At 71.8% G+C, this 228,134-nt stretch carries 200 protein-coding genes, 1 other RNA gene, 9 pseudogenes and 2 riboswitches; of the genes and pseudogenes, 101 read left to right on the top strand and 109 right to left on the bottom strand.

The genetic code is table 11. The features are described from left to right. The first annotated feature begins 61 nt into the window (after positions 1–61). Complete coding sequence (locus J7E88_RS14700; protein ID WP_215180943.1) at positions 62–601, top strand: DUF4396 domain-containing protein; 540 nt, start codon at positions 62–64, stop codon at positions 599–601. 36 nt (positions 602–637) lie between these two features. Here J7E88_RS14700 and J7E88_RS14695 read toward each other — a convergent pair whose 3' ends face one another. Further along, positions 638–1,270: a sulfite oxidase-like oxidoreductase gene (locus J7E88_RS14695; protein ID WP_215180941.1), complete on the bottom strand. Its 633-nt coding sequence runs from the start codon at positions 1,268–1,270 to the stop codon at positions 638–640. Between the two features lie 153 nt (positions 1,271–1,423). Here J7E88_RS14695 and bfr point away from each other — a divergent pair, with 153 nt between their 5' ends. Further along, positions 1,424–1,903, top strand: coding sequence for a bacterioferritin (gene bfr / locus J7E88_RS14690; protein WP_215180939.1), 480 nt, complete (start codon positions 1,424–1,426; stop codon positions 1,901–1,903). 114 nt (positions 1,904–2,017) lie between these two features. On the opposite strand, the gene J7E88_RS14685 is transcribed toward bfr, so the two are convergent. Beyond that, positions 2,018–2,275 carry a bacterioferritin-associated ferredoxin gene (locus J7E88_RS14685; protein WP_215180937.1) on the bottom strand — a complete coding sequence of 86 codons (258 nt, stop codon included), beginning with the start codon at positions 2,273–2,275 and terminating at the stop codon, positions 2,018–2,020. A 166-nt stretch (positions 2,276–2,441) separates the two neighbouring features. Next, positions 2,442–3,788, bottom strand: coding sequence for a class II 3-deoxy-7-phosphoheptulonate synthase (locus J7E88_RS14680; protein ID WP_215181532.1), 1,347 nt, complete (start codon positions 3,786–3,788; stop codon positions 2,442–2,444). A gap of 182 nt (positions 3,789–3,970) precedes the next feature. On the opposite strand from J7E88_RS14680, the gene J7E88_RS14675 reads away from it, so the two are divergent. The 3 genes from J7E88_RS14675 (at position 3,971) to J7E88_RS14665 (ending at position 8,958) form a co-directional block, all read left to right on the top strand. Then, positions 3,971–6,760, top strand: coding sequence for an N-acetylmuramoyl-L-alanine amidase (locus tag J7E88_RS14675; protein WP_215180935.1), 2,790 nt, complete (start codon positions 3,971–3,973; stop codon positions 6,758–6,760). Positions 6,761–6,851: 91 nt separating this feature from the next. After that, the gene (locus J7E88_RS37420) at positions 6,852–6,911 is read left to right on the top strand and encodes a trp operon leader peptide (protein WP_177152834.1); all 60 of its coding nucleotides are present in this window, start codon (positions 6,852–6,854) and stop codon (positions 6,909–6,911) included. A gap of 97 nt (positions 6,912–7,008) precedes the next feature. Continuing rightward, positions 7,009–8,958 carry an anthranilate synthase family protein gene (locus tag J7E88_RS14665; RefSeq protein ID WP_215180933.1) on the top strand — a complete coding sequence of 650 codons (1,950 nt, stop codon included), beginning with the start codon at positions 7,009–7,011 and terminating at the stop codon, positions 8,956–8,958. 57 nt (positions 8,959–9,015) lie between these two features. Here the strand turns inward: J7E88_RS14665 and J7E88_RS14660 are convergent, their stop codons facing one another. The 4 genes from J7E88_RS14660 to J7E88_RS14645 form a co-directional block, all read right to left on the bottom strand. Then, the gene (locus tag J7E88_RS14660; RefSeq protein WP_215180931.1) at positions 9,016–10,044 is read right to left on the bottom strand and encodes a 6-phosphofructokinase; all 1,029 of its coding nucleotides are present in this window, start codon (positions 10,042–10,044) and stop codon (positions 9,016–9,018) included. Positions 10,045–10,201: 157 nt separating this feature from the next. Beyond that, positions 10,202–10,876: a response regulator transcription factor gene (locus J7E88_RS14655; protein WP_215180929.1), complete on the bottom strand. Its 675-nt coding sequence runs from the start codon at positions 10,874–10,876 to the stop codon at positions 10,202–10,204. Next, on the bottom strand, positions 10,873–12,114 hold the full coding sequence (macS, locus tag J7E88_RS14650) for a MacS family sensor histidine kinase (RefSeq protein ID WP_215180927.1): 1,242 nt from the start codon (positions 12,112–12,114) through the stop codon (positions 10,873–10,875). Before macS ends, J7E88_RS14655 begins: the two co-directional genes overlap by 4 nt. A gap of 32 nt (positions 12,115–12,146) precedes the next feature. Further along, positions 12,147–12,923: a 1-acyl-sn-glycerol-3-phosphate acyltransferase gene (locus J7E88_RS14645; protein WP_215180925.1), complete on the bottom strand. Its 777-nt coding sequence runs from the start codon at positions 12,921–12,923 to the stop codon at positions 12,147–12,149. Positions 12,924–13,119: 196 nt separating this feature from the next. Between J7E88_RS14645 and J7E88_RS14640 the strand changes: the two genes are divergently transcribed. Next, positions 13,120–13,926 (top strand): carboxylesterase, encoded by an 807-nt coding sequence (locus tag J7E88_RS14640; RefSeq protein ID WP_215180923.1) that lies wholly within the window; start codon positions 13,120–13,122, stop codon positions 13,924–13,926. Continuing rightward, positions 13,919–14,473 (top strand): hypothetical protein, encoded by a 555-nt coding sequence (locus J7E88_RS14635; RefSeq protein WP_215180921.1) that lies wholly within the window; start codon positions 13,919–13,921, stop codon positions 14,471–14,473. The genes J7E88_RS14640 and J7E88_RS14635 overlap by 8 nt, the downstream gene beginning before the upstream one ends. A 658-nt stretch (positions 14,474–15,131) precedes the next feature. Here J7E88_RS14635 and J7E88_RS14630 read toward each other — a convergent pair. The 6 genes from J7E88_RS14630 to J7E88_RS14605 form a co-directional block, all read right to left on the bottom strand. Further along, positions 15,132–15,896: an endonuclease/exonuclease/phosphatase family protein gene (locus J7E88_RS14630; RefSeq protein ID WP_215180919.1), complete on the bottom strand. Its 765-nt coding sequence runs from the start codon at positions 15,894–15,896 to the stop codon at positions 15,132–15,134. 70 nt (positions 15,897–15,966) lie between these two features. Then, positions 15,967–16,908 (bottom strand): ROK family glucokinase, encoded by a 942-nt coding sequence (locus J7E88_RS14625; protein ID WP_215180916.1) that lies wholly within the window; start codon positions 16,906–16,908, stop codon positions 15,967–15,969. Positions 16,909–16,972: 64 nt separating this feature from the next. Beyond that, positions 16,973–17,419, bottom strand: coding sequence for a DUF5304 domain-containing protein (locus J7E88_RS14620; RefSeq protein WP_215180914.1), 447 nt, complete (start codon positions 17,417–17,419; stop codon positions 16,973–16,975). A gap of 65 nt (positions 17,420–17,484) precedes the next feature. Beyond that, entirely contained in the window at positions 17,485–18,849 is a 1,365-nt protein-coding gene (locus tag J7E88_RS14615; RefSeq protein WP_251022574.1) for an ArsA family ATPase, read from the bottom strand. Continuing rightward, the gene (locus tag J7E88_RS14610) at positions 18,849–19,298 is read right to left on the bottom strand and encodes an SRPBCC family protein (protein WP_215180912.1); all 450 of its coding nucleotides are present in this window, start codon (positions 19,296–19,298) and stop codon (positions 18,849–18,851) included. The genes J7E88_RS14615 and J7E88_RS14610 overlap by 1 nt, the downstream gene beginning before the upstream one ends. A gap of 130 nt (positions 19,299–19,428) precedes the next feature. Continuing rightward, positions 19,429–20,184: a metallophosphoesterase gene (locus J7E88_RS14605; RefSeq protein ID WP_374196280.1), complete on the bottom strand. Its 756-nt coding sequence runs from the start codon at positions 20,182–20,184 to the stop codon at positions 19,429–19,431. A gap of 302 nt (positions 20,185–20,486) precedes the next feature. Between J7E88_RS14605 and J7E88_RS14600 the strand changes: the two genes are divergently transcribed. Beyond that, positions 20,487–22,283: a long-chain fatty acid--CoA ligase gene (locus tag J7E88_RS14600; RefSeq protein ID WP_215180909.1), complete on the top strand. Its 1,797-nt coding sequence runs from the start codon at positions 20,487–20,489 to the stop codon at positions 22,281–22,283. A 390-nt stretch (positions 22,284–22,673) separates the two neighbouring features. Here J7E88_RS14600 and J7E88_RS14595 read toward each other — a convergent pair whose 3' ends face one another. After that, positions 22,674–23,816, bottom strand: a complete 1,143-nt coding sequence (locus tag J7E88_RS14595) for a glycosyltransferase family 4 protein (RefSeq protein ID WP_215180907.1) — start codon at positions 23,814–23,816, stop codon at positions 22,674–22,676. A 98-nt stretch (positions 23,817–23,914) separates the two neighbouring features. On the opposite strand from J7E88_RS14595, the pseudogene J7E88_RS14590 reads away from it, so the two are divergent. Next, a pseudogene (locus J7E88_RS14590) lies at positions 23,915–25,160 on the top strand (glycosyltransferase 87 family protein). Here the strand turns inward: J7E88_RS14590 and J7E88_RS14585 are convergent. From J7E88_RS14585 to J7E88_RS14565, 5 genes are all read right to left on the bottom strand, one after another. Continuing rightward, positions 25,117–26,349, bottom strand: a complete 1,233-nt coding sequence (locus tag J7E88_RS14585; protein WP_308307497.1) for a hypothetical protein — start codon at positions 26,347–26,349, stop codon at positions 25,117–25,119. The pseudogene J7E88_RS14590 and the gene J7E88_RS14585 sit on opposite strands and share 44 nt — an antisense overlap. Positions 26,350–26,503: 154 nt before the next feature. Further along, positions 26,504–27,535 carry an NlpC/P60 family protein gene (locus J7E88_RS14580; protein WP_215180905.1) on the bottom strand — a complete coding sequence of 344 codons (1,032 nt, stop codon included), beginning with the start codon at positions 27,533–27,535 and terminating at the stop codon, positions 26,504–26,506. Between the two features lie 236 nt (positions 27,536–27,771). Then, positions 27,772–28,797: a C40 family peptidase gene (locus J7E88_RS14575; RefSeq protein ID WP_215180903.1), complete on the bottom strand. Its 1,026-nt coding sequence runs from the start codon at positions 28,795–28,797 to the stop codon at positions 27,772–27,774. Between the two features lie 317 nt (positions 28,798–29,114). Continuing rightward, positions 29,115–30,479 (bottom strand): NYN domain-containing protein, encoded by a 1,365-nt coding sequence (locus tag J7E88_RS14570; protein ID WP_215180901.1) that lies wholly within the window; start codon positions 30,477–30,479, stop codon positions 29,115–29,117. Between the two features lie 34 nt (positions 30,480–30,513). Further along, positions 30,514–30,756 (bottom strand): hypothetical protein, encoded by a 243-nt coding sequence (locus J7E88_RS14565; protein ID WP_177152820.1) that lies wholly within the window; start codon positions 30,754–30,756, stop codon positions 30,514–30,516. Between the two features lie 149 nt (positions 30,757–30,905). Between J7E88_RS14565 and J7E88_RS14560 the strand changes: the two genes are divergently transcribed. Both J7E88_RS14560 and J7E88_RS14555 read left to right on the top strand, forming a co-directional pair. Continuing rightward, positions 30,906–31,640 (top strand): rhomboid family intramembrane serine protease, encoded by a 735-nt coding sequence (locus J7E88_RS14560; protein ID WP_215180899.1) that lies wholly within the window; start codon positions 30,906–30,908, stop codon positions 31,638–31,640. Then, a complete protein-coding gene (locus tag J7E88_RS14555) occupies positions 31,637–31,918 on the top strand; it encodes an Lrp/AsnC family transcriptional regulator (RefSeq protein ID WP_215180898.1) in 282 nt (93 codons plus the stop codon). The genes J7E88_RS14560 and J7E88_RS14555 overlap by 4 nt, the downstream gene beginning before the upstream one ends. 99 nt (positions 31,919–32,017) lie before the next feature. Here the strand turns inward: J7E88_RS14555 and J7E88_RS14550 are convergent, their stop codons facing one another. From J7E88_RS14550 to J7E88_RS14525, 6 genes are all read right to left on the bottom strand, one after another. Further along, positions 32,018–33,478 (bottom strand): aminotransferase class V-fold PLP-dependent enzyme, encoded by a 1,461-nt coding sequence (locus J7E88_RS14550; RefSeq protein ID WP_251022573.1) that lies wholly within the window; start codon positions 33,476–33,478, stop codon positions 32,018–32,020. 200 nt (positions 33,479–33,678) lie between these two features. Next, a riboswitch (SAM riboswitch) is annotated at positions 33,679–33,796 on the bottom strand. 77 nt (positions 33,797–33,873) lie between these two features. Next, positions 33,874–34,938 carry an anthranilate phosphoribosyltransferase gene (trpD, locus tag J7E88_RS14545; protein WP_215180897.1) on the bottom strand — a complete coding sequence of 355 codons (1,065 nt, stop codon included), beginning with the start codon at positions 34,936–34,938 and terminating at the stop codon, positions 33,874–33,876. 124 nt (positions 34,939–35,062) lie between these two features. Continuing rightward, positions 35,063–36,688, bottom strand: coding sequence for a cytochrome bc complex cytochrome b subunit (locus J7E88_RS14540; RefSeq protein WP_215180896.1), 1,626 nt, complete (start codon positions 36,686–36,688; stop codon positions 35,063–35,065). Next, on the bottom strand, positions 36,685–37,761 hold the full coding sequence (locus tag J7E88_RS14535; RefSeq protein ID WP_215180894.1) for a ubiquinol-cytochrome c reductase iron-sulfur subunit: 1,077 nt from the start codon (positions 37,759–37,761) through the stop codon (positions 36,685–36,687). The genes J7E88_RS14540 and J7E88_RS14535 overlap by 4 nt, the downstream gene beginning before the upstream one ends. Further along, on the bottom strand, positions 37,758–38,567 hold the full coding sequence (locus J7E88_RS14530) for a c-type cytochrome (RefSeq protein ID WP_215180892.1): 810 nt from the start codon (positions 38,565–38,567) through the stop codon (positions 37,758–37,760). Before J7E88_RS14530 ends, J7E88_RS14535 begins: the two co-directional genes overlap by 4 nt. Positions 38,568–38,659: 92 nt before the next feature. After that, on the bottom strand, positions 38,660–39,280 hold the full coding sequence (locus J7E88_RS14525; RefSeq protein WP_215180890.1) for a heme-copper oxidase subunit III: 621 nt from the start codon (positions 39,278–39,280) through the stop codon (positions 38,660–38,662). Between the two features lie 169 nt (positions 39,281–39,449). Here J7E88_RS14525 and J7E88_RS14520 point away from each other — a divergent pair, with 169 nt between their 5' ends. Continuing rightward, positions 39,450–39,854: a hypothetical protein gene (locus J7E88_RS14520; RefSeq protein WP_215180888.1), complete on the top strand. Its 405-nt coding sequence runs from the start codon at positions 39,450–39,452 to the stop codon at positions 39,852–39,854. Between the two features lie 28 nt (positions 39,855–39,882). Here the strand turns inward: J7E88_RS14520 and J7E88_RS14515 are convergent, their stop codons facing one another. The 4 genes from J7E88_RS14515 to coxB form a co-directional block, all read right to left on the bottom strand. Beyond that, on the bottom strand, positions 39,883–41,139 hold the full coding sequence (locus J7E88_RS14515) for an Ig-like domain-containing protein (RefSeq protein WP_215180886.1): 1,257 nt from the start codon (positions 41,137–41,139) through the stop codon (positions 39,883–39,885). A 120-nt stretch (positions 41,140–41,259) separates the two neighbouring features. Then, positions 41,260–41,658 (bottom strand): cytochrome c oxidase subunit 4, encoded by a 399-nt coding sequence (locus tag J7E88_RS14510; protein ID WP_215180884.1) that lies wholly within the window; start codon positions 41,656–41,658, stop codon positions 41,260–41,262. Then, entirely contained in the window at positions 41,655–43,394 is a 1,740-nt protein-coding gene (ctaD, locus tag J7E88_RS14505; protein WP_215180882.1) for a cytochrome c oxidase subunit I, read from the bottom strand. Before ctaD ends, J7E88_RS14510 begins: the two co-directional genes overlap by 4 nt. Then, positions 43,391–44,359 carry a cytochrome c oxidase subunit II gene (gene coxB, locus J7E88_RS14500; RefSeq protein ID WP_215180880.1) on the bottom strand — a complete coding sequence of 323 codons (969 nt, stop codon included), beginning with the start codon at positions 44,357–44,359 and terminating at the stop codon, positions 43,391–43,393. Before coxB ends, ctaD begins: the two co-directional genes overlap by 4 nt. A gap of 271 nt (positions 44,360–44,630) precedes the next feature. On the opposite strand from coxB, the gene J7E88_RS14495 reads away from it, so the two are divergent. Continuing rightward, positions 44,631–46,016, top strand: coding sequence for a cysteine desulfurase/sulfurtransferase TusA family protein (locus J7E88_RS14495; RefSeq protein ID WP_215180879.1), 1,386 nt, complete (start codon positions 44,631–44,633; stop codon positions 46,014–46,016). Between the two features lie 87 nt (positions 46,017–46,103). Here the strand turns inward: J7E88_RS14495 and J7E88_RS14490 are convergent, their stop codons facing one another. Continuing rightward, positions 46,104–47,078, bottom strand: a complete 975-nt coding sequence (locus J7E88_RS14490; protein ID WP_215180877.1) for a carbohydrate kinase family protein — start codon at positions 47,076–47,078, stop codon at positions 46,104–46,106. Between the two features lie 128 nt (positions 47,079–47,206). On the opposite strand from J7E88_RS14490, the gene J7E88_RS14485 reads away from it, so the two are divergent. Together J7E88_RS14485 and J7E88_RS14480 are read left to right on the top strand one after the other, a co-directional pair. Continuing rightward, positions 47,207–47,413 carry a hypothetical protein gene (locus tag J7E88_RS14485; RefSeq protein WP_215180875.1) on the top strand — a complete coding sequence of 69 codons (207 nt, stop codon included), beginning with the start codon at positions 47,207–47,209 and terminating at the stop codon, positions 47,411–47,413. 100 nt (positions 47,414–47,513) lie between these two features. Beyond that, a complete protein-coding gene (locus J7E88_RS14480) occupies positions 47,514–49,022 on the top strand; it encodes a hypothetical protein (protein ID WP_215180873.1) in 1,509 nt (502 codons plus the stop codon). A gap of 72 nt (positions 49,023–49,094) precedes the next feature. Here the strand turns inward: J7E88_RS14480 and J7E88_RS14475 are convergent, their stop codons facing one another. Then, a complete protein-coding gene (locus tag J7E88_RS14475; RefSeq protein WP_030745999.1) occupies positions 49,095–49,451 on the bottom strand; it encodes an iron-sulfur cluster assembly accessory protein in 357 nt (118 codons plus the stop codon). A 252-nt stretch (positions 49,452–49,703) separates the two neighbouring features. Here J7E88_RS14475 and nadA point away from each other — a divergent pair, with 252 nt between their 5' ends. Beyond that, the gene (nadA, locus tag J7E88_RS14470; protein WP_215180871.1) at positions 49,704–50,891 is read left to right on the top strand and encodes a quinolinate synthase NadA; all 1,188 of its coding nucleotides are present in this window, start codon (positions 49,704–49,706) and stop codon (positions 50,889–50,891) included. A 431-nt stretch (positions 50,892–51,322) separates the two neighbouring features. Here nadA and J7E88_RS14465 read toward each other — a convergent pair. The 5 genes and pseudogenes from J7E88_RS14465 to J7E88_RS14445 form a co-directional block, all read right to left on the bottom strand. Next, positions 51,323–51,592, bottom strand: a pseudogene (locus J7E88_RS14465) (efflux RND transporter permease subunit); the annotation flags it as partial. Between the two features lie 15 nt (positions 51,593–51,607). Next, positions 51,608–52,294, bottom strand: a complete 687-nt coding sequence (locus J7E88_RS14460) for a response regulator transcription factor (protein WP_215180867.1) — start codon at positions 52,292–52,294, stop codon at positions 51,608–51,610. Further along, positions 52,291–53,520, bottom strand: a complete 1,230-nt coding sequence (locus J7E88_RS14455; RefSeq protein WP_215180865.1) for a histidine kinase — start codon at positions 53,518–53,520, stop codon at positions 52,291–52,293. The genes J7E88_RS14460 and J7E88_RS14455 overlap by 4 nt, the downstream gene beginning before the upstream one ends. Positions 53,521–53,906: 386 nt before the next feature. Continuing rightward, positions 53,907–54,179: pseudogene (locus J7E88_RS14450) on the bottom strand (hypothetical protein); the annotation flags it as partial. A gap of 9 nt (positions 54,180–54,188) precedes the next feature. Then, positions 54,189–54,986 carry a PspA/IM30 family protein gene (locus tag J7E88_RS14445; RefSeq protein WP_215180863.1) on the bottom strand — a complete coding sequence of 266 codons (798 nt, stop codon included), beginning with the start codon at positions 54,984–54,986 and terminating at the stop codon, positions 54,189–54,191. Positions 54,987–55,270: 284 nt separating this feature from the next. Here J7E88_RS14445 and J7E88_RS14440 point away from each other — a divergent pair, with 284 nt between their 5' ends. The 3 genes from J7E88_RS14440 (at position 55,271) to J7E88_RS14430 (ending at position 57,846) form a co-directional block, all read left to right on the top strand. Continuing rightward, complete coding sequence (locus J7E88_RS14440) at positions 55,271–55,867, top strand: DUF3043 domain-containing protein (RefSeq protein WP_215180861.1); 597 nt, start codon at positions 55,271–55,273, stop codon at positions 55,865–55,867. Between the two features lie 68 nt (positions 55,868–55,935). After that, a complete protein-coding gene (locus J7E88_RS14435) occupies positions 55,936–56,673 on the top strand; it encodes a bifunctional 2-polyprenyl-6-hydroxyphenol methylase/3-demethylubiquinol 3-O-methyltransferase UbiG (protein ID WP_251022662.1) in 738 nt (245 codons plus the stop codon). A 75-nt stretch (positions 56,674–56,748) separates the two neighbouring features. After that, entirely contained in the window at positions 56,749–57,846 is a 1,098-nt protein-coding gene (locus J7E88_RS14430) for a S1C family serine protease (RefSeq protein WP_215180859.1), read from the top strand. A gap of 82 nt (positions 57,847–57,928) precedes the next feature. Here the strand turns inward: J7E88_RS14430 and J7E88_RS14425 are convergent, their stop codons facing one another. Beyond that, positions 57,929–58,129 carry a hypothetical protein gene (locus J7E88_RS14425; RefSeq protein ID WP_215180857.1) on the bottom strand — a complete coding sequence of 67 codons (201 nt, stop codon included), beginning with the start codon at positions 58,127–58,129 and terminating at the stop codon, positions 57,929–57,931. A gap of 99 nt (positions 58,130–58,228) precedes the next feature. Here J7E88_RS14425 and J7E88_RS14420 point away from each other — a divergent pair, with 99 nt between their 5' ends. The 4 genes from J7E88_RS14420 to J7E88_RS14405 all read left to right on the top strand — a co-directional run bounded on the left by J7E88_RS14420 (position 58,229) and on the right by J7E88_RS14405 (position 63,580). After that, the gene (locus J7E88_RS14420; protein ID WP_215180855.1) at positions 58,229–59,428 is read left to right on the top strand and encodes a bifunctional adenosylcobinamide kinase/adenosylcobinamide-phosphate guanylyltransferase; all 1,200 of its coding nucleotides are present in this window, start codon (positions 58,229–58,231) and stop codon (positions 59,426–59,428) included. A 490-nt stretch (positions 59,429–59,918) separates the two neighbouring features. Further along, the gene (gene cobT, locus J7E88_RS14415; protein WP_215180853.1) at positions 59,919–61,016 is read left to right on the top strand and encodes a nicotinate-nucleotide--dimethylbenzimidazole phosphoribosyltransferase; all 1,098 of its coding nucleotides are present in this window, start codon (positions 59,919–59,921) and stop codon (positions 61,014–61,016) included. 99 nt (positions 61,017–61,115) lie between these two features. Then, a complete protein-coding gene (locus J7E88_RS14410; protein WP_215180851.1) occupies positions 61,116–62,876 on the top strand; it encodes a phosphatidylglycerol lysyltransferase domain-containing protein in 1,761 nt (586 codons plus the stop codon). After that, entirely contained in the window at positions 62,873–63,580 is a 708-nt protein-coding gene (locus J7E88_RS14405) for a hypothetical protein (protein WP_215180849.1), read from the top strand. Before J7E88_RS14410 ends, J7E88_RS14405 begins: the two co-directional genes overlap by 4 nt. On the opposite strand, the gene J7E88_RS14400 is transcribed toward J7E88_RS14405, so the two are convergent. Beyond that, positions 63,529–64,284: a hypothetical protein gene (locus J7E88_RS14400; RefSeq protein ID WP_215180847.1), complete on the bottom strand. Its 756-nt coding sequence runs from the start codon at positions 64,282–64,284 to the stop codon at positions 63,529–63,531. The two genes, J7E88_RS14405 and J7E88_RS14400, sit on opposite strands and share 52 nt — an antisense overlap. A 67-nt stretch (positions 64,285–64,351) precedes the next feature. Here J7E88_RS14400 and J7E88_RS14395 point away from each other — a divergent pair, with 67 nt between their 5' ends. Beyond that, complete coding sequence (locus J7E88_RS14395) at positions 64,352–65,161, top strand: adenosylcobinamide-GDP ribazoletransferase (RefSeq protein ID WP_215180845.1); 810 nt, start codon at positions 64,352–64,354, stop codon at positions 65,159–65,161. Here J7E88_RS14395 and J7E88_RS14390 read toward each other — a convergent pair. From J7E88_RS14390 to J7E88_RS14375, 4 genes are read right to left on the bottom strand one after another with little or no spacing between them, the layout of a single operon-like run. After that, positions 65,158–65,793 carry a spherulation-specific family 4 protein gene (locus J7E88_RS14390; protein WP_215180843.1) on the bottom strand — a complete coding sequence of 212 codons (636 nt, stop codon included), beginning with the start codon at positions 65,791–65,793 and terminating at the stop codon, positions 65,158–65,160. The genes J7E88_RS14395 and J7E88_RS14390 overlap by 4 nt on opposite strands. Continuing rightward, positions 65,790–67,976: a hypothetical protein gene (locus J7E88_RS37050; RefSeq protein WP_215180841.1), complete on the bottom strand. Its 2,187-nt coding sequence runs from the start codon at positions 67,974–67,976 to the stop codon at positions 65,790–65,792. Before J7E88_RS37050 ends, J7E88_RS14390 begins: the two co-directional genes overlap by 4 nt. After that, entirely contained in the window at positions 67,973–69,439 is a 1,467-nt protein-coding gene (gene pelF / locus J7E88_RS14380) for a GT4 family glycosyltransferase PelF (protein ID WP_215180839.1), read from the bottom strand. Before pelF ends, J7E88_RS37050 begins: the two co-directional genes overlap by 4 nt. Before the next feature lie 51 nt (positions 69,440–69,490). Next, on the bottom strand, positions 69,491–71,515 hold the full coding sequence (locus J7E88_RS14375; protein ID WP_251022571.1) for a hypothetical protein: 2,025 nt from the start codon (positions 71,513–71,515) through the stop codon (positions 69,491–69,493). Between the two features lie 308 nt (positions 71,516–71,823). Between J7E88_RS14375 and J7E88_RS14370 the strand changes: the two genes are divergently transcribed. From J7E88_RS14370 to J7E88_RS14340, 7 genes are all read left to right on the top strand, one after another. Beyond that, positions 71,824–73,341, top strand: a complete 1,518-nt coding sequence (locus J7E88_RS14370) for a leucyl aminopeptidase (protein ID WP_215180837.1) — start codon at positions 71,824–71,826, stop codon at positions 73,339–73,341. Between the two features lie 303 nt (positions 73,342–73,644). Beyond that, positions 73,645–75,033, top strand: a complete 1,389-nt coding sequence (lpdA, locus tag J7E88_RS14365; protein WP_215180835.1) for a dihydrolipoyl dehydrogenase — start codon at positions 73,645–73,647, stop codon at positions 75,031–75,033. 53 nt (positions 75,034–75,086) lie between these two features. Further along, a complete protein-coding gene (gene sucB, locus J7E88_RS14360) occupies positions 75,087–76,877 on the top strand; it encodes a 2-oxoglutarate dehydrogenase, E2 component, dihydrolipoamide succinyltransferase (protein WP_215180833.1) in 1,791 nt (596 codons plus the stop codon). 114 nt (positions 76,878–76,991) lie between these two features. After that, complete coding sequence (locus tag J7E88_RS14355; protein WP_215180831.1) at positions 76,992–77,615, top strand: GntR family transcriptional regulator; 624 nt, start codon at positions 76,992–76,994, stop codon at positions 77,613–77,615. 613 nt (positions 77,616–78,228) lie between these two features. Next, positions 78,229–80,895, top strand: a complete 2,667-nt coding sequence (aceE, locus tag J7E88_RS14350) for a pyruvate dehydrogenase (acetyl-transferring), homodimeric type (protein WP_215180829.1) — start codon at positions 78,229–78,231, stop codon at positions 80,893–80,895. Positions 80,896–80,993: 98 nt separating this feature from the next. Beyond that, complete coding sequence (locus J7E88_RS14345; RefSeq protein ID WP_215180827.1) at positions 80,994–81,812, top strand: MerR family transcriptional regulator; 819 nt, start codon at positions 80,994–80,996, stop codon at positions 81,810–81,812. Positions 81,813–81,831: 19 nt separating this feature from the next. Beyond that, positions 81,832–82,797: a YafY family protein gene (locus J7E88_RS14340; RefSeq protein ID WP_215180825.1), complete on the top strand. Its 966-nt coding sequence runs from the start codon at positions 81,832–81,834 to the stop codon at positions 82,795–82,797. A gap of 104 nt (positions 82,798–82,901) precedes the next feature. On the opposite strand, the gene J7E88_RS14335 is transcribed toward J7E88_RS14340, so the two are convergent. Continuing rightward, positions 82,902–83,909: an SDR family oxidoreductase gene (locus tag J7E88_RS14335; RefSeq protein WP_215181518.1), complete on the bottom strand. Its 1,008-nt coding sequence runs from the start codon at positions 83,907–83,909 to the stop codon at positions 82,902–82,904. Positions 83,910–84,103: 194 nt separating this feature from the next. On the opposite strand from J7E88_RS14335, the gene J7E88_RS14330 reads away from it, so the two are divergent. Next, the gene (locus tag J7E88_RS14330; RefSeq protein ID WP_215181515.1) at positions 84,104–84,622 is read left to right on the top strand and encodes a DUF4240 domain-containing protein; all 519 of its coding nucleotides are present in this window, start codon (positions 84,104–84,106) and stop codon (positions 84,620–84,622) included. A gap of 16 nt (positions 84,623–84,638) precedes the next feature. On the opposite strand, the gene J7E88_RS14325 is transcribed toward J7E88_RS14330, so the two are convergent. After that, entirely contained in the window at positions 84,639–85,160 is a 522-nt protein-coding gene (locus J7E88_RS14325; RefSeq protein ID WP_215180823.1) for a GNAT family N-acetyltransferase, read from the bottom strand. 43 nt (positions 85,161–85,203) lie between these two features. On the opposite strand from J7E88_RS14325, the pseudogene J7E88_RS14320 reads away from it, so the two are divergent. Together J7E88_RS14320 and J7E88_RS14315 are read left to right on the top strand one after the other, a co-directional pair. Beyond that, positions 85,204–86,102: pseudogene (locus J7E88_RS14320) on the top strand (TIGR01777 family oxidoreductase). A gap of 688 nt (positions 86,103–86,790) precedes the next feature. Continuing rightward, positions 86,791–88,116, top strand: a complete 1,326-nt coding sequence (locus tag J7E88_RS14315) for an NAD(P)/FAD-dependent oxidoreductase (protein WP_215180821.1) — start codon at positions 86,791–86,793, stop codon at positions 88,114–88,116. 469 nt (positions 88,117–88,585) lie between these two features. On the opposite strand, the gene J7E88_RS14310 is transcribed toward J7E88_RS14315, so the two are convergent. Next, positions 88,586–90,034, bottom strand: a complete 1,449-nt coding sequence (locus J7E88_RS14310) for a regulator (RefSeq protein WP_215180819.1) — start codon at positions 90,032–90,034, stop codon at positions 88,586–88,588. A 241-nt stretch (positions 90,035–90,275) separates the two neighbouring features. On the opposite strand from J7E88_RS14310, the gene lipB reads away from it, so the two are divergent. The 4 genes from lipB to J7E88_RS14290 all read left to right on the top strand — a co-directional run bounded on the left by lipB (position 90,276) and on the right by J7E88_RS14290 (position 93,357). Next, positions 90,276–91,073, top strand: a complete 798-nt coding sequence (gene lipB / locus J7E88_RS14305; RefSeq protein ID WP_215180817.1) for a lipoyl(octanoyl) transferase LipB — start codon at positions 90,276–90,278, stop codon at positions 91,071–91,073. A 121-nt stretch (positions 91,074–91,194) separates the two neighbouring features. Continuing rightward, positions 91,195–92,169 carry a lipoyl synthase gene (gene lipA, locus J7E88_RS14300; protein ID WP_215180815.1) on the top strand — a complete coding sequence of 325 codons (975 nt, stop codon included), beginning with the start codon at positions 91,195–91,197 and terminating at the stop codon, positions 92,167–92,169. 252 nt (positions 92,170–92,421) lie between these two features. Then, entirely contained in the window at positions 92,422–92,631 is a 210-nt protein-coding gene (locus J7E88_RS14295) for a hypothetical protein (RefSeq protein WP_215181513.1), read from the top strand. 18 nt (positions 92,632–92,649) lie between these two features. Next, on the top strand, positions 92,650–93,357 hold the full coding sequence (locus J7E88_RS14290) for a DUF4191 domain-containing protein (protein ID WP_215180813.1): 708 nt from the start codon (positions 92,650–92,652) through the stop codon (positions 93,355–93,357). 129 nt (positions 93,358–93,486) lie between these two features. Here the strand turns inward: J7E88_RS14290 and J7E88_RS14285 are convergent, their stop codons facing one another. Continuing rightward, positions 93,487–93,954 carry an RDD family protein gene (locus tag J7E88_RS14285; RefSeq protein WP_215180811.1) on the bottom strand — a complete coding sequence of 156 codons (468 nt, stop codon included), beginning with the start codon at positions 93,952–93,954 and terminating at the stop codon, positions 93,487–93,489. A 219-nt stretch (positions 93,955–94,173) separates the two neighbouring features. Between J7E88_RS14285 and glnA the strand changes: the two genes are divergently transcribed. The 3 genes from glnA (at position 94,174) to J7E88_RS14270 (ending at position 97,003) form a co-directional block, all read left to right on the top strand. Next, on the top strand, positions 94,174–95,583 hold the full coding sequence (gene glnA, locus J7E88_RS14280; protein ID WP_177150164.1) for a type I glutamate--ammonia ligase: 1,410 nt from the start codon (positions 94,174–94,176) through the stop codon (positions 95,581–95,583). A 277-nt stretch (positions 95,584–95,860) separates the two neighbouring features. Next, positions 95,861–96,091, top strand: coding sequence for a hypothetical protein (locus J7E88_RS14275; protein WP_215180809.1), 231 nt, complete (start codon positions 95,861–95,863; stop codon positions 96,089–96,091). A 48-nt stretch (positions 96,092–96,139) separates the two neighbouring features. Next, entirely contained in the window at positions 96,140–97,003 is an 864-nt protein-coding gene (locus J7E88_RS14270; RefSeq protein WP_215180807.1) for an MOSC domain-containing protein, read from the top strand. 13 nt (positions 97,004–97,016) lie between these two features. On the opposite strand, the gene J7E88_RS14265 is transcribed toward J7E88_RS14270, so the two are convergent. Next, complete coding sequence (locus J7E88_RS14265) at positions 97,017–97,283, bottom strand: hypothetical protein (protein ID WP_215180805.1); 267 nt, start codon at positions 97,281–97,283, stop codon at positions 97,017–97,019. 119 nt (positions 97,284–97,402) lie between these two features. Here J7E88_RS14265 and J7E88_RS14260 point away from each other — a divergent pair, with 119 nt between their 5' ends. Both J7E88_RS14260 and J7E88_RS14255 read left to right on the top strand, forming a co-directional pair. Beyond that, positions 97,403–97,765 carry an arsenate reductase family protein gene (locus tag J7E88_RS14260; protein ID WP_215180803.1) on the top strand — a complete coding sequence of 121 codons (363 nt, stop codon included), beginning with the start codon at positions 97,403–97,405 and terminating at the stop codon, positions 97,763–97,765. Positions 97,766–98,024: 259 nt separating this feature from the next. Further along, a complete protein-coding gene (locus J7E88_RS14255; RefSeq protein ID WP_215180800.1) occupies positions 98,025–98,729 on the top strand; it encodes a septal ring lytic transglycosylase RlpA family protein in 705 nt (234 codons plus the stop codon). A gap of 204 nt (positions 98,730–98,933) precedes the next feature. Here the strand turns inward: J7E88_RS14255 and J7E88_RS14250 are convergent, their stop codons facing one another. Further along, on the bottom strand, positions 98,934–99,845 hold the full coding sequence (locus J7E88_RS14250) for a Gfo/Idh/MocA family protein (protein WP_215180798.1): 912 nt from the start codon (positions 99,843–99,845) through the stop codon (positions 98,934–98,936). Between the two features lie 701 nt (positions 99,846–100,546). Between J7E88_RS14250 and glnII the strand changes: the two genes are divergently transcribed. Beyond that, positions 100,547–101,578 (top strand): glutamine synthetase, encoded by a 1,032-nt coding sequence (gene glnII / locus J7E88_RS14245; RefSeq protein WP_215180796.1) that lies wholly within the window; start codon positions 100,547–100,549, stop codon positions 101,576–101,578. A gap of 514 nt (positions 101,579–102,092) precedes the next feature. Continuing rightward, positions 102,093–102,677: a winged helix-turn-helix domain-containing protein gene (locus J7E88_RS14240; RefSeq protein WP_215180794.1), complete on the top strand. Its 585-nt coding sequence runs from the start codon at positions 102,093–102,095 to the stop codon at positions 102,675–102,677. A gap of 204 nt (positions 102,678–102,881) precedes the next feature. On the opposite strand, the gene J7E88_RS14235 is transcribed toward J7E88_RS14240, so the two are convergent. After that, the gene (locus tag J7E88_RS14235) at positions 102,882–104,309 is read right to left on the bottom strand and encodes a PepSY domain-containing protein (protein WP_215180792.1); all 1,428 of its coding nucleotides are present in this window, start codon (positions 104,307–104,309) and stop codon (positions 102,882–102,884) included. Between the two features lie 48 nt (positions 104,310–104,357). Next, on the bottom strand, positions 104,358–104,999 hold the full coding sequence (locus tag J7E88_RS14230; protein ID WP_215180790.1) for a hypothetical protein: 642 nt from the start codon (positions 104,997–104,999) through the stop codon (positions 104,358–104,360). A gap of 131 nt (positions 105,000–105,130) precedes the next feature. Between J7E88_RS14230 and J7E88_RS14225 the strand changes: the two genes are divergently transcribed. The 3 genes from J7E88_RS14225 (at position 105,131) to J7E88_RS14215 (ending at position 108,167) form a co-directional block, all read left to right on the top strand. Next, positions 105,131–106,138, top strand: a complete 1,008-nt coding sequence (locus tag J7E88_RS14225) for an NAD-dependent epimerase/dehydratase family protein (protein WP_215180788.1) — start codon at positions 105,131–105,133, stop codon at positions 106,136–106,138. A gap of 131 nt (positions 106,139–106,269) precedes the next feature. Next, positions 106,270–107,535: a sensor domain-containing protein gene (locus tag J7E88_RS14220; protein WP_215180786.1), complete on the top strand. Its 1,266-nt coding sequence runs from the start codon at positions 106,270–106,272 to the stop codon at positions 107,533–107,535. Next, positions 107,520–108,167 (top strand): response regulator transcription factor, encoded by a 648-nt coding sequence (locus tag J7E88_RS14215; RefSeq protein WP_215180784.1) that lies wholly within the window; start codon positions 107,520–107,522, stop codon positions 108,165–108,167. Before J7E88_RS14220 ends, J7E88_RS14215 begins: the two co-directional genes overlap by 16 nt. 90 nt (positions 108,168–108,257) lie before the next feature. On the opposite strand, the gene J7E88_RS14210 is transcribed toward J7E88_RS14215, so the two are convergent. Then, positions 108,258–108,791: a GNAT family N-acetyltransferase gene (locus tag J7E88_RS14210; protein ID WP_215180782.1), complete on the bottom strand. Its 534-nt coding sequence runs from the start codon at positions 108,789–108,791 to the stop codon at positions 108,258–108,260. A gap of 204 nt (positions 108,792–108,995) precedes the next feature. Between J7E88_RS14210 and J7E88_RS14205 the strand changes: the two genes are divergently transcribed. Then, positions 108,996–110,567 carry a DUF1996 domain-containing protein gene (locus J7E88_RS14205; protein WP_215180779.1) on the top strand — a complete coding sequence of 524 codons (1,572 nt, stop codon included), beginning with the start codon at positions 108,996–108,998 and terminating at the stop codon, positions 110,565–110,567. 143 nt (positions 110,568–110,710) lie between these two features. On the opposite strand, the gene J7E88_RS14200 is transcribed toward J7E88_RS14205, so the two are convergent. Then, positions 110,711–111,229: a hypothetical protein gene (locus J7E88_RS14200; RefSeq protein ID WP_215180777.1), complete on the bottom strand. Its 519-nt coding sequence runs from the start codon at positions 111,227–111,229 to the stop codon at positions 110,711–110,713. Positions 111,230–111,331: 102 nt separating this feature from the next. Between J7E88_RS14200 and J7E88_RS14195 the strand changes: the two genes are divergently transcribed. From J7E88_RS14195 to J7E88_RS14170, 6 genes are all read left to right on the top strand, one after another. Then, entirely contained in the window at positions 111,332–114,490 is a 3,159-nt protein-coding gene (locus J7E88_RS14195; RefSeq protein ID WP_215180776.1) for an alpha-N-acetylglucosaminidase TIM-barrel domain-containing protein, read from the top strand. Between the two features lie 25 nt (positions 114,491–114,515). Then, positions 114,516–115,316, top strand: a complete 801-nt coding sequence (locus tag J7E88_RS14190) for a tyrosine-protein phosphatase (RefSeq protein WP_215180774.1) — start codon at positions 114,516–114,518, stop codon at positions 115,314–115,316. 267 nt (positions 115,317–115,583) lie between these two features. Beyond that, positions 115,584–117,545 (top strand): hypothetical protein, encoded by a 1,962-nt coding sequence (locus J7E88_RS14185; RefSeq protein WP_215180772.1) that lies wholly within the window; start codon positions 115,584–115,586, stop codon positions 117,543–117,545. 200 nt (positions 117,546–117,745) lie between these two features. Continuing rightward, positions 117,746–118,483, top strand: coding sequence for a TetR/AcrR family transcriptional regulator (locus tag J7E88_RS14180; RefSeq protein ID WP_215180770.1), 738 nt, complete (start codon positions 117,746–117,748; stop codon positions 118,481–118,483). A gap of 126 nt (positions 118,484–118,609) precedes the next feature. Next, positions 118,610–119,125, top strand: a complete 516-nt coding sequence (locus J7E88_RS14175) for a GNAT family N-acetyltransferase (protein WP_215180768.1) — start codon at positions 118,610–118,612, stop codon at positions 119,123–119,125. Positions 119,126–119,256: 131 nt separating this feature from the next. Continuing rightward, positions 119,257–120,150, top strand: coding sequence for a phosphatase PAP2 family protein (locus J7E88_RS14170; protein ID WP_215180766.1), 894 nt, complete (start codon positions 119,257–119,259; stop codon positions 120,148–120,150). Positions 120,151–120,184: 34 nt separating this feature from the next. Here J7E88_RS14170 and J7E88_RS14165 read toward each other — a convergent pair whose 3' ends face one another. Continuing rightward, positions 120,185–123,178 carry a bifunctional [glutamine synthetase] adenylyltransferase/[glutamine synthetase]-adenylyl-L-tyrosine phosphorylase gene (locus tag J7E88_RS14165; protein ID WP_215180764.1) on the bottom strand — a complete coding sequence of 998 codons (2,994 nt, stop codon included), beginning with the start codon at positions 123,176–123,178 and terminating at the stop codon, positions 120,185–120,187. Between the two features lie 888 nt (positions 123,179–124,066). Here J7E88_RS14165 and J7E88_RS14160 point away from each other — a divergent pair. The 5 genes from J7E88_RS14160 (at position 124,067) to J7E88_RS14140 (ending at position 129,064) form a co-directional block, all read left to right on the top strand. Then, positions 124,067–126,181, top strand: coding sequence for a PIG-L family deacetylase (locus tag J7E88_RS14160; protein WP_215180762.1), 2,115 nt, complete (start codon positions 124,067–124,069; stop codon positions 126,179–126,181). A 79-nt stretch (positions 126,182–126,260) separates the two neighbouring features. Continuing rightward, entirely contained in the window at positions 126,261–126,776 is a 516-nt protein-coding gene (locus J7E88_RS14155) for a pyridoxamine 5'-phosphate oxidase family protein (RefSeq protein WP_215180760.1), read from the top strand. Between the two features lie 23 nt (positions 126,777–126,799). Further along, entirely contained in the window at positions 126,800–127,231 is a 432-nt protein-coding gene (locus tag J7E88_RS14150) for a VOC family protein (RefSeq protein ID WP_215180758.1), read from the top strand. Positions 127,232–127,646: 415 nt separating this feature from the next. Next, positions 127,647–128,426: a bifunctional 2-polyprenyl-6-hydroxyphenol methylase/3-demethylubiquinol 3-O-methyltransferase UbiG gene (locus J7E88_RS14145; protein WP_215180756.1), complete on the top strand. Its 780-nt coding sequence runs from the start codon at positions 127,647–127,649 to the stop codon at positions 128,424–128,426. After that, positions 128,423–129,064 (top strand): trans-aconitate 2-methyltransferase, encoded by a 642-nt coding sequence (locus J7E88_RS14140; RefSeq protein ID WP_215180754.1) that lies wholly within the window; start codon positions 128,423–128,425, stop codon positions 129,062–129,064. Before J7E88_RS14145 ends, J7E88_RS14140 begins: the two co-directional genes overlap by 4 nt. Positions 129,065–129,254: 190 nt before the next feature. Here J7E88_RS14140 and J7E88_RS14135 read toward each other — a convergent pair whose 3' ends face one another. Both J7E88_RS14135 and J7E88_RS14130 read right to left on the bottom strand, forming a co-directional pair. Continuing rightward, complete coding sequence (locus tag J7E88_RS14135) at positions 129,255–129,482, bottom strand: antitoxin (protein WP_215180752.1); 228 nt, start codon at positions 129,480–129,482, stop codon at positions 129,255–129,257. A gap of 541 nt (positions 129,483–130,023) precedes the next feature. Further along, positions 130,024–131,385, bottom strand: coding sequence for a glutamine synthetase family protein (locus tag J7E88_RS14130; protein ID WP_215180750.1), 1,362 nt, complete (start codon positions 131,383–131,385; stop codon positions 130,024–130,026). Positions 131,386–132,136: 751 nt separating this feature from the next. On the opposite strand from J7E88_RS14130, the gene J7E88_RS14125 reads away from it, so the two are divergent. The 3 genes from J7E88_RS14125 (at position 132,137) to J7E88_RS14115 (ending at position 133,939) form a co-directional block, all read left to right on the top strand. Next, positions 132,137–132,550 (top strand): hypothetical protein, encoded by a 414-nt coding sequence (locus J7E88_RS14125; protein WP_215180747.1) that lies wholly within the window; start codon positions 132,137–132,139, stop codon positions 132,548–132,550. Between the two features lie 64 nt (positions 132,551–132,614). After that, positions 132,615–133,262 (top strand): DUF3105 domain-containing protein, encoded by a 648-nt coding sequence (locus J7E88_RS14120; protein WP_215180745.1) that lies wholly within the window; start codon positions 132,615–132,617, stop codon positions 133,260–133,262. A 5-nt stretch (positions 133,263–133,267) separates the two neighbouring features. Continuing rightward, on the top strand, positions 133,268–133,939 hold the full coding sequence (locus J7E88_RS14115) for a DUF305 domain-containing protein (RefSeq protein WP_215180743.1): 672 nt from the start codon (positions 133,268–133,270) through the stop codon (positions 133,937–133,939). A 201-nt stretch (positions 133,940–134,140) separates the two neighbouring features. On the opposite strand, the gene J7E88_RS14110 is transcribed toward J7E88_RS14115, so the two are convergent. Then, on the bottom strand, positions 134,141–134,803 hold the full coding sequence (locus J7E88_RS14110; RefSeq protein ID WP_215180741.1) for a GPP34 family phosphoprotein: 663 nt from the start codon (positions 134,801–134,803) through the stop codon (positions 134,141–134,143). Positions 134,804–135,016: 213 nt separating this feature from the next. Here J7E88_RS14110 and J7E88_RS14105 point away from each other — a divergent pair, with 213 nt between their 5' ends. After that, a complete protein-coding gene (locus tag J7E88_RS14105; protein WP_215180739.1) occupies positions 135,017–135,451 on the top strand; it encodes a CBS domain-containing protein in 435 nt (144 codons plus the stop codon). A 342-nt stretch (positions 135,452–135,793) separates the two neighbouring features. Next, a complete protein-coding gene (locus J7E88_RS14100) occupies positions 135,794–137,551 on the top strand; it encodes an NAD+ synthase (protein WP_215180737.1) in 1,758 nt (585 codons plus the stop codon). Here the strand turns inward: J7E88_RS14100 and J7E88_RS14095 are convergent. The 4 genes from J7E88_RS14095 to J7E88_RS14080 form a co-directional block, all read right to left on the bottom strand. After that, a complete protein-coding gene (locus J7E88_RS14095) occupies positions 137,520–138,749 on the bottom strand; it encodes an MFS transporter (RefSeq protein ID WP_215180735.1) in 1,230 nt (409 codons plus the stop codon). The genes J7E88_RS14100 and J7E88_RS14095 overlap by 32 nt on opposite strands. A 200-nt stretch (positions 138,750–138,949) precedes the next feature. Beyond that, positions 138,950–139,975 (bottom strand): endonuclease/exonuclease/phosphatase family protein, encoded by a 1,026-nt coding sequence (locus J7E88_RS14090; protein WP_215180733.1) that lies wholly within the window; start codon positions 139,973–139,975, stop codon positions 138,950–138,952. 286 nt (positions 139,976–140,261) lie between these two features. Continuing rightward, a complete protein-coding gene (locus tag J7E88_RS35880) occupies positions 140,262–141,014 on the bottom strand; it encodes a TetR/AcrR family transcriptional regulator (RefSeq protein WP_308307506.1) in 753 nt (250 codons plus the stop codon). A gap of 304 nt (positions 141,015–141,318) precedes the next feature. After that, complete coding sequence (locus tag J7E88_RS14080; protein WP_215180729.1) at positions 141,319–142,923, bottom strand: MFS transporter; 1,605 nt, start codon at positions 142,921–142,923, stop codon at positions 141,319–141,321. A gap of 161 nt (positions 142,924–143,084) precedes the next feature. On the opposite strand from J7E88_RS14080, the gene panB reads away from it, so the two are divergent. Beyond that, entirely contained in the window at positions 143,085–143,987 is a 903-nt protein-coding gene (gene panB, locus J7E88_RS14075) for a 3-methyl-2-oxobutanoate hydroxymethyltransferase (RefSeq protein ID WP_215180727.1), read from the top strand. Between the two features lie 123 nt (positions 143,988–144,110). Continuing rightward, positions 144,111–144,479 carry a cupin domain-containing protein gene (locus J7E88_RS14070; RefSeq protein ID WP_215180726.1) on the top strand — a complete coding sequence of 123 codons (369 nt, stop codon included), beginning with the start codon at positions 144,111–144,113 and terminating at the stop codon, positions 144,477–144,479. 459 nt (positions 144,480–144,938) lie between these two features. On the opposite strand, the pseudogene J7E88_RS35875 reads toward J7E88_RS14070, so the two are convergent. Further along, positions 144,939–145,007: pseudogene (locus J7E88_RS35875) on the bottom strand (hypothetical protein); the annotation flags it as partial. A 504-nt stretch (positions 145,008–145,511) separates the two neighbouring features. Here J7E88_RS35875 and J7E88_RS14060 point away from each other — a divergent pair. Next, a complete protein-coding gene (locus tag J7E88_RS14060; RefSeq protein ID WP_215180724.1) occupies positions 145,512–146,309 on the top strand; it encodes a site-2 protease family protein in 798 nt (265 codons plus the stop codon). A 13-nt stretch (positions 146,310–146,322) separates the two neighbouring features. Here J7E88_RS14060 and J7E88_RS14055 read toward each other — a convergent pair whose 3' ends face one another. Both J7E88_RS14055 and npdG read right to left on the bottom strand, forming a co-directional pair. Next, positions 146,323–146,511, bottom strand: a complete 189-nt coding sequence (locus J7E88_RS14055) for a hypothetical protein (RefSeq protein ID WP_215180722.1) — start codon at positions 146,509–146,511, stop codon at positions 146,323–146,325. 104 nt (positions 146,512–146,615) lie between these two features. After that, the gene (gene npdG, locus J7E88_RS14050) at positions 146,616–147,329 is read right to left on the bottom strand and encodes an NADPH-dependent F420 reductase (protein ID WP_215180720.1); all 714 of its coding nucleotides are present in this window, start codon (positions 147,327–147,329) and stop codon (positions 146,616–146,618) included. A 95-nt stretch (positions 147,330–147,424) separates the two neighbouring features. Here npdG and J7E88_RS14045 point away from each other — a divergent pair, with 95 nt between their 5' ends. After that, positions 147,425–148,045: a hypothetical protein gene (locus J7E88_RS14045; RefSeq protein WP_215180718.1), complete on the top strand. Its 621-nt coding sequence runs from the start codon at positions 147,425–147,427 to the stop codon at positions 148,043–148,045. A gap of 617 nt (positions 148,046–148,662) precedes the next feature. Continuing rightward, on the top strand, positions 148,663–149,940 hold the full coding sequence (locus J7E88_RS14040) for an MFS transporter (RefSeq protein WP_215180716.1): 1,278 nt from the start codon (positions 148,663–148,665) through the stop codon (positions 149,938–149,940). A gap of 25 nt (positions 149,941–149,965) precedes the next feature. On the opposite strand, the gene J7E88_RS14035 is transcribed toward J7E88_RS14040, so the two are convergent. Then, the gene (locus J7E88_RS14035; protein WP_215180714.1) at positions 149,966–150,193 is read right to left on the bottom strand and encodes a hypothetical protein; all 228 of its coding nucleotides are present in this window, start codon (positions 150,191–150,193) and stop codon (positions 149,966–149,968) included. Between the two features lie 89 nt (positions 150,194–150,282). Here J7E88_RS14035 and map point away from each other — a divergent pair, with 89 nt between their 5' ends. Both map and J7E88_RS14025 read left to right on the top strand, forming a co-directional pair. Further along, complete coding sequence (gene map / locus J7E88_RS14030) at positions 150,283–151,140, top strand: type I methionyl aminopeptidase (RefSeq protein WP_215180712.1); 858 nt, start codon at positions 150,283–150,285, stop codon at positions 151,138–151,140. A 126-nt stretch (positions 151,141–151,266) separates the two neighbouring features. Beyond that, positions 151,267–151,926, top strand: a complete 660-nt coding sequence (locus J7E88_RS14025) for a heme oxygenase (biliverdin-producing) (RefSeq protein WP_215180710.1) — start codon at positions 151,267–151,269, stop codon at positions 151,924–151,926. 203 nt (positions 151,927–152,129) lie between these two features. Here J7E88_RS14025 and J7E88_RS14020 read toward each other — a convergent pair whose 3' ends face one another. Beyond that, on the bottom strand, positions 152,130–152,918 hold the full coding sequence (locus tag J7E88_RS14020; protein ID WP_215180708.1) for a PhzF family phenazine biosynthesis protein: 789 nt from the start codon (positions 152,916–152,918) through the stop codon (positions 152,130–152,132). 411 nt (positions 152,919–153,329) lie between these two features. Here J7E88_RS14020 and efeU point away from each other — a divergent pair, with 411 nt between their 5' ends. Further along, positions 153,330–154,301 carry an iron uptake transporter permease EfeU gene (gene efeU, locus J7E88_RS14015; RefSeq protein ID WP_215180705.1) on the top strand — a complete coding sequence of 324 codons (972 nt, stop codon included), beginning with the start codon at positions 153,330–153,332 and terminating at the stop codon, positions 154,299–154,301. Further along, positions 154,189–155,169 (top strand): hypothetical protein, encoded by a 981-nt coding sequence (locus J7E88_RS14010; protein ID WP_215181511.1) that lies wholly within the window; start codon positions 154,189–154,191, stop codon positions 155,167–155,169. Before efeU ends, J7E88_RS14010 begins: the two co-directional genes overlap by 113 nt. Positions 155,170–155,473: 304 nt before the next feature. Here J7E88_RS14010 and J7E88_RS14005 read toward each other — a convergent pair whose 3' ends face one another. From J7E88_RS14005 to J7E88_RS13995, 3 genes are all read right to left on the bottom strand, one after another. After that, entirely contained in the window at positions 155,474–156,244 is a 771-nt protein-coding gene (locus J7E88_RS14005; protein WP_215180703.1) for a bifunctional DNA primase/polymerase, read from the bottom strand. Positions 156,245–156,482: 238 nt separating this feature from the next. Further along, positions 156,483–157,100 (bottom strand): TetR/AcrR family transcriptional regulator, encoded by a 618-nt coding sequence (locus J7E88_RS14000; protein WP_215180701.1) that lies wholly within the window; start codon positions 157,098–157,100, stop codon positions 156,483–156,485. A gap of 88 nt (positions 157,101–157,188) precedes the next feature. Continuing rightward, positions 157,189–158,181: a small ribosomal subunit Rsm22 family protein gene (locus J7E88_RS13995; protein WP_215180699.1), complete on the bottom strand. Its 993-nt coding sequence runs from the start codon at positions 158,179–158,181 to the stop codon at positions 157,189–157,191. A 171-nt stretch (positions 158,182–158,352) separates the two neighbouring features. Between J7E88_RS13995 and J7E88_RS13990 the strand changes: the two genes are divergently transcribed. After that, positions 158,353–159,720 (top strand): hypothetical protein, encoded by a 1,368-nt coding sequence (locus J7E88_RS13990; protein WP_215180697.1) that lies wholly within the window; start codon positions 158,353–158,355, stop codon positions 159,718–159,720. Between the two features lie 96 nt (positions 159,721–159,816). Here J7E88_RS13990 and J7E88_RS13985 read toward each other — a convergent pair whose 3' ends face one another. Together J7E88_RS13985 and J7E88_RS35860 are read right to left on the bottom strand one after the other, a co-directional pair. Beyond that, entirely contained in the window at positions 159,817–161,130 is a 1,314-nt protein-coding gene (locus J7E88_RS13985; RefSeq protein WP_215180695.1) for a multidrug effflux MFS transporter, read from the bottom strand. A gap of 549 nt (positions 161,131–161,679) precedes the next feature. After that, a pseudogene (locus J7E88_RS35860) lies at positions 161,680–161,904 on the bottom strand (PhoD-like phosphatase N-terminal domain-containing protein); the annotation flags it as partial. Between the two features lie 195 nt (positions 161,905–162,099). Here J7E88_RS35860 and J7E88_RS13980 point away from each other — a divergent pair. After that, on the top strand, positions 162,100–162,858 hold the full coding sequence (locus J7E88_RS13980) for an SDR family oxidoreductase (RefSeq protein ID WP_215180693.1): 759 nt from the start codon (positions 162,100–162,102) through the stop codon (positions 162,856–162,858). A gap of 66 nt (positions 162,859–162,924) precedes the next feature. Here J7E88_RS13980 and J7E88_RS13975 read toward each other — a convergent pair whose 3' ends face one another. The 13 genes from J7E88_RS13975 to J7E88_RS35855 all read right to left on the bottom strand — a co-directional run bounded on the left by J7E88_RS13975 (position 162,925) and on the right by J7E88_RS35855 (position 177,234). After that, positions 162,925–163,248 carry a nuclear transport factor 2 family protein gene (locus J7E88_RS13975; RefSeq protein WP_215180691.1) on the bottom strand — a complete coding sequence of 108 codons (324 nt, stop codon included), beginning with the start codon at positions 163,246–163,248 and terminating at the stop codon, positions 162,925–162,927. A gap of 289 nt (positions 163,249–163,537) precedes the next feature. Further along, complete coding sequence (locus J7E88_RS13970) at positions 163,538–164,773, bottom strand: HNH endonuclease family protein (protein ID WP_215180689.1); 1,236 nt, start codon at positions 164,771–164,773, stop codon at positions 163,538–163,540. Positions 164,774–164,809: 36 nt separating this feature from the next. Further along, positions 164,810–165,400 carry a DUF262 domain-containing protein gene (locus J7E88_RS13965; RefSeq protein WP_215180687.1) on the bottom strand — a complete coding sequence of 197 codons (591 nt, stop codon included), beginning with the start codon at positions 165,398–165,400 and terminating at the stop codon, positions 164,810–164,812. Between the two features lie 150 nt (positions 165,401–165,550). After that, entirely contained in the window at positions 165,551–167,203 is a 1,653-nt protein-coding gene (locus J7E88_RS13960; protein WP_215180685.1) for a hypothetical protein, read from the bottom strand. A 111-nt stretch (positions 167,204–167,314) separates the two neighbouring features. Further along, a complete protein-coding gene (locus J7E88_RS13955; protein ID WP_215180683.1) occupies positions 167,315–169,138 on the bottom strand; it encodes a protein kinase in 1,824 nt (607 codons plus the stop codon). After that, on the bottom strand, positions 169,135–171,153 hold the full coding sequence (locus tag J7E88_RS13950; RefSeq protein ID WP_215180681.1) for a vWA domain-containing protein: 2,019 nt from the start codon (positions 171,151–171,153) through the stop codon (positions 169,135–169,137). Before J7E88_RS13950 ends, J7E88_RS13955 begins: the two co-directional genes overlap by 4 nt. After that, positions 171,150–172,466 (bottom strand): KH domain-containing protein, encoded by a 1,317-nt coding sequence (locus J7E88_RS13945; RefSeq protein ID WP_215180679.1) that lies wholly within the window; start codon positions 172,464–172,466, stop codon positions 171,150–171,152. Before J7E88_RS13945 ends, J7E88_RS13950 begins: the two co-directional genes overlap by 4 nt. After that, complete coding sequence (locus J7E88_RS13940) at positions 172,463–173,827, bottom strand: hypothetical protein (RefSeq protein WP_215180677.1); 1,365 nt, start codon at positions 173,825–173,827, stop codon at positions 172,463–172,465. The genes J7E88_RS13945 and J7E88_RS13940 overlap by 4 nt, the downstream gene beginning before the upstream one ends. Before the next feature lie 65 nt (positions 173,828–173,892). Continuing rightward, positions 173,893–174,996: an FHA domain-containing protein gene (locus J7E88_RS13935; protein WP_215180675.1), complete on the bottom strand. Its 1,104-nt coding sequence runs from the start codon at positions 174,994–174,996 to the stop codon at positions 173,893–173,895. Positions 174,997–175,005: 9 nt separating this feature from the next. Beyond that, positions 175,006–175,302, bottom strand: a complete 297-nt coding sequence (locus tag J7E88_RS13930; protein ID WP_215180673.1) for a hypothetical protein — start codon at positions 175,300–175,302, stop codon at positions 175,006–175,008. 312 nt (positions 175,303–175,614) lie between these two features. Continuing rightward, positions 175,615–175,968, bottom strand: a complete 354-nt coding sequence (locus J7E88_RS13925; protein WP_215180671.1) for a hypothetical protein — start codon at positions 175,966–175,968, stop codon at positions 175,615–175,617. Next, positions 175,904–176,965, bottom strand: a complete 1,062-nt coding sequence (locus J7E88_RS13920; RefSeq protein ID WP_251022565.1) for a hypothetical protein — start codon at positions 176,963–176,965, stop codon at positions 175,904–175,906. The genes J7E88_RS13925 and J7E88_RS13920 overlap by 65 nt, the downstream gene beginning before the upstream one ends. After that, positions 176,962–177,234: a helix-turn-helix transcriptional regulator gene (locus J7E88_RS35855; RefSeq protein WP_251022564.1), complete on the bottom strand. Its 273-nt coding sequence runs from the start codon at positions 177,232–177,234 to the stop codon at positions 176,962–176,964. The genes J7E88_RS13920 and J7E88_RS35855 overlap by 4 nt, the downstream gene beginning before the upstream one ends. A gap of 391 nt (positions 177,235–177,625) precedes the next feature. Here J7E88_RS35855 and J7E88_RS13915 point away from each other — a divergent pair, with 391 nt between their 5' ends. The 4 genes from J7E88_RS13915 (at position 177,626) to tgmC (ending at position 180,356) form a co-directional block, all read left to right on the top strand. Next, the gene (locus J7E88_RS13915) at positions 177,626–177,832 is read left to right on the top strand and encodes a hypothetical protein (protein WP_215180669.1); all 207 of its coding nucleotides are present in this window, start codon (positions 177,626–177,628) and stop codon (positions 177,830–177,832) included. 138 nt (positions 177,833–177,970) lie between these two features. Continuing rightward, entirely contained in the window at positions 177,971–178,231 is a 261-nt protein-coding gene (tgmA, locus tag J7E88_RS13910; protein ID WP_215180667.1) for a putative ATP-grasp-modified RiPP, read from the top strand. Between the two features lie 5 nt (positions 178,232–178,236). Next, entirely contained in the window at positions 178,237–179,196 is a 960-nt protein-coding gene (gene tgmB / locus J7E88_RS13905) for an ATP-grasp ribosomal peptide maturase (protein WP_215180666.1), read from the top strand. Further along, positions 179,193–180,356, top strand: a complete 1,164-nt coding sequence (tgmC, locus tag J7E88_RS13900) for an ATP-grasp peptide maturase system methyltransferase (RefSeq protein WP_215180663.1) — start codon at positions 179,193–179,195, stop codon at positions 180,354–180,356. Before tgmB ends, tgmC begins: the two co-directional genes overlap by 4 nt. Before the next feature lie 305 nt (positions 180,357–180,661). Here tgmC and rnpB read toward each other — a convergent pair. Beyond that, an RNA gene (gene rnpB, locus J7E88_RS13895) (RNase P RNA component class A) lies at positions 180,662–181,062 on the bottom strand. Between the two features lie 101 nt (positions 181,063–181,163). On the opposite strand from rnpB, the gene J7E88_RS13890 reads away from it, so the two are divergent. Both J7E88_RS13890 and J7E88_RS13885 read left to right on the top strand, forming a co-directional pair. Further along, positions 181,164–181,940 carry a MerR family transcriptional regulator gene (locus tag J7E88_RS13890; RefSeq protein WP_215180661.1) on the top strand — a complete coding sequence of 259 codons (777 nt, stop codon included), beginning with the start codon at positions 181,164–181,166 and terminating at the stop codon, positions 181,938–181,940. Next, positions 181,937–182,566 (top strand): hypothetical protein, encoded by a 630-nt coding sequence (locus J7E88_RS13885; protein ID WP_308307495.1) that lies wholly within the window; start codon positions 181,937–181,939, stop codon positions 182,564–182,566. The genes J7E88_RS13890 and J7E88_RS13885 overlap by 4 nt, the downstream gene beginning before the upstream one ends. Here J7E88_RS13885 and J7E88_RS13880 read toward each other — a convergent pair. Then, a complete protein-coding gene (locus tag J7E88_RS13880; RefSeq protein ID WP_215180659.1) occupies positions 182,517–184,010 on the bottom strand; it encodes an RNB domain-containing ribonuclease in 1,494 nt (497 codons plus the stop codon). The two genes, J7E88_RS13885 and J7E88_RS13880, sit on opposite strands and share 50 nt — an antisense overlap. 111 nt (positions 184,011–184,121) lie before the next feature. Here J7E88_RS13880 and yaaA point away from each other — a divergent pair, with 111 nt between their 5' ends. Then, on the top strand, positions 184,122–184,886 hold the full coding sequence (gene yaaA / locus J7E88_RS13875) for a peroxide stress protein YaaA (RefSeq protein ID WP_215180657.1): 765 nt from the start codon (positions 184,122–184,124) through the stop codon (positions 184,884–184,886). A gap of 65 nt (positions 184,887–184,951) precedes the next feature. Beyond that, the gene (gene eda, locus J7E88_RS13870) at positions 184,952–185,668 is read left to right on the top strand and encodes a bifunctional 4-hydroxy-2-oxoglutarate aldolase/2-dehydro-3-deoxy-phosphogluconate aldolase (protein WP_215180656.1); all 717 of its coding nucleotides are present in this window, start codon (positions 184,952–184,954) and stop codon (positions 185,666–185,668) included. A 16-nt stretch (positions 185,669–185,684) separates the two neighbouring features. On the opposite strand, the gene J7E88_RS13865 is transcribed toward eda, so the two are convergent. The 5 genes from J7E88_RS13865 to J7E88_RS13845 form a co-directional block, all read right to left on the bottom strand. Further along, positions 185,685–186,542: a GNAT family N-acetyltransferase gene (locus J7E88_RS13865; protein WP_215180654.1), complete on the bottom strand. Its 858-nt coding sequence runs from the start codon at positions 186,540–186,542 to the stop codon at positions 185,685–185,687. 312 nt (positions 186,543–186,854) lie between these two features. Continuing rightward, positions 186,855–188,138 carry a bifunctional RNase H/acid phosphatase gene (locus tag J7E88_RS13860; RefSeq protein ID WP_215180652.1) on the bottom strand — a complete coding sequence of 428 codons (1,284 nt, stop codon included), beginning with the start codon at positions 188,136–188,138 and terminating at the stop codon, positions 186,855–186,857. 8 nt (positions 188,139–188,146) lie between these two features. Beyond that, positions 188,147–188,890 (bottom strand): zinc ribbon domain-containing protein, encoded by a 744-nt coding sequence (locus J7E88_RS13855; protein ID WP_215181506.1) that lies wholly within the window; start codon positions 188,888–188,890, stop codon positions 188,147–188,149. Beyond that, positions 188,887–189,726: a Nif3-like dinuclear metal center hexameric protein gene (locus J7E88_RS13850; protein WP_215180650.1), complete on the bottom strand. Its 840-nt coding sequence runs from the start codon at positions 189,724–189,726 to the stop codon at positions 188,887–188,889. The genes J7E88_RS13855 and J7E88_RS13850 overlap by 4 nt, the downstream gene beginning before the upstream one ends. A gap of 515 nt (positions 189,727–190,241) precedes the next feature. Then, positions 190,242–191,291 carry an ABC transporter substrate-binding protein gene (locus J7E88_RS13845; protein ID WP_215180648.1) on the bottom strand — a complete coding sequence of 350 codons (1,050 nt, stop codon included), beginning with the start codon at positions 191,289–191,291 and terminating at the stop codon, positions 190,242–190,244. Positions 191,292–191,480: 189 nt separating this feature from the next. On the opposite strand from J7E88_RS13845, the gene J7E88_RS13840 reads away from it, so the two are divergent. After that, complete coding sequence (locus J7E88_RS13840) at positions 191,481–192,758, top strand: hypothetical protein (RefSeq protein ID WP_215180646.1); 1,278 nt, start codon at positions 191,481–191,483, stop codon at positions 192,756–192,758. Positions 192,759–193,162: 404 nt separating this feature from the next. Here J7E88_RS13840 and J7E88_RS13835 read toward each other — a convergent pair whose 3' ends face one another. After that, positions 193,163–193,672 (bottom strand): hypothetical protein, encoded by a 510-nt coding sequence (locus J7E88_RS13835; RefSeq protein ID WP_215180644.1) that lies wholly within the window; start codon positions 193,670–193,672, stop codon positions 193,163–193,165. Between the two features lie 286 nt (positions 193,673–193,958). On the opposite strand from J7E88_RS13835, the gene J7E88_RS13830 reads away from it, so the two are divergent. Then, positions 193,959–194,366, top strand: coding sequence for a transposase (locus tag J7E88_RS13830; RefSeq protein ID WP_215181504.1), 408 nt, complete (start codon positions 193,959–193,961; stop codon positions 194,364–194,366). A 202-nt stretch (positions 194,367–194,568) separates the two neighbouring features. Then, positions 194,569–194,790, top strand: a complete 222-nt coding sequence (locus J7E88_RS13825) for a hypothetical protein (protein WP_215180643.1) — start codon at positions 194,569–194,571, stop codon at positions 194,788–194,790. A gap of 91 nt (positions 194,791–194,881) precedes the next feature. On the opposite strand, the pseudogene J7E88_RS13820 reads toward J7E88_RS13825, so the two are convergent. The 4 genes and pseudogenes from J7E88_RS13820 to J7E88_RS13805 all read right to left on the bottom strand — a co-directional run. Next, positions 194,882–195,005, bottom strand: a pseudogene (locus J7E88_RS13820) (DNA-3-methyladenine glycosylase 2 family protein); the annotation flags it as partial. A 105-nt stretch (positions 195,006–195,110) separates the two neighbouring features. Then, positions 195,111–196,055: a 3-oxoacyl-ACP reductase gene (locus tag J7E88_RS13815; protein ID WP_215180642.1), complete on the bottom strand. Its 945-nt coding sequence runs from the start codon at positions 196,053–196,055 to the stop codon at positions 195,111–195,113. A 10-nt stretch (positions 196,056–196,065) separates the two neighbouring features. Further along, on the bottom strand, positions 196,066–197,142 hold the full coding sequence (locus tag J7E88_RS13810) for a Zn-dependent alcohol dehydrogenase (RefSeq protein ID WP_215180640.1): 1,077 nt from the start codon (positions 197,140–197,142) through the stop codon (positions 196,066–196,068). 78 nt (positions 197,143–197,220) lie between these two features. Next, a complete protein-coding gene (locus J7E88_RS13805; RefSeq protein ID WP_215180638.1) occupies positions 197,221–198,081 on the bottom strand; it encodes a MaoC/PaaZ C-terminal domain-containing protein in 861 nt (286 codons plus the stop codon). A gap of 281 nt (positions 198,082–198,362) precedes the next feature. Between J7E88_RS13805 and J7E88_RS13800 the strand changes: the two are divergent. Then, positions 198,363–198,803: pseudogene (locus J7E88_RS13800) on the top strand (response regulator); the annotation flags it as partial. 505 nt (positions 198,804–199,308) lie between these two features. On the opposite strand, the gene J7E88_RS13795 reads toward J7E88_RS13800, so the two are convergent. The 6 genes and pseudogenes from J7E88_RS13795 to J7E88_RS13770 form a co-directional block, all read right to left on the bottom strand. After that, positions 199,309–199,692, bottom strand: coding sequence for a CU044_2847 family protein (locus J7E88_RS13795; RefSeq protein ID WP_308307494.1), 384 nt, complete (start codon positions 199,690–199,692; stop codon positions 199,309–199,311). A gap of 100 nt (positions 199,693–199,792) precedes the next feature. After that, the gene (locus J7E88_RS13790; protein WP_374196274.1) at positions 199,793–201,256 is read right to left on the bottom strand and encodes an MFS transporter; all 1,464 of its coding nucleotides are present in this window, start codon (positions 201,254–201,256) and stop codon (positions 199,793–199,795) included. A 330-nt stretch (positions 201,257–201,586) separates the two neighbouring features. After that, a complete protein-coding gene (locus J7E88_RS13785; protein WP_215180634.1) occupies positions 201,587–203,038 on the bottom strand; it encodes a beta-propeller fold lactonase family protein in 1,452 nt (483 codons plus the stop codon). A gap of 263 nt (positions 203,039–203,301) precedes the next feature. After that, complete coding sequence (locus J7E88_RS13780; protein ID WP_215180632.1) at positions 203,302–204,459, bottom strand: hypothetical protein; 1,158 nt, start codon at positions 204,457–204,459, stop codon at positions 203,302–203,304. Then, positions 204,456–205,499 (bottom strand): hypothetical protein, encoded by a 1,044-nt coding sequence (locus tag J7E88_RS13775; protein ID WP_215180630.1) that lies wholly within the window; start codon positions 205,497–205,499, stop codon positions 204,456–204,458. The genes J7E88_RS13780 and J7E88_RS13775 overlap by 4 nt, the downstream gene beginning before the upstream one ends. Before the next feature lie 164 nt (positions 205,500–205,663). After that, positions 205,664–205,922: pseudogene (locus J7E88_RS13770) on the bottom strand (helix-turn-helix domain-containing protein); the annotation flags it as partial. Positions 205,923–206,081: 159 nt separating this feature from the next. Here J7E88_RS13770 and J7E88_RS13765 point away from each other — a divergent pair. The 5 genes from J7E88_RS13765 to J7E88_RS13745 all read left to right on the top strand — a co-directional run bounded on the left by J7E88_RS13765 (position 206,082) and on the right by J7E88_RS13745 (position 210,261). After that, a complete protein-coding gene (locus J7E88_RS13765; protein WP_215180628.1) occupies positions 206,082–206,735 on the top strand; it encodes a class I SAM-dependent methyltransferase in 654 nt (217 codons plus the stop codon). Between the two features lie 54 nt (positions 206,736–206,789). Beyond that, positions 206,790–207,755, top strand: a complete 966-nt coding sequence (locus J7E88_RS13760; protein WP_215180626.1) for an N-acetylmuramoyl-L-alanine amidase — start codon at positions 206,790–206,792, stop codon at positions 207,753–207,755. A 161-nt stretch (positions 207,756–207,916) separates the two neighbouring features. Further along, positions 207,917–208,768 carry a hypothetical protein gene (locus J7E88_RS13755; protein WP_215180624.1) on the top strand — a complete coding sequence of 284 codons (852 nt, stop codon included), beginning with the start codon at positions 207,917–207,919 and terminating at the stop codon, positions 208,766–208,768. A 105-nt stretch (positions 208,769–208,873) separates the two neighbouring features. Next, positions 208,874–209,884, top strand: a complete 1,011-nt coding sequence (locus J7E88_RS13750) for an LLM class F420-dependent oxidoreductase (protein WP_215180622.1) — start codon at positions 208,874–208,876, stop codon at positions 209,882–209,884. An 86-nt stretch (positions 209,885–209,970) separates the two neighbouring features. Further along, positions 209,971–210,261: a hypothetical protein gene (locus tag J7E88_RS13745; RefSeq protein ID WP_215180620.1), complete on the top strand. Its 291-nt coding sequence runs from the start codon at positions 209,971–209,973 to the stop codon at positions 210,259–210,261. Positions 210,262–210,520: 259 nt separating this feature from the next. Here the strand turns inward: J7E88_RS13745 and J7E88_RS13740 are convergent, their stop codons facing one another. From J7E88_RS13740 to J7E88_RS13730, 3 genes are read right to left on the bottom strand one after another with little or no spacing between them, the layout of a single operon-like run. Beyond that, on the bottom strand, positions 210,521–211,600 hold the full coding sequence (locus J7E88_RS13740) for a prenyltransferase (protein ID WP_215180618.1): 1,080 nt from the start codon (positions 211,598–211,600) through the stop codon (positions 210,521–210,523). Further along, positions 211,597–212,328: a class I SAM-dependent methyltransferase gene (locus J7E88_RS13735; protein ID WP_215180616.1), complete on the bottom strand. Its 732-nt coding sequence runs from the start codon at positions 212,326–212,328 to the stop codon at positions 211,597–211,599. The genes J7E88_RS13740 and J7E88_RS13735 overlap by 4 nt, the downstream gene beginning before the upstream one ends. Positions 212,329–212,371: 43 nt before the next feature. Continuing rightward, positions 212,372–213,691, bottom strand: coding sequence for a glycosyltransferase family 4 protein (locus J7E88_RS13730; protein ID WP_215180614.1), 1,320 nt, complete (start codon positions 213,689–213,691; stop codon positions 212,372–212,374). A 198-nt stretch (positions 213,692–213,889) separates the two neighbouring features. Here J7E88_RS13730 and J7E88_RS13725 point away from each other — a divergent pair, with 198 nt between their 5' ends. Then, positions 213,890–214,543 carry a TetR family transcriptional regulator gene (locus tag J7E88_RS13725; protein ID WP_215180612.1) on the top strand — a complete coding sequence of 218 codons (654 nt, stop codon included), beginning with the start codon at positions 213,890–213,892 and terminating at the stop codon, positions 214,541–214,543. A gap of 29 nt (positions 214,544–214,572) precedes the next feature. On the opposite strand, the gene J7E88_RS13720 is transcribed toward J7E88_RS13725, so the two are convergent. The 3 genes from J7E88_RS13720 to J7E88_RS13710 all read right to left on the bottom strand — a co-directional run bounded on the left by J7E88_RS13720 (position 214,573) and on the right by J7E88_RS13710 (position 217,015). Next, positions 214,573–215,079 carry a hypothetical protein gene (locus tag J7E88_RS13720; RefSeq protein ID WP_308307493.1) on the bottom strand — a complete coding sequence of 169 codons (507 nt, stop codon included), beginning with the start codon at positions 215,077–215,079 and terminating at the stop codon, positions 214,573–214,575. Between the two features lie 240 nt (positions 215,080–215,319). Continuing rightward, on the bottom strand, positions 215,320–215,553 hold the full coding sequence (locus J7E88_RS13715) for a ferredoxin (RefSeq protein WP_215180609.1): 234 nt from the start codon (positions 215,551–215,553) through the stop codon (positions 215,320–215,322). Beyond that, entirely contained in the window at positions 215,546–217,015 is a 1,470-nt protein-coding gene (locus J7E88_RS13710) for an aldehyde dehydrogenase (protein ID WP_215180607.1), read from the bottom strand. The genes J7E88_RS13715 and J7E88_RS13710 overlap by 8 nt, the downstream gene beginning before the upstream one ends. A 584-nt stretch (positions 217,016–217,599) precedes the next feature. Here J7E88_RS13710 and J7E88_RS13705 point away from each other — a divergent pair. The 6 genes from J7E88_RS13705 to J7E88_RS13680 all read left to right on the top strand — a co-directional run bounded on the left by J7E88_RS13705 (position 217,600) and on the right by J7E88_RS13680 (position 224,837). Beyond that, positions 217,600–218,661 carry an MBL fold metallo-hydrolase gene (locus J7E88_RS13705; RefSeq protein ID WP_215180605.1) on the top strand — a complete coding sequence of 354 codons (1,062 nt, stop codon included), beginning with the start codon at positions 217,600–217,602 and terminating at the stop codon, positions 218,659–218,661. A gap of 68 nt (positions 218,662–218,729) precedes the next feature. Then, a riboswitch (cobalamin riboswitch) is annotated at positions 218,730–218,803 on the top strand. Positions 218,804–218,949: 146 nt separating this feature from the next. Next, on the top strand, positions 218,950–220,176 hold the full coding sequence (locus J7E88_RS13700; RefSeq protein WP_215180604.1) for a prenyltransferase/squalene oxidase repeat-containing protein: 1,227 nt from the start codon (positions 218,950–218,952) through the stop codon (positions 220,174–220,176). Then, positions 220,176–220,826, top strand: coding sequence for an SCO2322 family protein (locus tag J7E88_RS13695; RefSeq protein ID WP_215180602.1), 651 nt, complete (start codon positions 220,176–220,178; stop codon positions 220,824–220,826). The genes J7E88_RS13700 and J7E88_RS13695 overlap by 1 nt, the downstream gene beginning before the upstream one ends. Then, entirely contained in the window at positions 220,823–222,097 is a 1,275-nt protein-coding gene (locus J7E88_RS13690) for an energy-coupling factor transporter transmembrane protein EcfT (RefSeq protein WP_251022639.1), read from the top strand. The genes J7E88_RS13695 and J7E88_RS13690 overlap by 4 nt, the downstream gene beginning before the upstream one ends. Further along, positions 222,094–223,974, top strand: a complete 1,881-nt coding sequence (locus J7E88_RS13685; RefSeq protein WP_215180600.1) for an ABC transporter ATP-binding protein — start codon at positions 222,094–222,096, stop codon at positions 223,972–223,974. The genes J7E88_RS13690 and J7E88_RS13685 overlap by 4 nt, the downstream gene beginning before the upstream one ends. Further along, entirely contained in the window at positions 223,971–224,837 is an 867-nt protein-coding gene (locus J7E88_RS13680; RefSeq protein WP_215180598.1) for an ECF transporter S component, read from the top strand. Before J7E88_RS13685 ends, J7E88_RS13680 begins: the two co-directional genes overlap by 4 nt. An 81-nt stretch (positions 224,838–224,918) precedes the next feature. On the opposite strand, the gene J7E88_RS13675 is transcribed toward J7E88_RS13680, so the two are convergent. Continuing rightward, positions 224,919–225,374 (bottom strand): nuclear transport factor 2 family protein, encoded by a 456-nt coding sequence (locus J7E88_RS13675; RefSeq protein WP_215180596.1) that lies wholly within the window; start codon positions 225,372–225,374, stop codon positions 224,919–224,921. A 49-nt stretch (positions 225,375–225,423) separates the two neighbouring features. Then, entirely contained in the window at positions 225,424–226,593 is a 1,170-nt protein-coding gene (locus J7E88_RS13670; RefSeq protein ID WP_215180594.1) for a steroid 3-ketoacyl-CoA thiolase, read from the bottom strand. 256 nt (positions 226,594–226,849) lie between these two features. Here J7E88_RS13670 and J7E88_RS13665 point away from each other — a divergent pair, with 256 nt between their 5' ends. After that, positions 226,850–228,097 carry a cytochrome P450 gene (locus J7E88_RS13665; RefSeq protein ID WP_215181496.1) on the top strand — a complete coding sequence of 416 codons (1,248 nt, stop codon included), beginning with the start codon at positions 226,850–226,852 and terminating at the stop codon, positions 228,095–228,097. Positions 228,098–228,134: the final 37 nt, after the last annotated feature.

The raw sequence follows: 228,134 nt of genomic DNA, 5'->3' as shown, positions 1-228,134 counted from the left end.
CATGGGGGTATACGGTTCCTGCTGTCGGCAGGAACCGCTACCTGACGTTGGGGGCATCGCCATGCAGCACGAAGCGCACACACAGCACACGGGGCACGACCACACGAGCCACGACCACGCGGCCCACGTCCACGCCCACGGGCATCAAGCCCACAGCGGCGGCAAGGTCAGCTGGTCGATGGCGGCCAAGGCGACCCTGCACTGCCTCACCGGCTGCGCCATCGGCGAGGTCCTCGGCATGATCATCGGTACGGCCCTGGGCTGGGGCACCGCCCCGACCATGGCGCTGGCCATCGCCCTGGCCTTCTTCTTCGGCTACTCGCTCACCCTGTGGGCGGTCCTGCGCGCCGGAGTGGGCCTGAAGGCCGCGATCGGCGTGGCACTCGCCGCCGACACGCTGTCCATCACCGTCATGGAGATCGTCGACAACGGCGTTCTGCTGATGGTGCCCGGCGCGATGGACGCCCATCTGGCGGACGGGCTGTTCTGGGGCGCGCTCGCCTTCGCCTTCCTGATCGCCTTCCTGATCACCACTCCCGTGAACAAGTGGATGATCGGCCGCGGCAAGGGCCACGCGGTGGTCCACCAGTACCACCACTGACACCGCCGCCCCGACGCCTCAAGACGGCCCTGAGCCTCAGAACTCCGGGCCGTCTCCCGGCTCCTCCTGGTAGGAGTAACGCTGCTCCCTCCAGGGGTCGCCGACGTTGTGATAGCCGCGCTCCTCCCAGAAGCCGCGGCGGTCGGCCGTCATGTACTCGACACCCCGGACCCACTTGGGGCCCTTCCAGGCGTACAGGTGCGGCACCACGAGCCGCAACGGGAAACCGTGCTCGGCGGTGAGCAGCTCACCGTCCTTGTGGGTGGCGAAGATCGTGCGCTCGGCCACGAAGTCGGACAGCCGCAGATTCGCGCTGAAGCCGTACTCGGCCCAGACCATGACATGGGTGACAGCGGGCGCCGGCGGCGCGAGCTCCACGACCGTACGGGCGGGCACACCACCCCATTCGGCCGCCAGCATGCTGAACTTCGTGACGCAGTGCAGATCACCGACGACGGTCGAGAACGGCAGCGCCGAGAACTCCTCGTGGTTCCAGCAGTGCTTGTCGCCGTCCGCGGTGGCGCCGAAGACCCTGAACTCCCAGCGGTCCGGCTTGAACTTGGGGACGGGACCGTAGTGGGTGACCGGCCAGCCGCGCTGCAGTCGCTGTCCCGGCGGAAGCTCCGACTCCTCTGGTGCGCGGTATTCCCGGCTCTCCGGCTGACCCATGCCTTCCATGGTGACAGACAGGGAAGGGTGGTCATGACCAGGTCTGGCCTGATTCGGGCAACTCCTACTAAGGAGGCACTTACTGGACGCTCCTTCGCCGCGATGCAAGGATGCGCCCACCTGCCAGTCATACGCGTGGAAGGAGCCTCTGCGATGCAGGGCGACCCCGAGGTCATCGAGTTCCTCAATGAGCAGCTGACTGCCGAATTGACCGCGATCAACCAGTACTTCCTGCACGCGAAGATGCAGGAGAACTTCGGCTGGACGAAGCTCGCCAAGTACACCCGGGCCGAGTCCTTCGACGAGATGAAGCACGCCGAGGTACTCACCGACCGCATCCTCTTCCTGGAGGGCCTGCCGAACTACCAGCGCCTGTTCCATGTGCGGATCGGGCAGTCGGTGCAGGAGATGTTCCAGGCCGACCGGCAGATCGAGGTGGAGGCGATCGACCGCCTCAGGCGGGGCATCGAGGTGATGCGTGCCAAGGGCGACATCACTTCGGCGAACATCTTCGAGTCGATCCTCGCGGACGAGGAGCACCACATCGACTACCTCGACACGCAGCTGGAGCTGGTGGAGAAGCTCGGTGAGGCGCTGTACATCGCGCAGCTGATCGAGCAGCCGGAGGGCTGAGCGCGGCGCTCACCGGACCGGGCGAGGTTCCAGCGGCTCCGGTGATCGTCCAGCGCGGGATCGCGCGAGGCTCAGGCGGTCTGGGTCGAGCGCGGGATCGCGGGAGCGCGAGGCTCAGGCGGCCTCGTCGAGCGCGGGACGGGCGCCGGGGGCCCCATCGGCGGCCAGGACGGCGGTGCTGTCGCCGTTCTCCAGCAGCTCGCGGCGGGGGCACGCCCCACGGCCGAGCAGACCCTGGATGCGGCGCACGCACGAACCGCAGTCCGTGCCGGCCTTCGACACCGACGCTATCTGGCGGGGGGTGCAGGCACCGGCCTCCGCGTGTTCCTTGACCTGCTTCTCCGTGATGCCGAAGCATGAGCAGACGTACACGCGGTTCACCTCCCGGGAGATCGAGCGGGATCGATAAGTGGCGCCGCCCCGATTACTCGGTGAGGCTAACCTAACCTTACCCGCCGCCCACGGGACGCAAAAGCCCGGAATACGACCGTGGGGCGCGGATCACATCGATCCGCGCCCCACCGTCGTCGAGCCGTCACTACTGGTCGCGGTACATCTCCGCCACCAGGAACGCCAGATCCAGGGACTGGCTGCGGTTCAGCCGGGGGTCGCAGGCCGTCTCGTAGCGCTGGTGCAGATCGTCGACGAAGATCTCGTCGCCGCCGCCCACGCACTCGGTGACGTCGTCACCGGTGAGCTCGACATGGATGCCGCCCGGGTGGGTGCCGAGCGCCTTGTGGACCTCGAAGAAGCCCTTGACCTCGTCCAGCACGTCGTCGAAGCGGCGGGTCTTGTGGCCGGAGGCCGCCTCGAAGGTGTTGCCGTGCATCGGGTCGGTCACCCAGGCCACGGTCGCGCCCGACGCGGTCACCTTCTCGACCAGCTCGGGGAGCTTGTCGCGGACCTTGTCGGCGCCCATGCGGACGATGAACGTCAGCCGGCCCGGCTCGCGCTCGGGGTCGAGCTTGTCGACGTACTGCAGGGCCTCGTCGACGGTCGTCGTCGGGCCGAGCTTGATGCCGATCGGGTTGCGGATCCGGGACGCGAACTCGACGTGCGCGCCGTCCAGCTGCCGGGTGCGCTCACCGATCCAGACCATGTGGCCCGAGGTGTCGTAGAGCTGTCCGGAGCGCGAGTCCACCCGCGTCAGCGCCGACTCGTAGTCCAGCAGCAGCGCCTCGTGGGAGGCGTAGAACTCGACCGTGCGGAACTCCGCCGGGTCGGTGCCGCACGCCTTCATGAAGTTCAGCGCGTTGTCGATCTCGCGGGCGAGCTGCTCGTAGCGCTGACCGGACGGGGACGACTTCACGAAGTCCTGGTTCCAGGCGTGCACCTGGCGCAGGTCGGCGTAACCGCCGGTGGTGAAGGCGCGCACCAGGTTGAGCGTGGAGGCGGACGCGTTGTACATCCGCTTCAGGCGCTCGGGGTCCGGGATGCGGGCCTCTTCGGTGAAGTCGAAGCCGTTGACGGAGTCGCCCCGGTAGGTGGGGAGCGTGACACCGTCGCGGGTCTCGGTCGGCTTGGAGCGGGGCTTGGAGTACTGCCCGGCGATCCGGCCGACCTTGACGACCGGCACGGAGGCCGCGTACGTCAGCACGGCGCCCATCTGGAGCAGCGTCTTGAGCTTGTTGCGGATGTGGTCGGCGGACACGGCGTCGAAGGCCTCGGCGCAGTCGCCGCCCTGGAGCAGGAACGCCTCGCCCTTGGCGACGGCTCCCATCCGGGCGCGCAGCTGGTCGCACTCGCCCGCGAAGACGAGCGGCGGATACGACTCGAGGTCCGCGATCACATCGCGCAGAGCCTCGGCATCGGGGTACTCGGGCTGCTGCGCCGCGGGCAGGTTTCGCCAGGTGTTGCCACCGGTGGCGGTGGTCTTAGCGTTCACGGTCACGCCGTCAACAGTACGTGGTCGGGAGCGCTGTCCATGTCGGCGCTCAGCAGGTGAGACGACCCCGGACCATCGTTGTCATGCACCGGTGCTAGCCTCAAGCGCTTGCGACCCGGCGGGGAGCCGCGGTCGCCATCACTTCCGAGCCTGCAGGGGTGGGCCTTGAACTGGGGTGGGGCGTGAATCCGAGACATCGGAGAAATCGTAAGAAGAGATCGATCCTGTACGGGGTCGCCGCTGCCGTCGTGGCGTCCGCCGTCGCCGGCACGGTCGCTGTCGCATCGCCGGATCTGCTGGGCGGGGACAGCGAGACCGCGGCCGTGGCACCGGGGGCTCGGCTCCAGGCGGAGTTCGAGAAGGCCGCGGACGAGTTCGACGTTCCCCAGAGCGTGCTGATGGCGGTCTCGTACCGGCAGACGCGCTGGGAGTCGCACCGCGGCGAGCCGAGCGTCACCGGCGCGTACAACGTCATGGGGCTGACCAGCGTGCAGCCGGAGGACGTCGAGCAGCACGAGGACAAGGAGCGCCTGGCGCACCTGAACGCGAGCGGCAACCCGGAGATCGAGAAGACCTTCGACGCCGCCAAGGCGCTGGAGGCCCTGCCGGAGGAAACGGTCGACACCGACGACCCGAGGCTGCACACCCTGGACGAGGCCGCCGAGCTGATCGACAGCTCCGAGGAGTCCGTGAAGGCGGATGCCGGGACGAGCATCCGCGCGGGCGCCGCGCTCCTCGCCGAGTACCAGAAGGAGGCCACGGGCGAGCTGCCCGACGAGGCCGACGAGTGGTACGCGGCGGTGGCGCGCTACAGCCAGTCGCCGGACCGCAAGGGCGCCGACCTGTTCGCCAAGCGTGTCTTCGAGTCGATCCGCACCGGCGAGAGCCGCCTGACCGCCGACGGCCAGCAGCTCACGCTGCCTGCCGACCCGTCCGCCAACCCGGTCAAGCCGTCGAAGCTGCCGCTGGCGACGACCGTGAGCACGACGGCGACTCCGACGCCCGAGTGCCCGGCCGGCCTGAACTGCAACTACATCCCTGCCGAGGTCCCGAGCACCGGCCAGCGCAACTACACGCTGGCGAGCCGCCCGGCGAACGGCTTCGACGTCCGCCGGATCGTCGTCCACGACACCGAGGGCAGCTACGCCGGCACCATCAGCGCCTTCCAGAGCGAAACGGCGAGGGGCAGCGCGCACTACCTGATCCGTGCCTCCGACGGTCTGGTAACCCAGATGGTCGAGAACAAGAACGTGGCCTGGCACGCGGGCAACTGGACCGCGAACATGCACGACATCGGCATCGAGCACGAGGGCTACGCCATCAAGGCGGGCAGCTGGTACACCGAGCCCCAGTACGAGTCGTCCGCGGCCCTGGTGAAGTTCCTGGCGGCCAAGTACGGCGTCCCGCTCGACCGTGAGCACATCATCGGCCACGACGAGGTACCGGGACAGCTGGACGCCAAGGTCGCCGGCATGCACTGGGACGCCGGTCCGTACTGGGACTGGAACCACTACATGTCGCTGATGGGCGCACCCACCGGTGCCGGCGGCGCGGGCGGCCCGCTCAAGGCCGGTCAGCTGGTGCGCGTGGTGCCGCCGTTCACCACGGCGAACCAGCCCACGCTGACCTACGGCGGTGCGTCCAAGCCCGTCGACCCCCGCCCGTCGAACTTCCTCTACCTCTACACCTCGCCGTCCACCTCCTCGACGACGCTGACCGACCCCTACTTCCCCACGTACCTGTGGTCCGAAGGACCCAACTGGGGGAACAAGGTCGTCGCCGGCGGCACCTACGTCGTCGCCGAGGCGCAGAACGACTGGACCGCGATCTGGTACGCCGGGAAGAAGGCGTGGTTCCGCAACCCCGGCGGCCAGTACACGGCGCCTGTCACCGGTGGAACGCTCGTGAAGCCCGTGACCGGAGCCAAGCTGTACGGGCGCTCCTTCCCGGAGGCATCGGCCTACACCGGCACCGGTCAGGCGGCCCCGACGGACAACCCCAACTACCTCTCCAAGTACACGGTCGCGACCGGTCAGGCGTACGCGAAGGCCGGCGACGCGGTCCTGGGTGACGACTACTTCGGTTCCTCGCAGGTCCGGGTCGTCGGCAAGACGGATGTCTACATCCCGATCCGCTACAACCACCGCCTGGCCTGGGTGAAGTCGACCGAGGTCACCGAGGCCACGCCCACGGCTCCGGACGCCGGCACCACCCGGTTCAACATCCTCGGGCGTGACTCCGGCGGCAACCTGTACCAGTACCAGGGCACCGGCAGCGCCTCGGCGCCGTTCTACTCCCGTTACCGAGTGGGCGGCGGCTGGCAGCAGTTCAACGCCATCACCAACCTCGACACCCTGCGTGCCGACGGCACCGGCGACATGGTGGCCCGCGACTCCTCCGGCACGCTCTGGTACTACCGGGGCAGCGGCAACAAGAGCGCTCCGTTCCTGACGAAGCTCAAGGTCGGGACGGGCTGGGGGCAGTTCAACCTGCTCGTCGGAACCGGTGACCTGACCGGCGACGGCAAGGCCGACATGATCGCCCGCCAGAGCTCGACCGGCAGCCTGTACCTGTACCGGGGCACGGGCGACCCGGTGGTGCCGTTCCTGACGAAGCTCAAGGTCGGCGACGGCTGGGGCAAGTTCAACACCCTGGTCGGCACGGGCGACCTGAATGCCGACGGCAAGAAGGACATCGTCGCGCGCGACGGCGCCGGTGCGCTGTACCTGTACAAGGGCACGGGCAGCGCGACGGCCCCGTTCGCCGCGCGTACGAAGATCGGCGACGGCTGGGGCCGGTTCAACACCCTCGCCGGCACCGGGGACCTCACCGGCGACGGCAAGGCCGACATGATCGCCCGCGAGTCGGCGGGCGCCCTGTACCTGTACAAGGGCACGGGCGACCCGGCCGCCCCGTTCGCCGCGCGTACGAAGATCGGCGACGGCTGGCAGATCTACAACCTGCTGATCTGACCGGCCGCAGGCACTCCGCCCGCGGCGCAGCGGCCGTCCTCATCGTGGGACGTGCCGCAGCGCCGCGGGCGGATGCGTTAGGGTCGGCGGCATGTTCGCGCAGCAGATCCAGAACTGGTGGTGGACCGCACATCGGCGGCCCACCTCCTGATCGCGCGCAGCACCGGATCATCAAGGCCGCCCGAGGGGCGGCCTTCGGTGTTCTCGCCACCAGCGGCCGTTCCTCTCCCACCGGAAGGAACATCCGCATGAACGACAGCCTCGTCAGCCGGCTCCTGGACGACGACTGCCCTCCGTTCGCCCTGCTGCACCGGCGCACACCCGGCCGTGACCACGGCACCGTCGAGTTGCTGATCGGGGACGTGCACCACGCCGAACGCCTCGCCGACCTCCCCGTGGGCGAGCGTCCCGCGCTGGCGCTCGTCCCGTTCCGCCAGATCGCCGAGCGCGGCTTCGACGTCCGCGACGACGGGACGCCGCTCGCCGTGCTGGTCGCCGACGAGAGCCACGAGCTGGCGCTGGACGACGTCCTCGCGCAGCTCCCCCGGCGCGCCGTACGGGTCGAGGGCGGTGCGTTCGACGTCGGCGACGAGGAGTACGCGGACATCGTGCGCCGGGTGATCGAGGAGGAGATCGGGCAGGGCGAGGGAGCGAACTTCGTCATCCGCCGCACCTTCACCGGCCGCATCCCCGGCTTCTCGCGCACCGACGCACTGGCCCTGTTCCGGCGGCTGCTGGCCGGCGAGCGGGGCGCGTACTGGACCTTCGTCGTCCACACGGGCACGAGGACCCTGGTGGGTGCGAGCCCCGAGGTGCATGTGCGGATGAGCGGCGGGACGGTCGTGATGAATCCGATCAGCGGGACGTTCCGCTATCCGCCCGAGGGCCCGAGTGCCGAGGCGCTGCTCGGCTTCCTCGACGACCGCAAGGAGCGCGAGGAGCTGTCGATGGTCGTCGACGAGGAGCTGAAGATGATGTGCACCGTCGGCGACATGGGCGGTGTGGTGGTGGGTCCGCGGCTCAAGGAGATGGCTCATCTCGCGCACACCGAATACGAGTTGCGGGGACGCTCCTCCCTCGATGTGCGCGAGGTGCTCAAGGAGACCATGTTCGCGGCGACGGTCACGGGCTCGCCGGTGCAGAACGCGTGCCGGGTCATCGAGCGCCATGAGCCCGTCGGGCGGGACGGTACCGGCCGCGGTTACTACGCGGGCGCGCTGGCCCTGATCGGCCTGGACGGCGCCGGCGCGCAGACGCTCGACTCGCCGATCCTGATCCGCACCGCCGACATCGACGCGACAGGGGCGCTGCGCGTCCCTGTCGGGGCCACGCTGGTACGGCACTCGGACCCGCTGGGCGAGGTGGCCGAGACGCACGCCAAGGCGGCGGCCGTGCTGGCGGCCCTCGGGGTGCGGCCTGGGCGCTCAAAGGGGCCGGCGGTGCGGCCCCGGCTCGCCGACGATCCTCGCGTACGGGCGGCGCTGGACGCCCGGCGCGCGGACCTGGCGCCGTTCTGGCTGCGGATGCAGGAGAGGTCCGCGCGGCTGTCCGGCCATGCCCTGGTGGTCGACGGCGAGGACACGTTCACCTCGATGCTCGCCCACCTGCTGCGCTCGTCGGGCCTGGAGGTGTCGGTGCACCGGTACGACGAGCCTGGGCTGCGGGAGCGGGTGCTCGGGCATCAGGGGCCGGTGGTGCTGGGGCCCGGCCCGGGTGATCCCGCCGACGCGACCGACGAGAAGATGCGGCTGCTGCGCGGGCTCGCCGCCGATCTGCTGCGCGAGCACCGGCACGGGCCCGCCCGCCACCCGACCACCACCCCTCATCGAGGCCCTTCGGGCCGCACCTTCCTGTTGGGGGTGTGTCTGGGGCACGAACTGATGGCGGCCGAACTCGGCCTGGACATCGTCCGCAAGGACGAGCCGTACCAGGGCGCCCAGGAGCGGATCGACTTCTTCGGGCGCCCGGAGACGGTCGGCTTCTACAACAGCTTCACCGCACGCTGCGACGCGGATGGCGCGGCGCTGCTCGCCGACCGCGCCGTGGAGGTCGCCCGGGACACGGCCACCGGGGACGTGCACGCGCTGCGCGGTCCGCGGTTCGCCTCCGTGCAGTTCCACCCGGAGTCGGTCCTGACCCTCGACGGCGCGGCGCTCGTGGCCGAACTGCTCGCGGCGGTTCCGGCCCACCGGCCTTGAGCGGCCGGCGGCGCTGCGGGGACACGGTCGTCCTCGCAGCGCCCGTTCCGGCGGTGCTCAGCCGAAGAAGACGCCGATCTCCTTGTACAGCGCGGGGTCGACCGTCTTGAGCCTCGCGGTGGCATCGGCGATGGGCACGCGCACGATGTCGGTGCCGCGCAGCGCGACCATCTTTCCGTAGTCGCCGTCCCGCACCGCGTCGATCGCGTGCAGACCGAACCGGGTGGCGAGCCAGCGGTCGAAGGCGCTCGGGGTGCCGCCGCGCTGGACGTGACCGAGGACCGTGGTACGGGCCTCCTTGCCCGTACGGCTCTCGATCTCCTTCGCCAGCCACTCCCCGACTCCGGAGAGCCGGACATGGCCGAAGGAGTCGAGCGAGCCGTCCTTGAGGACCGCGTCGCCGTCCTTGGGCATGGCGCCCTCGGCGACGACCACGATGGGGGCGTAGCTGGCCCGGAAGCGCGAGGTCACCCAGGCGCAGACCTGGTCGACGTCGAAGCGCTGCTCGGGGATGAGGATGACGTTCGCCCCGCCGGCGAGACCCGAGTGCAGGGCGATCCACCCCGCGTGACGGCCCATCACCTCGACGACCAGGACGCGCATATGGGACTCGGCCGTGGTGTGCAGCCGGTCGATGGCCTCGGTGGCGATGCCGACGGCGGTGTCGAAGCCGAAGGTGTAGTCGGTGGCGGACAGGTCGTTGTCGATGGTCTTGGGCACGCCGACGCACTTGACGCCGTACTCCTCGTACAGCCGTGCCGCCACGCCGAGGGTGTCCTCGCCGCCGATCGCGACGAGCGCGTCCACCTCGTGCTTGGCGAGGTTCTCCTTGATGCGGCGGATGCCGCTCTCTTCCTTGAGGGGGTTGGTGCGCGAAGAGCCGAGGATGGTGCCGCCGCGGGGCAGGATGCCCCGGACGGCGGGGATGTCGAGGGGGATGTGGTCGTCGTCGAGCGGTCCGCGCCAGCCGTCGCGGTAGCCGACGAACTCGTACGCGTACTCCTGGACGCCCTTGCGGACGAGGCCGCGGATGACCGCGTTGAGGCCGGGGCAGTCGCCGCCCCCGGTCAGTACTCCGACGCGCATGGAACTTCCCTTCGCCTGGGGTGGACCCTAGGACCGTCACGCTAATGGTGATCCAGGTCACTCAGGGATGGGGCGAAGGGTCAATTCCTCTACGACTCCGGGACATTGAGCGGACGTCATTCACCCGTACGGGTAACACGGTGGAGGTGACGGTGACTCAGGCGTCGTCGAGACCCGCCTCGATCGCGTACCGCACGAGCTCCACGCGGTTGTGCAGCTGGAGCTTGCCGAGGGTGTTCTGCACATGGTTCTGCACGGTGCGGTGCGAGATGACGAGACGCTCGGCGATCTGCTTGTACGACAGCCCCTTGGCGACCAGCCGCAGCACCTCGGTCTCCCGGTCGGTCAGCTGCGGAGCCTTCGGCGCGTCGCCGCCCGGGGAGGGGACGGGCTCGGACGCGAGGCGGCGGTACTCGCCGAGGACCAGACCGGCGAGGCCCGGTGTGAAGACGGGATCGCCCGCGGCCGTGCGCCCCACGGCGTCCGTCAGCTCCGCTGTGCTCGCCGACTTGAGCAGATAGCCGGTGGCCCCTGACTTCACGGCCTCCAGGACGTCCGCGTGCTCACCGCTCGCGGACAGCACCAGGACCCGCAGGCCGGGCAGGGCCGCGACGAGCTCCTTGCACACCTGGACGCCGGGCAGCTCGGGCAGGTTGAGGTCGAGCACGAGGACATCGGGGGTGACGGCCTTCGCCCGGCGCACCGCCTGCGCACCGTCCCCGGCCGTGGCGACCACGTCGAAACCCGCCGCCGCCAGATCACGTGCCACCGCGTCCCGCCACATCGGATGGTCGTCGACGACCATCACCGTGATCGGCTTCGCTCCGGTCATTTCTCCGCCTTCCCCCGTGGGACCTTCAACTCGACTTCCGTGCCCTGCCCCGGTACCGAGATCAGCTCGGCCGTGCCGCCCAGGTCGCGCAGCCGGCCCCTGATGGACAGGGCCACTCCCATCCGGCCCTCGCCCTCGGCCTGCGCGAGCCTGCCCTCCGCGATGCCGGGGCCGTCGTCGCGGACCGTGACGACGACCTCGTCCGGCCAGTCCTCGACCAGGATCCACGTCTGGGCGTCCTCGCCGGCGTGCCGGCGGACGTTGTCCAGGGCGGCGCCGACGGCGGCCGCGACCTCCGCCGCCGCATGCGCCGGGAGCAGCACCGGGGCACCGGGCTCGGAGAGCGTCACGCGCGAGGTGACGAAGGAGGCGAGCAGCATGCGCACGTCGCACGGCTCGCCCGGGCCGGTGCCGCCGGGCACCCGACGCCGGCCTGCCCGGGCGGGGCCGGTGCTCTCCACCGCCGTGTCACTGTCTGGGTCCCCCTCCGCCACAGCGGAACGCGGCGGGGGCAGCAGTCCGCCCGCCACCAGGCTGCGCAGGGCGACCTCCTGCTCCCCCGCCATCCGGCCGAGCTCCGCTGCCTCACCGCCGAGCGCGGTGCCGCGCCGCTGGACCATCGCCAGCACCTGCAGCACGCTGTCGTGGATGTCGCGGGCCAGGCGCTCGCGCTCGCGGGTCGTCGCCTCGATCTCCAGGGCGCGGGCGAGGGTGCGCTCGGAGGCCCGGGCGACCTCGACGACATAGCCGATCGCGATGGAGGCGACCCAGACGAGCAGCACGTTGTGGAAGGTGTCGCGGCTGGGCTCGCCGCGCTCGATGATGTTGGCGACCGCGACCAGCGAGGAGGCGAAACCGGCCCAGCGCCAGCCGCCCTTGATGGCGAAGGCCAGGACGGAGCCCGCTGTCCATATGGTCGGCAGCGTCGGGCCGTCCTGTGTCTGCGCCTGGGCGTCGGCGAGCGGAGTGAGCAGGATGCCGGTCAGGGCGACGGTCAGATCGGCGATCAGGAAACCGCGGGTGCACCGGGCCGCGTTGGACACCTTGGGCAGCGTGGCGAGGGTCCATACGACCATGACGGCGAGGAAGCCGACCGCCACGCCAGGACGTTCGAACTTGTCCGGTGCGAAGGCGAACAGCAGCACCGCGTAGACCATCGTCAGGACGCGGTAGCCGGCGAGCGCGCGCCACAGCGGCAGCTCGACCGACATCCGTACGACGCGCTCGCGCCCGGCCATCTCCCCCACCCCCGAAGCTGTGTCCGTCGCGGCTAGGCCGCTGGACTCTGCGCCTTCTTCGCCTTCTCGGCCTCCGCCCTGGCCGCCTTCTCGGCCTCCGCCCGGGCGGCCTTACGAGCCTTCTCCTCGTCGGCGATCTGACGCTTGGCAGCCGTCGCGTAGATGTCGACGTACTCCTGGCCGGACAGCTTCATGATCTCGTACATGACCTCGTCGGTCACCGAGCGCAGGATGAAGCGGTCACCCTCCATGCCGTGGTACCGGCTGAAGTCCAGCGGCCTGCCGATCCGGATGCCCGGACGCATCAGCTTGGGGACGATCTTGCCGGGCGGCTGGATCTTCTCGGTGTCGATCATCGCGACCGGGATCACGGGCGCGCCGGTCGCCAGCGCCACCCGCGCGAGCCCGCCGGGCTTGCCGCGGTAGAGCCGGCCGTCCGGGGAGCGGGTGCCCTCGGGGTAGATGCCGAAAAGACCGCCGGACTCGATGACGTCGATACCGGCCTTGATCGCCGCCTCGCCCGCGCCGCGCGCGCCGGAGCGGTCGACCGGCAGCTGTCCCACGCCCTTGAAGAAGGCGGCGGTCAGCCTGCCCTTGACGCCGGGCGAGGTGAAGTACTCCGCCTTGGCGATGAAGGTCACCTTGCGGTCGAGCACGGCGGGGAGGAAGAACGAGTCGGAGAAGGACAGGTGGTTGCTCGCGAGGATCGCGGGGCCCTCGGCCGGAATGTTCTCCAGGCCCTCCACCCAGGGCCTGAAGGCGAGCTTCAGCGAACCCCCGATGGAGAACTTCATGGCTCCGTAGATCAACTCGAAATCCTCCTGTGTGTTCTCGAACAGACCTTAACCCCTGCTGGCCTGCCTCCTGTCGTTCCGGGCCCGCCTGACGCGGTGACGGCCCTGGTCGGTGTCCGTCCGGTCGCGTACCGTGAAGTACACCTTGGGACCGTCACACGCGCCCATGACGTCCAACATTCCCCGTACACCTCACGAACAGGAGACCCCGGTGCCGGTCCTTCCTGGAGCCGAGCCCTACCGCCACGAAGGCGGCGAGGTCGGCGTCCTTCTCTGTCACGGATTCACCGGTTGCCCGCAGTCGCTGCGCCCCTGGGCCGAATATCTGGCGGAGCGGGGGCTCACCGTGTCCCTGCCTCTGCTGCCGGGACACGGCACCCGCTGGCAGGACATGCAGGTGACCGGCTGGCAGGACTGGTACGCGGAGGTGGACCGCGAGCTGCGCTCCCTGCGGGAGCGGTGCAGCCGTGTCTTCGTCTTCGGCCTCTCCATGGGCGGCGCGCTCACCCTGCGCCTGGCCGCCAAGCACGGGGACGCCGTGCAGGGCGTCGTGGTGGTCAACCCGGCCAACAAGGTGCACGGCGCGATGGCGTCGCTGCTGCCCGTGGTGCGCCATCTGGTGCCCTCCACGAAGGGGCTGACCAGCGACATCGCGAAACCGGGAGTCGAGGAGGTGGGGTACGACCGGGTGCCGCTGCACGCGGCGTACTCGGTGCGGCAGTTCTTCCGGCTCGTCGACGGCGAGCTGCCGCAGGTCACCCAGCCGATGCTGCTGCTGCACAGCCCCCAGGACCATGTCGTGCCGCCCGCGGACTCGGCGCGGATCCTCAGCCGCGTCTCGTCGACGGACGTCACGGAGATCCTGCTGGAACAGAGCTACCACGTGGCGACGTTGGACCACGATGCGGAGCGGATCTTCGAGGAGAGTTACGCGTTCATCGGCCGGCTCGCTCCGGAGGCCGGGACCACGGGGTCCCCCGCGACAAAGTCCCTGGGAGGGAGCACGACCGGTGGCTGAGCAGCACGATGCGGACCGAGAGCCGCAGCCGATCGACGAGGAGGCCGCGTGGGCGGCCATCGTCGCGGGGTACGGCGACGAGCCGGTGGATCCGCCCGGCGCCAAGCCGTTCAAGTCCGTGGACGATCTGGCGCGCCTGGAGGGCGGGGTGAACGAGCGGCCCGAGCCCCCGAAGGAGGCCGCCGAGGAGCCGCCCGCGCTGGGCAGCTCGATCACGTTCGCGCCAGGTGTCGGCGGGGGCGGCCCCCGCGACTACCAGGTCCCGGAGGCGAGTGACGAGGACTTCGACGAGACCGACGAGGGCCACTTCGTCCCCCCGGAGCCGCCGCCCCTGCCGGAGGCGGACGTGACGGCGAAGTTCGCGTGGCTGGCGGTGGTGGGCGGCCCGGTGCTGATGCTGGTCGCGGTGCTGCTGGGGTGGGACATGACGTGGTGGCTGACGACGCTGTGCATCGGCGGCTTCCTGGGCGGGTTCGCGACGCTGGTGGCACGGATGTCGTCGGACGACGACGAGGAGGACGACCCGGGTCGGGGCGCGGTGGTGTAGCGGGGCGCGGGGGCCGCTGCGCGTCGGGCTGCGCCGGCCCCGCACCGGCGGGCGGGCGGTGTCCGCCCCGCCGGCGTTCCATGGCGCGGGGTGCCGCGGCCTGCCTCTCAGTCGGCACGCCCCGGCCCCGCATGGGCACCGGTACCGGGGCCGCGACAACGCCTGCGGGCGGCATGTCCCCCGCCCCACATCGGCACCCGTGCCAGGGCCAACGCAGCGGGCAACATCCAGCCCCGCCGGCGTTTGAGGCGCGGGGTTCCCGGGGCAGCGCGCCGGACACGCCTCGGGCCTACCCCGTTGTCGGCATGCCACCGGCCCCACATGAGCGCCGGGACAGGGGCCGCTGGTTGAAGCCACTGTCAGCCCCGCCGGCTTGAGGCGCAGGGTGCGGGACGCACCAGCCGAACAGGCCCGCCGGCCTACGGCATCCCCCAGTCCCAGATCGGTCGCCTCTATCAGTGCCACTCGCACCGGGCAGCTTCCGGCCCAGTCGGCGTTCGAGGCGCAAGGTGCGGGCAGAGCCCGCGGGTCTACGGCATGCCCCCGGCCCCGTATCAGCGCCGTTCCAGGGCCGCCTCACCGGGCAACATCCAGCCCCGCCGGCATTCCAGGCGCCGGGGGACTCCGGGGCAGCGCCCCGCGAACACGCCCCCCTGGCCTACCCCGTCGTCGGCAGGCGCAGGGCCGCCAGGACCGGGAGATGGTCCGAGGCCGCGCGCAGGTCGCGGTCCGTCACGCCCTCCAGGCCCTGCGGGACACCGCAGCCGAGCACCTGGACCCCCCGCGTCGCGAAGATCGCGTCGATCCGCTGGTGCGGATCGACCGGCGTCGACGTGTGCTCCTCGCCCCACGGGCGCACCGCCCAGCAGTCCTGCAGCGAGTCGGCGAGGCGTCTGAAGCTCCGGCCGCCGGGACGCTCATTGATGTCGCCCGCCGCGATCGCGTGCGGCGTGCCCATCGCGGCCAGCCGGTCCAGCAGCATGCCCGCCTGGGCGTAACGCTCGTCCGTCTGCAGGCTCAGGTGGCAGCTGATCACGCCGACCCGCGCCCCCGCGAACCGGACGACCGCGGTGGCGAAGCCGCGCCGGTGCAGCCCTGGCGTCAGCGGCAGCATGACGTCCTCCGTGCGCTCCACCGTCGCGCGCAGCGAGCACAGCAGCAGCGGCCCGGCGGCCGTCGCGCCGCCGGAGAGCATCACCAGATCGGTCCTGGCGGCGAGCCGCGCCGCGTGCTTGCGCCAGCGGAAGAACCGCGGGGCCTCCTGGACGAACACCAGGTCCGGCTCGCAGGCCCGGATCACCCGGGCGAGGGCGTTCTCGTCGTCGCGCATCGACCGGACGTTGTAGCTCAGCACCCGGATCACGGCTGAACCATCCGGTTCCGTACGGGAGTTGGGGAGGGCGGGCAGCATGCTGGTGGCCATGTGGATCAAGATACGACGGTGCCCGCCGCAATCCGATGAGGACGCGACGGGCACATGGCCGTACGGGGGCTCAGCCCTGGCGGGCCAGGTCGGCGGCGCCCACCAGTCCCGCCTTGCCACCCAGTTGGGCCGCGAGAACCTGGGCGTGCGGGCGCCACTGGCCGCCGATGAGCCAGCGGCGGAACGACTTGCGGATCGGGTCGAGCACCAGGTCGCCCTCGTCGGAGACGCCGCCGCCGACGATGAACGCGGACGGGTCGAAGAGCGAGGCCAGGTCGGCCAGACCCGCGCCCGCCCAGCGCGCCAGCTCGCGGAAGGAGTCGACGGCGACCGGGCAGCCCAGCCGCGCTGCCTGGCTGATGTGCTTGCCCTCGATGCCGTTGATGGTGCCGTCGCCGAGACCGAGCAGGATGGTCGCGTTCTCCGGCGTGGCGTTGGCGCGCTGCTTCGCGTACCGCACGAGCGCGCGGCCGGAGGCGTACTGCTCCCAGCAGCCCTGGCTGCCGCAGCCGCACAGCAGCCCGTCCGGGACGACCCGGATGTGGCCGAACTCCGCGGCCACCCCGAAGCGCCCGCGGCGCAGCTTGTTGCCGATGATGATGCCGCCGCCGAGGCCGGTGCCCAGGGTGATGCAGATGACGTCCTCGTGACCCTGGCCCGCGCCGAAGCGGTACTCGCCCCAGGCCGCCGCGTTCGCGTCGTTCTCGACGACGACGGGGAGGCCGACGCGCTGTTCGACCTTGTCCTTCAACGGTTCGTGGCGCCAGTCGATGTTGGGCGCGAACAGGACGGTGGCGCGCTTGTCGTCGACGTATCCCGCCGCGCCGATGCCGACGGCCTCGATCTCGTGCCCCTGGCCGGCTCCCGCCACCGCAGCGCAGATCGCGTCGACGATGCCCTCGGGAGTCGACGGGGTGGGCACGGTGTGCGTCTCGAGAATGGCGCCCTCTTCGTCGACCACGCCCGCCGCGATCTTCGTGCCGCCGATGTCGACGCCGATGGTGAGTCCCATGTGTCCCTCAGTATTCGGTCGAGCCCCGCTATGCCAACCGTACCCGAGGGCGGGCAGGCGCTGGTCAGTCCAGGTCGATGTGCTCGCTCGGACCGGGCCCGTCGTCGCGGGGGTCGTCGGTGTCCTTGGCGGTGTCCGAGCGCTGGGTCCAGCGGCGCTCCTGGTTCTCGACGGCGGAGCGGTAGGCGGCGAGCAGTTCGCCCCCGGCGGCCGCGAGATGGTCGAAGACCTGCGGGTTCCGTTCGATGACGGGCTCGACCGCGGCCTTGGCCTGGGTCACGAACTGCTGCACGGCGTTCTGTGCCGCCACGCCGGGCAGCGACGACTGGAAGGCGGTGACCTTGTCCGCGACGACGTCGAAGAGTTTGCGGAGCTCCTCGGCCGCCGAGCCGGGCGGAGCCCCGTACTGGCCGCGCCGGCGGTTCCGCTCGGCCTTGAGGTCCTCCTCGCACGCCGTGGCCCAGGCGTCTGCGTCGGCGTCGGTGTCGGGACGCTCGGTGGCATCGCTCATGGCGTACTCCTGCGGCAGGACTGAGGATTCGTCTACCCGACGTTACCCGAACGGCGGTACGGCATTCAGCGTGCCCGCGGCCACAGGGCGGGGTCGGGCGTGAACCGCACGCTCAGGGTGCCGTCCTTCAGGCCCGCGCCGGCGACCGTGCAGCGGCGCAGTGCGGACGGCAGGGACAGGATCCTGCGGAAGGGGCCGACGGTGATCAGCAGTTCATCCCCACGGCGTACGAGGGTGAGCTGCTCCTTGACGGCGCCGGGCAGGTCGAGGTGCCAGATCAGCGTGCCGTCGTCCGAGGCGGGACCGGGCGGCGGCTCCTTGCGGCTCTTGCCGTTCCGGCCGTGCCAGTGGTTGTCGGTGTCCGCGAGTGAGGCGACCGACGCGTCACGGCGGACGGACTCCTCGTACACGTTCTCGATCCGCCCCGGGTCCGGGCGCCGGCCCTCCCGGTCCCCGCGCAGGGCCACGATCAGCCCGTCGAGCTCGTGAGCCGCCGGGTCGGCGGTGAATTCATGCGCGAAGGAGCAGCGGTCCGCCTCCTTCTGGAGCCGCGTGAGGTCGTCCGGGCCGCGTGGATCGCGGCCCAGATGCGGCAGCAGGCAGACCGAGCCGGCCGGCATCCAGGTGTCCACCCACTCCCGCCGGCACGCCTCCTGCTGGGCCGCGACCGAGGCCGCCCAGGGATCGGCGGAGTCCTGCGGTACGCAGCGGTTGGCGACGACCATGTCGACGCGGTGACCGAACAGACTCAGCCCGGTGCGGGCGGTGCGCAGGGCGTCGGCGGCCGCGGGGCCGGGCTCGGCGACCAGGGTGAGGGTGGTGTTCTCGGACTCGATCACGGACTGGACGCCTGCCAGTTCCGTGTCCCAGCGTGCGGTCGTCTCGTACAGCCACTGCGCGGGCATCGGCACACCGGCGAGCTGGGCGAGCATGGGGCGCAGGGCCCGGGCAGCCTGCCGCTCGGCCGGCAGCAGGCGGCGCAGATAGCGCCGCAGCTGCTCGGGCAGGGCGAGCAGCGCGAGGGTCTCGCGCAAGGGCGGCATGTCGACGACGAGGACGTCCCAGTCCCCGCGGGATGCGGTGGTCAGGGCCCGCAGCAGGGCGAACTGGTCGCTGCCCGGCAGCTCGGTGAGTTCCTCGTCCTCCAGCCGCGCCGCTCCCAGCAGGTCGAGCCCGGCCGAGGCGCGCTGCTGGAGGTCGAGGAATTCGGCGCGGAAGTCGGCGCCCGCGTCGATGCGGCCGGCCCACAGCCCCTCCGCCGTCGGTATCGGCCGGTCGGGGGCGCCGGTGACAGCCGTGCCGAGCACGGCGTCCGCCTCTGCCGACAGCAGGAGTGTGCGACGGCCCGACGCGGCCGCGGCGAGGGCCGTGGCCGCCGCGACGGTGGTGCGGCCCGCGCCGCCGAGCCCGGTGACGAGGACCCTGCGCATCAGGCGCCGGCGCCGCTCTCGACGCGCTTCTTCAGGCCTGCCAGAGCGCGGTCGATGATGACCTTCTCCGCCTTGCGCTTGATCATGCCGAGCATGGGGATCTTGACGTCGACGGTGAGCTGGTAGGTGACCTCGGTCCGGTCGCCGCCGCCCATGGGAGCGAGGCTGTACGAGCCGTCGATGGCGCGCAGCATCTGGGACTTCACCAGTGTCCAGCTGACCTCGTTCTCGCCGTGCCAGGTGTACGCGAGGGTGTGGTCGTCCTTGATCGCGCCGGCGTCGAGGACGAGGCGGACCTGTTCGGCGCGGCCCTCGGCGTCGGTGGCGAGCACCTCGGCCTCCTTCACCTCGCCGGTCCACTCGGGGTAGCGCGCGAAGTCGGAGATCACGCCCATGACATCGGCCGGCGCCGCATCGATCGTGATGCTCGAGCTGGTGTGTTCCGCCATCGCTGCGGCTCCTCAACAGTGCGGTGATGACCGGTGGTGTGGTGGTGAGCAGGCTATCGCGAGCGGGAGCGACGCCGGTGGCGGCCCCGGCCGACGAACGTCGCTCTTCTGGCACGCCAGCCGGCGCCGCTCACCACGTCAGCGTCCAAGGGCGGCCGGTGGAGGCGAAGTGCCCGACGTTCACGCACTCCGTCGCGCCGACGCGCATCCGGCGGGCGAGCGGCTGGTGGACGTGGCCGAAGAGGGCGTACCGGGGCCTGGTGCGCCTGATCGCGGTCAGCAGGGCGCGGCTGCCGCGTTCGAAGCGGCGGGCGACGGTGTCGTAGGTCAGTTCCGGGACATCGGGAGGGATGTGGGAGCAGAGCACGTCGACCTCGCCCAGGGCCTCGACCTTGGCGGCGTACTCCTCGTCGGAGATCTCGTAAGGGGTGCGCATCGGGGTACGCAGCCCGCCGCCGACGAAGCCGAAGACGCGGCCGCCGATCTCGACCCGCTCGCCGTCGAGGACGGTGGTGCCGGGCCGGGCGAACTCGGGCCACAGGCCGGGGATGTCGACATTGCCGTAGGTGGCGTACGTCGGCGTGGGGAAGGCCGCGAAGAGCGCGGCGTACTGGCGGCGCACGGCGGTCTCGATGGCGCTCTCGCGGTCGAGGCCGAGCTCGGCCCACAGTCTGCGGCCCAGTTCCCGGGCCTCGTCGAAGCGGCGGGCGGTGCGCAGTTCGACGATCAGGTGGGCGTTCTCGACGCCGAAGAGGTCGGGGAAGATGCCACGCGAGTGGTCGGCGTAGTCGAGGAAGAGGACCAGGTCGCCGAGGCAGACGAGAGCGTCCGCGCCGTCGCCCGCGGTGGCGAGATCCCGGGCGTTGCCGTGCACGTCGCTGACCACATTGACTCGCATGCGTCGCATGACGAGCACCCTAGAACGCGCCTGCCGAACGCGGGTAGAGGGGGGTGGACCTGCGGTAACTTCCGGGCCGCGGGCGGAGTGGAATAGTCTGCGCGATGTCCAGCCATTGACGTGTGACGCAGGGAACATTGGCCGGGAACCCCTATCGGGAACCGCGTACTGATGGGTAACGTCCGGGCAGTCCAGTCGTGCTCGCCCCCACGAGCACCTGCCCGATCTTGGACCGCAACCGGTGCATCACACAGAGCCGTGGCGCCGGCGCCCGATGAGGAGCAGCAGTCTTGCGCGAGTTCAGCCTTCCGGCCCTGTACGAGGTCCCCACGGACGGCAACCTGACGGATCTCATCCGCCGCAATGCCGCGCAGCACCCCGATGTGGCGGTGATGGGCCGCAAGGTCGCCGGCGCATGGGCGGACGTCACCGCCACCCAGTTCCTGGCCGAGGTGCGGGCCACCGCCAAGGGCCTGATCGCCGCCGGCATCCGCCCCGGCGACCGGGTCGCCCTGATGTCCCGCACCCGCTACGAGTGGGTCCGGCTCGACTTCGCCATCTGGAGCGCCGGCGCGGTGACCGTGCCGGTCTACGAGACCAGCTCCGCCGAGCAGGTGCAGTGGATCCTCGGTGACTCGGGTGCCGCCGCGGTCATCGTCGAGAGCGACGGACACGCCGCCGCCGTGGAGTCCGTACGCGAATCGCTGCCCTCCCTGCGCAACGTCTGGCAGATCGAGAAGGGCACCGTCGACGAACTCACCGCCGCCGGCGCGGAGATCTCCGACGCCACCGTCGACGAGCGCAGCGCCACCGCCAAGGCCGACGACCCGGCGACGATCGTCTACACCTCCGGCACCACCGGGCGTCCCAAGGGCTGTGTCCTCACCCACCGCGCCTTCTTCGCGGAGTGCGGCAACCTGGTCGAGCGTCTGAAGCCACTGTTCCGTACGGGCGAGAGTTCGGTGCTGCTGTTCCTCCCCGCCGCGCACGTCTTCGGCCGCATGGTCGAGCTCGCGGCCGTCATGGCGCCGATCAAGCTCGGTTGTGTGCCGGACATCAAGAACCTCACCGACGAGTTGGCCTCCTTCCGGCCGACGCTGATCCTCGGTGTGCCGCGCGTCTTCGAGAAGGTCTACAACTCGGCGCGGGCCAAGGCCCAGGCGGACGGCAAGGGCAAGATCTTCGACAAGGCCGCGAACACGGCGATCGCCTACAGCCGCGCCATCGGCAGTTCGCAGGGCGTGCCGATCGGCCTGAAGATCAAGCACAAGGTCTTCGACAGGCTCGTCTACAGCAAGCTCCGCGCCGTTCTGGGCGGGCGCGGCGAGTACGCGGTCTCCGGCGGCGCGCCGCTCGGCGAGCGGCTCGGCCACTTCTTCCGCGGCATCGGCTTCACGGTGCTGGAGGGCTACGGGCTGACCGAGTCCTGCGCGGCGACCGCGTTCAACCCGTGGGACCGGCAGAAGATCGGCACGGTCGGTCAGCCGCTGCCCGGTTCGGTGGTCCGGATCGCGGACGACGGCGAGGTGCTGCTGCACGGCGAGCACATCTTCTCCGGCTACTGGAACAACGAGGCGGCCACGGCGGAGGCACTGGCGGACAACTGGTTCCACACCGGCGACATCGGCACCCTCGACGAGGACGGCTACCTCGCGATCACGGGCCGCAAGAAGGAGATCCTCGTCACCGCGGGCGGCAAGAACGTCGCCCCGGCCGTGATCGAGGACCGCATCCGCGCGCACGCCCTGGTCGCGGAGTGCATGGTGGTCGGCGACGGCCGGCCCTTCGTAGGCGCGCTGGTCACCATCGACGAGGAGTTCCTCGGCCGCTGGGCGGCGGAGCACGGCAAGCCGGCGGGCGCGACGGCGGCGGTGCTGCGCGAGGACCCGGAGCTGCTGGCCGAGATCCAGAGTGCGGTGGACGACGGCAACGCGGCGGTGTCGAAGGCGGAGTCGGTACGGAAGTTCCGCGTGCTGGCGTCGCAGTTCACGGAGGAGGCGGGGCACATCACGCCGTCGCTGAAGCTGAAGCGGAATGTGGTGGCGAAGGACTTCGCGGACGAGATCGAGGCGATCTACGCCACCTGACCGGGGGCGCTGCCCCCGGTGCCCCGCCCGGGGGCGCGGCGCGCGCGTTGGGGCTCGGCCCCGGGGTGCGTGCCCGCCTGCGGCGGCTTGTCCCCCACCCCGCCCTCCCCACGGCCCGGCGGCCGTGGGCGGTACCCCCATCCCGACCCGGAGCGGGCCCCGGACCCCGTACCGCGCTTCGCGCGGTGTCCTCAAGCCCCTGGGCTTCGTCCGGGGCGCCCCGGACGGACTGATTTCGCTCTGCGAAATCCAGCCCCACTGGGGCACTCCCCCCTGGCTTCGCCGAAGGGAACCCCACCCACGGCCACCAGGCCGTAGGGGAGACTCACGCGCTGGGGATCCCTCACCGCCAGCAGGGCGCAGGGTCCGGGGGCGGAGCCCCCGGTTACCTCAGAGCAGCTCCCGCAGCCTCTCCGCCAGCAGGTCCCAGCGCCACTTCTCCTCGACCCAGGCACGGCCCCGCTCGCCCATGCGCTGCCGGAGTCGAGGGTCGTCCAGCAGGGCCACGATCCGTTCCGCCGTGTCCTCCGGCGCGTTGCCGCGGACCACCCAGCCCGTCTCGCCGTCGAGCACCGCGTCCGGCGCGCCGCCGGAGTCGCCCGCCACCACCGGCAGTCCGGTCGCCGACGCCTCCAGGTACACGATCCCGAGGCCCTCGACATCGAGGCCGCCCCTGCGCGTGCGGCACGGCATGGCGAACACGTCGCCCGCCCCGTAGTGCGCCGGGAGTTCCGACCACGGCACAGCGCCCGTGAAGCGCACCGAGTCCGACACGCCCGTCTCCGCGGCTAGCCTGCGCAGGTCCTTCTCGTACGGGCCGCCGCCCACGATCAGCAGCACCGCGTCCGGGACCTTCGCCAGAATCGCGGGCAGGGCGAGGATCAGCGTGTCCTGGCCCTTGCGCGGGACCAGACGGGAGACGCAGACGACGACGGGCCGGTCACTCAGCCCGAGCCGGTCGCGGATCTCGTCGCCGCCGGAGCCGGGGTGGAACGTCTTCTCGTCGACGCCGGGCGGCAGTTGGACCATGCGCCCCGCTGCCTGAGGCGTGAGCGCCGACGCGATCCGCGACCGGGTGTACTCGCCCAGATAGGTGATCGTGTCCGTGCCTTCGCCGATCCGCCGCAGCAGCTGCCGCGACGCGGGCAGCTGTGCCCAACCCGCCTCGTGGCCGTGCGTGGTGGCCACGATCCGCCGCGCACCGGCCTTGCGCAGGGCGGGGGCCATCAGGCCGAGCGGGGCCGCCGCGCCGAACCACACCGACGCGCAGCCGTGCTCCCGCAGCAGCTCGACGGCCCGCCGGGTGACTCGCGGCGTGGGCAGGAGCATCGTCGTACGGTCGCGTACGACGGTGAACGGCTGCTCCGCGTCGAAGGCGGCGGTCGCCTCGGCGCCCTCGCGCCCGCGCTTCCAGGTGGAGGCGTAGACGACGAGCTGCCCCGGGTCGAGCCGCAGCGCCATGTTGTGCAGGAAGGCCTGGATGCCGCCGGGCCGGGGCGGGAAGTCGTTCGTCACGATCAGGGTCTTGTGCATCGCCGCCGACAGTACCGAACACTCCTTCCCCCGTCCCATACGGCCCCGCGCGGCATGATGGGCAGCCAGTCGGTGACGAAGGTGACGAAAGGGACGCCATGGCGAAGACACTGGCACGGGGCGCCCGGGCTCCGCTCGCAGTGTGGGCGCTGACCCGTACGGCGCTGCTGCTGTGCGTCTTCAAGGTGGTCACGGTCCCGGGGCCCGACGTCACGAGCGACGTCTCGGTGATCTACCAGGGCTGGTACGAGGTACTGCGCACCGGGACGTTCCCGCTGGACGACGTCACCTGGCAGTACCCGCCCGCCGCCGCGCTCGCGATCCTCGCGCCCGGTCTTGTGCCGGGTCTCGCGTACGCCGGCGCCTTCTTCTTCCTCGTCCTGCTGTGCGATCTGCTGGTCCTCGGGCTGCTGCGGTACGCGGAGAGGAACGAAGCCGCATGGCGCGGCACCTGGGTCTGGATCGTGGGCGTGCCTCTGCTCGGGCCCACCGCCTACGCCCGCTACGACCTGATGGTCACCGCCGTCGCCGTCGCCGCTCTGCTGGCGGGCTCCGGCCGCCCGCGCGCGCTGGGGGCGCTCGCGGGTCTGGGGGCGCTGCTGAAGGTGTGGCCGGTGCTGCTGCTGGTGGGCGTGGCGCGCGGCCGGGCGGCGCGGCGCGCCTGGGGCACGGCGGCGGTGACGGGCACGGGTCTTGCGCTCGCCTTCGCCGCCGCGCTGCCGGGCACATCGGCCTTCTTGGTGTTCCAGCGCGACCGTGGCATCGAGGTCGAGTCGCTGGGCGCCCTGGTCTTCCATGTCGCGAGGCACTTCGGCTGGCGGGGCGAGGTGCTGCTGAGCTACGGGTCGGTCGAGTTCGTCGGACCGTGGGTGGCGCTGGTGAGCGGGGGGGTCGCTGGCGCTGAGCGCCCTGGCCCTCGGCTGGCTGGTGGTGTGGCGGCTCCGGGCACGGGAGCTCGGCCCGGCCACGCTGTGCGACGCGGCGTTCGCCGCCGTGCTGCTGTTCACCACCACGAGCCGGGTGATCAGCCCCCAGTACCTGATCTGGCTGGTGGGCGTCGCCGCGGTGTGCCTGGTGCGCCGGGAGACCCGTATGGTGCGGCCGGCGCTGCTCACGCTGGCCGCGACGGCGGTCACGGTGCTGGAGTTCCCGGTGTGGTTCGCGCATGTGGTGGCGAGCGACGGGCCGGGCATCGCGCTGCTCGTGCTGCGCAACGGCCTGCTGGTGGCCGCGACGCTTGTCGCCTGCCGGCGCCTGTGGCGGACCACGGTGTCGGCCCGGCAGGTCCGCGGGGAGGCCGTCAGCCCAGACGCTCGCGCAGATAGTCCCGCCACTGCGCGGTGAATGCGTCCGCCGTGACGCCCAGCACCTCGCCCAGAGCCCGTTCCACCGCGCCCTCGCGCTGCTCCGCCTCGCCGACGGTCCGGTAGAACTCCCTGAGCTCGTCCTCGCCCCAGCGGTCGGCGATCAGCTCGCAGGCGAGCCAGCCGCCCTCGTAGGCCCGCGCCAGGGCGGCGGCGTCCCCGCCGAATGCGAAGCCCTCGTCCGCGGGCAGGGCCGCGGGCACCTCGCCGCCGCGCACCGCGTCCCGCAGCTCGGGCGCGGTCTCCTCGGCGGTGCGTCCGGTGCCCCGGTAGGCGACCCAGTCGGCGAAGCCCTCGGAGAGCCACATCGGGGTGGCGGCCGAGGTGTCGGCGCGGGTCGCCACATGGGTGGTCTCGTGGGTGAGCACGATGCCCTGCCCGAAGTCGCCGAGCAGCCCGTACGCCTCCGGGTTGACGATCACCCGGTCGGCGGTCTCGCCGTCCTTGCGGCCCGTCTCGCCCGTGGTGACGGCGGCGATGCCCCGGTATCCGGCGGCCGGGGCGCCGAGGAGACGCCCCATGGACTCGACGGACGAGGGGACGAGGACGACCACGCGGCCGGCCCACTTCGAGGGCCAGGCGGCCGTCACGGCGGGCACGGCGCGGTCGGTGGCCGCGGCGAGCTCGCGCAGCCGCTTGTCGTCCTGGCCGACGCCGAGGACCAGGCTGCGGCTGCCCCGCACGGCCGCGACGTCGCCCTGCTGCCACAGCAGCTCGGGTGCGCCGGTGCCCGGCTCGTCCGCGGTCACGTACCAGCGGCCGTCGCGCTCGGTGAGCTCCAGGATGCGGGCGGCCGTCACGGGGACGGTGTCGTAGGCGTCGACGCGGTAACGCAGTTCGGTGTCGGCGACGGCCCGAGCACCCTGGTGGCGTACGCCCTTGATGCGGTACTCCCACGAACGGAAGGGGATGTCCGCCATGTTGTCGAACTCCCTGGCCTGCTGCCTGCGCAGGGCGGTCGCGCCGGGGGCGAGTGCCTCCAGATAGCGGCTGCGGTCTCCGTCCACGACGGCCTCGCCCCGCTCGTCAAGGGCCTCCTGGATGGCGTCCACCGTGGGGTCCAGGGGCTTGTCGGCGGTCGTGCAGCCGGACGCCAGCAGCAGCACGGCGAGACCGAGCCCCGCCGTGCGCCGTGCCGATGCGCGCTGTATGCGCTCCTGACCTGCCACATGGCCGATCGTACGGAAAGGGCGGCGGAACGCTACGCCGGAGAGCGGAACCCCGTGGTCGCCGGGGAACTTTCCGTTCGGCCCGCTCCGGCAGGTTCCGGTCTGCCCCGGCCGACCCGGCCGGACCCGCCCCGGCCCGCCCCGAAGAACGGCCCTAGACCCTCGTCACCGCGTGGATCGGCATCATGCCCACCGGGTCGTAGCGCACCGCGGCTCCCGGGTAGGGGGCGTGGACGACCTGGCCGTTGCCCATGTACATCCCGACGTGGCTGGCGTCGCCGCGGTAGGTGACGATGTCGCCGGGCCGCGCCTCGGACAGCGGAACGCGGCGGCCTGCGTTCGCCTGCGCCTGCGAGGTGCGCGGCAGGCCGACGCCGGCCTGGGCGTACGACCACTGCACCAGGCCCGAACAGTCGAATCCCGTCGGGCCGCTGGCACCCCACACATAGGGTCGGCCGACAGCGCTGCGGGCGGCGAGCGCGGCGGCGGCCGCATGGCCCGAGCCGGGTGGGAGGCCCGTCAGTTCCGGCAGCGCGCCGTCACGACCGGAGCGCGAGAGCCGGTCGAAGTCGGCGCGCTCCTCGGCGGGCAGGGCGTTCAGCAGCCTGCGCGCCTCGGCGAGCTTGCGTTCGACGCTGCGCTTGTGGCGGGCCACGGCGGAGCGGCTGCGCTCCAGCTCGGCGAGGTCCAGGGCGGCCTCGGCCCGCTCCTGGCCCAGGTCACGCTGCTCGCGGCGCAGCTCGTCCAGGGCGGCCGACTGGCGTTCGCTGATGCGGTCCAGCACGGCGGCGCGTTCCAGATAGGTGTCCGGGTCGGCGGACAGCAGCAGCTCCAGCGCCGGGTCGACTCCGCCGGAGCGGTACTGGGCGCCGGCCACGGAACCGAGCGCCCCGCGCATGCGGTTGATGCGCTCCTGGCCGCGGGCGACGCTGTCCTGGACGTATTCGACGCGCTCGCTCAGCCGATCGACGTCTTCGCCCGCCTTGTTGAACCGTTCGGTGGCCTGTTCGGCCTCCTCGTAGAGGCGGTCGACCCGGGCCCGGGTGGCTTGTGCCGGCTCCTGGGGTTCGGCGCTCGCGGGCGCCGCCCCGAACGCCGCGGCCGCGGTGGCAGCCGCGGCGGACAGGACGGTGACCCGGGCACTCGATGTGAGACCGGTCTGTGAGGGTCGGCGGTGGGACACCACGTGCCGCGCTCCCTTCCGCACACTTCGCAGAACTGGAGGAACTGGGGATCTTGCGCGGCAGACAGTATCCGTGTGAGCACCGGGCGGCCAACGACCGCTGGGGGCACACACAGTGACGCCCCACCGGAGACCACAGGTCACCGGCGGGGCGCGGCGTCAGCGAGTTGTGATGGAATTCCCCCATTCGGGCGGATGCGAGAGCCCGCCGAACGATCCATCAGGGTCGCAGGCCGGGGTCAGACGCGCACACCGAACATGTACGGCATGTTGTTGATCGACTCGTAACGCACGCTGGCACCCGGCTTGGGCGCGTGCAGCACCTGGCCGTTGCCGGCGTAGAAGCCGACGTGGTGCAGGTCGCCGTAGAAGAAGACCAGGTCGCCCTGCTGGAGCTGGCTCTGGGAGGAGATGCGCGTACCGGCGCTGGCCTGGGCCTGGGAGGTGCGCGGTATGGAGACACCGGCCTGCGCGTACGCCCAGGAGGTGAGGCCGGAGCAGTCGAAGGAGCTCGGGCCGGAGGCGCCGTAGACGTACGGCGAGCCGATCTTGGACTGGGCGGCCGAGAACGCGGCGGCGGCACGCTGCGATGCGGGGACGGCATTGCCCAGGTCGGCGCGCGAGCTGGCGCGGTTGGCGCGGGACTCGTCGGCGGCGAGCTCGGCGCGCTCGGCCGCGGTGAGGGTGTTGAGCAGCTTCTGCGCGGCGGCGAGCTTGCCCTGGACTTCCTTCTTCTTCTTGCCGAGCTCCTCGCGGGTCTCGGCCAGGTCCTTCAGCTTGCCCTGGGCCTCCTGGCGCTGCTGCGCGAGCGTGCGCTGCTTGGCCTGGATGTCCCGGATCGCGTCGGTCTGCTTGGCGCCGAGCTGGTCCAGCGCGGACGCCTTCTCCAGGTAGGTGTCCGGGTCGCCGGAGAGGAAGAGCTGGACCGAAGGGTCGATGCCGCCGGAGCGGTACTGGGCGCTCGCGACCGAACCGATGCTGTCCCGCAGGGTGTTGAGCTCTTCCTGACCGCGCGCCACCTTGTCCTGCAGCGCGTCGATCTGCTCGTCGAGCTTCTCCTGCTTCTCCTTGGCCCCGTTGTACTTCTCGGTGGCGTGCTCCGCCTCCTCGTACAGCTTGTCGACCTTCTCCTTGACCTCGCTCTTGCTCGGCTTCGGATCGGCCTGCGCGGTCTGGGCGGTCAGAGCGACAGCGGCTGCGGCGGTCGCGGTGAGCACGGTCACACGGGTGCGGCTCGGCTGCTTGGGACGACGGTGGGACGCCACGAAGGCGAGCTCCTTCTTCCTCAGCCGCCTACCGGGCTGTGGGGGGTTTAATCCCCGGCGTCCGTACGTCGGAACCCTGGGGAAAAGGGGCGAACTGTACGAACTCGGCGGTTCCTTCGCTGTCGTCCCGGATGGACGATCAACCGCGCGAAGGTTCGAGGCCCGACCCTAGTGACCTTCTTGTGATCAGTTCAAATCCTCATAGGAAAAATCTGAGTCGCCGCGCGCATTCTTTACCCACATCACACGCGTAGTAGTGGTTACTTGACGCACCGTCCCAGCCGCGGTCACGCGAATCCGGGCATTCGCCGCGGGAGTTACGACAGCCGCGAAAGCCGCTTCAGCAACAAAGCGGACGTGACCGGGCGGGCGCCCGCCTTCGCGACCCCGTCAGCCACCTCGCGGTCGGTCGACACGACCACCACCGGCCGGCCCGGTGGCTCGGCGCGCACCAGCTGGCGGATCAGCTCGTCCGCGGTGACCCCCGGCTTGGAGAACAGCACCCGCACCCCGCGCGGCGGCGCCAGCAGCACCGGGGCGGCCAGTTCGGCGCCGTCGAAGACGCAGGTGACCTCGGCGCCGGTCTGCGCGGCGAGCACCGAGAGCCCGCCGAGCAGCCGCAACCTCTGCTTCTCCAGCGGCATCGTCGGATAGCCGGTCTTGGTGACGTTGTAGCCGTCCACGACGACATGTGCCTGGGGCAGCGCGAGCAGCTGGTCCAGCAGCGCGGGGTCCGTCTCCGAAAGGGCGCGCGCCGCGATGTCCTTGGGCGACATCCGACCCGGCTCCACGGCGTCGACCGTGTCTGCGGGATGGATCCCGGCGGGCGGCAGCGCCAGCTCGCGACGCAGCCCCTGGGCCGCGTCCAGCACGGTGTCCAGCAGCAGCCGCAGCCGCATGTCCTCGATCGAACGCCCCTCGCGGGCGGCCCGCCGCCCGGCCTCAACCGCCGCCTCGGCCTCGGCCAGCCGGGCCTTGAGCCGGCGGCTCTCGCTCTCCGCCGCCGACACCTGGGCGGCGGCCTGCGCCTTGATGGAGTCGATCTCGGCGGCCGTCCGGCGCAGGGCGGCCTCCCCGCGCTTCACATCGGCCTGCGCGCTGCGCAGCTTGCGCCCCAGGGACTCGCTCTCCTTGCGGGCGCCGTCCAGCTCGGCGCGCAGCCGCTCGGTCTCGGTCCTGATCTGGCCGCGCGCCTCGGCCAGCTCATCGCGCAGCCGCTCCAGCTCGCGCCGGCCGGCCTCGTCGGCACGCTCGGCGTCCGCGCGCTGGACCTCCTCACCCGCGGCGCCGACGAGTTTCACCCATCCGGCGGGGCGCAGCACATACGCGGCGGCCGCCACGTCGACCGGATCGGCGGCGGCGGGCGGTGCGCCCGCCGCCAGGGCCTTGGCGAGCTCGGGCTGCGCCTTGCCCACCCGCTCCCCGATGCGCTGGCGGAAGAGAGTGTCGCTCTCCAGTGCGGCGGCCATCGCGTTGCCGGCGAATTTGGCCCGCCGAGTGGGGGTGAAACGGGCGTACTGCCGTAGCTGGGGCGGCAGTTCGGCGACGGTCAGGCCGCCGAAGGCGTCCGAGACCAGCGCGACGACCCGGCGCCGTACGCCTTCGGGCAGCGGGCGATCGAGCGCCTCGGCGGCGTCACCGGCCGCACCGGCCGGCTCCCCGCCACTCGCGGGCTGCTCCACGATCCGTCACCCCTACCTTGCGGGCCGCTCTCCCTCAGGAAGCGGCGCCCGGCCTGTCCACCAGCTCGATCTGGTCCACCGCGTTGCACCAACGGCAGCGGACCGATTCGATGGTCTCACTGACCACCTCGCGCTCCTCGACCGTCGGCTCCCCGGCGAGGTCCAAATGGACGTACTCGACGACCTTGGACGAGCGGGTGACGTCGAAGCGGGTGAGGTTGCCGCAGAGAGTGCAGCGCCACCTGGTCTCGGCGGTAGGCCAGGGAACCGTCGTCATCGTGCCGTCCTCTTCCGTCGTGCGGGTCCTGTGCCGCGGTGCGCCGTCGAACTGCGGATGTACTGCCTGCAACCCTACGGCCTCGCAGGTACCCGCGGTCACGGCGAGGCACTCTGTACCCTTCGATCCCGCTACGCCATGCTCTGTCCATGATCAGTCGGTGGAGCACGGCGAGGGGCGCGGTACGTGGGGTGGCGGCGGGACCGCCCGTCACCTACGGGCTGATCGCACTCTGCTTCGCGATTTTCGTCATCAGCCCGGTCTCGGGCCTCAACCCGGCGCACGGCCTCGGCGACGCTCTCCTCGCGGCGCAGTCCGACTACTTCGAACGCTGGGGCGTGATCCCGGCGCAGCTGCTGACCGGCTCGCCCCGCGCGCTGCTGACCCCTCTCACCGCCCTGTTCATCCACGGCAGTTGGCTGCACCTGCTGGGAAACATGCTGTTCCTCTACGTCTTCGGCGCGATGGCCGAGGAGCGCCTGGGGCGGGTGGAGTTCGCCCTGTTCTACCTGGGCGCCGGCTACGTGGCACTCCTGGCGTACACGCTGGCCAACCCGGAGTCCCGGCAGACGCTGGTGGGCGCCTCGGGGGCGATCTCCGCGGTGCTCGGCGCGTTCCTGTACCTGTTCCCGAGGGCGCGGGTGACGAGCCTGTTCCCGTTCCTCTTCTTCCTGCCGCTGCGGTTCCCCGCGTGGGTGGTGCTGATCTTCTGGTTCGTCCTGCAATGGCTGGCTGCCCGGAACGCGGGCAGCGGTCCGGGGGTGGCGTACCTGGCGCACCTGGCGGGGTTCTCGGCCGGGTTCCTCTACGCGTGGGCCCGGTTCGGGCGTGGGACTAGAGTGAAGGCATCTGCAGCGGCCACCGAGGGAGAAAGCAAGCCGTGATCACCGCGATCGTGCTCATCAAGACCAGCGTGGACCGCATCCCCGAGATCGCCGAGTCGATCGCGGCGCTGGACAGCGTCAGCGAGGTCTTCTCCGTGACCGGCACCTACGACCTGATCGCCATGGTGCGCGTGGCCAGGCACGACGATCTGGCGGATGTGATCCCCGGGCGCATCAGCAAGATCCAGGGCGTCGAGGCGACGGACACGCACGTGGCGTTCCGTACGTACTCGCAGCACGACCTGGAGGCGGCGTTCGCGATCGGCCTGGAGTCGTAGCCCTCCCCGCTCCGTGACCACGGGGCGCCCCGGCCGAGCGCAGACCCCGGCCGAGCGCAGACCCCGGCCCGGGCAACGCCGAGGGGGCGGCGCCCCTTCTCAGACCGCCGGGACGCAGCGGCCGTCCTCCGTGTGGTACGTCCACTTCGCGCCTTCGCGCACCAGTTCCCGCACCGCCGCCACGAAACGCTCCACATGCTCGTCCGGCGTGCCCGCGCCGAAACTGACGCGGATCGCGTTCAGCGACTTCTCGCCCGGCTCCGCCTCCGGCGCACCGCACTCGCCGACGTCCTGCGGGTCGCTGCCGAGCAGCGTGCGCACCAGCGGGTGGGCGCAGAACAGGCCGTCCCGGACGCCGATGCCGTACTCCGCCGACAGCGCCGCGGCGAAGTGCGAGCTGTTCCAGCCCTCGACGACGAACGAGATGACGCCGACGCGCGTGGGGGTCCCCCCAGCGGAACGCGAGGGGGAATCGTCGCCGAACAGCGACAGCACGCGGACCTCCGGCACCTCCGCCAGGCCTGCGCGCACCTTCGCGATCAGGTGCTGCTCACGGGCGACCAGCGCGTCGAACCCCGCCTCGCTGAGCGCCTTGCAGGCGGAGGCGATCGAGTAGACGCCGATCACGTTCGGCGAACCGGCCTCGTGGCGCGCGGCCGTCGTGTGCCACTCGACGTCCACTCCCCCGTCCGTACGCCGGCTCACCTTGCGCGACGCGCCGCCGCCCGCCAAGTACGGCTCCGCGTCCTGCAGCCAGTCCGCCCGGCCGGCGAGCACGCCGGAACCGAAGGGCGCGTACAGCTTGTGCCCCGAGAAGGCGACCCAGTCGACGTCCAACTCCCGTACGGAGACGGGGTGGTGGGCGACGAGCTGGGCCGCGTCCAGCACGATCCGGGCGCCGTGCGCATGGGCCGCGGCCGCCAGTTCGCGCACGGGCCACAGCTCACCGGTCACATTGGACGCACCGGTCACGCACACCAGCGCCGGCCCGATGGGGTCTCCCCAGCTCGAAGAGCCAGGGGAAGGGGCACGGTGGGCGAGCGCCTGCTCCAGCGTCCGTACGGCCTCTCCCGGTGTGCGCGGCGCGTTGAGATAGGTCACCCGGGCGTCGCCCCAGGGCAGTAGGGAGGCGTGGTGCTCGGTCTCGAAGACGAACACCTCACAGTCCGCGGGAAGTGCAGCCGCCAGCAGGTTCAGCGAGTCCGTCGTGGAGCGGGTGAAGACGACCTGGTCGCCGTCCCGGCAGTCGAGGAACTCGTGCACGGTCGCCCGGCTGTTCTCGAACAGGTCGGTGGACAGCTGGGACAGGTACCCGGCGCCCCGGTGCACGCTGCCGTAGTAAGGCGCGTACGCGGCGACGTCGTCCCACACGCGCTGCAGCGCGGGCGCGCTCGCCGCGTAGTCGAGGGCGGCGTACGTGACCTCGCCGCCGGTCACGAGCGGGACGGTGACGTCACGGCCGAGGACCGGCAGCGGCGCGCCACAGCAGGAGTCCGAGTCGGAGACGGGCACGACGGCGGAGGCGGGGGCGGCAGAGGCGGGGGCAGGGCGTGCGGACATGGCGGTATCTCCCGGCAGGAAAAGGCGAATTGGCTTCGACGGAACCCGTGACGGCACGACGGCGTACGACGGCGCACGGGGCAAGGCCTCGACACGCGGACATCCCCGCGCGGAGGGTGAAGAAGGGGCGGAAACGCCCTATCGCATTCGCTTGCTCACGAGACAGCTCCTTGAGGACCAGGACCCCAGAGCTTCAAAGGGGTCCGCGCTTGCCACAGACCTCGCTGCCTGCGGCCTGGTCTTCACCCGGGGCACCCCGCCACGGACGGAGGGTTGCCGGACAGCGGGCCGGGGCCGTAATCGCTGTCACTCATGACCTTGCAGAGCATCTTGCCATATGTCTCGCATGGCGCAAGGGCGCGGTCCACCATCCGGACCACGCCGCTTGCCGAACGTCACGAATTGCTCGCCGTCACCCAGCGCTCCAGCGCGGCCCGGGCCGCGCCGGAGTCGATCGACTGCGCCGCCCGCGCCATCCCGGCCGCCAGCTGCTCGTTGAGCGTGCCGTCCGTCGGCTCCAACGCGACCAGCGCGGCCGCCGAGTTGAGCAGGACGGCGTCCCGCACCGGGCCGGTCTCGCCGCCGAGCAGGCGGCGCGCCACGTCCGCGTTGTACGAGGCGTCCGCGCCGCGCAGGGCCTCAACGGGCACCAGATCGATACCGACGTCGCGCGGGTCGAACGCCTCCTCGCGCACCTCGCCGTCCCGCACCAGCCACACGCGAGACGTCGCGGTCGTCGTCAGCTCGTCCAGGCCGTCGTCGCCGCGGAAGACCAGCGCGGACGAGCCGCGTTCGGCCAGCACACCGGCGAGGATCGGCGCCATGCGGGCGTCGGCGACGCCCGTGGCCTGCGCCCTGACCCGCGCCGGGTTGGTCAGCGGGCCGAGGAAGTTGAACGTCGTCCGGATCCCCAGCTCCTTGCGCGCGGCGGCCACGTGCCGCAGCGCCGGATGGAACTTCACCGCGAAGCAGAAGGTGATGCCCGCCTCCTCGGCGACCTCGGCCACCCGCTGCGGGGACAGATCCAGGTTGACGCCGAGCTTCTCCAGGACGTCCGAGGCACCGCTCTGCGAGGACGCGGCCCGGTTGCCGTGCTTGACCACCTTCGCGCCCGTGCCGGCGACGACGATCGCGGACATGGTGGAGATGTTGACCGTCTTCGCACCGTCGCCGCCGGTGCCGACGATGTCGACGCTCGGGCCGGGTACCTCGATCAGGTTGGCGTGCTCGTACATCGTCCGGACAAGACCGGAGATCTCCTCGACCGTCTCGCCCTTGGCGCGCAGGGCCACCGCGAAGCCGGCGATCTGCGCGTCGGTCGCCTCGCCGCTGAGGATGCGGTCCATCGCCCACGCGGTGGCCTCCGCGCTCTGGTCCCGGTTCTCCAGGAGGGCGTTCAGCACGCTCGGCCAGGAGAGGGCCGCCACGCTGTCGCCGCCTGCCGGGGTCACAACGTTCATGGTCCGCTCCTGGGTCCACAGCCGATTAGGGATGGGTCCCACCCTATCCAGCCCCAGGGCACAGCAAAGGGCCCCGTCCATCGAGTGGACGGGGCCCCGCTGTGGCGACGTACCGGGCAGAAGATCAGTGGTGGCCGTGGCCGCTGGTGATCTCCTTGTACTCGTCGGCGGTGGGCTTGGCGACCTGGTTGTCGCCGCCGAAGTAGCCCTTGCTGAGCCTGACGCGCAGCTTCTCCATCCGGCCGATCTTGCGGCGCACACCGTGCTCGTCGACCTTCGGGCCGAGCTCCGCGGGCTGGTACTGCTCGTGCGCGGTCAGCTTGTACCGGTCGGCCTGCGACAGCGGCTCGTGGATCTCGACGAACTCACCGTGCGGCAGACGCTTGATGATGCCGGACTCACGCCCGTGCAGCACCTTCTCCTTGTCGCGCCGCTGCAGACCCAGGCAGATCCGCTTGGTGATGATGAACGCGAGAACCGGTCCGACGAAGTACGTGATCCGGACGAACCAGGTGATCGCGTTGATCGACAGGTGGAAGTGCGTCGCGAAGATGTCGTTTCCGCCACCGAGCAGCATGATCACGTAGCCGGTGACCCAGGCGACACCCAGGGCGGTACGGGTCGGCGCGTTGCGCGGGCGGTCCAGGATGTGGTGCTCGCGCTTGTCGCCGGTGATCCAGGACTCGATGAACGGGTAGACGGCGATCGCACCGAGGACGAGACCGAAGAGCACCAGCGGGATGAACACGCCCAGGACGAGCGTGTGACCCCACAGGTTGATCTCCCAGCCCGGCATCACACGGATCAGACCCTCGGCGAAGCCCATGTACCAGTCGGGCTGGGCGCCGGTGGACACCTGGTCCGGACGGTACGGGCCGAGCGCCCACACCGGGTTGATCGTGAACAGGCCGGCGATGATCGCGATGACACCGAAGACCAGGAAGAAGAAGCCTCCGGCCTTGGCCATGTACACCGGCAGCAGCGGCATGCCGACGACGTTCTTGTTCGTGCGGCCGGGGCCCGCGAACTGCGTGTGCTTGTGGTAGAAGACCAGGATCAGGTGCGCCACCACGAGGCCGAGCATGATGCCCGGCAGCAGCAGGATGTGGATCGAGTAGAACCGGGCCACCATGTCGTGGCCGGGGAACTCGCCGCCGAACAGGAACATCGAGATGTACGTGCCGACGATCGGCGTGGACAGGATCGCGCCCTGCGTGAAGCGGACACCGGTGCCGGAGAGCAGGTCGTCGGGCAGCGAGTAACCGGTGAAGCCGGTGAACATGCCGAGGACGAACAGCAGGAAGCCGAACAGCCAGTTGATCTCACGCGGCTTGCGGAACGCGCCGGTGAAGAACACGCGCATCATGTGCACGAACATCGCGGCGAGGAAGATCAGCGCGGCCCAGTGGTGGATCTGCCGGATGAGCAGACCACCGCGGACGTCGAAGCTGATGTGCAGCGTCGAGGCGTACGCCTCGGTCATGCGGATGCCCTGCATCGGCACGTACGAGCCGTGGTACTCGATCTCGTTCATGCTCGGGTGGAAGAACAGCGTCAGGTACACACCCGTGAGGATGATGATGATGAAGCTGTAGAGGGCGATCTCACCCAGCATGAAGGACCAGTGGTCCGGGAAGATCTTCCGCATGTTGGCCTTGGCCAGGGAGTAGATCCCCAGCCGGCCGTCCGCCCAGTCGGCCACCCGCTCGCCGGCGGGCGCCTTCTTCTGCGTATCCGTCTGTGTACTCATCCGCGCTCCCAGAAGGCAGGACCGACAGGCTCTGCGAAGTCGCCGAGCGCCTCGAGGTTGCCCTCGGCGTTCACACCGATCCGCAGCTGCGGAAGGGGGTGACCGGCCGGACCGAAGATGACGCGGGCGCCGTCGGAGAGGTCGAAGGTGGACTGGTGGCACGGGCAGAGGACGTGGTGCGTCTGCTGCTCGTACAGGCTGATCGGGCAGCCGACGTGGGTGCAGATCTTCGAGTAGGCGACGATGCCGTCGTGCGACCACTCGAGCTGGCGCTTGTCCTTGATGTCCTCCGGCTGGATACGGACGATCATCAGGGCGGCCTTGGCGATCTCGGTGTTGAACTCGTGGTCGCTCTCCTCCAGGCCCTCGGGCATGGCGAAGGTCAGCGATCCGACCGCGACGTCCTCGGGACGCAGCGGCTCGTTCGTGTTCATGTTGATGAGCGTCTTGCCCCTGGCCCACAGCGTGTGGCGGAGCTTGTCCTCGGGCAGCGGGCCGAGCTCGCGCAGCAGCACGACACCGGAGAGCGGCACCATGGCAAGCGCACCGAACATGGTGTTGCGGATCAGCTTGCGACGGCCGATGGCGGACTCGCGCGCACCGTCCGCGAAGTCGGCCATGACCTTGGCCTTGACCTCGGGCGCGGCCTCGATCGCGTGCCGGTCGTCGGCGACCTCGACGTCGGACATCAGGGTGCGCGCCCAGTGGACGGCACCCGCGCCGATGCAGAAGAGCGCGAGACCGAGGGTCACACCCAGCGAGAAGTTGAGCGCGCTGATGTGACCGAGCGGCCAGATGTAGACGATCTTCTCGACGTCGAAAATCACGAACGAGGCGATGAAGCCGATCGTGGCGAGCATCGACAGCGTGAACAGGAAGGCGACGGTGCGCTCGGAGCGCTTGGCCGCACGCTCGTCGATGTCCTGGACGCGCGGCTTGTGGGCCGGCAGTCCGGGATCGGCGAGCGGGTCCTCGTCACGCTGTGCGACAGCGGTGCCGCCACCGTGAGCCGCGTCGTGCGCGGTGCCCTGCTCTACAGGCAGGTTCTCTTCTGAATTCTCTTGGCTACTCATGACTTCTTGGCCTTAGCGGTGTGGGCCGCAACCCAGACGGCAACAGCGATCAGCGAACCCAGACCGAAGATCCAGCCGAAGAGACCCTCGCTCACGGGGCCGAGGCCACCGAGGGCGAAACCGCCCGGAGTCGGGGTGTCTTCGCCGTTCACGGAGTTGACGTACGCGATGATGTCCCGCTTCTGCTGCTGGGGCATCGTGGTGTCGGGGAAGGACGGCATGTTCTGCGGACCGGTCTGCATGGCCTCGTAGAGATGCTTCGCGCTGACGCCTTCGAGGCTCGGGGCGTACTTGCCGTCGGTCAGGGCGCCGCCCTCACCGGTGAAGTTGTGACACTGGGCGCAGTTGGTGCGGAACAGCTCGCCACCCTTGGCGATGTTCGCGCCCTCGGCGCTGTAGTCCTTCTCGGTCGGCGTGATCGGGCCGGCACCCAGGGAGGCGACGTACGCCGCGAGCTGGTCGATCTCGGCCTGCGAGTAGATGACCGGCTTCTCGGGCACCTGCGCGCCGGGCTGCTGGGCGGGCATACGCCCCGTGCCGACCTGGAAATCGACGGCGGCGGAGCCGACACCGACCAGGGACGGGCCGTCGGAGGTGCCCTGACCGCCGGTTCCGTGGCAGCTGGCGCAGCCGACGGTGTAGAGCTTCTGGCCCTCCTTGATGGCGAGGGACTGGGCGGTTACATCGGCCTGCGCCTTGTCCGCGGGTGCGAACGCGGCGTACAGCCCCCCAGTGGCCGCCAGCGCGAGGAGTAGGACGACGACCGCCGCCAGCGGATGGCGTCGTCGTGCGGAGAGCTTTTTCACGGATTACCCCGGTGTCAGGATCTTCTGCGTCGATGCTTCTGGACTATGTCTGCTTCAGGCGGCGAACGCTCGGTGCGCGCCGCCCGCGCCGATTACTTGATCATGTAGATCGTGGCGAAGAGGCCGATCCAGACGACATCGACGAAGTGCCAGTAGTAGGACACGACGATGGCGGCGGTTGCCTGCTCGTGGGTGAATCTCCTGGCCGCGTACGTCCTGCCGAGAACCAGCAGGAAGGCGATGAGACCGCCTGTCACATGCAGACCGTGGAAGCCGGTGGTCAGGTAGAACACGGAGCCGTACGGGTCGGACGAGAGGGAGAGCCCCTCGTGCTTGACCAGCTCGGTGTACTCGAAGACCTGACCGCCGATGAAGATCGCACCCATCACGAAGGTGAGCACGAACCAGGCACGCAGCTTCTTCACGTCGCCGCGCTCGGCGGCGAAGACGCCGAGCTGGCACGTGAGGGAGGAGAGCACCAGGATCGTGGTGTTCGTCGCCGAGAACGGGAAGTTCAGGGCATCGGCTTTCTCTGCCCAGAACTCGGCACCCGTCACCGATCGCAGGGTGAAGTACATCGCGAAGAGGGCCGCGAAGAACATCAGCTCGGAACTCAGCCAGATGATGGTTCCGACGCTGGTGAGGTTCGGCCGATTGACCGACGGGTGCGCGTGCCCGGTTTCTACTGTCGTTGCTGTCGCCACGACCGACATTATGTCGGTCGCTTATCCCGCCCTCACTCCCGGGGGTGCCGTTCGGTGTGTCAGTGGCCGTTGTCCAGCCCGAACGGCCCATCGAAGCCCTGTCCGAAGCGCTGTTGACAGCCAGTCGGGAGGAGTAGCATCCGCGCCACAAGCTCTGTTCGTACGAGGCGGAGGAACCATGCAGTCGAGCGCCACGGTCCTGGTCTACAGCGACGATGCCAATACCCGCGAGCAGGTCAGGCTGGCAACGGGTCGCAGGCCGGCCGCCGACGTGCCGCCGGTGCGGTTCGTGGAGTGCGCGACGCTGCCCGCAGTGCTGAAGGCGCTCGACGAGGGCGGCATCGATGTGTGCGTGCTGGACGGCGAGACCGTTCCGGCGGGCGGCATGGGCGTGTGCCGGCAGATCAAGGACGAGATCTTCGACTGCCCGCCCGTGCTGCTGCTCATCGGTCGGCCGCAGGACGCCTGGCTGGCCACCTGGAGCCGCGCGGAGGCGGCGGTGACGCTCCCGGTCGACCCGGTGGAGTTCGCCGAGGCCCTGGCCTCCCTGCTGCGCACCAGGCTCTCCCACCACGCCGCCTGACCCCGTAGCCGGGGGGCGAGTGAGCCTTCTAAACAGCCGGCCGCAGGCGGGCGGCGACGGCGGAGGCGCCGGTCTCCTGGGGCGTGCCGCCGGTCAGGGCGCTGCCCTCGCGCCACTTGTCCCAGGACAGGTTCCAGTCCCCGAAGCCGTTCCCGAACGTGTCCATCATGTCGCCGTAGCTGTTGACGACCTTGACGATGTCGCCCTGCTGGACGGTCTTGAAGAACCACGCGGCGTTGTCCGTGGACATCCCCGTGCAGCCGTGGCTGACGTTCGCGGCACCCTGTGATCCGACGGACCAGGGTGCCGCGTGGAGGTACTCGCCGCTCCAGGTGACGCGGGTCGCCCAGTAGACCGGCAGGTCGTACGACTCCGAGCTGCCCTCGGCGATCCCGATGCTGGTGCTGCGCATCCGGACGAACGGCTCCTTGCCGAGCACGACCTTGATGCCGTTGCGCGTGTCGAAGCCGGGCTTTCCTGTAGTGACCGGAATGGTGTTGATCACTTCTCCGTTGCGCATGACGACCATCGAGTGCGCGGCGGCGTCGGTGATGGCCTCCACACGGTCGCCGATGGTGAGCTTCAGGGCCTTGGAGCGGCCGCCGTAGAGCTTGTTCGCGACCTTGACCCCCGCGAGGTTGCTGGTCGCGTCCACGACCGTTCCCGCGGGCCAGTAGTCCATCGGGCGGTAGTGGAGCGTCTTGTCGTCCACCCAGTACCAGGAGCCCTCCACAGCGGGCTTGGAGTCGACCTTCAGCGCGCGTTCGACGACTCGCCTGGCCTTCTTGTCCTTGACGGCCATGCTGAGCTTGGCCGTGACCGGCTGGCCTACGCCGTACGTGCCCGGCTCCGGGCCGAACTCGGCGGTGAGGAAGCGCTTGGCGGGGGCCGTCTCGAACGTGATCTCACGGACTCCGGGCGAGCCGTCCTCGTTCTCCGTGGCAACGCGCATCGTGTAGCGGGCGCCGGCCGCGAGGGGGGCGGTGGAGCGCCAGCGCAGGCCGTCCGCGGAGAGTTCACCGGCGAGGTAGCGCCCCGCGTCATCTATGACGGTGACGTCCGTGATGCGGCCGGCCTCGCGCTTGGTGGTGACCTCGAGCGGCTTGTCGGGGTCGACCTTGCCGCCGCCGGCCTCGGCGTTGAAGCTGACCTGCCGGGCGGCGTCGTAGGGCTGGGCGGCGAGGGGGTGACCGTCGGGTTCGCCGCACGCGGTCGCGACCACTCCAAGGGCCAGGACCACCAGAGTGCAGCTGAGAACGGTACGGAAGTGCGGCGTGTGGTTCATGAGCACACGCTATGAACGCTTGTCAGCAGCGGCGCGCTGAATGACTCCAAAAGAGGGGCCCGGATCCACCTTCTTGGAGTGAAGGGGACCCGGGCCCGACAGGTGATGCGTCACGCGGTGTTACTGGTTCTGGCTCTCACCGCGGTAGTACTCGAACACCCAGCCGAAGATGCCGATCAGGATCAGCGGCACCGAGAAGTACAGCAGCCACCAGCCGATCGCGACACCGAGGAAGGCGAGCGCACCGCCGATCGCCAGCGAGAGCGGCTGCCAGCTGTGCGGGGAGAAGAAGCCCACCTCGCCGGCCTCGTCGGCCACATCGGCTTCCTTGTTGTCCTGGGCCATGGCGTCCACCCGCCTGGCCGTGAAGGCCAGGTAGTAGCCGATCATGACGCTCAGGCCGAAGGCCAGGAAGAGCGCGGTGGTACCGGCCGGCTCCTTCGACCACACGCCGTACAGGACGGCCATGGCCAGGATGAAGACGCCCAGCCACAGGAACATCTTGCCCTGGATCTTCACTTGCTCTCCTCCTTGCCACCGGCCGTCACGCCGGCCGGGATGCCGCCGTGCTCGAGCTGGTCGAGAGCCGCGATCTCCGGGTGGTGCAGGTCGAACGCGGGAGATTCACTGCGGATGCGGGGCAGGGTGAGGAAGTTGTGCCGCGGCGGCGGGCAGGACGTGGCCCACTCCAGCGAACGGCCGTAGCCCCAGGGGTCGTCGACCTCGATCTTCTTGCCGTACTTCGCCGTCTTCCAGACGTTGTACATGAAGGGCAGGATCGACAGACCGAGCAGGAACGAGGCGATCGTGGAGATCGTGTTCAGCGCGGTGAAGCCGTCGGCCGCGAGGTAGTCCGCGTAGCGGCGCGGCATGCCCTCGGCGCCGAGCCAGTGCTGCACCAGGAAGGTGCCGTGGAAGCCGATGAACAGCGTCCAGAACGTGATCTTGCCGAGCCGCTCGTCCAGCATCTTGCCCGTGAACTTCGGCCACCAGAAGTGGAAGCCGGCGAACATCGCGAAGACCACGGTGCCGAAGACGACGTAGTGGAAGTGCGCGACGACGAAGTACGAGTCGGACACGTGGAAGTCCATCGGCGGCGAGGCCAGGATGACGCCGGTCAGACCACCGAAGGTGAAGGTGACCAGGAAGCCGATCGTCCAGAGCATCGGTGTCTCGAAGGACAGCGAGCCCTTCCACATCGTGCCGATCCAGTTGAAGAACTTCACACCGGTCGGTACGGCGATGAGGAACGTCATGAAGGAGAAGAACGGCAGCAGCACGCCGCCTGTGACGTACATGTGGTGCGCCCACACCGTCACGGACAGACCGGCGATCGCGATGGTCGCGCCCACCAGACCGATGTAACCGAACATCGGCTTGCGGGAGAAGACCGGAATGATCTCCGAGACGATGCCGAAGAACGGCAGGGCGATGATGTACACCTCTGGATGGCCGAAGAACCAGAACAGGTGCTGCCACAGCAACGCGCCGCCGTTGGAGGCGTCGAAGATGTGCGACCCGAACTTGCGGTCCGCCTCCAGGGCGAACAGCGCGGCGGCCAGGACCGGGAAGGCGAGCAGGACCAGCACACCGGTCAGCAGCACGTTCCAGGTGAAGATCGGCATCCGGAACATCGTCATGCCGGGAGCGCGCATGCAGATGATCGTGGTGATGAAGTTGACCGAACCGAGGATCGTGCCGAAGCCGGAGAAGGCCAGACCCATGATCCACATGTCGGCGCCGACACCCGGGGAGCGGACGGCGTCCGACAGCGGGGAGTAGGCGAACCAGCCGAAGTCCGCCGCACCCTGAGGGGTGAGGAAGCCGGCGACCGCGATCAGCGAGCCGAAGAGGTAGAGCCAGTACGCGAACATGTTCAGCCGCGGGAACGCCACGTCGGGCGCGCCGATCTGCAGCGGCATGATCCAGTTCGCGAATCCGGCGAACAGCGGCGTCGCGAACATCAGCAGCATGATCGTGCCGTGCATCGTGAACGCCTGGTTGAACTGCTCGTTCGACATGATCTGCGTGCCGGGACGGGCCAGTTCGGCGCGCATGAAGAGCGCCATCAGGCCACCGATGCAGAAGAAGAAGAACGAGGTGACGAGGTAGAGCGTGCCGATCGTCTTGTGGTCGGTGGTCGTCAGCCACTTCACGACGACGTTGCCGGGCTGCTTGCGCCGTACCGGCAGCTCGTTCTCGTACGAGTCTTCATCTGCCGCGGCGGCACCCTGGGGTTCGTTGAGGATGCTCACAGTTGGTTCTTCTCCGCATTCCTGGCCGGGTCCGTCTGCTCAATGCCCGACGGGATGAAGCCGGTCTGCCCCTTCTCGGCAAGCTCCTTCAGATGCTGCTGGTAGCGCTCCGGGGAGACGACCTTGACGTTGAAGAGCATCCGGGAGTGGTCGACGCCACACAGCTCGGCGCACTTGCCCAGGAAGGTGCCCTCCCTGTTGGGGGTCACCTCGAAGACATTGGTGTGGCCGGGGATGACGTCCTGCTTGAACAGGAAGGGGACCACCCAGAAGGAGTGGATGACGTCACGAGAGGTCAGGATGAACCGGACCTTCTCTCCCTTGGGCAGCCACAGCGTCGGGCCCGGGTTGCCGGTCTGCGGGTTCTCGGTGCCGGGGATGCCGGCGTCGTAGACGCCCTCGGCACCCTCGGGGAAGCTCTGCTGGTACTTGTCCGGAACGGCGTCGAGCTCCTTGGGGATCTCGGCTCCGCTCTGGGCGTCGCCGTCGACGTTCTCGACGTAGTTGAAGCCCCAGCTCCACTGGTAGCCGACCACGTTGATGGTGTGGGCGGGCTTGTCCGAGAGGGCGAGGAGCTTCGTCTCGTCACGCGCGGTGAAGTAGAAGAGCACCGAAACGATGATGATCGGGACCACGGTGTACAGGGCCTCGATCGGCATGTTGTACCGGGTCTGCGGAGGAATCTCCACCTTGGTGCGGCTGCGCCGGTGGAAGAAGATGCTCCACAGGATCAGGCCCCACACCAGCACACCCGTGGCGAGCGCTGCCGCCCACGAGCCCTGCCAGAGGGAGAGGATCCGCGGGGCCTCCTCCGTCACCGGGGTGGGCATGCCAAGCCGGGGGAAGTCCTCCCAGTTGTATGAGCAACCGGAGGCGGTAGCCAGGATCAGGCCCGCAGTCAGCACCTGCGGCAGCTTCCGCCGCATCGGGCGCCGCGACGAGCGGTCGGAGCCGTTGGGACTCACGTAGCGCCTTCCCGAGAGTCTCGGCCCGCGCGGCCGGCTGCGGCCGTCTCGCTGGTCGGTCGCCGGCCCTGACGCGGGCAGGGGTTTGGATGTTTATGCGGACCAAACCCTACTGGACGCTATTTGGGGTCGCGCGGGGAGGGTGCCCAACGCGCCGTCCGACACCCCGAAGGGGTGCCGCACCTTCCCGGGGACCGTCCCAAACCCCCGGAATTCAACGGTCCGGGGCCCATCTGACGCCCCCTCGCCTGCACGGCGTTAGCGTGATGACGTGCCCTACTTCGATGCAGCATCCTCCGCTCCCCTGCACCCGGTCGCGCGTCAGGCCCTGCAGGCCTCGCTCGACGAGGGCTGGGCCGACCCGTCCCGGCTCTACCGCGAAGGGCGGCGGGCGAGGCTTCTGCTGGACGCCGCCCGGGAGGCGGCCGCGGAGGCCGTCGGCTGCCGTCCCGACGAGCTCGTGTTCACTCCTTCGGGGACCCACGCGCTGCACTCCGCGATCTCCGGCGCGCTCGCCGCCCGTCGGCGTGTCGGCGGCCGTCTCGTCGTCTCCGCCGTCGAGCACTCCGCCGTGCTGCACTCGGCGTCCTCGTGGGAGTCGTCGGGCGGGTCGGTGACGGAGGTCGGGGTGGACCGGCTGGGATCGGTGTCCGCCGACGACTTCGCCGGCGCCCTCGGCCCCGGGACGGCGCTGGCGTGCCTGCAGTCCGCCAACCACGAGGTGGGCACCGAGCAGCCGGTGGACGCGGTGGCCGCCGCCTGCCGGGAGGCGGGTGTGCCGCTGCTGGTGGACGCCGCGCAGTCGCTGCCCTGGGGGCCGGTGCGGGGCGACTGGTCCCTGCTGGCCGCGAGCGCGCACAAGTGGGGCGGCCCGGCCGGTGTCGGGCTGCTCGCGGTGCGCAAGGGTGTCCGTTTCGCCCCGCAAGGTCCCGCCGACGAGCGGGAGTCGGGGCGGGCGCCCGGCTTCGAGAACATCCCGGCGATCGTGGCGGCCGCGGCGTCGCTGCGTGCGGTACGCGCGGAGGCGGCGGAGCAGGCCGCGGGTCTCCGGGGCCTGGTGGACCTGATCCGCACGCGGGTGCCGGAGCTGGTGCCGGACGTCGAGGTGGTGGGCGACCCGGTGCGGCGGCTGCCCCACCTGGTGACGTTCTCCTGTCTCTATGTCGACGGAGAGACAGTGCTGCACGAGCTGGACCGGGCGGGCTACTCGGTGTCGTCCGGTTCGTCGTGCACGAGCAGCACGCTCACGCCGAGCCATGTGCTGCGGGCGATGGGAGTGCTGTCGGAGGGCAATGTGCGGGTCTCGCTGCCGCTCGGCACGTCACGGGAGGACGTCGACGGTTTCCTTCAGGTGCTGCCGCGAGTGGTGGCGGAGGTGCGGGAGCGTCTCGGCGCGCCCGCCCCGGCGCCGGTCGAACCGTCCGGCCGGGACGCGTCGCTCGTCGTGGATGCGCTGGGCAGGAGGTGCCCGATCCCGGTCATCGAACTGGCGAAGGTGATCGGCGACGTACCGGTCGGCGCGACGGTGACGGTGCTCTCGGACGACGGGGCGGCCCGCCTGGACATCCCGGCGTGGTGCGTGATGCGGGGGCAGGAGTACGTGGGGGAACAGGAGGCGGAGCGAGGGGTGGCGTACGTGGTGCGGCGGCTGGTGTAGGGGTGTCCGGCGCATCAGGGCCCCGGCCCGGATCCGCCGGACAGCCCCTGGGGACCCCGCCGGCCCGGCGGGGTCCCCCTGAGCGTGTCAGGCCAGGTGTGCGTGGACCTCGGCTGCCGCCTCGTGGCCGTACGCCTTGGTGAAGCGCTCCATGAAGTGCGCCCGCCGCAGCGTGTACTCCTGCGTGCCCAGCGTCTCGATCACCAGCGTGGCCAGCATGCAGCCCACCTGCGCCGCCCGCTCATGGCCCACGCCCCACGACAGGCCCGACAGGAAGCCCGCGCGGAACGCGTCGCCCACGCCCGTCGGGTCGACCTTGGCGTCCTCCTCCGGGCAGCCGACCTCGATCGTCTCCCCTCCCGCCGCCTCGATGCGGACGCCCCGGGAGCCGAGCGTGGTGACGCGGTGGCCGACCCTGGCCAGGATCTCCCCGTCGGTCCAGCCGGTCTTGGACTCGATGAGGCCCTTCTCGTACTCGTTCGAGAACAGGTACGCGGCGCCGTCCAGCAGTATCCGGATCTCGTCGCCGTCCATGCGCGCGATCTGCTGCGAGAAGTCCGCGGCGAACGGGATGGCGCGCGAGCGGCACTCCTCGGTGTGACGCAGCATCGCCTCGGGGTCGTCCGCGCCGATCAGGACGAGATCCAGGCCGCCGACCCGGTCGGCCACGGACTTCAGCTCGATCTGGCGAGCCTCGCTCATGGCACCGGTGTAGAAGGAGCCGATCTGGTTGTGGTCGGCGTCGGTGGTGCACACGAAGCGGGCGGTGTGCAGGACCTCGGAGATACGGACCGACGCGGTGTCCACACCGTGACGGTCGAGCCAGGCGCGGTACTCGTCGAAGTCCGAGCCGGCCGCGCCGACGAGGATCGGTCCGGTGCCCAGCTGGCCCATGCCGAAGCAGATGTTGGCCCCGACACCGCCCCTGCGCACATCGAGATTGTCGACGAGGAAGGACAGGGAGACCGTGTGCAACTGGTCCGCGACCAACTGGTCGGCGAAGCGGCCGGGGAAGGTCATGAGGTGGTCGGTGGCGATGGAGCCGGTGACTGCGATACGCACGGTGAGGCGCTCCTGGGGCGGGTTGGCAGTGACAGTCCACGCTACCGGGTTCTACGCCCCTTCCACGTGCGGAAACTACCCGATAGTAGGGCTTTTTTCCGCCAGGCCCAGGTGCATACGGTGCCGCTATGACGAAGCACATCGCCGCGCGCGAGTCGCGGGAGTCCGAGATGAGTCTCGACCAGCTGCGCGGTGACTGCGCGCGCATGGCACCGCACTGGGTCGTACCGGCGGTCACGGCGCCGGCGCCGGTGCACCATTCGCTCATCCACGGGGTCGTGGTGCCGCCCTCCTCGGCCCGGCTGCTGGACGCGATGTCCGACTACGGCGACTGAGCCGCGACGGGCGCCGCGCGACGCGAGGGAACCACGCGCTCCCCCGCTCCGTCCCATCCGTGCCCTCCGCAGCAGGAGGCACGAGACAAGGAGCGATGCGGTGAGCAGCACGGACAAGACGCAACGCAGCCCCCGCCACCGGCGTTCCCCGCTCGTCGTCGCCTCGGTGGCGGCGGCGGTGCTGGTCGCCGGCGGAGGCGGGGCGTACGTGGCGACCACAGGACTGGGCGGCGGCACGGACACGGCGTCCGACGCGAAGAGCGACGCCCCCCGGGGTGGGCCGGCTCCGCTGCTCTCCCTGGACGCGCCGGGGAGCGCCGGCGAGAGCACGGGCTCCATCGCTCCGGGCGAGCCCGATCCGAACGACGGTGGCGGTACGGTCTACCGCGCCGCGGGCGATCTGCCCGAGGGACCCGAGCGGGCCGCCGTGTACCGGGCGGCCGGATCCGTGACGGAGGCCGAGGTCGCACGGCTGGCAAAGGCGCTCGGTGTGACGGGATCGCCGCGACTGGCGGGTACAGCGTGGAAGATCGGGGCGGACAAGGACGGCTCGGGCCCGATGCTCCAGGTGAACAAGGACGCTCCGGGCACCTGGACCTTCGCCCGCTACGGCGCGGCGCCCCGCGGCGACGACTGCCCGAAGGGCAAGGACTGCCCGGCCGACGGCTCGGTGGCGCCGGACGAGTCGGGGCCCGCGGTCGACGAGGCGGCCGCGAAGAAGGCCGCGGCGCCGGTGCTGGCCGCGGTCGGCCAGGGCGACGCGAAGCTCGACGCCCGGCAGCTGATGGGCGCGGTACGCGTGGTCAACGCCGACCCGGTGGTGGGCGGCCTGCCCACGTACGGCTGGAGCACCGGCATCCAGGTCGGCGCGGACGGTCAGGTGATCGGCGGGAGCGGGCAGCTGAAGAAGCCCGTGAAGTCCCACAGCTATCCGGCGATCTCCGCGGACGAGGCGATGAAGGCGCTGAACGAGGCCGGGCAGGGCGGTGGCCCGATCGGCATCGGCGGCTGCGCGACGCCCGTGCCGCACAAGGACGACCTGCGGGTGGGTGAGCCGCCCGCGGACGAGTCGCGGGAGGGCGAGCAGAAGCCCGCCGCGCCGTGTGAGCCGGCGGGCGACAAGCCCGCACCGGAGCAGCTGACTGTCGAGAAGGCCGTCTTCGGGCTGGCGGCGCAGTATGTGGACGGGCGACAGGCGCTGGTGCCGTCGTGGCTGTTCCAGGTGACTGCGAAGGGGCAGGCCGAGCCGTTCACGGTCACGCACACCGCGGTGGAGCCGGCGTATCTCAAGTCGGCCGAGCCGCCGCACCAGGACGTCACGCCGACCGAGCCGGGGAAGGTCCCCTCCCCTCCGGCCATCTCGTACAGCGTGGACGGCAGGACGCTGTCGGTGACCTTCTGGGGCGGGGTGTGCAGCGACTACGAGGCGAGGGCGACGGAGAGCCCGGACCAGGTGAAGGTCGAGATCGTCGAGCCGAATCCCGATCCCGACCGGGTGTGCATCGCCATCGCCAAGGAGCTGACCGAATCGGTGACGCTGGACGCACCCCTGGACGGCCGCAAGGTCGTTGACGCGAGCACGGGCAAGGAACTGCCGCGCAAGGGGTGAGGGTGCTGAGACGCCGAAGGCGGCGGTCCCGGATGGGGGCCGCCGCCTTTCGCCGCATGCAGAGAAGAGTCTCTAGCTGAACGAGTCGCCGCAGGCGCAGGAACCCGTCGCGTTCGGGTTGTCGATGGTGAAGCCCTGCTTCTCGATGGTGTCGACGAAGTCGATCGACGCACCGCCCAGGTACGGCGCGCTCATGCGGTCGGTGACGACCTTGACGCCGCCGAAGTCCTTGACGACGTCGCCGTCGAGCGAGCGCTCGTCGAAGAACAGCTGGTACCGCAGGCCGGAGCAGCCGCCGGGCTGAACAGCGACACGCAGGGCGAGGTCGTCACGGCCTTCCTGGTCCAGCAGGGCCTTGACCTTGGCCGCGGCGGCGTCGGACAGGAGGATGCCGTCGCTCACGGTGGTGGTCTCGTCCGATACGGACATCTGCTTCTCTCCCGGGTAGTACGGAGACTGCTTGCCGACGGGTGCAACCGGCCGGGTCCCGGATTCATTCCGGGCGAGCCCTAGTCTTTCCCTTTCATGCTCGCACACCGGCTCGACACAAGGCACCGGCCTGTGGACAGGGGGTGCGTCACATCGACGCTATGGACATCGTCAAAGTGACGTGAAGCGGTTATGATAGATAGCGTCAAATAGACGAGAAGCCCTCTGTCAGACGAAGAAAGGGTGCGTGTCGTGACCACCGCCCCAACCCGCCCCGAGCTCGACGTCCAGCCGACGCCGCTCGCCCTCCTGCTGCTCGGCCGCGAGGCCGACCCCCGCAGCGAGCGCGGTGTCGAGTGCCCGGGCGACCTGCCATCGCCGTCCGACCCGGACCTGGTGGAGCGCGCCCGTGCGGCCAAGGAGAAGCTCGGCAGCAAGGTCTTCGTCCTGGGCCACCACTACCAGCGTGACGAGGTCATCCAGTTCGCGGACGTCACCGGCGACTCCTTCAAGCTGGCCAAGGACGCGGCCGCGCGCCCCGAGGCCGAGTACATCGTCTTCTGCGGTGTGCACTTCATGGCCGAGTCCGCGGACATCCTGACGTCCGACGACCAGAAGGTCGTGCTCCCCGACCTCGCGGCCGGCTGCTCGATGGCCGACATGGCCACGGCCGAGCAGGTCGCCGAGTGCTGGGACGTGCTGACGGAGGCGGGCATCGCCGAGCAGGTCGTGCCCGTGTCGTACATGAACTCCTCGGCGGACATCAAGGCGTTCACCGGCAAGCACGGCGGCACCATCTGTACGTCGTCGAACGCGAAGCGCGCGCTGGACTGGGCCTTCGAGCAGGGCGAGAAGGTCCTCTTCCTGCCCGACCAGCACCTGGGCCGCAACACCGCCGTCCGTGACATGGGGATGTCTCTTGAGGACTGCGTGCTCTACAACCCGCACAAGCCGAACGGCGGCCTGACCGCGGAGGAACTGCGAGCCGCCAAGATGATCCTGTGGCGCGGCCACTGCTCGGTGCACGGCCGGTTCTCGCTGGACTCGGTCAACGACGTGCGCGAGCGCATCCCGGGCGTCAACGTCCTGGTGCACCCTGAGTGCAAGCACGAGGTCGTCGCGGCCGCGGACTACGTGGGCTCGACGGAGTACATCATCAACACGCTTCAGGCGGCCCCGGCCGGGTCCAAGTGGGCCATCGGCACGGAGCTGAACCTGGTCCGTCGTCTGGCGAATCGTTTCGCAGACGAGGGCAAGGAGATCGTCTTCCTCGACAAGACGGTCTGCTTCTGCTCGACGATGAACCGGATCGACCTGCCCCACCTGGTGTGGGCTCTGGAGTCGCTGGCCGAGGGCAACCTGGTCAACCGCATCCAGGTCGACAAGGAGACGGAGAGCTTCGCGAAGCTGGCGCTGGAGCGGATGCTGGCGCTGCCGTAGCTCCTGCCCCTACGCCCCGCGGGCGCGGGGGACCCCACCGGGCCCTCGCGCCACAAAACCTACGGCCTGGCGGTGCTGGGTCCCCCGGCGAAGCCAGGGGGAGTGCCGCAGCGGGGCCGGCTTTGTCAGCCCGGCCGAGGGTCCCCGGGGCGAAGCCCAGGGGAAGTTCAAGGACCCCGCCGAAGGGCGGTACGGCTCTTGGGCGAAGCCCCGGTTTCGGGATGGGGCTTCGCCGGCCGGCATCGGCCGCCCCGGACCCGCAGCGCCACGACTCCCGAACCGTGATGGCCCAACGCGCTGATCCACCAGGTCCAAGTCCGCAGCTTCTCGACAGCACAGGGGGCGGCATCGGCGACCCGGCCGACGTTCTGGCCGGGCTCCCCTGTCTGCGCAGGCTCGGCGTCGACAGCGCCCGCTGCATGCTCACGCGTTCACCGGCTCCGGCGTCGGCGGGTCTGTCGAGGCCGGCGTACCCGCCGCTCAGCGCGGCGCCGTTCCTTGCACGGCTCCACCATCGCGTACAGCGTCGGCGCCAGCAGCAGCGTCAGCGGCGTCGAGGTGATCAGGCCGCCGATCAGCGCCAGGGCCGGCGGCCTGGCCATGAGGCCGCCCTCGCCCGTCACGCCCGGCACCATCGGCAGCACGGTGAAGACCGTCGCCAGGGCCATTGTCAGGATCGGACGCAGCCGGCACCGGCCACCACGGCCCCGCAGGGCTCACTCCACCCGTGGACGTACCAGACCGGACTCGTACGCGGTGACCACCAGCTGGGCCCGGTCGCGGGCGCCGAGCTTGGCCATCGCCCGGTTCACATGGGTCTTCACGGTGAGCGGACTGACCTCCAGACGGTCGGCGATCTCGTCGTTGGAGTGCCCGCCGGCGACCAGCACCAGCACTTCGCGCTCGCGGCTCGTGAGGGCGGACATCCGCTCGGCGTACGCGCCGGGTTCGGCCACGTTGTCCGAACCGCCGCCCTGGGCGAGGAACGTGGCGATCAGTCCCTTGGTCGCGGCCGGGGACAGCAGCGCTTCTCCGGCGGCGGCGACACGGATCGCGTTCAGGAGCTCCTCGGGCTCGGCGCCCTTCCCGAGGAAGCCGGAGGCCCCGGCGCGCAGCGACTGGACGACGTATTCGTCCACCTCGAAGGTCGTCAGCATCACCACCCGCACATGCGACAGTTCGGGATCCGCGCTGATCATGCGGGTCGCGGCGAGGCCGTCCGTGCCGGGCATCCGGATGTCCATCAGGACGACGTCGGCGCGGGCGGAGCGGGTCAGGGCGACGGCCTGCGCGCCGTCGGCGGCCTCCCCGACGACCTCCATGTCCGGTTCGGAGTCCACCAGGACCTTGAACGCGCTGCGCAGCAGCGCCTGGTCGTCGGCGAGCAGCACCCTGATGGTCATCGGTCCTCCCCCGCGCGGGCCGCCCGCGCATGCAGGGGCAGTATCGCCTGCACCCGGAAGCCGCCTCCGTAGCGGGGCCTGGCGGCGAGGGTGCCGCCGAGCGCGGTGACCCGTTCCCGCATGCCGATGAGTCCGTGGCCGCCGCCTTCGCCGGGGTCCGGGTCGACGGCGCCGTTGTCGAGGACGGTCACCTCCAGGGTGGCGCCGACGCGCACCACGCTGACCTCGGCCTTGGCGTCCGGGCCCGCGTGCTTCTGCACATTGGTCAGCGACTCCTGGATGATCCGGTACGCGGCGAGGTCGACCGCCGCGGACGGGCTGACGCCGTCGTCGGCGCGGGCGACTTCGACGGGCAGTCCGGCCTGGCGGAAGGTGGTGACGAGTTCGTCGAGGACGGCGAGGCCGGGGGCCGGCTGGGTGGGCGCCTCGGGGTCGCCGGACTGACGCAGCAGGCCGACGGTGGCGCGCAGTTCGTCGAGTGCGGAGCGGCTGGCCTCGCGGACATGGGCCAGGGCTTCCTTGGCCTGGTCGGGCCGCTTGTCCATGACATGGGCGGCGACGCCGGCCTGCACGTTGACCAGGGCGATGTGGTGCGCGACGACATCGTGCAGATCGCGGGCGATGCGCAGCCGCTCCTCGGCGACGCGGCGCCCGGCCTCCTCCTCGCGGGTCCGCTCGGCGCGCTCGGCCCTCTCCCGTATGGCGTCGACGAAGGCGTGGCGGCTGCGGACGGCGTCACCGGCGGCGGCCGCCATCCCGGTCCAGGCGAAGATGCCCAGGTTCTCCTGGGTGTACCAGGGAGTGGAGCCGAACGACATCGCCGCGCCCGTCAGCACGGCCATCGTCAGCAGCCCGACGCGCCACGTCGTGGGCCGGTCGGTGGTGGAGGCGACGGTGTACAGGGCGATGACGGCGCTCATGGCGACGGGCGCCGCCGGGTCGCCGACCACGAGCTCGACGACGGACACAAGACCGGTGACACCGAGCACGGCCATCGGTTCGCACCGCCGGAAGACGAGCGCGGCCGCCGCGACGACCATCAGGACGGCGCTGCGGAGCTCGGGTGTGCGGGTGCCGAAGGTGGGGCCGTGGGGTCCGTGCGGGTCGGCGAAGGACCCGGTGACCATGCAGGCGAGCACGGCGACGGCGAGCGCGGCGTCGAATGCGAGCGGGTGCGCGTGCAGCCAGTGCCTTGTCCGCAGGAGCCGGTCGGCGAGTGAGGTCACGTCCGGCTACGTTACGGGGTGCTGAGGGGGGTGCGGAGGGGGGTGCGGAGGGGCGTGCGGCGGGGCCGCTGCGCGGGGCTGTTCCCCGCCCCGCCCCTCCCGAACCGGCTCCCGTCCCAGACCCCGTACCCGGCTTCGCTGGGGCCGGACGAGCAGGAACCGCACCCCACCGCCGGCCGGCCCGCCGGCGCGGGGTCGATTGGGTCCCCGCGCCGGCAGGGCGAGGAGCCCCAGCTCACGGGAAGGGACGGGCAGGGGAGGACCGCCGGGGCCGCTGGGCCGCGTCAGTCCGGGGGTTCGACCGGGGCCGGGGATTCGGACGGGGCCGTGCGGGAGGACTCCAGCGGCTCCGGCTCCGGCTCCGTGCGGGAGGGCTCCGGGCCCGTGGGAATGAGCCCGTCCTCGCCCAGCAGCTCCCGGACGTCCTCCAGCGTCGCGTCCGGCGCGGGAAGGATCAGCTCGGACGGCTCCAGGGAGGCGTCGGGCAGTGGCTCGCCGAGCTCGCGGACCTTTTCGAGCAGGGCGTGCAGCGTCCGGCGGAAACCGGTGCCGTCGCCGCTCTCCATCTCCGCGAGCAGCTCGTCGTCGAGCTTGTTCAGCTCAGGGAAGTGGCTGTCCGCCACCTCCAGCTGCCCCTCCCCCATGATCCGTACGATCATGACGAGTCCTTACTGCTTGTCGAACTTCGGAGTGCTCTGCTGCTGCGGCGGCGCGTCCTGACGGTCCGCACCGCCCTCGATCGCCTGCTGCTGCGACGCCGGGCCGCCGGCCAGCTCGGCCTTCATGCGCTGGAGCTCCAGCTCGACGTCCGTACCACCGGAGAGGCGGTCGAGCTCGGCCTGGATGTCGTCCTTCGCCAGGCCCGACTGGTCGTCGAGAGCACCGGAGGCGAGCAGCTCGTCGATCGCGCCGGCCCGTGCCTGGAGCTGCGCGGTCTTGTCCTCGGCGCGCTGGATCGCGACGCCGACGTCGCTCATCTCCTCCGAGATGCCGGAGAAGGACTCCGCGATCCGGGTCTGCGCCTGGGCGGCGGTGTACGTCGCCTTGATCGTCTCCTTCTTCGTACGGAAGGCGTCGACCTTGGCCTGCAGCCGCTGCGCGGCGAGCGTGAGCTTCTCCTCCTCGCCCTGCAGGGTCTGGTGCTGGGTCTCCAGGTCGGTGACCTGCTGCTGGAGCGCGGCACGGCGGGAGAGCGCCTCGCGCGCCAGGTCCTCGCGACCCAGCGCAAGCGCCTTGCGGCCCTGGTCCTCCAGCTTTGCGGACTGGCCCTGCAGCTGGTTCAGCTGGAGCTCGAGGCGCTTGCGGGACGTCGCGACGTCCGCGACTCCGCGGCGGACCTTCTGCAACAGCTCCAGCTGCTTCTGGTACGAGTAATCGAGGGTTTCGCGCGGATCCTCGGCCCGGTCAAGGGCCTTGTTCGCCTTCGCGCGGAAGATCATCCCCATACGCTTCATGACACCGCTCATGGGCTTCGCGCGCCCCCTTCTGACGGACTCGGCTTCACCACTCCAACAGAACCCACAGTACGGGCCCTGCATCCATTACCGCACTGTTCGAGCGTGGATGCGCTCATCCCCAAGGACGACTGCGAACAGCTCCTGATCCGGCCGAAGGAGTAGAGAGCCGTCAGGGACCCGTCGCACCGGACGTCCGCTCTGTGGTGCTTGTGTCCTTTACGGACGCACGCCGTTGCGGGATCGTTCCCCGCGAAGGTGGGGTCCATGCCTCGCACCCCGTACCCTTGGGCTTTGTGTTCCGTAGCCGTTCCAAGGACGAGAAGGCCCCCACCGAAAAGGTGACGGCGGACCTCTCCAAGCAGCCCCGCGACCCCGAGGCCCCCAAGGGCCGCCCGACACCGAAGCGCGCCGAGGCCCAGGGCCAGCGGCGCCGTGCGGCCACCCCACCGCAGGACCGCAAGGAGGCGATGAAGCGCCAGCGCGAGGCCCGCCGTGCGGACCTGGCCAGGCAGCGCGAGGCCCTCGCCAGCGGCGACGAGCGCTATCTGCCGGCCCGTGACAAGGGTCCGGTGCGGCGCTTCGTGCGCGACTTCGTCGACTCCCGCTTCTGCATCGCCGAGTTCTTCCTGCCGCTCGCGGTGGTCATCCTCGTACTGAGCATGATCCGGGTCCCGCAGTTGCAGAACATCGCCCTGCTGCTCTGGCTCGGCGTGATCGTGATGATCGTCATCGACTCCGTCGGTCTGGTGATCCGGCTCAAGAAGCAGCTGCGCGAGCGCTTCCCGGACGAGCCGAAGCGCGGCGCGGTGGCGTACGGCCTGATGCGTACGCTGCAGATGCGCCGGCTTCGTCTGCCCAAGCCGCAGGTCAAGCGCGGGGAGCGGCCCTGAGCGCGCGCTCCGTCGAGCCCTCGTGCTTCGCCGGGGCGTCCGCCGAATGGCTCGCGGGGGCGGGCGGGCTGCGCAACACGGTCCGCCAGGAACTCGTCGCCCGCCAGCTGGAAGAGCAGATCTCCGCCCGGTATCCGGTCGGACAGCGCCTCAGGGTGCTCGACGTGGGCATGGGGCAGGGCACGCAGGCACTGCGTCTGGCGCGGGCCGGGCACACGGTCACGGGGCTGGAGTCGGACGCCGCCATGCTGAAGGCGGCGCGCGAGTCGCTCGCCGGCGAACCGGCCGGGATCCGCGAGCGGGTCCGGCTGATCGAGGGCGACGGGCGCGACACCGGTGTGCACTTCCTGCCGGGCAGCTTCGACGTGGTGCTGTGCCACGGCGTCCTGATGTACGTCGCCGAGGCGGACGCGATGCTCGCGGGCCTCGCGCGGATGCTGGCACCGGGCGGGCTGCTGTCCCTCCTGGTGCGCAACGGGGACGCGCTGGCGATGCGGCCGGGCCTTGCCGGTGACTGGTCCGCGGCCCGGAGCGCGTTCGACACCGAGATGTACACCAACCGGCTCGGTCTCACCGTGCGGGCGGACCGGCTGGCCGCGCTGACGGAGACGCTCGAAGGGATCAACGCGCCGCTGCACGCCTGGTACGGGGTGCGTGTCTTCACGGACAGCGTCGGCAACGACGTCGAGCTGCCCTCGGCCGAGGAGCTGCACCAGCTGCTCTCCGTGGAGGAACGGGCGGGGCGTACCGATCCGTACCGGCGGGTGGCGGCGCTGCTGCATCTGTGCGGAGTGCGGCGGGCCTGAGGCCCGGCCTCGCCCTCCCCCTGATCGGCGGCGCAGGGCGGGCGACCAGGAGGAAGCAAAAGGGATACTCCGGGCATGAGCGCATCCCCGTCCCGCGGTCCGTCACGCCGTTCGCCGCTGCCCGCTCTCCTTTCCGTCACGGCCGCGCTCTGCGCGGCCGTTCTCGTCGGCGGCTGCTCACCGGCCGCCCCGCCGCAGCCGTCGGCGCCGTCGAACCTCGTCACGGCGCGCGCCCTGGCGCCGAAGGCCGCGAACGAACTGGAGGACGACTACCAGGCCGTCATCGAGAACGTGCTCCCGTCGGTCGTGCAGATCGAGGCGGACGAACGCCTCGGCTCCGGGATCGTCTACGACGACGAGGGGCACATCGTCACCAACGCGCACGTCGTGGGCCCCGGCAGGTCGTTCAGGGTGACAGTGGCGACGGGCGAGGCGCCGATGACGGCACGGCTGGTCTCCTCCTACCCGGAGCAGGACCTCGCGGTCATCCGGCTGGAGTCCGTGCCCGAGGGGCTGAGGGCGGCGACGTTCGGTGACTCGTCCACGGTCGCGGTCGGCCAGATCGTGCTGGCCATGGGTTCGCCGCTGGGCCTCTCCAGCAGCGTCACCCAGGGCATCGTCTCGGCGGTCGGCCGGACCGTGACCCAGAGCGACCTGGGCGGCGGCACCGGGGCTACGTTCGCCGACATGGTGCAGACGTCGGCCCCGATCAATCCGGGCAACAGCGGAGGCGCGCTGGTCAATCTGGACAGCGAGGTCATCGGCATTCCGACGCTCGCCGCGGTGGACCCGTCACTGGGCGAGGGCGCAGCGCCCGGCATCGGCTTCGCGATCCCGGCGTCGATGGTCCGCAGGATCGCCGACCAGATCATCACGACCGGCCGGGTCACGGACTCGGGCCGGGCGGCGCTCGGCATCACGGGCCGTACGGTCCTCGACGACCGCTACGCCCCGTCCGGCGTGGCGGTGGTCGAGGTCACGCAGGACGGTCCCGCGGACCAGGCCGGACTGCGGGCGGGCGACATCATCACGAAGGTGGGGAACACCGCGATCACGACGATCACGTCGCTCGCGGAGGCACTGGCGGCGCAGCAGCCCGGCGACAAGGTGACGGTGACGTATCAGCGGGACGGATCACAGCGCACGGCTCAGGTCACGCTGGGCGAGCTCTGACGGGGCGGTTGCGCCAGGGAGCAGGACGCCGGCACCGGGCCGCCCCGTCGAGTGCGGCCCGGTGCGTGCGTCGGCCCGAGGTCTACTCGTGGAGGCTCATCGGGCCGTAGACCTTCGTCCCGTCCTCCGAGAGCACCACCTGGTCGGCCCCGCCCTCCTGGAGCTCCTTGTAGTGCTCACCGATCCACGACTCGGCGTCGCCCTGGGTGGGGAACTCCTCCGGCTCCACCGCCGGCTGCACCTCCGTACCGTCGGACTTCTCGAACCGCCACGTCCATGCCATGTGCGCCTCCGGGTCCCTGGGGCCTCGCAGCTGATCAGTTTGCTGCCCGCAGCGTAGCCGGGCGCGCACCAGCTGCGGGGACGCGGGAGGATCAGGGGCGTGGAACTGACTCTGCTCGGCACCGGCGCGCCCGCCGGCCTCCCCCGTCCCGACTGCCCCTGCGCCGTCTGCGCGACCGCTCGCGGCGCGGAGGCGCGGGCGGCCACCGCACTGCTCCTGGACGGGGCGCTGCTGCTCGACCTCACGCCCGGGGCCGCGCTGGCGGCGGCGCGGGCGGGGCATTCGCTCGTCGGCGTACGCCAGGTGCTGCTGGCCCATCCGCACGACGGCCCCGCGCTCGACCTGCCGGCCGGGCTGCCGACTCCCGGCCGGGTGCCCGACGGCCGGGAGCTGACGCTGATCAGCGGGCACCGGGTGCGGGCGGTTCCGGTGGACCACCCCGGTACGGGGTACGAGGTGACGTCACCCGAGGGCGAGCGGCTGCTCTATCTGCCCCCGGGCGCCGCGCCCGCCGGTCTGGCCGAGGGGCTCGCCGCGTACGAGATGGTCGTCGCGGATGTCGTGGGGCGGCCGGACGCGGTGGGACGCCTGCGGGCCGCGGGGGCGATCGGGTCCACGACCGATGTGATCGCCGTCCATCTCGACCACGACGTGCCCGGCGGTTCCGAGCTGGCACGGCGGCTGGCGGCGGCGGGGGCGCGGGCGGTGCCGGACGGGACGACGCTGATCGTCGGCGAGTACCACGCGGTCCCGGACGTGCCCCGGCGCACGCTGGTGACGGGCGGGGCCCGTTCGGGCAAGTCACTGGAGGCGGAGCGACGCCTGGAGGCGTTCCCGGACGTGCTGTACGTCGCGACCGGCGGGCACCGCGAGGGGGACGTGGAGTGGGCGGCGAGGGTGGCCGCCCACCGCGAGCGGCGGCCCGGCTCCTGGCGCACGACCGAGACGTGCGACCTGGTGCCGCTGCTGAGCGAGGACGGGCCGCCGCTGCTGATCGACTGCCTGTCGCTCTGGCTGACCGACGCGATGGACCGGGCGGACGCCTGGGACGACGCCGCGTGGGCGGCGCACGGCGAGCGGACGCTGCGCACACGGGTGACCGAACTCGTGACCGCGGTACGGGAGACGGGCCGCACGGTGGTGGCGGTCACCAACGAGGTCGGCTCGGGCGTGGTCCCGGCGACCGCGTCCGGCCGCCGCTTCCGCGACGAACTGGGCCGCCTGAACGCGGCGTTCGCGGCGGAGTGCGAGCACGTGCTGCTCGTGGTTGCGGGGCAGGCGCTGCAGTTGCGGGGGTGAGGGGCGGGTCCGCCGGTTCGCGCGGCGAGTTCGGTGGGGCGCCGCGGCCGCCGGAGCTGGGGGCACGAGGTGAGCGCACCCGCTCGCGCCGGTGCACCGGTTCGGGGCGCGGCGGCCGCCCGAGCGGGGCACGAGGCAGGCGCACCCGCTCGCGCCTCGGTCCCGCGGGGTTCCACCCCAGACCCCGCACCTCAATCGCCGGCAGCTCGAATTGCCCCGCACGCCCCGGTGCCCTCGGCGGCGCGGCCGGTTCCGGAGGGGCCTCCTGCCGACGGAGCTCGGAGCACGAGGTGATCGCACCCGCTCGCGCGGCGGTCTCGGGGGCCCCCGGACTCCGCAGCCCCCATCGTCGGCGGGGCTCAGATCGCCCCGGCCGAGGGGGCCGGGGCGGCCTGAGAAGGCCCGCCCGCGCGCTCAGCGGGCCCAGCGGCGCGGGAGAAGGGGGCGGGAGGCTCCCGGGGCGTCACCGCGTGACGGTACTGTTCGGCGGATGAGCAGGCTGAATCTCGACGACTTCTCCGATCTGATCGAGCGCCCCGACAGCGGTGTCCGGCGCGCCGCCGAGGAACGGCGGGAGCGGCTGGTCCTGCCGCCCGGTGCGCTGGGGCGGCTCGACGAGCTGGGTGAGTGGCTCGCGGCCGCGCAGGGCGCCGTCCCGGTCAGGGCCATCGAGCAGCCGCGGGTCGTGCTGTTCGCCGGCGACCACGGTGTCGCCGAACTCGGCGTCTCGGGACGGGAGTCCGGCACCGCACACAAGCTCGTGCGGGCCGTACTCGAAGGCGCGAGCCCCGTCGCCGTGCTGGCCCGTCGATCCGGCGTGCCGGTGCGGATCGTCGACGCCGGCCTGGACTGCGATCCCGAGCTGCTGCCCGAGGACGTCGTGAAGCACCGGGTGCGGCGCGGCAGCGGCCGTATCGACATCGAGGACGCGCTGACCGTCGAGGAGGCCGAACAGGCCGTACGCCTCGGTATGGCGATCGCCGACGAGGAGGCCGACTCGGGCACCGACCTGGTCGTCCTCGGCGACCTCAGCGTCGGAGGCACCACAGCCGCCGCCACCCTGGTCGCCGCGCTGTGCGGCACGGACGCGTCCGTGGTCACCGGTCGCGGCGGGGCCGGGATCGACGACCTGTCCTGGATGCGCAAGTGCGCGGCGATCCGTGACGCGCTGCGCCGCGCCCGGCCGGTGCTGGGCGACCAGCTGGAGCTGCTCGCGACGGTCGGCGGCGCGGACCTGGCGGCGATGACCGGCTTCCTTCTGCAGTGCGCGGTGCGCCGGACGCCTGTCGTGCTCGACGGCGTCGTGGCGGCGGCGTGCGGTCTCGTGGGCCAGCGTGCGGCGTTCCGTTCGCCCGACTGGTGGCTCGCGGGCCAGCTCAGCGGTGAGCCGGCGCAGGCGAAGGCGCTGGACCGCATGGCGCTCACCCCGCTCCTCGACCATGCCGTCACCGTGGGCGAGGGTGCCGGCGCCCTGCTCGCGCTCCCCCTGGTCCAGGCGGCCGCCGCCCTCGCGGCGGAGCTGCCCGAGCGGAAGCCGGAGACCGGCGACGAGGAACAGGCGTCGGGGGACGAGAGCCTGACGGACTGACAGACGCGACCGCGCGGCAGCCGACCAGACGACGGCCGGCGGCCGGCGGCCGCAGCGTGACTCCACCATGACCAGCGATGACCCATATGATCGCTTTTCATGGGAGAAGTCCGCTTTTCCGGTGAAGAGTCGCGACGCAGCACCGACCGCACGCGGCGCAGCGCGGCATTCGCCGTCTGGTACCTGCGGATCGTGACGGTCATCAATTTCCTGAGCGCCGTATGGGTGTCCCTCGGTCAGGATCTGCGCCGCCACAACACCGACAACTACTTCACGCCCTACCTGCTCACCGCGGGCTTCGCGTCCGGTGTCTTCACCCTCTTCCTCGCCATCACCATGCGCCGCCGCAAACGGGCGGCCTGGATTCTCAACGTCGTGCTCTGCGGCCTTTTCCTGCTGCTCTTCGCCGTCGCGATGGCCTTCCCCGAGATCCGGCAGCACGCGCAGAACTGGATCTCCCTTGTGCTCAGCGCGGCCTTCATGGCCGCCCTGCTGCACGGCCGCCGCGAGTTCTACGCCAAGGGCGACCGGTCCAACCCCGAGCTGGCCGCCGCCGTCGCGGTCGGTGGTCTGCTCGTCGCCTCGCTGCTGGCCGCGGGACTGGTCACCGTGACCAACACCTCCCCCGCGGGCTCGACCTTCCTGGAGCGCTGGCGTTACGGCGCGATGCGGCTGGTCTCCATCGCGGTCGGCGACTCCCGCTTCCCCGAGATCACCACCCCAGGCTGGGTGGACGTCGTCATCAACATCATGTCCACGCTGCTGCTGCTCGGCGTTCTGTACGCGGCCTTCCGCTCGCTGCGGGCCGTCGATCCGCTCGGTGAGGACGACGAGGCGAGGCTGCGCGCCCTGCTGGCGCGGCACGGCGAGCGGGACTCCCTCGGCTACTTCGCGCTGCGCCGCGAGAAGAGCGTGGTGTGGTCGCCGACCGGCAAGGCGGCCGTGGCGTACCGCGTGGTCAGCGGCGTCTCGCTCGCGTCGGGCGATCCGGTCGGCGACCCCGAGGCGTGGCCCGGCGCGATCGAGCCCTGGCTGGCGCAGGCCCGCGAACACGGCTGGCTCCCGGCCGTGATGGGGGCGGGCGAGGAGGCGGGCATCGTGTACGCCCGCCACGGCATGGACGCGCTCGAACTGGGCGACGAGGCGATCGTCGACACGGGCGAGTTCACGCTGGAGGGCCGGGCGATGCGCACCGTGCGCCAGGCGTACAACCGGGTGCGGCGCGCCGGCTACCGGGTGCGCATCCGCCGCCACGACGGCATCCCGGCGCAGGAGATGGACGAGCTGGTGCGGCGCGCCGACGACTGGCGCGAGGGAACCACCGAGCGCGGATTCTCCATGGCGCTGGGGCGGCTCGGCGATCCGGCGGACGGGCGCTGCGTGATGCTCGAGTGCAGGGACGGCGAGGGCGAGCTCAAAGCCTTGCTGAGCTTTGTGCCGTGGGGGACGAAGGGGCTGTCGCTCGATCTCATGCGGCGCGATCGCGAGGCCGAGAACGGCCTCATGGAGTTCATGGTCATCGAACTCCTCCAGCGCGCCGAAGAGATCGGGATCACTCAGGTCTCACTCAACTTCGCGATGTTCAGGTCGGTCTTCGAACGGGGCTCGAAGCTCGGTGCGGGGCCGGTGCTGAGGCTGTGGGCCTCGCTGCTCGGCTTCCTCTCCCGATGGTGGCAGATCGAGTCCCTCTACCGGGCCAACGCCAAGTACCGACCGATCTGGGAGCCGCGTTTCATGCTCTTCGAGAAGAGCGCCGACCTGCCGCGCGTCTGCGTCGCAGCCGCCCGCGCCGAGGGATTCCTCCAGCCCCCCGGGCTGCCCCGCCGGCTGCATCGCCGGCACCTGGAGAGCGGCCGGTGAGCCGGACGCCCCTGTCCGCGTTCGCCCGCCGTGAGTGGGGCGCACTGCATACGGCAGTGCGCGCCGAGCTGACCGTGAAGCGGTGGCGGGCGGTCTCGCTGACGCTCGTGTCCGTGGCGCTCACCGCCTTCTTCTACGTGCTCCAGCACCGGCCCCGGGGCCTGCGGCTGGTCCACGACATCGGCTTCGTCAGGGCCGAGGATCCGCTGTGGCTCGCCCTGTTGCGTACACCGCTGTCGTTGTTCGTACCGGCGCTGGACCTGCCCGTGTGGGGTGCGCTGGCGCAGATCCTGCTGGTGTTCGGCATCGCGGAGCTCACGCTGGGGCGACGGCGCACGCTGGTGATCGCGTATGTGTCGACGCTGGCCGGGACGACGTACGCCCGGATCGGCGTCGCGGTGGGTCCCGACGGGGCGTTCGGGCTGCCCGCGTCGGACGCGCGGATCGTGGACACGGGCCCGTCGGCGGCGGTGGTGGGGCTCGCCGTGTTCATCTGCCACCGCTACCGGGCCTGGGTCACGGCGGGCCTGGTGCTGCTGGCGATGATCGTCGAGGTGATCGTCGAACCGAACCTCGCGGGCAAGGAGCACCTGGCGGCGATCGGCGCGGTGCTCGTCGTGTGCGGGGCGGACGCGCTGCTGCGACGACGCGGTCAGTCCTCGCGGGACGGCGGCCGGTCGGGCGCGCCGCCGATCAGGTCCTGAAACCTCCGGCTCAGCCCGCCCCAGCGCCGGTCGTGCCGGGTGGCGCGCAGCACGGACTTGGCCCGGGCGCGGGGTCTGGCGCGGTAGAAGCGGCGGGCCCACGGCGATCCCGGCCGGGCGAGCCGTACGGCGCCGACCAGGGCGACGAGGGGCACGAGGGCGCCGATGAGGGCCATGCGGAGCTTGCCCTTGACCAGGGCGAGGATCACGAAGAGGAAGTTGGCGGCCATGGTGAGGATCAGCGAGGCGCGGTCCTGCCGTTCGTCGGGAGTGAGTTCGTTGACGCCGAGGGGCAACGATCCGGCGAGCACGAGCAGGGCGAGGGCCGCGGCCAGCACGACGACCTCGACGCTCTGGCGCCCTTGTTCGGTCCAGTAGACGTCGTCGAGGTGGAGGATCAGCGCGAACTCGTCGAGGACGAGACCCACGCCCATCCCGAACACGACGGCGCCGACGCAGGCGGTCACACTGCGGCGGTCACCGCCGAGGGACGTGAACCCGCCGACCACGGCGAGGACGACGCCGGGCACGACGTGGTGGATGTGCAAGCCCCCCGGAGCGATGTTCCCGAAGGGACCGCGGCCCGCGCGGATCATCCGGGTCACCGTGCGCGTGACGAGGAACGTGATGACGAACGAGGCCAGTGCCAGCAGCATCGGGAGTTTTCCCGGCTCGACGATGTTGCGATACAACCAGTGACCCATGCCACCTGCTTCCGGTTCGCGCGTTATGCGCAATTTACCTCTGCCGGCGTCGGGCTACCCTCGCGCGATGACTGCCGCGACGACTGTTCTGCATGGCGTGCGCTTCGCCTTCGGCACCCTGACCGTGCTCCCGGTGCGGGTGACCCGCTGGGACCGCGACGCCGCCCGCGCCGGAATGCTCTGCGCCCCGCTCGCCGGCCTGGTCGTCGGCCTGTTCGCCGCGGCCCTCGGCGGCGTCCTGCTCCTGCTGGGCGCGGGTCCGCTGCTCGCCGCCGTCGCCACGGCCGCGGTACCGGCCGTGCTCACCCGAGGGCTGCATCTGGACGGACTGGCCGACACGGCGGACGGCCTGGGCAGCGGCAGGCCCGCGGAGGACGCGCTGCGCATCATGAAGCAGTCGGACATCGGCCCGTTCGGCGTCATCACCCTGCTGTTCGTCCTGCTGGCGCAGGTCGCCGCGCTGAGTGAGCTGTACGCGCAGGGCTGGGCGCTCGGGGCGGCCGCGGCGGCCCTGTCGGCGGTCACGGCCCGCCTGGCCCTGACCCTCGCGTCCCGCACGGGCGTCCCGGCGGCCCGCCCCGACGGCCTCGGAGCGGCGGTCGCCGGAACCGTCCCCGTACGCCCGGCTCTTGCGGCGGTTGCGCTGGTGACGGCCGCTGCGGCGGGCGCGGGCGCGCAGGCCGGCCCGTACGCAGCACTGCACGCGGCCGTCGCGGTCGTCTGCGCCCTGGGCGCGGCGCAGGTGCTGCTGCGGCACTGTGTGCGCCGCTTCGGCGGGGTGACGGGCGACGTGTTCGGCGCGCTGGCGGAGACGGCGGGGACGACGGCCCTGGTGATCCTGGTGCTCGGCGGGACCGGTGGCACCTGGTCGGGCTAGCGGGGGGCCGTCGTCAGGGCGTGCGGGAGCGTGCCCCACGGGTGGGCGCCCGTGCCGGGGACCACACAGTGGATCGCCGCACCCGCCTGGGCGTCGGGCGGGGCCGCGTAGACCAGGTGGCAGAACCGCTCCGGCGGGTGCGCGGCCGTCCAGGACGGGACGCCCGCCGTGCGGTACGCGTCCCACGGGCCCTCGAACGTGACCAGCACATCGGCCAGTTCTGTGTAGGTCGGATGGGGGTGGACGCCATGGTTGAGCACCACGGTCGTGGCGCCCGCGGCCCGTGCGGTCACGGTCAGGCGCCCGTAGTGCGGCAGCGTGTCCGGCCCGGAGGAGACCTGGTCGAAGAAAACGCCGTCCGCCGCGTACCAGTCGCGGTGGGCCAGGAGGTCGCCGAGGACGGCGGCGTGCGGGCGGCGGCCGTAGTCGGTGTCCACGTAACCGACGACCCGCACCCCCGCTTCGCGCAGCCGGTCGGCGACCGCCGCGAACGCCGGGTCCGGCGCGGTCCCCGGCCCGCTGGCGGGGTTGATGACGACGCCGTAGAGGCGGGGCGCGGCCGCGATGACGGCGTCCCAGGCGGCGGGCCGCTCGACGGGGTGCTCGTAGTACGGCACCAGGAGTCCGCTCATACGCGGTGGGCCGTGGCGCGGCCCAGCAGGGCGCAGACGAGTCCGACGAGCACGGCCGCCGCCACCGCCGCGACGGCGAGCCCCGCCGTCCGGGGACCCGCCGCGCCGGTGACGAGCGCCGCGGTCTGGACGAGCGCCGCCGCGCAGCACACGCCGGCCGCGAGGGTCACGGCCCCGAACGACTGGAGCAGCAGCCCGGTCCACAGCACCGTGCCGATGAGGAGCAGGGTGACGAGCCGTACGCCGCCGAGCCCGGGGGCGCCGGACCAGAGCAGTGTGCCGGCGAGCGCGAGGGTGAACAGGACGGCGAGGTAGCCGGCGAGGCACTTGGCGAGGACGGTGGCGGCGGTGCGCCAGAAGGCGCGGGCCGTGGTGCTCGCCCGCAGCCCGGCGAGGCTCTCGCTGCGGAAGCGGTGCAGCAGCCACTCGGCGGGGCCCATGCTGACCGTGAGCGCAACCGCGGACGGCGCGGCGACGACGGCCCCGGTCAGCCCGCCGAGCACGTCCCCGAGGGCGGTGTACAGGACGAGCACGCCGACGCCGAGCCCGAACAGCCCGTGCGGCAGGGACGCGAGCAGCCGCGGCGCGGAGCCGCGCTCCCGACGCTGGGGGCCGGGCCTGCTGCCGCCGCCCGGATCGGCCGCGGCCTCGGGGCGGACGCCGCCGCCGCGGTGGGCCGTCGGCAGACCCTGCCCGCCGGGCGCCCTCTCCTGCCGCGTCGCATCGCCCGCGACCCGCAGTTCGCGCACCGCCGAAGGGCCGGGCGGGGCGCCCGGCCGGCTCCGGCGCGCACCGCGCAGGAACGAGCGCAGCGCGCCGGACACGCCGCCTGCTCGCGGCGGCGCCGCGGGATGCGCACCGTGTGCGGAAGCGGCACCCGGCTGCCGGCCCGGGCGACGCTCGATGGCAGGCGTACCGGAGAACCCCGGGGAACCCGTTGCCGAGCGGCCGGGTCCTTCGCCGGCCGGAGCGCGCCGGAACCGGGAGCGGACACCGATCGGCTCACCCCCGGCCGTGAGCCGCCGGGTCGCCTCGCCCCGCCCGCCACCGCTGCCGCCCGCCACGTCCGCGGGATGCGCACCGGGGACGACGGCACCCCGACCGTCCCCCACCGCCAAACGACGCCGGGCCGACAGACCCGCGGACAAGCCCACTCCGCACCGCGCCCCCGCCCCGTGCGAGCCGGCCGCACCTGTGCCGCCCTCCGCATCCGGACGACGCCTGCCCCGCCGCGCCGACAGGCACGCAACCGCCCCGGCCCCCGCCGCCGCCCGGCGCCGGGACAACACGCCCGCGACCAAGGCCACCGGCCCCCACCGATCACGCGCGCCGGCACCGCTCCTCCCAGAGGCGGGTTTCCGCCCCTGGGGTGTGGCCCTGGTGCGCAGCGTCAGTGCCGCCGTCGTCAGGGACGCCGTCAGCGGCACCAGCAGCAGGCCCGTGCGCGCCCACAGCGGCACTCCCTCGTGGAGCAGCACCAGGACCGTGCCGGCCGGGAGGGGCAGCAGGCAGCACAGCAGGGCCCGTTCGCGGCCCAGGACCAGCAGCGCCGTCGCCGCCGACAGGTAGAGCGACTGGGCCGCAGAGAAGACGGCCGACGGCCACTGGCCCGGCCCCGTGAACAGCAGCGCCGCCGCCGTGCCGAGCACGGCGCCCGCCGGGGCGCCGGCCCGCAGGCAGCGGACGGCCGCCGCCCGGTCGCCGAGCGCGAGCCAGGAGTAGGCCCGGTGGGACAGCGCCTGGTTCCACATCCAGCCCGTCAGCGCGCCCGCGAGCAGCGGCGCCAGGTCCGCTCCCGCGAGCTGCGGTGCGGCCGGCACGTAGGCGAGGCCCGGCAGGGCGAACACGAGGCCGCGCAGCAGGCAGCCGAGGAGGCTCACCCGCCACGGGTCGGCGGGCGGGCCGGGAGGTTCGGGGTGGGCGCGGGGGACCTTGGCGTACAGCTCCTCCGCCAGCGTGAAGGAGTCCGGGCGGCCGTAGGTGAGCCGTATGTGATCGTCCGTCATGCCGTCGGACTCCAGCACCGCGGCGATCTCGTCGGGGTGCACGGCCGCGGCGATCATGTCGTGCAGCCGGTCGGCGAGCGCGTCCATCGGGTCCGCGGCCGTCCCGCCGCGCTGCCGTGGCAGTACGGGAAGGGTGTCGATCCGCCGGCCCGGCCCCTGCCACAGGGGACCGCTCACCCGGCCACCGCCTCGGCGTACCGCAGCTCCGTCGCCGCCTCCGGGAATCCGGCGAGCTCGCGGTATATGCGGCGGAATCCGTCCACGGACCGCGTCAGCGTGAAGCGGTCGACGACCCGCTGCCGGGCCCGCGCGCCGAGCTCCGCCCGTCGTCCTGCGTCCCGCAGCAGGCCGATGGTGGCCTCGGCCATGAGCGCCGGTTCGCGCGGCGGCACCACCATGCCGGTGTCGCCGACCGCCTCCCGCACGCCGCCGACGTCCGTGGAAACAGTCGCCCGCCCGCACGACATCGCCTCGATGAGGGAGAAGGGGAATCCCTCGCTGATCGAGGACAGCAGCACCACGCTGCCCGCGGCGTACGCGCGCGCCACGTCGCCGACCCGGCCCTCCCAGGTGATGCCGTCCACGACGCCCAGTTCGGCCGCGAGTTTCTCCAGCCGGGTGCGGTAGGCCTCGCCGCCGTCGGGCACACCGCCGAACAGGCGCAGCCGTACGGCGGGCAGTTCGGCCCGCACCATGGCGTACGCCCTGATCAGCGTCTCCAGGTCCTTGATGGGGTCGATTCGGCCGGCCCAGGCGAGGGTGGGTACGTCCGGTTCGGGCCCGGCGGCGGGGAAGGCGTGCGGGTCGACGCCGTTGTAGACGGTGCGGATACGGTCCGCGGGCGCGCCGCCCCGCTCCTCCCAGCGCCGGTTGTAGCGGTTGCAGGGGGTGATCAGGTCGGCCCGCCGGTAGCCCAGCGAGTTCAGCTCCCGGTAGAAGCCCAGCATCAGTGTCTTCACGGGCGCGCGCTGCGCCTGGGCGCGGTAGCCGAGGTAGCGCTCGCGCAGGTAGATGCCGTGCTCGGTGAGCAGGAAGGGCACCTTGTCGAAGTGCTGGGCGGCGAGCGCCGGGAGTGTGGCGAGTCCGGCGCTGACGGCGTGCGCGATGGCGTCGTCGGGTATCCGCGCCGCCAGCGGGCGCAGCGCGTGCTCCAGCAGGTCCGTGGCGGTCAGCGCGTCGTGCACGGTGGGCCGGGCCGCGGAGATCTCCAGATGCGGCATCGTCCAGATCCGCGTCAGGGAGCGCAGGGCGGGCTCCGTCCGCAGAGCGGCGGTCAGCAGGCCGGAGCGCGCGTAGCCGGCGAGTTCGTCGAGTGCCGCGCCGAAATCGCGGTCGGCGCCCGGGTCGAGCAGCGAGAGCAGGAAGCGTTCGTGGACGTCCAGGAAGCGGCGGCGTTCGCGTCGTGGGAGCCGGCGGCGGGCGGGCTCGGGCCCCCACAGCGGGAAGGAGGTGTGCCGGTAGACGTTCGGCGGCAGATCCCAGGCGACCGGCTCCCGCCCGCTGCCGGTGAGGGCGACGACCTGGAAGTCGACCTCCGGCATGCCGCGTACGAGCTGGTCGCACCAGGTGGACACGCCCCCGTGGACGTGCGGATAGGTGCCTTCGGTGAGCATGGTGACATGGCGGCCACAGCTCAGCATGGTTCGTCCCCCCAGGACAGCGGTCGGCGATCGGTCAGTTGAGTCGAGGACTCAGGTCGGGAGCCTCAGCGTGATCGCCGACTGGAACAGCTCGGGCGTGGTCCAGGCGGACCGCGCCCCGGCGTAGGCGGAGCCGAACGCCGTGGTGGTCAGGAGCAGTTGCTTGACGGTGCCCGCCGGCGCGGTGACGGGCGCGGCCACGCCGGACGGTGTCCTGACGGTGACGGTGTCGCCGATGCGGTACGCGGTGACCCTGCCCGCCGCGAGGGCCGCCTGCCACGCGGCGCGCCGCTGGAGTTCGGTGCCGACCTCCCGCTGGCGCGGGTTGACGACCGGGGTGTTCTCCGCGAACAGGGCGCGGTAGTCGGCCAGGACCTTGTCGAGCACCGGGTAGAGGATGCGGTCCTCGGCGAGGTTGGACTGGTGGACGTAGTGCGGGCGCGGATCGTTGGCGACGACATGGCCGAGAGCGGTTCGGGCCTCCTGCGGCACGATGCGGGTGGCGTAGCCGGTGGCGGTGTCGAGCGGCTCGGGAAGGCACGTGGAGGCCGGGTCGGTCGCGCAGACGCCGCTGCCGCCGTCGGCCGCCGAGGTGTAGATCCAGTTGTACTCGTCGGTCATCTCTGCCGCGGTGCCCACGTTGTAGTAGACGTTCATCGGGTGGCGCGGCACGGTGCGGGCGGTGCCCACGGGACGCTGCTGCGGTTCGCGGGAGTTGTCGCTCGCGAGCCACCTGACGCCGTTGTCGGCGAGTGCGCCGGCGAGGTTCGGGTTGTCCGCCGGCTGCTGCGGGAGGGTCTTCAGGCCCGAGTGCTCGCCGGTGACGAGTTCGGTGCGGTCGACGGAGAGGCCCTTGCGCACGGCCCAGTCGTGGTTGTCGCGGATCTGCGCGGAGATCTCGGCGCGGCTGGTCCAGCGCGTGTTGCCCGCGGCGTCCTTCGCGCACTGCCAGGGCACGACCGACACGTCCTGGACGCAGCCGAGGAAGGGGTGCGTGTAGGTGTGGTTGATCCAGCGGTACTGCGCCTTGTCGGCGAGGAGCCGATCGGTGAGCGGGTCGCTGCCTCCGTGCTCGGCCTTCCATTCCTCGCCCGCGCCCGCGTTGTGGACCATGTCGAGCGTGAAGCCGGCGGTGCGCTGCCAGGCCGCGGCGTACGCGGCGTCGGCCGCGGTCATCCGGATCGGGGCGGTCTCCTCCCCGTCGCCGACGCAGTCGAAGTCGCCGGGGGTGCAGTTGCGCTCGGTGTCCCAGCGGGCGTCGGAGGCGAAGACGTCGTCGACGTGGACGGAGAAGTAGTGGCGGCTCTGTCCGAGATGAACGCCCTGGGTGAGCCACTCGACGATGCCGCGGGCCAGGACGCGGAACTGCCGCTGGTGCCGGTTGTAGGCGAAGGTCACCACCAGCTCGTTGCGGCCGTCGTGGGCGTACTCGCCGATGAGGCTGCCGCGGGCGGTGCCGTCGCCGACGGGTGTGTCGAGGTAGCTGGTGAAGCCCTCCCTCGGCCTGCCCGCATAGCCGTGGCTCTCCATCACGCTCGGCGAGTTGTCCTCGAAGGCGACGGGCCCGTCGAGGTAGCCGAAGGGGCCGGAGCGGCCGGCCGCGGTGAGCGCGGTCGGGGCGCCGTCGAGCGTGCCCGCGTATCCGCCGTTGTCCGTGTACTCCAGTCCGACCCCCGGATGTGACCAGGTATAGGCGTCGACCTGACGAATCCCGAAGGTCTTCTCGTACGCGAACAGGGCCGCGTTCTCGGCCGCTCCCGCGGCCGTGTCCGCGCCGAACGGGTCCTCGTCCGGGACGACCACGCCCTGGTACCTGGCGCGCGGCCGGCCGTCGACGGTGTCGCTGAGGAACGCGGCGTCCACGACGGGCCGGCCGGGGTCGGTCAGGTCGATCCTCCGGTACGGCACCCCCGTGCCCCGCAGTTCGAAGAGGATCGCGTCGACCGCGCCGCCGCCGTCGTCGACGACGAGGACGGTCAGGTCGATGCGCGGCAGCGGCGCCTCGGCGGCCGAGGCCGCCGGGACGGCTGTCGCCAGCGTCACGGCGGCGAAGGCCGTCATGACGGCTCTGCCCATCCGTGATCCGTGCAACTCCATGTGATTTCCCCCTGCACGCCCTCCCGGTGGCCCGGTCGGGCGCGAGGAGGATCTGTGGAGATGATGCAAAGGGACAGGGAGTCCCCTTGCCCGAACGGGCGGAGTGTGGCCGACCTCTCACGACCTTTGGCCTAAACATGACAGAGACACCACGGAGAGGTGAACCGCCGCCGCCGTGAGCGAGACAGGTGACCGCGCGTAGGCTCTTCCCGGCATGGGGATGCCGATCCATCCCGTGTACGGCCCGCTGCGGCCCCGGAACTCAACGGAAGCGAGATTTCACCACCGTGACTGCTCTCACTCTCAGCACTGCCGGCGCAGCGACGCTGCGCGCCGACGCCGTCGTCGTCGGTGTCGCCAAGGGGGCCAAGGGCCCGGTGGTCGCACCGGGCGCGGAGGCCGTGGACCAGGCGTTCGACGGAAAGCTCGCCACCGTCCTGGAGACCCTCGGCGCGAGTGGTGCCGAGGGGGAGGTGACCAAGCTCCCCGCCCCCGGCGGCATCAAGGCGCCGGTCGTCCTGGCGGTCGGCCTCGGCTCCGCGCCTGAGCAGGACGACGCGTACGACACCGAGGCGCTGCGCCGTGCGGCGGGCAGCGCGGCCCGCGCGCTGACCGGCTCCAAGAAGGCCGCGTTCGCGCTGCCGATAGAGGCCGTCGAGGACGCGGAGGCCATCGCGGAGGGCGCTCTGCTCGGTGCGTACGCCTTCACCGCCTACCAGGGGAAGGCTGACGAGAACGGCGCGAGGAAGCCGCTGGCCGAGGTGGCGCTGCTCGGCGCGAAGCCCCGTGACAAGGCGTTCAAGGCCGCGGCCGAGCGTGCGATCGCCCTCACCGAGGAGATCAACCGCGCCCGGGACCTGATCAACACACCGCCCAACGACCTCACCCCCGAGGCCTTCGCCGCGATCGCCACCGCCGCCGGCAAGGAGCACGGCGTCAAGGTGCAGGTGCTGGACGAGAAGGCGCTCGCCAAGGGCGGCTTCGGCGGCATCCTCGGCGTGGGCCAGGGCTCGCAGAACCCGCCGCGCCTGGTGAAGCTCTCCTACACGCACTCCAAGGGCGCCAGGAACCTGGCCCTGGTCGGCAAGGGCATCACCTACGACTCGGGCGGCATCTCCCTGAAGCCGGCCGGTCACAACGAGACGATGAAGTGCGACATGTCCGGCGCCGCCGCGGTGTTCGCCGCCGTCGTCGCGGCCGCCCGCCTGGGCCTCGCGGTCAACGTCACCGGCTGGCTGGCGCTCGCCGAGAACATGCCGTCCGGCTCGGCCACCCGCCCGGGTGACGTGCTGCGCATGTACAGCGGCAAGACGGTCGAGGTGCTCAACACCGACGCCGAGGGCCGCCTGGTGCTCGCCGACGCGCTGACGAAGGCGTCGGAGGAGAACCCGGACGCGATCGTCGACGTGGCGACCCTGACCGGTGCGATGGTGCTGGCGCTGGGCAACCGCACGTTCGGGATCATGTCCAACGACGACGCGTTCCGCACCTCGATCCACGAGATCGCCGAGGAGGTCGGCGAGGCGTCCTGGCCGATGCCGCTCCCCTCCGACCTGCGCAAGGGCATGGACTCGCCGACCGCCGACATCGCCAACATGGGCGAGCGGATGGGCGGCGGCCTGGTTGCCGGCCTGTTCCTGAAGGAGTTCGTGGGCGAGGGCATCACCTGGGCGCACCTGGACATCGCGGGCCCGGCGTTCCACGAGGGCGCGCCGTACGGCTACACACCCAAGGGCGGCACGGGTTCGTCGGTCCGCACGCTGGTGAAGCTGGCGGAGCGCACGGCCGCCGGCGACCTGGGCTGACAGGGGACGGGGCGGACGCAGTCGGCCCCGCCGGTGTCGAGGCGCCGGGGATCCGCTGGGTCCCTGCGCCCGCAGGGCGTAGGGGAGGAGCCTCCGGTTCCCCTCTACGCCCCGGTAACCGCAAAAGCGCTCAAGCTCACCATCTCAAGCTCCGGCCCCACGTCCCGCCGTCCGTCGACAAGTGCAAAGATGGGTTCTCGGCAGGACAGGGCCCCACCACAGGGCCGAAGACCAAGCGGCCGAACACCAGCCGCCGCCCGTCATCGACGACGGCGAACGGCGCACATGCATGGAGGACGTGACGTGGCGAACGACGCCAGCACCGTTTTCGACCTAGTGATCCTCGGCGGCGGTAGCGGCGGTTACGCTGCGGCGCTGCGCGGAGCTCAGCTGGGCCTGGACGTCGCACTGATCGAAAAGAACAAGCTCGGCGGCACCTGCCTGCACAACGGATGCATTCCCACCAAGGCTCTGCTGCACGCCGGTGAGATCGCCGACCAGGCTCGCGAGGCCGAGCAGTTCGGTGTCAAGACCTCGTTCGAGGGCATCGACATCGCCGGTGTCCACAAGTACAAGGACGACGTGATCTCGGGCCTGTACAAGGGCCTGCAGGGTCTCGTCGCCTCCCGCAAGGTGACCTACATCGAGGGTGAGGGCCGGCTGTCCTCCCCCACTTCCGTCGATGTGAACGGCCAGCGCGTCCAGGGCCGTCACGTCCTCCTGGCGACGGGCTCCGTGCCCAAGTCGCTGCCGGGCCTGGACATCGACGGCAACCGCATCATCTCTTCGGACCACGCCCTCAAGCTGGACCGCGTCCCGCAGTCCGCGATCATCCTGGGCGGCGGCGTCATCGGCGTCGAGTTCGCCTCGGCGTGGAAGTCCTTCGGCACCGACGTCACCGTCATCGAGGGGCTCAAGCACCTGGTCCCGGTCGAGGACGAGAACTCTTCCAAGCTTCTTGAACGCGCGTTCCGCAAGCGCGGCATCAAGTTCAACCTGGGCACCTTCTTCGAGAAGGCCGACTACACCGAGACCGGTGTGCGCGTCACTCTCGCGGACGGCAAGACCTTCGAGGCCGAGGTCCTGCTGGTCGCCATCGGCCGTGGCCCGGTCTCGGCCGGCCTCGGCTACGAGGAGCAGGGCGTCGCGATGGATCGCGGCTACGTCCTGGTCGACGAGTACATGCAGACCAATGTGCCCACCGTCTCCGCGGTCGGCGACCTGGTCCCGACCCTCCAGCTCGCGCACGTCGGCTTCGCCGAGGGCATCCTGGTGGCGGAGCGGCTGGCCGGTCTCAAGACCGTCCCGATCGACTACGACGGCGTGCCGCGGGTGACGTACTGCCACCCCGAGGTCGCCTCCGTCGGTATCACCGAGGCCAAGGCCAAGGAGATCTACGGTGCGGACAAGGTCGTCGCCCTGAAGTACAACCTCGCGGGCAACGGCAAGAGCAAGATCCTGAAGACCGCGGGCGAGATCAAGCTCGTCCAGGTCAAGGACGGCGCTGTGGTCGGCGTCCACATGGTCGGTGACCGTATGGGCGAGCAGGTCGGTGAAGCGCAGCTGATCTACAACTGGGAGGCTCTGCCGGCCGAGGTCGCGCAGCTCATCCACGCGCACCCGACGCAGAACGAGGCTCTCGGCGAGGCCCACCTGGCCCTGGCCGGCAAGCCGCTGCACTCCCACGACTGATCAGTCCGGGCGCGACGACCACTTCCGCACATCGTTAAGGAGCAACTGAAACCATGGCGGTTTCCGTAACCCTTCCGGCGCTCGGCGAGAGCGTCACCGAGGGCACCGTCACCCGCTGGCTGAAGGCCGAGGGTGAGCGCGTCGAGGCCGACGAGCCGCTGCTCGAGGTCTCCACCGACAAGGTCGACACCGAGATCCCGGCCCCGGCCGCCGGTGTCCTGGCCTCCATCAAGGTCGCCGAGGACGAGACCGTCGAGGTCGGTGCCGAGCTGGCCGTCATCGACGACGGCACCGGCGCCCCGGCCGAGGCTCCGGCCCCGGCCGCCGCCGAGGCTCCGGCCCCGGCGCAGGAGGCCCCCGCCCCGCAGGCCGCCCCGTCCACCGAGGCCGAGGCACCCGCCCCGGCTCCGACGGCCGAGGCCGCGTCCGGCGGCGGTTCCGCCCAGGGCACCGACGTCGTCCTCCCCGCGCTCGGCGAGAGCGTCACCGAGGGCACCGTCACCCGCTGGCTGAAGGAGGTCGGCGAGGAGGTCTCGGAGGACGAGCCCCTGCTCGAGGTCTCCACCGACAAGGTCGACACCGAGATCCCGGCCCCGGCTTCCGGTGTGCTGCTGGAGATCGTGGTCGGCGAGGACGAGACCGCCGAGGTCGGCGCCAAGCTGGCCGTCATCGGCGCTCCGGGTGCGGCTCCGGCCGCTGCCCCGGCTCCCGCCGCCCCGGCCCCGGCTCCCGCGGCTCCGGCCCCGGCCGCCCCCGCGGCTCCGGCTCCGGCCCCCGCGCCTGCTGCCCCGGCGGCTCCGGCTCCGGCTCCCGCCCCGGCTCCCGCGCCTGCCGCTCCGGCTCCGGCGCCCGCCCCGGCCGCCGCTGCCCCGGCAGCTCCGGCCGCGCCCGCCCCGGCCCCCTCCGTGGAGACGAGCGACGCCTACGTGACCCCGCTGGTCCGCAAGCTCGCCGCCGAGAACGGCGTCGACCTCGGCGCGGTCAAGGGCACCGGCGTCGGCGGTCGCATCCGCAAGCAGGACGTCATCGCCGCAGCGGAGGCCGCCAAGGCCGCCGTCCCGGCGCCCGCAGCCGCTGCCGCTCCGGCCGCGCCGCAGGCTCCGAAGCTTCAGGCGTCCCCGCTGCGCGGTCAGACGGTCAAGATGACCCGCATGCGCAAGGTCATCGGCGACAACATGATGAAGGCGCTGCACGGCCAGGCACAGCTGACCTCGGTCGTCGAGGTCGACATCACCAAGCTGATGAAGCTGCGCGCCCGGGCGAAGGACGCGTTCGCGGCTCGCGAGGGCGTCAAGCTCTCCCCGATGCCGTTCTTCGTCAAGGCCGCGGCCCAGGCGCTGAAGGCCCACCCGGTCATCAACGCCCGGATCAACGAGGACGAGGGCACCATCACGTACTTCGACTCGGAGAACATCGGCATCGCCGTGGACTCCGAGAAGGGTCTGATGACGCCGGTCATCAAGGGTGCGGGCGACCTGAACATCGCCGGCATCGCCAAGAAGACCGCCGAGCTCGCCGGTGCCGTGCGCGCCAACAAGATCACGCCGGACGACCTCGCCGGTGCGACCTTCACCATCAGCAACACCGGCTCGCGCGGCGCCCTGTTCGACACGATCATCGTGCCGCCGAACCAGGTCGCCATCCTGGGCATCGGTGCCACGGTCCGCCGTCCGGTGGTCGTGAACCACCCGGATCTCGGCGAGACGATCGCCGTGCGCGACATGACGTACGTCGCGCTCTCCTACGACCACCGCCTGGTGGACGGCGCCGACGCGGCCCGCTACCTGACGGCCGTCAAGGCGGTCCTCGAGGCGGGCGAGTTCGAGGTCGAGCTCGGCCTGTAGCACCGCCCGTGTAACCAGCCTCACCGACGGCGCCCCCGCTGGGAGTACATCCCGGCGGGGGCGCCGCCGTATTGTCTAGGGGTCACAGGTCAACGCGGCTTTAAGGAGCGCTCCATGACCGTCCCCGTCGTCCACTCGCTGCGCGAACAGATCCGCGAGCACATCGTGGAGGGGATCGTCAGCGGCCGTTGGAAGCCCGGGGAACGCATCGTCGAGCGCCGTATCGCGACCGAGCTGGAGGTCTCCCAGACCCCGGTGCGCGAGGCGCTGCGCGAGCTGGAGTCGCTGCGGCTGATCGAGTCGGCGCCCAACAAGGGCGTACGCGTGCGGAATCTGACCGCCGCGGACCTGGAGGAGAGCTACCCGGTCCGGGCAGGTCTGGAGCAGATCGCGGCCGAACTGGCCGCGGAGCGGCTGGCGGCCGACTGCTCGGCGCTGGAGCCGCATGTGGCGGCGCTGTACGAGGCGGACCGGACGGGCGACTCGGCTGCGCAGGTCCGCCACACGGTGGCGTTCCACCGGGAGCTGGTGCGCGCCGCGTCCAACAGCGTCCTGCTGCACACCTGGGAGGGGCTCGGGATCGAGGTCTTCACGGCGCTGTCCATCCGCTGGCTGGGAACGGTGCAGAAGTCGTACGCGGAGGAGCACCAGGAGCTGGTGGAGGCGTTCCGCCGGCGTGACCCGTCGATCGGCACGCTGGTGAAGGCCCACGTTCTCGGCTGCGCGCCGCGCGCGTAGCGCGCGTGGACCGGGTTGCGCCCTCGTGCGCGGCCGACCCCCGACCCTCGTGCGCGGCCGACCCCCGACCCTCGTACGCGGCCGCCCCCGTGAGCGCGGCGTGCTCGGGCTGACCAGGCTTCACGCGCGCGTGCCCTTGGGCGGGCCGCGGACCGGTGTCACGCTCCCGGGCTCGGCCCGGTCCCTGCCCGCGACGCCGGCCGCTCCCGGGCTCGTATCCGGGACTGCTTTACAGCTTCCGGTCCTTGAGGTGACCAACGACGCCTTACGTCCCGAACACGACCCTGCGCTTCCCTACCCCCGCCGCGAGGGACGTGGTCGTCAGCAGGCAAGTGCCCCCACCTGCTCGGGACGAGGAGTGTGCCTCCGCACCCCAGCAGGGGTGACCGGGGGCCGCAAACCCCGCCGGACACCGCGCGCGCCCGGAAAGGGCGCATTCGCACCGGCACCGCGTGCCCACTTTTGCGGCACCGGATGCCAATTTCTCCCCAGACTTTGATCGATCATCGATCAGAGACTTACAGTCGACGACGGGTTCACCAACCCTTCGCCCTGTCCTGCCAGACACGGCACCCCCTTTCTCCACCCCCCTCCTGTCCGGAAGGCGGCGATCATGACCGACCCCGTAGGCAAGCTTCCGAGCGAGCTCGACCAGCTCCCGGACCGTGACGCCGAGGAAACCGCCGAATGGGCGGCGTCCCTCGACGCCGTCGCGGAGCATGCCGGTCCGCACCGCGCCGCGTACCTGATGCGCCGCACGCTCCAGCACGCCGAGAAGGCCGGTGTGGCCCTGCCCCGCCTGCTGGAGACGGACTACGTCAACACCATTCCGACCTCCGCCGAGCCCTCCTTCGACGGCGACGAGGCGATGGAAGCCCGTATCACCGCCTGGAACCGCTGGAACGCGGCCGCCATGGTGACCCGCGGGTCCAAGCACGGCGTCGGCGGCCACATCGCCACCTTCGCCTCCGCGGCCTGGCTCTACGAGACCGGCTTCAACCACTTCTTCCGCGGCAAGGAAGACGGCTCCGGGGACCAGCTCTACATCCAGGGCCACGCCTCCCCCGGCATCTACGCCCGCGCCTTCCTCGACGGCCGTCTCACCGAAGCGCACCTCGACAACTTCCGTCAGGAGGCGGGCGGCAACGGCCTCCCCTCCTACCCGCACCCGCGCCGGCTGCCCTGGCTGTGGGAGTTCCCCACCGTCTCGATGGGCCTCGGCCCGCTCTCCGCGATCTACCAGGCGCGCTTCAACCGCTATCTCCACAACCGCGGGATCAAGGACACGGCGAACTCCCACGTGTGGGCGTTCCTCGGCGACGGCGAGATGGACGAGCCCGAGTCGACGGCGGCACTCGCCCTCGCATCGCGCGAGCGGCTCGACAACCTGACCTTCGTGATCAACTGCAACCTGCAGCGTCTCGACGGCCCGGTCCGCGCCAACTTCAAGATCGTGCAGGAGCTGGAGGCCCAGTTCCGGGGCGCCGGCTGGAACGTCGTCAAATCGCTGTGGGGCTCCGCCTGGGACGAGCTGTTCCAGCTCGACACCACCGGCGCGCTGGTCCGCCGGCTGCGCGAGGTACCGGACGCCCAGTTCCAGACGTACGCGACCCGCGACGTGGCGTACATCCGTGAGCACTTCTTCGGTGCCGAGCCCGCGCTGATCGAGCTGGCCAAGCTGCTCTCCGACGCGAAGATCGCCGAGTGTTTCCACACCTCCCGCGGCGGCCACGAGGCCCGCAAGGTGTACGCGGCGTACCGCGCGGCGCTCGCGCACAAGGGCGCGCCGACCGTGATCCTCGCGCAGACGGTGAAGGGCTACACGCTCGGCAAGGGCTTCGAGTCAAAGAACGCCAACCACCAGATGAAGAAGCTGACGATCGACGAGTTCAAGGGCATGCGCGATGCGCTCGGGCTCCCGATCGCCGACAGCGCCTTCACCGACGGCGTCGTGCCTTACGGCCACCCGGGCGCCGACTCCCCGGAGGTCCGTTACCTCCAGGAGCGCCGCGCCGCTCTCGGCGGGCCCGCCCCGGCCCGGCGGGTGCACCCGGTGGCCCCGCTGCCCGAGCCGGAGGAGCGCGCCTTCAAGGCCCTGTACAAGGGGTCCGGCAAGCAGGAGATGGCCACGACCATGGCGTTCGTCCGCCTGGTCAAGGACCTGATGCGGGACAAGGAGACCGGCCGGCGCTGGGTGCCGATCGTCCCGGACGAGGCCCGCACCTTCGGTATGGAGTCGCTGTTCCCGTCGGCCGGCATCTACTCGCCGCTGGGCCAGACGTACGAGCCGGTCGACCGCGACCAGCTGATGTACTACAAGGAGGCCAAGGACGGCCAGATCCTCAACGAGGGGATCACCGAGGCCGGCGCCATGGCCGACTTCATCGCCGCCGCGACGTCGTATTCGACGCACGGCGAGACGATGATCCCGTTCTACATCTTCTACTCGATGTTCGGCTGGCAGCGGACCGGCGACCAGATGTGGCAGCTCGCCGACCAGCTCGGCAAGGGCTTCATCGTGGGCGCGACGGCGGGCCGTACGACGCTGACCGGCGAGGGCCTTCAGCACGCGGACGGCCACTCGCACCTGATCGCCGCCACGAACCCGGCGTCGCTGAACTACGACCCGGCGTTCGCGTACGAGATCGCGGTGATCGTCAAGGACGGTCTGCGCCGGATGTACGGCCCGGATGCCGAGAACGTCTTCTACTACCTGACGGTCTACAACGAGCCCAAGCTTCAGCCCGCCATGCCGGAGGGCGTCGAGGAGGGCATCGTCAAGGGCCTGTACCGCTTCAACGAGGGATCGGCCGGCGCGGACGCCCCCCGGCTCCAGCTGCTCGCCTCCGGCACGGCCATCCACTGGGCGCTCGAGGCCCAGCAGCTGCTGGCGGACGACTGGGACGTCGCCGCCGACGTATGGTCCGCGACCTCGTGGGGCGAGCTGCGCCGCGACGCTCTGGAGGCCGACGAGGCCCTGCTCCGCGGCGAGCAGCGCACCCCGTACGTCACCCAGGCGCTGGAGGGCGCTCCGGGCCCGGTGCTCGCGGTCTCCGACTGGATGCGGCAGGTGCCCGACCAGATCAGCCAGTGGGTCGAGCAGGACTGGTCCTCGCTCGGCACCGACGGCTTCGGCCTGTCGGACACGCGTGAGGCTGCCCGCCGCCACTTCGGCGTCGACGCGCAGTCGATCACGGTCGCGGCGCTGGCCCAGCTGGCCAGGCGCGGCGAGGTCCCGGCCTCGGCCGTGAAGGAGGCGCGCGAGCGCTACGGCCTGTAGGACGTGACCGCGACGGCCCCCGGAGGCATGCCCTCCAGGGGCCGTCGCGCATGATGCTTGACCTTCACACCATGTGAAGCCGTGCACTGGGAGACGTCATGTTCACCATCGGGGACTTCGCCAGGCACGGCCGCGTGTCCGCCCGGATGCTGCGTCACTACGATGCCATCGGGCTGCTGCGGCCGGAACACACCGACCCTTTCACCGGCTACCGCTACTACTCCGCGGCCCAACTCGCCACGCTCAACCGTGTCATCGCGCTCAAGGATCTCGGCTTCACGCTGCACCAGGTGCGGCAGATCCTCGAGGAGCAGGTGAGCACCGAGGAGCTGCGCGGGATGCTCACGCTGCGGCGGGCGGAGCTCGAGGAGTCGATGGCCGCGGCGGCCGCCAGGCTGGCGCAGGTCGAGGCGAGGCTCCGGTCGATCGAGAGCGAGGGCCGCATGCCCACCCAGGACGTCGTCATCAAGAGCACCCCCGCGGTGAGGGTCGCGGAACTGACCGCTGTCGCCGGCGGTTACGGACCCGAGCACATCGGGCCGGTGATCAGCCCCCTGTACGAGGAGCTGTTCGGCCGGCTGAAGGCGGCGGGCGTCACCCCGACAGGGCCCGGTATCGCGTACTACGAGGACGCGCCCGAGGGCGACGGCGCGATCCTGGTGCACGCCGGGTGCACGGTCCCCGCCGACCAGGAGCCCGGCCGGGACTTCGCGATCGTCGACCTGCCGGCCGTCGAGCGGGCGGCGACGATCGTGCACCGCGGTCCGATGGACGCGGTCGTGCCCACCGCGCAGATCCTGGCCCGGTGGATCGAGGCGGGCGGGCACCGCTCGGCCGGGTACGCCAGGGAGGTGTATGTGGAGTGCCCGCCGGACAAGGAGAGGTGGGTGACCGAGCTCCAGGAGCCGCTGGCCTGAGCTGCGCCACAATGCCTCCATGCGCGCTGCCCGGCTGATCAAGATGGTGCTGCTCCTGCAGGCGAGGCCGTCCATGACGGGGGCCGAGCTGGCGCGGGAGCTGGAGGTGTCCGAGCGGACCGTGACACGGGACGCGCTCGCGTTGTCCGAGGCCGGCGTGCCGGTCTACGCCGACCGCGGGCGGAGCGGGGGCTACCGGCTGATCGGCGGGTACCGCACCCGGCTGACCGGACTGGGCCGCGACGAGGCCGAGGCCCTGTTCCTGTCCGGGCTGCCGGGCGCGCTGCGGGACATGGGTCTTCAGGACGCCGCCTCCGCGGCTCGCCTGAAGGTGTCCGCGGCGCTGCTCCCGTCGCTGCGGGACGCCCCGCGCTCGGCGGCGCAGCGGTTCCATCTGGACGCGCCCGGGTGGTACCAGGAGCCCCGGACGCCGGCGCTGCTGCCGGTGATCGCGGAGGCGGTGTGGAGCGACCACCGGATCCGGGCCTCCTACCGCCGCCGGGACACCGGGGTCGAGCGGGAGCTGGAGCCGTACGGGCTCGTGCTGAAGGCGGGCGTCTGGTACCTGTGCGCCCGCGCGGAGAGCACGTTCCGGGTGTACCGGATCGACCGGTTCTCGGCGGTGGAGGCGGACGGTGAGGTCTTCGACCGGGACGAGGACTTCGACCTGCCCGCCTTCTGGGCGGAGCGCGCGGCCCAGTTCGCGCGCTCCATCCTCCGTGCGGAGGTCGTCGTACGGGTCACGGAGGCGGGCGCGCGCCGCCTGCCGCACGTGACGGACCGTGCGGCGGCCGAGGAGGCCCTCGCCGCCGCTGCCCCGCCGGACGAGCGGGGTCGGGTGACGCTCACGCTCCCGGTCGAGTCCCCGGACGTGGCGTACTCCCAACTCCTGTCGCTGGGCGGCGAGGTGGAGGTCCTGGAGCCCGCCGCGCTGCGGGAGCGCTTCGCGGCGACGGCGGCGCGGATGCGCGACCTGTACGGCTGACGGCGTCGGTCCCGAAGCGTGGACGGTGCCGGGGGCGGCGAAGCGTGGACGGGGCCGGGGGCGGCGTGTTCCGGGGCCGTACCGCCGCCAGGCCTGTGGTGGCGTCAGCGGTAGTCGGCCAGGGACGGTTCCTCCCCCGCCTTCTCCGCGAGGATGTACGCCCACACGTCCGGGCGGCTGCCGTCCGCGTCCGTGACGCCGTACTCCCTGGCCAGCCGGCCGCTGTCCACCGAGCGGCCGTTCCAGCGGGCGCGGTCGGGGTCGGCGGCGAGGGCGGCCACGCCACGGGCGAGGTACGCCGGGGATTCGGACAGGGCCCAGTGCCGCTGCTTGGCGATGCCGTCGCGCCAGGTCTCCTCGGTGAGGCCGAAGATGTCCAGCATCTCCTCGGACCGCAGGAACCCGGGAGTGACGGCCACCGCTGTCGCGCCGACACTCCTGAGCTCCTCGCCCAGGATGTACGCCATCCGGATCGGCGCGTTCTTGGCCAGGTCGTAGTAGAAGTTCTCGCGGAAGTCCTTGTTGGTCTCGGCCGTCCCGTCCGTGACCTCGACGACCAGGCCGCCGGGCCGCCGTACGAGCAGGGGCAGCGCGATGCTGCTGGTGATGATGTGCGTACGCGCCCCCAGGTCGAGCATGCGCAGGCCGCGCTCCAGGTCGACGTCCCACATCCTGGTGTCGAAGTCGAGCAGGAAGTTCCCGCCCCAGATGTCGTTCACGAGGATGTCGAGGCGACCGTGGTCACGGTCGATGCGGTCGACCAGCGACCGGACCTGGTCGGCCACCAGGTGGTCGGTGGGAACGGCGATGCCCGTGCCGCCCGCGGCCGTGACGAGGTCGGCGGTCTGCTCGATCGTCTCCCCCGCGCGTCCCACCTCGCTGACGTGGTCCCGGGTGGTGCGTCCCGTCACGTAGACGGTCGCGCCCACGGCGCCGAGCTCCACGGCGATGGCGCGGCCCGCGCCCCGGGTGGCGCCCGCGACGAGTGCGACGCTTCCGTGCAGCGGCCTGTCCGGGGAGCCGGCCGGCGGCTCGTCGAAAGGACGGTCCTGCGGTTCGTTCGTCGGCTCGTTGGACTGGGCGTTCGTCGGGGCGCTCGTGGGGGCGTTCATCGGCCCGTTGGACGGCTCGTTCGTCGGCCCGTTCGTCGGCTCGTTCGTCGTCATGGACCGACCGTCGCACGGAATCCGGACATCCTCTGTCCGACATTGCCGCCCATCGCCATCGTGGACCGTTCATCTCGATACAGCCGCTTTTCCCGCCTCCGCGTGCGCCGCCATCCGCCAGCCACGATGCTTGACCCGTGATGGACGAGACGGAGTTCTGGGAGATCATCGACAGCACCCGCGAGGCCGCCGAGGGCGACCCCGAGGACCATGCCGAACTGCTCGTCGAGCGGCTGCTGCAGCTCGACCCCGACTCCGTACTGGACTTCGCCCGGCACTTCGAGGCCCGCTACAACCGCGCCTACACCTGGGATCTGTGGGGCGCGGCGGCCGTGCTGCTCGGCGGCGCGAGCGACGACGCCTTCGACTACTTCCGCTGCTGGCTCATCGGCCAGGGCCGCGAGGTCTTCGAGGGCGCGGTGCACGATCCCGACTCGCTGGCGGAGCTGCTGGACGACTTCGACGAGGACATCGACGGGGACGGCGAGGAGCTGGGGTACGCGGCGGACGAGGCGTACGAGCAGCTGACCGGCGTCGACGCGCCGGATCTCGGCATCCCGGTGCAGGCGGCCGAACCGGCGGGCGTCCCGTTCGCCTTCGACGACGACGCGGCGCTGGCAGAGCGGTTTCCGCGACTGTGGGAACGTTTCGGCGGCTGACCGCGGGGCGGGCGCGTCATCCCGTGAGGGAACGGCCCATCAGGACGTCGTCCACATATCGCCCCTCCAGCAGGAACTCGCCCGGCAGCACGCCCTCGACCGTGAAGCCCTCCGCCGCGTACAGCGCGCGCGCCGGCGCGTTGTGGCCGAGGACGCGCAGGGTGATGCGGATCGCGCCCTGGCGACGGGCCTCGTCGCAGGCCGCCCGCAGCAGGGCCCGGCCGACGCCGAGGCCGCGTGCCCGGCCGGCCACGGCGAGGCCCTGGATCTGGCGTACATGCCGGTTGCAGGCCAGCGGCGTCGGCCGCACCAGGCGGATGAAGCCGAGGAGCGTGCCGTCGCCGTCCTCGGCGACGAGGAAGTCCTCGGGCCGGTGCATCGGGTCGAAGAACGGGCCGTACGGCGGCTCCGGCCGCGGCTGAACGGCGTGCAGAGGGGACCACGTCTCCCGGTCGAGTTCGCCGAGGGCCGTGTCGTCGGCGGCTCGTGCGGGGCGTATCAGCGGGCGTACCGCGGGACGTGTGTGCGACTCGGGCATGGGCCAACTGTGCCACGCGGTAGGGGGACGGCAGGATGGGGCCATGGAGACATCGCGTATCGCCGTCACCGGCGCCTCCGGGCTCATCGGCGCGGCCCTCGTACGCTCGCTGCGCGCGGACGGGCACGAGGTGGTGCGCCTGGTGCGACACGCCGCCGGCGCCGGGGACGAGGTCGAGTGGGACCCGCTCCGGCAGTACGTCGACGTGGCGGGCCTCGTGGGCTGTGACGCGGTCGTGCATCTCGCCGGCGCCGGGGTGGGCGACCGCCGCTGGACGCAGGCGTACCGCAAGGAGATCCGCGACAGCCGGGTGCTCGGCACGACGGCGATCGCGGAGGCCGTCGCCTCACTGGACACACCGCCCAGGGTGCTGATCAGCGGCAGCGCGGTCGGCTTCTACGGCGACACCGGGGACCGCCCGGTGGACGAGGACGCGCCGCCGGGGGACGGCTTCCTGCCGGGGGTGTGCGTGGAGTGGGAGGAGGCGGCGGCCCCGGCGCAGGAGGCGGGGATACGCACGGTGCTGGCCCGCACCGGCCTGGTGGTGGCACGGCACGGCGGCGCGTGGGGCCGGATGTTCCCGCTGTTCCGGGCGGGCCTCGGGGGGCGGCTGGGCAGCGGGTGCCAGTACTGGAGCTTCATCGCGCTGCACGACGAGGTGGCGGCGCTGCGGCATCTCCTCGACACGGAGTCGCTGTCGGGCCCGGTGAACCTGACGGCGCCGGAGCCGGTGACGAACCGTGAGGTGACGCAGGCGATGGCCCGGGTCCTGCGCCGTCCGGCACTCTTCGCGGTCCCGACGCCGGCGCTGCGGCTGGCGCTGGGAGAGATGGCGTCGGACGTGCTGACCAGCCAACGCGCGCTTCCTCACGCCTGTTGGAGTCGGGCTTCTCGTTCGCGTTCCCCCGGATCGACGACGCGATCCGCGCGGCACTGCGGTAGCGGCCGGGGGTAGGGCCGCAGGGCCGGGGTGGTTCGCCCGGGCCGGGCTCCCGGGGCCCCGAACCACGTGCCGGGCGGGACCGCGGGCGGCTCAGGGCCGCGCGTGGGCGGGACGCTCGCCGCCGTCCCAGCGGCGGCAGCCACGCCCCGGGCGCGCGGCGCGGGAGGCGGGTGCCCACCGGCCGCTGCCAGTCGCGCCGCTCCTCGGCCGCAACGCCGAACAGGCACCAGGGCACTGCCACCGCCCACGTACGGCCATACGCCGACCGACGCGGCCCGCAACGGATCACCACCGCCCCAGCGGCATCGACCGCCACAGACGCCCCCGCAGCGCAAGCCCGCCGACGCGACACCGCACGAAGCGCCCGGCCTCGGCGGCCGCATAGCGCCGAACCGGCCGCCAAAGCCGCCCGGCGCCAGCGTGCCGTGGGCCGCCGAAGGCGCCGACCCGGCGGGCCCGTCCGGCCGCGGGGGCGGCCGCCACGCGGCGGAGGCCGCCCCACGGGCCGGCTATGTGAGGCCGCGGCACGTCGACGTCCCGCGTGCGCCCCCGCGCTACGGTGCTCCGCGCTGTGCGCGACTGCACGCGGGCGTTCCGGTTCCTAGTCTCGGTGTGAACTCGGGTATTCACTGGGCCTGATGGGGGCATGAGCCCCCCACCAGCCGCGCCGACCTCGGGGAGGGGCACGTGCTCAGCACCGCTCAGCATGCGGATCACGCGGACGTCGTCATCGTGGGGGCCGGGATCGCCGGGCTCTCGGCAGCTCATCGGCTGACCACTGCGGGGGTGACGGTCCGGGTCCTGGAGGCCGCCCCCGTGGTGGGCGGGCGGATGGCCACCGAATGCGTCGACGGCTTCCGGCTCGACCGCACAGGCCAGTTGCTCAGTACCGCGTTCCCGGAGCTGCGGCGCATCTCGGCGCTGCGCGACGCCGAACTGCGGTCGTTCTCGCCCGGTGTTCTCGTCCACGCCGAAGGACGCCTTCAGCGGACCGGCGAGGTGGGAAGCTCGCCGCACGCCGCCAGAGGCGTAGGGGTCGCATTCACGATGGCGCGCGCCCTTGCGAGCGCCCCTCGGCCGAGGCACCTCGACCAGGCAAGGCTCGGAGCGTCGCTGGCACGACTCGCGGGCACGCCCGTACGGCGCGTGCTGGCCCGTCCGGAACGGCCCGCGGCAGACGCCCTCCACAGCCGCGGGCTGCCCGCCCGTACAGTGCACGGTTTTCTGCGCCCCCTGCTGTCCGCCCTGCTGTGCGACCCGGAGTTGACCACGTCCAGCCGGTGCGCCGACCTGGTGCTGCGCGGTTACGCGCGCGGCCGGCTGTGCGTTCCGGCGAGCGGGGCGTCCGCGCTTCCGGAACTGCTGGCGGCCACGCTGCCGGAGGGCACCGTGCGGACGGGGACACGGGTCACCGACCTCGCGACGAACCGGGTCACGACCGAGGAGCACGGCGAGTTCGGCTGCCGCTCGGTCGTGGTCGCGACGGGGGCGCGGACGGCGGCGGACCTGCTGCCGGGGCTGCGGGTGCCGTCGTTCCGCCCGGTGACAGTGGTGCACCACACCGCGCCGGAGCCGCCCCTGACCGATCCGTCACTCGTCCTGGACGCGGACCGCAGCGGACCCGTGTCGCACACGGCCGTGCTGAGCGAGGTCGACCCGTCCCGCGCGCCCGAGGGCCGCGCGCTCATCTCCTCGACGGTGGCGGGCGACCCGCCGGACGACCTGGACCGGCAGGTGCGGCGGCACCTGACGACGCTGTACGGCACTCCGACCGACGACTGGGAACTCCTGACGGTCCATCATGACGCGGAGGCGGTCCCGGCCATGACGCCTCCCTACGATCTGCGCCGACCCGTGCGCCTGCTGTCGGGCCTGTACGTCTGCGGCGACCACCGGGACACGGCGACGGTGCAGGGCGCGCTGTACTCGGGCCGCCGGGCCGCGCACGCACTCCTGTCGGACCTCGGCATCCGGCCGGGCTTCGGGACGGTGGCGGTGAGGGCCGCGGCGTGAGTCACGCGGGGACGGGCCGTCACCCGCCGCTGCCGCGGGGCGAACCGCCACCGTCCCCGCGGCAGCCCCCCGCAGCGGACGCAAATGCCGGAGATACGTCGTACCTCCCCGGACTCCGCCCCTTCCCGAAGGGGGCTGCTCCCCGCACTCTTACCGCCCTTCGGACGGTGTCCTCAGGCGCGGGGCTCCAGGCGCGGGGCTCCTACCCCACCCCCGCAGGACGTAGGGGAGGGCCCCCGGTCCGGGATGCGGGTACTCCCACGACCATCAGGCCGTAGAGGGAAGGCGGGGAGGGCGCAAGGTCCCCGCACCCCGCGCCCGGCAGGGCGCAAGGCCACCGGGTCCGGGGCGCAGCCCCGCTTCGGGAGGGGTACGCCCACGGCCCACCCGGTAGGGGAGGCGACCACCGGGAAACGGCCCCGCACAGCGGCAGCCCGCCCCCGCGCTCGCCCCGGCCGGGGTCGCCCCCTCACCCCAGCGCCGCCACCCGGTCGCGGTAGGTGCGGACCGGGCTCGCGTCCCGGTACGGCTCCAGGCGGCGCTCGAACTCCCGCACGTACTCCGACGCCCGCGCCGACCTCATCTCCGACGCCTGCAGCGCCGCCTCCGCGCCCAGCGCGCACGCCTGCTCCAGCTCGCCGAGGCCGAGGCGCGCCGTCGCGAGGACGACCCGGCAGAACAGCCGGCTGCGGGCGAAGGCCGGGGCCCGTAACTGGAGAGAACGTTCCGCGTGCTGGACCGCCGAGCGGTACTGCTGGAGGTCCCGGTGGCAGTGCCCGATCTCGTCGGCGAGCTGGGCCTCGTCGAAGGACCGCGCCCAGTGCGGCACGTCGTCGCCCGGACGGGCCGAGTCCAGGGCACGCTCCGCGCGGGCGAGGGCCGTGTTGCACGCCCGTGCCTCGCCGAGCACCCCGTGGCCGCGTGCCTCGGCGGCGTGCAGCAGCGCCTGGACCAGCGGGGGCGCCGCGGAGCCCACGCCCTGCTGGGCGACCCGGGCGAGCTGGACCGCTTCCCGCCCGTGGCCCAGGTAGACAGCCTGTCGGCTCATGGTGACGAGCACATAGGAGCCGTACGCCCGGTCCCCCGCCGCCTGTGAGAGCCGCAGCGCCTGGACGAAGTACCGCTGGGCGAGGCCGTGTGCCGCTATGTCGTACGAGGTCCAGCCCGCGAGCCGGGTCAGATCGGCGGCCGCGGCGAAGAGCCGGCGGCCCAGCGCCTCCCCGTAGGTGCCACGCAGCATCGGTTCGGCCTCGTGCTCCAGGTAGCGCACGAGGGCCTGCCGGGCGTGGCCGCCGCCGTAGGCGTGGTCGAGGGCGCGGAACAGTTCGCCGACGGAGCGCAGGGCCGAGATGTCTCCGCCGGAGACCTTCTGGCCGGGCCCCCGGTCGGTGCCGCGCTGGCGGGGCACGGTGACGCGTGTCCCCTGGAGGGGCACCCGCCCCAATGCGCTGTGCGCCACGTCCCCGCGGCCGACCCGCTCGTCGGCGCGTCCGATCAGCCAGTCCCGGCTCGGCACGACCAGGCCGGCGGGGGTGAAGGCGATCTTGCGCAGTTCCCCGTGGCTGCCGGAGTCCTTGCGCCACAGCCCGCTGACGATGTCGACGGCCTCCTCCGGCGTGGCGGCGAACTCCAGGCCGGCGTAGACCGGCGCGCAGGCGTCGAGGCCGAGGTCCTGGGCGGACAGCCGGCGCCCGAGCCGCCGGGTGAACACCTCCGCGATCAGTGCCGGGGTCGTACCGCGCGGCTGCTGGCCGCGCAGCCAGCGGGTCACGGAGGTCTTGTCGTAGCGCAGGTCGAGGCCGTGCTCGAGACCGAGCTGGTCGACTCTGCGGGCGAGCCCGGCATGGGAGAAGCCCGCCTCCGCGATGAGCGCGGCGAGCTGCCGGTTGGGGGTGCGCTGTGGGGCTCGTTCCGTCATCTGCTGTCGGGTCTCCTGACTTCCGGGCCGGGAGCAGCCCTCATGGAACGGCGCGAATTTAGCGGCCGGACCGGCCCCTTCCGCTACCTTCGCCCCACATTCATCCGATCGTGTGAGGATTGACGGCGGCACTGACATCTGCGCTGACGGGAGCTACCTGCCCGGCCCCCGGTTTCCGGGCCGCCGTACAGTGGCATGGGCCCGGATCACAGCTGGGCGAAGGTTCGAGGGAGGCTCTGCCGTGAGTGAGCTGCGGTTCGTCCGACTGGGGTTCGGCGAGAACGCCGTCGAGTACCAGGAGGCCTGGCAGAAGCAGCGCGAGGTCCACGCCGCCCGCTTCGCGGACGAGATCCCGGACACCTGCCTGCTCCTGGAGCACCCGCCGGTCTACACGGCCGGACGGCGCACGGCGGACAGTGAGCGCCCCCTGGACGGCACGCCCGTCATCGACGTGGACCGCGGCGGGAAGATCACGTGGCACGGCCCGGGCCAGCTGGTGGGCTATCCGATCCTGAAGCTGCCGCGCCCGGTGGACGTGGTCGCGCACGTACGCCGCCTGGAGGACGCCCTCATCCGCACCTGCGCGGAGTTCGGCGTCGAGACGAGCCGGGTGGAGGGCCGCAGCGGTGTGTGGGTGCTCGGCGATCCGGTCGAGGAGCGTCCGGCACTCGGCGGCCTGTCGCTCGACTTCGACCCCCGGCTGCAGGACGAGGAGTTCGACCCGCGTCTGAACGGGCCGGAGTACGCCCCCTCCAACGCCGGCCAGCGGCGCGAGGACCGCAAGCTCGCCGCGATCGGCATCCGGATCGCCAAGGGCGTGTCGATGCACGGCTTCGCCCTGAACGTGAACCCGGACAACACCTGGTTCGACCGGATCGTGCCGTGCGGCATCCGCGACGCGGGCGTGGCCTCACTGGCGAACGAGCTGGGCCGCGACATCACGATCGAGGAGGTGCTCCCGGTCCTGGAGAAGCATCTGCGCGACGTCCTGGAGCACGCGGAGCTCCGGCCCCGCGCGGTCGAGACGGCGTCCGCCTGACGCCTGCCGGCGGCCCTGGGGAATGCGTCCCTTTGGCCACAGGTTGGCCAAACGTAAGGCCGCACTTTTAACGGGCGTACTCTGGTGTTCGCCGAAGAATCGAAGCTGTAGGGAGCCGGTCGTGTCCGCAGTCGCACCCGACGGACGCAAGATGCTGCGCCTGGAGGTCCGGAACAGCCAGACCCCCATCGAGCGCAAGCCCGAGTGGATCAAGACCCGGGCGAAGATGGGTCCCGAGTACAACCAGCTGCAGAAACTGGTCAAGAGCGAGGGTCTGCACACGGTCTGCCAGGAGGCGGGCTGTCCCAACATCTTCGAGTGCTGGGAGGACCGTGAGGCCACGTTCCTCATCGGTGGCGACCAGTGCACCCGCCGCTGCGATTTCTGCCAGATCGACACCGGCAAGCCGCAGGCCCTGGACCGCGACGAACCGCGCCGCGTGGGCGAGTCGGTCGTCACGATGGACCTGAACTACGCCACGATCACCGGCGTCGCCCGCGACGACCTGGAGGACGGCGGCGCCTGGCTGTACGCGGAGACCGTGCGCCAGATCCATGCGATGACCGCCGACCGCGAGGGCGGCCACACCAAGGTCGAGCTGCTGATCCCCGACTTCAACGCCGTGCCCGAGCAGCTGGCCGAGGTCTTCTCCTCCCGCCCCGAGGTGCTCGCGCACAACGTCGAGACGGTGCCGCGCATCTTCAAGCGCATCCGCCCCGGCTTCCGCTACGAGCGGTCGCTCGAGGTCATCACCCGCGCCCGCGAGGACGGCCTGGTCACCAAGTCGAACCTGATCCTCGGCATGGGCGAGACCCGCGAGGAGGTCAGCGAGGCGCTGCAGCACCTCCACGACGCGGGCTGCGAGCTGATCACGATCACGCAGTACCTGCGCCCCTCCGTGCGCCACCACCCGGTGGAGCGCTGGGTTAAGCCGCACGAGTTCGTGGAGCTGCAGGAAGAGGCCGAGGAGATCGGCTTCTCCGGTGTGATGTCGGGTCCGCTCGTCCGTTCGTCGTACCGGGCCGGCCGCCTGTTCCAGCAGGCGATGGAGGCCCGGGGGACCACGTCCGCCACCGGCGCGGCCCAGGCTGTGTGAATTCAGGCACAAGCAACTACCGGCCAGTAATGGCCAGTTGGGCGCGGCCCGCATCCTCCCCGCAGGTCGGGGACACGGTGCGGGCCGCGTTCGCGTTCGCGGGGGCTTCGCAGGGCGCCCATCCGTGCTTCATCGGCGTTTGACCACCCGGTCACGCCCTGGTAACACCAATCAGTGACGCTGAATGCACGCACAGCTCCCACTCATCCACGCCCGCCCCGAGGGGGAACCTTCACGATGCCGACCTCCAGCATGCAGGCCGCGCCGGTACGTCCCGTGATCGCCACCGCCATCCCGACCGTCACCGACGCGCTGCGCGCGATGGAGTCGCTGCTGCTCGGCAGCGGCCAGCGCACCGCCCGCCGCAACGCATGGACCGCGGTGCTGGAGGACCGGCGCCGGGCCAAGGACCGCGTCGAGGCCCAGCACGTTCTGGAGGCCGTGGCTGACCGCACTTCGTAGGCCACGTAAACTTCAGGTATGGCGAGGAAGGCACATTCAGACAGCGCTGACGCTGCTGCGAATCCTGGGCGACTGAAGCAGATCGCCCTGACGTACAAGATGACCCGTAAGGCCGACCCCAAGGTCGGTCTTGTCGTCGCGGCTGTGGGAATCGTCACCTTCGGTGTCTTCCTCGCGATCGGTTTCTTGATCGACCACCCCATCTATCTGGGCATCCTGGGCTTCCTGCTGGCCTTCCTGGCGATGGCGATCCTCTTCGGCCGCCGCGCCGAGCGGGCGGCCTTCGGGCAGATGGAAGGCCAGCCGGGCGCCGCCGCGGCGGTCCTGCAGAACGTGGGCCGCGGCTGGACGACGACCCCCGCGGTGGCGATGAACCGCAACCAGGACGTGGTGCACCGGGCGGTCGGCAAAGCCGGCATCGTCCTGGTCGCCGAGGGCAACCCCAACCGGCTCAAGACCCTGATCGCGGCCGAGAAGAAGAAGATGAACCGCATCGTCGTGGACGTACCGGTGCACGACATCCTGGTGGGCAACGGCGAGGGCCAGGTCCCGCTGAAGAAGGTGCGCACCACGATGCTGAAGCTGCCGCGTGTGCTCACCGGCCCGCAGGTCACCTCGACCAACGACCGGCTGCGCGCGATGGGCGACCTGATGAGCAACATGCCGCTGCCGAAGGGCCCGATGCCGAAGGGCATGCGGATGCCGCGCGGCGGCAAGATGCGCTGACGCACGAAGGACATGACAGAGGCGGCCGGGACGATGTCCCGGCCGCCTCTGTCATGTCCCTGTGTCCTGCGCCGCTGTCCTTGTGTCCTGCGGCGCTTCTGGTCCTGCGGCTCTTCCGTCCTGTGTCGCTCAGATCCTGACCTGGACCGCGCGGGCGAGGCGGTCGTGCAGACCGCGGCCGTCACGGTCCCAGACGAGCGCCGGCACGGCCAGGCACAGCAGCACGCTGCGGACGACGGCCCAGCCGAATCCGAGGCGGCCGCCGCGCTCGGAGACGACGCGCAGGCCGAGGAGCCGCTTGCCGGGGCTGCAGCCGACGGTGCCGACCGTCAGCATGCTCATGACGAGGAAGATCAGCAGGGCGCGGTTGGACGTCGCCTGCTGGTCACTGCCCGCGAACAGTCCGTATGCGATCAGGCAACACAGTCCCCAGTCGAGGAACAGTGCTCCGAAGCGCCGTCCGAGGGGGGCCACGGAGCCCGGTCCCGTCTCCGGCAGACCGAGCCGCTGGCCCCGGTACCCGAAGTCGACACCCATGTCCTCGGCCGCAGCGCGGGGCCCGGAGAGCCACGATCCGATTGCTTGCCTGTTGTCCACGCGACCACGGTACTGCGCCCGCTTTGGATCACTTCGGCCCGGGTCCCCCTGCGGCCCGCGGCAGGCGCCCGGCACCCGTGCCGGTTAACTTCGTCGAAACAAATGGGTCATGCTTGAGAAATCCGGCCTGCCTATGGTCGGGTCCAGCGTGTGCCACCGCACTGGCCGCACGGACGAGCTGCAACCCCGCCCCTCCCGGGTGGGAGTAGGAGGAGTTGGATGTTCCAGAACGCCGACGAGGCCAAGAAGTACATCGCTGACAACGACGTAAAGATGGTTGACGTCCGGTTCTGCGACCTTCCTGGCGTCATGCAGCACTTCACGATCCCGGCGACGGCCTTCGACCCCTCGGACGAGCTGGCGTTCGACGGCTCGTCGATCCGCGGCTTCCAGGCGATCCACGAGTCCGACATGGCGCTGCGTGCGGACCTGTCGACCGCCCGTCTGGACCCGTTCCGCCGCGACAAGACGCTGAACATCAACTTCTTCATCCACGACCCGATCACGGGTGAGCAGTACAGCCGCGACCCGCGCAACATCGCCAAGAAGGCCGAGGCCTACCTCGCCTCCACCGGCATCGCGGACACCGCGTACTTCGGCCCCGAGGCCGAGTTCTACGTCTTCGACTCGGTGCGCTTCAACACCGCCGCGAACGAGGGCTTCTACCACATCGACTCCGAGGCCGGTGCCTGGAACACGGGCGCGGTCGAGGACAACCGCGGCTACAAGGTCCGCTACAAGGGCGGCTACTTCCCGGCCCCGCCGGTCGACCACTTCGCCGACCTGCGCGCCGAGATCTCCCTGGAGCTGGAGAACGTCGGCCTCCAGGTCGAGCGCCAGCACCACGAGGTCGGCACCGCCGGCCAGGCGGAGATCAACTACAAGTTCAACACGCTGCTCGCCGCGGCCGACGACCTGATGCTCTTCAAGTACATCGTGAAGAACGTCGCCTGGCGCAACGGCAAGACCGCGACCTTCATGCCGAAGCCGATCTTCGGCGACAACGGCTCGGGCATGCACGTCCACCAGTCGCTGTGGCAGGGCGGCTCGCCGCTCTTCTACGACGAGGCCGGTTACGCGGGCCTGTCGGACACCGCCCGCTACTACATCGGCGGCATCCTCAAGCACGCCCCGTCGCTGCTGGCCTTCACCAACCCGACGGTGAACTCGTACCACCGCCTGGTCCCCGGCTTCGAGGCCCCGGTCAACCTGGTCTACTCGCAGCGCAACCGCTCGGCGGCGATGCGTATCCCGATCACCGGCTCCAACCCGAAGGCCAAGCGCGTCGAGTTCCGCGCTCCGGACCCGTCGTCGAACCCGTACCTGGCCTTCTCGGCCCTGCTGCTGGCGGGCCTGGACGGCGTGAAGAACAAGATCGAGCCGGCCGAGCCGATCGACAAGGACCTCTACGAGCTCGCCCCCGACGAGCACGCGAACGTCCCCCAGGTCCCGACCTCCCTCCCGGCGGTCCTCGACGCCCTGGAGCAGGACAACGAGTACCTGCAGGCGGGCGGCGTGTTCACGTCGGACCTGATCGAGACGTGGATCGACTACAAGCGGACGAACGAGATCGCCCCGATCCAGCTGCGTCCGCACCCGCACGAGTTCGAGCTCTACTTCGACATCTAAGAAGTCCGGGCCCTGCCCGTTCCGCCGTCGGCCGTGCCCTTCCCTCACCGGAAGGCACGGCCGTCGGCCGTTCACGGTGACCGGTTCACGGCTTCAGGGCTTCACGGCGGGAGCGGCGGGGATGGCGCGCATGGCGCGGTCGGTCTCGTCGTGAGCGAGGTGTCCGACGAAATGGACCGGACCATCACGTTCTCGTACGAGGCCACGGGCGGTGCCCGTGAGGTCACCGTCCCGGTCTCCCTGGCGCGAGGTCGACCCGGGCACCGAGCAGCAGAGGGTGACCTCTCTGCCCCGGCGCAAGGAGGTCGAGCCGTCCGGGCCGGGGCAGAGCGGCACGCTCGTCGTCACCTTCGGAGCGGACCGCGGCGAGGCGACCTGCCCGGGGGTGGGTCGACGACGGGCCGGTACGGACGGCGACCGCGTCCGCCGCCCACGCCTCCGCCGTCCGCAGCGCGTCCTGATCGCCGTCGGGGCGCGCCGGATCGTCGGCCCCGGCCGGGCTGCGTGACGCTCCCTGCGTGCACCCCGTGCCCGAGCGCCTCTACGATCCATGCCCATGGGGATCACTGTGCAGAAGCTGACGTACTACCCGGTCAAGGGCTGCGCCGGGATCGAGGTGCGATCCGCTGTGGTCGGCGGAACAGGGCTCGAGCACGACCGGACGTTCATGGTCGTCGATGCCCTCGACGGGACCTTCCGCAGTCAGCGGACGCATCCCGCCCTGGCCGCCGTACGGCCCGGGATCGGCGACGGCGGGCGCACCTTGCGCCTGCGGGCCGAGGGGGTCGAGGAGCTCGTGGTGGACGTGGACCCCGAGGGCAAGCCGCGGGCGGTGAGCCTGTTCGGTCGGCCGGTCGGGGACGCGGTGGACCAGGGGGACGCGGTCGCCGCATGGCTGTCCGAGGTGCTCGGAACCGCGTCGCGGCTTGTGCGGGTGCCCGAGAGGTTCGACCGGGACGGGTGGGGGGAGACACCCGGCAAGATCGCCTTCGCCGACGCGCATGCCGTGGCCGTCGTTTCCCAGGCCTCGCTCGACGGGCTGAACGCGCGGATCGAGGCGTCGGGCGGGACGCCGGTGCCCATGGACCGCTTCCGGGCCAACATCGTGCTCGACGGGTGCGCCGAGCCGCACGATGAGGACCTGATGCGGCGGCTGGAGATCGGAACCGTGCAACTCGCCCATTCCGTAAGGGCGATGCGCTGTTCCGTGCCGCTGGTGGACCAGGTCACGGGGTTGCGGGCGGGCCCCGAGCCGGTGCGCACGCTCGCGACGTACCGGCGGGAGCCCGCGTACGACAACAAGATCAGCTTCGGGGCGAAGGCCGCGGTGCTGCGGGGCGGCACGCTGGCGGTCGGCGACGCGGTACGACCCCAGTGGTACGAGAACGGGGCGCCCGATCCCGAGCGCCCCGCCTCCTGAGCCTTTCCTCCGGTCAGCGCCCGTAGCGGATCAGGGCCCTGACCATCCGGCACGTGGTGTCGGACGGGACGTGCAGGCCGGTGCGCTCGGCCACGTCCCGTATGCGGCGGTTGTCGGCTGTCGCCGGGTGGTAGACGCCGGCGTCGAGCAGGGCGATCGCGAGGCGCATCGCCTTCAGGCGGCGGTTGTGCGACACGTACCACTCGCGCGGCTGTCCGGCCGGGAGCGGCTTCTTCTGAAGGGGGATCAGGGGCTTCGTCGTGAGTGTGGCAACGGCCATCGGCGACCTCCTGGCGCGGTGGCGGGACCATCCCGAACTACTGTTCATTCTATCGGCGGCCACTGACAATCGCCGCTGGCCAGACGGCATGTGAAGCGGCGAGCGGTACGGTGTGCGGCATGGAGATCTGGATCAATCCCGCCTGTTCCAAGTGCCGCAGCGCCCTCACGCTCCTCGACGCCGAGGGCGCCCACTACACGGTGCGGCGCTACCTGGAGGACGTGCCGACCGAGGACGAGATCCGGGCGGTGCTGGGCCGGCTCGGCCTCGAACCCTGGGACATCACGCGGACACAGGAGCCCGCCGCGAAGGAGCTGGGACTGAAGACGTGGGCTCGCGACGACGCTTCGCGGGACCGCTGGATCTCGGCCCTGGCCCAGCACCCCAAGCTCATCCAGCGACCGATCATCACGGCGGACGACGGTACGGCGGTCGTGGGCCGCACGGAGGACGCGGTCCGGGACGCGCTCGGCCGCGGCTGAGCCGCGGACCCGGGCGGCGTACTGCGGTCGCGACTCCCGACGCGTACGGCGTCACCGTCCTGCTCAAGGGGGCGCTGGACGGGCCGTGCCGCGCTGCCGGCGGGGCCAACGACGCGAGGCTGCGGGCGAACCGCCTTTGCCTTAAGGAATGTTAAGGAAGAGGCGGCCGCGAACGGTGAGCAGACGCCGACGGGTCCTCGTACGTAAGGGCACAAGGAACCAACCGGCCGCCCCCGCGGCCGGGGACAGGAGCCCTTACGTGTCACGCAAGAAGACCCTCAGCGGCAAGAAGAAGCTCGCACTCCTCGTCGGCGCGGCGGCGCTGGTCGGCGGCACTGCGGTTGTCATGACCGGAACAAGCCAGGCGTCCGCCGCCTGTGACGGCCTCGCCCAGGCGATTCGCAACAACGAGAACTTCATCGCCGGTCAACAGGCCAATCCGGACGCCCAGTCGGCGGCACGCATCGCCAACCGGGAGGCGGTGATCGCGCAGATAGGGGTCCAGCAGAAGGCCGCGGGCTGCGACGCCGGGGCGGGCGGCGGCGAAGCCGCACCTCCCGCGCAGCCGCCGGCCCAGGAGGCACCACCCGCCGAGGAAGCGCCGCCCGCCGAGGCACCGCCCGCGGACGAAGCGCCCCCCGCCGAGGGCGGTGACCAGGCCGGGGACCAAGCCGGGGACCAGGCCGATGGCGGTCAGGCCGGGGGCGGCGCGACGGGCGAGGTCGTCTGCGCCGGCTCGACCGTGACCCTCTCCGGCGAGGGCGGCGCGCCGGCCGCCTCCAGCAGCCAGTTCCCCGTCGGCACCCAGCTCAAGGTGACCAACCTGGACAACAACAAGTCCACGACCGTCGAGGTCACGTCGGTGTCCGGCAGCTGCGCCCTGCTGAACAACGCTGCCTTCGAACAGGTCCGCGAGGCCGGCAAGTTCCTGATCCGCAACGCGCGGATCGAGCGCGTCGGCTGACGCCGGGCGGCCGGGTCCGCGATCCCCCACTCCCCCGCGGGCCCGGCCGCAGCCGGCCCGCAGGACGGTGCCGTCCGCGCTCCCCCCTCCCCCGCTGTCCCGGGGCCGAGCGCCCGCCTCCGAGCCGCACACTCGGAGTGCAGGACGGCACCGTCCTGCCTTCCCCGCTCCCCGCTCCCCGCTCCGCGGGCGCGGGCGCGGGCATCACCGCGCCGTCCCGGCCGCCTTCTGCTCGGCCTCCGCGAGGATCTCCGTGATCCGCAGCCCGAAACGGACGTCGCACGGGTGCGACCGGCCCGTCCGGATCACGCCGATGAGTTCGTTGACCGCCGTGCGGAACGACTCCACCGGATTGCCCCAGCCGTCCGGCAGTTCGGTCCTGCCCCGCTCCCCCACCAGCACCAGGCTCACGCCCGCCGCGTTCATGGGCGCGCCCAGGCCGAGGGTCGCCGTGCTGGACGCTCCACTCGTGTGCCGGAGCACCAGGTGCATGGTGTCCGAGGGGCCATGGGCCGCCGTCACCTCCACCACGTCGCCCAGCACCGGCAGCAGCGCGGACAGCGCGTGCGGGCCGACGTCCCACAGACCGCCCTTCTCGCGCCGCCACGGCGACGCGGCGAACGGGCTCTCCGCGCCCGGCGAGAACAGCGCGCCGAGCCACTGCGCATGGGCCGTGAACCACCCGCCGGTCGCGGCCTGTTCCCCGATCCAGCGCGCGGTGTCCGTGGCGAACCGCAGCGTGCAGAAGACCACGGACGCCACCTTCGCCTCCTCAGCGGCCTTCGCGGCGTCGCGGGCAGCCGCGACCGTCGTCGCGACCGGCTTGTCCAGCAGCAGGTGGCAGCCGGCGGCGGCGGCCCGGACGGCGAGCGGCGCCTGTACGTCCGGCGGCACGGCGAAGGCGATCGCGTCGTTCGAGGCGAAGAGCGCGTCGATGCCGTCCTCTCCGGTGAACGCGGTCGTGCCGTGGGCGTCCGCGAGCGCGGCGGCCGCCTCGGGCCGCCGCCCCCACACCCCGCCGAGGACGACGTCCGGGTGGCCGGAGAGCGCGGGTGCCTGGGTCATGGCGGCCCAGGGGCCGGCGCCGAGAAGTCCGATACGCAGGTGCTTGGTCATGCCCACCAGTGTGCCCGCGCGCCCCTCGCTGAGCGCTCCCCACGGGGATGCCGCGTGGCGCGCCCGGCGGACCCGGCGGCCAAGCACCCGGCGGCCGCACCACCCGAAAAATCCATGCGGCGCCACCGTGAACCGCGCCCCGCTGCGGCGCATCTGACCCCTGTATACGACGCGAGAACAACAGCTCCGCGGCGTACGGGGCCCCGGCTGAGCACCCACGACGACGCCCCGGAGCGGACGTCCGTGCGCGTCCGCCACCGGGTGGCCGAGCGGGACCGCGCCAAGGGGTCGGAGGGGTGATCACGCATCCCGGATCACGCATCCCACATCCCGGATCCCGGATGGATCACGGATCACGGATCACGGATCACGGATGACAGGGGATGTGTCGCGTATCTCAAGACGTCCGGGGCGTCGGAGGCGCAGATCCGCCGCGGGCATCCGCTGAACCTGCTCCACGACCACGAACGGCACCCAAAAGGGCCGGGAAAGCGCTGGGCACGGCCTGGCCGTATCAGGGATTCGCGGGCTCCGGGGCGCTGCTGAACGAGCACGCGGCAGCCCGCCGCGCTCGCTCGACACGCCGGGGAAGACCTCGGATGTTTCGTGCGTAACGTGGGGTTCACAAGCGGGCAACGGCCGGGAAATCGCGCATTGCCAAGCTGCGCGGCATACCGCTGCACCCGCAAAGGATGAGGCCCGTGACCTTCAAGGCTGAGTACATCTGGATCGACGGCACCGAGCCGACCGCCAAGCTTCGCTCGAAGACCAAGATCCTGCCCGGCTCCTCGGCGGACCTCGCCGAGCTCCCCATATGGGGCTTCGACGGGTCCAGCACCAACCAGGCCGAGGGTCACGCCTCCGACCGCGTGCTCAAGCCCGTCTTCACCTGCCCGGACCCGATCCGCGGCGGCGACGACGTCCTCGTCCTGTGCGAGGTCCTCAACACGGACATGACCCCGCACGAGTCCAACACGCGTGCGGCCCTGGCCGAGGTCGAGGAGAAGTTCGCCGCGCAGGAGCCGATCTTCGGCATCGAGCAGGAGTACACCTTCTTCAAGGGCTCCCGTCCGCTCGGCTTCCCCGAGGGCGGCTTCCCCGCCGCGCAGGGCGGCTACTACTGCGGTGTCGGCTCGGACGAGATCTTCGGCCGTGACGTGGTCGAGGCGCACCTGGAGAACTGCCTCGCGGCGGGCCTCGGCATCTCCGGCATCAACGCCGAGGTCATGCCCGGCCAGTGGGAGTTCCAGGTCGGTCCGCTCGCGCCGCTGGAGGTCTCCGACCAGCTGTGGGTGGCCCGCTGGCTGCTCTACCGCACCGCCGAGGACTTCGACGTCTCCGCCACCCTGGACCCGAAGCCGGTCAAGGGCGACTGGAACGGCGCGGGCGCGCACACCAACTTCTCGACCAAGGCGATGCGCGAGGGCTACGACGCGATCATCACCGCATGCGAGTCGCTGGGCGAGGGCTCGAAGCCGATGGACCACGTCAAGAACTACGGCGCGGGCATCGACGACCGTCTGACCGGCCTGCACGAGACCGCCCCGTGGAACGAGTACAGCTACGGCGTCTCCGACCGCGGCGCCTCGGTCCGCATCCCGTGGCAGGTCGAGAAGGACGCCAAGGGCTACATCGAGGACCGCCGCCCGAACGCCAACGTCGACCCGTACACGGTGACCCGCCTGCTGGTGGACACCTGCTGCTCGGCGCTGGAGAAGGCCGGCCAGGTCTGAGCCGCTGAACCGACCGAAGGGGCGTCCGCCGACGAGGCGGACGCCCCTTCGTCATGCGTCCACCCCTTCATCGTGCGTGCGCCCTTCGCCGTAGGGTCGCTCGCCTGCTGGGGGATCGGCGACTCGACTCCGCGGCGCTGCGAGCACGTCGCCGCGCCGGGCGATCATCGTCACTCCTCTCCTCTGGCGCGAAAGGCTCCCCGGGGAGGTGGCCTGAACGGTGCGGATGCGGGGAAGGGCACGTATCAACGGGCGGGAGGGGCCTGCTGAGGTCGTGGCAGGTCTGCTTCAATGGGCCACATGACCGGCTTCCAGAACACCACGACGGGTCGCGACGACCTCCAGCCGTTCTGGCCTTCCCGGCAGCACCACGACTTCGACCGGGTGTGTTGCCGCGCGGTGAACGCGCAGGCCCTCTAAAGCCGCTCTCCCCGGCCTTCGGCCAGCGCGCACGACGTACGTCCGTCCTCACGACGCATCGACGACTTCCTCCGCGTGAAAGAGCTGATCTCTCATGGCGAACAGCCGTTCCTTCTCCACCGCTTCCGCTGTCGCGTCCCCCGTCCCGCAGGCCGCCCGTGCCACGGCCGACCGGACGGCACCCTCGGCCCGCCACCACCGGCTGCGTGCCGTCGACCAGGACGAGGTCGTGGACGTGGCGGACCTCCTGCCGCCGGGCGCCACCTGGCTGCCCGCGCCGCCGCACACCCTGCCCACGCTGCCGGGCCGGCCCCCGATGGTCGGCTACCTCGTCCTCGTACCGGCCGATCAGCAGCCGCCCGTCGCGGCGGCCGCCGCGCAGGAGCGGCCCGCCGGCGCGGGCCCGGTGGCGGTCGACACGGTGCGCCGCACTGCCCGGGTGGACGGGCGGGAACTGGACCTGACGTACCTGGAGTTCGAGTTGCTGGCGCATCTCGTGGCGCACCCGCACCGGGTGCACACGCGCGATCAGCTGGTGACCACCGTCTGGGGCTACGGTCACGTCGGCGACGGCCGGACCGTGGACGTCCATGTCGCCCGGCTGCGCCGCAAGCTGGGTGCCGAGCACCGCCGCACGATCGAGACCGTGCGGCGGGTCGGCTACAAGTACGCGCCCTGACCCAGCGCGCACGTCCGGGTCAGGGCCCGGGTCAGGGTCAGGGTCAGGGTCAGGGCCGGGGTCAGAGCTCGGGGCCGGGCCGGGGTCAGAGCTCGGGCCCGGGTCAGAGCTCGGGCCCGAGTTCCGGGCCTCAGACGCAGGCCCGGATCCGGGTCCCGATCCGGCTCCGGTCCGGGTCCTCGGCGACGGCCCGGGCTCCCGGTCCTAGGCGCGGGCCCGGGCGCGGGCCTTCGAGACTGCGCCCAGCGCGATGTCGATCGCGAGGAACACCAGCAGGCTGATGCCGAGCATCGGCACGAACCAGCCGACGAGCGCCGTCACGACGGCGAGCGGCAGCAGCGCCGTCAGCGGTGCCTTGCGCCAGGCGCCGCGGGGCACGGGGCGGCCCGCCGACAGCGTGCGTTCCTTCGTGGGCCTGCGCTGCCACCACATGCGGTACCCCCACACGATCAGCAGGATCAGGGCGACCATGAGCGCGGCGAGCGCGAGCTGGTTGACCAGGCCGAACAGGACGCCCATGTGGCCGTCGATGCCGTACCGGGTCAGCTTGGCGAGCAACGGGTAGTCGTCGAAGCGGAGTCGGTCGATGACGCTGCCGTCGGCCGGATCGACGGCGACCGAGTCGAGGTGGACCGGGTACTGGGTGTCGGTCTCCTTGACGACGTATCCGTCGCCGTCGGCCGGCAGGATCACGGAGATCCGGCCGTCGACGCCGTAGCCGCGGGCCGCCGCCACGGCGTTGTCGATGCCGACGTCCGCGCCCGCGTGGCCGGCGGCGGGGCCGCCGCCATGACCCTCGTGCCCTTCATGACCGCCGCCGCTGCCGCCGCCCGGCGCGAGTGCGGCCGAGACGACGGGGGTTGATCCGCCGAGCTGGGACTGCACCGCGTCGATGTTCTCGCCCGCGTAGCGGGACCAGGTCAGCCCCGTGGCCGACAGCAGGACGAGACCGGTGACGGCCCACAGGCCGACGGCGCCGTGCCGGGACAGCGTCCTGCGGCGGCCCGTGGTGCCGCGCTCGGGCAGGAAGAGATCGCGCTTGGTGCGGCGTCGGCGTCCGAACCACAGCACCAGTCCGCCCAGTGCGACGACCCACAGCCAGCTGGCGGCCAGCTCGCTGTAGTGCCGGCCGAGTTCGCCCAGCCGCAGATCGGCGTGGAACTCGGAGAGCCACGCGCGCAGCGGGAGTGCGCCCGAGCTGCCGTACGAGGCGAGTTCGCCGCGTACGGCCGCGGTGTAGGGGTCGACGAAGACCGCCAGGGACGTGCCGTCCTCCACCGTGGGCGAGGTCATCAGGACGCGGGTGGTCGCGCCGTCCTCGTACGACGGCCACACCGCGGTCACCGTGCCTTCGGGGTGGGCGGCGCGGGCGGCGTCGACCTGGGCCGACAGCGGGACGGAACGTGCGCCGACGGGTACGCGCAGTTCATCGCGGTAGAGGAACGTCTCCGCCTGGAACGACAGCGAGTAGAGCAGGCCGCTGACGGCGGCGAGGAGGAGGAGCGGGGCGATCAGCAGGCCCGCGTAGAAGTGGAGACGGAGCAGGAGCGGGCGCAGCGCGCCTCGCGCTTCGGGAGCGGTGCTCGTGCCGGATTCGGGTGCGGTGCCCTTGCTGGGGGCGTCTACGGACATGGTGGTCCCTGGGAGTCGGTGGTGACATGGGGGAAACGGGCCCCCAGGTCAGACAGCGGCTCCAGGGGCGGTGGCGCGGGGAACGGCGCACGCGGGCGGGCCGCGGCGGATCACGGTGTGCGCGAGGACGAGGACGCCGGGGCGGCGTACGCCGGACGCCTCGGCGGCGGGCCGGGCCGCGGGGCGCGGCGCGGGCAGCGGTACAACGGCCAGCAGCAGCCGCAGCGGTGTGAACGCGAAGGCAAGCGCGGCGCGCGCGTACCGGAAGAAGGCGGCCTCGCCGTGAGCCAGCCACAGGGCGCAGCCGGCGGTGGCGAGCAGGTGGACTGCGAGCATGCCGGTGTCGAAGGTCTCGACGGCGGTCTGCGCGGTGTCGTACTGCCCGTGCCACGCGTGGTGATGCGGTGTCGGTGTCGGTGCTGATGTCGACGGAGTGCGGCCCGCCCCGGAGAACAGCAGATGCAGTGCTCCCTGGACGGCGAGCAGCCCGGCGCCTATCGAGCAGGCGCCGCGGCGGCGGCCGGCCGCGCACCAGCCGGCGACGGCCGTCACGCCGAGCGCGGCGAACAGCCCGGAAGCAGGCACATCGTGCGCGGACTGGGACAAATGCCCTATGGCTGCCAGGATGACGGCCACCGCCGCGAACAGTGCGGCCCGTAAGGCGCGCATCGGCGACCGGGCATTCGTCATCGTCGGCTCATGCTGCCATTCCCGGACCGGGGGCGGGAGAGTGACCTCCGGTACGGACCCGTTTCCGCCGGCGTTCTTCCAGCAGCAGAATCCCTGTGCCCGCCGGGGGCGGCCGGGGCAGAGTCGTGGTCATGAGACTTCTGGTGCTGGGCGGAACGGAGTTCGTGGGGCGCGCGGTCGTGATGGCGGCGCTCGCGCGGGGATGGCAGGTCACGGTCTTCCACCGCGGCAGGCATGCGGCGCCGGAGGGGGTGGTCGACCTCATCGGCGACCGGCTGGCCCCCGGCGGCCTCGCCGCGCTGGCCGACGGCGCGTGGGACGTGGTCGTCGACACCTGGTCGGCCGCGCCGTCGGCCGTGCGGGTCACGGCGCGGCTGCTGGCGGGCCGGGTGGATCGCTGTGTCCACGTGTCGAGTTGTTCGGTGTACGCGTGGCCGCCGGCGGCCGGGTACGACGAGAGCGCGCCGCTGGTCGAGGGATCCCCGGACGCGGGTGAGGTGCCGTACGCGCAGGCCAAGCGGGGCGGTGAGCTGGCCGTCCTCGACGCGTTCGGTGCCGCGCGCTCGCTGCTGGTCCGGTCGGGGCTGATCCTCGGCCCCTGGGAGAACGTCGGCCGCCTGCCGTGGTGGCTGGAGCGGATCGCGCGCGGCGGCGACGTCGTCGCGCCGGGGCCGCGAGACACACCGCTGCAGTACATCGACGTCCGCGACCTGGCCGAGTGGACGCTCGACGCGGTGGAAGCAGGCCTGGCGGGCCCGTACAACGTGGTGAGCGAGCCCGGCCACACGACGATCGGCGAGCTGCTGGACGCGTGCGTGGCGGCGACCGGGTCGGCGGCGCGGCTGCGGTGGACACCGGCGGACGTGGTGCTGTCGGCGGGTGCCGAGCCGTGGTCCCACCTCCCGGTGTGGGTCCCGGCGGCCGAACGCCCCGAGATGCACGCTGCGTTGCACGGAGTGGGTGTGTCCCGGGCGCTGGCGGCGGGCCTCACGTGCCGACCGGTGCGGGAGACGGTGCGGGACACGTGGTCGTGGCTGCGGTCGCTCGACGGCCCGGCTCCCCAGCGCCCGGACCGGCCGGAGGTCGGGCTCCCGCCCGCGCTGGAGACGGCGCTGCTGGGCGGGCGGCCGGAGGCGTAGCCGGTGAACGGGGTGCGGCCGGGCAAAGAGGTGTAGCCAGGTGCACCCCCGGTCCGGGGGCCAGGACCAGTGCGGGCGCCGTTCATCCCCCGCGACACTGGTGCCCGAGACCGGGAACAAGGGGGCACGAAATGATCAAGAAGGTACGTGACGCTGTCAGGGCCGGGGCGCAGGGAATGGCACTCGCGCTGACGGCGCTGATCGGTTCGGTCCTGCTCTTCTCCCTGACACTCGTGTCGATAGTCCTCGTCGCCATCGGCGTGGGCGTGTTCACCACTCCCCCGCTGCTCACCCTCGTACGCGCCCACGCCAACCGCCGCAGGCTGCTTGCGGCACAGTGGTCGGGGGTGCGAATCCCCGTCCGCTACCGCCCCCTGCCCCGTCATCCGCGCAAGGGGATCACGGGCATGGTGGAGCGCTGCTCGCTGATGCTGAGGGATCCGGCGACGTGGCGCGACATCCAGTGGCTGGCCACCGACATGACCGCGGGGGCGGTCGTGGCGCTGCTCGCCCCGTGCCTGATCCTGGAGGGCGTCTTCGGCCTGCTGCTCGCGGCCGGCCTGTGGAAGCCGATCGTCTTGGCGGACGGCGCCTACTGGTACACGTTCCTGCGCGTCGACAGCGCCGACACCGCCGGGCCCGCCGCGCTGCTCGGCCTCGCGTGGCTGGTCGTCGCGCTGCATGTGAACCCCCTTCTGGTACGTGCCCACTTCCGTGTCGCCGGGGCCGTCCTCATGCCCGGCCGGCAGGAGGAACTGGAACATCGGATCGACCGGCTGACCGAGACCCGGCACGACGCGCTCGACTCGTCGGCCGCCGAACTGCGCCGTATCGAGCGCGATCTGCACGACGGGGCACAGGCGCGGCTGGTGGCGGTGGGCATGAGCCTGGGCACCGTCGAGGCACTGATCGAGAAGGACCCGGCGCGGGCAAAGGAGCTGATCGCCAAGGCGCGTGAGTCGTCCGCGGAAGCGCTGACGGAACTGCGGGACCTGGTGCGCGGCATCCATCCGCCGGTGCTGGCCGAACGCGGCCTGGGCGACGCGGTGAAGGCGCTGGCACTGCGGCTGCCGGTGCCGACCGAGGTGGATGTGGAGCTGCCGGGCCGCGCGGATGCGCCGGTCGAGTCGGCGGCGTACTTCGCGGTGAGCGAGTCCCTGACGAACGCGGTCAAGCACTCGGGCGCGGACCGGGTCTGGGTCGACATGAGTTACGCGGAGGGTGCGCTGCGCGTCTCGGTCACGGACAACGGCAGGGGCGGTGCGGCGATCGGCTCGGGTTCGGGCCTGAGCGGGGTCGAACGGCGGCTCGGTACATTCGACGGAGTCCTGGCCGTCAGCAGCCCCGCGGGCGGCCCCACCATGGTCACCATGGAGATCCCTTGCGCATTGTCCTAGCGGAGGACCTGTTCCTGCTGCGCGACGGTCTGGTCCGGATGCTCGAGGCGTTCGACTGCGAGATCCTGGCGGCCGTGGAGAGCGGGCCCGAACTGAGCGAGGCGCTTGCCGAGCTGGAGCCGGACGTGGCCGTCGTCGACGTCCGGCTCCCGCCGTCGCACACCGACGAGGGGCTGCAGTGCGCACTGGCGGCCCGGCGCGCGCGCCCCGGCCTCCCGGTGCTGGTGCTGTCGCAGCATGTGGAGCAGTTGTACGCGCGCGAGCTGCTGGCGGACGGGCACGGCGGCGTCGGCTACCTGCTGAAGGACCGGGTTTTCGACGCGGCGCAGTTCGTCGACGCGGTCCGCCGGGTGGCGGCCGGCGGCACGGCGATGGACCCGCAGGTCATCTCCCAGCTGCTGACCCGCCGCTCGCGGGACCGGCCGCTGGGCGGTCTGACGCCGCGCGAGCGGGACGTCATGGAACTGATGGCCCAGGGCCGTTCGAACACCGCGATCGCGACGCAGCTCGTGGTGACCGAACGGGCGGTGGCCAAGCACACATCGAACATCTTCGCCAAGCTGGGACTCCCCGTCTCGGACGACGACAACCGCCGGGTGCTGGCGGTGCTGGCGTACCTCGACCGCGGCTGAGACGGCGGGGCGCGGCCCCGGGGTCCGACGACCCGGGGGCCGCCGGCCGGGCCGGGACGATGGGGCCCCTCGTCAGCGGCGCGCTTTGCGTCAGCCGCTGTACTCGGTGAGGTCGATCGCGTGGACCTGCAGCGGATACCCGTACTCCGGGTGAACCGTCTCGCGCTCCGGTGTCATGCCCAGCTTGCGCATCACGTTCTCGGACGCGGTGTTCCCCGCCCGGCAGATGCCGACGACCCGGTCCAGTCCCCGGTCCTGGAGGGCGAACTCCAGGACGGCGTGGGCCGCCTCGGAGGCGTAGCCCTGCCCCCAGAAGGAGCGGCCGAGACGCCAGCTGATCTCGATGTCCGGGAGCACCTCGGGGAGGAAGTCCGGTACGGACAGCCCGGCGAATCCCGCCAGCTCTCCGGAGGCGAGGAGCTCGACGGCGAAGAGGCCGAAACCCTCCTCGTCCCATTCCTCCTCCCAGCGCTCGATGTCCTCCGCCGTCTGCTCCAGGTCGCGCACGGAGCCGTCACCGATCCAGCGCATCACCTCGGGGTCGGCGTTGATCTCCGCCATGGGCGCGAGGTCGTCCTCCGTCCAGCGGCGCAGGAGGAGGCGGGGCGTGAGGATCTCGGTCATGCGCCCATTGTGCCGAATGGACAGGCCCGCCCCGACCGCGTCCGGGTTGAGCCCAAAGCGCCGGTTTGACGCTGGACGTTTCTATGAATCGGCCGTCGCCATGAACACCCCACCGGCCACTCCCGTATGGAAGGGCGCGCTTCTCCCTCTGCCGGGACCCCCCCTTAACCCACACACCCCCCGGCAACGAAGCAGAGGAGTTCCATGGGACGCACATCGAGAAAACGCTCCACGCTGGCCAACAGGGCGATCGCCGCCTCGGCCGCACTGATCCTGGGCGGGGGCGGGCTGCTCGCGGCCAATACCTATGCCTCCGCAGGCGAGGGCTGGTGGCCAGGCGGACGGGACGACGGGCAGCGGAACAGCACCACCCGCGCCGCCGGCGACCAACCGGTGTCCACCGTCGACTGTCCGGACGTCGGCAATTCGCTCCAGGAGGTGCCCGACCAGCAGCGCTTCGCGGTCGACCGCGAACTGGCCACACTGGACAACCAGATCACCACGGCCTATCAGCGGTTCGCCGACAGCAAGGAGCGGGTGCAGGCGGACCGCTCCTTCGCCGAGAACCAGATTCTGGCTCCGCTGCGCAATGAACGCCTGGTGACCATCCAGCGGATCGTCGCACTGATCGACCGCTCGGCCGAACGGCCGCAGGGACTGGAGCAGATGGCTCCCTGCACCCTGCGCGACGACGGCAACAACGACGGCAACGACAACGACGACGGCCAGAACGACGGCGGGGACCAGAACGGAGGCGATCAGAACGGCGACGGCCAGAACCAGGACGGCGACCAGAACCAGGACGACGGCCAGAACGACGACAACGGCAACGACGGCGACAACCAGGGCGGCAACGCCGGCCAGGCCGGCAACGGCCCCGAGGCGGGCGACTTCGTCGAGATCCAGAACGTCCAGCCGAACGTCCAGCAGCCGCCCAACCGCAACGGTTCCTCCCAGGGCACGTTCACCACGGACTGCGGTGTGAACGCCAACGGCCTGTTCAACCCGGACAACGTCATCGTCGCCCCGGGCGTGAGCAATGGCGCCCACCATATGCACGACTACGTCGGCAACCAGGCCAACGACGCCTTCGCCAGCGACGACGACCTGGCAGCCGGTGACACCACGTGCCGCAACCAGGGCGACAAGTCGACGTACTTCTGGCCGGTGCTGCGCCTGCAGAACGGGCAGCAGGAGAACGACGCCAATGCGGACGGCGGCGGCAACGACCAGAACGTCGGTGAGATCCAGACACCGTCACAGGTCACGATGACGTTCGTCGGCAGCCCGGTCAGCAAGGTGACGGCGATGCCGAGGTTCCTGCGCATCATCACCGGTGATGCGAAGGCGTTCGTCAACGGCGACGCCAATGCCAACGCCTCGTGGAGCTGCACCGGATTCGAGGACCGTCAGCTGAAGGACAAGTACCCGATCTGCCCCGAGGGCAGCCAGGTCGTGCGTTCCTTCAAGTTCCAGAGCTGCTGGGACGGCCAGAACATCGACAGCGCGAACCACCGCACCCATGTGGCCTTCGCGGACGAGGACGGCAACTGCCCCAACGGCTTCCAGGCGATTCCGCAGCTGGTGCAGCGCATCGTCTACGACGTGCCGCCCCCGGTGTTCGACGGGGACAACCCCTCGGTGTTCGCCGTGGACTCGTTCCCCGAGCAGCTGCACAAGCCGGTGACCGACCACGGTGACTTCATCAACGTCTTCGACGAGAACCTCATGGAGGAGGTGGTGGACTGCATCAACGACGGGCGCAAGTGCCAGTGACCCGCCGAACGACGTAAGGCCGGGTCTGCCTGGAGTGTTCCAGGCAGACCCGGCCTCGCCGTGTGCGGACGTCCTCGTGCAGCGGCCTTTCCGGGCCGGCCCGGTGGTCCGGACCGGCCCGTCCGGGGCCGATGTCGCGGGCCTCAGCCCCCGTGGTGACCTGTGTGCCCCTCCTCGCTCCCGCCGGTGCCCTCACCGCCCGTACCATCGCCGCTGGTGCCGCCGGTGTGCGAGCCGTGCTGCTCGCCCTTCTCCACCGTGCCGCCGAGCCGGTCGCGCAGCGCCGTCACCACCTTCTCGTCCCCGACGGCGACCCATTTGCGGCCGACCAGATAGGTGCCGCCGTAGTCGTTCGCCGCGTTGATCCATTCGCGTTGGCCGCGGTCGGTGGCGAAGGTCGCCAGCACGTACCGGCCGTCGGCCGTCTTGCAGTTGGCCTGCCGCAGTTCCTCCGCATCCGTCTGGATGTTCGGTTCGCACGCGGCCCGGCGTGCGATTTCCTCCAGGCTGCCGGTCGCCGCTTGGGACGCCTTCGCTTCCCCGTCGGGGCCGACACGCCCGTCGTCGCCTCCCGATGAGCAGGCGGCGGCCAGGAGGAGGAGCACAACTGCCGTTCCTGTACGGGCCGCCCGCCGCGTGCCGCTGTTCGTCGTTGTCCGCATCCGGCCATGGTGCACTCCCGCCCCCTCTTCGTGCGGACGAACCGCGAGTAACGTGCGCTGCGCACGCACCTGTTGTCGCTGGAGCAACATGGAGGAGCGCTGATGGACGAGCTGTCGAGACGTACGCTGCTGGGCGCGGCAGGAGCGGTCGGGGCAGGCGCGGTGCTCGCCGCGCACACCCCGGCCGCCGCGGTCACGGGCTCCGCGGCACTCCCCGCCGCCCGCACGGAGCAGCAGCCCGCCGCGGTCGGCGCCCAGGCCGATTCCCCGGCCGATTCCCCGGTCGACGCCGCGCTCGCGGCGCTGCGGCGGCTGCTGCCACCCGAGCACGCCGGGCAGTTCCGGCTGCGGATGCTGGGCGGCGCCGAGCGGTTCCGCGTCACCGGCTCCACGGGCCGTATCGAGGTCGCCGGCACCAGTGCGGCCGTGCTGCTGACCGGGGTCCACTGGTACCTCAAATACGTCTGCCGGGCGCACATCTCGTGGTCCGGCTCCCAGCTCGACCTGCCCCGCCGCCTGCCCGCGCCCCGCGCACCGCTGGAACGTGCTGCGACCGTCGCCCACCGGTTCGCGTACAACGACACCCACGACGGCTACACCGCCCCCTACGCCGACTGGCCGCGCTGGGAGCGGTTGCTGGATGTGCTCGCCCTGCACGGATGCAACGAGGTGCTGGTGACACCGGGCCAGGAGGCGGTGTACCACCGGCTGCTGAGGGACTTCGGCTACTCCGACACCGAGGCGCGCACCTGGCTGCCCGCGCCCTCGCACCAGCCGTGGTGGCTGCTGCAGAACATGAGCGAGTACGGCGGCCCGATGTCCACCGCTCTCATCGAGCGCCGCACCGACCTGGGCCGCAGGATCGCCGACCGGATGCGGGAGCTGGGCATGCGCCCGGTGCTGCCCGGCTACTTCGGTACCGTCCCCGACGGTTTCGCCGCCCGCAACCCGGGGGATGCGCGGGTGATCCCGCAGGGCACCTGGAACGGTCTTCGCCGCCCCGACTGGCTCGACCCGCGCACCCGGGCCTTCGCCGAAGTCGCCGCCGCCTTCTACCGGCACCAGGCGGAACTGTTCGGCGAGGTGGACCACTTCAAGATGGACCTGCTGCACGAGGGCGGCACGGCGGGCGACGTACCGGTGCCGGACGCCGCCCGCGCCGTGGAGCGGGCGCTGCGCACGGCCCGGCCGGACGCGACATGGGTGATCCTCGGCTGGCAGGCCAATCCCCGCCCGGCGCTGCTGGACGCCATCGACACCGACCGGGTACTGATCGTCGACGGCCTGTCCGATCTGGACACGGTCACCGACCGGGAGAGCGAGTGGGGCGGCGCGCCGTACGCCTTCGGCACGATCCCCAACTTCGGCGGCCGTACGACGCTCGGCGCGAACACCGACCGGTGGACGGAGAAGTTCACCGCCTGGCGCGACAAGCCGGGCAGCGCGCTGGCGGGCACCGCGTACATGCCGGAGGCGGCCGAGCGGGACCCGGCGGCGCTGGAGCTGTTCAGCGAACTGGCCTGGCGCGAGGAGAAGATCGACCGGGAGGCGTGGTTCGCCGAGTACGCTCACATCCGCTACGGCGGCGACGACCGCTCCGCACGCGAGGCGTTCGCCGCGCTGGCCGCGACCGCGTACCGGCTCACCAGCACCGACGGCCGGCCCCACGACTCGCTATTCTGCCGCCGCCCGAGTCTCACCTCCTCGATCGGCACGGCCTTCGACCCGGCGGGCTTCGACCGGGCGTTCGCCGCGCTGCTGGACGTACGGCCGCGGCTGCGGGACTCGGACGCCTACCGCCACGATCTGACGGATCTGGCGCGGCAGGCCCTCGCCAATCGCTCGCGCATCCTCCAGCTGCCACTGCGGGCCGCTCACCGGGACAAGGACGCCGACGCCTTCCGCGCGATCGCCGCACTGTGGGTGAGGCTGATGCGGCTGAGCGACACGATGGCGGGCTGTCACCGCTCTTTCCTGCTCGGGCCCTGGCTGGAGGATGCCAAGCGGCTCGCCACGAGCCCCGAGGAGGCGGTGGAGCTCGAGCGCACGGCCCGCTCGCTGATCACCACCTGGGCGGACCGGGCGGCCGCCGACCAGCTCAGCAACTACGCCAACCGGGACTGGCAGGGGCTGATCAACGATGTCCATGTGCCGCAGTGGGAGGCGTATCTGACCGAGCAGGCCGACGCGATGGCGGAGGGCAGGGCGCCGAAGCCGTTCGACTGGTATCCGGCGGAGGAGGCGTGGACGAAGGACCGGCGCGCTTATCCGGTGCGGCCGACGGGCGACGCGTACCGCACGGCCCGCCGGGTGTACGACACCCTGGCCCGCGCGCCGTACCAGGGGTTCGTCTCGGTGCGGGTGGAGCCGGCGGCGTTCACCCCGGGCAGCACGGGCACGGTCACGGCCTCGTTCCGCAACCTCAACGGGCTGCGGGCGACGGGTCGCGTGGACCTGGAGCTGACCGGCCTCGACGCCGAGCCGCAGGGTGCGGCCCAGCTTCCGGGTGTCCCGGCGGGCGGCAGCGGCGAGGTGGCGTGGCGGGTGACGGCCCCGGACGAGCCCCTGACGGAGCCGCTGGTGCCGATGCCGTACGTGCTGACGACACGCTACGGACCGGAGGGCGAGGAGCGGGTGGCGGTCACCCAGCGCAGCAGTGTGCACCTGGCATCGCCGCTGGACCCCCAGTGGCGCACGTTCACGTCCAACGTGGCCGTGTTCGGGCAGCTCGGCGACCGGCTGGCGATCAACGGCGCGGGCAACGACCTGTGGCGGGGCACCACGCAGTTCGGCGCCGCGTACCGCGAGGGCGCGCTGGGCGAGGGCGGCAGTGTGCTGCTGCGGGTGGTCACCCAGGAGAACACCGGCAGTTGGGCGCGGGCCGGCATCGTGGTGCGCAACGCGCTCGCGAAGCCGGGTGACGCGGGATTCCTGAACCTGGCCGTGACTCCGGGGCAGGGTGTCGTGATGTCGTACGACACAGGCGGCGACGGCACCCTCGACACCTACCGGCGCATCACGGGCATCAAGGCGCCGGTGCTGCTGCGGCTGACGAAGCACGCGGGTGCGGCGTTCACCGGCGCCTGTTCCACGGACGGCGGGGCGACCTGGCGGACGGTGGCCAAGGTCACCGTGGCGGGGGCGGCGGCCCGGCAGGACACCGGGTTCTTCATGAGCGCGGCGAACGGCGGCAGCGGCGCGCGGGGCACGGTGCGGTTCAGCGGCTGGTCGCTCACCGGAGGTGTCGCGCCCGCCGGCTGACGTCCCCGGCGCATACATTCCGCTCATGAACGCGATCCCGTCCACCACTGTCGCCAGCCTCCGTGATCTCGGGGGCATCCCGCTCGACGGCGGCGGCACGGTGCGCAGCGGTGTGCTGCTGCGTTCGGGGCAGTTGCACCGGCTGGACCCGGCGGCGGATCCGGCGGTCGCTGCGCTCGGTGTGCGCACGGTGGTCGACTTCCGCACCCGGTCCGAGCGCGACGCCCGCCCGGACCGGGTGCCGCCGGGCGGGCGGCTGCTGCTCGCCGATGTACTCGCGGACCAGGTCGCCTCCGGCCGGATGCCGGCGGCGGCCCGGCTGCGTCAGCTGCTGGCCGATCCGGCCGTCGCCGAGCAGGAGCTGGGCGGTGGCCGGGTGCTGTCGATGTTCGAGTCGATCTACCGCTCGTTCGTGACGACGGACTCGGCGCGGGCGTCCTACGGCGCGTTCCTGAACGAGCTGGCGGAGCCCGCCGCGATGCCGCTGCTGTTCCACTGCACGGCGGGCAAGGACCGTACGGGCTGGGCGGCGACGATCGTGCTCACCGTGCTGGGAGCGTCGCCGGAGGCGGTGCGGGCGGAGTACCTGTCGGTCAACGCGGCGGTGCGGGAGGCGTTCGCGCCGATGGTGGAGGGGTTCACCCTCCAGGGCGGGCGCCCCGAGACGGCACTGGGGATCATCGGTGTGGCGCCGGAGTACCTGGCGGCGGCGCTGGACGAGGTCGACGCGCGGTACGGGTCGATGGAGAGGTACGTGACCGACGGCCTGGGCGTGGCGCCCGCAACGCTGGGACGCCTCCGCGAGCACCTCGTCACGACGGCGTGACCGGCGGGGCGGCGTGACCGGCGGGCGGGGGCGCACCCGCACCGCCGCTGCGTGACCGGCCGCTGGGGACCGGCGGGGCAGGGCGCACCCGCACCGCCGCTCGGTGACCGGCCGCTCGGTGACCGACTGGGCGGGGCGCACGTGCACGGCCACCTCGTCACGACGCCGTGACCGACCGGGCAGGGCGCACCCGCACCGCCGCTCGGTGACCGGCCGCTCGGGACCGCTGCTGGGTGACCATAGGACGATTCGCTCGTTCTGCTGAACGTGCGCCCACAGGATGCCGACACCGACACAGCCCCGTCCACCGCCTCGCGCCCGGCCGTTGACGCCGGCGTCGGGGTCGAGCAGGTGGAGGCCGCGCTCGTCGAGCACTATCCGCGGCTCGTCCGGATCGCCTATCTGGTGCTGCCGCCGACGCTCGGCCGCAACCGCCGTGTCCTGACGGCGCACGCGCTCGTGCAGCGCTCGCTGCCGCGCGGCCGCGGGGCCGTCACCGGCTCCCCCGCGGTGCCCCGCGCCCGCCCGGAGGGGGCAGCCGACCCCGGCTATGTGTTCGTCCGGGACCGGGTGCTGCGCCAGGCTCTGGACGCGGGACTGCCGCTGCGGCGTGCGGCCCGGCCGCGGCGGGCCCAGTTTCCGCCGCTGCTGCCGCACATCTGGGGCCTTCGGGTCTTCCCCCGGTCCGGCGGTGCGGACGAACTCGCCCTGGACCAGCGGTTGTCCGCGCTGAGCGGGCCCGCCCGCGCGGCCTATGTGCTGCGCGGTCTCGAAGGGCTCACGGACGCGCAGGTGCGCGACGTCCTCGCCGCCACGGGTGCGGCGGACCCCGGCGCGGCGCTCGCGGACGCGGATGCGGTGCCCGGCGGGAGGCAGGCCGCGGCGCTGCTCGGTTCGCCGGAGTTCGACCCGTGTTCGCTCCAGGTGCGCCCCACGGATCTGATACGCCGCCGCCGGCACGCGAGAGCGGCTCTTGTCGCCGTCGCCGCGCTCGCGGTGTGCGGGGCGCTGCTGGGGCGCGCGGGCAACGGGTGGGGGGCGGACGTCCCGGCGGCTCCTTCCTACACCCGCAACGCGGCGGCCGAGGCGGCGCTGGAGCCGGGCAGGCTGACGCAGGTCGCACCCGGTGCCTGGCAGCAGTCCACCCGGCGGGACTTCTCGGTGTGGCCCGCGCGCGGCGCACTGGTGGAGGACCGCGGACTGCTGGGGCGGGCGCTGGCGGTGTGGGCGCGGCCCGGCGGGAACATCCAGGTCTCGGCGACGCCGGGCACTCCGTCCGGCCCGCCGATGGGGCCGCCGCAGCTGCTGTTCGCGGGCGAGGTGGGCAAGGCGCGGGTCGTGCTGCTGTACGACGGGCTGCGGGTGGTGCGGTACGCCGAGCCGCGGGACGGCTCCGCCGGTGCGGCGCTGGACTTCGCGCGGACGGACGGCGCGGACGCCGTCTCCGCGGCGGCGCTCGTCGCGGGCCGCGCGGACGGCCGGGTCCGCTATCTCACGGCGCCGTGGGTGCGGGAGGTGTCCGTACGGGACCTGCTGGCGCCCGCGGCCCGGCCGCGCCCGCTGGGGCGGGACGCCGACGGGCTGACGGCCGCGCTGTCCAGTCCGGCGCAGGCGTCCGCGTGCCGTGCGTGGCACACGCTTCAGATCGGCGAGGGCGGCGGGGCCCGGCTGCTGACCGACCTCGGTGAACTGACGCCCGCGCGGCTCACCTTCGGTCCACCGACCGCCCCGAAGGACGCCACGGGCCCCGCCGCCCGCGCCGTCTGGGCGCATTCGGCCTGTTCCCTGTCCGGAGTGCGCTCGCACGGTGTGCGCGGCGTCAACGCCTGGGAGTACGCGCGGCAGAAGCTGCCGGAGGCCAACGGCACGGCCGCCTGGCTGTGCACGCGCGCCGAGACCTGGCGGGGGGCCGGCGGCCGGGTGATGGTCCAGTTCCACGCGCCGGCCGTGCGTCCCGAGGCGCCGGGCACCGTGGTGGCGCGGGCGGAGGACTCACCGTCGTGCGGTGTGCGCGAGCCCCGGGTGCTGTCCGGTGTGCTGTGGAAGTCGCAGGCGGGGCAGTGGTACGTACTGGCGGCCGGCAGCGGGCAGTTCGTCTCGCTCACCGTCTCGGGCGAGATGGCCGGCGAGGGCGCCGGCCCGGTGCTGGCGGTGCGGGCGCGCGAGGGTGCGCGGGCGGAGCTGAACGGGCGCCTCACGGACGGGACCAGGGTCCGGGCCCTGCGCTGAGCGAGGACCGGACGGCGGGAAACCCGCCCTCAAGCCGGCAGCGCCCCGCACGACCGTGGCCGGGCCGTGCGGATCCCAGCCCACGGCTGATGTCGGAGAAAATCCGGGATGCGATCGCTTTCCCGCGAACAGGGGAGCGGAGCACAGCGCAGGACGGGAGGCGGGGAAGCGCGCCGCGGGCCGGTCTGTAGGGTGGCCGCATGACGACCGGGGTGCGGCGCAGGATGGGCGTGGAGGAGCGCAGGCAGCAGCTGATCGGTGTGGCGCTGGAGCTGTTCAGCCACCGCTCCCCCGACGACGTCTCCATCGACGAGATCGCGGCGGCAGCGGGCATCTCACGACCGCTCGTCTACCACTACTTCCCCGGCAAACAGAGCCTGTACGAGGCGGCGTTGCGCCGGGCTGCCGACGAGCTGGCCGGGCGGTTCGAGGAGCCGCACGACGGTCCGCTCGGCACACGTCTGCTGCGTGTGATGGGCCGCTTCTTCGACTTCGTCGACGAACACGGCCCGGGTTTCTCGGCGTTGATGCGCGGGGGGCCTGCCGTCGGCTCCTCCACGACCAACGCCATGATCGACGAGGTGCGGCAGGCCGCGTTCGACCAGATCCTCGCGCACCTGGGGATCACGACGCCGTCGGCGCGGCTCGAACTGGTCGTACGCTCCTGGGTCTCGCTCGCCGAGTCGACGGCGCTGCTGTGGCTGGACGGGCGCAGCATCCCGCGCTCCGAGCTGGAACTCCAGCTCGTGCACGACTTCGCGGCGCTGGCCGCGGTGAGCGCGGCGTACGACGAGGAGATGGCGGGGATCGTGGTGGCCATGCTCGCGGACGAGCCGGCCGACGGCCCGTTCGGCGATCTCGTCGGCCGCCTGGTGGCCCTCGCGCCCGCCGTGACGCAGGTGCCCCGCCAGCGCCCCCCTCACCCGGGCCGTGACTGAGCGGGCAGGAGCCGTTGACAGCTGCGCCGGCGAGGGGCTTCTGCGGAGCGGGGCAGGTCACCCGGGTCGGCACGCTCCCGGTGACCCCCGGTTCGGCCGGGGACGGCCGCCGGTCACTATGAGGACATGATCACCGACTCCGCCTTCCACCTCGCGACGCCTTCGGACGTCGACGCCCTGGTCACGCTGTACGACGGTGCCGCGCACTGGATGCTGCGCCGGGGCATCGATCAGTGGCGGCCCGGCGGCAAGGACGCTCGGCACTTCCGCCGCAGGATCACCGAGGGCGAGGTGTGGCTGCTGCGGACCGGGGGCCGCCCGGCCGGCGCGTACGAACTGTGGTGGGACGACGAGGAGGCGTGGGGTGCACAGCCCCCGGCGGCCGGCTATGTGCACCGCCTGATGACCGACCGGTCCGCTCCCCCCGGTACGGGCCGGAAGCTGCTCGCCCACGCGGAGGCGCGGATCGCGGTGGCCGGACGGGACTCAGCCCGGCTGGACTGCCTGAGCAGCAACCCCCGGCTGCGGACGTACTACGAGGGCGCGGGGTACGCCGTGGTCGGCGAGCAGCCCGCGAAGACGGCGGCGGACGGCAGCCGCTACGGCGTGCTGCTGCTGGAGAAGCGCCTGCGGACCGCCTGAACCACGCGCCCTCTGAGGCATCCCCCGAGGCGCCCTTCACGGACCCCTCGTCCCTCAGGAGCAGCGCATGCAGCATGAACCTGTCCGGGGGATGATCAGGGTGGGCCGTGTATCTGGCAGACTCTCGTCCCATGGGTGAAGCGACCGTGAAGACTCTGGACAGCCGGACGGCGACCCCGTCACCCATAGTGGACGACGAGGCCGCCACAGAAAGTGCCCGACCCGCCGCGGATGTCCGGCGCGCTCCCCGGTCGCCCCGCCGCCCCCGCATCTGGTTCGAGATCCTGCTGATCGCGGTGAGTTACTGGACGTACTCCCTCATCCGCAACGCGGTACCGGAGCAGCGGACCCAGGCCCTGCGCAACGCGGACTGGATCTGGGAGGCCGAGCAGACCCTCGGCATAGCGGTGGAGGAGTCGGTCAACCATGCCGTGAACTCGGTGACATGGCTGATCGTGTCGATGAACTACTACTACGCGACGCTGCACTTCGTCGTGACCATCGGTGTGCTGGTGTGGCTGTACCGCGGACATCCCGGCCGGTACGCCGCCGCCCGCCTCGTCCTCTTCGCCACCACCGGCGTGGCCCTGGTCGGTTACTACCTGTATCCGCTCGCGCCGCCCCGGTTGATGAACGGACAGCATTTCATCGACACCGTGCTCGTCCACGAGACCTGGGGATCGATGGCCTCGGGCAATTTCAAGAACATGTCGAACCAGTACGCAGCCATGCCCTCGATGCACATCGGCTGGTCGCTGTGGAGCGGCATGATCATCTGCGCGCTCGCGACGGCGCCCTGGGCGAAGATCCTCGGTGCGCTGTACCCGACCCTGACGCTGGTCGTCATCGTGGCGACGGCGAACCACTTCTGGCTGGACGCCGTGGGCGGCATGATCTGCCTGGGGTTCGGCTACGGCGTCTCGTACGCGTGGTACCGGGCGCTGCCGCACCAGCTGCCCCGGCTGGTGCCGGAGGACCCGAACCGGATCCAGCGCTTCCGCCGCCTGTTGCCGACGCGCGTCTAGCCGGAGACCACGCCCGCCGGACCGGCCCCGGTTTCTAGGAGCCGGAACCGTAGAACAGCTTCTCCACCACGCCCCGCGCCCGCCGGGTCACCCTGCGGTAGCCGTCGAGCATGTCGCCGACGTGCCCGGGCCCGTAGCCGAGGTAGCGGCCCACCGCCGCCAGCTCCCGGCTGTCGGAGGGGAAGGTGTCCCCCGCCCTGCCGCGTACGACCATCACGCCGTTGCGCACCCGCGTCGCCAGCACCCACGCCTCGTCCAGCGTCGCCGCGTCCTCGGCGGAGATCAGGCCGGCCTCCCGGGCCGCCGCGAGGGCCTCACGGGTGCGGGTGGTGCGCAGGCCCGGTTCGGCCCGGCCGTGGCGCATCTGGAGCAGCTGGACCGTCCACTCGACATCGCTGAGCCCACCACGGCCCAGCTTGGCGTGGAGTGTCGGGTCGGCGCCGCGCGGCAGGCGTTCGGACTCCATGCGCGCCTTGAGCCGGCGGATCTCCCGTACGGCGTCCTCGCCCAGGCCCTTCTCCGGGTACCGCAGCGGGTCGGCGAGCGCCACGAACCGGGCGCCCAGCTCGGCGTCACCGGCCATGGGCCGCGCACGGAGCAGCGCCTGGCTCTCCCACACCAGCGCCCAGCGGCGGTAGTACGCCTCGTAGGAGGCGAGCGTGCGCACCATGGGCCCGCTCTTGCCCTCCGGACGCAGATCGGCGTCGATCAACAGGGGCGGGTCGGCGGTCGGCAGTTGCAGCAGCCGCCGCATCTCCTCTACGACCGCGGTGGCGGCGCGTGCCGCCTCCTGTTCGTCCACGCCGTCGCGCGGCTCGTGCACGAACAGGACGTCGGCGTCGGAGCCGTAGGCCAGTTCGCCGCCGCCGAAGCGGCCCATGCCGATGACCGCGAACCGGGTGGGCAGCGTGTCGCCCCACTGTGCGCGCACGGCAGCCCTGAGCGCGCCCGCGATCGTTGCCGCGGTGAGGTCGGTGACCGCCGTGCCGACCCGGTCGACGATGGCCCCGGGATCGGCCTCGGCGGGGCGGTCCTCGGTGCCGTAGGAGGCGATGAGGTCGGCGGCGGCCGTACGGAACAACTCGCGGCGGCGCACCCCGCGGGCCGCGGCGACGCCGGCCTCGGCGCTGTCCGCGCGCCCGACCGCGGCGAGCACCTCCTGTTCCAGATGGTCGCGCCCGCGCGGCCGCAGCCCCTCCGGGTCGCCGAGGATCGCGACCGCCTCGGGAGCACGCAGCAGCAGGTCGGGGGCGAGCCGGCCGGCGGACAGCACCCGTGCCAGGTTCTCGGCGGCCGCGCCCTCGTCCCGCAGCAGGCGCAGGTACCAGGGCGTCTTGCCGAGCGCGTCGGAGACCTTGCGGAAGCCCAGCAGGCCCGCGTCGGGGTCGGCGGAGTCAGCGAACCAGCCGAGCAGCACCGGCAGCAGCGTGCGCTGGATGGCGGCCTTGCGGGACACCCCCGACGACAGCGCTTCCAAGTGGCGCAGGGCGGCGGCGGGATCGGCGTACCCCAGCGCTTCGAGGCGCTGCCCGGCGGCCTTCGGGCTGAGCCGGATCTCGCCGGGCGCGAGCTGGGCGACGGCGTCCAGCAGCGGCCGGTAGAACAGCTTCTCGTGGAGCCGGCGCACCACCGAGGCGTGCCGCTTCCACTCCCTGTTGAGGGCGGCGACGGGGTCGGTGCGCAGCCCCAGGGAACGCCCGAGGCGGCGCAGGTCGGCCTCCTGCTCGGGCACCAGGTGGGTACGGCGCAGCCGGTACAGCTGGATGCGGTGCTCCATGGCGCGCAGGAAGCGGTAGGCGTCGTCGAGCTGGGCGGCGTCCGCGCGGCCGACGTATCCGCCGGCGGCGAGCGCCTGCAGCGCCTCCAGCGTCTTGCCGCTGTGCAGGGAGGCGTCGCTGCGGCCGTGCACGAGCTGGAGGAGCTGGACGGCGAACTCGACGTCGCGCAGCCCGCCGGGCCCGAGCTTCAACTCGCGCTCTATCTCGGCGCGGGGGATGTTGTCGACGACGCGGCGGCGCATCTTCTGCACGTCGGCGACGAAGTTCTCCCGTTCCGCGGCCTGCCAGACCAGCGGGGAGACGGCGTCGATGTACTCCTCGCCCAGCGACAGGTCCCCGGCGACCGGGCGGGCCTTGAGCAGCGCCTGGAACTCCCAGGTCTTGGCCCAGCGCTGGTAGTAGGCGAGGTGGCTGGACAGGGTGCGCACGAGCGGGCCGTTGCGTCCCTCGGGACGCAGGTTGGCGTCGACGGGCCAGATGGTGCCCTCGACGGTGGCCTCCGAGCAGATACGCATCAGATGCGAGGCGAGCCGGGTGGCGGCCTGGAGGGCCTTGCCCTCGTCGGTGCCGTTCGCCGGTTCGCCGACGAAGATCACATCGACGTCGGAGACGTAGTTCAGCTCGTGACCGCCGCACTTGCCCATGGCGATGACGGCGAGGCGGCAGGCCGCGGCGTCGCCGGGCGCGGCGGCGCGGGCGATGGCGAGGGCGGCGCGCAGGGTCGCGGTTGCGAGGTCGGCGAGTTCGGCGGCGGTCTCGGCGACGTCGATGGTGCCGCACACGTCGCGGGCCGCTATGGCCAGCAGACACCGGCGGTAGGCGACGCGCAGCGACACGGGGTCGCCCGCCTCGGCAAGACAGACCTCGAACTCGGCCACGCCCGGGTGCAGGTCGGCGGACTCATAGGTGAACAGAGCCTGCCAGTCGTGCGGGTGGCGGGCCAGATGGTCGCCGAGCGCCTCGGAGGCACCGAGGACGCCCAGCAGCCGGTCGCGCAGGGGCTTGGCGGTGACGAGGGTGTCCAGGAAGCGGCGGCGTTCGCCGTCCCCGTGCGCCTCCACCAGGCGCACGAGTCCGCGCAGGGCGAGGTCGGGGTCGGCGGTGACGCCGAGCGCGTCGAGCAGCACCGGGTCGGCGCGGACGGGGGCCATGTCGGGGAGCTCGAGCAGCCGCTCGGCGGCGGAGGGATCGGTGAAGCCGTGCCGCAGGAGTCGCGTGAAGGTGCTGCTTCTGCGCCCCGGCGCCGTCATCGCGTCTCTCCCGTCCTCGCCCTGACCAGCGTGCCGGTTCGAGACTAGCCCCCGCCGCCCGGGCAGCACCGGCCGGACCACGCGGATTCCGGGACGGCGCGGGCGGCGGGGCGCCGGGGCGCGCGAGCCGCGCGAGCGGCACGGGCACCGAGATCGACGGGGAGAGCAAGCCGCGCGAGCGGCAGGCGCGGCGCGGATGGCGCGGCCAGCCCAGCGGCGCGAAGGCGGGCAGCGGGGAGAGCGCACGCGGCGCAGGCAGCGCCGGCGGCGCGGATGACATGGGCAGCGCGAGCAACGCGGACGACACAAGAAGCGGACGGCACATACGGCACGGGCAACGCGAACCACACGGACAGCACGAGCCGCGCGAGCGGCAGGCAGCGGTGGCAACGCGAGCCACACCGGCATCACGGGCAGTGCGCGAGCAGCGCGGACGGCGCGGAGAGCCCGAGCGGCGCGGGGAAGGCGGGCAGCGTGGACACCGCGAGCAAATGCGGAAGACGCGGACCGCACGGGCAGGCCGCAACGCAGAAGACGCGCACAACGCAGGCAGCACGAGCAACGCGGACGACGCCAGACGACGCAGACGACGCAGACGACGCAGACGACACAAGAAGCGGACGGCACGTGCGGCACGCGCAACGCGGACCGCACGGAGAGCGCGCGCCACGCGCGCCACGCGCACGGGAGTGACGCAGGAGACGCGTGAGATACGCCATGTTCCCCACATCTCGCCCGCGATGAACCGCATCCTCGGTAGTTCCGTCTTCACGGCAGGCCGGTGCCGATCTTCGTGCTCGAACCCGTTGCGCGTTCGTGCCCGAACACGATGCGCACCGGCCCGAACCTTGTCCACCGGCATTCCTGAACACCGAAGGCACCACCGCAATGCGCTCGTCCGGGCCCCGCCGCCGCTTCACCCTGCTCTCCCGCCGTGGCCCGACGGCGGCCCTGCTGATCGCCCCGGTCGCCGTGGCCGGCTGGATCTTCGGTGCCGACGCCTCGGGTGCCGGCGCCACGCGGGACGCGCCCCCGGTGCCGAAGGCCCGGCCTGCGACCGTCCAGGAGAGCCCGGCGCCCACGGGGCCCGCGGCCACGTCCGTGGTGCAGATCCTCGCGCACCCCGACGACGACCTGTTCTTCATGAACCCCGACACCCGTCAGTCGATCGTCTCCCGCTCCCGGCTGACGTCGCTCTACCTCACGGCGGGCGAGTCCGACGGCGTCAACGCCGCCCGGACCGGCCCGCTGGCCCCGTCGGTCAGGCCCGCCGCCGACAAGGCCCGTTACGCGGAGGCCCGGCAGAACGGCATACGCGCCGCGTACGCGGAGATGGCGACCGGCGACCGGACCAGCCCGTGGCGGCGCACGGCGATAGAGACGGCGGGCGGAGGCGCCGCCGAGCTGGACGTACTCGCTGCCCGCCCCGAGATATCGCTGGTGTGGGTCCAGCTGCGCGAGGCGGGTTCCGTCAGCGGCGACCGGCCCGTCAGTCTGCACGGGCTGTGGGACGGCCGGGTGACCGAACTGCCCTCCCAGCTGGCGTCCGGCTCCCCGGTGGAGCGGGACTTCGCCTACGACAAGAAGCAGGTCGTCGACACGGTGGCGGGGCTGCTGGAGCGGTTCGCACCCACCCACGTACGGATGCAGGACCCGACGCCGGGCCTGGTCACCGGGACGGACCGCCCCACCGACCACCAGGACCACCTCTTCGGCGCGCGTTTCGCACAGGCGGCGCTGGCGCGGTACGCGGCGACGCCCGGCCATCCGCCGTTCAGCGTCCAGAACTACCTGGGCTACTTCACCAGCGGCCTGCCGCACACGCTCGACCCCGAGACCGCGGCGGCCAAGCTGCGCACGATGCACACGTACGCGTGGATGGACGAGACGAACTACTGCGGCGACGAGGCCGGCTGCGGCGACCGCAAGGTGGCGGCACGGCCCGGCGGCCACGGCTGGACGCGGTCCGTCCGCTACACCCGCGGCGAGTCGACGTCCTGGGTGCAGCCCGGGCGGGACGGCGAGCTGTGGGCGTTCTCCGTGCTGGACACGCGGCTCGCTGTCTGGCAGCGCGGCGCGCGGGGCGACTGGACCGGCCCCGAGCTGCTGCCCGGTGCCGGGCTGGACAGCGGTGTGACCTCGGTGCGCCTGGCGGACGGCCGGATCGCGGTGTTCGCGACGCGTACGTCCCTGGGCGCGGCACCCGCCGACTACCGCCGCGACGTGGTGACGGCGGTGCAGCGCACGCCGGGCGGCGCGTTCGGCCCGTGGCTCTCGCTCGGCACGCCCGAACGGGACGACGCGACCGGCCTTTCGGACATCAGCGCCCCCGCCGCGACGGTGGACAGGGCGGGCCGGATCACGGTCTATCTGCGCAACAGCCGCTACTCGCTCAGCTCGATCTCCCAGCAGGGCGACGGCTCCTGGTCGTCCTGGCGGGAGCGCGGCGGCCGGAACCTGCACGGCGACCCCGCCGTGGCGTCCGACGCGAGCGGCCGCCAGCACGTCTTCGTCAGCACACCGCTGACGGTCTGGTCCTGGACACAGGCCGAGCCTGGCGCGCCGCTGAGCGGCCCCACCGCGACGGGCCTGCCGCCGACGACGCTGACGCTGAGCGCGGCGCCGGAGGGCGACGGCGTACGGCTCTGGTTCCGCAAGCCCGCGTCGGGCGCGGTCCGCACGGTGCGCTTCTCCGGCCCGCTGGCGTCACCCGTGACCGAGCTCGGCGGGGTGGCGGGCTTCGGCCCGGTGAGCGCGTCGGGCCCGGACAACGCGCTGCTGGCGGTCCGCTCCGGGACGGGCGTACCGGGGACGTACCTCCCGGGACCGGGCGGCACGGGCACGGCGGGCCGGTCGGCGGGGACAGGGCAGTGGCTCTCGGGCGGGCCGCTGTTCACGGGTGCTCCGGCGGGCGCGGCGGCGGGGGTGGGCGCGATCGGGCAGGACGGGCGGCTGTACTGGTCGCGGCCGGACGCGCCTCAGGCGTGGCGGCCGGTGGACTGAGCGGGGACCGATGAGTATGGGCTGTCGCGCCGGTCTGCACAGGTGCCTTCCGATGCGCGCTTGCGAGAGGACCGGAACGATGCCCATGAGCGATCCCCGTACGGATCTCGATGCCCGGTTCAGCGATCCGAAGGCGTCGCCCGCCGACTGGACCGAGGCCCTCGCGCTGATCCGCGCGGCCGAGGTGTTCTGGCTGACGACCGTACGGCCGGAGGGCCGCCCGCACGTCACCCCGCTGATCGCGGTCTGGCACGACGGCGCCCTGCACTTCTGCACCGGCCCCGACGAGCGGAAGGCGAAGAACCTGCGCGCCAACCGCGAGGTCGTCCTGACCACCGGCGGGAACGCGCTGGGCGAAGGCCAGGACGTGGTGGTCGAGGGCGAGGCGGTCCGCGTCACGGACGAGGCGACGCTGCGCACCCTGGCCGGGCTGTGGGTCGAGAAGTACGGCGAGCACTGGACTTTCCGGATCCGTGACGGCGTGTTCGTCGGCGACGGCGGCGAGGCACTGGTATTCCGGGTGGCGCCGCGGACGGCTTTCGGTTTCCACAAGGGCGAGCCGTTCGGCCAGACCCGCTGGCGCTTCACCGGCTGACCGCACTGCGAAAGGAACCCGTCGTGGACATGACCCTGGAAGTCGTCACGATCCCGGTCTCCGATCTGGACCGCGCCAAGATCTTCTACGGGGAGGCCCTGGGCTTCAAGGTCGACCTCGACTCGGAGGTCGCCCCCGGGATGCGCATCGTTCAGCTGACGCCGCCCGGCTCGCGCTGCTCCATCGCGCTGATGAGCGGCATGCCGTCCCACCCGGAGCAGCCCACGATGCCGCCCGGTTCGCTGCATGCCCTGCAGCTGTGCGTCACGGACATCGCGAAGGCGCATGCGGAGTTGATGTCGCGTGGGGTGCCGGTGACGACGATCCAGCACGTGGGCGCGAGGGGCTGGGAGGAGGGGCCGGGTGAGGAGTGGAACTCCTTCCTGTTCTTCAAGGACCCGGACGGCAACACCTGGTGCGTACAGGAGGCGCCGTCACCACTGTCGGAGCGGTGACGGGCCTACCCGTGCGGGGGTCGGCGGCGCCTTCGTGTGTCACCAGGAGCACGCCTTCACGCCCGGCGGGTCTTCGGTGACTGTCTGAAGCAGCTCTCGCGCCGCCACCTGGGCCGTGGAACGGCCCGATAGCGAGGGCGGGTGCCGCGGAGCCGGCTCGTCCGCCGCCGGGGCGCCCGCGGTCGCCGTGGACCACGGGAATCGTTCTGCGAAACCTGCTCGCCGGCCGCGCCGAACGCCGTCGTGACGGCCTTCGGCGGGGGCCTCGGCGATCGTTCGGACCGGGTGCGGGGTGGCGGGCACGCAGGGGTGGCGGCGGTCCCCCAAACGCCCGTCCATGCCCTTGCCGCACCCCTTGTGGCCTGGGCTTTTACCTCTTCGGGCCCTAGGGTTTCCGTAACAGGAAGGGGACCTGATGGACCGCCACATACGCAATGTCGACGACGTGTTGCAACTTCTGGACGGCCTGTTCGCGCCGGAGGCGGACCGCTGGACGGCCGGCGCGGCGGACTGGTGGGACGGCTTCTACGCCGACCGAGCCAAGCCTGTGCCGTTCTTCGTGTCCAAGCCGGACGAGAACCTCGCCTCGTACATCGACCGCGGCCTGATCCCGGCCGGCCGTGCCCTCGATCTGGGCTGTGGCCCCGGCCGCAACGCGCTCCATCTCGCCCGCTCCGGCTTCGAGGTGGACGCGGTCGACCTCTCGCCCACGGCGGTCGCATGGGCCGAGGAGCGTGCGCGCGAGGCGGGCGCGGACATCCGGTTCCGCTGCGGCGACGCCTTCGCCCTCACCACGGACGAGCTGGGCGGGCCGTACGACCTGATCCACGACTCCGGCTGTTTCCACCATCTGCCGCCGCACCGCCGTGTCAGCTACCTCTCCCTGCTCGACCACCTCCTCGCGCCCGGCGGCCATCTCGCCCTCACCTGCTTCGCGGCCGGCGGCATGGGCTCGGAGCTGCCCGACGCGGACTTCTACCGCCAGTCCCGCCTGCACGGCGGACTCGCCTACACCCCGGAGTCGTTGCGCTGGATCTTCTCCGATCTGGAGGAGGTCGAACTGCGGCGCATGCGCGACGAGCCGGCCGAATCGCCGTACTTCGGTGAAGCCTTCCTGTGGACCGCCCTGTTCCGCCGCGACGTCCCGGCACAGTCTCCCGCTGTCGGACCCGGCCGCTACCGTCCGGGCTCATGACGAGCGAACCCGACTTCCTCCACCGCACCCGCTCCTCCTACGACGCCATCGCCGCTGAGTACGCCGACATGTTCCGCTCCGAGCCGGAGGCCAATCCACTCGCCCGCGCCATGCTCGGCGCGTTCGCCGAGTACGTGGCGGACGGCAGCGTGGTCGAGGTGGGGTCCGGGCCGGGCCGTGTGACCGCACACCTCCACGCGCTCGGCGTGGACATCCGCGGTATCGACCTGTCGCCCGCCATGGTCGCTCTCGCGCGGCGTACGTTTCCCGGACTGCGCTTCGACGAGGGGTCGATGACCGCGCTCGACATCACGGACGGGGCTCTCGGCGGGCTCGTCGCCTGGTACTCCGTCATCCATGTCCCGCCCGCCCGGCGGCCCGCCGTGTACGCGGAGTTCCACCGGGTCCTGGCACCCGGCGGGCATCTGCTGATGGGCTTCCAGGTCGGTGACGCACCCGTGCGCCGCACCGAGGCGTTCGGGCATGAGATCTCGCTCGACTTCCACCGGATGATGCCCGAACAGGTCGTGCCGGAGCTGGAGTCGGCCGGGTTCGAGGTGCGGGTGCGCATGGTGCGGGAGGCGGCCGCGAACGAGCCCACTCCCCAGGCCCATCTCCTGGCCCGCCGCCCCGCGTGAGCACGCGAGGGCCCGGAGCCGACGCGCGACGGGGTGCACGGCCTCGGTTGGTTCGCGGCGCCCCCGACGGCCGCCCCGGTCCGACGCGCGTCGGCCCGGACCGGGGCTGCACCCCCGGTCCGGGCCGATGCTGTGCGCGATGCCCGGGGCGGCCGTCGGCGTCAGGCCGACGAGGTCCGGGCCGGCGCCGTCAGGCGCGCGGCGGCTCCTCCGGGCCTCGCTCCGCGCCAGGCTGCTGCCCGCCCTCGCCGCGGCCGCCGCCGTACTGTTCCCTCATCTTGTCCTGGGCCGTGTCGACGTGGCGGCGGTGTCTGCCCTGGGTCCTGTCGTCCACATAGTCGCCGGCCTTCTCGACGCCCTGGTTCGTCCGCTCAGGGTGGCCCTTCAGCATGCTCTTGATCTTGTCCATCATGGACATGGGGTTTGCCTCCTCGACGCGGGGTCCCCCGTCACTCCAGGGTCACCGCACCCGGCTGGGTTCGCATCCGCACGGGCGATCAAAGCGGACAGGAACCGTCCTAAATGTTCTCCTTCTCGGCACCACGCACGGCACGCGCTGCCGGCCCGGCTTCGCAGCGGTCCTCGAGACAGTCCCCCTGAGCCTCCTCGGCCGCCCGCCGACGCTCGGCACTTTTCGTTCCCATCGGTGCCTCGCGGCGCAGGCAGGGGCTGAGCAGCGCCCTGATGCGCGTCCGCGGCGCGGCGCCGCGCTCCATGCCCCGGAGGTTCGCCACCCAGCGGGGTGACGGTCCTCAGGAAGAAGCTCTTGCAGGTCCGAAGCGCTGCCGTCGGTCCTGGCTCCTGGAGCGCAGCGCCGATGTTGAAGGCTGTTGCCGGCGGCACGTGGCGCGATCGCGCGACGGCCGGCAGACGGCCCAGGGCGGCCTCTCCGGGGCGGCCGCCGACGACTGCCTCCCCGGAGGGAGAACACGGTTTAAAAAACGCGCCTTGACCTGGCCTTACAGCACCGGCAGCGACTTGCGCAGCTCGAAGGCCGTGACCTCGGAGCGGTACTCCTCCCACTCCTGCTTCTTGTTGCGCAGGAAGAAGTCGAAGACGTGCTCGCCCAGCGTCTCCGCCACCAGTTCGCTGCGCTCCATCAGGTCGATCGCCTCGCCCAGGTTCTGCGGGAGCGGGGCGATGCCCATCGCGCGGCGTTCGGCGTCGGAGAGGGCCCACACGTCGTCGTCAGCGCCGGCGGGGAGTTCGTAGCCCTCCTCGATGCCCTTGAGGCCGGCTGCCAGCAGGAGCGCGTAGGACAGGTAGGGATTGCAGCCGGAGTCCAGGGAGCGGACTTCGATACGGGCCGAGCCCGTCTTGCCCGGCTTGTACATCGGGACACGGATCAGGGCCGAGCGGTTGTTGTGGCCCCAGCAGATGTACGAGGGGGCCTCGCCGCCCGAACCGGCCGTGCGGGCCGAGCCGCCCCAGATGCGCTTGTAGGAGTTGACCCACTGGTTCGTCACGGCCGAGATCTCGGCGGCGTGCCGGAGCAGACCCGCGATGAACGACCGGCCGACCTTGGAGAGCTGGTACTCGGCGCCCGACTCGTAGAAGGCGTTGCGGTCCCCCTCGAAGAGGGACAGGTGGGTGTGCATGCCGGAGCCGGGGTACTCCGAGAACGGCTTGGGCATGAACGTGGCCTGGACACCCTGCTCCAGCGCGACCTGCTTCATGATCAGACGGAAGGTCATGATGTTGTCGGCCGTCGACAGCGCGTCCGCGTAGCGCAGGTCGATCTCCTGCTGGCCCGGCGCGCCCTCGTGGTGGCTGAACTCCACCGAGATGCCCATGGACTCCAGCATCGTGATGGCCTGGCGGCGGAAGTCCATGCCCACGTTCTGCGGGGTGTGGTCGAAGTAGCCGGAGCTGTCCGCGGGGGTCGGGCGGGTGCCGTCGACCGGCTTGTCCTTGAGCAGGAAGAACTCGATCTCCGGGTGGGTGTAGAAGGTGAAGCCCAGGTCGGAGGTCTTGGCGAGAATGCGCTTGAGCACGAAGCGCGGGTCCGCGAAGGACGGCGACCCGTCGGGCATCAGGATGTCGCAGAACATCCGGGCCGTACCGGGGGCCTCCGCGCGCCAGGGCAGGATCTGGAACGTGCCCGGATCCGGCTTGGCGATCATGTCGGACTCGTAGACCCGCGCGAAGCCCTCGATCGCGGAGCCGTCGAAGCCGATGCCCTCGTCGAAAGCCTGCTCCAGCTCGGCAGGCGCCACGGCGACGGACTTGAGGAAGCCGAGCACGTCGGTGAACCACAGGCGCACGAAGCGGATGTCGCGCTCCTCGAGCGTGCGGAGCACGAATTCCTGCTGCTTATCCATTTCCACCCATCCTTGCCGGTCCCGCCGCCTGTCTGCCGTCTGCCTACCGCCCGAGCATGCCACTGACGGGTTTCAGGCGCGTTGCGCAGTGCGGCTGTGCCCATTGTGGGTCAGGGCACACCCCGAGACGACCCTGAGGGGTCTCTTGCTCTCCAGCGGCTGGAGGCGGGCGGGCCGGGCCGCGGTGAGCTGCGGCTGTCCGACGGCGGGAAGGCCATGCAGTCCTTCGGGCCGACGCCTCCGCTACGCGCTCGCCCCGAGGTCGTCGCGTTGCCCAGGGCCGGGCCGCAGGGCGGTCACGACCGGGAGGCGGCCACCGAGAGCGGACCGGGAGGCGCAGCCGGCCAGAGCCGCAACCCCGGACGCCCGAAGCGGACCGGGAGCCGGCCTGAGGCGAGAGGCAGCCGCCGGCATCGGCCGGGCGGCAGGTGAAGGCCCCGTCGCTTCGCGCGACGGGCCGCTGCGGTCTCGCCCGGACCGGTTGCCGCCCGGCGGCCGTTTCCGCCCCCGGGAAAAGGCGTTTTCCGCCCGGGAGAAGCCGCGCGGCCGCGCAGCCGCTCTGCCGTGACGGCAGGCAGGGGGCGCTGCTCGCGGCGGTGCATGGTCCGGTCCCCCGACCCCGCCCGGGTCCGTCGCCGCACAAGAAAATCCCGCGCAATCGGCGGTTCGCGCCGATTGTCCGCCCTCGCAGGTCTCGGGTTTCCTCCCCATCCGGCCTGCACCGCCCGCGCGCCGACTACGATCTCGGGCCATGAGGGGTTCGCGGAGCGACCGCGTCCGGCGCAGTGCGCGTCCCACGGCTCTGCTGAGCTCCGTGGCGACGCTCCTCGGCGCGCTCTTCATCTGCCTGAGCCCGTCGGGACCGGCGTCCCATGAGGGGGCCGGAGGCCAACCGCACCTCGGCGCCCCTGCCGCCGCGCACAGGACGGACCGGACACCGGCCGTGCCCGCGACGGTACTGGGCTGCCCCGACGACCGCGGCGACTGCCGTCTGCTGCCGGTGCTGAGCCCGGCCGTGCTCACGGCGCCCCCGCTGGACGCTCCCCCGGCGGCGGCCGCCCAGGGCCCGTACACGGTGCCGCCCGCCGCCGGAGGCGGGGCGCGGTGGACCGGGGCGCTGCCCCGCGCGCCCGATCTGCACGTCCTTCAAGTGCTGCGGGCGTGATCCGGCCCGCTCGCTCCCCGCACCGAACGACACCCCCGCAGACCACACGAAGGACGACCCCACCATGGCTTCCCGCAACACGACCAACGACCGCCGGGCCCGAATAGAGCAGATGCGCCGCGCCGAGCACGCGCGCGAGCGCCGCAACCGCATCATCACGATCAGCATCAGCACCCTCGTCGTCGCCGCGCTCGTCGGCTTCGGCGGCTTCGTCCTCAACAAGAAGTCCGAGGAGAAGGACCAGGAGGTCGCCGCGGCCAAGGCGCCGGTTACCGACGAGCAGACCTGGGACGCCAAGAAGCTGGGCCGCAATCACGTCGAGACCCAGGTGAAGTACGAAATGGCTCCGCCGGTCGGCGGCGACCACAACCAGGTGTGGATGAACTGCAACGGTGACGTCTACACCGAGCCCGTCCCGGACGTGAACGCCGTCCACTCCCTGGAGCACGGCGCGGTGTGGGTGACGTACACCGACAAGGCCGCCGAAGCCGATGTGAAGAAGCTCGGCGAGAAGGTCAAGAAGACGCCCTACTCGCTGATGAGCCCGTACAAGGACCAGAAGGGCGCGATCACGCTGAGCGCCTGGGGCAAGCAGGTCACGGTGGACTCGGCCGACGACCCGCGGGTGAACCAGTTCTTCACCAAGTACGTCCAGGGCCCCCAGACGCCCGAGCCGGGTGCCGCCTGCACGGGCGGGCTGAGCGGGAAGTGAGGGGCATGACGCGTACGCACTGGGCCGCGATCACGGCGGTCGTGCTGGCGCTGCTCTTCGCGGGGGCCGCGACGGTGGCCTCCGCGGGCGGTGACACGCCCGCCCCGCGTACGCCGGCGACGGATTCGCCGGACGCCGGCTTCGCACGGGACATGTCGGTCCACCACCAGCAGGCGGTCGAGATGTCGTTCATCGTCCGGGACCGGACGAAGGACGAGGGCGTGCGCAGGCTCGCGTACGACATCGCCAATACGCAGGCAAACCAGCGCGGCATGATGCTGGGCTGGCTCGACCTGTGGGGGCTGCCCAAGGTCGTCGCCGGCAGGGCGCCGATGGAGTGGATGCATGCGGACACGGACGCCGCGTCCGGGCACGGGCCGGGGCACGGCGGCCACAGCTCCGGGGCGGCCGGGGACGACCGGCTGATGCCGGGCATGGCGACGAAGGACGAGCTGGAACGACTGGGCCGGCTCAGCGGCAAGCAGGCGGAGGTCTTCTACCTCCAGCTGATGATCAACCACCACAACGGCGGCGTGGCCATGGCCCAGGGCTGTGCGGACCTGTGCACCGTCGGCGTGGAGCGGGATCTGGCGCAGGGCATGGTGGACGCGCAGCGCTCGGAGGTCGAGTTGATGGTGGACCTGCTGAAGAAGCGCGACGCCGAGCCGCTCGCCTGAGCCGCCCTGACACCACAGGACCGGCCCGTCGCCCGAGCCGCCCGGAGCACCGTCGGCCCGGTCCGTCACCGCGCGGTGACGGGCCGTGCCGCGTTCGTACGACGGTCTGCTCTCTCCGTACGGCTTACGGGCCGGCTGTCTCCGTACGGTGACGGGTCTGCTCCTCCTACGGTGACGGGCCGGCTGTCCGCGTACGGAGCGTCAGCCGGCCGCAGCGGCAAGGGTGACCACGGTCACCGTGACCATCGCCGCCTGCATGTCCCGGATCGCCTCACGGACACCGTCGCCCGCCCACTGACCGTCGGCGATCTGCGCCATACGGGCCTCGACCCTCTTGCGCGGTACGTCGGGGAAGGCGATGCGGTGCAGCTTGGCGCCGTGCAGCAGGGCGATCAGTCCGGTGGTGCGGTCGTCGGGCGTGCCGCCGTGGAGGACCACGCCGGACAGCCGCCCGCGCAGCTCACGCTCCACCGAACCGTCCGCCTCGGGATAGCGCCGGACCGGAAAGATGCCGAGGGCGTGGCGGCGTTCCTCGGCGACGAGGCCGCGGGAGACCAGGCTGTCGAGCGTCGCGCGCGGGGCCTTGGACTGGTCCTTGGTGAGCCAGGCCGCGACCTTCGCCGAGCGGCGGTTCGCCGACCAGTCCGTGATCTTCCGCAGGCGCTCGTCGAGCAGCGGGACGTCCGTCGGCGTGGGGTCGACGGTCCGCAGCCGCTTGTCGGCCACGGCGACCCGCCCCGCCAGCGCCAGGTCCAGCAGGATGCCGCCCGCGACGGCCCAGGCCGCGGACGCCTTGTCCTTGGCGGCGCCCGACTCGTCGTCCAGCGACAGCAGCATGATCTCCTCGGCCAGCGTGACGGTCATGCACGGCTCCCTCGTTCGTTCCCCGGTTGAGCCGGTGGTCGGCCGGCCCGTCGCGCGTGCGGCGTACACCACGCGTTCGTACAGAACGACGCCGCAGGTGACCGGCGGGTTCCCCCGGCTGTACGGCTCCGGCGCCCGCGCGGTCGCGTACGCGGAACGGCGCAACCACAATGGGATGGCTCGGGGCCATTCGGCATCCAGGAGGCACGTTCGATGACCACGGCCAAAGACATCATGCACGCGGGAGCCCAGTGGATTCCCGCCCACGAGACCCTCGACCGCGCGGCACAGATGATGCGCGACATGAACGTGGGCGCCCTGCCCATCGCGGACGCCGACGAACGCCTCTGCGGCATTCTCACCGACCGTGACATCGTCGTGGGCTGCGTGGCCATGGGCCATGATCCGTCGAGGATGACGGCGGGCGAGATGGCCAAGGGCACACCGCGCTGGATCGAGGCGGGCGCCGACGTGACGGAGGTGCTGCGCGAGATGCAGGGCCATCAGATCCGCCGTCTGCCGGTGATCGAGAACAAGCGCCTGGTGGGCATGATCAGCGAGGCCGACCTGGCGCAGCACCTGAACGAGGACCAGATCGCGGGCTGGGCGGAACGCGTGTACGCGGAAACAGGGCCGTCGCGCTCCTGATCCCTGCGTTGCGTTCCGGGTGGACCTGACACGGCCGCGGGCCACGGTCCACCGGGGGTGGCGCGGCAGTCTCCACCCGGCACCCGGCACCCGGCACCCGGCACCCGGCACCTGCGGCGGCGCGGCCATCCGGTCCTTACGCGGCCCCCGGGCGGCGCGGCAGTCTCCACCCGATACCCGGGGCGGCGCGGCCATCCGGTCCCTACGGGGCCCCGGGGCGGCGCTGCGGTCGGGTCACGGCCACCGGCGGCGCTGGGGTCCGATCATGGCCCCGGGCGTGGTCCGCGCCCGGATCCCGACCCCCCAGGGCATCGCGTCAGAAAGACGATTACACTGAGCCGCGTGCCTCAACTACGCCTCGCCCTGAATCAGATCGACTCGACCGTCGGCGATCTCGCCGGCAACGCCGAGGCGATCGTGCACTGGACCCGGCACGCCGCCGAACAGGGGGCGCATCTCGTCGCCTTCCCCGAGATGGTGCTGACCGGGTATCCCGTCGAGGACCTGGCCCTGCGGTCGTCCTTCGTCGACGCGTCCCGCTCCGCCCTGCGCGCGCTCGCCTCGCGGCTCGCCGCCGAGGGATTCGGCGACCTGCCCGTCGTCGTCGGGTATCTGGACCGTTCCGAGACGCGCAGCCCCAAGTACGGCCAGCCCGCCGGGGCCCCGCGCAACGCCGGCGCCGTGCTGTACCGCGGTGAGGTGGTGCTGACCTTCGCCAAGCACCATCTGCCCAACTACGGCGTGTTCGACGAGTTCCGCTACTTCGTGCCGGGCGACACCCTGCCCGTCATCCGCGTACACGGCGTCGATGTCGCGCTCGCGATCTGCGAGGACCTGTGGCAGGACGGCGGCCGGGTGCCCGCCGCCCGCAGTGCGCGGGCCGGGCTGCTGATCTCGATCAACGCCTCGCCGTACGAGCGGGAGAAGGACGACACCCGCCTGGAACTGGTGCGCAAGCGGGCCCAGGAGGCGGGCTGCACCACCGCCTACCTGGCCATGATCGGCGGCCAGGACGAGCTGGTCTTCGACGGCGACTCGATCGTCGTCCGCGCGGACGGCGATGTGATCGCCCGTGCCCCGCAGTTCGCCGAGGGCAGCGTCGTCCTGGACCTGGATCTGCCCGCCGCCGAGGCGGAGGCGCCCACGGGTGTCGTGGACGACGGTCTGCGCATCGACCGCGTCGTGCTGTCGGAGGAGCCGCTGCCCGCGTACGAGGCCGAGCTCTCCGGCGGGTACGCCGACCGGCTCGACGACGACGAGGAGGTGTACTCCGCGCTGGTCGTCGGCCTGCGCGCGTACGCCGCCAAGAACGGTTTCCGGTCCGTCCTCATCGGCCTCTCCGGCGGCATAGACTCCGCGCTCGTCGCCGCCATCGCCTGCGACGCGCTCGGCGCGCAGAACGTGTACGGCGTCTCCATGCCGTCCAAGTACAGCTCCGACCACTCCAAGGGCGATGCCGCCGAGCTGGCGCGCCGGACCGGACTGAACTTCCGCACCGTGCCGATCGAGCCGATGTTCGACGCGTACATGGACTCGCTGGGGCTCACCGGGCTGGCCGAGGAGAACCTCCAGTCGCGGCTGCGCGGCACGATGCTGATGGCGATCTCCAACCAGGAGGGTCACATCGTGCTCGCGCCGGGCAACAAGTCCGAGCTCGCGGTGGGGTATTCGACGCTGTACGGCGACTCGGTCGGCGCGTACGGGCCGATCAAGGACGTCTACAAGACGACCGTGTTCCGGCTCGCGAAGTGGCGCAACCGCGCCGCCGAGGAGCGCGGTCAGACCCCACCGATCCCGGAGGCGTCGATCACCAAGCCCCCGAGCGCCGAGCTGCGCCCGGGCCAGGTGGACACCGACTCGCTGCCCGACTACGACGTGCTCGACCGCCTGCTGGAGCTGTACGTCGACCGCGACCAGGGCAAGGACGCGATCGTGGCGGCCGGCTTCGACGAGGCGCTGGTGACGAAGACGCTGCGGCTGGTGGACACGGCGGAGTACAAGCGGCGCCAGTACCCGCCGGGCACCAAGATCTCCGCCAAGGGCTTCGGCAAGGACCGGCGGCTGCCGATCACGAACCGGTGGCGCGAGGCGACGAGCTGATCGTCTCGTGAGCGAGGGGGCTTCCCGCGACGACGCGGGAGGTCCCCTTCGTCGTACGGTCCCGGTCCAGCAGCCCGGCCGTCGCCGCGATCGCGAGGCCCGCCGCCGCGAGGACCGCGCCGACGAAGGCGGGGGAGGTCCAGCCCCAGCCAGCCGCGATGGCGGTGCCGCCGAGCCAGGCGCCGCCCGCGTTGGCGAGGTTGAAGGCCGAGTGGTTGGAGGCCGACGCCAGGGTCGGGGCGTCCTGTGCCGCCCGCATCACCAGCATCTGCAGCGGGGTGGTGGTCAGGAAGCCGACCGCGCCGAGGACGACGACGGCCGTGAGCGCGAGCCAAGTGGTGTGCACGGTGAACGGGAACGCAACCAGGACCAGGGCGAGCGCGCCGAGGGAGCCGTACAGCGTGGGACGCGGCGCGCGGTCGGTGAGCGGCCCCGCGGCGAGCGCGCCGAGCGTCATGCCGATGCCGAACAGGGCGAGCACGAGCGTGACGGACGACTGCCCGAGGCCCATCGCCTCGGTGGTCATCGACGCGAGGTAGGAGTACACGGCGAAGACGCCGGCGAAGCCGAAGACGGCGGTCAGCAGCCCGAGGACGACCTGCCGGCTGCCGAGGGCGCGCAGCTCGCGGCCGACGCTCTGGTGCGCTTCCAGCGGTATGTGCGGGACGAGCCGGGCGAGGGCGGCCATCGAGACGAGACCGATGCCGGTGACGACGAGGAACGTGGCGCGCCAGCCGAGGTGCTGGCCGAGAGCGGTGGCGGCGGGAACGCCGACGATGGTGGCGACGGTGAGGCCGAGGAACATGGTGGCGACGGCGCGCGCCTGCCGGTTCTCGCGGACCAGGCGGGCCGCCACGACCGCGCCGACGCCGAAGAACGCGCCGTGCGGCAGCCCGGCGAGCACGCGGCCGGCGATCAGGGTGCCGAAGCCGGGCGCGAGCGCGGAGGCGAGGTTGCCGACGGTGAACAGCGCCATGAGCAGCAGGAGCATCCGACGGCGGGGGGTGCGGGAGCCGAGGGCCGTCAGGAGCGGAGCGCCGATGACGACGCCGAGGGCGTAGGCGGAGACGAGATGGCCTGCGGTGGGGACGGAGGTGCCGAGGTCGTCGGCGACGTTGGGCAGGAGGCCCATCATGACGAATTCGGTGGTTCCGATGCCGAAGGCGGACACGGCGAGGGCGAGGAGCGCCAGGGGCATGGAGGGGAGCCTTTCCGAGGCTAAGTTCGTTCTCGGAACAAATACTCTCAGACGCTTTGTTCCCGGCGGTGAACGCGGGGTTGCGACAAGACTCTCCCCACGCCGGGCACCGTCACAGGCGACGACGACCAGTCATGTCAGGCGCCACGGCCGCGCCACCGGCGGCCCCACGTGCACAGCATCAACACGGGTCACAGGGGTCACAGCGAGAGGCGGGCCGCGATCGGGAGGTGGTCGCTGTCCGTGCGCGGGAGCGTCCAGGACGAGACCGGCTCCATGCCCCGCACCATGATCTGGTCGATCCTCGCCATCGGGAACGACGCCGGCCAGCTGAATCCGAACCCGTCCCCGGCCGCACCCTGCGTGGAACGCATCTGGGACGTGACGGCGTTCAGGGAGCGGTCGTTCATCGTGCCGTTGAGGTCGCCGAGCAGCGCCACACGGTCCAGACGCTCACGGGCGATCGCCTCCCCCAGCGCGTCCGCGCTGTTGTCCCGCTGGTTGGCCGTGAAGCCCGCATTCACCTTCACGCGCACGGACGGCAGATGCGCCACGTACACGGCCACCTTGCCGCCCGGCGCCGTCACCGTGACGCGCATCGCCCGGGTCCAGCCCAGCCGGATGTCCACCGGCGCCGCACCGGAGAGCGGGTACTTGCTCCACAGCCCGACCGTGCCCTCGACCGCGTGGTACCTGTACGTCTCCGCCAGCGCCTTCTCGTACGCCGCCACCTGACCCGCTGGCAGCTCCTGGAGCGCGATCACCTCGGCCCCCGACGCCGCGACGTCCCTGGCGGTGCCCGCCGGGTCCGGGTTGCCGGCGTTCACGTTGTGCGTGGCGAGCGTGAGATCGCCGCCGACCGCCGCCGACTTGCCGGTGAGCAGATCGCCGAACAGGTTGAGCCAGACGATCAGCGGCAGGAGCAGCGCGATGAGCGCCGTGGCCGAGCGGCGCACCAGCGCACCGGCGAGGAGCAGCGGCACGAACAGGCCAAGCCAGGGCAGGAACGTCTCGGTCAGGCTGCCGAGGTTGCCGATCCTGTTGGGGATCTGCGCGTGCAGGATCATCAGGAACGCCACCAGCACGGCGCACAGCGCGAGCAGGACACCCCGCCGCCAGATGCCCCGGTCGCCGCGCCAGCGCTCCAGCAGGCTCCGGACACGGGACTCCGATGGCGGCGTCCCCGCCGTGCCGCTCCCCTTCTCCGCCGTGTACGCCTGCGCCATAAAAGAGTCCTCACTGCCTTGCCGTCACACCGGTGGCGCACTGCGCCGCTCCCCCGGGTCCCGGGCCGTGCCCCTCGAAGACCCCAGGGTCAGGGCGCCCCGGGATCCTTCGGACCCTTCGGCACCCTAGGGGATGACCGGTGGTCACTTCACCGTCCGTGGACGGCCGTACTGCCTCGATGACGACGGGTCCGCGCACCGGGTTCCGCGTATCGGCCCAGGTGGGGCGGCTGTGACAGAACCCGCACATTACGGCCCGGTCGACCGGGCGTGGCCCCGGGGCCGTTCAGCCGTGCGGCCGCACTCCGCGCAGCACGGTGTCCACGATCAGCTCGGCGCTGCCCGGGCCGGGCGTGCACTCGGGGCGCAGCACGGTGCGTACGAGCATGGGTCCCACGAACATGTCGCCGAGCAGGTCGAAGTCGACGTCGGCGCGTATCTCGCCGTTCTCGACGCCGCGCCGCAGGACGGCGTCCATGCGCTCACGGCGCGGGGCGACGGCGATGCGGTGGTACATCTCCCAGAGCTGGGGATAGTTCTGCATCTGCGCGAAGACGTTGTGCAGGAGGGCGGAGGAGCGCTTGGCGAGACCGCGCCGGCGGAGCATCTCGACGATGGCCACCAGGTCGTCGCGCACGGAGGTGCCGGGCAGGGGCGGGTCGGCGGGCTCCATGGAGCGGACGACGTCGACGAGGAGGGACTCCTTGCCCTCCCAGCGGCGGTAGATGGTGGCCTTGCCGACCCCAGCGGTGCGGGCTATGCGCTCGATGGAGAGGTCGGAGATGGACACGCCCTCCTCCAGGAGCCGGACGACGGCGTCGATGATGGACCGCTCGACGGCCTCGCTCCGGGGACGACCTCGCCGGGGCGCCGCACCGGACCCGCGTGTGTCCTGCGCGGTGCGGGTGTCCCGGTCGGGCGCGTGCGCGGTGCGGGTGCCGGTGGCCGGCGCGCGCGTGTCCCTGTCCGGCGCGTGCGCGGCACGGGTGTCCTTGCCCGGCGCGTGCGCGGCGCGCGTGTCCCTGTCCGGCGCCTGCACGGCACGGGTGTCCCTGCCCGGCGCCTGCGCGGCACGGGTGTCCCTGCCCGGCGCGTACGTGAGCCGGGGGTTCCGGCCAGGCGCAGGCGCAGCGTGCGCGTCCCCGCCGGGACCGACCTCCACGTGGCGCCCCGTGCTCGGCGCGGCAGCGGAATCGGGCGCCGTGACCGGCCCGGGCGCGTCCTGCCGACGCTCCGGGGGCACTGCCGCCTTGCCTTTCGCCGCCATGCGCCCATTCTCTCGTAGGCTCTTCATGCTTTTCGTACTGCTCACGCCTCCCTGCACCCCGCCCTGCCCCCGCCGCTCACGGGCGGGCGGCGCTGGCCGGCGCCCGCTCGGGAGCGGGCGGCGCACCCGGCCGCGTCCCGTCGCGGCCGGGCAGGAAGAGCGCCACCATCAGCGCCCCGATCAGGGACACCCCCGCCGATCCCAGCGCCGTCAGGTGCATCGCGCTCAGGAACGCGTCGTTCGCCGGGCCCACCAGCGCCTTGCCCGCCGGACCCAGTGCCTCCGCCGCGCCGAGCGTCGCCTCGATCGACTCGCCCGCCGCCTCCCTGACCCCGGCCGGCAGGCCGGTGAGGTGGGGTTCGATCTCGCCCCGGTAGTGCGCGGACAGCAGCGAGCCGAGCACCGCGACGCCCAGGGCGCCGCCGACCTGGCGGAACGTGTTGTTGATGGCCGAGCCCGAGCCGGCCTTCTCCCGCGGCAGCGTCTGCATCACGGCCACCGTCACCGGCGGCATGACGTGCGCCATTCCCGTGCCCTGGACGAAGAAGACGGTCTCCAGCACCCACACCGGCGTCGACGCGTCGAAGAACGCGAACGCGCCGAGGCCGCCCGCGACCATCAGCAGGCCCGCCGCGCAGGTGGCCCGGGCGCCGAAGCGGTCCACGACCAGCCGGGCGCGTGGCGCGAACACCACCTGCGTCACCGCCAGCGGCATGATCAGCATCCCGGCCTCCAGCGCGCTGTGGCCCCGCACGCTCTGCAGGTAGAACGCGGAGAAGAAGGTCACGCCCATGAGCGCGAAGAAGACCAGCGCGATCGCGGCGACGGCGGCGGCGAACGCCGGCCTGGCGAAGTACGACATGTCGATCGACGGATGGTCGCTGCGCCTCTCGTGCAGGACGAAGCCGGCCAGCACCGCGAGGCCCCCGAGCATGGGGAGGAGCACGGACGGGGCCGTGAAGTCGGCGAGCTCGCCGCCGCGGATGATGCCCGAGACCAGCAGGACGAGACCGACGACGGACAGGACGACGCCCAGGGCGTCGATCCGGCCGGGGTTCGGGTCCTTGGAGTCGGGGACCAGCAGAGTCATGGCCACCAGGGCGGTGATCACGACGGGCACATTGATCAGGAAGATCGAGCCCCACCAGAAGTGTTCGAGGAGCAGTCCTCCCGTGATGGGGCCGATCGCGATGGCGAGGCCGACACTGCCGGTCCAGACACCGATCGCCCTGGGCTGTTCGTCGCGCTCGAAGACGTTCATCAGCACGGCCAGCGTCGCGGGCATCACGAAGGCCGCGCCGAAGCCCATCATCGCCCGGTAGGCGATCAGCTCGGTCGGCGAGCCGGAGAACGCGGCGAGCGCGGATCCCGACCCGAACACGGCGACGCCGAAGAGCAGCACCTTCTTGCGGCCGATGCGGTCGCCCAGCAGGCCCGCCGTGAACAGCAGACCGGCGAAGACGAGCGTGTAGGAGTTGATCGCCCACTCCAGCTGGCTCTGGGTGGCGCCGAGGCCGATGGGCTCGGGGGCGGCGATGACCCTGACCGCCACGTTCAGGATCGAGTTGTCCAGCACCACGATGAGCAGGCTGAACATCAGGACGGTGAGGGTCGCCCAGCGTCTGCGACGTACGACCTCAGGGATGCACAGCGTGGCGGGGTCACCGGGCGGGGTGGGCATGGGGCAACCAGCCTAAACCGATTTCGATACGAGACCGTCTCGTATAGGAACACTTTACGGAACAGGGCCCCCTTTCGCCCGGCGGCACGTAGTGCCACCATGGAGGCGGTCCGGGGACGTCGTAAGGACGCCTCGAGATGACAACAAGGAGCCGATCAGCCATGACGCTTCAGGCTGCGCAGAACCAGCCCGCCGCCCGCCCGTCCGACAGCAGGCCGTCCGACGGCAAGGCGTCCCACAGCAAGGCGCTCTACGGCGGGACGCAGCGGCGCCGCATCACCGTCCACGACATCACCGCCGCCAAGGAGCGGGGCGAGAAGTGGGCCATGCTCACCGCGTACGACGCGATGACCGCGTCCGTCTTCGACGAGGCCGGCATCCCTGTCATGCTGGTCGGGGACTCGATGGGCAACTGTCACCTCGGTTACGAGACCACCGTGCCCGTGACGATGGACGAGATGACACTGCTCTCCGCCGCCGTCGTACGGGGCACCAAGCGCGCCCTGATCGTCGGCGACCTGCCGTTCGGCTCGTACCAGGAGGGCCCGGTCCAGGCGCTGCGCAACGCGACCCGGCTGGTGAAGGAGGCGGGCGTCGGAGCCGTCAAGCTGGAGGGCGGCGAGCGGTCGCTCGCGCAGACCGAGCTGATCGTCGAGTCCGGCATCCCGGTCGTCTCCCACCTCGGCCTGACCCCCCAGTCCGTGAACACCATGGGCTACCGCGTGCAGGGCCGCGGCGACGAGGCGGCGCACCGGCTGATCCGCGACGCCAAGGCCGCCCAGGACGCGGGCGCGTTCGCCGTCGTCCTGGAGCTGGTGCCGGCGGAGGTCGCCGCCGAGGTCACCCGCTCCGTGCACATCCCCACCATCGGCATCGGCGCCGGGCCGGACACGGACGCGCAGGTGCTCGTGTGGACCGACATGGCGGGCCTGACGGGCGGCAAGGTGCCGCGCTTCACCAAGCAGTACGCCGACCTGCGCCGGGTTCTGGGCGATGCGGCGAAGGCATTCGCGGAGGACGTCGTCGGCGGGGCCTTCCCCGCCGAGGAGCACACCTTCCACTGACCACTCCCGGTACGGCCGGCAGCCCGCCGATCTTCCCCCGTCGGCGGGCTGCCGCACGGGTCGGCGCGTAACGTGAGAGATGGACTCGGGATGCGCAGCAACGCCGCCAGGAGGCGGATGACCATGGCGGGTATCGTGAGCAGGACGTTCGACTCGGCTGACGAGACACGGGAGTTCACCGAGGGGAAGGGGAGGCTCGACCTCCTCAACACGGAGCACGGGCCGGTCGGCCGGGCCGTGTTCGAACCGGGCTGGCGCTGGTCCACCCACGTCAAGCCCATCGCGGGGACGGACAGTTGCATGGCGTCCCATGTGGGTTACGTCGTCAGCGGACGGATGACGATCGTCATGGACGACGGCGAGACGGCCGACGCGGAGCCGGGCCAGTTCGTCACCGTCGCACCCGGGCACGACGCCTACGTCGTCGGCGACGAGCCGTGCGTCATGCTCGACTGGGTCGGCTTCGGGGAGTACGCGAAGTCCGGTGCCTGACCTGCAAGAACAGTGACCGCCGGGGAGACATCGACATCGTCTCGGCGGTCCGTCGTGCACCACGGCACCCGCAGGACAGACTCGACTCCAATGCCGCTGAAGTACGGGGCCCCGTGAGGCACTGCGGCGAGGCCAAAGCGCTGGACAGGGGCGGACCTCGACGTCCGTGAGGGCGGGCACGGCCCTCGGCGCCCTCGGCCCAACGGCACCGGCAAGACCATCCTCATACGCTGTCGGTCGCCCCCGACGCCGGCCGGGCGACCGTCGCCGGCCACGGCGTCGTGCGCCGGCCCCGACAACGCGCCGCATCTTCGGACTCACCGTCAGTAGTCCCCCGTGGACGAGAAATTGCCGCGTGCCACAGGGACCGGGGCCGCAACTTGCGGTGCCGCGAAAGCAGTTCCGCCCCGGATCGGCGCCGAGCCGGTCCGCCGGGTCCTTGCGTACCTCCCTGTACGCGGTCGGCGCCGGTGCCGCCCGTCCCGTCTCGCGCCCGCGATTCCGCAAGGCCTGGAGCGGCTCGTCCAGGGGCTTGGCCCCGCAGAGGGCGGCCAGTTCCGGCAGGACGTCGACGGCACGGCACAGGGCGAGCGGCTACCGCCTGTGCGCCGGCCGCCGATAGCGATCGCCTCGTGCCGACGGCCCGGCGCACCGGCCGACCAAGGACCTGCGCGGCGACGTGCGCGGCGACCGGCTGATCTGTGCCCCACGCCTCGTCGACCAGCACGGCGACGGGGGACCGCGTGTCCGGGGCGCTGCGCGAGCACGGTCAGCAGGGGGCACAGCCGTGCGCCTTCGAGCGCGACGGGCGTGCCGTCGGCGCGGACGGCCTGGGTGCTGCCGAGGAGACAGAAGCGTCGCCCGGTCCATGTTTCCCGGTGTGCGGCGGCGGCCCACGGGGCAGGGCAGGAACCGGGGAGGGCCCCGGGGCGTTCTCCCCGTGTCACCGGTACGGTCTACTCCGCACACGCGCACGCCCGCCCCCGCACATCCCTGTCGCACGAACCGCCCGCGTCCCCAGGAGCCGTATCCATGACCACCGCTGCCAGGCGCCACAGCGACCGCATGATCAGTCCCGTGTTCCTCGGGATCGCCGCGGTGATGGCGGTGACGGGCTGGGCCGTGTGGACGGACTTCGCGGCCAGCCCCGGGCTCGCGGTCTTCCTGTTCGTGGTCTCGGCGTGGATCGTCTCGCTCTGTCTGCACGAGTACGCGCACGCCCGCACCGCGCTGCACGGCGGGGACATCTCGGTCGGCGCCAAGGGCTATCTGACGCTGAACCCGCTGAAGTACACCCACGCCCTGCTGAGCGTCGTGCTGCCCGTGATCTTCGTGATCCTGGGCGGTATCGGTCTGCCCGGCGGCGCCGTCTTCATCGAGATGCACCGCGTCCGGGGGCGCTGGAAGCACAGCCTGATCTCCGCGGCGGGCCCGCTGACGAACGTGCTCTTCGCCGCTGTCTGCACCGCGCCGTTCTGGCTGGGGGCCCTCGATGGGGTGCCCCTGCCCTTCCGGCTGGCGCTCGCGTTCCTCGCCATGCTCCAGGTCACGGCCGCGATCCTGAACTTCCTGCCGGTGCCGGGGCTGGACGGCTACGGCGTGATAGAGCCCTGGCTGCCGTACAAGGTGCGCCGCCAGGTGGAGCCGGTCGCACCGTTCGGTCTGCTCGCCGTCTTCGTGATCCTGTGGATCCCCGAGGTCAACCATGTCTTCTTCGACGCGGTGTACGGCGTCATGGAGGCGCTCGGCGTGCACCAGGCCGAGATCTATTGCGGGCGGGACCTCTTCATGTTCTGGGACGGGCAGAACGACCTCTGCGTCTCACCCTGACGACGTGCGCACCTCACGCTGACGGTGCGCCGGCCTCGCGCTGCGCCCTGGCACGGCGGATGTAGTACCAGGCCATGTTCGACGACAGGCCGGCGAGCAGCACCCAGACGATCCCGAGCCACATGCCCTGCGTGAAGGACAGCACCGCCGCGGCGACGGAGAGCACGCAGACGACGAGGGAGTAGAGAGCGAGGCGGGGCATGGGGTGCGACTCCTGTCGGGTCCTTCGGATGGGGGGCACACCTCCCACGCCCGCCAGGGCGTACGGGGAGGTAGGCCCCCAGTGTCCCCCATGCCCCCGCCGCGCTACACGTCGGTGACGCGCAAGCCCGCGTGCGCCTTGTAGCGGCGGTTCACGGAGATCAGGTTGGCGACGAGCGACTCGACCTGGTGGGCATTGCGCAGCCGGCCCGCGAACACGCCGCGCATGCCGGGGATGCGGCCCGCGAGTGCCTGCACGATGTCGGTGTCCGCGCGGGACTCGCCGAGCACCATCACATCGGTGTCGATCTCGCCGATCGACTCGTCCTGGAGGAGCACGGCCGACAGGTGGTGGAAGGCCGCGGTCACCCGCGAGTCGGGCAGCAGCGCGGCGGCCTGCTCGGCGGCGCTGCCCTCCTCCGGCTTCAGCGCGTACGCGCCCTTCTTGTCGAAGCCGAGCGGGTTGACGCAGTCGACGACGAGCTTGCCCGCGAGTTCCTGCCGCAGCGACTCCAGGGTCTTGGCGTGCCCGTCCCACGGCACGGCCACGATCACGACGTCACTGCGCCGGGCGCACGCGGCGTTGTCGGCTCCCTCGATGCCGAGGCCGAGTTCCGCCGCGGCGGTCGCGGCCCGCTCGGTGGACCGGGAGCCGATGATCACCTGCTGGCCCGCCTTGGCCAGCCGGTAGGCGAGTCCGCGGCCCTGGTCGCCGGTGCCGCCGAGGACACCGACGACGAGGCCGGAGACGTCGGGGAGGTCCCAGGGATCCTTGGCCGGGGCCTTCGGCGCGGTGCCCGCGCTGTCATTCGAAGTCATGGGCCGACCCTACTTCCTGGTACGCGGCTCCCGAACGGGTGAGCCTGCCTGGACCCCGCCCGCGGCCGCGGCTCCGTGGTGCAGGATGCCGCTCCATGGATGCCGTACGCGTCGCGCTGCTGCGCGAAGTCCTCGCGGGTACCGAGTGGCCGGCCGCGACCCGGCACTTCGCCGGGGTGATGCGCGCCTGTGCGGTGCGGCGGGGCGGCGGGCTGCTGCTGGTGGGGACGCGGGAGTACGAGCCGTGGCATCTGGCCGCGCACCTGGTGGACGAGGCCGCCTGGTCGGGTCTGCGCGAGCTGGAACCGACCCTCGTACGCCACCGGGTGCGCTCCGGCGACCCGGTTCACCTGGCCGTCGGTCTCGGCAGGCTGGAGGCGGCCGGCCGCGGGGAGACGCTGCTGGTCGTGGCGCCGGAGCTGCCGGGCGCCGACCTGCTGGAGCGGGTGCACGACGCCCGACGGGCGGGTGCGACGGTGCTGGCGCTCGACGGTGGCGAACCGGAGGTGCACGGCCTGGCGCACGAGGCGCTGACGGTGCCGGCGGCGGAGCCGGAGGGCCCGGCGGCCGAGATCGACATCGACATGGTGCAGCACCTGGTGAGCGCCGCGGCCGGGGAGAACAGCGTGCCGGTACGGCGGGGGCGGCTGCGCTTCCGCGACCGGCTGTCGCGGCTGGCGGACCAGCTGACGGAGCCCCCACCGACCCGCTGGTAGCAGGGCGGGCCGGGCGGCGCTCCGGTTTGCGGCCGCCCACCCCGCTCACAGCTCCGCGGACGCCCTGGCGACGACTCGGGGCCCGGGGCCCGCCCGGGCCGGGCCGCCCTGCCCACGACTCCGTCCCCGCCAGGCGGCGACGCGCTCCGTCGACTCGGGGGCCCGGGGCCGGGGGCCACCCCGGTCCGGGACACCCGCCCGGCCGGGCGTTGCCCGGTTGCAACCCCGGGCAGCCGACACCCACGCCCCGCTGACACCCCCACGCCTCCCGGCATGCCGGGCCGGGGACGCGCTCGCGCGGCCGCCCACCGCGCCCGGTCGAGCGGACCGGACGCCCTGCCCGCGACTCCGCGCCCGGTCGAGCGGACCGGCCGCCCTGCCCGCGACTCCAGCCCCCGCCAGGCGGCGACGCGCTCCGTCGACTCGGGGCCCGGGGCCGGGGGCCACCCCGGTCCGGGACACCCGCCCGGGCCGGGCGTTGCCCGGTTGCAGCCCCGGGCAGCCGGCACCCACGCCCCGCTCCTCGCGGGGCGCCGATCGGTCCGCGCCTTCCGGCGCCCCCCGCCGGAGGTAAATCGGTTGCCGGCGACCGTCAGGGGCGTCGACCATGGTCGCCCGTGACCTCCAAGCTCTCCGCGGTGCTGCCCGATCTCTCGCCCTGGCGGTCCTCGGCCGACTTCCGGCTGCTGTGGGTCCAGGGGCTGGTCACCTACTTCGGCAGCTTCATGGCGATGATCGCGCTGCCGCTGCAGATCAAGGACCTCACCGGCTCTCCGCTCGCGGTCGGGGCCATGGGCGCGGTCGAGCTCGTGCCGCTGGTCGTGTTCGGGCTGTACGGAGGGGCGCTCGCCGACGCGGTCGACCGGCGCAGGCTCATCCTCGGCACCGAGGCCGCCCTCGGACTGCTCGCCGTGGTGCTGCTGGTCAACGCGATGCTGCCGGAGCCCATGCTGTGGCCGCTGTACGTCGTCGCGGCCGGTGTCTCGGCACTCGCCGGACTGCAGCGCCCGGCACTGGACTCGCTGATGGCCCGTATCGTGCCGCACGACCAGCTCACCGCGGCCGCCGCGCTGAACGCCCTGCGCTGGCAGCTCGGCGCGATCGCGGGCCCGGCGCTGGCGGGCGTGGTCGTGGCGTACGCGGGGCATGCCACGGCGTACGGCATCACCATCGCCGGGTTCGGCGTCTCCGTGCTGCTCTGCCTGCGGCTCGCCCCGGCTCCCCCCGCGCACGACGCCGAGAAGCCCTCGCTGCGGGGCATCGCGGAGGGCGCCACGTACGCGTGGAGCAGGCCGGTGCTGCTGGGGACGTACGCGATCGACCTGGCGGCGATGTTCTTCGCGTTCCCGAACACGATCTTCCCCTTCCTCGCCGACGACCTGGACGCCGAGTGGTCGCTGGGACTGATGTATGCGGCGGGCTCGGTCGGTTCCGTGCTGCTCAGCCTGACCAGTGGCTGGACGTCGCGTGTACGGCGGCACGGGTTGTTCGTGGTGTTCGGCGCGGCGGGCTGGGGGCTGGCGATCTCCGCGGCGGGCTGGTTCGGCAATGTGTGGCTGGTGCTGCTGTGCCTGGCGTTCGCGGGGGCGGGCGACATGCTGAGCGGGCTCGGCCGCTCGACGATCTGGAACCAGACGATCCCCGAGGAGCTGCGCGGCCGGCTCGCGGGCATCGAGGTGCTCTCGTACAGCGTCGGCCCTCAGCTGGGTCAGGTCCGCGCGGGGGCGATGGCGGGCTGGACGGGCACGCGGCCCGCGATCTGGGCCGGCGGTCTGGCGTGCGTGGTGTCCGTGGGCGTGCTGGCGGCGGTGCTGCCGAAGCTCGTGACGTACGACTGCGAGACGGACGAGGACGCGGTGCGCCGGCGGGCACAGAAGGAGGCGGCGGGGGTGTAGCCGGGGCCGCACCCCCGCCTCCCGGCTACTCCCCCTCGGGGCGCGACGCCCCGTCGTGCCACCGGGGGTCGTTCTCCCACTCGAGGTTCCGCTCACGCGCGGTCTCCATCGCGTGTTCCGCCTCCGTGCGGGTCGTGTACGGCCCGAAGCGGTCCTTCGCCGGGCACTCCGGGCCTTCCTCGACCTTCTGGTGCTGCAGGCAGTAGTACCACTCGCCCGGTCTGCCCACCGTGCGCTTCTTGAACAGGGCCATCGTCGGCTCCTTCCTCCAGGGCCATGCTGCCCCATGGGCCTGTGCCTACGCCCGGCGGCCGACAGGGACCCCGCGGTTAGACTCGCGGCATGTCTGGCCAGTCGCTGCTCGTTCCCGGGGTGGTCTCCCCCACCCGTTCCGTCCCCGCCTCCATCGCTCGTCCCGAGTACGTCGGGAAGCCCTCCCCGACCCCGTACACCGGGCCCGAGGTCCAGGACTCCGACACCATCGAGCGGATGCGCATCGCGGGGCGCATCGCCGCACAGGCGATGGAGGAGGCCGCCAAGCACATCTCCCCCGGCGTGACGACGGACGAACTCGACCGCGTCGCCCACGAGTTCATGTGCGACCACGGTGCGTACCCGTCGACGCTCGGCTACCGCGGTTTCCCCAAGTCGTTGTGCTCCTCGGTCAACGAGGTGATCTGCCACGGGATCCCCGACTCCACCGTCCTGCGCGACGGCGACATCGTGAACCTGGACGTGACCGCGTACATCAACGGCGTGCACGGCGACAACAACGCCACCTATCTGTGCGGTGACGTCGACGAGGAGTCGCGGCTGCTGGTGGAGCGGACCAGGGAGTCGCTCAACCGCGCCATCAAGGCGGTCAAGCCGGGCCGGCAGATCAATGTCATCGGCCGGGTCATCGAGTCGTACGCCAAGCGCTTCGGCTACGGCGTGGTCCGTGACTTCACCGGGCACGGCATCAACTCGTCCTTCCACTCCGGGCTGATCGTCCCGCACTACGACGCGGCGCACGCGACCACGGTCATCCAGCCGGGAATGACGTTCACCATCGAGCCGATGCTGACGCTCGGCACGTACGAGTACGACATGTGGGCGGACGGCTGGACGGTCGTCACGAAGGACCGCAAGCGCACGGCGCAGTTCGAGCACACGCTGGTGGTGACGGACACGGGCGCGGAGATTCTCACGTTGCCGTGACCGGCCGGGCGGGTAGCGTTTTTACCGACAGGACGTCGGGAACAGGTTGACTTAGGTAAGCCTAAGTAGAAGGATCGGTCGTGGCAACGGCCCTGTTTCCGTTTCCTTCGCCCCTGGAGGCCCGCCTTGGACGCAACCGGCACGCCCTTCTCGACGCTGATCCGCACGGCCTCGCACGAGCAGCACACCCGGGCCGAGACCTCCTCCTTCATGAGCGGCCTGCTGGCCGGCCGGCTCGGTGTGGCGGCGTACGCGCGCTACACCGAGCAGCTGTGGTTCGTCTACCGGGCGCTGGAGGACACGGCCGGGACGCTGCGGGACGATCCGGTCGCGGGGCCCTTCGTCCGGCCCGAGCTGATGCGCACGCCGGAGCTGGAGCGCGATCTCGCCCACCTGCGAGGTCCGCAGTGGCGCTCGGGCCTCACCGCGCTGCCGGCGACCGCCGCGTACGCCGCACGGGTCGCCGAGTGCGCCCGCGACTGGGCGGCCGGTTATGTCGCCCACCACTACACGCGCTACCTCGGAGACCTGTCCGGCGGGCAGATCATCCGTGACCGGGCGGAGAAGACGTGGGGCTTCGCCCGCAAGGGCGACGGCGTGCGGTTCTACGTCTTCGAGGAGATCCCCAACCCCGCGGCGTTCAAGCGGGCCTACCGCGAGCTGCTGGACGCAGTGAACGCCGACGACCTGGAGAAGCAGCGGATCGTCGACGAGTGCAGGCGGGCGTTCGACTTCAACAGCGCGGTGTTCCACGAGCTGGGCGCGGAGTTTCCGGCCAGCGCGTAGCCCGGAGCGCGCATGGCCCGCTCGGTGCCTGCGCCCGGGGCGCGTGTGGCCCGTCCGCGCCGAGCCTCGCGTGAGCACGGGGCTCCGGGCGCCCGGAAAGCGCATGGCCCGGTCCGCGCCTGCGCCCGGGGAGCGTATGGCCCGTCCGCGCCGCGCCCGAGCACGGGCCGGTCGGCCCGGGGCGACGCCCGGGCCCCGTCCGCTCAGCCCGTGAGCCCCGGCATCGTCACCGCGTGCGGCAGGCGGGGCGGCCTCGCGTCGCGTCGCAGCGGCGCGATACGGGTGCCCCTCCCGCTCACGGACTCGGACTCGGCCGCAGGCCCCGTGTCGGCCGCCGCCTTCGCGAGGCGTACGCGTCCGCCGATCTCGACGATGCCGTCCGGGCCGGGCGCGGTGAGGATCTGCGAGCCCCGGCCCTGGGTGATGTTCAGGGCCCGGCCCAGCCGGTCGGTGAGCAGCAGGGCCGCCGCACCGGTCGCCTCGTCCTCCACGATCCCGTCGTCCCGCCGGGAGAACGCACGCGCCCGTACCCGGCCGGCCGCCTCGTCCTCCCAGGCCCAGGCGTACAGCCCGCCCTCACCGGGCGGCGGCCCGGGCAGGGCGTCGACCTCGGCGGGAGAGGCGTACCGCACCAGCTGCCGCGGCGGCGACCATGCGGCGCGCGCGGTGATCCAGGTGAACTCGCCGTCGTGGCGCGCCCACACCTCGCCGGCCGGCGGGTGGACGGCTTCGAGGTCCAGCAGCCAGGCCGCCCCGACGAGGGAATGCCCGGCGAACGCCGGGTGCAGGCCCGGGGTGTAGATGTCGACGACCCCGCGCTCGGGGTCGTCGACGAAGACGGTCTCGCCGTACCCGAGTTCCGCCGCGAGCGCCTGGCGGGACGCCCGGTCCGGGAAGCGGCGTCCGTCGCGTACGACACCGAGGGTGTTGCCGAACCGGCCGTCACCGGCACAGAAGACCTGGAGCACGTCGAGCACGTCGCGTTCGTTCACCCGGGCATTCAAGCACCCCGGACGACGGAGCACCGGCGCCGGCGGCGAGGCGGCCCGCAGCACGGCGGGCCGAGGCGGGAAGTACCCGCTCGGCCGCTGCTCGACCCGTCCAACGGGCCCCGCCTGGGCACATCCTCCTCCCGGCGGCCGCATCGTCACCGGGCGCGAGCACATCGGCCCTGGTGCCAACGCCACCCTCACCACCGAGGTGAAGGCCGGTGACTACGAGCTCCTGCAAGCCCGGCATGGCGGGTGACGGCACCGTCGACTAGGCCGGGGCCACCGGCGGCAAGACCCCAGGCTAGGTTCGGCTCTGTTCGCGATCCCACCGCGCGTCCGGGACCAGGACCAGGTGGGGCCGGGCGCCGTTCTCCTGAACCCTCGTCAACCGGACTCCCGGAAGGACCCGCCGTGTTCGGCAACTACCTGATCGGCCTGCGTGCCGGCCTGGAGGCGAGCGTCGTCGTCTCCATCCTCGTCGCGTATCTCGTGAGGACCGGTCGGCGCGACGCCCTTCGCCCCATATGGACGGGCATCGGGGTCACCGTCGCCCTCTCGCTGGGCTTCGGCTTCGCGCTCGAATACGGCTCGCAGGAGCTGACGTTCGAGGCGCAGGAAATGCTCGGCGGCTCGCTGTCGATCGCCGCGGTGTGCCTGGTGACCTGGGTGGTCTTCTGGATGCGGCGCACGGCCCGGAAGAACCTGCGGGCGGAGCCGTACGGAAGGCCGGACGCGGCGCCGAGCACGGGCACGGCCGCGCTGGTCGCCACCGCAGTCCTGGCAGTGGGCCGCGACGGACTGGAGACTGCGCTGTTCGTGTGGGCCTCCGTGCGTGCCGCGACCGACAGCGGCGGCGGCAACAGCGCCCCGCTGATCCTCGTGCTGCTCGGCCTGGCCACCGCCATGGTGCTGAGCCGGCTGTTCTGCCGCGGCGTGCTGCGGATCAACCTGGCGACGTTCTTCACCTGGACGGGCGGGATGCTCGTCGTCGTGGCGGCGGGGGTGCTCGCGCAGGGAGTCCACGATCTGCAGGAGGCCCGTTTCCTGGACGGCCTCGCGGACAGAGCGTTCGACGTCAGCGCCGTGATCCCGCCGGACAGCTGGTACGGGACGCTGCTGAAGGGCGTGTTGAACTTCCACCCGAACCCGACCGTCCTCCAGGTCACGGTGTGGGTCCTGTATCTGGTCCCGACGCTCGGCCTGTTCCTGGCCCCGGTAGGGTTCGGACGGTCAGTGCGGGGCGAGGAGCAGAAGGCAACCGATGAGAAGGCTGGGTCGGGCGGCGACGGGGCTCGCGGCGACAGTGGTGCTGTCCCTGACGGCGAGCGCGTGCGTGACGGTGCACGGGGAACGGGAGGTCGTCCCGGCGGCGACGGAGGCTGAGGCCGCGAAGGCGCTCGCCGGCTTCACGGCGGCGTACAACAAGGCCGACAAGGCCTACGACCCCGCTCTCGACGCGCAGCACGTCACCGGGGCGCTCGGCGCGATCAACCAGGCCGGCCTCAAGGCGCGGCAGGTCAACTTCCCGAACGGCAATCCGCAACACATTCCGCTGGAACTCGGGGACGCCGAGTACGTCATCCCCAAGAAGGCGGGCTGGCCGCGCTGGTTCCTCGCGGACACGGACTCCAACCGCGACCGCGACAACGGCGGCGACCTGGACAACCGCTGGCTCGTCGTCTTCGTGCGCAGCGGCGTCGACGACACATGGAAGGCCGCGTACCTGGCCATCATGTCGCCGAAGGAGATTCCGGCCCTCAAGCGGGACCAGGACGGCTACGCGGAACCGGTCGCGCCGGACGACGCCGCGCTCGCGGTCGCCCCGCGCAACCTGAGCGAGGACTACGCCTCGTACCTGCAGAGCGGCACGCCCGAGCGCTTCAAGCCGGGACCGCACACGTCCGGCTGGCGCGAGATGCGCAAGAAGAACGCCACCGTGCTGGGCATGTCCACCCAGTACATCGACCAGCCCATGGACACCGGTGCGTTCGCGCCCCTGGGCCTCGTCACCCAGGACGGCGGCGCGCTGGTGTTCTTCGCGGTGAAAAACTTCGAGCGTCAGACCGCTGCGGAGGGCGTGAAGCTGAAAATCATCCCGGATGTGAAGGCGCTGCTCACCGGCGAGGTGAAGTCCACGATCACCAAGGAGCGGATCTCCAGCCAGGTGGTCACGGTGCCCGTGGGCAGCGGCGGCGGCCAGCCGGACATACTGGGCAGACTGACGGGCCTGACGGCGGCCAAGGGCTCGTAGCGGCACGGGCGTACGGCGCGGGGCTGGGCGCTCCGGGTGCGATGCGCGCGAGCGTGCGGGCGGAGTGCGCCGCGCCAACGCCCCGTGCCGGCAGGGCAATCAGCCACCACTCGCAGCAGCACCGGTGCCAAAGCCCAGTGGCGCTACGGCAGTCAACCGCGGCTCGCGGCGGTACCCGCCAACCACCCACGGGCGGCACGGCAGTCAGCCGCGGCTCGCACCAGTTACCGCGCCAACGCCCAGTGGAGGTACGGGCCTACAGGCTCCAAGCACCCCGCGCCGAGGCCTTGGTGTCCCCGCGCGGTCAGCGGCGGCCGAGCGGCCAGGCCGCCTCGTGGTGGCCGGCGTACTCGGCCTCGCCCGCCGCATAGCGCGCGCACGCGTCCGTCAGCGTCTCCAGCAGGGTCAGCGGGTCCGGCAGCGGATGCTCCACACCACGCACCCAGACCACTTCGGCCTCGCCCGGCAGCCGGGCCGGCGGCACCAGCACATAGCTGCCCCGGCAGTGCCAGCGCAGACCCGGGTGCTCGTCCATCGTCTCGGGGTGGCAGTCCAGCTCGCAGGGCCACCACTCGTCCTCGTCCTCGGGCGTGCCGCGGGTCGCCGTGAAGAACAGCATCCGCCCCCGGTCGCCGACGCCGCCGGCCTCGGCCACGGGACCGACGTCGATGCCCTGTGCCAGCAGTCGCTCCAGAGCACTGCGACCGGCATCCAACGGAACGTCCAGGACGTCGTTGACCATGCCGGTCGCGGTGATGAAGTTGGCCTCGGGCTGGTTGCGGGCCCAGCGTTCGATCTGTGCCCTGTCCGTCGTGGACTGCGTCTGCCAGGCGAACGAGACGGGGTGGGTGGCCGGGATGGGACAGCCGATGCGCTCGCAGGAACAGCTGGGGCCGACGGGATACGCGGCGGGCGCGAGCGGCAGTCCGGCAGCAGCGGTGGCCAGGAGCAGGGCCTCGCGCTGCGAGTCCTCCGCCTCGGTGTTCCCGGTGCGGCGGCGCAGCCACTGGGCCAGCCTGCTCTCCCCGGACGTCCTGCCCTCCGTGCCGCGGAAGCGGCCGATACCGTCGCCCATCTATCCCCTCACACCTGCGCTCGCCCCATGCGGACACTGCCATGGTCCCACCATCCTGCGCTGCCGGTGGCCACAGTTCCCAACCGGGGTACCGGCTCATGTGTTCCCGGCGCGCGCGGGGCGCGCCGCGGCAGGCCCGGCGCACGGCGGCTCAGGGGCCGGCAGGCGCGGCCGCCCAGGGGTCCCCGGACTGACGGGCGGCGCGGCCGGAGAAGGCCGGACGGGCGGCGCGGCCGGCTCAGGGGCGGGGCGCGAGGCCGTTGACGGCGTAGTCGACGACGGCGTCCGCGTAGTCGTGGGTGAGCGGCAGGGTGCGGAGCAGCCAGCGGTGCGCGAGGGGGCCGGTGAACAGCTCCAGCGCGATCCGCAGGTCGATGCCCGCGCGCACCTGACCCGCATCCTGGGCGGAGCGCAGCCGGGTGACGTAGAGCTGGAGCTGCGGTTCGAGCAGCTTCTCCACGAACTGGGCGCCGACCTCGGCGTTCACCAAGCCTTCGGCGGCGAGGGCGCGAGCGGGGGCGTCGTAGGCGGGGCTGTTCATCTCGTCCACGGTGGCGCGCAGCACCATCCGCAGGTCGGCCTGGAGGTCGCCGGTGTCGGGGATCTCGTACTCCCCCGTGCCCGCTTCCTCGGCGGCCTGCTCGGCCAGGTCGAGGAAGGCCTCCAGCAGGACGGCGGCCTTGGAGGGCCACCAGCGGTAGATGGTCTGCTTGCCGACGCCCGCGCGGGCGGCGATGCCCTCGATGGTGGTCCTGCCGTATCCCACCTCGCCGACGAGGGCGAGTGCGGCCTCGTAGATCGCGCGGCGGGACCGCTCGCTGCGGCGGGAGGAGTCGGGTGCCTTGGCCTTCGTCATGCGCCCAAGTTACCAACCGGGGAGACGAGACGTCTCGGCTGCCCGTACCCGACGGGCGGCGGCACCCGCCGACGAGGAGGCGGACGGCTCAGGGGCGCGGCCAGTCGTCGCCCCACGTCGCGTCCCGGGCCGCGCGGTACCGGTCGCCGTGCCGCTTGGTCACGGTCTCGCGGGACAGCCCGTCCGCCGCCGTGCACAGGTCGAGCAGGACCAGGCCCTTGCGGATCTGCGGCTTGCGCGTCACCCGGGCGTCCGCCGGCTCGGCGGGGAAGCGTACGCCCGCGACGTAGCTGAACTTCTCGTCCTCGTACGCCAGCGAGCCGCCCTTGACCTGCCGGTGCAGGGACGACCGGGAGACGCGGGCCGAGAAGTGGCACCAGTCGGAGCCGGGCTCGATGGGGCAGGCGGCGCTGTGGGGGCAGGGCGCTGCGACCGTCAGGCCGGCGGCGATGAGCGCGTCGCGGGCCGCGATGATCCGCTCGTATCCGTCGGGGGTGCCGGGCTCGACGATCACGACGGCCTGCGCGGCGCGGGCCGCCTCGGCGACGACGGCGGCGCGATCGGCCTCGGAGAGCTCCTTGAGCACGTACGACACCGTCACGAGATCTGGGCTCCCGATCCGGAGCGCCGAGCTGATACGCGCCCGCTCCCAGCGCGCGGCCCGCAGCGACGGCATCGATGACGCGAGCGCCAGGTCGCGGCCCAGATCCAGCGCGGGCCCGGCCCAGTCGAGGACCGTCGTCCTGGGCGCGGACTCCTCCCAGGCGTCGGCCACCGCCCAGCTCGCCGCTCCCGTGCCGCCGCCGATGTCGGTGTGCGTGGCCGGGGTCCACGAGGGCGCCGCCTCGCGCAGCGCCGCGAGCGCGGACCGTACGGCCTCGAAGGTCGCGGGCATCCGGTACGCGGCGTAGGCGGCGACGTCGGAGCGGTCGCGGAGCACGGGGGCATCGGTCGGGGTGGTGCCCCGGTACTTGGCGATCAGCCGCTCGACGGCCTGTGCGGCCTGGCTGGGCGGCAGTCCGTCCAGCAGCCCGGCGAGGGCGCCGCGCAGGGTCTCGGCGGTGGGGGCGGAGGCGTTCACCAAGAGATTCTAGGCACGTCCGGCCCGGTGGCAGCGGGGCGCGCAAGCGGCCCCGGCGGCAAGTCGTGCGGACGGTACGACCAACTGCCCGACCCACGGGGCCTGTTGCTACGCTGACGCCCCATGCCGCACACGCACCGTGGTGCCGCACGGCTCACGCCGGGGGGAAGCATGAGACAGCGCGTGGTGCGCCTGGCCCTGGTGGCCGGTGTGACCGTGCTCGCCCTGCTGCTCCTTGTGTCCATGTGCGACGGCGGCGCGGACACCGGTGACGGCGGCGGCAAGGCCGAGGAATCCGGTGGCACGAAGCCGTCCGCCTCGGCCCGCCGGGACACCGGGTCGCCGGGCCGTCCGGCCGTGCCGGCGGCGTACGACACCGACCGCGGCTGGGAGGTCTCCGGCGTCTCGGCCGGCTACGCGGTCGCCCGCGACCTGGGCCTGGTCGCCTATCTGGAGGCGCTCGGCGAGGGACGGTACCGGCTGCGGACGCTGGACGCGACGACCGGCGAACGGGGCTGGGCCGGTCCGGCGTGGAGCCCGCGGGGCTCCGCCGACAGCCCGCCGCACCTGCTGACCGTCACCAAGGACGGCCTGGACCACTTCGTCGTCTGGACGTTCGGAAAGGGGACGACGGACACGCACCAGGGCGCCGGCACGGGAACCCCCGGCCCCGAGGCGGTGGACACGGCCGTCGTGCTCGACATGTACGCGGCGACCGACGGCTCGCGCCGCCGGGCCGAGGTGCCGTGGCCCGCCGCGCCGTCCGTCTCGGGCACCGGTCCCGGTGTCCTGATCACCGACGGTGGCACCGCGAACGCCGTCGTCGACCCGGTCACGGGCGCGGTCTCCACCGTCAAGGGGAACGACCTGCGTCCCCCCAAGGACTGCGCGGGCTGCCGGCGGCTGACCGAGGTGCGCGGGGTGACCGGCAAGGGTCTGCTGGTCAGCGGCAGTACGGGCTTCTGGGTGCGGGGTGGCTGGGCGAGCAGGAAGGTGGCCCCGGCCGGCGCCGACCGCGACTCCGGCGTCCCGACCTCGGTCGTCGACGGCTATGTGCTGGCCCGCTGGCGGGTCGCGAAGGGCGGCAAGGGTTCGACCACGCACGACATCTGGTCGGTGCACGAGTCGAGGACCGGCAGGGCCCTGGTCTCCGTGCGCTGCCACAAGCCGGAGATCGAACCGGGCACGTATCCACAGGCGGTGCGCTCGTCCGCGGGCGGGCATCTCGTCGCGGGAAACCTGGCGTTCGACCTGACGCTCGGCAGGGGCCGCTGCCACGAGCGGGAGGACGGCACGACGTCGCTGACGCTGACGGCGGTGACGGACGCGGGCGTCGCCTACGGGACGACCGGCGCGCTCGCCGGCACCGGCACACCGCTGACGCTCGACCTGGCCGCCGCCGAACCGGAGCCACTGCCCGCGCATGTGCGCGTGCCGGAGGCAGAGGTCGCGGACGTGGGCCTGTTCACCTGGACGGACCCGCAGGACCGGCGCCATCTGATGGGCAGCCCCCGGCGGCCGGATTCCGGCGGGAGGTAGGGCCGGCTCACCACCGCACACCTATCCCGGGCGGGGCACAGGTTGTGTCCGCGGGGCTCGCAGGCCGTCCCGGCGCGTACGTCGTGCCCGCGGGGCTCACACGCCGGACGACTCGGACGTCTCCCGCTGCCACGGGCGGCACAGACCCACGAAGCAGGCCATCGCCGCCAGGCCGCAGCACAGCTGGACCACGGCCATCGGGACCGCCGTCGCCTCGCCCGCGATGCCGACCAGGGGGGACGCCACCGCGCCGACGAGGAACGACGCCGTGCCGATGAGGGCGGAGGCGGAGCCCGCCGCGTGCGGGGTGCGCATCAGGGCCAGCGCGTTGGTGTTCGGCGACGCGAAACCCATCGCCGCCGAGAGGACGAACAGGCCCGTCGCGACCGGGACCAGCCCCGTCTCGCCGAGAACGCCCGCCGTCATCAGCAGCAGCGCCGTCGCCGCGAGTGTCATCACCGTGAGGGCCGCCGCGACGACCCTGTCCAGACGGACCCGGCCGACCAGCACCTTGCCGTTGATCTGACCGGCCACGATCAGGCCGACCGCGTTGACGCCGAACAGCAGGCTGAACATCTGCGGCGACGCCCCGTAGATCTCCTGCATCACAAACGGGGACGCCGAGATGTACGCGAACAGAGCGGCGAACGCGAGCCCGCCCGTCAGCATGTAGCCGGTGAAGACCCGGTCGGCGAGCAGTCCGCGCATGGTGCGCAGCGCCTCGCCGACCCCTCCCTCGTGGCGCCGTTCGACGGGCAGCGTCTCGCCCAGCCACTTCATCGCGACGAGGGTGAGCACCAGACCGACGGCGGCGAGCACGACGAAGATGCCGCGCCAGTCGGTCAGCCGCAGCACCTGCCCGCCGATCAGCGGTGCGATGATCGGCGCCGCCCCCGAGATCAGCATCAGTGTGGAGAAGAACCGGGCCATCTCGATGCCGTCGTAGAGGTCGCGGACCACGGCGCGGGCGATGACGATGCCGGCGGCGCCGGCGAGACCCTGCAGCAGCCGGAAGCCGATGAGGAGTTCGGTGGTGGGGGCGAGTGCGCAGATCGCGGTGGCGACGACGTACACGACCATGCCGATCAGCAGCGGACGCCGGCGTCCCCATTTGTCGCTCATCGGGCCGACGACGAGCTGCCCCATCGCCATGCCGGCGAGGCACGCGGTCAGGGTGAGCTGCACGGTCGCCGCGGGTGCGTGCAGGGAGTCGGTGACCTCGGGCAGCGCCGGGAGGTACATGTCCATGGACAGCGGCGGCAGTGCGGTGAGCCCGCCGAGCACGAGGGTGATCAGGAGTCCGGCCCGGCGGGCCGGGACGGCGGCGGCACGGGGCCGCGTGGCTGGGGAAGACGGTGCCGGATCGGTTCGAGGGACGGGTCCTTGTTCGCTCTGACCGCTCTCCGACATCACCACTCCGTTCCTGGATTCAACGGACCATGCTCTCAGCCCGTCCGTTCGAGCGAGACCACGGACCGTGGACTTCGTCACTGGGACGCTGCCGGTGCTGCGGAATGTGCGTCATGACACAGGGCCGGCTTGCCGTGAGCGGGACCGTCCGGTGGGGTGTGCCGGCGGCCGGTGGGATCGCCGCGACGGCGTTCGCCGACCGGTTCGCGATCCCCCGGGCGTAGGGCGAGCGCGCCTCGCTCGCTGCCGACCCGGACGTGGACGGGGTCCGTGACGCGGTGCAGCACGAGCCGCGGAGGTGATGCGGACGCTGCGGGCGAGCGAGGGGGAATCGCCGCTGGTGCCGCTGGACGGCAGGCTCGCCGTAATACGAACGCTCGACGCGGTACGAAACCGCATCGGCATCCACTGTCCCGGCGGCCCCGGTGAATGAGCGTCAGGCCTGTCGGAGGCCGGGGTTGCCGGCTCGGTCACGATCGACCCGAACGTGGTGATCGCGCCGCCGGGCACGGTGACGCGGTCCATCGAGCGGAAGTCGGCGCGGGCCGCTGCCTGCGGCTGACCGCTGCCGGGCTCGTGCGGGCTGGGCGCGAGCCGCGTCCACAGCACGACGGAGGAGGGCTCGGGTCACCGGAGGCGACGCCGAGGGTGAACGGGTCCGACGATGATCTTCCGGGCGTCGCCCTCGGCGGTGTGCGCGGTGCCGGGCAGGCCGACGCTGAAAGCCAGTGCGGCTGCCGCGGAAGTGACGGTGAGGAAGGTGCGGCGGCCCAGGTGGGGCGGTGCGGCCGCCGCTCTGAGCCCGGCGCGTGGTCAGGATGCGACCCGCGATTCATGTGGCCTTCCCCTTGCGGCTGTTGTCAGTCGCATTGGAGTGGCCCGTGACGAATCAGCGTTGTCGGGGAACACAACATCCGCGTGGCGGTCGGATGAGTTCCGTGTACGGGACATGCGCGTACGCTGCGCCCCATGAACGCTGTACGGAGGATCGCGGTGGTGACGGGCGCGGGCTCGGGCATCGGTCGCAGCGTGGCACTGGAGTTGGCGGCCGCCGGATGGACGGTAGCGCTGGCCGGCCGTCGCGCGGAGGCGCTGGAGGAGACGGCGGCCCTTGCCGCACCGGACGCGGACGTGGTGCGCGTGCCGACGGACGTGACCGACCCGGACGCCGTGGCCGCGCTGTTCACAACGGTCCGCGAGCACTACGGCCGGGTGGACCTGTTGTTCAACAACGCGGGCACCTTCGGCCCCGGAGGCGTCCCCTTCGAGGACCTGCCCCACTCCGCGTGGACCAAGGTGGTGGACGTCAATCTGACGGGCGCGTTCCTGTGCGCGCAGGCGGCGTTCCATCAGATGAAGGAGCAGACTCCGCAGGGCGGCCGCATCATCAACAACGGCTCGATCTCGGCGCATGTGCCGCGCCCGCACTCGGCGCCGTACACGGCGACGAAGCATGCGCTGACCGGGCTGACGAAGTCGATCTCACTGGACGGGCGGCCGTACTCGATCGCCTGCGGCCAGATCGACATCGGCAACGCGGCGACGGAGATGACGCAGGCCATGCAGTCGGGCGTGCTCCAGGCGAACGGCGAGCTGGCGGCCGAGCCGGTGATGGACGCGGCCGATGTGGCACGGACCGTACGGCACATGGCGGAACTGCCGCTGGAGGCGAACGTCCAGTTCGCGACGGTGCTGGCGACGAACATGCCGTTCATCGGGCGCGGCTGAGCCGGGCCGGCCGCCCGGTGCGGGCTCACACCTGGCCGGTGGCCGGGCCCGCCGCCCGGCACCGGATCAGGCCTGGCCGGTCTCGAACCGCTCGATCTTGCCGTCCTGCACGGTGAACCGCCACGCGGTGCGCATCTCGCCCCAGGAGTCGTTGCGGTAGCGGGCGACGAGGCCGAGCCCGTCGGCCGTCTGCCTCTCGACGTCCATGTGACCGTTCGACGAGAAGATCTCGCGCTCGGTCCAGTCGCCGATGTCCCGCTCGCTGCCGTCGTCGGACATGGTGGCACCGGGCGCGAGGGCGGCCTGGAAGCTCTCGCGGTCGTGCGCGTTGAGGGCACCGACGAAGGCGCGTACGGCGGGGTCGGTGAGCTTGTTCACTGCGATGGGCATGGGGGGCGGTCCTTCCCGCTCGGGATGAGGGTCGCTCCATCCGTACACCGCCCCGCCGCGCGTCACCTTCCGGCATCGGCCACTCGGGGCGGCGACGCGGTCCGCGCCGGTGATGGCCGTACCTGTGGCGCGGCCGCGGTGCCGCACCTACACGCCTGCCTGGGTGGAGCCTCCATGCCGCTGGAGGCGGCTCAGGCAGGGACCCTGGCCGCTCGAGGGGAAGGTGACCACGCGGCGAGCAGGCCCTGGCCGGTGGGACCCTGCACCCCCGCACGCCCCTCTGGACGAGTCAGCCGGTGTCGGCCTTGGGCTTCGGCCACGCCTGTAGGGCGATACGGGCAAGCCACAGGGTACGCAGCTGAATCCGGTCCTCGTCCCAGCGAGCGGCCCAACGATCAGTGCTCCACTTCTCGCCGAGCCCCTCCGGCACGGAGAGGATCGAGGAGGTCGTCAGCCGCAGAAGACTGTGAGCGCGCAGATCGTCCTTCTTGCGGAGCCATTCCCGGTTGCTCAACGACGGGTTGAGCTTTGTGGTGGTGAGGGTGAGATTGCCGAGCTGATGAACCACCTCGTGCCGTTTCTCCAGGGCCTTCTCGCTGTCACCGTCCGTCAGTGGCCAGTGGGTATCCCACTTCTGCGGCAGGACATGCTCGATGTTCAGCCGGGAATCCGAGCTGGAAAGTACCGGCGCAAGCTCGGTCTTCGGCGTCCGCAGGTGGTTCTCAAGCCCGACCAACAACGCCTTCAACCGCGCCCGGTAGGACCGACGGTAAAGATCAGGCATGATCAGAGCATCAAGGAACGTTTGGTCGTCAGGCCACAGCCGGGCCTCTGCCGTTTGGTTCCCAAGGCTCCGTGCGACGGCGAAACCGGCCCGGGCGGGATCGCTCTCCTGAGCGTCGGCCAGTACCTGGACGAAGAGTCGGTTGTAGTCCTTCGTCGTCATCAGGCACACGGCTCGCCGCATGAGGAAAGAGTCGATGGCGCGGGCCGCGATCGCTCGTTGGTCGCTCGGTACCTCCTCCGTCGCGTGCAGGTAGAGCAGAACCGGCCACGGCGTCGTGGTCATGGTCTGCATGCGATCGAGCAATCGGCCGGTGGGATCGGTCAGCGGCAGTTCCCGAAGCCGCTGGTATGTGTCGGCGTAGTGCCTGATGTTCCGGATCACGTCCGAAGCGTGCCGGCCGCTTTCCGGAAGCCACTTCTTGAAGTCGGCGAAGAGATGCTCCACCAGGACGTCTTGACGCTTTTGAATGGTCAGCCAATAAGCCAGGAGCAGGTCGATCAGGGCACGTCTGATGCGCCCAGTGGTGACCTGACCGCGCCAGGGCTCGGCGTCCAGCGGCAGCCAGGCGTTCATCAACAGCTCTTCGGAGTGTTGGTGCTGCCCCTGTGATTCCACTGTCTGGAAAAGGAGGTTCTTCACAAGGTCGGCGGCGTCAAGGCGTACGCCGCGGTGGTTCAGCGCCTCGAAGATCACCTGTGGGTCGTCGCCGGTGTCCAGGACGATCTCGACGAGCTGCATGCGCTCCTGAAGCGTGTAGTACAGGTCGTCGAGGCGCTAGGTGGGGTTGGACGCGGCCTTGGCCCAGTCACTGATCTCCTGCTCGAACCACGTACGGGCACGTACCAGGCGGTGACCTGGCTGGGGCGCCGTGCGTCCGTCGTCGCTCCGGCGCACAGCCCAGAGGAATGCCGCGCGGTCCTGAGGGAGTGGCCAGACCTTGTAGCGGTCGTCGGGGAAGGCCTCATGCACCGTCTCCGCCCGATTCTCCAGCAAACTGGTGAAACGCCCGACCACGCTGTCGGCAGCAAGGTCGTGGGCGACAGCCCGAGCCGCGGCGAAGAGAACCTGCAGTGTGGTCATGCGCTGCTGACCGTCGATGATGTGGGACGAACCAAGGCGCCGGGGCGGCCGATACCGCTCTTGTACGACTACGGCGCCCAGGAAATACGTGCGCGGCTTTGACTGCCCGGCGCCACTCCGCGTCTCTGCCTCGGCCTCCACTTCCTCCGCGGCCGTCCGGACGTCCTTCCACAGGGGTTCCCAGTTGTCCTCCCGGTCCCAGACATAGGGTCTCTGGAAGATCGGGATCACACTCTGGTGGTCGTTCGCGAAAACCTTCCCCAACTTGACGTCTCCGGCCTGCATCGCCCCTCCGAATCCCCAGCGCCTGCACGGTCATCGCAGCGTAACGACGCTGCGCCGATCGGCGTGCGGGCTTACGAAGGTTCCGTGGGCCACGTGCCGATGGAGCAGCGGCAGGTACCCACTGGCCCACCGCACGTCTCCTGCGGGATCTCAACCGCGGTCAGGAGCCTGTCCCGCAAATCCCAGCTGGACCAGGGCTTCCACGGTCTCAGCACGTTCGGCCAGCCGCAGGTCCTTGTCGTCGCTGATCATTGCCTGCAGTGCTCTGCCCGCTTCCTCGCGATACCGTCCGCCGAACCCTTCCAGGACTCGGGCGGCCTCCACCCGTTCCTCGATCCAGACGTCCTTTGTTGCGGCGATGGCACGCAGCGCCATCGCCGCTTCCTCCGTGCGTTCCGCTTCCAGACCAGCAAGGGAGACCGAAGCCTTGATGCGATCTTCTACTTCCACGGTTGGGTCGGCGAGAAGCCTTCGCACAGCCAATACGGCTTCTTCACGGTATTCCGCCCCATGTTCAACCAGTACGTGTGCAGCCAGGCGACAGAGCTGTGGTTTCGTTCTGGCATCGACGAGAGCTGCGAGCAGGGCTTGGACAGCCTTCTTGCTGTACTGCGGTCCAAGTGCGCTGAACGCGATCCCTACCCCTGCGCAGCGGTCACCATCAGCGTCGTCCGCCCATGCATCGGTGAGCCGCGATGTGAGGCGGGTCTCGGCCATCTTTCGGTATTGGGGTCCCAACACAGCGAGGGCGATGACGGAACCGAAGGGGACCCCGTACCGCCATGCGCCGCTGAGATGGGCTTGAAGAGTTTGTGCTTGTTTACGTCGCTCACGTGCTTCCTTGTTGAAGAAGCCCGTAGCCTCTTCCGGACAGTCGTCGAGCCGGCGGCAATTTCTTATGCCTTCCAGGACGTCATTCACGACATCGCCGTAGTTCCAGAGCGGCGCTTGTGGTTCCCTGCGCTCCCGGAGGGCCGCGAGCAGTTCGCCGTAACACTTTTCGTTGTCGCGCCCGGCCGTGAGTCCGGGTGCCCTGCGTTCGGCCTCTGCGTAGTAGCGACGGCCAATGACCAGCAAGGACTTGGCTGCACGTTCGCGCTCGCCATGCTCCGCGCCTGCACTTTCGATGATCTCCCAGAGATGCTGCGCTGCCGCATCATGGAATCGGCTGCCGAGGCTTTCCAGTAACTCGGCTGCGAGGAAGTGCTGGCTTCCTGTCGCGTAGCGATTGCCAAAGGCCCTTTCCGCTGTCGACGCGGCTTCTTCGCGGTACGACGGGCCCAACGCTGCGAGCTGTTCGCATCCTTTGAGTACCTGATCGGTGTCCCCTGCCCGCAGCCGCCCCGCGATCTCTTTGCGGAGCATGTCGACTTCGGCCTTCGACGAGTCGGGGGCGGTCAGTTCTGGGACGCCGCCCCCAGCGGCGAAGGGCTCATGTGCATACGTCCGTGCAACGACACCGGCGGCCATCGATCCGTCTGTGGCGGCCAAGGCACCGGAGCCAGGGCTGCATCGCTGGGCATGCTCGACCAGAGACCGCAGCTCCGCGATGACCTCGGCCCTTTCCGGTTCCGGCAGGTCCTGGAGCAGATCCGTGAAACGCGTCTGCCAGGACTGGGTCTGTGTCCCGCGCACCTGTTCCAGCCCGGTCCGCGCGTCTTCTGCAGATGCGTGTTCGAGCTCAGCGGCAGTCTGGTCGAGGCGCCGCAGTACCGCCTCTTCCCGTTGACCGCCTCGTCCCAGGAGCCGGGCTGCTCTCGTCCTGGTTCCGACCCAGGCATCGGTTCCCACCGCCGTCACCACCGCTGTTGCTCCCGAAGCAGCGATCCCGACCAAACTCTCCGGCAACTTCAGAACCCCCAGGACCAGTGGAATCGGACGGAACCTCCTGAGACACCCCGCACGCGCGAGGCCTCAGATCAGAACGACGCGGTCGTCCCAGCCGTTGCCCGTCACCTTCTCGAACCACAGGCGCGCGGTGCCCTCGACGACAGCCGCCAGACACAGCCTCCATCCAGCCCCCTCAGCGACAGTGACCCGGGTTGCGCCAGAGGACTCCTTGATGGGGCTCCATGTGCTGTCCTCGGTGTCCCCCGTCATGACCAGCACGCCCTCCGGTCCGGCCAGCGCCACTGTGGGGCCGCCTCGGTGCCCGACGGCCGCGACGTGGGACACCGGCTGTGTGGTGGTCAGAGGGACCGGAGTGTCCCAGCCCATGCCGTCGTGCTCCACGAATTCCGCAGGGCCGGAGGAGAAGTTCAGCACGGCCTCGAGATTGCCCCAGCGGTTCACCGCGAGGGCCGCCTGATCGGGCCGGCGGCCAAGCACGACCTCTCGATCGCGCGGTGGAGAGAGCGGGCCCTGCCCGAACCACAGGCATGACAAGGTGCTCCCGTCGTCGACGAGTACGGCGGTGTTGCCATTCGTGCCCCGGGCCGCCGCCAGGACGCGTCCGGCCACCGTCTGCTCGATCCGTCGCCGCACGGGCTCGCCACCGTCCGCCGGGCACCGCACCGCGTACAGGGCACCGTCGTGCGCGGTCCAGCCGATGAGGTCCCCTTCCACAGTGCGGCAGACGGCAAGCCCGCAAGCCCCCACAAGCCCAGTGCGCCAGCCGGAGGCGTCACCGACGTGGAGATCGCCGGAAAGGTCGAGAGCAAAGACCACCGGGCGTCCGGTGCCGGTGTACTGGATCGCTACCTCGTGCACTCCACGCGGTGCGCCCTCGTCCGGGGGAAGCGTGTCGGCGACGGGAGCGGGGCCCGGAACCCGGAGGAACTCCACGCCGCCCGTGCCGCCCGCAGCGACCACGAGTCCATGCGCGCCGCCGATCAGGACGTCCACGCACCGGTGCCGGGCCGGGCGTCCGCCATCCTGCAGTAAGGCGCGCAGCCGCTCGGCCCACGGCAGCAGTTTCCGGGGACGCTGCGCCGGATCGTCTGCGAGCGGTTGGGCGGCGTGCGCGGCAGCTTCCGCCGAGTATCCGGCGTGCTCCAACTCGTCCTCGAACCGGCTGCGACCCCCGCCCGGCACCACCTCGGGCTGCACGCCGAGCAGCGCTTCCCTGACCAGAACCCCTACCGCGTAGCGCTCGGCTTCGATCGTGGTCAGGTGCAGGTTCGGCACCTTCTCCAAAGCCACGTAGCCGTCGGTGTGGACAGGTGCGGTGCGCGGTACCCCCGCGCGATGCAGAAAGGTGAGGTCGATGAGTTGAACCCGGTGGTCACGGGTGATCATGACGTTGCCTGATGAGATGTCTCCGTGGATCCAGCCACGGTCGTGCAGGCGGTCCGCCAGTGCGCACAGGCGTACCAGGACGTCGGCTGTTTCCAGGGGATCGGGATTGCTTCTGGCCCACTGCCGCAGGTTCCAGCCATCACACCAGCGCGTCACCAGGTACGAGGAGAGCGTGCCGGATTCGGTACCGGGCCAATGGGGCGACGGGCCGACGATGGCGATCGGCGCGACGAGACCCTCGATCGCCAGGCTGTTGGCCGTGGCTGCGCAGTCGTCCCAGCGCGTCTGCCACTTCCGCAGCTCGGCCGGGTCGCTCTGCTGTTTGAGGATCTTGACCATCCAGTAGGACGCGTCGCCGGACCGATCGATGCGCCGGGCCCGCCAGGATTCGCCCTCCCCTCCACGGGCGATGTACTCGTCCAGGATGTACTGGTCGGGGTTCTCCCGGCTGCCGAGGCACATGCCGGACTTCCATGAGGAGGAGTACACAGACACCGTCACCTGAAGCGCTTGAGCCCGAGCTGGAGGGTGGACTGGGAGCCGGCGGGGGCCACGCCCGCCGTGCCGACCGCGGACTCAACCCTGTACGGAACCTCATGGGCGGCCGACTGATCAACCGGGGGATGGGCTTCCTCGGGCGGCTCGGCGGGCTGGGCGACGGCAGGTGGCAGGCCCTCAAGCTGTACGGCCAAGGCTTCCAGAAGCTCGGCCAGCCGGTCGCAGCGCTCCACGATCCACCCGCCGTCATCGACGCCGGTGCCTGCGGCCATGAGCTGGTTGTGCTCCTGCCCGAGCCCGGACAGGAAGTCCCTGACCTGCTGGTGCCCCGCTGCGACCCGCTCCGGCAGGGGCGCCTTGCCGGACCGGGGCAGGAGTGCCCGCCCGACCATCCTGACGAACGCCTTGGAGTCGGACAACCCGCGTCTACCCTCAATGCCGCGGGTCACAGCGTCCAGGAACTGTCGCTGATCCAGCAACGGCGTACGCAGCGCAGCCTGAGCGGCCTCGGCGCACCGGCCAACGGCGGCTGACAGCCGTTCGCGGACGTTCTCCCGGCGCCGGGCCAGGTCCCGCGACTCCGCCACCGTACGTCCGGCCGCGAGCCGTGCCGCCCAGTCCCGCAGCACCTGCGTCGTCGCGTTGGGCAGGCCCGAAGCCACGGACTCGGCGCGGGTCACCCGGACGCGGCGCGACATGCCCGCTCCCAGCCCGGAGAAGTACTCGTCCAGCACCTCGTAGCCGCCGATGGCGGCCGGGTCGCCGCCGCCGACCCGGACCAGTTCGGCCAGCAGCGCGTGGTCCGGCCGCAGCGATTCATGGTCCTGCCGTCCGGTCCGCGCCATCCACCGCTCGTACATGTCGGGGGTGCTGATGCCGATGGCGTGCACCCGGATGCCTGTGGCGGCGTGCAGGTGCTCCATGAGACTGACCGGCTCCTGGTGCGCGTACACCACTTCACCGGATCCCTGCTCACCCTTTGGCGCCCAGTGGGCGCCGTCGCTCACGAGCACGATGAGCTTGTCGTTGCCGGGCTTGTGGTGCCGGTAGAGGAGGTTGGCCGCCTCGTGCAGGGCATTGCCGATGTCGGTGCCGGCGTTCTGGGCCTGCAGGAGCGCGATGGCGTGCCGAAACGCCTCCGCCTCCTCCGGCGTGCCTGCGTCGACCTCGGACATACCGCCCTGGCGGGGGAAGACCTGCCGGGTGCCGTGAGTGAATTCCACCAGCGCGATGCGCGAGACCCGGCCGCTCACCTGGAGCCGTACGTCGAGGAGGTGCTGCAGCGCGTCCTGGAGCGTACGCATCCGGCTCACGCCCGCCTGGGCTGTGCGGCTCCGAGATCCTACGAAGCTGCGCCAGTCGCGGACGGCGGGCATGCGGGCGGCGGCGTATTCCCCCACCGCGGCGATGTCATCGCACCCCATCGAACCGCTGCAGTCGGCCAGGATGACGATGTCGACACCGCTCCGGGCCCCCGGCACGAAGAGATCCACGGCGGTACGCGCGCCGATCCTGAGGATGACGGCGTCACGGCCCTCCGCGTCGTACTGCTGAACCCGGAAGGGAACGGAGTCGACATCCAGCCACAACTCCTGTGGGTCCCGAGGGATCCACAGGACCCTCCCGACCAGGCCCGCCTCGCCCAGATCGCGGGCGGTGTCGTCGAGAGAACGCTCGGTGGACGACTCCAGCCGGACAAAACGGGCCTCCACCACGGGCGCCGCGTCGAGCCGCCACGTGGCGGTCTCCTCGGCCCCGGCGAAATCCGTCGTCTGGGCGAGGTCGTCAGGGATGGCCAGTACACCGGACGGCACGTCGTCCAAGGGCACCACTTCGACAGCGACGGCGGTGCTGTCGTACCCCGTGTCGACGGTCAGCACCCGGAAACGGTCGTCCTGGGACATGCCGGCGGGCCGCCAGTCGGCGGCGGACACGCCGACGCGTGCCCCGGCCAGGACGCCTCCGGCCGGCACGACCACCGCCTTGGTGTCGGCCGGATCCACCGGACGTCCTGTCATCGTCGGCTCCGATCGCCCTCGAACTTCACGTCCACACCCAGCTCTGTCCGGTACTTCGCCACGTTCACGCCCTTGGCGCCGATGAAGAGACCGCGAAGCTCTGCCGGGAGGTCGACGAAGAGGATGCCCCGTCGTTCCGTGACCCCGTTGCGTACTCGCGGAGCCTTGAACTCCACCAGTCGCAGCGCTGCCGCGACCTCCGGGCCCCGGCGCCAGTCCTGCTGCTCGACCAGCAGCCGCAGCCGGGCCAGTAGCCGTTCGCCCTCCTCCGCCGTTCCCACCAGGGCAGCCATTTCGCGCTGCCATCCCGCGTCCGCACGGCGTAGGGCACCCGCGACGCGCCGGTCCCCACTTCGCTCGCAGTCCTCGCGGAGCCGGCGCAACTGTTCGTAGATGGAGCGGTAGTCGACGGCGAGCTGCCGGTGCCCGGTGTTGCGCAGGTTGTGGCCGAACGACACCAGTCGGGGTGTCCTGAAGTCGTCGGAGCGCCGGGCGGCAGTGGACACGATCTGCCGCATCAGCTCCACCGGCGCGGTGCTGCGCAGCGTCGCGTGGTGCTGTGTACACAGCCCCAAGCCGGTCTTCTCGTGACCGAAGACCTGCCAGCGCAGGGCGTGGCGGGTACAGGCCTGCCGTCCGCAGGGGCGGCCGGAGGCATCCACGATGTCGCAGCCCATGGTGCCGACTCCGTCGCAACCACTGTGTTCGCAGACCGGAAAGAGCAGTCGGTAACAGGACGGGCAGTAATCGGTGTCCGGGTCCTCGGGATGGGAAACGCGGTGGGCGTCGCACCAGGCCATCTTGGTGCGGCAGCGGTCGCCGGCGCACCGGAAGGACGCGGGCTGTCCGCACTGCCGGCACCCGGGGTGATGCAACGGGCAGTTGGTGGTGAGCGCCCCGTCCAGGATGACGACGTGCTCGTCGCAGACCCGGTCCCCGCGTCCGGTTCCCGCACAGTCGCGGCACAGGAACGGGCCGTACGCTTCCCTACCGGAATCGGCGCAGGTGGCGCAGCGGTAGGAGAGTTTCGCCCGCTCCCTGACGGCCACGACGTCGAAGCGGGTGTCCTTGTTGGCCACCGTCACTCCGGGCGCCAGCCGCACGATCTCCACCGCGATGTCGCCGACGTGCGAACTCCACAGGTACGGAGTCCCCGTCCGTAACGGCTCCCCCAGCAGGGCGGGCTCCAGCTGATCCCACAACTCGGCGTACTGTGCGGCACCGGCGAGGGACAGCGTCGACGCGCGCAGATCGAGCACGACCTCCACCTCACCAGCCGGCACCACGGAGTGCTCGGAGTGCACAGCGGTCACTGCTGGTTCCCTCCCCTCGCCGGGCCTGCCGGACGGCCGCGCCGGTCACCAGCCCTGCCCTTGCGCCGCTGGTCCGGCCGACTGCCGGAGCGGGCCGACGGGCGATCGTGATCACGGCGGGCCCGCAGCGACAGCCCGCTCTCCAGCGCCTCACGCCACACGTTCAGCATCAGCTGACCGCTGCCCGGGTACTCGGCCAGCACTGCATCGAGCAGCGGACCGCCCGGCCGGGAGTCGGTCAGTGCCGCCCGCACGACTTCCGCCAGCGCTTGACCGCTTCCGGCACTTGGGGCCAGCAAGTCCTGAGCCCGCAGCGGCTGCCCGCTCGGCAACTCGACCAGAGACAGCAGGGGAAGAATCTCCTCCGGAGTGGCGTCCAGTCGGCTGAACTCCGGCATGAGGTCATCCAGCAGCGCCCGAACCGCCTGGCGGGCGGGAATCCTGCGTTCGTACGGGGTCGCTTCTCGCGCCTGGTGGTCGCGCCGCCCTCGGTCGCGATCACGTTCCCGTTCGCGGGGACGCTTGTCCTCCGCCAGTCCTGCGCGCAGCCCGTCGGAGATCACGCGGGCGCGATTCTCCTCCAACAGCCGCTGCGAAACATGGCCTTCGCGACGGCCTTCCTTCACCATGGATCGTGCCCGCAGGGCCAAAGCGCTCAACAGCAGTACGTGGGCCCGTGCTTCGGCGAGCGACGTTTGCGCGTCCAGGCAGCGGACGAGTACCGCACCGTTGCCGATCACCGGAGCGATATCCATCCGGTCGAGATGGCTGATGCCGTCGCGGCGGCGTAACTCGGCTTGGACCCGATACAAGTGGCGCTCCGTCACCGAGGCCAAGAAGCGGGCGGCAAGGTGCTCATGGGAGTCGGCAAGCCAACGCGAGCCGACGCGGTCCCTGCGCCCACCCGGGACGAAGGATCCCCGGCCGGCTATCGCGATCAGCAGTGGGCTGTGCCGCCGTAAGAGGTTGCACAACACCTCCTGCTCGACCGGATCGGCAGCCTCCAGCCAGTGCGTGTCACCATCCAGGGGTACAGCGGAACCATCCAGCGACAGGCCCGGCGCCGTCAACAGGCCTCCCGCCCCTCTCGCCGCCGACGCCACCATGTCGACCGCACGTCCCAGCGCGTCGAATCCCTCCCGGCGCGCGCCCCTCGTACCCAGCCACGTCATCGGCGTGGTGAGCCGCAGCAGTTCCTGGCGCCGGGGATGCTGTTCCAACCGGATGGGCTCGCCTCCGAGGGAGGGAAGTCCACTCCGTGCCACGGCCGCCACCACGGCAGCCGGGTCAGCACCTTGCACAACCAGTCCCTTGGCAAGCGCCTGCCGCGCAGCCCCCACCCGTGTCAGACTCACCAGCACGCTCCGCAGCCTATCCTCGTGATGTTCCTCTCACAACGGGCTTCGTCATCTTCTGGGATCCCTTGTCACCGATTGGGCTCCGCGAACGCCGTGCTCGCGCCGCCCCCGTCGCCGCAGTCCGGGTACACGACATCAGGGCTGTAGCGCCGGCCCGACATCCTCACCACCACGGCTCCCGCCAGTACCAGTTGGTCCGGACGGTTCAGCCGCACCTCCTCACCTGCCGCCAATCGCCTGGGCTCCCCGAGCGCCTGCCCGCCCCAGCGCCGTAGCTCGGTGCCGTGCGACGAGCCGACGTCTCGCGCTGAGAGCGCCAAACGCTCGTCCAGTGCCAGTAGCAGATGATGGCGGCTGACCGCCGCGACAGCCTCGCGGTGGTGATCGCCGAGCCCGTCCAAGTTGATCCCGTGCGTCAGAGCTCCCCGGCCGACCTCTGCGCAGTCTCCCGCCTCCAGCGGGAAACGCAGAATCTCCGTCCCGTCGTCCCGCCGTGCGATCACGATCTGCCGCGAGGGCTTGCGCGGCCCCGCCTTCACCAGCGGCCGGCGGCAATTACGGTCGGGGCACAGCGGCGTGCCCGTCCCTCGCTCCACCGCGGGCCACAACAGGATCCGGTCCGGCCACAGTTGCGACACCGCACACCGCGACACGCACTTCCACGCGAAACCCAGGACATCCTTGCGGTCCCTGAGTCCGTCCCGGGTCAGCTCCTTGTCCTCCTCCGCCCGCGACACGACCTGACCCGAAACCGGCACGATTCCGCTCGGTACGAAGCTCAGCCCCCCGCTTTTCCCCCGCCAGTCGTAGAACCGTTCCACAGCGCCCTCGATCCACGCGTATCGCCGCCGCATGTCGATGAACTTGTCCCGGCTGATGACCTTCAGGCCCCTCTCGCCTGCCATGGACAACACCACAGGGTCCGCATACGGCACCTTCACCAGCTCCCCCGTCCGGCACATCCGGTCGAACTCGCCTCTGTCCCCCGCCGGAATCTTGTACCGAAGCGACTGGTCCACCACCAATTCCATACGCGTTTTTGCGCCGTACAGTCCCCGCCACGCGTCCGTCAGGCTGCGCAGCCGCGCCAGCTGCGGCAAGCTCGACCACGGCTCAATATCACTTGCCCAACAGACATTCGACACATCAACGACCGCATCCATATCAGGCATGGCGGCAGATTACGTGCCCACAGTCCCCTCGCGGGGGCCGAAGTCCCGGAGTCCGTCATTGCCGGTCCGGCGCGGGATCGCCTGTGTCCACGGCAGAGTTCCCGGCCGCCGCTGGTGGCTCGCTGCCCGGATCACGCTCGCCTGGACGGGGGCCGGCGTCGTCCCGTCACCGCCGTCCTGGTGCACCGCACCGAGGTCGAGCGGGGAGCCGCGCCGGCGCTGATCGCCCAGCAGGAACGGGCGAAGGTCCACGTGACAGGTCGCCTCGCCGTCGGTCCAGGCGGTTGCCTCAGCAGGCTCTCGCACGGCCCGTTCCAGCCGGGACGGGGAGGCATCGCCCGCCCTTTTGCTCCTGGGACCTCTCAGGGACTCCGAGCACTGTCCGAGGGACTTCCGAGGGATTCGCTGCCGCCCGACGTGGCAAGCCCCGAAAGCCCGGAAAGGGCCTCCGACGCAGGTCAGAGGCCCTCAGATGACAAAGCGGCAGGTGGCGGCAGACGAGTCGGGCCTGGGCAACGTGCACGCCCGCAACGAGGAATGGGCGCTACTTTGACGGCTACGTAACGAGTCGCCCCCGCCCCGGAGCGGTCCGGACCGGCGCATCGTCGTGCCTGGAGTTCAAACGGTCTGCTCGATGCGCTCGAAGATGTCCGCGTCCGTCTCCTGCTGCCAGGCCGGCAGATCGGCCCAGTCCGCGACGTAGCCGGGCTTCGGGTCCTCGAAGTGCTTGAACATCTGGGCGGTCCAGCAGATCGCGACGAAACGGCCCTTCTGCTCGCGGGTGAGCCGCGTAGCGTGGCCGTCGCTGATCTTGATGAAGTCGCGCACCTGTCCGTACACGGCCGCGGCAGCCTCGCGCTCCCACTCGGGCGTCTCGTCCCACGGCGTGACGTAGCTGGGCTTCGGCTCACCGGGGTAGTGCTTGGTCACACCGGCGATCCACGACTCGCGGAAGATCCGACCGTCCCTCATGCACGTGTCCCTCTCGTCGTGCGGTGCGCGAAAGCGCCGCGATTCGGTGATCCAGATCCGAGACTCGGCCATCGAACATGAGCGGGGCAAGACGCCCTCGAAGTCCGTCCAGCTTCTTACCGATGAATCCCGAGTTCGACTGGTCGGCCAGGTTGATCGCTGTCTCCGCGTAGTGCACGACCTGGTCGACGTCGCGCAGGTGGACCCCGAGGACGGCAAGGTCGCTCAGTACGGCGGCGCGGCGGCGCAGCGACAGGGGTCGCGCAAGGGCTGCGGTGAGGGCGTCTTCCGCGAGGTCGGGACGGCCGAGCTGGAGGTAGCAGGCTCCTCGTTCCTCGGGAAGGCGGGAGCCGTCGAAGCGGAGCCAGCCGCCGCTGTGGGAGCCGCCGAGAGAGCGCACCTTCTCGGCTTCGTCGAGGGCCCGGGTGCAGGCGTCGATGTCGCCCATGGCCGCGTACGCCTCGGCCTGTACGGCGGCGACCCAGTGGCGGGTGGAGAGTGCGCTGTCGCCCCGCCGGGCGATCTGGGAGGCCGCCGCCAGCAGCGGCTGGGCAGCGGGCGCGCGGCGGGCGTACAGCTCGACATAGGCGTGGCGCGTCATGGCGCAGGCCCAGAGATCGTAGTCGCCACCGGCATGGGCAGCGTTGGCGGCCAGCGTGTAGCACTGGGCGGCGTCGGTATATCGGTTGGCGTCGAAGAAGAGTTCGCCGGCGAGCTGGTAGAGGTCGGCCGTCATCGTGCACAGCCGGGCCCGGTCCACTTCGGTACGCGCCTCGGCCAGGCCCTTCGTCAGGACGCCCAGCTGCTTGCGGGCCGCCGGGAAGACAGTCTGCTTGGAGTCCGAGAGGGTGAAGACCTGCCACAGGCTGCGGTGCAGCTCCTCCCCCGTCTTCAGGAGCGCCGCTGCCGTGTGTCCTCCGGGGGCCTCGTCCGAACCGGGCAGGGTGACCAGCGCGCCCGTGACGGCGAGCAGTCCCAAGACATCGCGGCGCTTCATATCGTCATCATCACCGTGGAGGAGGGGTGGGTGTCAGGAGGCATGGCCGTTTCGGCCGGCTGTTCTTCGACGAGAAGCCCTTCCAGCTCGGAGAGGGTGACTCCTAACAGGCTGGCGATCTTGGGCCGTTGGTGCGGCTGTGGTGTAGCACGGCCGCCCTCCCAACGGAGCACGGTGGACGTGGCCACCGCGAGCGCTTCGGCGAACTCCTCCTGAGAGTAACCCTGCGACGCCCGCCGGTCGGCGAAACGCCTACGCCTTAATGCCATTGGTCTCCCCTCACGAAGAGCACCTTCCCAGCTCGCAACACCCGATGCCCGGAAAACGCCTGGGAAGTGCGCGGGGTCTGCTCTGGGAGACGGTAACGGATCGTCGTTCACTGGTCACACGCCGCTCGGAGGTCGAAGACCCTCCGGGCGACTCCCCGAGGCAGCGGCCGCACCGTGTCCCGTCCGAACCGCGGCCCCTTGCTGCCCCGTCCGAGAGGAGCGACCGCGTGACTACCTCCGACCTACCTCGTAGTAACCCCGGCGCCAGTGGCCGTACGTACACGCCGCCGGAGCCCCAGCCGGGTGCGTCGAGCCGGGCTCTGGGGAAACGGGCGGCCATCGGCTGGGAGAAGTTCATGTGCCGCAGCGAGACCCGGCAGGAGACGAAGACGTGAACCCAGTCGGCCGCGACGGCTACGAGCAGCACCCGCTCCTGAACATGAACGTCCGCGACGTCGCGTCGCGTGGGGAGGGTGTTCTCGTCGCCGTTACCCACGAGCTCCACAACCACGGCACTGTCCGGGTCGCGCACATCCGGCCCGAGAGCGGCGTCGAGTGGACGACTGCGGCCGACAACATCCAGGCCGCGCAACTCTGAGGCGGTCACCACAGACTGCTCCCCATGGGGCAGGCGTTCCGAGTCCTGCTCGCCTCGGTCAGGCCCTTCCCTACGGGGGATGTCCCGAGCCGGGGTGAGTGGCTTCTGCACCATTCTCATCTCAACGCAAGGAGCCTCATGACCACCTCCGCCGCGGTCCCCACCCTCACACGGCCGTGGGGCGCGGGCCGACTCGCGCCCTACCCGACCACCATCCGCCGACCCCACGCCACGGTCGCCATCGATCCCACAACGCAGCTCGGGGTGTTCCGCGACCGCGCCGGTCAGGTGGTCGAGATGGGCAAGCACGGCACCAGCTCCGGCACCGAGACCTCGACGACGACGAACTCGGACTCCCGGAACGACCAGGGCCACGATCAGGACAGCAACCAGGACTGATGGCCATGACCGAGAAGAGGCCGGTCCTGGTGGCCACGGAGGCGGACGACATCACCGCCGACATGGTGATCGCTGAGCTCAACCGGCGCGATGTGCCGGTGGTCCGGTTCAACCTCGCCGACATCGGCGAGGACCTCACGGTCTCGGCTCGGTTCGGGACCTGCCCGGCCCCTGTGGTCGGGCAGGTGCGCACCCCGTCGAGAACCGCCGACCTGACCCGCGTCCGATCGGTGTACTGGCGCCGCCCGGAGTGGCCGTCGTTCCCCCACCTGTCTCCGGACGACTCCCGGTTCGCGGCGATGCAGGTCCGCTACGGGCTTGGGGGCACGCTCTACGCCTTGGACGGCCCGCTCTGGGTCAACCATCCGTTGCGCATCGCCGCGGCCGACTACAAACCCGCTCAGCTCGCTCTCGCCCAGCAGCTCGGCTTCACCATCCCACCCACCCTCGTTACCAACGACCCATCTGAAGCACGCGAGTTCATCCGCACACAAAGGAACGCGATCTTCAAGACGCTGCGGTGGACCCCGTACACGCGCGAGGGCGTGCCGGTGACCGGATGGGCTGATCCAGTCACCGCCGACGAGATCGACGACGGTGTTCGTGTTGCCCCGCACCTGTTCCAGGCACGGGTGGACAAGGTCGCCGACCTCCGTGTTCTGATCGTGGGCCGGCACACGTTCGCCGTACGCATCGACTCCGAACTGCTGGACTGGCGCAAGAACTACGACGCCCTGACGTACACCATCGAGCACCTCCCCGACTGGGTGGACAAGGCACTGCGCACCTACCTGCGCTACCTGGAGCTGGTATCAGGGAGCTTCGATCTCGCGGCGGACCGAGCGGGGAACTACTGGTGGCTGGAGCTGAACCCCAACGGGCAGTGGGGGTGGCTGGAGACAGAGACCGGCCTCCCGATGTCCTCGGCCTTCGCCGACCTACTCATGCAAGGAGACCGCCAATGACCGACTCGGCATTCGAGCGGCGCCGCATGGCCGTACTACTCGAGAGCAACGGTGTCCTGAAGTCTTCCTGGCTGCGCGGCGCCGTTGAGACCGTGCCGCGCGAGCAGTTCCTCCATCCAGGAGTCTTCCTCGACGAGGGACGAACGTGGCGGCCCGTCACTGCCCTCGGTACGGACCCGAACGAGTGGCTGAAGATCGCCTACAGCATCGACACCCTCACCACCCAGCTCGACGGCCACCTCACCGCCGACCAGACCGGCAATCCCGTCGCGGGCGCACCCACGTCGTCCTCAACCGACCCGACCACCGTCGTCGGCATGATCGAGGCCCTGGACCTCAAGGCGGAACACCGCGTCCTGGAGATCGGCACGGGCACCGGCTACTCCACGGCCCTGATGTGCCACTACCTCGGCGAGGACAACGTCACCACGATCGAGGTCGATCCGCAGGTGGCGGCGCGAGCCGACGCCGCCCTGGAAACCGTCGGCTACTCGACGTGGACGGTGACGGGCGACGGACTCCTCGGCCATCCGCACCGGGCGCCGTACGACAGGGTCATCGCCACCTGCGCGGTCCGCCGCATTCCGTACGCGTGGGTCCGGCAGACGAAGCCTGGTGGGATCGTCCTCAGCACGGTCGGCTCCTGGCCTTGGGGAACCGGTCTGGCGAAGCTCACCGTCGGCGATGGCGGTACCGCCGAGGGCGCAATCATCGGACGCTCCTCCTTCATGCAGGCGCGGGCCCAGACGGTGACACCCTTGGCCGGCGACCTCTCCGCCCGCACCGCCTACGCGGACAGTGACCGGCCCGCGCTGGTGTCTCCTCTCGTCTTGGAGGAGTGGATGCCCGCCTTCCTCACACAGCTCGCCGCACCGGGAGCGCAGTTCGTTCGCGCCACCCGCAGCGACGGCGCACCGTTGCGGTATTTCTTCGACCCTGAACGGGAGTCGTTCGCCGAGTTCATCGCCGACGGCGAGAGCTGGACCGTCCGCCAGGGCGGCCCCGTGGCCCTCTGGGACGAAATCGAGCGCGCCCTCGTCGCCTGGCAGGACAAGGGCAGTCCAGGTATCGAAGGTGTGCGGCTCCGCGTCACCGACAGATCGCACCTGTACTGGATCGACAGCAGCCCGTTGCTGCGCTGGGAGCATTGGCTCGCCTGAACCGCTACCCTCCGAGGAAGTCGCCTCCCAGCTCGTAGGAAGCACGATGGACGACGTACCGCGAGCCAGCTTCGCCGCCCACTCCAGCGCCGAAAAGGCCCCTGACCAGGCAAGCACCTGGCCGGGGGCGCTCCCCGGCCCCGCCGACGCCCACCTAGCCCCACGAGGCATGGCTACTTTCATGGCTACGTACGTAGCCGCGCGGTCCCGTATGTACCGGTGTGAAACCGTGTCCGGCAGGGCCCTTCGATTCGTAAGAAGAAGGCCCTTGACCTGCGTTTTCACTGGTCAGAAGCCCTAGGGGGCAGACGAGTCGGGCTGTACGCCGGGTTCTGTGCCCCGGGACCTCGCGGTCGTCAGGGCGACGGCCATCCATCTAGGACCGGCGTTGCCGCCAGCCTCGTGCGGTCTACCCGCGGACTCGGGCGGGCAGCCCTCGAACGTCCGCGCAGGGCCACCGAAGTGACCCCTCTTGACCTTGCTCCGGGTGGGGTTTACCGAGCCGCCTGAGTCACCTCAGGCGCTGGTGGTCTCTTACACCACCGTTTCACCCTTACCGAGGACCGAGGTCCCCGGCGGTCTGCTTTCTGTGGCACTGTCCCGCGGGTCACCCCGGGTGGGCGTTACCCACCACCCTGCCCTGTGGAGCCCGGACGTTCCTCGGGGAGATCCACAAGAACCTCCACGCGGCCGTCCGCCCGGCTCGTCTGCCGTGTCGACCATGCTACCCGGCGTTCCGGAGCAGGCGGGCCGCCCTGTCGAGGCGGCGCTTGACCTTGCCGCAAGGTCAGCGTTTCTACTGACGGCATGCGTATCGGAGAGATCGCCGCACTCGTCGGGGTGACCGCGCGGGCCGTGCGGCACTACCACCACCTCGGACTGCTGCCCGAGCCCGTCCGCCGGGCCAACGGCTACCGGGACTACACCGTCCGCGACGCCGTCCTCCTCGCCCGCATCCGGCGCCTGACCGAGTTGGGGCTCGGGCTCCACGAGGTGCGCGACGTCCTCGCCGACGACGCCGGGCGGGATCTCGTCGAGGTGCTGGAAGAGCTCGACGAGGACCTCGCGCGGCAGGAGGCGCTCCTGCGTGAGCGGCGCGCGCGGCTGGCCGAGCTTCTCGAGCAGGCGAGGGAGGGGCGGCTGACCGCCGAGGGGCCGGTGTCTCCGCGGCTGGCGGAGCTGTTCGGGGAAATGGCGCGCGCGTCGGCCCGGCGGCCCGGGCCGGAGCCCGCGATGGCCGCCAGGGACCGGGAGTTGCTGGCGCTGCTGGACACCGTGGCGCCCGACGCCGAGCAGGAGCGGCTGATGGGGGCGATGCGCAGGATGACCGAGGCGCCCGGCGCGATGGAGCGTGCCTACGCCGTGTACGAGCGGCTCGACGCGCTCGTGGACGCGGACCCGGCCGACGCCCGGGTCGAGGAGGCAGCGCAGGAGCTGGCCGCCCTGCTCCCCCGCGAAGTGCTGGAGCAGGGCGGCCGGCCCCCGGAGGGCGGTCTCATGGACACCTGCCTGGCGGACTTCTCCCCCGCCCAGGCCGCGGTCGTGACGCGGGCGCTGGGCCTGGCCGTGGAGCGTGTCCGGTGAACCGGCCGGTGTCCGTGGTCCGCCGGCTCGTGGGTCACGAGCTGCGCCTGATGCTCAGCCTGGTGCTTTGGGCCGCGCGACGTCGCCACGGCGTCGGCCCGGGAGAGCGCCCCTTCGGACACGCCCGGGACCAGGCGGCGCCGATGTACGGCTTCGCGTTCGTGTGCCTCGTGGAGACGCTGGCCGTGTCGTATCTGCTGAAGGACCGGCCGGCGATGCACGCCGTGATGCTCTTCGTGGACGTGTACACAGTCGTGTTCGTGATCGGGCTGCACGCCGCCTCGGTGACCCGCCCCCATGTGCTGTCCGCACAGGCGCTGCGGCTGCGCCAGGCCGGCCATGTGGACCTGCTGATACCGCTGGACCGGATCGCCGCCGTACGACATGACCTGCTGTTCACGCACGCGAAGCGGGACGGCGTCCTCGATCTGACGGTGGCCGCGCAGACGTCGGTGACGCTGGAGCTGTCCGAGCCGGTGGCGTTCACGGGACTGCTGGGCCGGGAGCGGCCGGTCCGGGTCGTCCGCTGCCATGCCGACGACGCCCGCGCCTTCGCCGGTGCCCTGTGGGAGGCCGTCACGCGGGCGCGAACAGCACCGTCGCCGCCACCGGGTCGGCCCGGGTGAGCCGCACCCGTATCCGCTCGCCCAGGGGCAGGTCGGCTCCGTCGCTCTCCACCCGGGCCACCACCGCCGGGTCCTGAAGGTGCACGGTGCCGACGGCAGGCTCGTTCTCCTTCACGTCGACCACGACCGCGTCGAAGACCTCGCCGATCCGGTCGCGCAACACGGCCGCCTCCACGATGTCGACACAGCCGCGTTCCGCCGCGCCCGCGCGCCGGGCGCCCTCGGCCATCTCCTTCGGCAGCGCCTGCAGCGCCTCGCTCACCCACTGAGGCGGCTCCTGCCCCGCCACCGCCGCGCGGCACAGCTCTCCGGCATAGCGGTCCACGAGGCGCCGCAGGGGCGCGGTGCAGTGCGTGTACTCATCGGCGACGGCCGCGTGCACGGCGGGCGCGGGCAGCACGCCCCCGGTGAAGACGGTGTAGCCCGCGCCCCGCAGCAGCGTCGTGCAGTCCTGCAGGAACGCTGCATGACGGCCGTTGTGCGGGTCGAGCGAGCGCACCAGTTGCGCGTACGAGACGTGGTGTGGCCAGTCGATGTGCAGCGCGGTCGCCGAGCGGCGCAGCCGGGCCACCGCACCGTCCGGGGCGGTGGGCAGCGTGCGCAGGATGCCGGTGCCGTACGCGACCATCAGATCGGCCGCGGCCATGCCGGTCAGCAGGGAGATCTGCGCGTTCCACGCCTCGGCGGGCAGCGGAGCGCGGTATTCGAGGGCGTACGTCTCCCCTCCCTGCTGCGGCCCCGGCTCCCTTCCCGGCTCCGCGGCGGGGGACGACCGGGGGACGACCTCCTGCTCGGGGACGTTGAGGGAGATGCCGCCGCGCTCGACCTCCAGCGCCTCGCGCAGGGTCCCGATCTCCTGAAGGAGGGCAAGAGGCGCCTCGGCCGTGCCCTTGTCGATCCGCTGCTGCACGCCCGCGTAGTCGAACCTGGCCCGGCTGCGCACCAGGGCCCTGCGCACGTCCGTCGTCACGGTGCGGCCCTCGGCGTCCAGGTCGATGCGCCACAGCAGGGCGGGCGCGGTCTGGCCGGGGAGCAGACTGGCCGCGCCCTCCGAGAGCTGCGGCGGGTGCAGCGGGACCTTCCCGTCGGGGAAGTACAGGGTCTGCACCCGGCGGTGGGCCTCTGCGTCCAGCCGCCCGCCGGGCCTGACGAACGCGCCCACGTCCGCGATCGCGTAGTGGACGCGGAAACCACCGCCCTCGCGCCGGGAGAGGTGCATCGCCTGGTCGAGGTCGACCGAGCCGGGCGGGTCGATGGTGAAGAACGGGATGCCGGTCTCGTCGAGCGGCGGCAGCACGGGTTCCCGCACGGCCCCGTCCGCCTCGGCCAGTACCTCCGCCGGGAAGTCCGCGGACACTCCGAGCGACGCACGCAGTTCGCGCAGGGCGGTGCGCAGCGGCGGGGTCTCGGCTGCGCCGGTCAGACGGATGGGGCGGCGGGGCATGGACCGAGCGTATGGCGGGGCGGGGGCCGTGGCATTTCGGCGGCCTTTGCGCTTTGTAGGCTGGCGCGGGGGCCACACCCCCGCCCCCGTACGTCATGAAGGAGATCTGCCGTGCTCGTGCTGTTGCCGCCGTCGGAGGGCAAGGCCGCTTCCGGCCGCGGGGCGCCCCTGAAGCCCGAGTCGCTGTCCCTGCCGGGGCTCGCCGGGGCACGGGCCGCCGTCCTGGACGAGCTGGTCGAGCTGTGCGCCGCCGACGAGGCCAAGGCGCAGGAGGTCCTGGGGCTGAGCGACGGGCTGCGCGGCGAGATCGCGAAGAACGCCGAGCTGCGCACAGCCGGTGCGCGCCCCGCCGGTGAGATCTACACGGGCGTTCTGTACGACGCGCTGGGCCTGGCCACGTTGGACGACGCCGCCCGCAGGCGGGCGCGCCAGTCGCTCCTGGTGTTCTCCGGGCTGTGGGGCGCGGTGCGCGTCGGCGACCGTATCCCCTCCTACCGCTGCTCGATGGGCGTGAAGCTGCCCGGGCTGGGTGCGCTCGGGGCGTACTGGCGCGGCCCGATGGCGTCGGTATTGCCGGAGGCGGCCGGGGACGGTCTCGTCCTGGACCTGCGGTCGTCGGCTTATGCGACGGCGTGGCGGCCGAAGGGGGAGGTCGCGGGGCGTACGGCCACGGTGCGGGTGCTGCACGCGCCGACCCGGAAGGTGGTCAGCCACTTCAACAAGGCGACGAAGGGCCGGATCGTGCGGAGTCTGCTGGAGGCGGGTGCCGCGCCGAAGACGCCGGCGGCACTGGTGGAGGCGCTGCGGGATCTGGGGTACGTGGTGGAGACGCAGGCGGCGGGGAAGCTCGACGTGCTGGTGTCGGAGATCCACTGAAGGGTGCCGTTGCACATTACGCAACGCTCGTTGCGTGATGTGTGCCTCCTGGGCAGGATGACGGCATGACCTCCGTGCCCTCCGCCGCTGCCGCGCCCTCCGTCCTCGACCTGGCCCCCGTGCTGCCCGTCGTCGTGGTCGACAACGCAGCCGACGCCGTCCCCCTGGCGCGTGCCCTGGTCGCCGGCGGGCTGCCCGCGATCGAGGTGACGCTGCGTACGCCGGGCGCGCTCGACGCGATCCGGGCCATCGCGGCGGAGGTGCCGGACGCGTTCGTCGGCGCGGGCACGGTGGTGTCGCCGGAGGGCGTGGCCGCGGCGGTGGCGGCCGGGGCGCGCTTCCTGGTCAGCCCCGGCTGGACGGACACGCTGCTGGAGGCGATGCGCGGCTCGGGCGTGCCGTTCCTGCCCGGCGTCTCGACGGCCTCGGAGGTCGTGGCGCTGCTGGAGTGCGGGGTGCACGAGATGAAGTTCTTCCCGGCGGAGGCGGCTGGCGGCACCGCGTACCTGAAGTCCCTCGCCGGACCGCTGCCCGCGGCACGCTTCTGCCCGACCGGCGGCGTCTCGCTCGCGTCGGCGCCCGCGTATCTGGCACTGCCGAACGTCGGCTGCGTCGGCGGGACCTGGATGCTGCCCGCCGACGCGCTCCAGGCCCGGGACTGGGGGCGGGTGGAGGCGCTGGCGCGTGAGGCGTCGGGGCTGCGGGGCCAGGACGCCGGCCGGACGGCGTCGGGGCTGCCGGGGTTGCCGGGGTGGGACGCCGGCCGGACACCGCGGACCTGACGCCCCCTCCGGCGCCCTACTCCGCGAAGTCGAGCTCGACGTACGGCGCGAGCGGACGGTAACCAAGGCGCTCGTAAAGGCGGTTGGCCGCCGGATCGGCGACATCGGCGAACAGCAGCACCTGCTCGGCGCCCGCGTCCAGGGCCCCCCGGCTGGCCGCGGCGGTCACCGCGCCCGCATAGCCGTGGCCGCGCAGTGCGGGCGGGGTGTACACGGGCGCGATCCGCGACTGGCCCGCGAGCACCGGCGAGTGCGCGGCCATGGAGACGGGACGTCCGTCCACCTCCCACAGATGCAACCCGCCGTCGGCGATGCGGCGCGCCATGTTCGCGGTGTAATCGGTGTCGGTGCTCGCGCCGGTGTCGGCGGCGAATCCCGTCATCCACGCGGTCGCCTGCGCCACGTCCGCCTCGGTCGCCCGCCGGGCGCGGCCCGGCGGCGGCTGCTCGGGCGGGCACAACCCACCGAGGCGGAACAGCCGCGACCGCACCGCCTCGGACCACCGCCCCGGCCCGGCCCACTCGTCGGCGAACGCCTGGGCGCCGCCGTCCGGGCCCCTCACGCCACTGGCCACCGCCCCGTCGGCGCGCAGCACGCGGGCGAGTTCGCGAGCCTGGTGCGAGGTGACCGGCCCGAAGAGGGGCGGGTGCGGGGGCGTCTGGGCGAAGGCCGCCGTCACGGGACCGGAGCCGCGGTCCCGCCACCACCCGAAGCGGACCGGCAGGCCGCCGCCGTCCCCGTACGCGTCCGGTCCGTGGCGGCGGACGGTCTCGCTGACCGTGAGCAGGGCGGTGTTGCCGACGGGGTCCGCCGCGAGGTGCTCGCCCGCCTCGCGGCAGAACTCCTCGACGTCGTGGGTGAGATGCCAGGTCATGGGGTGATGGTGCTACGGGGCGGGGTCCGGTGCGCGGGATTTTCTTGTGCGGCGACGGACCCGGGCGGGGTCAGGGAACCGGACCCCGCACCGCCGCGAGGGGCGCGCCCCCTGCCTGCCGTCACGGCAGCGCGGCTGCGCGGATTTCCCGGGGCGGAGGATGGCCTTTCCCGGGGGCGGAAGCGGCCGCCGGGCGGCAACGGGTCCGGGCGAAGTCGCCCGCACGGCACCCGGCCACCCCGGCACGGCACGCACACAGCGGACCGACCGGGGGCGGCGAGGGGTCCGGCCGGGGACGGCCGAGGGGCCGGGTCAGCGCAGGTGGGAGGTGTCGTTCAGGAGACGGAGCGACGCGTTGCCGTCCACGTAGTACGCCAGCGCCGACAGCGACGCCGCCGACAGCTCCATGCGGAACAAGGACTCCGGCGGAGCGCCGAGGGCCAGGCGGGCCAGGGTCTTGATCGGGGTCACGTGCGTGACCAGCAGCACCGTACGGCCCGGGTGGCGGGCGAGCAGTTTGTCCCGCGTCGACGCCACCCGCCGCGTCACCGTGGCGAAGCTCTCGCCGCCGCCCGTCGGGGCCGCCTTGGGCGAGGCCAGCCACGCGTCCAGGTCGTCGGGGTACCGCTCGCGGACCTCCGCGAACGTCAGCCCCTCCCACGCCCCGAAGTCCGTCTCCCGCAGCCCCTCGTCGACGATCACGTCGAGGCCCAGCCGGGCCGCCACGATCTCCGCCGTCTCGCGGCAGCGGCGCAGCGGTGAGCTGACGACCGTCTGGATCGTGCCGCGCGCGGCCAGTGCAGCGGCGACCGCCTCCGCCTGGTGGCGGCCGACGTCCGACAGCACCGGGTCGCTGCCCCCGCTGCCAGAGAAGCGCTTCTCGGGGGTGAGGGCGGTCTCGCCGTGGCGCAGCAGCACGAACGTGGACGGTGTGCCGAGGTCCGCCGACGCGCCCCAGCCCGTGGTCGGGGCAGGGGCGGCAGCGGCCGCCGCGGGGGCGGGCCGGGTCGTCGTCGGGGCGGCTTCGGGAACCGCCGTGAGCACGGGGGCCGTGCCGCCCGCCGTACCGGCCAGCGCCGCCCGCGCCTTGGCCGCTCCCGCGGCCGCGTCGCCCACCACGCGCGCCGCCTCGGTGTCCCGGCTGATGTCCAGCGCCGCCGTGGAACGCGACGGCTCCCACTGGCGGCCCTTGCGGCCCGCGTCCATCGCCTCGTTGGCGAGCCGGTCCGCGTGCTTGTTCCGCTCGCGCGGGATCCACTCGTACGTCACGCGCGCCGGCGGGAAGACCGCCGCCGCCTCGGCCGCCAGGGGCTTCATGTCCGGGTGCTTGATCTTCCAGCGTCCGGACATCTGCTCGACGACGAGCTTGGAGTCCATGCGGACCCGTACGAACGCATCCGGGTCCAGCTCCCGGGCCGCCTCGAGCCCGGCCACCAGGCCCTTGTACTCGGCGACGTTGTTGGTCGCCACCCCGATGTACGCGGCGGCCTCGGCGAGCGTCTCGCCGGTGACCGGGTCGAGCACGACGGCGCCGTAGCCGGCCGGCCCCGGGTTGCCCCGGGAGCCGCCGTCGGCCTCGACGACGAATTCACGCACTTCCGGCACTACAGCCCCGACTCCGACGTACGGACGAGGATGCGGCGGCAGTTCTCGCAGCGCAGCACCGTGTCGGGCGCGGCCGCGCGGACCTCGTTGAGCTCGGTGATGTTCAGCTCCAGCTGGCAGCCCTCGCAGCGGCGCTGGAACAGGCGAGCCGCGCCGACGCCGCCCTGCTGCACCCGCAGCTTCTCGTACAGCTTCAGCAGGTCGGCCGGCACCGAACCGGCCACGAGCTCGCGCTCCTTGGCGACCGAGGCCGCCTCCTCGTCCAGCTCCGCCTGCGCGGAGTCGCGCCGGGCCGTCGCGGCGTCGGCCTTGCCCTGCACGGACGAGACGCGCTCGGTCAGTTCGGCGACCCGCTCCTGCGCGGACTCGCGGCGCTCCATGACCTCCAGGACGACGTCCTCGAGGTCGCCCTGGCGCTTGGCGAGCGAGACGATCTCGTGCTGCAGGTTCTCCAGGTCCTTGGGCGAGGTGACCGCGCCGGAGTCGAGGCGCTGCTGGTCACGGGTGGCGCGCTGACGCACCTGGTCCACGTCCTGCTCCGCCTTGATCTGCTCGCGGGCGGTGTCGCTCTCCTCCGTCTGCGCGGCGACGAGCAGGTCGCGCAGCTGCGTGAGGTCCTTGTTCAGCGACTCGATCTCGGCGTGCTCGGGCAGCGACTTGCGCAGGTGGGCGAGCCGCGACAGGCGCATGTCGAGGGCCTGGACGTCGAGGAGTCGGATCTGGTCGGCGGGCGCGGCGTTCAGTTGGGGGCTCCAGAGGAATCGTGGTGGGAGGACCAGGGGTCGGTGACCGTCTTCGAGACGTGGACCCGCAGGTCCCAGCCGCGACGGTCGGAAATCTCGTCGAGCTGCGCCGCGGCCTGCTCGCACCAGGGCCACTCGGTGGCCCAGTGGGCGGCGTCGACGAGCCCGAGCGGCGAGTGCTGCGTGGCCTCCGACGCGGGGTGGTGGCGCAGGTCGGCGGTGAGGAAGGCGTCCACGCCGGCGGCCCGCACCCGGTCGAAGAGGCTGTCGCCGGAACCGCCGCTCACGGCGACGGTGCGCACGAGGGCGTCCGGGTCGCCCGCGACGCGGACGCCCTGCGCGGTGGCGGGCAGCCGCTTGGCGGCGCGCGCGGCGAAGTCGCGCAGCGTCTCGGGGTGGTCGAGCTCGCAGATGCGCCCGAGGCCGCGGCGCCCGTTCGCGTCGGTGGCGTCGGGCACGAGGGGCCCGACGACCCGCAGGTCGAGGGCGCCCGCGAGGGCGTCGGAGACGCCGGGATCGGCGGTGTCGGCGTTGGTGTGGGCGACGTGCAGCGCGATGTCGTTCTTGATCAACGTGTGCACGACACGGCCCTTGAAGTGGCCGGCGGCGACGGTCGTGGTGCCGCGCAGATAGAGGGGGTGGTGGGTGACGAGCAGGTCGGCACCGAGCCGCACCGCCTCGTCGACGACGTCCTGGACGGGGTCGACGGCGAACAGCACGCGCGTGACCGCGGCGTCGGGGTCACCGCACACCGTGCCGACCGCGTCCCACTCCTCGGCCCGCTCGGGGGGCCAGAGGGCGTCGAGGGCGCTGATGACTTCAGACAGACGGGGCACGGGGGAAAGGCTACCTGCCCTGACCCGAACCACCGCCTGCGCCCGCGACGCCGCGGTTACGCGACCCCATCGACCGCCGCGTCCCGTGCTCGTGGGTCCGGGCCGGGCACCGCGCCGACCGCAAGCGCACCCCGCGTCCACCCCGACCAGGGCCGTCGGAACTTGGCACCAGCTCGGAGACCCGTCGCCTCGCCAAGCACCGCGCACGGTCTCCAACCCGCCCGGGGCCGCCAGCACCCGGCGCCAGCGGGCAGCGCCGCACACACCCGCTGCCGATGCGGGGCCCGCGCCTAGGTGGCAGGCCGGGCGGCCCCCATCCGCACCCCGCCGTACGCACGGCTGCCGCGCTTGCCCGTCCGGCGCCGCCGGTGCCTGGTGGCCGGGCGGGCAGGGGACGTGGGTCCACCCTGCCGGGGGCCGCGCCCGGCACGCGGCGTACGGGCCGACGCCCCCGCCGGGGTGGACGCGCCCGGGCCCGCCCACCCCGCCTGGGTGGACGGGCCCGGGTCGTGGAGCTACTTCGCCAGGAAGCCGCGCAGGTCGTCGAGGACCTCGTTCGCCGCCGTCACGCCGAGGCCCAGGTACCAGGTCTCGTCCGGGACGTCCTTCGCCTGACCGGCCTTGACCGCCTTCAGGTTCTTCCACAGCGGGTTGGAGCGGGCCGTGTCCCGCTGGGTCTTGGACGGGTCGCCGTAGACGCCGGCGAAGATCCAGTCAGCGTCCGCCTGGTCCATCTTCTCCGGGCTGATCTCGACCGCCAGATCCTCGATCTGCTGGTTCGCCGGCCGCGGGATGCCCGCGTCGCGCAGGATGGTGCCGATGAAGGACGCCTGCGCGTACAGGCGGATCTTCCCCGGCATGTAGCGCAGCATCGTGACCGTCGGCTTCTTATCGCCGATGTCCGTACCCAGCTGCTTCGCCTTCTTCTCGTACGCGCCCAGCTGCGCCTTCGCCTCCGCGGTCCGGTCGAGCGCGGCGGCGTTGAGGAGGTAGTTCTCCTTCCAGGTGAAGCCGGGGCGGATGGAGAAGACCGTCGGGGCGATCTCGGACAGCTCGTCGTACTTGTCGGCCGCGCGCAGCTGGCTGCCGAGGATCAGGTCCGGCTTGAGACCGGCGATCGCCTCCAGGTTGAGGCTGTTGATCGTGCCGACGCTCTTGGGGCTGCCCGCCGCCTTCTTCAGGTAGCCGGGGATGCCGTCGTCCCCCTCGGTCGGCGCGTAGCCGACGGGCTTGACACCGAGGGAGGCGACGTTGTCGAGCTCACCGACGTCGAGGACCACGACCCGCATGGGCGCGGACTTCAGCTCCGTCTTGCCGAGCGCGTGGGTGATGGTGCGCGGGAACTCGCCCGGCTTCGCGTCCGTGCCCATCGCCGCCGTCTGCCGCGCGGCGTCGGAGAAGTCCTCACCGCCCTGCGCGACGGACTTCTTGCCGCCCGCGCCGGTCTGGCCGCCGCCCTTCGCCTTGTCCGTGCCGCCCGCCTCCGACGCGGCGCCGCAGGCGGCGAGGGACAGGGCGGCGGCGAGAGCGACTGCTGCGGCTGCGCCGCGGCGGCGTAGGGACATGACGACTCCTGGGGAGGGGAGCGAACTTAGGGGTGCCTTACCTTAAACGCTCACCCCGTGCAGAGCACAACCACCCCCTCCGCCTCAGGAAAATCCGGGCATGGCCACCCTTATGTGTGAAGTCACGTGTCGCGCGGTCTTGGGCAGGTAGTGCGAAACCTAGCGTCGACGACCGGAGGTGACGTATCGATGACTGCCTGTGCCATCGAAACCGCCGCAGAGGTAAGGGCGGTGGCGAGTACGGGGTTCACGATCACCGCGGACGGGACGTACGCGGCCCGGCTCGCCGGAACCGGCGACGCGCTGTTCCCCGAGCGCTGGACGCTCGACGGCCCGGAGCCGTATGCCGTACCGCTGCCGCTGGACCAGCCCGAGCAGCGCGACACCGAGGTGCAGCCGCTGACCGACGGGCGGGTGCTGATCAGCCGCCGGACCGGGGAGCGGTACACGTTCTCGCTGCTGTACCCGACCGGGCCGGGAACCGGTGAACTGGCCGTCGGGGCCGTGACGGCCAGGGAGTTGACACTGCTGCCGCCCTCGCCGGACGGTGCGCACGTCTACGCCCTGACGCCGGGCGGCACCTCAACGGGCATCTGGCTGGTGGCGGGCGGGGCGTTCGGTCCCGAGCACATCGCGGAAGTGCCTGGGCACTGCTCGGGCGGTGTGTGGCTGGACCGTACGGGACGAATGCTCGCCCTCGACCACCGGCAGCCGGGCGGGCCGGTGAAGACGGTGGCGGTCGATCTGGCGCGCGGCGGGGAGGTGAGCCCGCTGCTGCAGATCACCGAGAACAGCGACGACCGGCTGCTGCTGGCGGACGCCGACAGCGGCCTGCTGCTGATCCGTTCGAACGCACCGGGCGCGGACCAGGACAGGCTCGGCTGGGGCGTCCTGGGCAGCCTGCGGCCGGTGCGGTTCCCACGGAGTCTGCGACTGCCGGACGCGCTGGTGACGCCGATCGCCGTGCAGCCGGGGCAGGTGCTGACACCGGAGACGTGCGCGGTGGCGCTGCGGATCGATGGCGCGGCGGGCAGCTGGGTGGGCGTATGGCGTCCCGCGGGCCGCCGAGTGCACCAACTGGCACCACCACAGGGGTGGTTGGCGGGATCGGGTACATGGAGCCGCGACGGGGTGCTGCACCTTCCGTACCAGACGCGCGAGGTGCCGTGCGGCGTGGCGCACGTGCCGGCGCCGACGGACACGCCGAAGGACGGGGGCTCGGCGGCCGGGGGCGGGTCCGCTCGGGGCGGGCCGTCCGGGGGCGGGTCGGCTCGGGGCGGATGTGCAGAAACCTTCGGCCTGGCGGATGCGAAGACCATGCGGAGCCTCGACAGAGGCCCGGTCACAGAACCGGCACAAGTGGAACGCGCAGGTGGGCAACCGTGCGAGGCGTCCGGGAGTCCTGTTGTGTGCCAGCCGGTTCCCTTGCAGCAGGCACCTCTCAGCGGCCGTGCGGCCCGTGGTTAAACTCTTTCGCCGGGGCTACCCAGCCGCACCGCCCGTGTACCGACGGTGACGGGCAAGGAGCGTGCTGCCGGGGCTCTTTGACAGGGCATCAGCGATCGCAACGGGGTGAAGTTCTCACATGTATGAAGTCCGAACCGACACGGCCCAGGAGCGCCCGCAGCCGGCGGACGCGATACGGGCCGGCGCCGGCGGCGCAGGGAGGCATCGGGGCGGGCCGGCCACGGCGGAGGACGGGGCGGCGCCGGCGCACGGCCGCCACCGCCGTCCGGTGCCGTCGCACGACACGGCCTGACCATGGGGGCGGGGTCGGGGATGCGTGTCCGCTCGCGCGGGGCGCTTCCCCACCCCGCCCCTTCCCGCAGGATCGACATGCGGCTCCGCCGCACGGGAGACGCACAGGTTCATCACCGATGGTCGGGGTCGAGCATTTCCGCCGGCAGGAGGTCGACGAACCGGGTCCGCGCCATCCTCACCCACTCGTCCTCATCAAGCGCTTCAAGGATTTCGAAGGCGTAGGAAGCACACGCAACCGACCTGCCGGAAGAGATCTCCTCCAGGAATATCCAGGCACCGCGGACAATCACCTCCTGGCATTGAGCGACCAGCTCCTCGGAGTCCCCACCCGACAGGTAGAGGAGAGATTCCAGAAGGGCCTTCCTCGCGTCTCCGGAGACATAGTGCGACAGGGCTGCCATGAGGATGTTCGCGACGGCAGGCGCCGATCGCATCATGAACGACTGGATGAGGACATGCCCTTCCATCCAGTCCCGCTCGACAACACTCCCAGGGTCACGGTCCAGAGCGTCGAGGAACTCGTCGATCACGTGGCGTGCAGGTTTTCCGCACTCGCACGACATTTCCGATATGCCGGTATCATCGATTACGGCACGAATGAGTCGTTCTTGAAGTTCCATCGGGATACACCATTTCTCGGATCCACGAGTGGCCAACCGCCGTGGCCACAGGTTCCGGTGGAGCAAATCTACCGCCCGCCCCACGGAGGGGCGGGCGGCAGCACTGGACCTCCTGCTGATTTCAGCGCCAGGGGCCCGACCCGCCCCAGATCCCGCCCTCCTGCCAGGTAGATGCCTGGCTGGAAGAAGTGCCCGTTGGGATAATCCACCTGACACTTCGCACAGACCGGCTTCACCTCGGCCCTGCGCTTTCCTGCCTCGCCCACCACGTGGTAGGCGTGAGTGAATACGACTCGCGCAGCATCGCCACCGAGCGCCCATACGACGTTACCCTCGGCGCAATATCCGCAGCCGGGATGCCGGCCCTCTGAACTGGCAAGGCAGAGCGTGGCGTTCGGCTGGTAGGCCACGCAGGCTGCGGGCCATCTACAACCGGTACGGCGGTGTGATGCACATGCTCGCCGCGCTGGACCTGGCCACCGGGAAGATCTACTACCGGATCCGCCAGCGCAAGCGGTGGCGCGAGTTCCTCGGCCTGCTCAATACCCTGCGGGACCGCTGGCCAGGGGAGAAGCTGTATGTGGTGCTGGACAACTTCTCCCCGCACAAGCACGCCGAGGTCCGCACTTGGGCACCACGCCGAGCAGAACTCTGCTATCGCCGCCTACATCCGCTGGCGCAACACCCGCGTTAGAACCAAAGACCACCTTCGCCCCGACTCATCCATCCGAGCCTGGACCCAGTACCCCACCCACGGTGCCTGACCGGCTACTCGGGTGGTTTCACGGGCAGCAGCTTGCTCGCCTTTATCGGGCGACGAACGACTTGTCGCTCGCAGTCAAATGACGGGCCAACACGCGGGTGGTGCTCCCGTCGTCCTCTGTAGTGTCCCGGACATGCTCGAGCAGTACGGAGCATCCGGCTGGGCCTCCAGCAACATCCGGCTGCTGATGGGCACCCCCGACGCCAACGGCGACTCCATCCCGGACATCTGGACACTGCGGGCCGACGGTGCCGTCCGCTTCTACGCCGGCACGCGCGGCGAGATGGGCCACAGCGGAGTCGAGATCGTCGGCAACAGCAGCGGCGGCTGGAAGAACAAAATGGCCATCGGCTGACGTACCCGCGCACCGAAGGCCGGTTGGAATCCGACCGGCCTTCGGCGTTCTCCCCTCCAGGGGCAGCGATCACAGGGCGGCTATGTCGTGGGGGCATTCGCGGCGCGCGGCCGGGAGGGGTTGGGGCCGCCGAGGAGGATCAGGCGGGCGGCGCGGTGGCGCTGGCCGACGTACGGTTCCAGGAGATCCAGCATCTCCACGCCGTCGGCCTCGCGGCGGTCGTTTGCGCAGGCGCATTACCACCATGACTCGACGCTGAACCCGCTCGCACCGAGTTGACTCAACCTGCCGCGGCCAACAACGTCATGGCCGGCAACGCCCTAGTCGCGCTTCAGTGTCAGCACTTCCCGCGACGCGAACGTCTCGCCCGGTGCCCGCGAGCCGAAGTGGGTGCCCAGTGTCGACTCCAGTTCCTCGAACGTGAACATGTCCTTCGCCGAGTCGAACTTCGCCGCCACCCTGGGGCGCTCCATCACCGCCACCATCCCCCCGTGCACCACCAGCAGCTGGCCGTTGACGGCCGACGCCGACGGGGACGCGAGGTAACCCACGACAGGGGCCACGTGCTCCGGGGCCAGGGGGTCGACCACGCCCGGCGACGGGTCCGCGGGCAGGTCCGCGAAGACGTCCTGCGTCATCCTCGTCCTCGCCCTCGGGCAGATCGCGTTGGCCGTCACCCCGTACTTCGCCAGCGCCAGCGCCGTCGACGTCGTCAGGCCGACGATCCCGCCCTTGGCCGCCGCGTAGTTGGGCTGGCCCGCCGAGCCCGCGAGGAACGCCTCCGATGAGGTGTTGACGATCCGCCCGTACACCGGTGCGCCCGTCGCCTTGGCTCGGTCGCGCCAGTGTGCCGCGGCGAAGCGCGTCGTGTTGAAGTGGCCCTTGAGGTGGACGTGGACCACCGCGTCCCATTCGTTCTCGGTCATCGAGAAGATCATGCGGTCGCGCAGGATGCCCGCGTTGTTGACGAGGATGTCGAGTCTGCCGAACTCCCCCGCGGCCAGGTCGATCAGACCGCGGGCCGTCGCGAAGTCGGCGACGTCGCCCAGGTGGGCGATCGCCCGGCCGCCCGCCGCGCGGATCTCGGCGGCGACGGATTCGGCGGGCGCGGCCGACGCCTCGCCGCTGCCGTCGCGTCCCGGCTGCCCGTAGTCGTTGACGACGACGGCCGCGCCGAGCCGGGCCAGTTCGTGCGCCTCCGCGCGGCCGAGGCCCCGGCCCGCGCCGGTGACCACGGCCGTGAGGCCCGTGAGCGGGAGTGTCATCGCGGCCTCCTCAGATTTCGATGCAGGTGCGCAGGGCCTCACCGCTGCGCATCTGCGCCAGGGCGTCGTTGATTCCCGCGAGCGGCACCCGGTGTGTGATCAACGACTGGAGGTCGATCCTGCCCGCCCGCCACAGCGCGATGGCCCGCTCGTAGGAGCGCAGTACGTCACCGCCTCCGTACATGGACGGCAGGATGCGTTTCTCGTCGAAGAACAGCTCGAACATGTTGAGCTGCAGATGGTCGTCCATCGCGCCGGCGCCGACGATGCACAGCGTGCCACCGCGCCGGGTCGTCTCGTACGCGGTCCGTGCCGTCGCCGACCGGCCGACGACCTCGAAGACGTAGTCGAAGCCCTCGCCCGCGGTGATGCGCTGACTGGCGTCGGCGAGTGCGTCGGGCGGTACGGCCTCGGTCGCGCCGAACCGCAGGGCCGCCTCGCGCCGGGAGGCCACCGGGTCGACGGCGACGATCTGGGCCGCGCCCTGGAGCCGGGCTCCCTGGATGGCGGAGATCCCGACGCCTCCGCAGCCGATGACGGCCACGGACGAACCGGCCTGCACCTGGGCGGTGTTGATGGCGGCGCCGAGCCCGGTCGTGACGCCGCAGCCGATGAGTGCGGCGATGTCGAAGGGCACGTCGTCGGGGATGGGCACGGCGCAGCCCGCGTCCACGACGACCTCTTCGGTGAACGTCCCGGTGCCGGCGAAGCCGAAGACGTCGCCGCTGGGGCGCGCGAAGTTGGGCGTGCCGGCGTTCATGAGCCCGGCCAGGCACAGATGCGGCTGGGCACGCCGGCAGGCCGGGCAGGTCCCGCAGGCGGGCAGCCAGCACAGCAGGACGCGGTCGCCCTGCGCCAGGCCGGTCACCCCGTCCCCAACGTCGATGATCTCGCCGGCGCCTTCGTGGCCGGGGACGAAGGGCGCGGGCTGCGGCAGTACGCCACTCATCGCGGAGACGTCCGAGTGGCACAGCCCCGTGGCCCAGACCCGGATCCTCACCTTGCCCGGGCCGAAGCCCACCGCCTCGACGTCATCGAGGACTTCGAGTTTGTCCTGACCGATCTCGTGCAGTACGGCTGCGCGCATGGCGATCCCTTCAGGAGGTCTCTGGGTGCGGGGGCTACGGGCCGGCGGTCCACGGGCCGGCGGCCTATCGGCGGTGGCCTACGGGCCGGTGGTCTCCACGAGCGTGTCGGCGAGCACCGGGGCGTCGTCCCGCTCCACCGCCGTCACCGTCGCCTGGACGCCGCCGTCGCGCCGCCACATCCGGATCCGCAGGGTCTCGCGGGGGAAGACGACTCCGGCGAAGCGGGTGCCGTACGCGCGGACCCGGGTGACGTCGCCGTCCAGGAGCGTGTCGACGACGGTCTTGAGCGTCATGCCGTACGAGCACAGCCCGTGCAGGATGGGCCGCTCGAAGCCGGCGAGCTTGGCGAACTCGGGGTCGGCGTGCAGCGGGTTCCAGTCGCCGGAGAGCCGGTAGAGCAGCGCCTGGTCCTCGCGGATCTCGCGTTCGACCGTACGGTCGGGCGCGCGGTCGGGGACGACGAGGCGCTCGGACGGGCCGCGTTCGCCGCCGAATCCGCCTTCGCCGCGGACGAAGATCTGCGCGTCGCTGGTCCACAGCGGCCCGTCGTCGTCGGCCGCCTCGGTGCGCAGGAGGAGGACCGCGGCCTTGCCCTTGTCGTACACGGCGGCGACGCGTGAGGTGGACCTCGCCGTGCCGCGTACGGGGACGGGTCGGTGCAGGGCGATGCGCTGGCCGCCGTGCAGGACGGCGGCGAGGTCGACGTCGATGCCGGGCGCGGACAGTGCGCCGACGACGCCCATGCCCGCGCCCGCGACGGTCGCGAAGCTCGGCAGGACGTGGAGCCGGGATTCGAGGGTGTAGCGCAGCTCGTCGGGGTCGGTGGCGGGGACGCCCGCACCGATACCGAGGTGGTAGAGCTGGATGTCCCTGTGGTCCCACTGGATGGTGGTCGAGCGGGGTTCCGCGGCGAGGGCCCTGGCGGGGTCAATGGGCATGGGGCTGCTGCTCCTCGAGTGATGCGAAGACCTCGGCACGGCCTTCCGCACCGTCGGCCGCACCGAGGTCGCCCGGACGGGGCCCAGACGGTTCTAGAACGCGTTCTAGGCCGATGGGCCTATGTATAACGCAGCCCCTGGGCATTGGGAAGATGCCTGACGCCATGTCAGATAGCTGGTTCACCCGGTCACTGGCAGCGCCTCGCCCGTGCGTCCCCGGGGCGGACCGCCACGACAGGCGGTCCGGGGCGGCCGGACATAGGCTTGACGCCGTGGACGAGATGCCGCGGGATCACAGACCCGCCAAGTCCGTACGCGTGCTCATCGCCGAGGACCGGAGCACGACGCGCGGCGCGCTGGCGCTGCTCCTCGGCATGGAGGACGACATCGAAGTGGTGGCCCAGGTCGGCCGCGGTGACGAGATCGTGGACGCGGCGCTGACCCGGCGGCCCGACGTGGCGCTGCTCGACAGCGAACTGTCCGGCCTCAGCGGCGTCGACGCGGCGGCGGAGCTGCGCAAGGAGGTGCCGGACTGCCGGGTGCTGATCCTCACGACGTTCGGCCGGCCCGGGCTTCTGCGCGGGGCCCTGGAGGCCGGGGCGGCGGGACTCCTGGTGAAGGACGGCCCGGTGGAGGACCTGGCGCAGGCGATCCGCCGGGCGCTGACCGGGGAGACGGTGATCGATCCGGTGCTGGCCGCAGCCGCCGAGCAGGGCCGGCCGTGACGGGACGTGCCCCCGGGGCCGCCGTGCAGGGCCGGCCGTGACCGACCCACGACGCCGCCACGCCTGACCGACACGACGCCGCCACGCATGCCGGCACGCCTCCCAGGGCTCGGGGCACACCCTTCTCTCCGGTACGTGCACGGGCAGACTGCTCGCCTCGTCGGCGGTGAACTCGCGGTGGCCGATGACGTCGCACAACTCGCGCTGCCACGCGGTGGCGTCGAAGGCGAGGGGACCACCCATGCCGCCGGAGGCCACGTGGTTCACGGTTCGGCCGTCCTTCGAGACGTCCAGGAATGCGTGCGGTTCCATGCCGGCGCCGCGCCGGCCGCCGAACTCGTAGGAGCGCGACTCCGGGACGACGTGCGCGCAGGTGAGGGCCAGTTCGTCGGAGACGAGGAAGCCGAGGCGATGGAGTCGCCGCGCTCGTCGCGTATCCGCAGGACGGCCGCGTCCAGAGCCTTCGGCCCGGTGCCCTCCGTCAGGTGTGGCGGTAAGCCCGTCACGAGGCCGGAAACGCCGACGGGCCCGCGGTGCCGGTGCCGGTGTCCGCGTCGCCGCAGGGCCGGTACCAGGTGAGCGAGACCTTGAAGTCGGCCTGTGCAGCGGTGCGGGAGATGACGACATCAGCCTCGGCCAACAGAGACAGGGACAGCCCGAACTCGACGCCGATCTCGTCGGGTGCGTGGGCCATGCCGCGGGAGCTGTCGACGAAGCTCTGCGCGACCGGCCGGATCCCGGCCACCATGTCGCCCAGCGACTGCGAGGCGCGCGCCACCACGTGGCCGGGCCGGGCGACCTTGACCAGCCCGTCCGGGGTCTTCTCGATCTCGACCCTGATCACGTCGGACGTCGCGGCATCCGCCGTCTCCCCCGCGCCGGACACCGGCAACTCCACCAGAGACGCCGTGTCTCCCCCTTCGGGGCTTCCCCGCCCCTGTCGACCGCGTGCTCTACCCCTTTCACCCGGTGCACCGGGTGGATCCTCACACCCGTCCGGTCCCGGGAGGCGTCAGGGGCTTCTCCGCCTCCGGGCGCGGCAGCCACAGCAGCATCAGGACCACTGAACCCAGCAGGATCCCGGTGCCGGTGCGGAAGGCCAGCGCGTAGCCGGAGGTGAGCGCCTCGGCCGTGGTCGCGCCGCCCGTGCGGGAGGCCGCGGCGGTGGAGAGGATCGCGAGGCCGAGCGCGCCACCCATCGTGCGGGAGGTGTTGACCAGGCCGGAGACGAGACCGGCGTCGCCGGCTGCCGCTCCCGAGGTGGCGAGGGAGGCGAGGGGGGTCGAGAGGAGACCGATGCCGGTCATCATCAGAACGCCCGGCAGCGCGATGGTCGTCAGGTACGAGCCGCCCGTGCCCATCGTCGACTGCCAGCCGAAGCCGGTGGCGGCGATCAGCGCACCGATGACCGCGACGTTCCGTGCGCCCGCGCGCACCATCAGGCGCGGGGCCAGCTTGGAGCCGATGACGATGCTCAACGAGCTGGGGATCAGGGCGAGTCCGGCCTCCAACGGCGTGTAGCCGAGAACGTTCTGCGCGTAGACGGTCATGAAGAACCACATGGCGAACGACACCGAACCGGTGACCGTCATCGCCACGTTGGCGGCCGAGACGGCGCGCGACCGGAAGACCTTGAGCGGCATCAGCGGTGCCGCCGTCCGCGCCTCGACGGCCACGAAGAGGCCCAGCAGCGCGAGTCCACCGAGCAGGGGCAACAGCGTCCCGCTCGCGGCCCACCCCGACTCCTCGGTCTGCACGATGCCGTACGCGACGGCCGCGAGTCCGCCCGTGACCAGGACCGCGCCCGGCAGGTCGAGGCGGCGGTCCTCGCCGACGCGGCTCTCGCTCAGCCACACCAGCGCGCAGGCCAGGACCAGTACGCCGACCGGCACGTTGATCAGGAGCACCCAGCGCCAGGAGAGCAGGTCGGTGAGGACGCCGCCGACGAGGCCGCCGGCCGCGCCGCCCGCCGCACCGACGGCCGACCAGGTGCCGATGGCCCGCGTACGGGCGGGGCCGGGCGGGACGGCCGCGGTGACGAGCGTGAGCGTCGCCGGTGCCAGGACGGCCGCGCCGAGGCCCTGCACGCCGCGCGCGGCGAGCAGCTGCCAGCCCTCCTGCGCGAGTCCGCCCGCCAGCGACGCGGCCGTGAACAGGCCGAGCCCGACGAGGAACATCCGCTTGCGGCCGAAGAGGTCGGCCGCCCGGCCGCCCAGGAGCATGAAGCCGGCGAAGGCGATCGAGTACGCGTTGAGCACCCACTGCAGCCCGGTCGCGCTCAGCCCGAGGTCGGCGCGCATCGACGGCAGCGCGACATTGACCACGGAGACGTCGAGCACGACGAGGAACTGCCCGGCGCAGGCGGCGAGAATCACCGCCCAGGTGCGTGGTGACCGGGCGGTGGCGGGCGACGGTGCGGACGTCTGTGTGCGCGAGCGGGCGTGGACCATGGGTGTCATGGTCGCAGGCGGCATGCGGCCCGTACACCGGACAGCGATGTACGTGTCACCTCGCCGTTGGTCCTACGTCCGGGGGCAGGAGGGGCTCTGGGTCTTCGATGCGGGGTGGACCATGCGTGTCATGGCCGCAGCCCTCGATCGAAATCGGGGCCTGCGTACGACACATCTGCCACCCTGGCGGCCGTTCCGGTGTCCATGGGTCCCCATGACGGCGCATCGGATCGATGGTGAGTGGCAGGAAGCGACAGGAGCCCCCTCCTCGCGAGTGCTGGAGAGGGCTCCCGATCGGTGCACCGGTCAGGTGAACCGGCAGCGGTGGTCTCAGCCGTGCGAGCCCGCCGAGGCCATGGCGGCCTGGGCCAGGTCACTGAAGTTGCTCAGGTCGAGCTCTTCGGAGTTGTCGTCGTGGTCATTCCGGCAGACGGTGGCGGAGGAGGGCTCGTACGCGTCGTCGCCGGCGAAGGTGGCGGTGTAGCAGGTGTCGCTGTCCTTCTGGCGCGAGAGCTTGCAGGTGGCCTTGCCTCTGCTGTCGGTCGTCTCGGTGCACAGCAGGATGGAGTCGGTGGTGAAGTCGATGGTCCTGCCTTCGAGGGGCAGGCCCTCGGCGGTCAGCTTGGCCTTCAGCGTGTGGCCCTTCCCACCCCCGGCGCCTTCCAGGGTGTCCTTGCCCTTGTCCTTCTTCTTTTCCAGCTTCAGGGTCAGCCTGGTCGGGGTCCGCTCTTCTCCCCCGATCGCCACACTCTGCGGGTCGGTGCCCACGGGAATGGTGGCGACGACGGTGTTGGTGGCCGTCGAGATCACTGACACCGAGGCCGCGTTGGCGTTGGTGACGTAGACGCGGGCGCCGTCCGGGGTGACCGCCACCCCCTCCGGGGCGTCGCCGACCGGGATGGTGGTGATGACCGTGTTGGTGGCGGTCGAGATCACCGACACGGTGTCGTCGCCGGAGTTGGCGACGTAGACGCGGGCGCCGTCCGGGGTGACCGCCAGCAAGCCCGGGGCGTCGCCGACCGGGATGGTGGTGATGACCGTGTTGGTAGCGGTGTCGATCACGGACACCGTGTCACTGCCGTTGTTGGTGACGTAGACGCGGGCGCCGTCCGGGGTGACCGCCACCCCCTCCGGGTCGATGCCTACGGTGATGGTGTCGATGACGGTGTTGGTGGCGGTGTCGATCACCGACACGGTGTCGTCATTGAAATTGGCGACGTAGACACGGGCGTTGTTCGGGGTGACCACCACCCCGGTGGGGCCGTCGCCTACGGTGATGGTGTCGATGACGGTGTTGGTGGCGGTGTCGATCACCGACACGGTGGCCCCGAAGAAGTTGGTGACGTAGACGCGGGCGCCGTCCGGGCTGGCCGCCAGCGTGTGGGGGCCGTCGGGGACCGGGATGGTGGTGATGACGGTGTTGGTGGCGGTGTCGATCACCGACACGGTGTCGTCGCCGGAGTTGGAGACGTAGGCGCGAGCGTTGTCCGGGGTGAGCACCACCCCTTCCGGGCTGTCGCCGACGGTGATGGTGTCGACGACCGTGTTCGTGGCGTCGTCGATCACCGACACCGTGTCCGAACCGCGGTTGGCGACGTAGGCGAACGTTCCGGTTTGCGCGGCGGCCGGCGTGGGCACGGCCAGTGGGACGGTCAGGCCCGCGAGGACCGCCACTCCCGCCACCCAGGACCGCACCAGCACCCACCACGAGCGCTTACGGCTGCTGTGACTTCGACCCGTGCTTCCCCGCCCCGACGCCGCCCATACCGCGATACCCGACATGCAGACCTCCTGCAGTGCACCGCACCGACGTGTGTGCGATTGCTCCTAATGAAGCCGGCGATCGATGCCCGCTCAGGACGTCCGGGATCGCCGCGGCGCTGATGATCGCCGCGGCCGATGCTAAGTGCCGTGATCGGCTCGCGTGTGCTCGAACCGCGCGGATGAGGCCGTATGGGCGAGCCGTGTAGACCATGCGGACACTCCCGTCGCCCGCGCCCGCGCGACGAGTTGGTCCTACCTCCACGGACCCACGTCTGCCGAGGTCAGGCGCGCGGCAACTCGATCGTCACCCGACCGCAGCCGATGCGCCGCGCCTCGGCCGCGACGTAGCCCGGCATGACGTCGGCAAGGAAGTTCCTGCCGCCGTCCATGGCTTCGAGCTGCTCGGCCAGGAAGACCACGGGCCCCGTCTGGCAGTGCGCCCGGTACACCGCACGCCTCGGACCGGCCGCCCCGTAGTCCTTGTCCTCGGTCCCGAAGCGCGTCCCGCCGTACAGCAGTTCCTCCCCGAAGATCTCGGTCAGACCTGGATCGACGACGGTCGTCATCCGCACCGCGGTGTTCGGGTAGGTGCCGCCGATCTCGCAGGTACGGGCGGGGCCGTCCGCGCCCCCGCCGATGCGGGCCCGCCGCAGGTGCTCGCGGGACGCGGCGGGCACCGTGAGCCCCTTGACTCCACAGAAGGCGTCGGCCCCCATGTCCACCCGCTCCGGGATCGGCGCGAGGTCGCGGGGCGCTCGGTAGGCGCCGGTGCAGCCCAGGTCGCGTATGACGGCGTTGGTCGCGGCCACCACGGTGCGCGCCAGTGCCTCACGGTCCTCCCGGTCGTGCGGGCCCTCCGTGTCGAAGTCGTGCTCCCCGAGGGCCACATCGACGACGAGCGAGGCCTCACCGTCCCCGGGACGCCCCGTGCACTGCTGCGGCACGGCGAGCCAGGCACGGTTCGGGGACACCATCCCCGGCAGGCCGTCGCCGAGGGCGACCATCCGGCTCGACAGGTACTCCGCGGGCCACTGCCGCGCGTCGGTGCCGTCCTCCCCGTCGAGGTGGTGGACGCGCACGACGGCCTGCCTGTGCGCCATGCCGCGCTTGCCGAAGCTGGTGACGCGGCACTGCCCGTACGACAGCGAGGCGACCCTGGGATCGCGCCGCAGCTCCTGCTCCTCGGCCTCGATCCGGCGGTCTCCGAACAGCGCGGAGAGGGTCGGCTCGTCGAGCGAGTCCCAGCAGGCGTCCGCCTTCAGCAACGGAAGCGTGTCCGTGCGCCAGGCCACGACGCCCGCGCCCAGGAGGGCACCGGCCACAGCGGAGGCGGTGACGGCCCTGGCCGTACGGCTGCGCAGGAGCCGGCGCCACAGGGAGGGCCGGGGCCCGGAAGGGGACGTGGTCTCCTGCTCCGGCGTCTCTTCGGTCGTCGTCATGCCTTGCCTCCGTCCGCCTTGCATCCGATGCGCTTGCCGACGGAGTCGACGAAGTTCGTGAACACCCGCTCCGCACTGGGCTTCGCGGCGCCGGTCAGCCCGAGGCGGGTGATGCCGTAGAAGACGGTCTCGCCTCCCTGGCAGTCGACCCGTACGAGCCCCTTGTCAGGCCCCTCGGGAAGGCCCGTGAACAGGGCCGCCAGCCGGGGTGCCGACGCCATCACGTACTGCGCGGCCGGTTCCTCGTCGAAGCCCTCGCTCAGCCACCCCACGGAGCACGTCTGGAGCCGGTCGCTCACGACACCGACCTGCTGCCGGTACCTCGACCGCTCCGGCAGTTCGAAGACCACGCCGGGAATGCGGCAGACGGGGTTGTCCGCGTCCTCTCTTTCCTCGGCGACGGTCGCCATGGGCGAGGTGGCGCGCAGCGGCTCCTTCGGGGCACACCCCGCAGCACGCATCCCGGTGTCGGCGACCGCCAGCAGCAGTTCGGCGACCTCGGCGCGGGTGCCGATCGTGGTGACGGGTCCGCTGACCCGGCCCTCGCGGCCCTCGCTCCAGTTCTCGTTGTGCATCGTCACGACGGACGGCCTGCCGTCCACGTCGCACGCCTCGGGCAGGACGAGCATGCCCCGGTCCCCGCCGACGAGGCCGTCGAGGCCGTCGGGCAGGAAGGAGACGGAGCCGTGCAGGTAGTGGGTGATCCACTCCTGACGCTTGTCCGCGGCGGCGGGGAGAGGGCCGTAGGTCACCGTGACCTTGTCCTCGTCGTCGTCCGACGCCACCTCGACGGTGCACGTCCCCTGCGGCCGCCCGGCGGACGGCGGCGCGGACTCGGTGCCGCGCCGCTCGGCACCCGACTCGTCCACGGCCTCGTCGCCGAGCAGGTGCGGGCCGCTGTTCTGCTGCCACGCGCCCCAGCAGTAGGCGTCCCGGAACGGCCCGCTGTCCGTGGCCCACAGCCCGATCCCGGCTGCGAACACCGCCCCGGCCGCCACCCCTGCTATGACGCGCAGGCGCTTTCGCCTTCCCCCGGCCATGACTTTCCCCCTTGCGAACCCGCCAAGTCAGAGCAAACGCACCGATGGTACGCGCCGGCCTCGCTGGTCCGGGGGACGGGTCAGAGCCGGCCCACGGCCGCCGCGGCGACGAACGCCGCGAAGGCGGCGGGGTGGTGGTGAACACGCGCGGCTCCAACAGATAACCAGTGCGGCAGTTGGCTGTGCAGCACCAGGCCCACCAGCCGGGAGAACATCCCGTCCGTGCCCAGCGCCGCGTCCACCCGTTCGCTGAAGTCCCGGGTCGGGACCTTCTTCGCCGTCTCGATCTGGCCGACCAGGGAGCCCGTGACGAAGATGCACGAGCCCAACTGCGCCTGGTTCATGCCTGTTGCTTCTCGCCGACGTCGCAGTTCGGCACCGTTAGTAGTCCAGCGGCGATGCACTGGGGTCGAGATTGCGCATCTGGTACAAGGCGACCGCCCCCGTTCGTGAACGTCTCGTAGCCGAGCGTAAGCAGCGCGCCGCAGGTGACGTGAATCACGTAAAGGACCTCGATCAGGGCAGTTACCCGTCCGTAGGGCACCATGGCCTCCCACCTGCACGCCCCGCCCGGAGGACCGCATGCCGCCCGCCACCCCCAAGCCGGAGATCCTCGCCGCCTTCGAGGACGCAAAGGGCTTCATGCCCGTGGACGAGGGTCTCGCCCTGTACGCGGCCGCCGTGGAGGCGGGGGCGCTCGGGCTGCCGCTGCTCGAAGTGGGCACGTACTGCGGGCGTTCGACGATCCTGTTCGCCGACGCGGCCCGCGAGGCCGGGACGGTGGCGGTGACCGTGGACCACCACCGGGGCAGCGAGGAGCAGCAGCCGGGCTGGGACTACCACGACCCGGAGGTGGTGGACCCGGAGGTGGGGCTGATGGACACGCTGCCCACCTTCCGCCGCACGCTGCACCGCGCGGGCCTGGAGGATCATGTGATCGCGATCGTCGGCCGGTCGCCGCAGGCGGCGAAGGTGTGGGGCGGCGAGGTCGGCCTGGTCTTCATCGACGGCGGCCACACGGACGAGCACGCGAGCAACGACTACGAGGGCTGGGCGCCGCATGTCGCCGAGGGCGGACTGCTGCTGATCCACGACGTCTTCCCCGAGCCGGTGGACGAATTCACCGGGCAGGCCCCGTACCGCGTCTACCTGCGGGCGCTGGCGTCGGGCGCGTTCACCGAGGTCTCGGCGACGGGGTCGCTGCGGGTGCTGCGCCGAACGGGCGCGGGCGTCTGAGTCCCGGGCGGTCGGCAGCGCCGGTCCCGAAGAAAAGGGCCTAGCATCGCGACCGTGTCGTACTTCGACGAGAACCAGCACCCGCACACCGGACCGCGCCGCTCCCGGCGCGGTCTCGTCGCCGCCGCCGCGCTCGTGCCCGTGGGCCTCGCCGGTTGGCTGATCTGGCAGGGCGCAGGCGGGAGCGCCGCGCCCGGGCCTGCGGCGGCCTCGACGCCGGCGTCCACGGGGCAGGCGTCCACGGAGCAGGCCGCGGGCAAGCCCGGCGACGAGGGCCCGGCCGCCTCCCCCTCGCCCACCACGTCGGCCACGCGCTCCGCGCCTGCCGAGCGACCCGGGGCCAAGGGGCCGCTCGCCGGGAAGGTGATCGTCGTCGATCCCGGGCACAACCCCGGCAACTTCCGCCACCCGAGCGAGATCAACAAGCTCGTGAACATCGGAACGAACCGTAAGGAATGCGACACGACGGGCACGGCGACCCGTAGCGGATACCGCGAGGCCGATTTCACCCTCGATGTTTCACGACGTCTTCGCACTCTGCTCGAAGAGCAGGGCGCAACGGTCACATTCACCCACGAGAACGACCGTCCGTTCGGTCCCTGCATCGATGAACGAGCACGATTCGGCAACGAAGCCGAAGCGGACGCGGTGATCTCGGTGCACGCGGACGGATCGGCGACCGGCAACCGCGGATTCCATGTGATCCTGCCCGCACTCGTCAAGGGCGGCGCCGCGGACACGTCGAAGATCGTCGGACCGTCACGTGACCTGGGTGAACGCATCGCCGGCCACTTCCTGCGCAGGACCGGAAGTGCCCCTTCCAACTATGTGGGCGGCGGTACGGGACTTGATGTGCGCAAGGATCTCGGCGGGCTCAACCTGTCCACCGTTCCCAAGGTGTTCATCGAATGCGGCAATATGCAGGACGCCGAGGACGCCGCTCTGCTGACCAGCCCGGGCTGGCGTCAGAAGGCGGCCCAGGGAATGGCCGACGGGATCGGCAGCTACCTCCGGCAGTGAGCACGCAAAGTGCGATACCGGGAGGACGGCCGGAACCACTGGACGATAGATTCGCCTCTACGATGGGGAGTCACCCCCGAGCTCCGCGTCCGTGCGCCCGCCCGCCCGACCGGGCGGCTGCGACGACCGCCCCGATGAGACGACCTACAAAGGACTGACACGTGAACATCCGCTCCCTCACTCGAGGCGATGGCGTGGTGATCGGAGCAGCGGTGTTGCTGTTCATCGCCTCGTTCCTCGGCACGTTCGACTGCTCCGGCAGTCAATGCGACGACGTGCCGACCGCCTGGGACAACGGATCCCTGCTCCTGGGCTTCTACCTCGCCGGCATCATCGGCGCGGCTCTGATCGTGCTCTCCCGTGCGCTCCCGCAGCCCCCGAAGGTCATCGGCCTCGACCTCGGCCAGCTCGGCGTCGCCCTGACGCTCTTCACCGCCTGGTCCGCGCTCGGCGCGATCTTCGACCCGGCGGGCCCGCTCAACGCCGACGGGTTCAGCCCCGACTCCGGCACCGGGCTCATCCTCGGCTTCATCGCCGCGCTCGTCCTCGCCGCCGGTGCCGTCTGCACCCTGCTCGTCCCGGCCTTCAAGGCCCCCCTCCTCGGCGCTCCCCGCCCCGCGGCCCCGCAGCCGTACGGCATGCAGCCGCAGGGTGGTTACGGCTACCCGGGCGCCCAGCAGCAGCCCTACGGCGGGCAGCCCGGTCAGCCGCAGCCGTACGGTGCCCACGCGGGCGCGCCGCAGGCCGCCCAGCCCGGCCCGCACGCCGCCCCGGCCCCCGGCCCGGCGGATGCCTCGCAGGGCGGTGCGCCGTCCGACTTCGCGCCGTTCTGGTTCGCCGTGCCCGTCGCCCGGCCGCTGTACGGCGAGGACGGTTCGCCTACCCCGATCGCCGAACTGGCACCTGGAACCTGGTACTTGGCGGTCGAGCAGCGCGGTCCGGCCCTGGTGGCCCAGACCCAGGACGGCCGTCGCGGTGTCCTCCAGGACACCTCCGGCATCCAGCGCGGCTGACGTCACGCAAGCCCCCAGCGGCCCCTCGCCCTTCCGGGCGGGGGGCCGCTGCCCGTACCCTGACGTCCCGTCAGAATGCCGTGTGGGGAAGGAAGGAGGGCCGCCATGCGACTGGGACTCGCCCTCGGCTACTGGGGCCGCTGCCCCGACCCGGCCGATCTCGAACTGGCCCGGGAGGCCGAGCGGCTGGGATACGACTCCGTGTGGACGGCCGAGGCGTGGGGGTCGGACGCGTTCACGCCGCTCACCTGGATCGCCGCACACACCTCCCGTATCCGGCTGGGCACGGCCGTCGTGCAGATGGCCGCGCGCAGCCCGACGGCGACGGCGATGCACGCGCTGACCCTCGACCACCTGTCCGGCGGGCGGATGATGCTGGGGCTCGGCCTGTCGGGGCCGCAGGTGGTGGAGGGCTGGTACGGACGCCCGTTCCCGGCGAGCCCGCTGACCGCGACGCGCGAATATGTGGACGTCGTCCGCCAAGTCCTCGCCCGTGAAGGGCCCGTGGAGCTGGCGGGGCGGTTCCACTCCCATCCGTACGCAGGGCCGGACGGCACGGGCACGGGCAAGCCCCTGAAGCCGATCACGCATCCGCTGCGTGCCGACCTGCCGGTGCTGCTGGGCGCGGAGGGGCCGAAGAACATCGCGCAGACGACCCGCATCGCCGACGGCTGGCTGCCGCTGTACTGGTCGCCGCTGCGCACGAACGTGTACGAGGCGTCGCTCACCGGCCTGCCCGAGGGCTTCACCGTCGCGCCGATGGCACGGGCTCGCGTCTGCGACGACGTCGCCGAGGGGCTGCTGCCCGTGAAGGCGATGCTCGGGTTCTACATCGGCGGCATGGGGCACGCGGCCCGTAACTTCCACGCGGACCTGATGGCACGGATGGGCTTCGAGGAGGAGGCCCGCCGAGTGCAGGAACTGTTCCTCGCGGGGCGCCGCGAGGAGGCGGTCCTGGCCGTGCCGGACACCTTCGCGGACGAGATCTCACTCGTCGGACCGCGGGAACGGATCGCGGAACGGCTGGAGCTGTGGCGCAAGGGGCCGGTGACGGACCTGCTGGTGACGGCCCCCGACCGCCGGACGCTGCGGGTGCTCGCGGAGCTGAACGCCTAGCTCACGCACCGAGCCGGGACACGGACCCGCGGCCACCGGCGGCCCCGAACGGGTTTCACGCATGCACAAACGGCAAGACGCTCGTCATGACAACACTCGCGAGAAACACCGCAGCGGCGGCGCGCATCGTTGTCGTCGTCGCGGACGTCGTGGCCATCGTCATCGGCCTGTGGATCCTGATGTACCTGCTGGAGGCCAACCGCGCGAACGACCTCGTGGAGTTCGTCCGCGGGGCGGCACGGTGGCTGGCCGGCTGGTCGCACGACCTGTTCACCTTCGACAAGGAATGGGCGAGGGTGGTGACGGGCTACGGCCTGGCGGCGGTGGTGTACCTGTTCATCGGCCACGCGGTGGCGGGGGCGCTGCGGCGGCGCTAGCGGTAGCCCCTTGCGGGGGCGTTTTCCCCTCCCCGCCCTTCCCCGGGTTCGCGCGAAGCGCCCGTTGGGGCTCCGCCCCAAGCCCCATGCCCCGAACTCCCCCTACGGCCTGGCGGCCGCGGGAGGTGCCCCCGGGGGCTGATTTCGCGGAGCGAAATCAGCCCGTCCGGCGCTTGAGGACACCGCGCGGAGCGCGGTGCGGGGGCCTGGGGCGGAGCCCCAGTTCAGGGATGGGGCGGGGCGGGGGACAAACCCCCGGTCACAGCAACCCGCAGCAGTCCCCCGCCAATCCCCTCGGCAGGCGCTCACCGCCGAACACCGCCGTCGTCGCCTCGTCGCCCCCGAGCGCGGCCACCGCCAGCAGCAGTGAGCCCGCCGTCCACGTGGTCAGTTCCTCCGGCCACATCGCGCGCTCGCCCTCGAAGACGTAGCCCGTCCAGTACATGCCGCCCTCGGCACGCAGGTGCTGGACGGACTGGAGGATCTCCAGCGCGCGGTCGGACTCGCCCATCGCCCACAGCGCCAGCGCCAGTTCGCAGCTCTCGCCGCCCGTCACCCACGGGTTCGGCAGGACGCAGCGCACGCCGAGGCCGGGCACCACGAAGTCGTCCCAGCGGGCGTCGATGCGGGCCTTGGCCTCCGCGCCGGTGACCGCTCCGCCGAGGATCGGGTAGTACCAGTCCATCGAGTAGCGGTCCTTGTCGAGGAAGCGCTCGGGGTGGTGGCGGATGGCGTGGGCCAGCGCGCCGGCCGCGAGTTCCCAGTCCGGCTGCGGCTCCTCCAGCTCCTCCGCGATGGCGAGGGCGCAGCGCAGCGCGTGGTGGATCGACGAACTGCCGGTCAGCAGCGCGTCGTTCACCGCCGTGCCGTCCACTTCCCGCTTCCAGCCGATCTGGCCGCCCTGCTGCTGCAGTCCGAGCACGAACTCGACCGCGGCGAACACCACCGGCCACATGCGGTCGAGGAACGCCTCGTCCCCCGTGCTCAGATAGTGGTGCCAGACGCCGACCGCGAGGTACGCGCAGAAGTTGCTCTCGCGGCCCCGGTCGGTCACGGCGCCCGCGTCGCCGTCGTGGTAGGCGGCGTACCAGGAGCCGTCGCCGTTCTGGTGGCGGGCCAGCCAGGCGTAGGCACGGGCCGCCGCCTCGTGCTCGCCCGCCGCGTCCAGCGCCATCGCGGCCTCGGTGTGGTCCCAGGGGTCCAGGTGGTGGCCCCGGAACCACGGGATCGCCCCGTCCTCACGCTGTACGGCGAGGATGCCGGCGACGGTCTCCGCGGCCTGCTCCTCGGTCAGGACCCCGGGCAGGACGAGGTGCTCGGTCCTCCGCGAGGTCGTCACGCCTCGACCTTGGGCTGGTGCGGCTTGGTCGCGTACGCCACGAAGCTCTTGCCGACGACCGGGTTGAGCAGCTGCTCCGCGAGCCGGGTCGCGAGCGGCTTCTTCATGATGTCCCAGACCAGCAGCTTGTGGTACGCCCGCACGGGCAGCGCCTTGTCGTTGTCCACGCCGAAGGCACACTTGAGCCACCAGTACGGCGAGTGCAGCGCGTGCGCGTGGTGGGTGCCGTACGGCTTGAGGCCCGCCTCCCGCATTCTGGCGAGCAGTTCATCGGCCTTGTAGATGCGGATGTGCCCGCCCTCGACCTCGTGGTACGCGTCACTGAGCGCCCAGCAGATCTTCTCCGGGCCGTAGCGCGGCACGGTGACGGCGATCCGGCCGCCGGGCCGCAGGACCCGGACCATCTCGGCGAGCACGCCCTTGTCGTCGGGGATGTGCTCCATCACCTCGGAGATGATGACGACGTCGAACGACTCGTCGGGGAACGGCAGGTTGAGCGCGTCGCCCTCCATCGCGGTGGCGGTGGCGCCCTCGGGGGCCTCGCCCGCCTCCTTCATCGCGGCGAACCACTTGGCGACCTCGCGGATCTCCTCGCCGTTCTGGTCCAGGGCCACGACCTGCGCACCGCGCCGGTAGCACTCGAACGCGTGCCGGCCTGCGCCACAGCCCAGGTCGAGCACGCGGTCGCCCGGGGCGAGCGGAAAGCGGGAGAAGTCGACGGTCAGCACGGGGGTCTGCCTTCCTGGGGGCGGAGCTGGGGGTGCGGGGGGATCAGGAGGTACGGGTACGGACGGGGGCCGGGGACGCCGCGATGGCCTCCCGGTAGCGCTCGGCCGTGCCGATCGCGGCCTGCTTCCAGGTGAACCGGGCGAGCACCCGGGCTCGGCCGGACGCACCGAGCCGGGCGCGCAGGTCCGGGTCGCCGAGGAGGCGGCGCAGCGCGGCGGCCAGGGCCTCGGCGTCGCCGGGCGGGACGGCCAGGCACGTCTCGCCGTCGGGGCCCGCGACCTCGGGGATCGCACCGCCCGTGGTGGCGACGAGCGGGGTGCCGGTGGCCATGGCCTCGGCGGCGGGCAGCGAGAAGCCCTCGTACAGGGACGGCACGCAGGCGATCTGGGCGCTGCGCACCAGGTCCACGAGTTCGGCATCCGTGATGCCCTTGACGAACCGGATGGCGTCCTTCAGTCCGTAGCGCTCGATCAGCTGGGCGACCGGGCCGTCCTCGGCGCGCTTGCCGACGACGACGAGGTGGGCGTCCTCGTTCTCCGTGCGGAGTTTCGCCAGGGCCTCGACGAGGTGGACGAGTCCCTTGAGGGGCACGTCGGCGCTGGAGGTGGTGACGATCCGGCCGGGCACCTCGGCGACCGCGGGATTCGGCGAGAACAGGTCGGTGTCGGCGCCGATGTGGACGACATGGATCCGGTCGCTGTGTACGCCGAGGTGGTCGGTGATCTCCTGCCGTGAGGAGCCCGAGACGGTGAGAACGGACGGCAGCCGCCGTGCGACGCGCTTCTGCATGCGGGTGAAGGCGTACCAGCGGCGTACCGAGGCGCGGCGCTTGAAGTCGGCGGCGGCGTCCAGGTCCAGCTGCCGGTCGACGGTGATCGGGTGGTGGATCGTGGTGACGAGCGGGGCCCCGAGGTCGCCGAGGAGGCCGTAGCCGAGCGTCTGGTTGTCGTGGACGACGTCGAACTCGCCACGGCGGGCGCGCAGGTGGCGGCGCGCGCGCAGGGAGAAGGTCAGGGGCTCGGGGAAGCCGCCGGTCCACATGGTGGCGACCTCGACGGCGTCTATCCAGTTGCGGAACTCGTCGCGCCCGGGCGTCCGGAACGGGTCGGGCTGGCGGTACAGGTCGAGGCTGGGCAGCTCGGTGAGCGGCACGCCCTCGTCGAGGACCGGGTAGGGCTGGGCGCCGATGACCTCGACGTGGTGACCGAGGCGGGCGAGCTCACGCGACAGATGGCGGACGTAGACGCCCTGGCCGCCGCAGAACGGGTTCCCCTTGTAGGTCAGGAGCGCGATGCGCAGCGGGGAGTCGCCGTCACCGGACGTGCCCGCACGGGGGCCGACCTCTATGGCCTCTGCGGTCACCCACGGCCCCCTTCTCACTGCGTTTCGCCGGAGCGTAATCGTTCGCGCTAATCTAGAACAAGTTTCAGAGTTGATCGTTCGAGGAGCTTCGAATCTACCGGCAGGTAGCGCAACTGTGACCCGGGGATCAGGTGATTCGCGCCACGACGGGCGCCCTGCCATGCTGTGCGATCCGGACTCGTGCATGGAACGGGACATATGACAGCGGAAGCCAAGCAGGCGGTGCCTGTGTCACCGCCCCTGACCGAGCGCCAGGAGGCGCGCCGCCGTCGCATCCTGCACGCCAGCGCCCAGCTGGCCGGCAGGGGCGGTTTCGACGCGGTGCAGATGCGGGAGGTCGCGGAGGCGGCCGGCGTCGCGCTCGGCACGCTCTACCGCTACTTCCCCTCCAAGATCCATCTGCTGGTCGCGACGATGCAGGACCAGCTGGAGCACCTGCACACCACCCTGCGCAAGCGCCCGCCGGGTGGCGAGGGCGCGGCGGAGCGGGTGGCGGAGACCCTGATGCGGGCGTTCCGGGCGCTGCAGCGCGAGCCGCACCTCGCGGACGCGATGGTGCGGGCGCTGACGTTCGCGGACCGCAGCGTGAGCCCGGAGGTGGACACGGTCTCGCGGCAGACGACGGCGATCATCCTGGACGCGATGGGGCTGGAGCACCCGACGCCCGAGCAGCTGTCGGCGGTGCGGGTGATCGAGCACACGTGGCACTCCGCACTGATCACCTGGCTGTCGGGGCGGGCGTCCATCGCCCAGGTGAAGATCGACATCGAGACGGTGTGCCGGCTGATCGACCTGACGGCGCCGCCGACCGCCGAGCCGGCCGCGCCCGCGAGGGGACGCGGCCGCGCGTAGCCCGGTCCTACGGCTTCATGTTCGGTGTCCTACGACTTCATGCTCTTCGCCAGCTCCTCGTTGATCGCCTTCTCGCACTCGGCGCTGTTGTTCCCGGCGCCGAAGGTGATCACCAGGAACGTGTCGGCCCGGCCGTGGGAGCTCGCCGTCAAGGTCCAGCCGCTCTTGTGCACGGACGTGATGACCGACCCCTTCTCCTTGCGTTCCCGAGCCTGCTTCCAGCCGCCCTTCTTCAGGGCCGCCAGCGTCGCGTCGTAGGACTTCTGCGGGTCGGCGGCCTTCTTGACATCCGCTTGCCAGGAGACCGCGCACTTTCTGAGGGAAGGCGGGAGACCCTCCGACGGCTCCTCGGTGAAGCCTGCCGCCGTGGCCGCGTCCGCGATCTCCTTGGCTACCGCGGCGGCGTCCAGGCTCCCGCCCGCTTCCGCGGGAGCGGCGGACGAACCGGAGCGTGGCGTCCCGGACTTGTCGTCCTTCGCGTCGCTCTCGGCGCTGCATCCCGCCACCAGCAGCACCACACCGGCGGCCGCGGCCACCCACCTCGCCTTGCGCACAAGTCCCCCGCTTCACACCGACGCACGGGTCCCTGCCCGCGCGATCAGGGGGACAGTTTGGCACAGACGTTCGGGCGGGCATTCGCACAGGCTAACTCCGGGAGGCGGAGCGGGCGGTGATCCGGACGCGGGGCCAGGCCCCGTCCGGGCGATCCCGTCGGGTCTGGGAACCCCATCCGTCTGACGCCGCGGGCCGATCCTCGAAAATCGCCCGGACAGGGCCTACTCCTCGGGCGGGAAGACCGGCTCCCCGCTCGCCAGCAGGGTGATCATGATCGCCTCGACGGGGCAGTTCTCCGCCGCGGCGAGGATCTTCTCGTTGGCGTCCGCGACATCGGCCTGCGGGCGCGACTGCCGCGCCGCATCCAGCCGGAAGCCGTCCGGGGCGTGGCCCACGCACATGCCCGAGCCGATGCACACACCCCGGTCGACCTCGACGTGCCAGCGGTCACCCACGGGCCTGCCCTTCCCACGACGCGGGCAGGTGGATCATCTTGTGCTCCAGGTACGCGCCGTAGCCCTCGGGCCCGAACTCCCGCCCCAGCCCCGAGTTCTTGTAGCCGCCGAACGGGCCGAGCATGTCGAGGCTGAAGGTGTTGACGTTGTACGTGCCCGTCCTGACCCGGCGCGCGAAGTCGATGCCGTGCTCGACGTCGGCGGTCCACACGCTGCCGCTGAGCCCGTACTCGGAGTCGTTCGCGATCGCGGCGGCCTCGTCCTCGTCCCCGTACGGCAACAGGCAGATGACCGGGCCGAAGATCTCCTCGCGGGCGATGCGCATGGAGTTGTCGACGCCGCCGAAGAGGGTCGGCTCCACGTACCAGCCGCGGTCCAGGTGGGCCGGGCGGCCGCCGCCGGTGAGGACCTTGGCGCCCTCCTCCTGGCCGATGCGGATGTAGTCGAGCGAGCGCCGCCGCTGGCGTTCGGCGACCAGCGGCCCGACCTGGGTGGCCGCGTCCAGCGGGTCGCCGACGACGAGTTCGCGGGCCGCGGCGGCGAAGGCCTCGGCGATCTCGTCGTACCGGCTGCGCGGCGCGAGGATACGGGTCTGGGCCACGCAGGCCTGCCCGTTGTTCATCCAGGCGGCCGGGACGATCCCGGCGACCGCGCCCGGCAGGTCGGCGTCGGGCAGGATCACGGCCGCCGACTTGCCGCCCAGTTCGAGCGTGACGCGCGTGAGGTTGCGGGCGGCGACCTCCATCACACGCCGGCCGGCGGGGACCGAGCCGGTGAAGGAGACCTTGTCGACTCCGGGGTGCCCGACCAGGTACTCGCTGACCTCGCGGTCCGCGGGAAGGATCGACAGCACGCCTTCGGGCAGCCCGGCCTCCTGCGTGATCTCGCCGAGGATGTACGCGTCGAGCGGCGACTCGGGCGAGGGCTTGAGGACCGCGGTGCAGCCCGCGAGCAGCGCCGGGCCGAGCTTGGCCGCGGCGGTGAACTGCGGGACGTTCCACGGGACGACGGCCGCGACGACCCCGACGGGCTCGCGGCGCACCAGCACCGGGCCGAGGACGCCGTCGCGGTGCTCCTCATGGGCGAAGCCGCGGGCGACCGATATCGCGGCGTCCCAGACCATCACGGCACCGAGGGCCTGGGCGAGGACGCTCCAGGAGTAGGGGGAGCCGTTCTGCGCGCTGATGCAGCGGGCGATCTCCTCGTGCCGCACGACGATGGCGTCCTTGATCCGGCCGACGACCTCGATGCGTTCGCCGAGCGTCATCCGTGGCCAGGGTCCTTCGTCGAAGGCGCGGCGCGCGGCGGCGACGGCCCGGTCGACGTCCGCACGAGAGGCGTGCGGGACCCGGCCGATGACCTCCTCGGTGTGCGGGGACACGACGTCGATCGTGTCGTCCCCGATGGGATCGGCCGACCGGCCGCCGATGAAGAGGTGTCCGTACTCCTGGAACTCGGTCATGAGCGCTGCCTCCGCTGGGCCGGCATCATCTGACGCTGTTTCAGAACTGATACCAGTTCCAGTTCCAGGAGTCCACGGATCCTCTCGGGCCACCGGCCGCGACGCCGGCCCGGCAGCGCCTCGTCCGGCCCGGCGTCCGGCATCGCTTACAGCGGCTTCACCCGTAGCGTGCCGTACAGCACCGGCGCGTCCTGCCCCACGAGCCCGAAGCGTGCCGTACAGCACGGTGCGTCCTGCCCCACGCGCCCGCTCCGCAACGGTGCTCCGCGCGGCCGACGGCCCGCACGTCCCGTCCCTCAGCCCGCCCCTCGCCCCGTCCCTCGCACCGGACGCGCCTCGCGCCGGAATCGCAGAACCGCTCGGCGTCCATAAGGATCCCGTTGCCGCCCGCCCGGCCGACCGACCCGCCTGGCCGACCGACCCGGCCGGCGCGCCCCCTCCCGGACCGGCGCCCCGCGGTCCGGCGGGACCCCTCCCGGACCGGCCACCATCCGAAATCGGTAGACCTGAGCAACCATAAGAACCGGTTCTCGTTATAGTCGTAGGCGGGCAACGGCCCTGCGGCGGACGGGAGATGACGCTCCATGACGCGAGTGACCGACCACGGAGGGGGCGTACGGTCCATCCGCGTCCCGATTCCCGACAATCCCCTCGGCCACACCCTGGTCCATCTCCTCGACACCGACCGGGGGCCGGTCCTCATCGACACCGGCTGGGACGACCCCTCCTCCTGGCGCACCCTCACCGAGGGGCTGCACGCCTGCGGCACCTCGGCCACCGAAATCCACGGCGTCGTCGTCACCCATCACCACCCCGACCACCACGGCCTGTCCGGGCGGATCCGCGAGGAGTCCGGGGCGTGGATCGCGATGCACGCCGCCGACACCGCCGTCGTCCGCCGCACCCGCGAAGCCGAACCGGACCTGTGGCTCGGCTATCTGACCGACAAGCTGGAGCGGGCCGGGGCCCCCGAGGAACATCTGACACCGCTGCGCGCCGCGCGTGCCGCGGGTGGCGGCCGGCTGCCGGGCCTGCGCGCCGCCGTGCCCGACCGCGAGATCGCCCCCGGCGAACTGCTCGACCTCGCCGGCCGCCGGCTGCGCGCCATATGGACGCCCGGCCACACCCCCGGCCATGTGTGCCTGCACCTGGAGGAGGAGCACCCGGCCCGTCGGCCGGGGCGCGGCCGGCTCTTCTCCGGCGACCATCTGCTGCCCGGCATCACCCCGCACATCGGGCTGTACGAGGACCCGGACGACGACACCGTCACCGATCCTCCCCCGGTCTTCGACCGGGGGGACCCCCTCGGCGACTATCTCGACTCCCTCGAACGCGTCGGCCGACTCGGTGTCGCCGAGGTGCTTCCCGCTCACCAGCACGCCTTCACCGGTGCCGCGGACCGGGTCCGGGAGCTGCTCGCCCACCACGAGGAGCGGCTCGCCGGGTTGCTCCGACTGCTGTCCCGGCCGCTCACCCCCTGGCAGGTCGCGGAGCGGATGGAGTGGAACAGGCCCTGGGCCGACATCCCCTACGGCTCGCGCACCATCGCGGTCTCCGAGGCGGAGTCCCATCTGCGGCGGCTGGCGAAGCTGGGCCGGGCCAGGGAGGTGCCCGGCGGCCCGCCCGCCCGCTACGAGGCCGTGTGACCGGCATCCCCCGGGCGGCCCGGTGACCGGCCGGTAGAGTGGCGCCGTCGTCATCATCGCCCGTACGGGGGAAAGCCGTTGCGAATCCGGCACTGACCCCGCAACCGTGAGCCACCGCCGCAGGTGGCGAGTCGGAATGCCCCGTACGGACGTGACCGGCTCGCGCCACCGGCACCCCCGCCGGTGGACGGCACCGTCGAGGAATACGGAGCCGGAGCCCTGGTGCCTGTGGGTGCCCGTGCCCGGCCCCGCCCGGGAATACCCGCAGGAGAGGCACACCAGCTCGCCATGACCACGATCCGCCGCGGCGCAGCCGCGTTACTCGCCCCCGCCGTGCTCGGCGCCCTTTCCGTCCCGGCCGTCGCCGCCCCGTCACCGACGCCGCCGACCGTGCTGCCGTCCGGCCTGTACGGCAAGAGCGACCCCACCTACGACGGCGTGTGGCGGCAGTCGCTGGCGCTGCTCGCCCAGGACGCCGTCGGCGTCCGGCCCGCCGACAAGGCCGTCGACTTCCTGACCGGACAGCAGTGCGCCGACGGCGGCTTCCCGTCCTACCGCGCCGACGCCGCCAAGGCGTGCGACGCGAAGCTGCCGCGGGACACCAACGCGAGTGCGGCGGCCGTGCAGGCGCTGGCCGGCCTCGGCGGGCGGGACGCCGTGGTGAAGAAGACCACCGACTGGCTGAGGTCGGTGCAGAACGAGGACGGCGGCTGGGGCTACAACCCGGGCGGGGCGAGCGACGCCAACTCCACGTCGGTCGTCATCGGCGCCCTGCGCGCGGCCGGTGACCACCCGGCGCAGGTGTCCTCCAAGAGCGGCAGGACGCCCTACGACGCGCTGCTGACGTTCGCCAGGCCGTGCGGCGGCAAGGACGGCGGCGCGTTCGTCCACCAGACCGACTCCCCCGGCATCCTCGCCGACTCCACGGCCGCCGCGGTGCTCGCCGCGAACGGCAAGGGCATGGTGGCCGCCCCCGGCCCGAGGGACCCCAAGGCCGTCGAATGCACCACGGTCCAGAACCTCGCGGACACGGCGCACAACGGTGCGGTGCACCTCGTGAAGGGGCTCGCCGAGACCGGCCACTTCGACACGCCGCCCATGCCCGGCGCCGAGGACACCGCGCCCGAGCCGGACTTCGGCAACACGGCCGACGCCGTCGTCGCGCTGTCCGCACAGGGCATGAACGAGCAGACGAAGAAGCCGCTGACCTGGCTTCAGCAGAACGCCTCGGCATGGGCCCGGGAGAACGGCCCCGCCGCCTACGCCCAGTTGATCTTCGCGGCAAAGGCGACCGGCACCGACCCGAAGAGGTTCGGCGCCACGGACCTCGTGGCCGGCCTGAACGCGACAGGACCGGTGCCCGCGCCGGCGGACCTCTCCACCACACAGAAGAAGAAGGACGAGGAGTCGGACGACTCCACGTCCTCGCTGGCCACCTGGTGGATCGTCGGCGTGTTCTTCGTGGCGGCGATCGGCGTCGGGTTCCTCTTCAGCGGCCGCAGGACCCGGCTCTGATGCGCACCCGCCTCCTCGTCCTCATCGGTCTCGCCGCCCTCATCGCGCTCGCCGGCACGGCGAGCGCGCAGGCCGCCGGATACCGCTACTGGTCGTTCTGGCAGAGCAGCGGCGGAAAGTGGACGTACGCCACCGAGGGCCCGGCCACGGCGCGTCCCGCCGACGGGTCCGTGAACGGCTTCCGATTCTCGGTGAGCGAGGACAGCGGGGATGCGGCACAGCCACGCACCGCGCCCGGCTTCGAGGCGATCTGCGCGCGGACGCCCGCGAAGGACGGCGCCAAGCGCGTGGCCCTGGTCGTCGACTTCGGCACGCCCGAGGACGCCGCGCAGGGCGAGCGGCCCCCGGCACAGCGCACGGCGTGCGCACAACTGGCGCAGGAGGCCACGGCGGCGGAGGCGCTGGCCCAGGTGGCGAAGCCGTTGCGGTACAACAGCGAGGCGCTGCTCTGCGCGATCTCCGGCTACCCCAGGTCGGGCTGCGGCGAACAGGTCTCGGCGAACGAACCCGCGCCGTCGCGGCACGACGCGGCCGGGGACGAGGACAAGGACGACGGCAGCGGCCCGTCGGTGGGCGTGTTCGCGGGCATCGCGGCGGTCCTGGCCCTGGGCGCGGCAGCGCTGTGGCAGTCCCGCCGTCGCCGACGATGACGGGGGACGACGCGCCCGCCCCGGCCCCGCCGGCGTTCGAGGCGCGGGGGCACGGGGGCAGAGCCCCCGGCGAGACCGCCGCACGCCCGGGTGTGGCCGCCCCGGCGACCCCGGCCCCGCCCGCAGGCACCCGCGAGCGACGTCGCCCCGGGAGCAAGGCGTCGCGCGCGCTCCGCGCGCCCGTCGCGAGCCGCAGCAACTCCCTGCCCGCCGGCGCCTGGTGGCTGTGGGCCCTCGGGCTCGCCACCGCCGCCTCACGCACCACCAATCCACTGCTGCTGGGCCTGCTCGTCGGCGTCGCCGGATACGTCGTCGCCGCCCGGCGCACGGACGCGCCCTGGGCCCGGTCCTACGGCGCGTTCGTCAGACTGGGACTCTTCGTCGTGGCCGTGCGCATCGTCTTCTCCGTCGTCCTCGGCTCGCCCGTCCCGGGCACGCACGTCCTGTTCACTCTGCCCGAGATCCCGCTGCCCGGCTGGGCCGACGGCGTGCGCATCGGCGGGCGGGTGACGGGGGAACAGCTGCTGTTCGCCCTGTACGACGGGGCCAGGCTCGCCGCCCTCCTCATCTGCCTCGGCGCCGCGAACTCCCTCGCGAGCCCGGCCCGCCTGCTGGCGTCACTGCCCGGCGCGCTGTACGAGGCCGGTGTCGCCGTCGTCGTCGCCATGACCTTCGCGCCGAACATGGTCGCCGACGTGCTGCGCCTGCGCACCGCGCGCCGTCTGCGCGGGCGCCCCACCGGGGGCATCAGGGCCGTCGCCCAGATCGGACTGCCGGTGCTGGAGGGCGCGTTGGAGCGCTCGGTCGCCGTCGCCGCCTCGATGGACGCCCGCGGCTACGGGCGCACGGCCCAGGTCCCGCCCGCGGTACGCCGCGCCACGACCGCCCTGACCCTCGGTGGGCTCCTCGGGGTGTGCGGGGGTTCGTACGGGCTGCTCGCGGCCGAGGGCGCCGGGTACGGCGTACCGCTGCTCGCCGCGGGACTCCTCGCGGCGGCCGGCGGCCTGTGGCTCGGCGGCCGGCGCTCGGTCCGCAGCCGCTACCGGCCGGACCGGTGGGGCGCCCGGGCCTGGTCGGTGGCCGGGTCGGGCGTCGCCGTCGGGGTGCTGATGATCCGCGCCGCCGCCGGCGATCCGGAGGCGCTGCAGCCCGGTGTCGTACCCCCCACCGTGCCGTCGCTGCCGCTGTGGCCCGCGCTGTCGGTGCTGACCGGACTGCTCCCGGCGTTCGTCGCGCCCGTACCCACAGCAACCGAGGAGACGACCCCGTGATCCGCTTCGAGGACGTGTCGATGACGTACGGCGATGCCGCCGCACCGACGCTGGAACATCTGGACCTGACCGTCACGGAGGGCGAACTGGTCCTGCTGGTCGGCCCGTCCGGAGTCGGCAAGTCGACACTTCTGGGGGCCGTTTCGGGGCTCGTCCCGCACTTCACCGGGGGCACACTGCGGGGCCGGGTCACGGTCGACGGACGGGACACCCGTACGCACAAGCCGCGTGAACTCGCCGATGTCGTCGGCACGGTGGGGCAGGACCCGTCGGCGCACTTCGTCACCGACACGGTGGAGGACGAGCTGGCGTACGGCATGGAGTCGCTGGGCCTCGCGCCGCACGTGATGCGCCGCCGCGTCGAGGAGACGCTCGACCTGCTGGGCCTGGCGGAACTGCGCGACCGGCCGATCGCGACGCTGTCGGGCGGCCAGCGGCAGCGCGTGGCGATCGGCTCGGTGCTGACCACGCACCCGAAGGTACTGGTCCTCGACGAACCGACGTCCGCGCTCGATCCGGCGGCTGCGGAAGAGGTGCTGGCGGTGCTCCAGCGCCTGGTGCACGACCTGGGCACGACGGTACTGATGGCGGAACACCGACTGGAGCGGGTGGTGCAGTACGCGGACCGGGTGGTGCTGCTGCCGGGCCCGGGTCTGGCGCCCGTGACGGGCGACCCGGCCTCGGTGATGGCGGTGTCCCCGGTCCACCCCCCGGTGGTCGCGCTGGCCCGCGTGGCGGGCTGGAACCCGCCGCCCCTCACGATCCGCGACGCCCGCCGCCGTGCCGGGGCGCTGCGCGAGCACCTGCTCGACCGGGGGCTCCGCCCCCGGACCCGCACGCCTCCAACTCCCCATGCGCCTGGCGGCGTGGGTGGGGGTCCCCCCGGCGAAGCCAGGCCCTCCTCAGGCGGTACGGGGTCCGGGGCGAAGCCCCGGTTTCGGGACGGGAGCACCTCCCGCGGCCGTCAGGACGCAGGGGGAGGGCGGGGTGGGGAAGACGCCCCGCGCAGCGGCCCCCTCCCCCGCCTCCTCGCCCGCTTCCGCCGCGCCAGCGGAGCCGACGGGGCCGACGTGGCCGACGTGGCCGACGTGGCCGACGTGGCCGACGGCAACGACACGGCCCATACCCACGCCCTCGCCATCCGCCGCGCCCGCACAGACGCCCTCCGCGGCGTCGACCTCTCCATCCACCCCGGCGAGACCATTGCGCTCATGGGCCGCAACGGCGCCGGCAAGTCCACCCTCCTCAGCGCCCTCGTCGGCATGGTGGAGCCGACCTCCGGCGCCGTCACCGTCGGCGGGCGCACCCCGCACCGCACGCACCCCCGCGAGCTGATCCGGCACGTCGGGCTGGTGCCGCAGGAGCCGCGCGACCTGTTGTACGCGGACACCGTCGCCGCCGAGTGTGCCGCCGCCGACGCCGATGCGCGGGCCGCGCACGGCTCCTGCCGCGCGCTGGTGAGCGAGCTGCTGCCGGACGTCCCGGACGAGGTCCATCCGCGGGACCTCTCCGAGGGGCAGCGTCTCGCCCTCGCTTTGGCGGTCGTGCTGACCGCCCGGCCCCCGCTGATCCTGCTCGACGAGCCGACCCGCGGTCTGGACTACGCCGCGAAGGCCCGGCTCGCAGGCGTCCTGCGCCAACTGGCCGCCGATGGGCACTCGATCGTCCTCGCCACTCACGACGTGGAGCTGGCGGCCGAGCTCGCTGATCGGGTGGTGATACTCGCCGGCGGCGAGGTCGTCGCGGACGGCCCGACCGCGGAGGTCGTCGTGTCGTCGCCCGCGTTCGCCCCGCAGGTCGCGAAGGTGCTCGCGCCGCAGGAGTGGCTGACCGTCCGGCAGGTCGAGGCGGCCCTGGCCGAGGAGACGCCGGTATGAGCGTACGCCCGCTGCGCCTCGGTCCCCGGTCCGTGGCCGCGCTGGTCCTCGTCGGCGCGATCGGTGTCGTCGCCTTCGGCTGGCCGCTCCTCGCGGACGACGGCTCCGGCGTCACGGCACACGCGCAGGACGCGCCCTTGCTGTTCGCCGCGCTGCTGCCGCTTCTCGTGGCGGTGGTCGTGGCGACGATCGCCGACACCGGCATGGACGCCAAGGCCGTGGCGATGCTCGGCGTGCTCGCCGCGGCCGGGGCGGCGCTGCGCCCGCTGGGCGCCGGGACGGCCGGTCTGGAGCCCATGTTCTTCCTCATGGTGCTGAGCGGACGCGTCCTCGGGCCGGGCTTCGGTTTCGTGCTCGGCGCGGTGACGATGTTCGCGTCCGCGCTGCTCACGGGCGGTGTCGGCCCGTGGATGCCGTTCCAGATGCTGTCCATGGGCTGGTTCACGATGGGCGCGGGTCTGTTGCCCTGGGCGGACCGGCTGCGGGGGCGGGCGGAGCTGCTGGTGCTCGCCGTGTACGGGGCGCTCGCGGCCTTCGCGTACGGCACGATCATGAATCTGCAGGGCTGGACGTACATCGGCGGGCTGTCGTCGGGGATCTCGTTCCACCCCGGCGACCCGGTCCACGAGAACCTGGTGCGCTTCCTCGCGTACTGCGCGGCGACGTCGCTCGGCTGGGACCTGGGGCGGGCGGTCGTCACGGTCGTGCTGACGTTCACGCTCGGCGGGACGCTGCTCAAGGCGCTGCGCCGGGCCACGCGCCGGGCGGCGTTCGAAGCACAGGTCACCTTCGAGGGGTCGGCGGGGCCCCGGGCGGATGAGGTGCCCGACCGGACCTCGGTCCCGTGCGACGGCGACGAGTAGACACCGCACGGAATCGGCAGGGCTCCACAGGGTGCCTGCGGGCGCGGACACGCCCTGTCACATGGCCCGGCCCGCAGCCCCTCACCCGCTGAGCACGGGCGGCTCGCCCGTGGTCCACACTGCCCGGACGTCCATGCGGCTGATCCGCCAGCCGCCGGGCGTGCGCCGCAGTTCCGCGTCGTGGACACCGCCCACGGTGAACAGGGGACTCGCCCCTTCACCGCGCTCCCGCAGGGTCGAGTCGTGGTGGATGTGCACCATCAGCGCGTTCCACGAGGCGGTCGCCGCATCCCCGTCGCCTCCGACGTCGACCACGACGTCGGAGGCCATGTGCTGGGTCCGGGCGAACCGGCCGATGGCGACCTCGGTGTGCCGTACGGCGTCGGCGCCTTCGGCGGCACCGACCGGGGTCGTGGTCCGCACGTCGTCCGTGAAGTAGCCGTCGGCCCATCCCTCCGCGAACTCCCGGGCGTCCAGGGCCCGGAAGAGGCGGCTGACGAGCGTGCTGATGTCGTGGTGCTCCCACTGTGTGGTCATGTCGGCAAGCCTGCTGCCTCAACCTCGCTTGAGGTCAAGGCGCGCGGGCTCACAGCCGCTGGATGATCGTCCCGGTCGCCTGCGCGCCGCCCGCACACATCGTGATCAGGGCGAACTCCTTGTCCTGGCGTTCCAGTTCGTGCAGGGCGGTGCTGATCAGCCGTGCGCCCGTCGCGCCGACGGGGTGGCCGAGCGCGATGCCCCCGCCGTTGACGTTCACCTTCTCCAGGTCCTGGTCGAAGACCCGGGTCCAGCTCAGCACAACGGCCGCGAACGCCTCGTTGACCTCGACGAGGTCGATGTCCCTGAGCGACATGCCCGCCTTGCCGAGCACCGCCCGTGTGGCGTCGATCGGGCCGTCGAGGTGGAAGTGCGGGTCGGCCCCGACGAGGGCCTGCGCGACGATCCGCGCGCGGGGCCTCAGTTTCAGGGCCCGCGCCATCCGCTTCGACGCCCACAGGACGGCCGCGGCGCCATCGGAGATCTGCGAGGAGTTCCCGGCTGTGTGCACGGCGTTCGGCATGACCGGTTTCAGCCCGGCCAGTGCCTCCATGGACGTGTCGCGCAGCCCTTCGTCGCGGTCGACGAGCCGCCACATGCCCTGGCCGGCGGCCTGCTCCTCCTCGGTCGTGGGCACCTGCACGGCGAACGTCTCGCGTTTGAACCGCTCCTCGCTCCAGGCGTTCGCCGCCCGTTCCTGGGACACCAGCCCGAGCGCGTCCACGTGCTCACGGGTCAGCCCGCGGCGCCGGGCGATCCGCTCGGCGGCGTGGAACTGGTTGGGCAGGTCGACGTTCCACTCGTCGGGGAAGGGCTTGCCGGGGCCGTGCTTGGACCCACTGCCGAGCGGCACGCGGGACATGGCCTCCACGCCGCAGCCGATGCCGATGTCGATGACGCCGGACGCGATCATGTTGGCGACCATGTGGCTCGCCTGCTGCGAGGAGCCGCACTGGCAGTCGACGGTCGTCGCGGCCGTCTCGTACGGCAGGCCCATGGCCAGCCAGGCGGTGCGCGCGGGGTTCATGGACTGTTCCCCGGCGTGGGTGACCGTGCCGCCGACGATCTGCTCGACGCAGTCGGCGGGGATGCCGGTGCGGCCGAGGAGTTCGCGGTAGGTCTCGCCGAGCAGATAGGCCGGGTGAAGGTTGGCGAGGAGTCCTCCCCGCTTGCCGATGGGAGTGCGTACGGCTTCGACGATGACGGGTTCCGCGGCCATGAGCTCGTCCTCTCCTCGCGCGGCCTCCGGGCGTCCCGGCGCCCTCCGGGCCGAACTCACGAACTGATACGCGTTCTAGTTCCCTCTGAAGTCTTATGAGTATTACCGCCGGTACGCAAGGGCCCTGCACGTCCCCACTGGGCACTTTCCGGGCAACTGCTACCTCCAGGACCCTTGCCACTTGTAGAACTCGTTACTACCTTTCGGACACCTCCTGATGGCTCGTCAGACCGTCCACCCGAACGCGGAGCTGCCGATGTCCTGCCCCCATCTGCCCGACGGGTTCGACTTCACCGACCCCGACCTCCTCCAGGCCCGTGTCCCCCACCCGGAGTTCGCCGAGCTGCGGCGCACCGCGCCGGTCTGGTGGTGCACCCAGCCGGCCGGCGTCTCCGGCTTCGACGACGAGGGGTACTGGGTCGTCACCCGGCACGCGGACGTCAAGCACGTCTCCACGCACCCCGAGCTGTTCTCGTCGAACACCAACACAGCGGTCATCCGCTTCAACGAGTCGATCAGCCGTGACCAGATCGAGGTCCAGAAGCTGATCATGCTGAACATGGACCCGCCCGAGCACACGCGCGTCCGCCAGATCGTCCAGCGCGGCTTCACCCCCCGCGCGGTGCGCTCACTGGGGGACGCGCTGCGCCGCCGGGCCCGCTCGATCGTCGAGTCCGCGCTCGCCGCCGCCGACGACGACGGCAGCTTCGACTTCGTGACGAACATCGCCGTCGAGCTGCCGCTCCAGGCCATCGCCGAACTCATCGGCGCCCCACAGGCCGACCGCGCCAAGATCTTCGACTGGTCCAACAAGATGGCCGCGTACGACGACCCCGAGTACGCGATCACGGAGGAGGTCGGCACCGAGGCGGCCATGGAGATCGTCTCGTACGCGATGAACCTGGCGGCGGCGCGCAAGGAGTGCCCGGCGAAGGACATCGTCAGCCGACTGGTCGCCGCCGAGGGTGAAGGGAACCTGTCCTCCGACGAGTTCGGCTTCTTCGTGATCCTGCTCGCGGTGGCCGGGAACGAGACGACGCGCAACGCGATCAGCCACGGCATGCACGCGTTCCTGACCCACCCGGACCAGTGGGAGCTGTACAAGCGCGAGCGCCCCTCGACGGCCGCCGAGGAGATCGTGCGCTGGGCGACCCCGGTGGTCTCCTTCCAGCGCACGGCGACCCAGGACGTCGACCTGGGCGGCGCCCGCATCAAGAAGGGCGACCGGGTCGGCCTGTTCTACTCCTCCGCCAACAACGACCCCGAGGTCTTCGACACCCCGGACCGCTTCGACATCACCCGCGACCCCAATCCGCACCTGGGCTTCGGCGGCGGGGGCCCGCACTTCTGCCTCGGCAAGTCGCTGGCGGTGATGGAGATCGACCTGATCTTCCACGCCATAGCCGACGTCCTCCCGCACCTGCGTCTGACCGGCGACCCGCGCCGGCTGCGCTCGGCATGGCTGAACGGGATCAAGGAGCTGCGGGTCAGCGTGGGCGGCTGAGCCGCACACGCCGTACCCGGACATGGGAGACGGGGGC

It is taken from the genome of Streptomyces sp. ISL-10 (genome assembly GCF_018614575.1).
GTDB lineage: Bacteria > Actinomycetota > Actinomycetes > Streptomycetales > Streptomycetaceae > Streptomyces.
Note: the sequence above shows the minus strand (reverse complement) of the source record. Positions and strands in the feature narration are given on the sequence as shown.

What these genes read in the sequence shown, in the direction of transcription:
- J7E88_RS14700 (WP_215180943.1), top strand. Translation starts at nt 62, where the DNA reads ATGCAGCACGAAGCGCACACACAGCACACGGGGCACGACCACACGAGC.
- J7E88_RS14695 (WP_215180941.1), bottom strand. Translation starts at nt 1,270, where the DNA reads ATGGGTCAGCCGGAGAGCCGGGAATACCGCGCACCAGAGGAGTCGGAG.
- bfr (WP_215180939.1), top strand. Translation starts at nt 1,424, where the DNA reads ATGCAGGGCGACCCCGAGGTCATCGAGTTCCTCAATGAGCAGCTGACT.
- J7E88_RS14665 (WP_215180933.1), top strand. Translation starts at nt 7,009, where the DNA reads ATGAACGACAGCCTCGTCAGCCGGCTCCTGGACGACGACTGCCCTCCG.
- J7E88_RS14660 (WP_215180931.1), bottom strand. Translation starts at nt 10,044, where the DNA reads ATGCGCGTCGGAGTACTGACCGGGGGCGGCGACTGCCCCGGCCTCAAC.
- J7E88_RS14655 (WP_215180929.1), bottom strand. Translation starts at nt 10,876, where the DNA reads ATGACCGGAGCGAAGCCGATCACGGTGATGGTCGTCGACGACCATCCG.
- macS (WP_215180927.1), bottom strand. Translation starts at nt 12,114, where the DNA reads ATGGCCGGGCGCGAGCGCGTCGTACGGATGTCGGTCGAGCTGCCGCTG.
- J7E88_RS14630 (WP_215180919.1), bottom strand. Translation starts at nt 15,896, where the DNA reads ATGGCCACCAGCATGCTGCCCGCCCTCCCCAACTCCCGTACGGAACCG.
- J7E88_RS14625 (WP_215180916.1), bottom strand. Translation starts at nt 16,908, where the DNA reads ATGGGACTCACCATCGGCGTCGACATCGGCGGCACGAAGATCGCGGCG.
- J7E88_RS14620 (WP_215180914.1), bottom strand. Translation starts at nt 17,419, where the DNA reads ATGAGCGATGCCACCGAGCGTCCCGACACCGACGCCGACGCAGACGCC.
- J7E88_RS14615 (WP_251022574.1), bottom strand. Translation starts at nt 18,849, where the DNA reads ATGCGCAGGGTCCTCGTCACCGGGCTCGGCGGCGCGGGCCGCACCACC.
- J7E88_RS14610 (WP_215180912.1), bottom strand. Translation starts at nt 19,298, where the DNA reads ATGGCGGAACACACCAGCTCGAGCATCACGATCGATGCGGCGCCGGCC.
- J7E88_RS14595 (WP_215180907.1), bottom strand. Translation starts at nt 23,816, where the DNA reads ATGCACAAGACCCTGATCGTGACGAACGACTTCCCGCCCCGGCCCGGC.
- J7E88_RS14565 (WP_177152820.1), bottom strand. Translation starts at nt 30,756, where the DNA reads ATGACGACGGTTCCCTGGCCTACCGCCGAGACCAGGTGGCGCTGCACT.
- J7E88_RS14560 (WP_215180899.1), top strand. Translation starts at nt 30,906, where the DNA reads ATGATCAGTCGGTGGAGCACGGCGAGGGGCGCGGTACGTGGGGTGGCG.
- J7E88_RS14550 (WP_251022573.1), bottom strand. Translation starts at nt 33,478, where the DNA reads ATGTCCGCACGCCCTGCCCCCGCCTCTGCCGCCCCCGCCTCCGCCGTC.
- trpD (WP_215180897.1), bottom strand. Translation starts at nt 34,938, where the DNA reads ATGAACGTTGTGACCCCGGCAGGCGGCGACAGCGTGGCGGCCCTCTCC.
- J7E88_RS14540 (WP_215180896.1), bottom strand. Translation starts at nt 36,688, where the DNA reads ATGAGTACACAGACGGATACGCAGAAGAAGGCGCCCGCCGGCGAGCGG.
- J7E88_RS14535 (WP_215180894.1), bottom strand. Translation starts at nt 37,761, where the DNA reads ATGAGTAGCCAAGAGAATTCAGAAGAGAACCTGCCTGTAGAGCAGGGC.
- J7E88_RS14525 (WP_215180890.1), bottom strand. Translation starts at nt 39,280, where the DNA reads ATGTCGGTCGTGGCGACAGCAACGACAGTAGAAACCGGGCACGCGCAC.
- J7E88_RS14520 (WP_215180888.1), top strand. Translation starts at nt 39,450, where the DNA reads ATGCAGTCGAGCGCCACGGTCCTGGTCTACAGCGACGATGCCAATACC.
- J7E88_RS14515 (WP_215180886.1), bottom strand. Translation starts at nt 41,139, where the DNA reads ATGAACCACACGCCGCACTTCCGTACCGTTCTCAGCTGCACTCTGGTG.
- J7E88_RS14485 (WP_215180875.1), top strand. Translation starts at nt 47,207, where the DNA reads ATGACGAAGCACATCGCCGCGCGCGAGTCGCGGGAGTCCGAGATGAGT.
- J7E88_RS14475 (WP_030745999.1), bottom strand. Translation starts at nt 49,451, where the DNA reads ATGTCCGTATCGGACGAGACCACCACCGTGAGCGACGGCATCCTCCTG.
- J7E88_RS14460 (WP_215180867.1), bottom strand. Translation starts at nt 52,294, where the DNA reads ATGACCATCAGGGTGCTGCTCGCCGACGACCAGGCGCTGCTGCGCAGC.
- J7E88_RS14445 (WP_215180863.1), bottom strand. Translation starts at nt 54,986, where the DNA reads ATGAGCGGTGTCATGAAGCGTATGGGGATGATCTTCCGCGCGAAGGCG.
- J7E88_RS14430 (WP_215180859.1), top strand. Translation starts at nt 56,749, where the DNA reads ATGAGCGCATCCCCGTCCCGCGGTCCGTCACGCCGTTCGCCGCTGCCC.
- J7E88_RS14425 (WP_215180857.1), bottom strand. Translation starts at nt 58,129, where the DNA reads ATGGCATGGACGTGGCGGTTCGAGAAGTCCGACGGTACGGAGGTGCAG.
- cobT (WP_215180853.1), top strand. Translation starts at nt 59,919, where the DNA reads ATGAGCAGGCTGAATCTCGACGACTTCTCCGATCTGATCGAGCGCCCC.
- J7E88_RS14410 (WP_215180851.1), top strand. Translation starts at nt 61,116, where the DNA reads ATGGGAGAAGTCCGCTTTTCCGGTGAAGAGTCGCGACGCAGCACCGAC.
- J7E88_RS14400 (WP_215180847.1), bottom strand. Translation starts at nt 64,284, where the DNA reads ATGGGTCACTGGTTGTATCGCAACATCGTCGAGCCGGGAAAACTCCCG.
- J7E88_RS14395 (WP_215180845.1), top strand. Translation starts at nt 64,352, where the DNA reads ATGACTGCCGCGACGACTGTTCTGCATGGCGTGCGCTTCGCCTTCGGC.
- J7E88_RS14390 (WP_215180843.1), bottom strand. Translation starts at nt 65,793, where the DNA reads ATGAGCGGACTCCTGGTGCCGTACTACGAGCACCCCGTCGAGCGGCCC.
- pelF (WP_215180839.1), bottom strand. Translation starts at nt 69,439, where the DNA reads ATGCTGAGCTGTGGCCGCCATGTCACCATGCTCACCGAAGGCACCTAT.
- J7E88_RS14375 (WP_251022571.1), bottom strand. Translation starts at nt 71,515, where the DNA reads ATGGGCAGAGCCGTCATGACGGCCTTCGCCGCCGTGACGCTGGCGACA.
- sucB (WP_215180833.1), top strand. Translation starts at nt 75,087, where the DNA reads ATGGCGGTTTCCGTAACCCTTCCGGCGCTCGGCGAGAGCGTCACCGAG.
- J7E88_RS14355 (WP_215180831.1), top strand. Translation starts at nt 76,992, where the DNA reads ATGACCGTCCCCGTCGTCCACTCGCTGCGCGAACAGATCCGCGAGCAC.
- aceE (WP_215180829.1), top strand. Translation starts at nt 78,229, where the DNA reads ATGACCGACCCCGTAGGCAAGCTTCCGAGCGAGCTCGACCAGCTCCCG.
- J7E88_RS14345 (WP_215180827.1), top strand. Translation starts at nt 80,994, where the DNA reads ATGTTCACCATCGGGGACTTCGCCAGGCACGGCCGCGTGTCCGCCCGG.
- J7E88_RS14340 (WP_215180825.1), top strand. Translation starts at nt 81,832, where the DNA reads ATGCGCGCTGCCCGGCTGATCAAGATGGTGCTGCTCCTGCAGGCGAGG.
- J7E88_RS14335 (WP_215181518.1), bottom strand. Translation starts at nt 83,909, where the DNA reads ATGAACGCCCCCACGAGCGCCCCGACGAACGCCCAGTCCAACGAGCCG.
- J7E88_RS14330 (WP_215181515.1), top strand. Translation starts at nt 84,104, where the DNA reads ATGGACGAGACGGAGTTCTGGGAGATCATCGACAGCACCCGCGAGGCC.
- J7E88_RS14325 (WP_215180823.1), bottom strand. Translation starts at nt 85,160, where the DNA reads ATGCCCGAGTCGCACACACGTCCCGCGGTACGCCCGCTGATACGCCCC.
- J7E88_RS14310 (WP_215180819.1), bottom strand. Translation starts at nt 90,034, where the DNA reads ATGACGGAACGAGCCCCACAGCGCACCCCCAACCGGCAGCTCGCCGCG.
- J7E88_RS14295 (WP_215181513.1), top strand. Translation starts at nt 92,422, where the DNA reads ATGCAGGCCGCGCCGGTACGTCCCGTGATCGCCACCGCCATCCCGACC.
- J7E88_RS14290 (WP_215180813.1), top strand. Translation starts at nt 92,650, where the DNA reads ATGGCGAGGAAGGCACATTCAGACAGCGCTGACGCTGCTGCGAATCCT.
- glnA (WP_177150164.1), top strand. Translation starts at nt 94,174, where the DNA reads ATGTTCCAGAACGCCGACGAGGCCAAGAAGTACATCGCTGACAACGAC.
- J7E88_RS14270 (WP_215180807.1), top strand. Translation starts at nt 96,140, where the DNA reads ATGGGGATCACTGTGCAGAAGCTGACGTACTACCCGGTCAAGGGCTGC.
- J7E88_RS14265 (WP_215180805.1), bottom strand. Translation starts at nt 97,283, where the DNA reads ATGGCCGTTGCCACACTCACGACGAAGCCCCTGATCCCCCTTCAGAAG.
- J7E88_RS14260 (WP_215180803.1), top strand. Translation starts at nt 97,403, where the DNA reads ATGGAGATCTGGATCAATCCCGCCTGTTCCAAGTGCCGCAGCGCCCTC.
- J7E88_RS14250 (WP_215180798.1), bottom strand. Translation starts at nt 99,845, where the DNA reads ATGACCAAGCACCTGCGTATCGGACTTCTCGGCGCCGGCCCCTGGGCC.
- J7E88_RS14240 (WP_215180794.1), top strand. Translation starts at nt 102,093, where the DNA reads ATGGCGAACAGCCGTTCCTTCTCCACCGCTTCCGCTGTCGCGTCCCCC.
- J7E88_RS14235 (WP_215180792.1), bottom strand. Translation starts at nt 104,309, where the DNA reads ATGTCCGTAGACGCCCCCAGCAAGGGCACCGCACCCGAATCCGGCACG.
- J7E88_RS14230 (WP_215180790.1), bottom strand. Translation starts at nt 104,999, where the DNA reads ATGACGAATGCCCGGTCGCCGATGCGCGCCTTACGGGCCGCACTGTTC.
- J7E88_RS14225 (WP_215180788.1), top strand. Translation starts at nt 105,131, where the DNA reads ATGAGACTTCTGGTGCTGGGCGGAACGGAGTTCGTGGGGCGCGCGGTC.
- J7E88_RS14220 (WP_215180786.1), top strand. Translation starts at nt 106,270, where the DNA reads ATGATCAAGAAGGTACGTGACGCTGTCAGGGCCGGGGCGCAGGGAATG.
- J7E88_RS14210 (WP_215180782.1), bottom strand. Translation starts at nt 108,791, where the DNA reads ATGACCGAGATCCTCACGCCCCGCCTCCTCCTGCGCCGCTGGACGGAG.
- J7E88_RS14205 (WP_215180779.1), top strand. Translation starts at nt 108,996, where the DNA reads ATGGGACGCACATCGAGAAAACGCTCCACGCTGGCCAACAGGGCGATC.
- J7E88_RS14200 (WP_215180777.1), bottom strand. Translation starts at nt 111,229, where the DNA reads ATGCGGACAACGACGAACAGCGGCACGCGGCGGGCGGCCCGTACAGGA.
- J7E88_RS14195 (WP_215180776.1), top strand. Translation starts at nt 111,332, where the DNA reads ATGGACGAGCTGTCGAGACGTACGCTGCTGGGCGCGGCAGGAGCGGTC.
- J7E88_RS14190 (WP_215180774.1), top strand. Translation starts at nt 114,516, where the DNA reads ATGAACGCGATCCCGTCCACCACTGTCGCCAGCCTCCGTGATCTCGGG.
- J7E88_RS14180 (WP_215180770.1), top strand. Translation starts at nt 117,746, where the DNA reads ATGACGACCGGGGTGCGGCGCAGGATGGGCGTGGAGGAGCGCAGGCAG.
- J7E88_RS14175 (WP_215180768.1), top strand. Translation starts at nt 118,610, where the DNA reads ATGATCACCGACTCCGCCTTCCACCTCGCGACGCCTTCGGACGTCGAC.
- J7E88_RS14170 (WP_215180766.1), top strand. Translation starts at nt 119,257, where the DNA reads ATGGGTGAAGCGACCGTGAAGACTCTGGACAGCCGGACGGCGACCCCG.
- J7E88_RS14165 (WP_215180764.1), bottom strand. Translation starts at nt 123,178, where the DNA reads ATGACGGCGCCGGGGCGCAGAAGCAGCACCTTCACGCGACTCCTGCGG.
- J7E88_RS14160 (WP_215180762.1), top strand. Translation starts at nt 124,067, where the DNA reads ATGCGCTCGTCCGGGCCCCGCCGCCGCTTCACCCTGCTCTCCCGCCGT.
- J7E88_RS14155 (WP_215180760.1), top strand. Translation starts at nt 126,261, where the DNA reads ATGCCCATGAGCGATCCCCGTACGGATCTCGATGCCCGGTTCAGCGAT.
- J7E88_RS14145 (WP_215180756.1), top strand. Translation starts at nt 127,647, where the DNA reads ATGGACCGCCACATACGCAATGTCGACGACGTGTTGCAACTTCTGGAC.
- J7E88_RS14140 (WP_215180754.1), top strand. Translation starts at nt 128,423, where the DNA reads ATGACGAGCGAACCCGACTTCCTCCACCGCACCCGCTCCTCCTACGAC.
- J7E88_RS14135 (WP_215180752.1), bottom strand. Translation starts at nt 129,482, where the DNA reads ATGTCCATGATGGACAAGATCAAGAGCATGCTGAAGGGCCACCCTGAG.
- J7E88_RS14130 (WP_215180750.1), bottom strand. Translation starts at nt 131,385, where the DNA reads ATGGATAAGCAGCAGGAATTCGTGCTCCGCACGCTCGAGGAGCGCGAC.
- J7E88_RS14125 (WP_215180747.1), top strand. Translation starts at nt 132,137, where the DNA reads ATGAGGGGTTCGCGGAGCGACCGCGTCCGGCGCAGTGCGCGTCCCACG.
- J7E88_RS14120 (WP_215180745.1), top strand. Translation starts at nt 132,615, where the DNA reads ATGGCTTCCCGCAACACGACCAACGACCGCCGGGCCCGAATAGAGCAG.
- J7E88_RS14115 (WP_215180743.1), top strand. Translation starts at nt 133,268, where the DNA reads ATGACGCGTACGCACTGGGCCGCGATCACGGCGGTCGTGCTGGCGCTG.
- J7E88_RS14110 (WP_215180741.1), bottom strand. Translation starts at nt 134,803, where the DNA reads ATGACCGTCACGCTGGCCGAGGAGATCATGCTGCTGTCGCTGGACGAC.
- J7E88_RS14105 (WP_215180739.1), top strand. Translation starts at nt 135,017, where the DNA reads ATGACCACGGCCAAAGACATCATGCACGCGGGAGCCCAGTGGATTCCC.
- J7E88_RS14095 (WP_215180735.1), bottom strand. Translation starts at nt 138,749, where the DNA reads ATGCCCCTGGCGCTCCTCGCCCTCGCCGTGTCCGCCTTCGGCATCGGA.
- J7E88_RS14090 (WP_215180733.1), bottom strand. Translation starts at nt 139,975, where the DNA reads ATGGCGCAGGCGTACACGGCGGAGAAGGGGAGCGGCACGGCGGGGACG.
- J7E88_RS14080 (WP_215180729.1), bottom strand. Translation starts at nt 142,923, where the DNA reads ATGCCCACCCCGCCCGGTGACCCCGCCACGCTGTGCATCCCTGAGGTC.
- panB (WP_215180727.1), top strand. Translation starts at nt 143,085, where the DNA reads ATGACGCTTCAGGCTGCGCAGAACCAGCCCGCCGCCCGCCCGTCCGAC.
- J7E88_RS14070 (WP_215180726.1), top strand. Translation starts at nt 144,111, where the DNA reads ATGGCGGGTATCGTGAGCAGGACGTTCGACTCGGCTGACGAGACACGG.
- J7E88_RS14060 (WP_215180724.1), top strand. Translation starts at nt 145,512, where the DNA reads ATGACCACCGCTGCCAGGCGCCACAGCGACCGCATGATCAGTCCCGTG.
- J7E88_RS14055 (WP_215180722.1), bottom strand. Translation starts at nt 146,511, where the DNA reads ATGCCCCGCCTCGCTCTCTACTCCCTCGTCGTCTGCGTGCTCTCCGTC.
- npdG (WP_215180720.1), bottom strand. Translation starts at nt 147,329, where the DNA reads ATGACTTCGAATGACAGCGCGGGCACCGCGCCGAAGGCCCCGGCCAAG.
- J7E88_RS14045 (WP_215180718.1), top strand. Translation starts at nt 147,425, where the DNA reads ATGGATGCCGTACGCGTCGCGCTGCTGCGCGAAGTCCTCGCGGGTACC.
- J7E88_RS14035 (WP_215180714.1), bottom strand. Translation starts at nt 150,193, where the DNA reads ATGGCCCTGTTCAAGAAGCGCACGGTGGGCAGACCGGGCGAGTGGTAC.
- map (WP_215180712.1), top strand. Translation starts at nt 150,283, where the DNA reads ATGTCTGGCCAGTCGCTGCTCGTTCCCGGGGTGGTCTCCCCCACCCGT.
- J7E88_RS14005 (WP_215180703.1), bottom strand. Translation starts at nt 156,244, where the DNA reads ATGGGCGACGGTATCGGCCGCTTCCGCGGCACGGAGGGCAGGACGTCC.
- J7E88_RS14000 (WP_215180701.1), bottom strand. Translation starts at nt 157,100, where the DNA reads ATGACGAAGGCCAAGGCACCCGACTCCTCCCGCCGCAGCGAGCGGTCC.
- J7E88_RS13990 (WP_215180697.1), top strand. Translation starts at nt 158,353, where the DNA reads ATGAGACAGCGCGTGGTGCGCCTGGCCCTGGTGGCCGGTGTGACCGTG.
- J7E88_RS13985 (WP_215180695.1), bottom strand. Translation starts at nt 161,130, where the DNA reads ATGTCGGAGAGCGGTCAGAGCGAACAAGGACCCGTCCCTCGAACCGAT.
- J7E88_RS13980 (WP_215180693.1), top strand. Translation starts at nt 162,100, where the DNA reads ATGAACGCTGTACGGAGGATCGCGGTGGTGACGGGCGCGGGCTCGGGC.
- J7E88_RS13975 (WP_215180691.1), bottom strand. Translation starts at nt 163,248, where the DNA reads ATGCCCATCGCAGTGAACAAGCTCACCGACCCCGCCGTACGCGCCTTC.
- J7E88_RS13970 (WP_215180689.1), bottom strand. Translation starts at nt 164,773, where the DNA reads ATGCAGCTCGTCGAGATCGTCCTGGACACCGGCGACGACCCACAGGTG.
- J7E88_RS13965 (WP_215180687.1), bottom strand. Translation starts at nt 165,400, where the DNA reads ATGCAGGCCGGAGACGTCAAGTTGGGGAAGGTTTTCGCGAACGACCAC.
- J7E88_RS13950 (WP_215180681.1), bottom strand. Translation starts at nt 171,153, where the DNA reads ATGACAGGACGTCCGGTGGATCCGGCCGACACCAAGGCGGTGGTCGTG.
- J7E88_RS13935 (WP_215180675.1), bottom strand. Translation starts at nt 174,996, where the DNA reads ATGCCTGATATGGATGCGGTCGTTGATGTGTCGAATGTCTGTTGGGCA.
- J7E88_RS13925 (WP_215180671.1), bottom strand. Translation starts at nt 175,968, where the DNA reads ATGAGGGACGGTCGGATCTTCCGCGAGTCGTGGATCGCCGGTGTGACC.
- J7E88_RS13920 (WP_251022565.1), bottom strand. Translation starts at nt 176,965, where the DNA reads ATGAAGCGCCGCGATGTCTTGGGACTGCTCGCCGTCACGGGCGCGCTG.
- J7E88_RS35855 (WP_251022564.1), bottom strand. Translation starts at nt 177,234, where the DNA reads ATGGCATTAAGGCGTAGGCGTTTCGCCGACCGGCGGGCGTCGCAGGGT.
- tgmA (WP_215180667.1), top strand. Translation starts at nt 177,971, where the DNA reads ATGACCACCTCCGCCGCGGTCCCCACCCTCACACGGCCGTGGGGCGCG.
- tgmB (WP_215180666.1), top strand. Translation starts at nt 178,237, where the DNA reads ATGACCGAGAAGAGGCCGGTCCTGGTGGCCACGGAGGCGGACGACATC.
- tgmC (WP_215180663.1), top strand. Translation starts at nt 179,193, where the DNA reads ATGACCGACTCGGCATTCGAGCGGCGCCGCATGGCCGTACTACTCGAG.
- J7E88_RS13890 (WP_215180661.1), top strand. Translation starts at nt 181,164, where the DNA reads ATGCGTATCGGAGAGATCGCCGCACTCGTCGGGGTGACCGCGCGGGCC.
- J7E88_RS13880 (WP_215180659.1), bottom strand. Translation starts at nt 184,010, where the DNA reads ATGCCCCGCCGCCCCATCCGTCTGACCGGCGCAGCCGAGACCCCGCCG.
- eda (WP_215180656.1), top strand. Translation starts at nt 184,952, where the DNA reads ATGACCTCCGTGCCCTCCGCCGCTGCCGCGCCCTCCGTCCTCGACCTG.
- J7E88_RS13865 (WP_215180654.1), bottom strand. Translation starts at nt 186,542, where the DNA reads ATGACCTGGCATCTCACCCACGACGTCGAGGAGTTCTGCCGCGAGGCG.
- J7E88_RS13845 (WP_215180648.1), bottom strand. Translation starts at nt 191,291, where the DNA reads ATGTCCCTACGCCGCCGCGGCGCAGCCGCAGCAGTCGCTCTCGCCGCC.
- J7E88_RS13840 (WP_215180646.1), top strand. Translation starts at nt 191,481, where the DNA reads ATGACTGCCTGTGCCATCGAAACCGCCGCAGAGGTAAGGGCGGTGGCG.
- J7E88_RS13835 (WP_215180644.1), bottom strand. Translation starts at nt 193,672, where the DNA reads ATGGAACTTCAAGAACGACTCATTCGTGCCGTAATCGATGATACCGGC.
- J7E88_RS13825 (WP_215180643.1), top strand. Translation starts at nt 194,569, where the DNA reads ATGCTCGAGCAGTACGGAGCATCCGGCTGGGCCTCCAGCAACATCCGG.
- J7E88_RS13815 (WP_215180642.1), bottom strand. Translation starts at nt 196,055, where the DNA reads ATGACACTCCCGCTCACGGGCCTCACGGCCGTGGTCACCGGCGCGGGC.
- J7E88_RS13810 (WP_215180640.1), bottom strand. Translation starts at nt 197,142, where the DNA reads ATGCGCGCAGCCGTACTGCACGAGATCGGTCAGGACAAACTCGAAGTC.
- J7E88_RS13805 (WP_215180638.1), bottom strand. Translation starts at nt 198,081, where the DNA reads ATGCCCATTGACCCCGCCAGGGCCCTCGCCGCGGAACCCCGCTCGACC.
- J7E88_RS13790 (WP_374196274.1), bottom strand. Translation starts at nt 201,256, where the DNA reads ATGGTCCACGCCCGCTCGCGCACACAGACGTCCGCACCGTCGCCCGCC.
- J7E88_RS13785 (WP_215180634.1), bottom strand. Translation starts at nt 203,038, where the DNA reads ATGTCGGGTATCGCGGTATGGGCGGCGTCGGGGCGGGGAAGCACGGGT.
- J7E88_RS13780 (WP_215180632.1), bottom strand. Translation starts at nt 204,459, where the DNA reads ATGACGACGACCGAAGAGACGCCGGAGCAGGAGACCACGTCCCCTTCC.
- J7E88_RS13775 (WP_215180630.1), bottom strand. Translation starts at nt 205,499, where the DNA reads ATGGCCGGGGGAAGGCGAAAGCGCCTGCGCGTCATAGCAGGGGTGGCG.
- J7E88_RS13765 (WP_215180628.1), top strand. Translation starts at nt 206,082, where the DNA reads ATGCCGCCCGCCACCCCCAAGCCGGAGATCCTCGCCGCCTTCGAGGAC.
- J7E88_RS13750 (WP_215180622.1), top strand. Translation starts at nt 208,874, where the DNA reads ATGCGACTGGGACTCGCCCTCGGCTACTGGGGCCGCTGCCCCGACCCG.
- J7E88_RS13745 (WP_215180620.1), top strand. Translation starts at nt 209,971, where the DNA reads ATGACAACACTCGCGAGAAACACCGCAGCGGCGGCGCGCATCGTTGTC.
- J7E88_RS13725 (WP_215180612.1), top strand. Translation starts at nt 213,890, where the DNA reads ATGACAGCGGAAGCCAAGCAGGCGGTGCCTGTGTCACCGCCCCTGACC.
- J7E88_RS13710 (WP_215180607.1), bottom strand. Translation starts at nt 217,015, where the DNA reads ATGACCGAGTTCCAGGAGTACGGACACCTCTTCATCGGCGGCCGGTCG.
- J7E88_RS13705 (WP_215180605.1), top strand. Translation starts at nt 217,600, where the DNA reads ATGACGCGAGTGACCGACCACGGAGGGGGCGTACGGTCCATCCGCGTC.
- J7E88_RS13700 (WP_215180604.1), top strand. Translation starts at nt 218,950, where the DNA reads ATGACCACGATCCGCCGCGGCGCAGCCGCGTTACTCGCCCCCGCCGTG.
- J7E88_RS13695 (WP_215180602.1), top strand. Translation starts at nt 220,176, where the DNA reads ATGCGCACCCGCCTCCTCGTCCTCATCGGTCTCGCCGCCCTCATCGCG.
- J7E88_RS13690 (WP_251022639.1), top strand. Translation starts at nt 220,823, where the DNA reads ATGACGGGGGACGACGCGCCCGCCCCGGCCCCGCCGGCGTTCGAGGCG.
- J7E88_RS13680 (WP_215180598.1), top strand. Translation starts at nt 223,971, where the DNA reads ATGAGCGTACGCCCGCTGCGCCTCGGTCCCCGGTCCGTGGCCGCGCTG.
- J7E88_RS13675 (WP_215180596.1), bottom strand. Translation starts at nt 225,374, where the DNA reads ATGACCACACAGTGGGAGCACCACGACATCAGCACGCTCGTCAGCCGC.
- J7E88_RS13670 (WP_215180594.1), bottom strand. Translation starts at nt 226,593, where the DNA reads ATGGCCGCGGAACCCGTCATCGTCGAAGCCGTACGCACTCCCATCGGC.
- J7E88_RS13665 (WP_215181496.1), top strand. Translation starts at nt 226,850, where the DNA reads ATGTCCTGCCCCCATCTGCCCGACGGGTTCGACTTCACCGACCCCGAC.